This window comes from Pseudomonas sp. N040 (genome assembly GCF_015637705.1).
GTDB lineage: Bacteria > Pseudomonadota > Gammaproteobacteria > Pseudomonadales > Pseudomonadaceae > Aquipseudomonas.
The window spans coordinates 1-229,957 of record NZ_JADOBE010000007.1 but is presented as its reverse complement, the minus strand read 5'-3'; the positions used below and the strand labels follow the sequence as shown (position 1 = coordinate 229,957).

General features: G+C 61.6%; 201 protein-coding genes, 7 tRNA genes, 4 pseudogenes and 1 riboswitch (1 of these 213 cut by a window edge). Of the genes and pseudogenes, 117 read left to right on the top strand and 95 right to left on the bottom strand.

What is annotated here, in order from left to right; genetic code table 11:
• Positions 1–1,879, top strand: part of the annotated coding region (locus tag ISX93_RS12350) for a DUF5801 repeats-in-toxin domain-containing protein (RefSeq protein ID WP_229732182.1) (this coding region is incomplete at its 5' end). The annotated region extends 609 nt beyond the left edge of the window; 1,879 of its 2,488 annotated nt are in view.
• A 222-nt stretch (positions 1,880–2,101) separates the two neighbouring features.
• Here the strand turns inward: ISX93_RS12350 and ISX93_RS12345 are convergent.
• The 3 genes from ISX93_RS12345 to ISX93_RS12335 form a co-directional block, all read right to left on the bottom strand.
• Positions 2,102–4,054 carry a bifunctional diguanylate cyclase/phosphodiesterase gene (locus ISX93_RS12345; protein WP_195779017.1) on the bottom strand — a complete coding sequence of 651 codons (1,953 nt, stop codon included), beginning with the start codon at positions 4,052–4,054 and terminating at the stop codon, positions 2,102–2,104.
• 9 nt (positions 4,055–4,063) lie between these two features.
• A complete protein-coding gene (locus ISX93_RS12340) occupies positions 4,064–4,777 on the bottom strand; it encodes a transglutaminase-like cysteine peptidase (protein ID WP_195779016.1) in 714 nt (237 codons plus the stop codon).
• A gap of 199 nt (positions 4,778–4,976) precedes the next feature.
• Positions 4,977–5,564 (bottom strand): UPF0149 family protein, encoded by a 588-nt coding sequence (locus ISX93_RS12335; RefSeq protein WP_195779015.1) that lies wholly within the window; start codon positions 5,562–5,564, stop codon positions 4,977–4,979.
• A 450-nt stretch (positions 5,565–6,014) separates the two neighbouring features.
• Between ISX93_RS12335 and ISX93_RS12330 the strand changes: the two genes are divergently transcribed.
• Positions 6,015–6,230, top strand: a complete 216-nt coding sequence (locus tag ISX93_RS12330; RefSeq protein ID WP_229732181.1) for a hypothetical protein — start codon at positions 6,015–6,017, stop codon at positions 6,228–6,230.
• Between the two features lie 4 nt (positions 6,231–6,234).
• Here ISX93_RS12330 and greB read toward each other — a convergent pair whose 3' ends face one another.
• Genes greB through ISX93_RS12315 form a run of 3 tightly spaced genes read right to left on the bottom strand, consistent with a single transcriptional unit; the run spans position 6,235 to position 9,938 of the window.
• Positions 6,235–6,732, bottom strand: a complete 498-nt coding sequence (greB, locus tag ISX93_RS12325; protein ID WP_195779014.1) for a transcription elongation factor GreB — start codon at positions 6,730–6,732, stop codon at positions 6,235–6,237.
• A gap of 15 nt (positions 6,733–6,747) precedes the next feature.
• Positions 6,748–9,255 carry an ABC transporter permease gene (locus tag ISX93_RS12320; RefSeq protein WP_195779013.1) on the bottom strand — a complete coding sequence of 836 codons (2,508 nt, stop codon included), beginning with the start codon at positions 9,253–9,255 and terminating at the stop codon, positions 6,748–6,750.
• The gene (locus ISX93_RS12315; RefSeq protein ID WP_195779012.1) at positions 9,255–9,938 is read right to left on the bottom strand and encodes an ABC transporter ATP-binding protein; all 684 of its coding nucleotides are present in this window, start codon (positions 9,936–9,938) and stop codon (positions 9,255–9,257) included. Before ISX93_RS12315 ends, ISX93_RS12320 begins: the two co-directional genes overlap by 1 nt.
• A gap of 10 nt (positions 9,939–9,948) precedes the next feature.
• Between ISX93_RS12315 and ISX93_RS12310 the strand changes: the two genes are divergently transcribed.
• The 3 genes from ISX93_RS12310 (at position 9,949) to ISX93_RS12300 (ending at position 11,929) form a co-directional block, all read left to right on the top strand.
• The gene (locus tag ISX93_RS12310) at positions 9,949–10,554 is read left to right on the top strand and encodes an arylesterase (RefSeq protein ID WP_195779011.1); all 606 of its coding nucleotides are present in this window, start codon (positions 9,949–9,951) and stop codon (positions 10,552–10,554) included.
• 55 nt (positions 10,555–10,609) lie between these two features.
• Positions 10,610–10,873 (top strand): hypothetical protein, encoded by a 264-nt coding sequence (locus ISX93_RS12305; RefSeq protein ID WP_195779010.1) that lies wholly within the window; start codon positions 10,610–10,612, stop codon positions 10,871–10,873.
• Positions 10,874–10,963: 90 nt separating this feature from the next.
• Positions 10,964–11,929, top strand: a complete 966-nt coding sequence (locus tag ISX93_RS12300) for a L,D-transpeptidase family protein (RefSeq protein ID WP_195779009.1) — start codon at positions 10,964–10,966, stop codon at positions 11,927–11,929.
• 124 nt (positions 11,930–12,053) lie between these two features.
• Here the strand turns inward: ISX93_RS12300 and ISX93_RS12295 are convergent, their stop codons facing one another.
• Positions 12,054–12,302: an Lpp/OprI family alanine-zipper lipoprotein gene (locus ISX93_RS12295; RefSeq protein WP_195779008.1), complete on the bottom strand. Its 249-nt coding sequence runs from the start codon at positions 12,300–12,302 to the stop codon at positions 12,054–12,056.
• 292 nt (positions 12,303–12,594) lie between these two features.
• On the opposite strand from ISX93_RS12295, the gene ISX93_RS12290 reads away from it, so the two are divergent.
• The 10 genes from ISX93_RS12290 to ccmI all read left to right on the top strand — a co-directional run bounded on the left by ISX93_RS12290 (position 12,595) and on the right by ccmI (position 20,207).
• Positions 12,595–12,879: a GNAT family N-acetyltransferase gene (locus ISX93_RS12290; RefSeq protein WP_195779036.1), complete on the top strand. Its 285-nt coding sequence runs from the start codon at positions 12,595–12,597 to the stop codon at positions 12,877–12,879.
• 359 nt (positions 12,880–13,238) lie between these two features.
• The gene (gene ccmA, locus ISX93_RS12285; protein WP_195779007.1) at positions 13,239–13,883 is read left to right on the top strand and encodes a cytochrome c biogenesis heme-transporting ATPase CcmA; all 645 of its coding nucleotides are present in this window, start codon (positions 13,239–13,241) and stop codon (positions 13,881–13,883) included.
• Positions 13,880–14,551 (top strand): heme exporter protein CcmB, encoded by a 672-nt coding sequence (ccmB, locus tag ISX93_RS12280; RefSeq protein ID WP_195779006.1) that lies wholly within the window; start codon positions 13,880–13,882, stop codon positions 14,549–14,551. Before ccmA ends, ccmB begins: the two co-directional genes overlap by 4 nt.
• A gap of 55 nt (positions 14,552–14,606) precedes the next feature.
• Entirely contained in the window at positions 14,607–15,362 is a 756-nt protein-coding gene (locus tag ISX93_RS12275; protein ID WP_195779005.1) for a heme ABC transporter permease, read from the top strand.
• On the top strand, positions 15,359–15,535 hold the full coding sequence (gene ccmD, locus ISX93_RS12270) for a heme exporter protein CcmD (RefSeq protein ID WP_195779004.1): 177 nt from the start codon (positions 15,359–15,361) through the stop codon (positions 15,533–15,535). Before ISX93_RS12275 ends, ccmD begins: the two co-directional genes overlap by 4 nt.
• Positions 15,532–15,996: a cytochrome c maturation protein CcmE gene (gene ccmE / locus ISX93_RS12265; RefSeq protein ID WP_195779003.1), complete on the top strand. Its 465-nt coding sequence runs from the start codon at positions 15,532–15,534 to the stop codon at positions 15,994–15,996. Before ccmD ends, ccmE begins: the two co-directional genes overlap by 4 nt.
• 17 nt (positions 15,997–16,013) lie before the next feature.
• On the top strand, positions 16,014–17,987 hold the full coding sequence (locus tag ISX93_RS12260; protein ID WP_195779035.1) for a heme lyase CcmF/NrfE family subunit: 1,974 nt from the start codon (positions 16,014–16,016) through the stop codon (positions 17,985–17,987).
• Positions 17,984–18,520 (top strand): DsbE family thiol:disulfide interchange protein, encoded by a 537-nt coding sequence (locus ISX93_RS12255; RefSeq protein ID WP_195779002.1) that lies wholly within the window; start codon positions 17,984–17,986, stop codon positions 18,518–18,520. The genes ISX93_RS12260 and ISX93_RS12255 overlap by 4 nt, the downstream gene beginning before the upstream one ends.
• Positions 18,517–19,002, top strand: a complete 486-nt coding sequence (locus ISX93_RS12250; RefSeq protein ID WP_195779001.1) for a cytochrome c-type biogenesis protein — start codon at positions 18,517–18,519, stop codon at positions 19,000–19,002. Before ISX93_RS12255 ends, ISX93_RS12250 begins: the two co-directional genes overlap by 4 nt.
• On the top strand, positions 19,002–20,207 hold the full coding sequence (gene ccmI, locus ISX93_RS12245) for a c-type cytochrome biogenesis protein CcmI (RefSeq protein WP_195779000.1): 1,206 nt from the start codon (positions 19,002–19,004) through the stop codon (positions 20,205–20,207). The genes ISX93_RS12250 and ccmI overlap by 1 nt, the downstream gene beginning before the upstream one ends.
• Here ccmI and ISX93_RS12240 read toward each other — a convergent pair.
• Positions 20,198–21,037, bottom strand: coding sequence for an ion transporter (locus tag ISX93_RS12240; RefSeq protein ID WP_195778999.1), 840 nt, complete (start codon positions 21,035–21,037; stop codon positions 20,198–20,200). The two genes, ccmI and ISX93_RS12240, sit on opposite strands and share 10 nt — an antisense overlap.
• 174 nt (positions 21,038–21,211) lie before the next feature.
• On the opposite strand from ISX93_RS12240, the gene ISX93_RS12235 reads away from it, so the two are divergent.
• The 4 genes from ISX93_RS12235 to ligA all read left to right on the top strand — a co-directional run bounded on the left by ISX93_RS12235 (position 21,212) and on the right by ligA (position 28,944).
• Positions 21,212–21,889: a GntR family transcriptional regulator gene (locus ISX93_RS12235; RefSeq protein WP_195778998.1), complete on the top strand. Its 678-nt coding sequence runs from the start codon at positions 21,212–21,214 to the stop codon at positions 21,887–21,889.
• Positions 21,880–25,386 carry a chromosome segregation protein SMC gene (gene smc, locus ISX93_RS12230; protein ID WP_195778997.1) on the top strand — a complete coding sequence of 1,169 codons (3,507 nt, stop codon included), beginning with the start codon at positions 21,880–21,882 and terminating at the stop codon, positions 25,384–25,386. The genes ISX93_RS12235 and smc overlap by 10 nt, the downstream gene beginning before the upstream one ends.
• A gap of 260 nt (positions 25,387–25,646) precedes the next feature.
• A complete protein-coding gene (gene zipA, locus ISX93_RS12225) occupies positions 25,647–26,453 on the top strand; it encodes a cell division protein ZipA (protein WP_195778996.1) in 807 nt (268 codons plus the stop codon).
• 106 nt (positions 26,454–26,559) lie between these two features.
• A complete protein-coding gene (ligA, locus tag ISX93_RS12220; RefSeq protein WP_195778995.1) occupies positions 26,560–28,944 on the top strand; it encodes an NAD-dependent DNA ligase LigA in 2,385 nt (794 codons plus the stop codon).
• Here the strand turns inward: ligA and ISX93_RS12215 are convergent.
• Both ISX93_RS12215 and ISX93_RS12210 read right to left on the bottom strand, forming a co-directional pair.
• The gene (locus ISX93_RS12215) at positions 28,929–29,696 is read right to left on the bottom strand and encodes a DODA-type extradiol aromatic ring-opening family dioxygenase (protein ID WP_195778994.1); all 768 of its coding nucleotides are present in this window, start codon (positions 29,694–29,696) and stop codon (positions 28,929–28,931) included. The two genes, ligA and ISX93_RS12215, sit on opposite strands and share 16 nt — an antisense overlap.
• 148 nt (positions 29,697–29,844) lie before the next feature.
• A complete protein-coding gene (locus ISX93_RS12210) occupies positions 29,845–30,123 on the bottom strand; it encodes an HU family DNA-binding protein (RefSeq protein ID WP_195778993.1) in 279 nt (92 codons plus the stop codon).
• Positions 30,124–30,277: 154 nt separating this feature from the next.
• Here ISX93_RS12210 and ISX93_RS12205 point away from each other — a divergent pair, with 154 nt between their 5' ends.
• Positions 30,278–30,934: a thiopurine S-methyltransferase gene (locus ISX93_RS12205; protein WP_195778992.1), complete on the top strand. Its 657-nt coding sequence runs from the start codon at positions 30,278–30,280 to the stop codon at positions 30,932–30,934.
• Between the two features lie 134 nt (positions 30,935–31,068).
• Here the strand turns inward: ISX93_RS12205 and htpX are convergent, their stop codons facing one another.
• From htpX to ISX93_RS12185, 4 genes are all read right to left on the bottom strand, one after another.
• Positions 31,069–31,956 (bottom strand): protease HtpX, encoded by an 888-nt coding sequence (htpX, locus tag ISX93_RS12200; protein ID WP_195778991.1) that lies wholly within the window; start codon positions 31,954–31,956, stop codon positions 31,069–31,071.
• Between the two features lie 88 nt (positions 31,957–32,044).
• Positions 32,045–32,497, bottom strand: coding sequence for a hypothetical protein (locus ISX93_RS12195; RefSeq protein WP_195778990.1), 453 nt, complete (start codon positions 32,495–32,497; stop codon positions 32,045–32,047).
• 2 nt (positions 32,498–32,499) lie between these two features.
• The gene (locus tag ISX93_RS12190; protein ID WP_195778989.1) at positions 32,500–33,246 is read right to left on the bottom strand and encodes an SDR family NAD(P)-dependent oxidoreductase; all 747 of its coding nucleotides are present in this window, start codon (positions 33,244–33,246) and stop codon (positions 32,500–32,502) included.
• Between the two features lie 10 nt (positions 33,247–33,256).
• On the bottom strand, positions 33,257–34,468 hold the full coding sequence (locus ISX93_RS12185; protein WP_195778988.1) for a pyridoxal phosphate-dependent aminotransferase: 1,212 nt from the start codon (positions 34,466–34,468) through the stop codon (positions 33,257–33,259).
• 174 nt (positions 34,469–34,642) lie between these two features.
• On the opposite strand from ISX93_RS12185, the gene msrB reads away from it, so the two are divergent.
• The 3 genes from msrB to ISX93_RS12170 all read left to right on the top strand — a co-directional run bounded on the left by msrB (position 34,643) and on the right by ISX93_RS12170 (position 36,101).
• On the top strand, positions 34,643–35,050 hold the full coding sequence (gene msrB, locus ISX93_RS12180) for a peptide-methionine (R)-S-oxide reductase MsrB (protein ID WP_195778987.1): 408 nt from the start codon (positions 34,643–34,645) through the stop codon (positions 35,048–35,050).
• A 77-nt stretch (positions 35,051–35,127) separates the two neighbouring features.
• Positions 35,128–35,613, top strand: coding sequence for a glutathione peroxidase (locus ISX93_RS12175; RefSeq protein WP_195778986.1), 486 nt, complete (start codon positions 35,128–35,130; stop codon positions 35,611–35,613).
• On the top strand, positions 35,610–36,101 hold the full coding sequence (locus ISX93_RS12170; RefSeq protein ID WP_195778985.1) for a MarR family winged helix-turn-helix transcriptional regulator: 492 nt from the start codon (positions 35,610–35,612) through the stop codon (positions 36,099–36,101). The genes ISX93_RS12175 and ISX93_RS12170 overlap by 4 nt, the downstream gene beginning before the upstream one ends.
• A 21-nt stretch (positions 36,102–36,122) precedes the next feature.
• Here the strand turns inward: ISX93_RS12170 and ISX93_RS12165 are convergent, their stop codons facing one another.
• On the bottom strand, positions 36,123–36,797 hold the full coding sequence (locus tag ISX93_RS12165) for a glutathione S-transferase family protein (protein ID WP_195778984.1): 675 nt from the start codon (positions 36,795–36,797) through the stop codon (positions 36,123–36,125).
• 371 nt (positions 36,798–37,168) lie between these two features.
• On the opposite strand from ISX93_RS12165, the gene ISX93_RS12160 reads away from it, so the two are divergent.
• Positions 37,169–37,244, top strand: a tRNA-Glu gene (locus ISX93_RS12160).
• A gap of 5 nt (positions 37,245–37,249) precedes the next feature.
• Positions 37,250–37,325: transfer RNA gene (locus ISX93_RS12155), tRNA-Gly, on the top strand.
• A 68-nt stretch (positions 37,326–37,393) separates the two neighbouring features.
• Here the strand turns inward: ISX93_RS12155 and ISX93_RS12150 are convergent.
• The gene (locus tag ISX93_RS12150; RefSeq protein WP_195778983.1) at positions 37,394–37,804 is read right to left on the bottom strand and encodes a PA2817 family protein; all 411 of its coding nucleotides are present in this window, start codon (positions 37,802–37,804) and stop codon (positions 37,394–37,396) included.
• 151 nt (positions 37,805–37,955) lie between these two features.
• Between ISX93_RS12150 and ISX93_RS12145 the strand changes: the two genes are divergently transcribed.
• The 4 genes from ISX93_RS12145 (at position 37,956) to queF (ending at position 41,280) form a co-directional block, all read left to right on the top strand.
• Positions 37,956–38,612 carry a transglutaminase-like domain-containing protein gene (locus ISX93_RS12145; protein WP_195778982.1) on the top strand — a complete coding sequence of 219 codons (657 nt, stop codon included), beginning with the start codon at positions 37,956–37,958 and terminating at the stop codon, positions 38,610–38,612.
• A 74-nt stretch (positions 38,613–38,686) separates the two neighbouring features.
• On the top strand, positions 38,687–39,619 hold the full coding sequence (locus tag ISX93_RS12140) for an ABC transporter ATP-binding protein (protein ID WP_195778981.1): 933 nt from the start codon (positions 38,687–38,689) through the stop codon (positions 39,617–39,619).
• The gene (locus tag ISX93_RS12135; protein ID WP_195778980.1) at positions 39,616–40,392 is read left to right on the top strand and encodes an ABC transporter permease; all 777 of its coding nucleotides are present in this window, start codon (positions 39,616–39,618) and stop codon (positions 40,390–40,392) included. Before ISX93_RS12140 ends, ISX93_RS12135 begins: the two co-directional genes overlap by 4 nt.
• A gap of 57 nt (positions 40,393–40,449) precedes the next feature.
• Positions 40,450–41,280 (top strand): NADPH-dependent 7-cyano-7-deazaguanine reductase QueF, encoded by an 831-nt coding sequence (gene queF, locus ISX93_RS12130; RefSeq protein ID WP_195778979.1) that lies wholly within the window; start codon positions 40,450–40,452, stop codon positions 41,278–41,280.
• Positions 41,281–41,306: 26 nt separating this feature from the next.
• Here queF and ISX93_RS12125 read toward each other — a convergent pair whose 3' ends face one another.
• Positions 41,307–41,570: a DUF4404 family protein gene (locus tag ISX93_RS12125; RefSeq protein ID WP_195778978.1), complete on the bottom strand. Its 264-nt coding sequence runs from the start codon at positions 41,568–41,570 to the stop codon at positions 41,307–41,309.
• A gap of 235 nt (positions 41,571–41,805) precedes the next feature.
• On the opposite strand from ISX93_RS12125, the gene ISX93_RS12120 reads away from it, so the two are divergent.
• The 3 genes from ISX93_RS12120 to tusA all read left to right on the top strand — a co-directional run bounded on the left by ISX93_RS12120 (position 41,806) and on the right by tusA (position 44,020).
• On the top strand, positions 41,806–42,510 hold the full coding sequence (locus ISX93_RS12120) for an MlaA family lipoprotein (RefSeq protein WP_195778977.1): 705 nt from the start codon (positions 41,806–41,808) through the stop codon (positions 42,508–42,510).
• 120 nt (positions 42,511–42,630) lie between these two features.
• Complete coding sequence (gene rlmM, locus ISX93_RS12115; RefSeq protein WP_195778976.1) at positions 42,631–43,680, top strand: 23S rRNA (cytidine(2498)-2'-O)-methyltransferase RlmM; 1,050 nt, start codon at positions 42,631–42,633, stop codon at positions 43,678–43,680.
• A gap of 88 nt (positions 43,681–43,768) precedes the next feature.
• Positions 43,769–44,020: a sulfurtransferase TusA gene (gene tusA / locus ISX93_RS12110; protein ID WP_195778975.1), complete on the top strand. Its 252-nt coding sequence runs from the start codon at positions 43,769–43,771 to the stop codon at positions 44,018–44,020.
• 42 nt (positions 44,021–44,062) lie between these two features.
• Here tusA and ISX93_RS12105 read toward each other — a convergent pair whose 3' ends face one another.
• A complete protein-coding gene (locus ISX93_RS12105; RefSeq protein ID WP_195778974.1) occupies positions 44,063–45,442 on the bottom strand; it encodes an MATE family efflux transporter in 1,380 nt (459 codons plus the stop codon).
• Between the two features lie 120 nt (positions 45,443–45,562).
• On the opposite strand from ISX93_RS12105, the gene pdxB reads away from it, so the two are divergent.
• The 3 genes from pdxB to ISX93_RS12090 are packed head-to-tail and all read left to right on the top strand — an operon-like array spanning position 45,563 to position 49,600.
• Positions 45,563–46,693 (top strand): 4-phosphoerythronate dehydrogenase PdxB, encoded by a 1,131-nt coding sequence (gene pdxB, locus ISX93_RS12100; protein WP_195778973.1) that lies wholly within the window; start codon positions 45,563–45,565, stop codon positions 46,691–46,693.
• A gap of 4 nt (positions 46,694–46,697) precedes the next feature.
• On the top strand, positions 46,698–47,822 hold the full coding sequence (locus ISX93_RS12095) for an ATP-NAD kinase family protein (protein WP_195779034.1): 1,125 nt from the start codon (positions 46,698–46,700) through the stop codon (positions 47,820–47,822).
• Positions 47,822–49,600, top strand: coding sequence for an ABC transporter transmembrane domain-containing protein (locus ISX93_RS12090; RefSeq protein WP_195778972.1), 1,779 nt, complete (start codon positions 47,822–47,824; stop codon positions 49,598–49,600). Before ISX93_RS12095 ends, ISX93_RS12090 begins: the two co-directional genes overlap by 1 nt.
• A gap of 81 nt (positions 49,601–49,681) precedes the next feature.
• Here ISX93_RS12090 and ppnP read toward each other — a convergent pair whose 3' ends face one another.
• Positions 49,682–49,963: a pyrimidine/purine nucleoside phosphorylase gene (ppnP, locus tag ISX93_RS12085; protein WP_195778971.1), complete on the bottom strand. Its 282-nt coding sequence runs from the start codon at positions 49,961–49,963 to the stop codon at positions 49,682–49,684.
• A gap of 156 nt (positions 49,964–50,119) precedes the next feature.
• Between ppnP and ISX93_RS12080 the strand changes: the two genes are divergently transcribed.
• Positions 50,120–50,992 carry an NAD(P)-dependent oxidoreductase gene (locus tag ISX93_RS12080; RefSeq protein WP_195778970.1) on the top strand — a complete coding sequence of 291 codons (873 nt, stop codon included), beginning with the start codon at positions 50,120–50,122 and terminating at the stop codon, positions 50,990–50,992.
• A 46-nt stretch (positions 50,993–51,038) separates the two neighbouring features.
• On the opposite strand, the gene ISX93_RS12075 is transcribed toward ISX93_RS12080, so the two are convergent.
• A complete protein-coding gene (locus ISX93_RS12075) occupies positions 51,039–51,380 on the bottom strand; it encodes a DMT family protein (protein ID WP_195778969.1) in 342 nt (113 codons plus the stop codon).
• A gap of 181 nt (positions 51,381–51,561) precedes the next feature.
• Here ISX93_RS12075 and ISX93_RS12070 point away from each other — a divergent pair, with 181 nt between their 5' ends.
• Positions 51,562–51,819 (top strand): YkgJ family cysteine cluster protein, encoded by a 258-nt coding sequence (locus tag ISX93_RS12070; RefSeq protein ID WP_195779033.1) that lies wholly within the window; start codon positions 51,562–51,564, stop codon positions 51,817–51,819.
• 42 nt (positions 51,820–51,861) lie between these two features.
• Here the strand turns inward: ISX93_RS12070 and gltA are convergent, their stop codons facing one another.
• On the bottom strand, positions 51,862–53,148 hold the full coding sequence (gltA, locus tag ISX93_RS12065) for a citrate synthase (RefSeq protein ID WP_195778968.1): 1,287 nt from the start codon (positions 53,146–53,148) through the stop codon (positions 51,862–51,864).
• 355 nt (positions 53,149–53,503) lie between these two features.
• On the opposite strand from gltA, the gene sdhC reads away from it, so the two are divergent.
• The 9 genes from sdhC (at position 53,504) to sucD (ending at position 64,840) form a co-directional block, all read left to right on the top strand.
• Positions 53,504–53,878 carry a succinate dehydrogenase, cytochrome b556 subunit gene (sdhC, locus tag ISX93_RS12060; RefSeq protein WP_195778967.1) on the top strand — a complete coding sequence of 125 codons (375 nt, stop codon included), beginning with the start codon at positions 53,504–53,506 and terminating at the stop codon, positions 53,876–53,878.
• The gene (sdhD, locus tag ISX93_RS12055) at positions 53,872–54,240 is read left to right on the top strand and encodes a succinate dehydrogenase, hydrophobic membrane anchor protein (RefSeq protein ID WP_195778966.1); all 369 of its coding nucleotides are present in this window, start codon (positions 53,872–53,874) and stop codon (positions 54,238–54,240) included. Before sdhC ends, sdhD begins: the two co-directional genes overlap by 7 nt.
• Positions 54,241–54,243: 3 nt before the next feature.
• Positions 54,244–56,016, top strand: coding sequence for a succinate dehydrogenase flavoprotein subunit (sdhA, locus tag ISX93_RS12050; RefSeq protein WP_195778965.1), 1,773 nt, complete (start codon positions 54,244–54,246; stop codon positions 56,014–56,016).
• Between the two features lie 26 nt (positions 56,017–56,042).
• Positions 56,043–56,747 carry a succinate dehydrogenase iron-sulfur subunit gene (locus tag ISX93_RS12045; protein WP_195779032.1) on the top strand — a complete coding sequence of 235 codons (705 nt, stop codon included), beginning with the start codon at positions 56,043–56,045 and terminating at the stop codon, positions 56,745–56,747.
• A gap of 231 nt (positions 56,748–56,978) precedes the next feature.
• Positions 56,979–59,810: a 2-oxoglutarate dehydrogenase E1 component gene (locus ISX93_RS12040; protein WP_195778964.1), complete on the top strand. Its 2,832-nt coding sequence runs from the start codon at positions 56,979–56,981 to the stop codon at positions 59,808–59,810.
• Positions 59,811–59,896: 86 nt separating this feature from the next.
• Entirely contained in the window at positions 59,897–61,108 is a 1,212-nt protein-coding gene (gene odhB / locus ISX93_RS12035; RefSeq protein WP_195778963.1) for a 2-oxoglutarate dehydrogenase complex dihydrolipoyllysine-residue succinyltransferase, read from the top strand.
• A gap of 65 nt (positions 61,109–61,173) precedes the next feature.
• On the top strand, positions 61,174–62,610 hold the full coding sequence (gene lpdA / locus ISX93_RS12030; RefSeq protein ID WP_195778962.1) for a dihydrolipoyl dehydrogenase: 1,437 nt from the start codon (positions 61,174–61,176) through the stop codon (positions 62,608–62,610).
• A gap of 179 nt (positions 62,611–62,789) precedes the next feature.
• On the top strand, positions 62,790–63,956 hold the full coding sequence (gene sucC, locus ISX93_RS12025; RefSeq protein ID WP_195778961.1) for an ADP-forming succinate--CoA ligase subunit beta: 1,167 nt from the start codon (positions 62,790–62,792) through the stop codon (positions 63,954–63,956).
• Complete coding sequence (sucD, locus tag ISX93_RS12020; protein WP_195778960.1) at positions 63,956–64,840, top strand: succinate--CoA ligase subunit alpha; 885 nt, start codon at positions 63,956–63,958, stop codon at positions 64,838–64,840. The genes sucC and sucD overlap by 1 nt, the downstream gene beginning before the upstream one ends.
• 121 nt (positions 64,841–64,961) lie before the next feature.
• Here the strand turns inward: sucD and ISX93_RS12015 are convergent, their stop codons facing one another.
• Complete coding sequence (locus ISX93_RS12015) at positions 64,962–66,038, bottom strand: 3-deoxy-7-phosphoheptulonate synthase (RefSeq protein WP_195778959.1); 1,077 nt, start codon at positions 66,036–66,038, stop codon at positions 64,962–64,964.
• 312 nt (positions 66,039–66,350) lie between these two features.
• Here ISX93_RS12015 and ISX93_RS12010 point away from each other — a divergent pair, with 312 nt between their 5' ends.
• From ISX93_RS12010 to cysB, 4 genes are all read left to right on the top strand, one after another.
• Entirely contained in the window at positions 66,351–67,322 is a 972-nt protein-coding gene (locus ISX93_RS12010) for a putative 2-dehydropantoate 2-reductase (protein WP_195778958.1), read from the top strand.
• The gene (locus ISX93_RS12005) at positions 67,319–68,224 is read left to right on the top strand and encodes a 5'-nucleotidase (protein WP_195778957.1); all 906 of its coding nucleotides are present in this window, start codon (positions 67,319–67,321) and stop codon (positions 68,222–68,224) included. The genes ISX93_RS12010 and ISX93_RS12005 overlap by 4 nt, the downstream gene beginning before the upstream one ends.
• An 86-nt stretch (positions 68,225–68,310) precedes the next feature.
• Positions 68,311–68,811 (top strand): universal stress protein, encoded by a 501-nt coding sequence (locus ISX93_RS12000; protein ID WP_195778956.1) that lies wholly within the window; start codon positions 68,311–68,313, stop codon positions 68,809–68,811.
• Between the two features lie 114 nt (positions 68,812–68,925).
• On the top strand, positions 68,926–69,900 hold the full coding sequence (gene cysB / locus ISX93_RS11995) for an HTH-type transcriptional regulator CysB (protein WP_195778955.1): 975 nt from the start codon (positions 68,926–68,928) through the stop codon (positions 69,898–69,900).
• Positions 69,901–69,953: 53 nt separating this feature from the next.
• Here cysB and ISX93_RS11990 read toward each other — a convergent pair whose 3' ends face one another.
• Complete coding sequence (locus ISX93_RS11990) at positions 69,954–70,688, bottom strand: phosphoadenylyl-sulfate reductase (protein WP_195778954.1); 735 nt, start codon at positions 70,686–70,688, stop codon at positions 69,954–69,956.
• A 177-nt stretch (positions 70,689–70,865) separates the two neighbouring features.
• Between ISX93_RS11990 and thrH the strand changes: the two genes are divergently transcribed.
• On the top strand, positions 70,866–71,483 hold the full coding sequence (thrH, locus tag ISX93_RS11985; RefSeq protein WP_195778953.1) for a bifunctional phosphoserine phosphatase/homoserine phosphotransferase ThrH: 618 nt from the start codon (positions 70,866–70,868) through the stop codon (positions 71,481–71,483).
• 61 nt (positions 71,484–71,544) lie between these two features.
• Here thrH and pabB read toward each other — a convergent pair whose 3' ends face one another.
• From pabB to rloA, 4 genes are all read right to left on the bottom strand, one after another.
• A complete protein-coding gene (pabB, locus tag ISX93_RS11980; RefSeq protein WP_195778952.1) occupies positions 71,545–72,888 on the bottom strand; it encodes an aminodeoxychorismate synthase component I in 1,344 nt (447 codons plus the stop codon).
• A gap of 104 nt (positions 72,889–72,992) precedes the next feature.
• Complete coding sequence (locus ISX93_RS11975) at positions 72,993–73,976, bottom strand: alpha-L-glutamate ligase-like protein (protein ID WP_195779031.1); 984 nt, start codon at positions 73,974–73,976, stop codon at positions 72,993–72,995.
• A gap of 6 nt (positions 73,977–73,982) precedes the next feature.
• Positions 73,983–75,509 carry an osmotic stress tolerance membrane protein RloB gene (gene rloB, locus ISX93_RS11970; protein ID WP_195778951.1) on the bottom strand — a complete coding sequence of 509 codons (1,527 nt, stop codon included), beginning with the start codon at positions 75,507–75,509 and terminating at the stop codon, positions 73,983–73,985.
• 5 nt (positions 75,510–75,514) lie between these two features.
• Entirely contained in the window at positions 75,515–76,051 is a 537-nt protein-coding gene (rloA, locus tag ISX93_RS11965) for a retropepsin-like aspartic peptidase RloA (protein WP_195778950.1), read from the bottom strand.
• Between the two features lie 296 nt (positions 76,052–76,347).
• Here rloA and ISX93_RS11960 point away from each other — a divergent pair, with 296 nt between their 5' ends.
• The 5 genes from ISX93_RS11960 to prpF all read left to right on the top strand — a co-directional run bounded on the left by ISX93_RS11960 (position 76,348) and on the right by prpF (position 83,124).
• A complete protein-coding gene (locus ISX93_RS11960; RefSeq protein ID WP_195778949.1) occupies positions 76,348–77,088 on the top strand; it encodes a GntR family transcriptional regulator in 741 nt (246 codons plus the stop codon).
• Positions 77,085–77,969, top strand: coding sequence for a methylisocitrate lyase (gene prpB, locus ISX93_RS11955; RefSeq protein ID WP_195778948.1), 885 nt, complete (start codon positions 77,085–77,087; stop codon positions 77,967–77,969). The genes ISX93_RS11960 and prpB overlap by 4 nt, the downstream gene beginning before the upstream one ends.
• Before the next feature lie 82 nt (positions 77,970–78,051).
• On the top strand, positions 78,052–79,215 hold the full coding sequence (gene prpC / locus ISX93_RS11950) for a bifunctional 2-methylcitrate synthase/citrate synthase (RefSeq protein WP_195778947.1): 1,164 nt from the start codon (positions 78,052–78,054) through the stop codon (positions 79,213–79,215).
• Positions 79,216–79,226: 11 nt separating this feature from the next.
• The gene (gene acnD, locus ISX93_RS11945; RefSeq protein ID WP_195779030.1) at positions 79,227–81,836 is read left to right on the top strand and encodes a Fe/S-dependent 2-methylisocitrate dehydratase AcnD; all 2,610 of its coding nucleotides are present in this window, start codon (positions 79,227–79,229) and stop codon (positions 81,834–81,836) included.
• Between the two features lie 100 nt (positions 81,837–81,936).
• The gene (prpF, locus tag ISX93_RS11940; protein ID WP_195778946.1) at positions 81,937–83,124 is read left to right on the top strand and encodes a 2-methylaconitate cis-trans isomerase PrpF; all 1,188 of its coding nucleotides are present in this window, start codon (positions 81,937–81,939) and stop codon (positions 83,122–83,124) included.
• A gap of 77 nt (positions 83,125–83,201) precedes the next feature.
• Here the strand turns inward: prpF and ppsR are convergent, their stop codons facing one another.
• Positions 83,202–84,020 (bottom strand): posphoenolpyruvate synthetase regulatory kinase/phosphorylase PpsR, encoded by an 819-nt coding sequence (gene ppsR / locus ISX93_RS11935; RefSeq protein ID WP_195778945.1) that lies wholly within the window; start codon positions 84,018–84,020, stop codon positions 83,202–83,204.
• Between the two features lie 177 nt (positions 84,021–84,197).
• On the opposite strand from ppsR, the gene ppsA reads away from it, so the two are divergent.
• From ppsA to ISX93_RS11895, 8 genes are all read left to right on the top strand, one after another.
• Positions 84,198–86,567 carry a phosphoenolpyruvate synthase gene (gene ppsA / locus ISX93_RS11930; RefSeq protein WP_195778944.1) on the top strand — a complete coding sequence of 790 codons (2,370 nt, stop codon included), beginning with the start codon at positions 84,198–84,200 and terminating at the stop codon, positions 86,565–86,567.
• Between the two features lie 66 nt (positions 86,568–86,633).
• Entirely contained in the window at positions 86,634–87,614 is a 981-nt protein-coding gene (locus tag ISX93_RS11925; protein WP_195778943.1) for an alpha/beta fold hydrolase, read from the top strand.
• Between the two features lie 126 nt (positions 87,615–87,740).
• Positions 87,741–88,226, top strand: coding sequence for a ribonuclease E activity regulator RraA (gene rraA, locus ISX93_RS11920; protein ID WP_195778942.1), 486 nt, complete (start codon positions 87,741–87,743; stop codon positions 88,224–88,226).
• Positions 88,227–88,244: 18 nt separating this feature from the next.
• The gene (locus tag ISX93_RS11915; RefSeq protein ID WP_195778941.1) at positions 88,245–89,255 is read left to right on the top strand and encodes a zinc transporter ZntB; all 1,011 of its coding nucleotides are present in this window, start codon (positions 88,245–88,247) and stop codon (positions 89,253–89,255) included.
• Positions 89,256–89,310: 55 nt separating this feature from the next.
• Positions 89,311–89,556 (top strand): CrfX protein, encoded by a 246-nt coding sequence (locus ISX93_RS11910; RefSeq protein ID WP_195778940.1) that lies wholly within the window; start codon positions 89,311–89,313, stop codon positions 89,554–89,556.
• A gap of 2 nt (positions 89,557–89,558) precedes the next feature.
• A complete protein-coding gene (locus tag ISX93_RS11905; protein ID WP_195779029.1) occupies positions 89,559–90,383 on the top strand; it encodes a mechanosensitive ion channel family protein in 825 nt (274 codons plus the stop codon).
• A gap of 89 nt (positions 90,384–90,472) precedes the next feature.
• A complete protein-coding gene (sigX, locus tag ISX93_RS11900; protein WP_195778939.1) occupies positions 90,473–91,066 on the top strand; it encodes an RNA polymerase sigma factor SigX in 594 nt (197 codons plus the stop codon).
• An 88-nt stretch (positions 91,067–91,154) separates the two neighbouring features.
• A complete protein-coding gene (locus ISX93_RS11895) occupies positions 91,155–92,192 on the top strand; it encodes an OmpA family protein (RefSeq protein ID WP_195778938.1) in 1,038 nt (345 codons plus the stop codon).
• 146 nt (positions 92,193–92,338) lie between these two features.
• On the opposite strand, the gene ISX93_RS11890 is transcribed toward ISX93_RS11895, so the two are convergent.
• The 3 genes from ISX93_RS11890 to ISX93_RS11880 form a co-directional block, all read right to left on the bottom strand.
• On the bottom strand, positions 92,339–93,928 hold the full coding sequence (locus tag ISX93_RS11890) for an ABC-F family ATPase (protein WP_195778937.1): 1,590 nt from the start codon (positions 93,926–93,928) through the stop codon (positions 92,339–92,341).
• An 86-nt stretch (positions 93,929–94,014) separates the two neighbouring features.
• Entirely contained in the window at positions 94,015–94,368 is a 354-nt protein-coding gene (locus tag ISX93_RS11885; protein ID WP_195778936.1) for an MmcQ/YjbR family DNA-binding protein, read from the bottom strand.
• A 7-nt stretch (positions 94,369–94,375) separates the two neighbouring features.
• Positions 94,376–94,654 (bottom strand): peptidylprolyl isomerase, encoded by a 279-nt coding sequence (locus tag ISX93_RS11880; protein ID WP_195778935.1) that lies wholly within the window; start codon positions 94,652–94,654, stop codon positions 94,376–94,378.
• Positions 94,655–94,801: 147 nt separating this feature from the next.
• On the opposite strand from ISX93_RS11880, the gene ISX93_RS11875 reads away from it, so the two are divergent.
• Positions 94,802–95,989, top strand: a complete 1,188-nt coding sequence (locus ISX93_RS11875; RefSeq protein WP_195778934.1) for a PilT/PilU family type 4a pilus ATPase — start codon at positions 94,802–94,804, stop codon at positions 95,987–95,989.
• A 10-nt stretch (positions 95,990–95,999) separates the two neighbouring features.
• On the opposite strand, the pseudogene ISX93_RS17140 reads toward ISX93_RS11875, so the two are convergent.
• Positions 96,000–96,221: pseudogene (locus ISX93_RS17140) on the bottom strand (CoA-transferase); the annotation flags it as partial.
• Positions 96,222–96,360: 139 nt separating this feature from the next.
• On the opposite strand from ISX93_RS17140, the gene ISX93_RS11870 reads away from it, so the two are divergent.
• The gene (locus ISX93_RS11870) at positions 96,361–98,064 is read left to right on the top strand and encodes a SulP family inorganic anion transporter (RefSeq protein ID WP_219841025.1); all 1,704 of its coding nucleotides are present in this window, start codon (positions 96,361–96,363) and stop codon (positions 98,062–98,064) included.
• A 46-nt stretch (positions 98,065–98,110) separates the two neighbouring features.
• Here ISX93_RS11870 and ISX93_RS11865 read toward each other — a convergent pair whose 3' ends face one another.
• From ISX93_RS11865 to ISX93_RS11820, 10 genes are all read right to left on the bottom strand, one after another.
• Positions 98,111–98,740, bottom strand: a complete 630-nt coding sequence (locus tag ISX93_RS11865; protein ID WP_195778933.1) for a CoA transferase subunit B — start codon at positions 98,738–98,740, stop codon at positions 98,111–98,113.
• Between the two features lie 2 nt (positions 98,741–98,742).
• On the bottom strand, positions 98,743–99,441 hold the full coding sequence (locus tag ISX93_RS11860; protein WP_195778932.1) for a CoA transferase subunit A: 699 nt from the start codon (positions 99,439–99,441) through the stop codon (positions 98,743–98,745).
• A gap of 29 nt (positions 99,442–99,470) precedes the next feature.
• A complete protein-coding gene (locus ISX93_RS11855) occupies positions 99,471–100,370 on the bottom strand; it encodes a hydroxymethylglutaryl-CoA lyase (protein WP_195778931.1) in 900 nt (299 codons plus the stop codon).
• A 120-nt stretch (positions 100,371–100,490) separates the two neighbouring features.
• On the bottom strand, positions 100,491–102,434 hold the full coding sequence (locus ISX93_RS11850; protein ID WP_195778930.1) for an acetyl/propionyl/methylcrotonyl-CoA carboxylase subunit alpha: 1,944 nt from the start codon (positions 102,432–102,434) through the stop codon (positions 100,491–100,493).
• A gap of 3 nt (positions 102,435–102,437) precedes the next feature.
• Positions 102,438–103,232, bottom strand: coding sequence for a gamma-carboxygeranoyl-CoA hydratase (locus tag ISX93_RS11845; RefSeq protein ID WP_195778929.1), 795 nt, complete (start codon positions 103,230–103,232; stop codon positions 102,438–102,440).
• A 93-nt stretch (positions 103,233–103,325) separates the two neighbouring features.
• Positions 103,326–104,933, bottom strand: a complete 1,608-nt coding sequence (locus tag ISX93_RS11840) for a carboxyl transferase domain-containing protein (RefSeq protein WP_195778928.1) — start codon at positions 104,931–104,933, stop codon at positions 103,326–103,328.
• A 121-nt stretch (positions 104,934–105,054) separates the two neighbouring features.
• Complete coding sequence (locus ISX93_RS11835; protein ID WP_195778927.1) at positions 105,055–106,218, bottom strand: isovaleryl-CoA dehydrogenase; 1,164 nt, start codon at positions 106,216–106,218, stop codon at positions 105,055–105,057.
• A gap of 32 nt (positions 106,219–106,250) precedes the next feature.
• Complete coding sequence (locus tag ISX93_RS11830) at positions 106,251–106,649, bottom strand: MerR family transcriptional regulator (RefSeq protein WP_195778926.1); 399 nt, start codon at positions 106,647–106,649, stop codon at positions 106,251–106,253.
• 216 nt (positions 106,650–106,865) lie between these two features.
• Positions 106,866–108,977 (bottom strand): TonB-dependent receptor family protein, encoded by a 2,112-nt coding sequence (locus ISX93_RS11825; protein ID WP_229732178.1) that lies wholly within the window; start codon positions 108,975–108,977, stop codon positions 106,866–106,868.
• Positions 108,974–109,885 (bottom strand): LysR family transcriptional regulator, encoded by a 912-nt coding sequence (locus ISX93_RS11820; RefSeq protein WP_195778925.1) that lies wholly within the window; start codon positions 109,883–109,885, stop codon positions 108,974–108,976. Before ISX93_RS11820 ends, ISX93_RS11825 begins: the two co-directional genes overlap by 4 nt.
• Positions 109,886–110,037: 152 nt before the next feature.
• On the opposite strand from ISX93_RS11820, the gene ISX93_RS11815 reads away from it, so the two are divergent.
• The gene (locus tag ISX93_RS11815; RefSeq protein ID WP_195778924.1) at positions 110,038–111,252 is read left to right on the top strand and encodes an acyl-CoA dehydrogenase; all 1,215 of its coding nucleotides are present in this window, start codon (positions 110,038–110,040) and stop codon (positions 111,250–111,252) included.
• Between the two features lie 157 nt (positions 111,253–111,409).
• On the opposite strand, the gene ISX93_RS11810 is transcribed toward ISX93_RS11815, so the two are convergent.
• Positions 111,410–112,789: a substrate-binding domain-containing protein gene (locus tag ISX93_RS11810; RefSeq protein WP_229732177.1), complete on the bottom strand. Its 1,380-nt coding sequence runs from the start codon at positions 112,787–112,789 to the stop codon at positions 111,410–111,412.
• Between the two features lie 60 nt (positions 112,790–112,849).
• Positions 112,850–113,695, bottom strand: coding sequence for an exodeoxyribonuclease III (gene xthA, locus ISX93_RS11805; RefSeq protein WP_195778923.1), 846 nt, complete (start codon positions 113,693–113,695; stop codon positions 112,850–112,852).
• Between the two features lie 162 nt (positions 113,696–113,857).
• On the opposite strand from xthA, the gene ISX93_RS11800 reads away from it, so the two are divergent.
• Positions 113,858–114,499, top strand: a complete 642-nt coding sequence (locus tag ISX93_RS11800; RefSeq protein WP_195778922.1) for a GNAT family N-acetyltransferase — start codon at positions 113,858–113,860, stop codon at positions 114,497–114,499.
• Positions 114,500–114,558: 59 nt separating this feature from the next.
• Here the strand turns inward: ISX93_RS11800 and ISX93_RS11795 are convergent, their stop codons facing one another.
• Positions 114,559–115,188 (bottom strand): 3'-5' exonuclease, encoded by a 630-nt coding sequence (locus ISX93_RS11795; protein ID WP_195778921.1) that lies wholly within the window; start codon positions 115,186–115,188, stop codon positions 114,559–114,561.
• A gap of 272 nt (positions 115,189–115,460) precedes the next feature.
• Here ISX93_RS11795 and tpx point away from each other — a divergent pair, with 272 nt between their 5' ends.
• Together tpx and katG are read left to right on the top strand one after the other, a co-directional pair.
• Complete coding sequence (gene tpx, locus ISX93_RS11790; protein ID WP_195778920.1) at positions 115,461–115,961, top strand: thiol peroxidase; 501 nt, start codon at positions 115,461–115,463, stop codon at positions 115,959–115,961.
• Positions 115,962–116,594: 633 nt separating this feature from the next.
• Entirely contained in the window at positions 116,595–118,766 is a 2,172-nt protein-coding gene (katG, locus tag ISX93_RS11785; protein ID WP_195778919.1) for a catalase/peroxidase HPI, read from the top strand.
• Between the two features lie 143 nt (positions 118,767–118,909).
• Here the strand turns inward: katG and ISX93_RS11780 are convergent, their stop codons facing one another.
• Complete coding sequence (locus tag ISX93_RS11780) at positions 118,910–120,976, bottom strand: SDR family oxidoreductase (RefSeq protein WP_195778918.1); 2,067 nt, start codon at positions 120,974–120,976, stop codon at positions 118,910–118,912.
• Between the two features lie 347 nt (positions 120,977–121,323).
• Between ISX93_RS11780 and ISX93_RS11775 the strand changes: the two genes are divergently transcribed.
• Both ISX93_RS11775 and ISX93_RS11770 read left to right on the top strand, forming a co-directional pair.
• Positions 121,324–121,740: a copper chaperone PCu(A)C gene (locus tag ISX93_RS11775; RefSeq protein WP_195779025.1), complete on the top strand. Its 417-nt coding sequence runs from the start codon at positions 121,324–121,326 to the stop codon at positions 121,738–121,740.
• Positions 121,741–121,755: 15 nt separating this feature from the next.
• A complete protein-coding gene (locus tag ISX93_RS11770) occupies positions 121,756–122,178 on the top strand; it encodes a VOC family protein (protein ID WP_195778917.1) in 423 nt (140 codons plus the stop codon).
• A gap of 171 nt (positions 122,179–122,349) precedes the next feature.
• Here the strand turns inward: ISX93_RS11770 and galU are convergent, their stop codons facing one another.
• Positions 122,350–123,189 (bottom strand): UTP--glucose-1-phosphate uridylyltransferase GalU, encoded by an 840-nt coding sequence (galU, locus tag ISX93_RS11765; RefSeq protein ID WP_195778916.1) that lies wholly within the window; start codon positions 123,187–123,189, stop codon positions 122,350–122,352.
• Positions 123,190–123,389: 200 nt separating this feature from the next.
• On the opposite strand from galU, the pseudogene ISX93_RS11760 reads away from it, so the two are divergent.
• The 4 genes and pseudogenes from ISX93_RS11760 to ISX93_RS11745 form a co-directional block, all read left to right on the top strand.
• Positions 123,390–123,769, top strand: a pseudogene (locus ISX93_RS11760) (LexA family protein); the annotation flags it as partial.
• 146 nt (positions 123,770–123,915) lie between these two features.
• The gene (locus tag ISX93_RS11755; RefSeq protein ID WP_195778915.1) at positions 123,916–125,061 is read left to right on the top strand and encodes a zinc-binding dehydrogenase; all 1,146 of its coding nucleotides are present in this window, start codon (positions 123,916–123,918) and stop codon (positions 125,059–125,061) included.
• 26 nt (positions 125,062–125,087) lie between these two features.
• Positions 125,088–125,756: a glutathione S-transferase family protein gene (locus ISX93_RS11750; RefSeq protein WP_195778914.1), complete on the top strand. Its 669-nt coding sequence runs from the start codon at positions 125,088–125,090 to the stop codon at positions 125,754–125,756.
• Between the two features lie 488 nt (positions 125,757–126,244).
• Positions 126,245–126,624 (top strand): annotated as a pseudogene (locus ISX93_RS11745) (Y-family DNA polymerase); the annotation flags it as partial.
• Positions 126,625–126,680: 56 nt separating this feature from the next.
• Here the strand turns inward: ISX93_RS11745 and ISX93_RS11740 are convergent.
• Complete coding sequence (locus ISX93_RS11740) at positions 126,681–127,295, bottom strand: eCIS core domain-containing protein (protein WP_229732176.1); 615 nt, start codon at positions 127,293–127,295, stop codon at positions 126,681–126,683.
• Positions 127,296–127,433: 138 nt separating this feature from the next.
• Here ISX93_RS11740 and ISX93_RS11735 point away from each other — a divergent pair, with 138 nt between their 5' ends.
• On the top strand, positions 127,434–127,643 hold the full coding sequence (locus tag ISX93_RS11735; protein WP_195778913.1) for a YgdI/YgdR family lipoprotein: 210 nt from the start codon (positions 127,434–127,436) through the stop codon (positions 127,641–127,643).
• Between the two features lie 94 nt (positions 127,644–127,737).
• On the opposite strand, the gene recD is transcribed toward ISX93_RS11735, so the two are convergent.
• The 14 genes from recD to ISX93_RS11665 form a co-directional block, all read right to left on the bottom strand.
• A complete protein-coding gene (gene recD / locus ISX93_RS11730; protein WP_195778912.1) occupies positions 127,738–129,855 on the bottom strand; it encodes an exodeoxyribonuclease V subunit alpha in 2,118 nt (705 codons plus the stop codon).
• Complete coding sequence (recB, locus tag ISX93_RS11725; RefSeq protein ID WP_195778911.1) at positions 129,852–133,562, bottom strand: exodeoxyribonuclease V subunit beta; 3,711 nt, start codon at positions 133,560–133,562, stop codon at positions 129,852–129,854. The genes recD and recB overlap by 4 nt, the downstream gene beginning before the upstream one ends.
• Complete coding sequence (gene recC, locus ISX93_RS11720; RefSeq protein WP_195778910.1) at positions 133,559–137,044, bottom strand: exodeoxyribonuclease V subunit gamma; 3,486 nt, start codon at positions 137,042–137,044, stop codon at positions 133,559–133,561. The genes recB and recC overlap by 4 nt, the downstream gene beginning before the upstream one ends.
• A 211-nt stretch (positions 137,045–137,255) precedes the next feature.
• Positions 137,256–141,128, bottom strand: coding sequence for a DUF3427 domain-containing protein (locus ISX93_RS11715; RefSeq protein WP_219841024.1), 3,873 nt, complete (start codon positions 141,126–141,128; stop codon positions 137,256–137,258).
• Between the two features lie 1,103 nt (positions 141,129–142,231).
• Positions 142,232–142,308 (bottom strand) — tRNA-Pro (locus ISX93_RS11710).
• 95 nt (positions 142,309–142,403) lie between these two features.
• Positions 142,404–142,760, bottom strand: a complete 357-nt coding sequence (locus ISX93_RS11705) for a MerR family transcriptional regulator (protein WP_090193800.1) — start codon at positions 142,758–142,760, stop codon at positions 142,404–142,406.
• A complete protein-coding gene (ihfA, locus tag ISX93_RS11700) occupies positions 142,741–143,043 on the bottom strand; it encodes an integration host factor subunit alpha (RefSeq protein WP_195778909.1) in 303 nt (100 codons plus the stop codon). The genes ISX93_RS11705 and ihfA overlap by 20 nt, the downstream gene beginning before the upstream one ends.
• Before the next feature lie 3 nt (positions 143,044–143,046).
• Positions 143,047–145,425 carry a phenylalanine--tRNA ligase subunit beta gene (gene pheT / locus ISX93_RS11695; protein ID WP_195778908.1) on the bottom strand — a complete coding sequence of 793 codons (2,379 nt, stop codon included), beginning with the start codon at positions 145,423–145,425 and terminating at the stop codon, positions 143,047–143,049.
• 39 nt (positions 145,426–145,464) lie between these two features.
• The gene (gene pheS / locus ISX93_RS11690; RefSeq protein ID WP_195778907.1) at positions 145,465–146,481 is read right to left on the bottom strand and encodes a phenylalanine--tRNA ligase subunit alpha; all 1,017 of its coding nucleotides are present in this window, start codon (positions 146,479–146,481) and stop codon (positions 145,465–145,467) included.
• A gap of 96 nt (positions 146,482–146,577) precedes the next feature.
• Entirely contained in the window at positions 146,578–146,934 is a 357-nt protein-coding gene (rplT, locus tag ISX93_RS11685) for a 50S ribosomal protein L20 (protein ID WP_195778906.1), read from the bottom strand.
• Between the two features lie 28 nt (positions 146,935–146,962).
• Positions 146,963–147,157 carry a 50S ribosomal protein L35 gene (rpmI, locus tag ISX93_RS11680; RefSeq protein WP_090193792.1) on the bottom strand — a complete coding sequence of 65 codons (195 nt, stop codon included), beginning with the start codon at positions 147,155–147,157 and terminating at the stop codon, positions 146,963–146,965.
• A 60-nt stretch (positions 147,158–147,217) separates the two neighbouring features.
• Positions 147,218–147,769: a translation initiation factor IF-3 gene (gene infC / locus ISX93_RS11675; protein WP_195779022.1), complete on the bottom strand. Its 552-nt coding sequence runs from the start codon at positions 147,767–147,769 to the stop codon at positions 147,218–147,220.
• Entirely contained in the window at positions 147,769–149,691 is a 1,923-nt protein-coding gene (thrS, locus tag ISX93_RS11670; protein ID WP_195778905.1) for a threonine--tRNA ligase, read from the bottom strand. Before thrS ends, infC begins: the two co-directional genes overlap by 1 nt.
• A gap of 221 nt (positions 149,692–149,912) precedes the next feature.
• Positions 149,913–149,989, bottom strand: a tRNA-Val gene (locus tag ISX93_RS11665).
• Positions 149,990–150,171: 182 nt separating this feature from the next.
• Between ISX93_RS11665 and ISX93_RS11660 the strand changes: the two genes are divergently transcribed.
• Positions 150,172–151,455, top strand: a complete 1,284-nt coding sequence (locus tag ISX93_RS11660; RefSeq protein ID WP_195778904.1) for an NAD(P)/FAD-dependent oxidoreductase — start codon at positions 150,172–150,174, stop codon at positions 151,453–151,455.
• An 84-nt stretch (positions 151,456–151,539) separates the two neighbouring features.
• Positions 151,540–151,752, top strand: a complete 213-nt coding sequence (locus tag ISX93_RS11655; protein ID WP_195778903.1) for a DUF3820 family protein — start codon at positions 151,540–151,542, stop codon at positions 151,750–151,752.
• On the opposite strand, the gene ISX93_RS11650 is transcribed toward ISX93_RS11655, so the two are convergent.
• Positions 151,749–152,285 (bottom strand): hypothetical protein, encoded by a 537-nt coding sequence (locus ISX93_RS11650; protein WP_195779021.1) that lies wholly within the window; start codon positions 152,283–152,285, stop codon positions 151,749–151,751. The genes ISX93_RS11655 and ISX93_RS11650 overlap by 4 nt on opposite strands.
• A gap of 204 nt (positions 152,286–152,489) precedes the next feature.
• On the opposite strand from ISX93_RS11650, the gene dusA reads away from it, so the two are divergent.
• Together dusA and tal are read left to right on the top strand one after the other, a co-directional pair.
• Positions 152,490–153,467, top strand: a complete 978-nt coding sequence (gene dusA / locus ISX93_RS11645; RefSeq protein WP_195778902.1) for a tRNA dihydrouridine(20/20a) synthase DusA — start codon at positions 152,490–152,492, stop codon at positions 153,465–153,467.
• A 64-nt stretch (positions 153,468–153,531) separates the two neighbouring features.
• Positions 153,532–154,458 (top strand): transaldolase, encoded by a 927-nt coding sequence (gene tal / locus ISX93_RS11640; protein WP_195778901.1) that lies wholly within the window; start codon positions 153,532–153,534, stop codon positions 154,456–154,458.
• Positions 154,459–154,650: 192 nt separating this feature from the next.
• Here tal and rssC read toward each other — a convergent pair whose 3' ends face one another.
• The 4 genes from rssC to sohB all read right to left on the bottom strand — a co-directional run bounded on the left by rssC (position 154,651) and on the right by sohB (position 158,577).
• The gene (gene rssC / locus ISX93_RS11635) at positions 154,651–155,133 is read right to left on the bottom strand and encodes an anti-sigma factor antagonist RssC (protein ID WP_195778900.1); all 483 of its coding nucleotides are present in this window, start codon (positions 155,131–155,133) and stop codon (positions 154,651–154,653) included.
• On the bottom strand, positions 155,130–156,314 hold the full coding sequence (rssB, locus tag ISX93_RS11630; RefSeq protein WP_195778899.1) for a two-component system response regulator RssB: 1,185 nt from the start codon (positions 156,312–156,314) through the stop codon (positions 155,130–155,132). Before rssB ends, rssC begins: the two co-directional genes overlap by 4 nt.
• 238 nt (positions 156,315–156,552) lie before the next feature.
• Positions 156,553–157,542, bottom strand: coding sequence for a YhdH/YhfP family quinone oxidoreductase (locus ISX93_RS11625; protein ID WP_195778898.1), 990 nt, complete (start codon positions 157,540–157,542; stop codon positions 156,553–156,555).
• 15 nt (positions 157,543–157,557) lie between these two features.
• A complete protein-coding gene (sohB, locus tag ISX93_RS11620) occupies positions 157,558–158,577 on the bottom strand; it encodes a protease SohB (RefSeq protein ID WP_195778897.1) in 1,020 nt (339 codons plus the stop codon).
• Positions 158,578–158,765: 188 nt separating this feature from the next.
• On the opposite strand from sohB, the gene ISX93_RS11615 reads away from it, so the two are divergent.
• From ISX93_RS11615 to ISX93_RS11600, 4 genes are all read left to right on the top strand, one after another.
• A complete protein-coding gene (locus ISX93_RS11615) occupies positions 158,766–159,476 on the top strand; it encodes a histidine phosphatase family protein (protein ID WP_195778896.1) in 711 nt (236 codons plus the stop codon).
• A 57-nt stretch (positions 159,477–159,533) separates the two neighbouring features.
• Entirely contained in the window at positions 159,534–159,848 is a 315-nt protein-coding gene (locus ISX93_RS11610) for an SCP2 sterol-binding domain-containing protein (protein ID WP_195778895.1), read from the top strand.
• Positions 159,849–160,055: 207 nt separating this feature from the next.
• Positions 160,056–161,123, top strand: a complete 1,068-nt coding sequence (locus ISX93_RS11605) for a phosphotransferase family protein (protein ID WP_195778894.1) — start codon at positions 160,056–160,058, stop codon at positions 161,121–161,123.
• 33 nt (positions 161,124–161,156) lie between these two features.
• Positions 161,157–161,924: an SDR family oxidoreductase gene (locus tag ISX93_RS11600; RefSeq protein ID WP_195778893.1), complete on the top strand. Its 768-nt coding sequence runs from the start codon at positions 161,157–161,159 to the stop codon at positions 161,922–161,924.
• Positions 161,925–161,974: 50 nt separating this feature from the next.
• On the opposite strand, the gene ISX93_RS11595 is transcribed toward ISX93_RS11600, so the two are convergent.
• Complete coding sequence (locus ISX93_RS11595; protein ID WP_195778892.1) at positions 161,975–163,201, bottom strand: saccharopine dehydrogenase family protein; 1,227 nt, start codon at positions 163,199–163,201, stop codon at positions 161,975–161,977.
• 88 nt (positions 163,202–163,289) lie between these two features.
• Positions 163,290–163,943, bottom strand: a complete 654-nt coding sequence (locus ISX93_RS11590) for a hypothetical protein (protein WP_195778891.1) — start codon at positions 163,941–163,943, stop codon at positions 163,290–163,292.
• A gap of 95 nt (positions 163,944–164,038) precedes the next feature.
• On the opposite strand from ISX93_RS11590, the gene ISX93_RS11585 reads away from it, so the two are divergent.
• Positions 164,039–164,824, top strand: coding sequence for a TSUP family transporter (locus tag ISX93_RS11585; protein ID WP_195778890.1), 786 nt, complete (start codon positions 164,039–164,041; stop codon positions 164,822–164,824).
• Here the strand turns inward: ISX93_RS11585 and nudC are convergent.
• From nudC to ISX93_RS11565, 4 genes are all read right to left on the bottom strand, one after another.
• Positions 164,792–165,637, bottom strand: coding sequence for an NAD(+) diphosphatase (nudC, locus tag ISX93_RS11580; protein WP_195778889.1), 846 nt, complete (start codon positions 165,635–165,637; stop codon positions 164,792–164,794). The genes ISX93_RS11585 and nudC overlap by 33 nt on opposite strands.
• Entirely contained in the window at positions 165,637–167,304 is a 1,668-nt protein-coding gene (locus ISX93_RS11575; RefSeq protein ID WP_195778888.1) for a ferrous iron transporter B, read from the bottom strand. The genes nudC and ISX93_RS11575 overlap by 1 nt, the downstream gene beginning before the upstream one ends.
• 37 nt (positions 167,305–167,341) lie before the next feature.
• On the bottom strand, positions 167,342–168,154 hold the full coding sequence (locus ISX93_RS11570) for a crotonase/enoyl-CoA hydratase family protein (RefSeq protein ID WP_195778887.1): 813 nt from the start codon (positions 168,152–168,154) through the stop codon (positions 167,342–167,344).
• Between the two features lie 282 nt (positions 168,155–168,436).
• Positions 168,437–170,689, bottom strand: a complete 2,253-nt coding sequence (locus ISX93_RS11565; protein WP_195778886.1) for an Orn/Lys/Arg decarboxylase N-terminal domain-containing protein — start codon at positions 170,687–170,689, stop codon at positions 168,437–168,439.
• A 245-nt stretch (positions 170,690–170,934) separates the two neighbouring features.
• On the opposite strand from ISX93_RS11565, the gene pfkB reads away from it, so the two are divergent.
• A complete protein-coding gene (pfkB, locus tag ISX93_RS11560) occupies positions 170,935–171,882 on the top strand; it encodes a 6-phosphofructokinase II (protein ID WP_195778885.1) in 948 nt (315 codons plus the stop codon).
• Between the two features lie 8 nt (positions 171,883–171,890).
• Here pfkB and dnaQ read toward each other — a convergent pair whose 3' ends face one another.
• Genes dnaQ through ISX93_RS11545 form a run of 3 tightly spaced genes read right to left on the bottom strand, consistent with a single transcriptional unit; the run spans position 171,891 to position 173,914 of the window.
• Positions 171,891–172,640 carry a DNA polymerase III subunit epsilon gene (dnaQ, locus tag ISX93_RS11555; protein WP_195778884.1) on the bottom strand — a complete coding sequence of 250 codons (750 nt, stop codon included), beginning with the start codon at positions 172,638–172,640 and terminating at the stop codon, positions 171,891–171,893.
• 18 nt (positions 172,641–172,658) lie between these two features.
• Positions 172,659–173,102 (bottom strand): ribonuclease HI, encoded by a 444-nt coding sequence (gene rnhA, locus ISX93_RS11550; protein WP_195778883.1) that lies wholly within the window; start codon positions 173,100–173,102, stop codon positions 172,659–172,661.
• 53 nt (positions 173,103–173,155) lie between these two features.
• A complete protein-coding gene (locus ISX93_RS11545; protein WP_195778882.1) occupies positions 173,156–173,914 on the bottom strand; it encodes a class I SAM-dependent methyltransferase in 759 nt (252 codons plus the stop codon).
• 62 nt (positions 173,915–173,976) lie between these two features.
• On the opposite strand from ISX93_RS11545, the gene gloB reads away from it, so the two are divergent.
• The 8 genes from gloB (at position 173,977) to fabI (ending at position 184,809) form a co-directional block, all read left to right on the top strand.
• Positions 173,977–174,756, top strand: a complete 780-nt coding sequence (gloB, locus tag ISX93_RS11540; RefSeq protein WP_195778881.1) for a hydroxyacylglutathione hydrolase — start codon at positions 173,977–173,979, stop codon at positions 174,754–174,756.
• 86 nt (positions 174,757–174,842) lie between these two features.
• On the top strand, positions 174,843–176,432 hold the full coding sequence (locus tag ISX93_RS11535) for a lytic transglycosylase (protein ID WP_195778880.1): 1,590 nt from the start codon (positions 174,843–174,845) through the stop codon (positions 176,430–176,432).
• Positions 176,433–176,605: 173 nt separating this feature from the next.
• The gene (locus tag ISX93_RS11530; RefSeq protein ID WP_195778879.1) at positions 176,606–178,435 is read left to right on the top strand and encodes an extracellular solute-binding protein; all 1,830 of its coding nucleotides are present in this window, start codon (positions 176,606–176,608) and stop codon (positions 178,433–178,435) included.
• Positions 178,432–180,258 (top strand): extracellular solute-binding protein, encoded by a 1,827-nt coding sequence (locus ISX93_RS11525; protein ID WP_195778878.1) that lies wholly within the window; start codon positions 178,432–178,434, stop codon positions 180,256–180,258. The genes ISX93_RS11530 and ISX93_RS11525 overlap by 4 nt, the downstream gene beginning before the upstream one ends.
• A gap of 1 nt (position 180,259) precedes the next feature.
• Complete coding sequence (locus tag ISX93_RS11520) at positions 180,260–181,345, top strand: microcin C ABC transporter permease YejB (RefSeq protein ID WP_195778877.1); 1,086 nt, start codon at positions 180,260–180,262, stop codon at positions 181,343–181,345.
• A 1-nt stretch (position 181,346) separates the two neighbouring features.
• Entirely contained in the window at positions 181,347–182,372 is a 1,026-nt protein-coding gene (locus ISX93_RS11515) for an ABC transporter permease (protein WP_195778876.1), read from the top strand.
• Positions 182,369–184,012, top strand: a complete 1,644-nt coding sequence (locus tag ISX93_RS11510; protein ID WP_195778875.1) for an ABC transporter ATP-binding protein — start codon at positions 182,369–182,371, stop codon at positions 184,010–184,012. The genes ISX93_RS11515 and ISX93_RS11510 overlap by 4 nt, the downstream gene beginning before the upstream one ends.
• 2 nt (positions 184,013–184,014) lie before the next feature.
• A complete protein-coding gene (gene fabI / locus ISX93_RS11505; protein ID WP_195778874.1) occupies positions 184,015–184,809 on the top strand; it encodes an enoyl-ACP reductase FabI in 795 nt (264 codons plus the stop codon).
• 124 nt (positions 184,810–184,933) lie between these two features.
• Here fabI and ISX93_RS11500 read toward each other — a convergent pair whose 3' ends face one another.
• From ISX93_RS11500 to ISX93_RS11460, 9 genes and pseudogenes are all read right to left on the bottom strand, one after another.
• The gene (locus ISX93_RS11500) at positions 184,934–186,811 is read right to left on the bottom strand and encodes a SurA N-terminal domain-containing protein (protein ID WP_195778873.1); all 1,878 of its coding nucleotides are present in this window, start codon (positions 186,809–186,811) and stop codon (positions 184,934–184,936) included.
• 211 nt (positions 186,812–187,022) lie between these two features.
• Positions 187,023–187,310: pseudogene (locus ISX93_RS11495) on the bottom strand (HU family DNA-binding protein); the annotation flags it as partial.
• A 118-nt stretch (positions 187,311–187,428) separates the two neighbouring features.
• Entirely contained in the window at positions 187,429–189,825 is a 2,397-nt protein-coding gene (lon, locus tag ISX93_RS11490) for an endopeptidase La (protein ID WP_195778871.1), read from the bottom strand.
• Between the two features lie 137 nt (positions 189,826–189,962).
• Complete coding sequence (gene clpX, locus ISX93_RS11485) at positions 189,963–191,243, bottom strand: ATP-dependent Clp protease ATP-binding subunit ClpX (RefSeq protein ID WP_195778870.1); 1,281 nt, start codon at positions 191,241–191,243, stop codon at positions 189,963–189,965.
• Between the two features lie 107 nt (positions 191,244–191,350).
• The gene (gene clpP / locus ISX93_RS11480) at positions 191,351–191,992 is read right to left on the bottom strand and encodes an ATP-dependent Clp endopeptidase proteolytic subunit ClpP (protein ID WP_195778869.1); all 642 of its coding nucleotides are present in this window, start codon (positions 191,990–191,992) and stop codon (positions 191,351–191,353) included.
• A 95-nt stretch (positions 191,993–192,087) separates the two neighbouring features.
• The gene (gene tig, locus ISX93_RS11475; protein WP_195778868.1) at positions 192,088–193,398 is read right to left on the bottom strand and encodes a trigger factor; all 1,311 of its coding nucleotides are present in this window, start codon (positions 193,396–193,398) and stop codon (positions 192,088–192,090) included.
• 128 nt (positions 193,399–193,526) lie between these two features.
• A tRNA-Leu gene (locus ISX93_RS11470) sits at positions 193,527–193,611 on the bottom strand.
• A 53-nt stretch (positions 193,612–193,664) separates the two neighbouring features.
• Positions 193,665–193,740: transfer RNA gene (locus ISX93_RS11465), tRNA-His, on the bottom strand.
• A 31-nt stretch (positions 193,741–193,771) separates the two neighbouring features.
• Positions 193,772–193,847 (bottom strand) — tRNA-Arg (locus ISX93_RS11460).
• Positions 193,848–194,113: 266 nt separating this feature from the next.
• Here ISX93_RS11460 and folD point away from each other — a divergent pair.
• The gene (gene folD, locus ISX93_RS11455; protein ID WP_195778867.1) at positions 194,114–194,968 is read left to right on the top strand and encodes a bifunctional methylenetetrahydrofolate dehydrogenase/methenyltetrahydrofolate cyclohydrolase FolD; all 855 of its coding nucleotides are present in this window, start codon (positions 194,114–194,116) and stop codon (positions 194,966–194,968) included.
• Between the two features lie 53 nt (positions 194,969–195,021).
• Here folD and cysS read toward each other — a convergent pair whose 3' ends face one another.
• Both cysS and ISX93_RS11445 read right to left on the bottom strand, forming a co-directional pair.
• Positions 195,022–196,407, bottom strand: coding sequence for a cysteine--tRNA ligase (gene cysS, locus ISX93_RS11450; protein ID WP_195778866.1), 1,386 nt, complete (start codon positions 196,405–196,407; stop codon positions 195,022–195,024).
• Positions 196,407–198,074: a glutamine--tRNA ligase/YqeY domain fusion protein gene (locus tag ISX93_RS11445; RefSeq protein ID WP_195778865.1), complete on the bottom strand. Its 1,668-nt coding sequence runs from the start codon at positions 198,072–198,074 to the stop codon at positions 196,407–196,409. The genes cysS and ISX93_RS11445 overlap by 1 nt, the downstream gene beginning before the upstream one ends.
• A gap of 235 nt (positions 198,075–198,309) precedes the next feature.
• Here ISX93_RS11445 and ISX93_RS11440 point away from each other — a divergent pair, with 235 nt between their 5' ends.
• Positions 198,310–198,804 (top strand): peptidylprolyl isomerase, encoded by a 495-nt coding sequence (locus tag ISX93_RS11440; RefSeq protein ID WP_195778864.1) that lies wholly within the window; start codon positions 198,310–198,312, stop codon positions 198,802–198,804.
• 4 nt (positions 198,805–198,808) lie between these two features.
• Positions 198,809–199,543 carry a UDP-2,3-diacylglucosamine diphosphatase gene (gene lpxH, locus ISX93_RS11435; RefSeq protein ID WP_195778863.1) on the top strand — a complete coding sequence of 245 codons (735 nt, stop codon included), beginning with the start codon at positions 198,809–198,811 and terminating at the stop codon, positions 199,541–199,543.
• Between the two features lies 1 nt (position 199,544).
• Here the strand turns inward: lpxH and ISX93_RS11430 are convergent, their stop codons facing one another.
• The 6 genes from ISX93_RS11430 to ISX93_RS11405 form a co-directional block, all read right to left on the bottom strand.
• Complete coding sequence (locus ISX93_RS11430; RefSeq protein WP_195778862.1) at positions 199,545–200,144, bottom strand: tRNA-(ms[2]io[6]A)-hydroxylase; 600 nt, start codon at positions 200,142–200,144, stop codon at positions 199,545–199,547.
• A 224-nt stretch (positions 200,145–200,368) separates the two neighbouring features.
• Positions 200,369–202,273: a molecular chaperone HtpG gene (gene htpG, locus ISX93_RS11425; protein WP_195778861.1), complete on the bottom strand. Its 1,905-nt coding sequence runs from the start codon at positions 202,271–202,273 to the stop codon at positions 200,369–200,371.
• A gap of 105 nt (positions 202,274–202,378) precedes the next feature.
• On the bottom strand, positions 202,379–203,626 hold the full coding sequence (locus ISX93_RS11420; RefSeq protein ID WP_195778860.1) for an MFS transporter: 1,248 nt from the start codon (positions 203,624–203,626) through the stop codon (positions 202,379–202,381).
• Positions 203,627–203,672: 46 nt separating this feature from the next.
• A complete protein-coding gene (locus tag ISX93_RS11415; RefSeq protein ID WP_195778859.1) occupies positions 203,673–204,065 on the bottom strand; it encodes an MAPEG family protein in 393 nt (130 codons plus the stop codon).
• A 132-nt stretch (positions 204,066–204,197) separates the two neighbouring features.
• Positions 204,198–205,298 carry an alpha/beta hydrolase gene (locus ISX93_RS11410; RefSeq protein ID WP_219841023.1) on the bottom strand — a complete coding sequence of 367 codons (1,101 nt, stop codon included), beginning with the start codon at positions 205,296–205,298 and terminating at the stop codon, positions 204,198–204,200.
• Positions 205,299–205,458: 160 nt separating this feature from the next.
• The gene (locus ISX93_RS11405; protein ID WP_195778858.1) at positions 205,459–207,066 is read right to left on the bottom strand and encodes a wax ester/triacylglycerol synthase family O-acyltransferase; all 1,608 of its coding nucleotides are present in this window, start codon (positions 207,064–207,066) and stop codon (positions 205,459–205,461) included.
• Positions 207,067–207,301: 235 nt separating this feature from the next.
• Here ISX93_RS11405 and ISX93_RS11400 point away from each other — a divergent pair, with 235 nt between their 5' ends.
• From ISX93_RS11400 to ISX93_RS11350, 11 genes are all read left to right on the top strand, one after another.
• Positions 207,302–207,535 carry a DUF2970 domain-containing protein gene (locus tag ISX93_RS11400; RefSeq protein WP_195778857.1) on the top strand — a complete coding sequence of 78 codons (234 nt, stop codon included), beginning with the start codon at positions 207,302–207,304 and terminating at the stop codon, positions 207,533–207,535.
• 121 nt (positions 207,536–207,656) lie between these two features.
• Entirely contained in the window at positions 207,657–208,859 is a 1,203-nt protein-coding gene (locus ISX93_RS11395; protein WP_195778856.1) for a benzoate/H(+) symporter BenE family transporter, read from the top strand.
• Between the two features lie 268 nt (positions 208,860–209,127).
• A riboswitch (guanidine-I (ykkC/yxkD leader) is annotated at positions 209,128–209,239 on the top strand.
• Positions 209,240–209,320: 81 nt separating this feature from the next.
• Positions 209,321–210,388 carry a putative urea ABC transporter substrate-binding protein gene (locus ISX93_RS11390; RefSeq protein WP_195779019.1) on the top strand — a complete coding sequence of 356 codons (1,068 nt, stop codon included), beginning with the start codon at positions 209,321–209,323 and terminating at the stop codon, positions 210,386–210,388.
• Positions 210,389–210,520: 132 nt separating this feature from the next.
• A complete protein-coding gene (locus ISX93_RS11385) occupies positions 210,521–211,336 on the top strand; it encodes an ABC transporter permease (protein ID WP_195778855.1) in 816 nt (271 codons plus the stop codon).
• Positions 211,333–212,118, top strand: coding sequence for an ABC transporter ATP-binding protein (locus ISX93_RS11380; RefSeq protein ID WP_195778854.1), 786 nt, complete (start codon positions 211,333–211,335; stop codon positions 212,116–212,118). The genes ISX93_RS11385 and ISX93_RS11380 overlap by 4 nt, the downstream gene beginning before the upstream one ends.
• 3 nt (positions 212,119–212,121) lie before the next feature.
• Entirely contained in the window at positions 212,122–212,850 is a 729-nt protein-coding gene (locus ISX93_RS11375) for an urea amidolyase associated protein UAAP1 (RefSeq protein WP_195778853.1), read from the top strand.
• Between the two features lie 10 nt (positions 212,851–212,860).
• Complete coding sequence (locus tag ISX93_RS11370) at positions 212,861–213,496, top strand: urea amidolyase associated protein UAAP2 (protein ID WP_195778852.1); 636 nt, start codon at positions 212,861–212,863, stop codon at positions 213,494–213,496.
• A 184-nt stretch (positions 213,497–213,680) separates the two neighbouring features.
• Positions 213,681–217,304 carry an urea carboxylase gene (gene uca, locus ISX93_RS11365; protein ID WP_195778851.1) on the top strand — a complete coding sequence of 1,208 codons (3,624 nt, stop codon included), beginning with the start codon at positions 213,681–213,683 and terminating at the stop codon, positions 217,302–217,304.
• A gap of 123 nt (positions 217,305–217,427) precedes the next feature.
• Positions 217,428–219,236 (top strand): allophanate hydrolase, encoded by a 1,809-nt coding sequence (gene atzF / locus ISX93_RS11360; RefSeq protein ID WP_195778850.1) that lies wholly within the window; start codon positions 217,428–217,430, stop codon positions 219,234–219,236.
• A gap of 113 nt (positions 219,237–219,349) precedes the next feature.
• A complete protein-coding gene (locus ISX93_RS11355; RefSeq protein ID WP_195778849.1) occupies positions 219,350–220,426 on the top strand; it encodes a DUF2157 domain-containing protein in 1,077 nt (358 codons plus the stop codon).
• Positions 220,423–221,271: a DUF4824 family protein gene (locus ISX93_RS11350; RefSeq protein WP_195778848.1), complete on the top strand. Its 849-nt coding sequence runs from the start codon at positions 220,423–220,425 to the stop codon at positions 221,269–221,271. Before ISX93_RS11355 ends, ISX93_RS11350 begins: the two co-directional genes overlap by 4 nt.
• A 69-nt stretch (positions 221,272–221,340) precedes the next feature.
• Here ISX93_RS11350 and ISX93_RS11345 read toward each other — a convergent pair whose 3' ends face one another.
• A complete protein-coding gene (locus ISX93_RS11345) occupies positions 221,341–221,709 on the bottom strand; it encodes a hypothetical protein (protein WP_195778847.1) in 369 nt (122 codons plus the stop codon).
• 227 nt (positions 221,710–221,936) lie between these two features.
• Between ISX93_RS11345 and ISX93_RS11340 the strand changes: the two genes are divergently transcribed.
• From ISX93_RS11340 to thpR, 5 genes are all read left to right on the top strand, one after another.
• The gene (locus ISX93_RS11340; protein ID WP_195778846.1) at positions 221,937–222,788 is read left to right on the top strand and encodes an SDR family oxidoreductase; all 852 of its coding nucleotides are present in this window, start codon (positions 221,937–221,939) and stop codon (positions 222,786–222,788) included.
• A gap of 147 nt (positions 222,789–222,935) precedes the next feature.
• Entirely contained in the window at positions 222,936–223,799 is an 864-nt protein-coding gene (ypfJ, locus tag ISX93_RS11335; RefSeq protein WP_195778845.1) for a KPN_02809 family neutral zinc metallopeptidase, read from the top strand.
• Positions 223,800–224,261: 462 nt separating this feature from the next.
• A complete protein-coding gene (locus ISX93_RS11330) occupies positions 224,262–225,920 on the top strand; it encodes a nitrite/sulfite reductase (protein WP_195778844.1) in 1,659 nt (552 codons plus the stop codon).
• The gene (locus ISX93_RS11325; RefSeq protein ID WP_195778843.1) at positions 225,904–226,407 is read left to right on the top strand and encodes a DUF934 domain-containing protein; all 504 of its coding nucleotides are present in this window, start codon (positions 225,904–225,906) and stop codon (positions 226,405–226,407) included. Before ISX93_RS11330 ends, ISX93_RS11325 begins: the two co-directional genes overlap by 17 nt.
• Before the next feature lie 108 nt (positions 226,408–226,515).
• On the top strand, positions 226,516–227,025 hold the full coding sequence (gene thpR, locus ISX93_RS11320) for an RNA 2',3'-cyclic phosphodiesterase (RefSeq protein WP_229732174.1): 510 nt from the start codon (positions 226,516–226,518) through the stop codon (positions 227,023–227,025).
• 4 nt (positions 227,026–227,029) lie between these two features.
• Here thpR and ISX93_RS11315 read toward each other — a convergent pair whose 3' ends face one another.
• Positions 227,030–227,722 (bottom strand): alpha/beta family hydrolase, encoded by a 693-nt coding sequence (locus tag ISX93_RS11315; RefSeq protein ID WP_374987698.1) that lies wholly within the window; start codon positions 227,720–227,722, stop codon positions 227,030–227,032.
• 48 nt (positions 227,723–227,770) lie between these two features.
• Between ISX93_RS11315 and ccoN the strand changes: the two genes are divergently transcribed.
• The 3 genes from ccoN to ISX93_RS11300 all read left to right on the top strand — a co-directional run.
• On the top strand, positions 227,771–229,207 hold the full coding sequence (gene ccoN, locus ISX93_RS11310) for a cytochrome-c oxidase, cbb3-type subunit I (RefSeq protein WP_195778841.1): 1,437 nt from the start codon (positions 227,771–227,773) through the stop codon (positions 229,205–229,207).
• Positions 229,207–229,818 carry a cytochrome-c oxidase, cbb3-type subunit II gene (gene ccoO / locus ISX93_RS11305; RefSeq protein ID WP_195777205.1) on the top strand — a complete coding sequence of 204 codons (612 nt, stop codon included), beginning with the start codon at positions 229,207–229,209 and terminating at the stop codon, positions 229,816–229,818. The genes ccoN and ccoO overlap by 1 nt, the downstream gene beginning before the upstream one ends.
• Positions 229,819–229,823: 5 nt before the next feature.
• Positions 229,824–229,957: cbb3-type cytochrome oxidase subunit 3 (locus ISX93_RS11300; protein ID WP_195778840.1), on the top strand; the 134-nt coding region annotated here is incomplete at its 3' end.

Sequence of the window (229,957 nt, the reverse complement as noted above, 5' to 3'; positions counted from 1 at the left end):
CAGCCCTGGGGTTGATTCGACTCTGGTAAGCAATGGCGACCCGATCTACCTGTATGAGTTGGCGAATGGCACGGTGGTGGGGTCGACCTCGGCTGTCGCACCCGTGGCGATTGATAGTTCGGTGGTGTTCTCGCTGGAGGTGAGTGCTACTGGTGAGGTGAGGTTGTCGCAATATCAGGAAATTGATCATGAGGACAACAACGACACGAGCGCACCTTATGATGATCAGTTTGCGGTGCTCGGATCGAATCTGGTGAGTCTGACGGCCACAGTGACGGTTACTGATGGTGACAACGATCAGTACAGCGATTCGGAGACGATCGATCTGGGTGGCAATGTACGTTTTGCCGATGACGGCCCGCAATTCCTTTCGGTCATGGATGCTGTTATATCCAGCGCTGCCACTATCAGCTTCAACGGTCTGTATGACGCCAGCTTCGGGGCAGATGGATTGGACTTCCTTTCAGCTGCGCTGGCTGCGGGCGGTACCTATGGCGATACAACGGTATTGTTTGTGCAGGTTCCTACTGATGATCCATCGGTCACAAGGGTTGATGTGACCAATGACGACGGGTCTGGTGACGTGATGTTCAGCTTCTATTTCACCAGCACCACCAGTGCAGTATCGGATGGAGGCAATGGCAGTGTCCTGTTCAGCGCCTTTGGCAGTGAGGATCTGACCAGTGAGTTCTTCACGCTCACCGTGAATCCGGACGGCACCTATACGTTCGACATGATTTCGAACACGGTGATTTCCACTACCACGGTGAGTGGTGAAGACTTCGGTGCATTTGGTCCGACCGATGATGTTGCCACGGCTGATCTTTCACTGAGGATTTCCGGCGGAACCGGGGTGTTGACCAGCGATCAGGTCAACGCCTCAAACAACGGTATCGGTGTTGGTACTCCGACGATTGAAAGTGGCGAGTGGATGAACCTGCACTTTACCAAGGAGCAGAACTACGTCCGCTTCAGCTTGCAGCAGTTCGCCGGTGCTGGAACGGCGTTGCTGCTGGTGACACTGGATGGTGTTGCCTTTGATTTCAATCCCGATGACCTAGATCCGGATACGCCGCTTACTATTGCAAAACCTGCAGACGGAGATGCATGGATCACGGTGATAGTCGACCCGGATATGGTAGGGCAGTCGTACTTTGATGCTGCTACCGACACGTACTTCCTGTACACGGATAGCACGTTTACGGACCTGCGGATCGATCATGACGACGGATCGCTGAAGTTCAACGTCAATGACATTACCTACGATCAGGAGGTGACGGTCGAGGATCTGGCGCTTAACTTCGAGCTGTCGGTAACTGATCAGGACGGTGACACGAATGTGCTGGATAACTACCTGACGGTTACCATGCTCGATCCTGATGATGTGGTTTCGGCTGATATCGATGGTGTTGATGGTGACAGCGGTGTGGTTCTGGTTGGTAATGGCGCAGATGACACCCTGATCGGCGGCTTAGGAGATGACCTCCTGATCGGCGGGCACGGGGATGACTTGCTGACTGGTGGTGACGGCGACGACACCTTTATCTGGAATTCAGGTGATCATGGCAGTGATGTCGTTCAAGACTTTGATAATCCCGTGGGAGTCGGGGGAGGTCAGGACGTTCTGGATCTGTCGCAGTTGCTAGCTGGAATCGACGGTCTCCCGGACCTTGGTGGGCTGGCTGACAATGAGGCTATAGCGAGCACGTTGGATAGTTACCTTAGCTTCACAACTGGTCCCGACAGCGTCATCACGGTGGATACTGGTGATTTCACTCAATCCATAGAATTGGCTGGTGTCGATCTGGCTCCCTTCGGGGGCTCTGATTACGAGATCATAGTCAGCATGCTGGATGACGGTGCGTTAAAGGTCGTCTGATACTTGCAAGAAGGAGGAAGGCGCCGCCACCCGAAAGGTTGGCGGCGTTTTTGTTTGTGCAAAGTTTCATCAAGGTCATGAAGCGCATGGGGGCAGTACTGCGCACGTACAGATCGTTGAGCAGGTGGACCGGGTTCCCCGCGAGCTTGTGTCTGCAAGCAATAAAGTACCTGCAACAGGGCGCTGCTTGTACTTGATCTGCCAACGCAAGTGCTGTGGAGGTTACTCGCTTCGCGGAGCAGGTGGGCCAATCAAGCGTCCCATGGCGCCCTCGATACCGATCTGTGCAAGAACGGCCAACTCGCCCTCTGTCTCGACCATCTCGGCAATCAGCGGCATATCGATGCTGTTGGTTGCGCGGTAAATGGCTTCGATAAAGGTGCGTTTGTCAGCCTCCTGATCGATGGCCCGGATGTAGCTGCCATCGATCTTCAGGTAAGCCAGCCCCAGATTGGTCAGATTGTCTATCAGGCCGAAGTTGCCGCCAAAATGCTGCAGGCCGAGGTTGTAACCGGCGGCGCGCACGGCCTGGCTGAGTTGCTCCAGCTGTACGGCAGGAGGCAGATGGCGTTCATCCAGTTCCAGCGTCAGCAGTCCGTCCCTTCTTGGATTGTTGCGCAGTATCTGCAGGAGACTGGCCTGGCTTTCTGCGTCACGCAGGGTTTGCCCGGAGAGGCTCAAAGCCAGCGGTTGTGGGTGTTTGCGCAGGTGTTTGATGGCCTTTTCCAGCATGGCCATATCCAGCCGCGCGGACCAGCCAAGGCGCTCGATCCATGGCAGAAACTGGCCGGCGGCGATGGCAGCACCTTGCGGGTCGACAAGCCGGGCGAGAACCTTGCGGTGCATGATCTTGCTGGTGTCCGCGCAAGCCACAACTGGCTGGAACAGCAGTTTGAGCTTGCCCTGGCGCAGGGCATCATCAATCCAGTCGCGCCAGTCCTGGACGCTATTGCCGATTTGTGCAGAAGAGTCATCCTTTCGTGCCCAGGTTTTGCCGGGGGTGCCTTGTGCTTCGGCCAGCGCCTGGTCGGTCCGGCCAAATACCACGGCAGGCGATTCGCCCGGAGTGAAGGCACCAATGCCGATGTAGGCAATCGGAGTCATCCCGCTTTCTTTTGCTTCCGGCAGTTGCTGTACGGCATCGATCAGTGCGCTGGCGAGTTGATCGGCATCCTGGCCATTAAGGCCGGGTGCAACCATGGTGAATTCGCCTGCACGGCTGCGCGAGCCCAGCCATCTGCTGCGATCGGGCTTCTGCAGTTGTTGTTTGATTACCTCCCCCATGGACTTGATCAACGCATCGGTTTTCTGTCCGCCCAATTTGAGGTTGAGTGCAGCGAGATCAGCCAGATGCATGAACAGCAGATATCCGGAAGCGTTGTTTTCGGAGATCGCCAGTTGCTCGCTCAGGCGGATATCCAGCAGCCTGCGGTTGGCCAATCCGGTGAGGTTGTCTTGATAGGCTTCGATGCGCAGTTTTTCACTGCGCGCAGCTTCTTCGGCAAACAGGGTCCTGAGCTTTTCGACCATCAGGTTCATTGCCTGGACGACCCGACGCAGTTCGGGCGTGCGTGGAATATGTTGTGCCGGAAGGAATTCGCGGCGGCTGATGGCTTCGGCCTGATCGACCATCTTGTCCAGCGGGCGCAGCTGGGTGCGCAACAGCCATCCGCCCAGCAGGGCGCTAAGTACCCCACACAGCAGCAGCCACAGAAGGCTGGCGATGGCGCTGTCCCAGAGCTTGGCGATCAGGAACTGCGGGTCGCTGAGAACTTCGACACGCGCGACTTGCTCCCAGCCGCGCATCAGCAGGGCGTCGCCCCATTCCGGCTGGAGAGCCACGATGCTGACGAACCAGGCGGGTACGTTTGTCTGTTTGCTGATGCCATCGGATTTTCGCTCCACGATGACGGATTCGTCAGCAATGCTTACAACCCGGATGGTGTCGAAGTAGCCACTGTCAAAGATCGAGCTGACCATCAGTTCAATCATCGCCGGATCATCGACATGCGGGCTCATCGAGAGCCCGAGCGCCGTTGCCGAGTCCTGGGCATGGGAGCGCAATTGATTGAGGGCCTGCTCGCGAGAGCTTTCAACGCCACTGATGAAGCTGCCGGTGAAGGCAATCACGATCAGCAGGCAGATCGCCAGAAACAGCTGTTTGAGCAATGACATTTTTTTCTCCTAACCATCGCCTACGGCGAAACCTTCCAGACGCATTTTTTTCAGAACATCCTGCCAGCGCGACAATCGCTTGCTGTCGCCACTTTTCTTGCCGGGAATGAACAGCCCCTCGGCATTGAAGGCATACACCGGCAGCAGGTCGCGGCGTTGCGAAGCAGGGCGTATCTCCGGGATGAGATTATCCAGAACCAGGGGTTCGGCCGTCGGCGTCGAGTAGTAAGCCAGAACCATGTGTGCCTGGTTGTAGGTGAGTGCCTTGACGTAAGTGATGCGCAGCTTGGCGCTGGGAATGCCCAGCCGGCGCAGGGTGAAGTACTTGGAGATGGAATAGTCTTCGCAATCAGCGGCACCCTTGACCGTGGCCTCGATGGGGGTGGCCCAGTAGTCCTTCTGCTGCCAATTGTGAATGTCGTCGAGAAAGCGGTACTGCCGATTGAAGAAATTGTTTACCGCTTTGAGTTTGGCGGTCTCGCTGAGATCCTCGCTGGTGTTGATCAATTCCTCCCAGCTGCTGATCTTGTCGCGGGTAAGGATACCCAGCGGGCCGTATTTCTTTTCGGCGTTGAGCATTACCTGTTTGAAGTCCCAGGCGTCGGAATTTGCCCAGATGCTGGGAATACCGCTGAGCAGGGTTAAAAACAGCCCGACAACTAGCGACAGCCTGAGCGGCTGCACGGTGGCGAGGAATGCTAGTGTGGTTTTCCTAAGCCACATTAGTTATCTCCGTTATCTGGGCTGTTAGGAGGATTTGCGTCCAGCTTGCGCTTGTGTGCTTGGCGGGAGTCCTTGAAGTCGAAAGCTCAGGCGTACAGGTGCAGTTCAGGTTGGAGGGATTCCAGCTCGGCGATGGCTAAAACTGACTGCGGGGTGCAACTCGTCCAGCTTTGGCCAGAAGCCCTTCGCGGACTGATGTTCAGTGATGCCGCGGCTTGAGCAATGCCGGCTTTTCGTCCGGTGAGTTGAACAGCAGGAACAGGGCAGTGAGCAGTTCCGGAATCTGTTCGATCATGCTGTCCATCAGGTCGGGATCACTGGCGATATCGGCAAATTCAGCCTGTTCGTCGAACAGCCCCGAGCCAACCATGATCGGCAGCAACAGTTCGCTGACTTCGTCTTCAGCATTCTCGAACCACACGGCTTCGCGCAGGAAAACCCCTTCCATGAAGCCGATGCACCAGCCGCGTAACTCTGAATCGTCCGGCTCTTCGCCCAGATCCAGGTCACAGGGCATTTCCGGCTCTTCATCGCTGGCCAGCTGGCGGGCGATGTGTTCCTTGAGTTGCAGCAGGGTAGCCTCAACCTCGTCGCGCTCAACATCGCTGCGGTAGTGCGGCGGTTCGGCAAACAGCGCATCGATCCATTCGCGCGAAGGTACCTGTTCGGGGCAGATCGACAGCGCTGTCAGGTAGCCGTGAGTGGCCACGTAGTCCAGCGCTTCCTCATGCAGGTCGTCAGCATCGAGAAAGGCTTGCAGGCGGGACAGCTGTTCGGCAAAGGACATTGCGGGGCTACCTTGAGAGAATGAACTGTGAAGATTCTAGCCCTCCAGCCAGGCAAAAGCACTGCGGCAGGCGAGTGGATTCGGCCTGGGTGGTGAATTAAGTCGATGTCGACAGGCATTTGTGCGGCTTTCACCCACAGATGATCTGTCGATGCTGGTCACTTTCCCGCGCTTGCCGGTTGAGCAGGGGGCGCTCGAACCATTAACATGTTGCGAATGCGCCGATTTAAACAGCTACTTGCGGGGCGCCTGAGACTGTCCATCGGTCTCGAAATACCGCTAAAGCGCTGGTTCGGTGTCGCAGTTCACCGCTATCCAGTGGGACTGACGAGCCGGAGAGCAGCCTCGATGATTTGCCCCCAACCCTTGTGTCGACTGGCACCCATAACCACCGGAATGACTTCTGGCAGCCCGCGAATTCTGCTGTGTGCAAATCAGGCGGCTGGGCTTTTGCGCTACATGGAGGGCTGGTCGAAGCACAACAGCAATCGCCAGTTGCTCATAGAGAGCCTGCAGCAACCGGCTTTGCTCTCCAGTCTGGCCACTGACAGTTTCGATCTGGCCGTGGTTCAGGCGGTGCCGGCCAACGAGCTAACCAGTTTGGTGCACGACCTGGTGCGGATTGCCCGGCAAGGGCTGATTACCCGGCCACAGGCCAGGCGCTGAGCGCTCAGGGATATTCGATCGCCACCAGATACCAGCATTGTTCGCCGGTGGGTGTTTGCACGCGAATTTCTGCATCAAGCGCTTTACCGATCAGCGCACGCGCCAGCGGCGAGTCGATGCTGATCAGCCCGCTCTTCAGGTCGAGTTCGTCCGGACCGACCAGGCGGTAGCGCACCTGTTCGCCATCGTCGTCCTCCAAAGTAACCCAGGCGCCGAAGTAGACCTTGCCGGTATCGGCGGGGCGCTGTTCGACGACTTGCAGGCTTTCCAGACGCTTGGTCAGGAAGCGCACGCGCCCGTCGATCTCGCGCAGCATCTTCTTGCCATAGGTGTACTCGGCGTTCTCCGAGCGATCACCCTGGGCTGCTGCTTCACTGACCGACTGGGTAACCTGCGGGCGGCGCACATGCCATAGCTCATGCAGTTCGGCACGCAGGCGTGCTTCGCCCTCCGGGGTGATCAGTGCGGTACCGGCGCTGCGCGGGGGGCGGTAGCGACTCATGGCAGAGCTGTCCTTTCAGGCTTCACGCAAAACGATCAGTGGGCTGGCGTTCAGCGATTTTCGCGTACCAAGGACGCCGGCAGCACCGACCAGCAGTGCCCCCGCAACTGGCAGCAGCAACAACCAGGGGTGCGGCTGCCAGCGCAGGTCGAAGACCAGGTTATACAGCAGCGCGCTGATCAGCTCGCAACCGACCGCGGCCAGCACGCCGCTGGCGGCGCCCAGCAGGCCGAACTCGGCCCAGCGCACGCGCATCAGCAAACCGCGCTCGGCGCCCAGGGTACGCAACAACGCGCCCTGGCGGATGCGTTCATCCAGCGTTGACTGCAGGCCGGCAAACAACACGCTGATCCCCGCAGCCAGGACAAACAGCAGGACAAACTCAACGGCCAGGCTGACCTGCGCGAGAATGCTGCGCAACTGCGTGAGGATGGCATCCACTTGCAGCAGAGTGACGGCCGGAAACGCCCGTGCCAGAGCCACCAGTTCGCGCTCGGTGTGTGGCGGCAAGAAGAAGCTGGTGAGATAGGTGGTCGGCAGTTCGGCGAGGGCGCCGGGCGCGAAGATCATGTAGAAGTTTGGCTTGAGGTTGTCCCAGTCGACTTCGCGCAGGCTGCTGACACGTGCCTCGAGTTCGAGGCCGCCAATGTTGAACGTCAGCTGATCACCGAGTTCCAGTTGCAGGTTTTCCGCCAGCCGGGACTCAACCGATACTTCGGCAATGGTCTCGCCCGCTACTGGCCCGCGCCACCACTTGCCGGCAACCAGGCGGTTGTCGCTGGGCAGGTCGGCTGCCCAGGTCAGGCTCAGGTCACGCTGGATGGCGCGCTCTCCGGACGACTCCTTGCTGACCAGTTTCTTCACCGGTTGGCCATTGATCTGCACCAGACGCCCCTGAATCATCGGATACAGTGGAGCAGGGACGGCCGAGAGCATTTGCAGCCTGGCGGCGAAGGCATCCTTGTCGGCGGGCAGTACATTCATGGCAAAGTAATTGGGTGCGTTGTCGGGCAGCTGGTTCTGCCAGGTATCCAGCAACTCGCCACGCAGCAAGGCAATCAGCGCCATGCACAACAGGATCAGGCCGAAAGCCAGCGACTGTCCGGCAGCATTCAGCGGGTGACGCAGCAGTTGCCCCAGTCCGAGGCGCCAGGGCAGGGAGGCTCCGGCCAGCAGCCGGTGCAAACCTTTCAGGGATAGCAGCAGCAGGCTGCCGAGCAAGAGTGCCGCAATCAGTCCACCGCCCAGCAGGCTCAGGGTCAATTTCAGGTCGAGGCTCAGGCGCCACATGATCAGCCCCAGTGCCAGCAGGGCGGCGCCATACACCAGCCAGCCGCTGGCCGGCAGCGGAAGCAGATCACGCTGTAACACCCGCAGCGGTGGAACCCGGCCAAGAGCCGCCAGTGGCGGCAATGCAAAACCGGCCAGGGCAACCAGCCCGGTGGCGATGCCAGCCAGCATCGGCCAGGGTCCGCCGCCTGGTATTTCCTGTGGCAGCAAGCCACCGAGCAACTGGAACAGGCCCAGTTGCGCCAGCCAGCCGAGCAGCGCGCCGACGGTGCAGGCCAGCAGCCCGAGAATTGCCAGTTGCAGGCTGAACAGTTGCATGACTTCCCTGCGGCTCAGGCCCAGGCAGCGCAGCAGTGCGCTGGCATCGAAGCGGCGCTGCGCAAAGCGGCTGGCCGACAAGGCTACCGCGACGCCGGCGAGCAGGATTGCCGCCAGGCTGGCCAGGTTCAGGTAGCGTTCGGCGCGACCGAGTGCCCCGCCAATCTGCTGGTTGCCATCCTGCGCGCCGAGCAGTTGTTGATGCGGCGCCATTCCCGGCTTGACGCGCTCGCGGAAGGCTGCAATCTGCTCCGCCGAGCCACGCCAGAGTTCGCTGTACTTGACCCGGCTGCCAGGCTGCACCACGCCGGTGGCCTCCAGGTCGGCAAGGTTGATCAGCAGGCGCGGTGTGAGGCTGTAAAAGTCGCCGGCACGGTCAGGCTCATAGGTCAGCACACGGGTCAGGCGCAGCGTTTTCTGGCCAACGTCGACGCTGTCGCCGATGCTCAGGTCGAGTGCGCTGAGCAGGCGCAGTTCAACCCATGCCTCGCCGGGTCGCGGGCCACCACCGGGGCTTTCTTCGGCATAGGGCGCGGCTGCACTTTTCAGTGCGCCGCGCAGCGGATAAGCCGAGTCGACTGCCTTGATGCTGCTCAGCTGAATGCCATCGTCGGTGGCGATGACGCTGGAAAATTCCACCAACCGGGCATGTTGCAGCCCCAGTTGCTTGCCGCTGGCGATTTGTTCGCTGGTCGCCGGCGACGAGCCGTTCAGCCGCAGGTCGGCGCCAAGAAACTCACTGGCACGCACCAGCATGGCACCGTTCAACCGTGCACCAAGGTAACTGATGGCTGTACTGGCCGAGACCGCGACCAGCAGGGCAAAGAACAGCACGCGCAGTTCGCCGGAGCGAGAGTCGCGGCGCAGTTGCCGGAACGCCAGTGGCAGCAGGCCACGCAGTGAGAGTTGGATCATCAGGAACTCGCCTGGGCAACCAGCTGGCCGCCCTCAAGACGAATCTGGCGCTGGCAGCGTGCGGCCAGGCGCGCATCGTGGGTGACCAGTACCAGTGTGGTGCCGCGCTCCTGATTGAGTTGGAACAGCAGGTCACTGATACGTTCGCCAGTATGGCTGTCGAGGTTACCGGTAGGCTCGTCGGCGAACAGTACGTCCGGTTCGGCGGCAAAGGCGCGGGCAATGGCCACGCGCTGTTGCTCGCCGCCCGATAGCTGGCGCGGGTAGTGCGTCAGGCGTTGACCAAGGCCGACGCGCTCCAGCAGGTGGCGTGCGCGCTGGCCGGCATCCTTGCGGCCTTCCAGTTCCAGCGGGAGCATGACGTTCTCCAGCGCATTGAGGCTGTCGAGCAGCTGGAATGACTGGAACACGAACCCGACATGTTCTGCCCGCACACGGGCGCGCTGATCTTCATCCAGTCGAGTCAGGGCATGGCCCGCCAGGCTGATTTCACCACTGCTGGGCAGATCCAGCCCGGCCAGCAAGCCAAGCAGGGTGGATTTGCCGGAGCCTGAGCTGCCGACAATGGCCAGGCTGGCACCGCGTGCAAGGTCGAAATCAATCCGGTCAAGTATGCTTAACTCGCCTTCCGCGCTGGGAACCACTTTGCTAAGGTTCTGCACGTTGAGAATGCTGGCGTTCATGGAGAGTCCGATGAGAATGTGGTTGTTGGCCCGTTGCCTGCTGCTGCTGTTGCTGGCCCAGCCGGCGCTGGGCGCTACCTTACTGGTTGTGGGCGATAGTATCAGCGCCGGTTTTGGGCTGGATACACGCCAGGGCTGGGTCGCCCTGCTGGAGGAACGTCTGCAGCAGGAGAATTTCGACTATCGGGTGGTCAATGCATCAATCAGTGGTGATACCAGCTCGGGAGGCTTGGCGCGGCTGCCGGCGCTGCTTGCAGAGCATCGGCCGGAGCTGGTGATCATTGAGTTGGGGGGCAACGATGGCCTGCGCGGGCAGCCTCCGCAGCAATTGCAACAGAATCTTGCGGCGATGGTTTCCGGCGCGCGCGAGCAGGGTGCCCGGGTCCTGTTGCTTGGCATGCATCTGCCGCCCAATTACGGTGTCCGCTACACACAGGCGTTTGCGCGGGTCTATACCGACCTGGCCGCAGGTGACCAGGTGCCACTGGTAGCGTTTTTCCTCGAAGGGGTCGGCGGGCAGCCCCAGTTGATGCAGGCCGATGGCATACATCCAAACGCACAGGCTCAACCGCGGTTGCTGGAGAATGTCTGGCCGGCGCTGAAACCCTTGTTGTGAGGCTTTTCCGGCGTTTCCCTTTCAGCTAAGGTGGCGTGCCTTTTTGGAGCCCCGCATGCCGCGCCCTGCCTGGTCATTGCACGCTTATCTGCTTATTGAGCCGGACGACCAGCTGGATCTGTTCGCTTGCCGCGAAGTGCGCGTGCATTTGCTGGCACGACAACTCGAGCTGGGCCAGCATGCCGATCGCACCTTGTGCGGTGGTTTGTTGCCGGCCCAGCCGCTGCTGTTGCCGGTTGGCCGTGCCCAGTTGAAGGACCAGCGCCTGTGCCTTGAGTGTCTGAAGGTGTTGCAACTGCAGAAGCAGGGACAGTACTAGAGTGGCAAGTGCTTGAGTTTCCTGTCTGTACCCGACTCGGTGTACAATAATTGACCATTTTAGTGTGCGATGACGCAAAGGACTTTCTGGATGTTGTGCCGTGTTTCTGCAATAGCCCGCTCTGTTTCGCTGGTCGCCATGTGCCTTGCAGGCCCGGCAACGGCACTGACTTTTCCGCTACCGCCGCCGGGTGAGGACATCATTGGCGAGATTCGGGTGGTAAAGGCCAAGTATGAAGACACCTTTGCCGATATCGGCAAGGCCAATGATCTGGGCTATCTGGAAATGGTCGCGGCCAACCCGGGAGTGGACCCATGGTTGCCCGGTGAGGGCGTGGACATCATTTTGCCCACCCGCTTCATTCTGCCGCCAGGGCCGCGCGAAGGGATCGTGATCAACCTTGCCGAGTACCGCATGTACTTCTTCCCCAAGGGCGAGAATGTCGTACACACCTATCCTCTGGGGATCGGTCGTGAAGGTTGGGGGTCGCCGGTTGCGACCACCACGATTGTCGGCAAGACGCCGAATCCAGCCTGGTATCCGCCCAAATCGATCCGCGAAGAACATGCTGCCGAGGGCGATCCGCTGCCGATGGTGGTGCCGGCTGGCCCGGATAATCCGCTCGGCCCGTTCAAGTTCAATCTGGGTACCACCGGTTACCTGATTCACGGCTCGAACAAGAAATTCGGCATCGGCATGCGTGTCAGCCATGGCTGTTTCCGCATGCTCAACGAGAATGTTCTCGAGCTGGCCAAGATGGCTCCGGTAGGAACCACTGTGCGGATCATGAACGAGCCCTACAAGTTTGGCGTGAGCCAGGGTCGGGTATATCTGGAGGCGCACGCACCGCTGGATGATCAGGGCGAACCTTCGGTGGTCGACAAGCACACGGCGGTGATCAACTCGCTGCTCAAGCGCGAAGATGTTTCCAGCGGTTATCAACTTGACTGGGAAGTGGTGCGCGAAGTGGTTGCTGGTGAAGATGGCTTGCCTGTTGAAATTGCGGTGCCACCTACCAGCCTGGCCAGCACCGATCATTCGTTGCTGCAGTTCTAGGCAGCCTTTCCCTTACTGCTGCATGGGCTTGCGGCAGTATCCCCTTGTGCATCCGGGCAAGTCGCGAGCAATAAAAAAGCCGACCCATTGCTGGGTCGGCTTGAAGAGATAGCCTTGCGGGCTATTACTTCTTGCTGGCTTTTTCCAGCATACGCATAGCGCGCTCGTTAGCCTCGTCAGCAGTCTGCTGGGCTTTCTGAGCAGCAGCCAGAGCCTCGTCAGCCTTGCGGTAGGCTTCGTCAGCGCGAGCTTGTGCGCGAGCGGTAGCGTCTTCGTTTGCAGTCAGACGGGATTCAACTTCTTTGGAGCTGCTGCAACCAGCGGCCAGCAGAGCAGCCAGGGCGACAGCAGAGATTTTCAGAGCAGTGTTCATAGGTTTCCCCTTAAGGTGGACTTTCCATAAAGCAGCTCCACGAGAACGTGGAATCAGCCGGTGTACATATTACCCGTGTATGGCAATAAGTAAACGCGGGCATATCCGTGCGAGGCAGTTTTTTTAAATAAACCACAGACTTGGCGTTGTTAGTTGCCGTGCATGATTAAAAAATATACAAATCGGAGTAATGTTCTGCCTTGTAGCAATGCTGCAATGCAATCGAGGCAATTTGGCAGGCAGTATTTATCACGCAGGAGTGGCCGTGGCGGCTGCACATTGGGAGGACGATATGAGTGGGCCGTGGCCGGTTGTTCATGACAAGGCAGGATTTCAGTTCGAAATCATCGTCGATGGCCACAGGGCATACCTGTCCTACATGGATCTCGGCAAGCAGACCCTGGATATCTATCGTACGTTCGTGCCCGACAGTCTGCGTGGAATGGGCCTGGCTGCCGCTTTAACCGAGGAGGCCCTCAAGTATGCCGAAAGCATGGGCTACACGGTGATCCCTTCCTGTTCTTACGTTGAGCGTTATATGGAACACAAGGCGCGCCACAGCGTTCGCGGCAGTTGAAGTTTCCTTCCGGCTGAATCCGGGGCCTGGCTAAACCGCGTGCAAAGGCGCCTGGTAGCGGTTTCAGGTGCGGGCTCTTCCATCTTCCTTCGCTCCGGCAGGCGTTGCACCTGTCGTCTGCTTTCCCGTGCCCGGCCGTCCGCCGCGGGGCCTGTGCAAGATTTGCGTGGCCGCGGGCCTGCGGCTTCGCGGTGCCGGCAAATACAGCGGATCTCCGGCATTGCCAGGTTACAACCTGTCAGGCAATGCGCGCTTTTGGGGCTCCTGCTGGCGTGTATAATGCCCGCCCGATCGGCCTCGCCGGGTATCTCCCCGGCCGACAGGACGGTCAGAATTGTGCAGATTTGAATCGTGCGGGTATGCATTTGACGACTCAACCCTTCCTGGAAAGCATGGCCCTCGCCTGTGAGCGGGACGGCCGCATGCTGTTCGAAGGGTTGCACTTCGGCGTGCAGGCCGGCGATATGTTGCAGGTGAGCGGGCCCAACGGGTCTGGCAAGTCCAGTCTGTTGCGTCTGCTGGCTGGCCTGATGCAACCCGCGGAAGGTGAGGTGCGCCTGGCCGGCAAGGCCTTGCACGATCAGCGTGCAGAACTGGCGCGCAGCCTGTTGTGGCTCGGCCATGCGGCAGGCATCAAGGGACTGCTGACCGCCCAGGAAAACCTTGCCTGGCTGTGCGCGCTGCACCGCCCGGCGACGTCGGCTGCCATCGATGCAGCACTTCGCGCAGTTGGCTTGCGCGGGTTCGAGGATGTGCCCTGTCATACCTTGTCTGCCGGTCAGCAACGCCGGGTGGCATTGGCGCGTCTGTATCTGGATGCGCCGCCGCTGTGGATTCTCGATGAACCTTTCACGGCCCTCGACAAGCAGGGGGTTGCCCAGCTGGAGCAGCATCTGGAGCAGCATTGCCAGAACCGAGGCATGGTCATCCTGACCACCCATCACCAGTTGGCGCGGCGCCCGCGGTGCTACCGGGAACTCGATCTGGGGCAATTGCCTGCATGAGCAATGTATTCACCCAGTTGCTCTCCCGTGAAACCCGCCTGCTGTTCCGGCGCCCGGCCGAACTGGCCAACCCGCTGGTGTTCTTCGCCATTGTCACGGCCCTGTTCCCGCTGGCAGTGGGGCCGGAAAGCCAGCTTTTGCAAACCCTGTCGCCCGGGTTGCTGTGGGTAGCGGCCCTGCTCGCGGTGTTGCTCTCGCTGGATGGCCTGTTCCGCAGTGATTTCGAGGACGGCTCCCTGGAGCAGTGGGTCCTTTCGCCGCACCCCCTGCCTATGTTGGTACTGGCCAAGGTTTTGGCACACTGGCTGTTTTCCGGGCTGGCGCTGGTGTTACTGGCGCCACTGCTGGCATTGATGCTGGGTTTGCCGGCCCGCTGCCTGCCGGTGCTGTTGCTGTCGCTGCTGCTGGGTACGCCGGTATTGAGTTTGCTCGGGGCTGTAGGCGCTGCGCTGACGGTGGGTCTCAAGCGCGGTGGCTTGCTGCTGGCGTTGCTGATCCTGCCGCTGTATATCCCGGTGCTGATTCTCGGCAGTGGTGCCTTGCAGGCCTCGTTGCAGGGTCTGCCGGCGGACGGTCAGTTGCTGTGGATGGCCAGCCTGGCGGCACTGGCGGTGACCTTGTCGCCGTTTGCGATTGCCGCCGGCCTGACCATCAGCGTGGGCGAATGAACAATCCATTGATCAGGCAGCGCCGGATAGCGCAGCCAAGACAGCGAGTTATCCGATGAACTGGACGTGGTTTCACAAGTGGGGGTCACCCAAGTGGTTTTACGAGGTCAGCGGGCGCTGGTTGACCGGGTTCGCCTGGGCGGCAGCCCTGCTGCTGCTGGTCGGGCTGGTCTGGGGCCTCGCCTTTGCGCCACCGGACTACCAGCAGGGCAACAGTTTCCGCATCATTTACATCCATGTTCCAGCGGCCATTCTGGCGCAGTCCTGCTATCTGATGCTGGCGATTGCCGGTGCAGTCGGCTTGATCTGGAAAATGAAACTGGCCGATGTCGCCCTGCAGCAGGCCGCGCCGATCGGCGCCTGGATGACCGTGATTGCGCTGGTGACCGGGTCGCTGTGGGGCAAGCCAACCTGGGGCACCTACTGGGTGTGGGATGCGCGCCTGACCTCGATGCTGATCCTGCTGTTCCTGTATTTCGGCGTGATCGCGCTCGGCCAGGCGATCAGCAACCGCGACAGCGCCGCCAAAGCCTGCGCGGTGCTGGCGCTGGTCGGTGCGGTGAACATACCGATCATCAAGTACTCGGTGGAGTGGTGGAATACCCTGCATCAGCCCGCCACCTTCAAGATCACCGGCAAGGCCAGCATGGCGAGCGAGATGTGGCTGCCGCTGCTGGTCATGATCATCGGTTTTTACTGCTTCTTTGCTGCCGTACTGTTGATCCGTATGCGCCTGGAAGTGCTGCGGCGCGAGTCGCGCGCCAGCTGGGTCAAGGCTGAAATCAACCGGTTGCTGGAGAAAGGTCAGTGAGTTTTGCAAGCTTCGGCGAGTTTCTCGCCATGGGCAGCCACGGCCCCTATGTCTGGACCGCCTACGCCATCAGCCTGCTGGTGCTGGCCCTAAACCTGGTGCTGCCCCTGCGGGTGCGGCGCAGTTATCTGCAAGGCGAGGCACGCCGCCTGCGCCGGGAGGAGCAGAAGTGAATCCGATTCGCAAAAAACGCTTGTACATCGTGCTGGCGATTCTGGCCGGGGTTGGCATAGCCGTTGCGTTGGCGCTCAGTGCCCTGCAGCAGAATATCAACCTGTTCTACACGCCAACCCAGATTGCCCAGGGCGAAGCGCCGCTGGATACGCGCATTCGGGCCGGCGGCATGGTGGCCAAGGATTCGCTCAAGCGGACTGGTGACTCACTGGACGTCGAGTTTGTCGTCACCGACTTTGCCAACAGCGTGACCATCCGCTATCGCGGCATCCTGCCGGATCTGTTTCGCGAAGGGCAGGGCATCGTTGCGCTGGGCAAGCTGAATGCCGAAGGTGAACTGATCGCCGACGAGGTGCTGGCCAAGCATGATGAAAACTACATGCCGCCAGAAGTCACCAAAGCACTCAAGGACAGCGGCAACCTACCGTCTGCCCAGTCCAAGTACGAGGCGGGAGAATAAACATGCAGGCAGCCTTGCTGATTCCCGAGCTCGGACATCTGGCGATGATCCTGGCACTGTGCCTGGCACTGGTGCAGTCGACCTTGCCGCTGATCGGCGCCTGGCGCGGTGACCGGCTGTGGATGAGCCTGGCGGTGCCTGCCGCGCGCGGCCAGTTCAGCATGTTGCTGTTTGCCTTTGCTTGCCTGACCTGGGCCTTTGTCAATGATGACTTTTCAGTAGCCTATGTGGCCAGCAACTCCAACAGTGCCTTGCCCTGGTACTTCAAGTTCAGCGCGGTGTGGGGCGCGCATGAGGGCTCGCTGTTGCTCTGGGCACTGATTCTGGGCGGCTGGACCGCGGCGGTCTCGATCTTTTCCCGGCAGTTGCCGGAAGTCATGCTGGCCCGCGTGCTGGCGGTGATGGGCCTGATCAGTGTCGGCTTCCTGTTGTTCCTGATCATTACCTCCAACCCGTTTGACCGCCTGCTGCCGAATGCCCCGGCCGATGGTCGCGACCTCAATCCGCTGCTGCAGGACTTTGGCCTGATCGTCCATCCACCGATGCTCTACATGGGCTACGTCGGCTTCTCGGTGGCGTTTGCCTTTGCCATCGCCGCGCTGCTCGGCGGCCGCCTGGATGCAGCCTGGGCACGCTGGTCGCGGCCCTGGACCATCATCGCTTGGGCCTTTCTCGGCATCGGCATCACCCTGGGTTCCTGGTGGGCCTATTACGAATTGGGCTGGGGCGGCTGGTGGTTCTGGGACCCGGTGGAAAATGCCTCGTTCATGCCCTGGCTGGTCGGTACCGCGCTGATCCACTCACTGGCGGTGACGGAGAAACGCGGGGTGTTCAAGAGCTGGACCGTCCTGCTGGCGATTGCGGCTTTCTCGCTGAGCCTGCTGGGCACCTTTCTGGTGCGTTCCGGGGTGCTGACCTCGGTGCATGCCTTTGCCGCGGACCCGGCGCGTGGCGTGTTCATCCTGGTGTTTCTGCTGCTGGTGGTGGGTGGTTCGCTGACCCTGTTTGCCCTGCGCGCGCCGGTGGTAAAAAGCAGCGTCGGTTTTTCCCTGTGGTCACGGGAAACCCTGCTGCTGGCGAATAACCTGGTGCTGGTGGTCAGTGCGGCAATGATTTTGCTCGGGACCCTCTACCCGCTGGTGCTGGATGCCCTGAGCGGTGCCAAGATGTCGGTCGGGCCGCCGTATTTCAATGCGCTGTTCGTGCCGCTGATGGCGTTGCTGCTGCTGGTGATGGCCATCGGCATGCTGGTGCGCTGGAAGGACACGCCACTCCAGTGGTTGCTGGGCATGCTGGCCCCGGTGCTGATTGCCAGCGTGTTGCTGGCCGGGCTGGCGACACTGCTGCTGGGCGATTTCAAGTGGGCGGTGCTGGCGGTGTTCTTCCTCGCGGCCTGGGTCGGTCTGGCGGGGCTGCGCGACCTGTTCGACAAGACCCGGCACAAGGGATTGCTGCGCGGCATTGGCAGCCTGAGCCGCAGCTACTGGGCCATGCAGCTGGCCCACGCGGGGTTTGCCGTGTGCGCCATCGGCGTGGTGCTGGTGAGCCATTACAGCGCCGAACGCGACTTGCGTCTGGCGCCCGGTGAAGCGCTCGAGCTGGCGGGCTACCGCTTTGTCTTCGAGGGCGCCGAGCATCATCAGGGGCCGAACTTCACCTCCGACAAGGGCACCGTGCGCGTGTTCGAGGATGGCGAAGAGGTTGCCGTGCTGCACCCGGAAAAGCGCCTGTACAGCGTGCAGCAGATGCCGATGACCGAGGCCGGCATTGATGCCGGTTTCACCCGTGACCTCTATGTTGCGCTGGGTGAGCCACTGGAAGATGGCGCCTGGGCGGTGCGTGTGCACATCAAGCCCTTCGTGCGCTGGCTGTGGCTGGGCGGCCTGATGATGGGGCTCGGTGGCGTGCTGGCGGCGTCCGACCGCCGCTACCGGGTCAAGGTCCGTAACAGCGTGCGCGAGGCGCTCGGCCTGTCTGGAGCTCAAGCATGAGGCGCTTGCTGCTGCTGTTGCCGCTGGCGATCTTCCTGCTGCTGGCAGTGGTGCTCTACCGCGGCCTGTATCTGGATCCGGCGGAGCTGCCTTCGGCGCTGATCGGCAAACCGCTGCCGGTGTTCGACCTGCCGTCGGTGGATGATCCGCAAAGGCGCCTCACCCAGGCCGACCTGAAAGGGCCGGCACTGGTCAATGTCTGGGCTACCTGGTGCATCTCCTGCAAGGTCGAGCATCCGGTACTGACCGCGCTCAGTGCCCGTGGCGTGACCATCTACGGCATCAACTACAAGGACGAACGGGTTGCCGCGCAGAAATGGCTGAAGGAGTTCCAGAATCCCTACCGCCTCGATGTGGATGATGCCCAGGGCACCCTGGGGCTCGACCTCGGCGTGTATGGGGCACCGGAAACCTTCCTGATCGATGGCGCGGGCATCATTCGGCACAAGTTTGTCGGCGTGATCGACGAGCGTGTCTGGCAGGAACAGCTGGCGCCGCTGTACGCCCAGCTGGTTGACGAGGCCGGCCAATGAGCGGCCGGGTCACCGGTCTGCTGCTTGGCCTGCTCCTGGCTGGCAGCGTGCACGCGGCAATCGATACCTACAGTTTCAAGGATGAAGCCGAGCGTCAGCGCTTTCGCCAGCTGACCACTGAGTTGCGTTGCCCCAAGTGCCAGAACCAGGATATTGCCGACTCCAATGCGCCGATTGCGGCGGATTTGCGCCGGGAAATCTTCCGCATGCTGGAAGAGGGCAAGGACAACCAGCAGATCACCGATTACCTGGTGGCACGCTACGGTGATTTCGTCCGCTACAAGCCGGCGCTGAATTCCACGACCTGGCTGCTCTGGTATGGCCCGGCGGGCATGCTGCTCGTCGGTGTACTGGTGCTGGGGCTGATCGTGCTGCGCAAGCGTCGCGTGCAGTCGAGCGCAGCTGCCACAACCCTCACTGCCGATGAGCAGGCCCGCCTGGCGGCGCTGCTTGGCCAAAACCAACGGGACAAACAAGACTGATGCTCGATTTATGGTTATCTGCCGGCCTGCTGTTGCTGGTCGCGCTGGGGTTTCTGCTGGTTCCGCTGCTGCGTGGCTATCGCCAGCATGCCGTCGAGGATCGTACCGCCCTGAATGTGGCGCTGTATCAGGAGCGGCTGGCCGAACTGGCGGCGCAGCAGGCTGCCGGCACCCTGAGCGGTGAGCAGCTGGAAACCGGCAAGGCCGAGGCCGCGCGCGAGTTGCTGGCGGATACCGAAGGCAAGGCGGCGGTGACAACCGCCAGTCTGGGCCGCAGGGTGCCGTTGCTGGTCGCGCTGGTGCTGCCACTGCTGGGCTTTGGCCTGTATCTGCACTGGGGTGGCAGCGAGCAGGTGGCGCTGACCCGCGAATACGCGAACGCCCCACGCACCCTCGAGGAAATGACCGCGCGCCTGGAAGAAACGGTAAAGCTGCAGCCGGATGCTGCCGAAGCCTGGTACTTCCTCGGGCGTGCCTACATGGGCCAGGAGCGTTTTGCCGATGCGGCCCGGGCGTTCCAGCGCGCCGCCGAGCTGGCCAACCGCCCGGCCGAAGTGTTGGGCATGCTGGCGCAGGCACGCTTCTTTGCCGGCGGCCGGCAGTGGAGCCCGGACATCCAGCGGCTGACCGACGAGGCATTGCAGGCCGATCCGCAGGAAACCACCAGCCTCGGCCTGCTCGGCATCGCTGCTTTCGAGGCCGGACGCTATGCCGAGGCCATCGGCTTCTGGCAACGCCTGGTCGCCGTGCTGCCACCCGAGGATACCGCCCGCGCCCAGATTGAAACCGGCATTCAGCGGGCGCGCGAGCAACTGCTGGCGGCTGGCGGCACGCTGCCCGAGCCGGCGGCCGCCAGTTCGGCTGCGCTGCTGACGGTCAGCGTCGATCTGGCCCCTGCGCTGCGCGACCAGGTGCAGCCTGGCGATAGCCTGTTCGTGTTTGCCAAGGCCGTCTCAGGGCCGCCCATGCCGCTGGCCGTGAAGCGCCTGACGGTAGCGGACCTGCCGGTGCAGGTCAGCCTGTCGGATGCCGACGCGATGATGCCGCAGCTGAAGATTTCGATGTTTCCGCAGGTCCAGTTGATGGCGCGCATCTCCCGCGCCGGCAATGCCACTGCGGGCGAATGGGTCGGGCGCAATCAGCCGGTCGCCAGCAGTACCTCCGCCGTGCAGCAGATCACCATCGACAGTCCGGATCAGCCCTGATCCGGACTGGCTTGCTGGCGGGCATACAGCTTCTCACCGCAACGGCTGCAGAAGGCCGCTTCGCTTTCGTGTGAGTCCTTGGCGCAATTCGGGCAGGCATGCCGGGTACCCTGGCGCATGGCGGCGGCCATTTCCGCGGTAAAAATTCCGGTTGGCACGGCGATGATCGAGTAACCGGCCACCATCACCACACTGGCAATCGCCTGGCCCAGCGGCGTTTTCGGGGTGATGTCGCCGAAGCCCACGGTGGTCAGGGTGACAATCGCCCAGTAGATGCTCTTCGGGATGCTGCTGAAACCGTTTGCCGGCCCCTCGACCACGTACATGAGGGCACCAAACACGGTGACCAGGATCAGAATGCAGAGGAAAAATACGGTGATCTTCTGCTGGCTGCCGCGCAGGGCGGTCATCAGGTAATTGGCCTGCCTCAGGTAGGGTGTCAGCTTGAGGATCCGGAACACCCGCAGCACGCGGATGATTCGCACTACCATCAGGTACTGGGCCGAAGCGAAAAGCAGGGCGAGAAAGGCCGGTAGCACCGCCAGCAGGTCGATCAGCCCGTAGAAACTGAAGGCATAGCGCAGCGGCTTGGGCGAGCAATACAGGCGCAACAGGTATTCCACCGCAAAAATCGCGGTAAACAGCCATTCCAGCCACAACAACCAGGTTTTGTACTGCGTCTGGGTGTCTTGCATGCTGTCGAGCATCACCACCAGCAGGCTGGCCAGGATCACCACCAGCAGCCAGGCATCGAACCTGCGGCCGGCCGGCGTATCTGCCTGAAAAATGATGGTATAGAGACGTTCCCGCCAGGTTTGCAGGTTATCCACGGACAATTTCCAGGCCAGCCAGTTATGTGCATACGATAGCAGCTGCCAGTGCCCGCCGGCATTGCCGCCGAGCGTGCAGCCGAGCCGGCGCGCTGACCAGTGGCAAACTTCCGTGCGGCGGGCGCTGTGGTATAGTCGCCGGCGTTTTTCATCAATGAAATATCAAGGAAAATCATGGTGTTCAAGGCCGCGGACAGCCTGACTGAACAGATCGCCGGGGATCTTGCCGGACGCATCATCCGTGGCCAGCTCAAGGCGGGCGAGTGGATCCGTGAACTGCATGTGGTGCAGACCCTGAACGTCAGCCGCGGCGCCGTGCGCGAGGCGCTGCTGATTCTCGAACGCCAGCATCTGGTGACTATCCAGGTCAACCGCGGTGCGCAGGTCAGCGCACTCAGTGCCGAGCATGTGCAGGGGCTTTTTGTGCTGTTGCTCGAGCTCTATGTGCTGCTCGGCAATGCCGCCGCCGGCTGGAAGACCGAAGCCGATCTCGAGCAGTACCGGGCCATCCAGCGCGAACTGGCAGTTGCCGCCAAGTTTCATGATGTCGGCAAGTTCGTCACGGCGGGGGTCGAGTTGAGCAAGGCCGGTTACCGCTTCGCCAATAATCCGTACTTGCAGGAAGTGCTCGACAACCTGACGCCGGTGATCAGCCGCATGCATTACCTGATCCTCGATCGCCGGCGTGACGAGATGCAGCTGATTCACCAGCTGTTTCGCAGCCTGCAGGATGCCCTTGAAGCGCGTGACAAGAAGCGCATGCGCGACTTGCTGCAGCGTTACTGCGAACACAGTTGCCGGCAGGTGCTGGCCGCGCTGGCCAGCCAGGCAGGAGATAGCGCATGCGGCTGAAGTGCATTCGCCTGGCCGGCTTCAAGTCCTTCGTTGACCCGACCACGGTCAATTTCCCCAGCAACATGGCGGCGGTCGTCGGCCCCAACGGTTGCGGCAAATCCAATATCATCGACGCCGTGCGCTGGGTGATGGGCGAGAGTTCGGCAAAGAACCTGCGCGGCGAGTCGATGACCGACGTCATCTTCAACGGCTCGAACACGCGCAAGCCGGTGACCCAGGCCTCGATCGAACTGATCTTCGACAATTCCGATTCCACCCTGGTCGGCGAGTATGCGGCCTTCGCGGAAATCTCGATCCGCCGCCGGGTCACCCGCGACGGGCAGAACACCTACTTCCTCAACGGCACCAAGTGCCGCCGGCGCGACATCACCGACATTTTCCTCGGTACCGGGCTGGGCCCGCGCAGTTACTCGATCATCGAGCAGGGCATGATCTCCAAGCTGATCGAGGCCAAGCCGGAAGACCTGCGCAATTTCATCGAGGAAGCCGCCGGCATCTCCAAGTACAAGGAACGCCGGCGGGAGACCGAGAACCGCATACGCCGCACCCACGAGAACCTTGCACGGCTGTCCGACCTGCGCGAAGAACTGGAACGCCAGCTCGAGCGCCTGCACCGGCAGGCCCAGGCGGCGGAAAAGTACCAGGAATACAAGGCCGAGGAGCGTCAGCTCAAGGCTCAGCTGGCGGCCTTGCGCTGGCAGGCGCTGAACCTGCAGGTCGGTCAGCGTGAAGCGGTGATTGCCGGCCAGGAGGTCGGCTTCGAGGCCCTGGTCGCCGAGCAGCGCAGCGCCGATGCGAGCATCGAGCGCCTGCGCGACGGCCATCATGAATTGTCCGAACGCTTCAACCTGGTGCAGGGCCGCTTCTACTCGGTGGGCGGCGATATCGCCCGCATCGAGCAGAGCATCCAGCACGCCCAGCAGCGTTTGCGCCAGTTGCAGGACGACCTGCGCGATGCGGAAAGCGCGCGGCTGGAAACCGAATCGCACCTGGGCCATGACCGCACGCTGCTGGCCACCCTGGGCGAAGATCTGCAACGGCTGGCGCCGGAACAGGAAAGTAGTGCCGCAGCCGCCGAAGAGGCGAGCGCCGGGCTGGAAGAGGCCGAAGCGGCCATGCACGACTGGCAGGAACACTGGGATGGCTTCAACCAGCGCAGTGCCGAACCGCGCCGCCAGGCGGAAGTGCAACAGTCGCGGATTCAGCAGCTGGAGCAGAGCATCGAGCGTCTGGCCGAGCGTCAGCGGCGGATTGCCGATGAGCGCAACCTGCTGGCAGCCGATCCGGAACAGGCGGCCATCGTCGAGCTGGTCGGGCAGCTGGCCGAGGCCGAACTGACGCTGCAGGCGGCGCAGGAACGTGAAGCCGAACAGGCCGAACACTTGCTGGTGCTGCGCGAAGCCTTGCACCAGGCCGGGCAGGCCCAGCAGCAGGCGCAGGGTGAGCTGCAACGCCTGAATGGCCGGCTGGCCTCGCTCGAGGCCTTGCAACAGGCCGCGCTCAACCCGGGCAAGGGCGCCAGTGAGTGGCTGCAGCAGCAGCAACTGGAAAAGCGTCCGCGGCTCGCCGAAGGCCTGCGGGTCGAGGCCGGCTGGGAGCTGGCGGTGGAAACGGTGCTGGGTGCCGATCTGCAGGCGATCCTGCTGGACGACGGACAGTTCCAGAACCTGCCCCAATTGAACCTGAAGGGCTTCGGCGAAGGTGATCTGCGCCTGCTGCAGAACTGCCCCGCGGAGCAGCCAGCAACCCCGGGCAGCCTGCTGGACAAGGTTACGGCAGACTTCGACCTGTCGCCGTGGCTGGCCCAGGTGCGGCCGGTGGCCAGCCTCGATGATGCCCTGGCCGGGCGCGCGGCGCTGGCGCCGCAGGCCAGCCTGATCAGCCGTGACGGCTATTGGGTCGGACGCCATTTCCTGCGTGTCCGCCGTGCCAGCGCCGCCGAAAGCGGCGTCCTGGCGCGTGGCCAGGAACTCGAGCGCCTGCAGGCCGAACGCGAAGAGCGCACGGCGTTGCTCGAGCAGCTGGAGGAGCGCCTGCTGGCGCTGCGCAACGAGCAGCAGGAACAGGAGGGTCTGCGCGAACAGCAGCGTCGCCTGCTGCAGGAACAGGCGCGCCAGCTGAGCGAGCTCAAGGCGCAGCTGTCGGCTCGCGAGGCCCGGGTGGAACAGCTCGGCTTGCGCCGGGTGCGGCTGGACACCGATCTGCTCGAGGTCGACGAGCAGCGCGCCCTCGAGCATGAACAGCTGGGCGAGGCGCGCCTGGCCCTGCAGGACGCGCTCGAGAGCATGGCCGCCGACACCGGTCGGCGCGAACAGTTGCTGGCGCAGCGCGACAACCTGCGCGAGCGGCTCGACCGTATCCGGCAGACCGCCCGCCAGTACAAGGATCATGCCCATCAGCTGGCAGTGCGGGTCGGTTCGTTGCGTGCCCAGCACGACTCGACCCGGCAGGCGCTGGAGCGCCTGGAGCTGCAGTTCGAGCGCGCCATCGAGCGGCGCGAACAGCTCAATCTCAACCTCGAGGAGGGTGCCGCGCCGCTGGAAGAGTTGCGCATGAAGCTCGAAGAGCTGCTCGACCGGCGCATGGGTGTGGAGAACGAACTCAAGCAGGCACGTCTGGCGCTGGAAGAGGCCGACCGCGAACTGCGCGAAGCCGAACGCCGGCGCACCCAGGCCGAGCAGCAAGCGCAGCTGTTGCGCACCCAGCTGGAACAGCAGCGCATGGAGTGGCAGGCGCTGAGCGTGCGGCGCAAGGCGCTGACCGACCAGCTGCTCGAGGATGGCTACGACCTGCACGGAGTACTGGCCAGCCTGCCGGACGAAGCCAGCGAGCAGGGTTGGGAGGATGAACTCGAGCGTCTGGGCGGGCGCATCCAGCGCCTGGGGCCGATCAACCTGGCGGCGATCGACGAATACCAGCAGCAGTCCGAGCGCAAGCGCTACCTGGACGCGCAGGATGCCGACCTGGTCGAGGCGCTGGAAACTCTGGAAAACGTCATCCGCAAGATCGACAAGGAAACCCGCAACCGCTTCAAGGAAACCTTCGACCAGATCAACAGCGGCCTGCAGGCGCTGTTTCCCAAGGTCTTCGGTGGCGGTCATGCCTACCTGGAGCTGACCGGCGAGGACCTGCTGGATACCGGCGTGGCGATCATGGCGCGTCCGCCGGGCAAGAAGAACAGCACCATCCACCTGCTGTCCGGCGGCGAGAAGGCGCTCACCGCGCTGGCCCTGGTGTTCGCCATCTTCAAGCTGAATCCGGCGCCGTTCTGCATGCTCGACGAGGTCGATGCGCCGCTCGATGACGCCAACGTCGGTCGCTATGCGCGGCTGGTCAAGGAGATGTCGGAAACCGTGCAGTTCATCTACATCACCCACAACAAGATTGCCATGGAGATGGCCGACCAGTTGATGGGCGTCACCATGCATGAACCGGGTTGTTCGCGCCTGGTGACGGTGGACGTGGAAGAGGCCGTGGCACTGGTGGGTACCTAGCGGCCGGTACGGCCGCTTCGATCCGTCAGTTTCGGCGCCCGCGGCGCTGATTCCGCGGCTGCCGCTCCGGCACGGGCGGCTTCTGGCGAAGCGGCTGGCAGTGGTTTTGTGGTTCCGCTGACCGCCCGAGCGTGCTAGTTTATTACGCACTTTCTGCTTCACACGGAAAACGCCAGCTTTAACAGCGAGTTGGATGCAGCATCGGCGACATGTGAAGCAATTTTTGCTCATTTTTTAATCTATTTGGCACAGAGGGTTGCATGGATATCGGTCTGCGCGAGTGGCTGATGGTGATTGGGATTGTGGTGATAGCCGGCATCCTGTTCGATGGCTGGCGCCGCATGAGCAGCAACAAGGGAAAGCTCAAGTTCAAGCTTGATCGCAGCCTGGCTGATTTGCCGGATGAAGGTGATGACCCCAACCTGCTCGGCCCGCCCCGGGTACTGGACCGAACCCGCGAACCGAGCATCGACAATAGCGACCTGCCTCAGCTCAGCCCGCGCGACCAGGCCAGGCAACGGCATGAGCCGCATCAGGGCGACCTGAACCTCGACGAACCGGTGCCCACCCTGCTGACCCCGGTGGATAACCAGGTGGCTGAAGAACCCAAACCCGCGCCGAGGGAGCAACTGATCGCCGATGAGGTGCTGGTGATCCATGTGGTTGCGCGCGGGCCCGAAGGCTTCAAGGGGCCGGCACTGCTGCAGAACATCCTCGAAAGCGGTTTGCGCTTTGGCAAACGCGATATTTTCCATCGTCACGAAAGCATGGCGGGTAATGGCGAGGAGCTGTTTTCCATGGCCAATGCGGTCAAGCCGGGTACTTTCGATCTGGACGACATGGACATGTTCAGCACACCGGCGGTGAGTTTTTTCCTCGGCCTGCCCGGGCCGCGGCATCCGAAGCAGGCTTTCGACCTGATGATCGCGGCGGCGCGCAAGCTGTCCACCGAACTCAATGGCGAGCTCAAGGATGACCAGCGCAGTGTGATGACCTCACAGACCATCGAGCACTACCGCAACCGGATTGCCGAGTTCGAGCGTCGCCAGCTGAGCCAGAAGCGCTGATCGCGCGCCCGGTCGGGCGGGACGTTGGCGCCCCGCCCGAGGCTGACCAACCATCACAGAAAGAGCAGCCCCGGCTGCTCTTTCGCGTTTCGCAGAAGATCAACCCATGACCGATGCCCAGACCGCCGCCATTCGCATCCGCCAGCTGCGCAGCCAGCTGGAGGAACATAACCATCGCTACTACGTGCTCGATGAGCCGAGCGTGCCGGACGCCGAGTACGATCGGCTGTTTCGCGAACTGCAGGCCCTCGAAGCCGAATATCCGCAGCTGATCAGCGCGCAGTCACCCACGCAGCGGGTCGGCGGAGCCGCGTTGGCAGCCTTTGGCGAAGTCCGCCACGAAGTACCGATGCTCAGCCTCGGCAATGCCTTTGCCGAAGAAGACCTGCTGAATTTCGACCGGCGCGTGCGCGAGGGCCTGGGCGAACTACTGCCGGCGGGCGACCTGTTTGGTGCCGGCGCCGAGGTCGAATACTGCTGCGAGCCCAAGCTCGACGGCTTGGCGGTAAGCCTGCTGTATCGCGACGGCCTGCTGGTACGCGGGGCCACCCGCGGTGATGGGACGACCGGCGAAGACATCAGCAGCAACGTGCGCACCCTGCGCAATGTGCCGCTGCAGCTGCAGGGCAGCGGTTATCCGCCGGTGCTGGAAGTGCGCGGCGAGGTGTTCATGTCCAAGGCCGGCTTCGAGGCACTCAATGCCCGCCAGCTGGCGGCTGGCGCCAAGCCCTTTGCCAATCCACGCAATGCCGCCGCCGGCAGCCTGCGCCAGCTGGACCCGAAGATCACTGCCAGTCGTCCGCTGCAGTTCTGCTGCTACGGGGTCGGCCAGGTCGAGGGCGAGCTGGCTGCGACCCAGGTCGGTGTGCTGCAGCAGCTCAAAGGCTGGGGCCTGCCGATCAGCGGGGAACTGAAACTGGTCCGCGGCGCCGGGCAGTGCCTTGATTACTACCGCGACATTGGCGCGCGGCGCAGCACGCTGGCTTATGAGATCGACGGCGTGGTGTTCAAGGTCAATGACATTGGCTACCAGCGCGAACTGGGCTTCCGTGCCCGCGAGCCGCGCTGGGCGATTGCGCACAAGTTCCCGGCCAGTGAAGAGCTGACCGAGTTGCTCGATGTCGAGTTCCAGGTCGGGCGCACCGGTGCGGTGACCCCGGTGGCGCGGCTGAAGCCGGTGCAGGTGGCCGGCGTCACGGTATCCAATGCCACCCTGCACAACATGGATGAAGTGGCGCGCCTGGGGCTGATGATTGGCGACACCGTGATCATCCGCCGCGCCGGAGATGTGATTCCGCAGGTGGTACAGGTGGTTCTCGAGCGCCGCCCGGCGGCGGCGCGTCCGGTTCAGATCCCCGAGCACTGTCCGGTGTGCGGTTCAGCGGTTGAACGCACCCAACTGGTCAAGCGCAGCAAGGGCAAGGAAACTCTCAGCGCCGGCGCGGTGTACCGCTGTGTCGGACGCCTGAGCTGCCAGGCGCAGCTCAAGCAGGCGATCATCCATTTCGTCTCGCGCCGCGCGCTGGATATCGAGGGCCTGGGCGACAAGATCGTCGAACAGCTGGTGGATGTCGGCCTGGTCAGCTCGCCGGCGGATCTGTTCATCCTGCGCTACGAGCAGCTGGTGGTGCTCGAAGGCTTTGCCGACCTGTCCGCGCGCAACCTGCTGGCAGCCATCGACTCCAGTCGCACGCCGACTCTGGCGCGCTTCATCTATGCGCTGGGCATTCCGGATGTCGGCGAGGAAACCGCCAAGCTACTGGCCCGTGCCTTGGGGGCCATGGAGCGTATTCGGCAAGCCCTGCCGGAGGTGCTGACCTGGCTGCCGGACGTTGGCGCCGAAGTTGCCCATGAGATCCACAGTTTCTTTGCCGAGGAGCACAACCAGAAGGTGCTGGCGCAACTGCTCGAGCGTGGCGTCGAGTTGCAGGACGAGGGCGATCTGCATGCCGAATTTGCCGCCTGCACTACCTTGGCTACCTTAATCGACAAGTTGCAGATCCCGTTTATCGCCGTCACCGGAGCCGAGAAGCTCGCCGACAAAACCGCTAGTCTCGAGGCCCTGATCGCGCTCAGCCAGGACTGGCTGGCGCTGAGCGTGTTCAAGAACCTCAACGAGAAGGCCAGGCAGTCATTGCGCGACTTCTTTGCCAGTCCGGCCAACTGCTTGCGGGCCCGCCAGGTCGAGGAGCAGCTGCGCGCCTTCGGCATGCACTGGGAAAGTCCGCGGCGCGCCGTCGCCGGCCTGCCGCTGGCCGGGCAGACCTGGGTGCTGACCGGTACGCTGGAGGCCATGAGTCGCGATCAGGCCAAGCAGCAGCTCGAGGCGCTGGGGGCCAAGGTGGCCGGTTCGGTATCGGCCAAGACCCACTGCGTGGTGGCCGGGCCGGGGGCCGGCTCGAAGCTGGACAAGGCCACCGAGCTGGGGCTTCCGGTACTCGACGAAACCGCCTTCCTGCAGCGCCTGCAGCTGCTTCAGGCGAAGGAATAGATATCCATGCCCAGCGCGCCCAGGCTGAAACCGCTGTGTTCGACGGTGACCGCGCCACCGGCGCCCATGGCGAAGAACAGTGGCAACAGGTGCTCTTCGGTCGGGTGGCTGCGCACGGCGAAGGGTGCCTGCGCGCGGTAATCCAGCAGGGCCTGGGCATCGCCGGCAGCCAGGCGCGCCACCATCCAGTCACGAAAGCTTTGCGCCCAGGGGGCGATCTGCTCGGGCCCGGCGTGCCATTCCAGTTGGCCGAGGTTGTGGGTGATGCTGCCCGAGCCGATCAGCAGCACTCCTTCCTGGCGCAGGCCGGCAAGGGCCTGACCGACCCGTTGCTGGAACGCCGCACCGCGGCGGGTCGGCAGGGAAATCTGCAGCAGCGGGATGTCCGCAGCCGGGTACAGCAGCGCACCCGGCACCCAGGCACCGTGGTCGCGTGGCCGTTGCCCATCCAGCTGGTTGTCCAGCCCGTGGCTGCGCAGGCGTGCCGAGATGTCGGCCGCCAGTTGCGGGTCGCCGGCGGCGGGGTATTGCACCTGATACAGCTCCGCTGGAAAGCCATGGAAGTCGTGCCAGGTTGCCGGCCGGGCGGCGCTGCCGACCAGCAGCTCGGTGCTCTCCCAGTGGGCCGATTGCACCAGGATGGCTCGTGGCCGCTCGAGTCTTGCGCCGAGCGCGCGCAGCGCCGGGCCCGAGGCGCCGGGTTCCAGCACGAGCATGGGTGAACCGTGAGAAATGAACAGACTGGGTAGCATGCGCGGGCTCCGGGAGTGATTAGCCGCATGCTGTGCCCCGCAAGCGCTGAAATCCAGCGCAAAGTTCAGGGGTATTTGATCGAAGGTATCGAACAGTCGTGGAACGGCATGGCGGCGACAGTGGCTGCCGCCTCCCGTTGCGCGGCGATCAGTTGATGGCGTCGGTCAGCGCCTTGGCCGGGACGAACTTGACGGCATTCTTCGCCGCAATCGCGATGGCCTTGCCGGTCTGCGGATTGCGCCCGTTGCGGGCCGGGCGCGCATTGACCTTGAGCTTGCCGATGCCCGGCAGGCTCACTTCGTCACTGTTTTCCAGCGCATCGCTGACGATTTCGCTGAGCTGCTCGAGCACGGCGCGCACGTTGGCCTTGGTCAGGTCGGTGGCTTCGGCAATATCGGTAATCAATTGGTCTTTGCTGATGGGCATGCGGGAACTCCAGTGGATGAAAGGGCGTGCCGGCAGTATGCCTGCGGATTTATCCGGAGATAAGCGGTACTGCTGGCCGGCGCGTCCAGGCATCGCGCGCTTGACCTGTCGGCCTGGGCTGGGCAGAGAATGGATATCTCAAGACGGAGGCTCTATGCACGAAGATTTCTGGCACGCACGCTGGTCAAGCAACGAGATCGGCTTTCACCTCGACGCGGTCAATCCCTATCTGCTCGAGTACTGGCCAGGCCTCGGCTTGCCGCGCGGCAGCCGGGTGCTGGTGCCGCTGTGCGGCAAGAGCCTGGACCTGCGCTGGCTGCGCGAGCAGGGCTACCGGGTGCTCGGCATCGAATTGTCGCGCAAGGCGGTGGAAGACTTCTTTGCCGAGCAAGGCCTCGAATATACCCGGGCGGAGCAGGGCGCCTTCAGCTGCTACCGGGCGGACGGGCTGGAACTCTGGTGCGGCGACTTCTTCGCCCTGCAGGCGGCGGATGTGGCGGATTGCCAGGGGCTGTACGACCGCGCCGCGCTGATTGCCTTGCCTGCGCCGATGCGTGAACGCTATGTGCAGCAGCTGGCGGCGATTCTGCCAGGTGCTTGTCGCGGCCTGCTGGTCACGCTGGACTACCCGCAGGAGCAGATGGATGGCCCGCCCTTTGCCGTGCCCGAAGCCGAAGTGCGTGAGCGTCTGGCGGGGGCCTGGCAACTGGAGCGGCTGCTGCATGCCGACGTGCTCCAGCAGAACCAGCGCTTTATCCAGCGCGGACTGACGGCGTTGCATGAAACGGTGTATCGACTAAGACGGCGCTGAGTGTTGGCGGCAAAACGTAGGGTGGGCTTCAGCCCACCGCTGCGGTGCCGGAATACAAAGTGGTGGGCTGAAGCCCACCCTACAAAAAGCAAGAAAAAACCCGCTCATGGCGGGTTTTTTCTTGCTGCGGACAATCAGCCGCGCTGGCGCAGGGCTTCGATGCGGGCGTCCAGCGGCGGGTGGCTCATCAGCAGGCCGGCCAGGCCCTGCTTGAGGCCGCCGTTGATGCCGAAGGCGGTGAGGCTGTCGGGCATGTGCACCGGCACACCCTGTTCGGCTTTCAGGCGCTGCAACGCGGCAATCATCGACGCGGTGCCGGCAAACTGGGCACCGGCCTCGTCGGCGCGGAATTCACGTTTGCGCGAGAACCACATGACAATCATGCTGGCCAGGATGCCCAGCACCAGTTCAGCGACGATGGTGGCGATATAAAACGCCGGGCCGTTGCCTTCCTCGGTTTTGAAGATCACTTTGTCAACGAAGTTGCCGAAGATGCGCGCGAAGAACATGACGAAGGTGTTGACCACGCCCTGGACCAGGGCCAGGGTCACCATGTCGCCGTTGGCCACGTGACCGATCTCGTGGGCCAGCACGGCTTTCACCTCTTCGGGTGAGAAGCGCTCCAGCAGGCCTTGGCTTACGGCCACCAGCGCGGCGTTCTTGTTCCAGCCGGTGGCGAAGGCGTTTGATTCATACGCCGGGAAAATACCCACTTCGGGCATCTTGATCCCGGCCTGGCGCGACAGCTCTTCCACTGTCTGCAGCAGCCATTGTTCGTGACGGGTGCGCGGCTGGGTGATGATTTGCGTACCCGTGCCTTTCTTGGCCATCCACTTGGACAGCAGCAGCGAGATGAACGAGCCGGCAAAGCCGAACACGGCGCAGAACACCAGCAATTGATCCAGTTGCAGATCAACGCCGTTGGCAGCCATGAACCCGTCGAAGCCGAACAGGCTCAGGGTAATGCTGGCGATCAGTACGACCGCGAGGTTGGTTGCCACGAACAGCAGAATACGCATCATGGTTAGAACACTCTCCGCATGGAAAAAGGGTTATTTCGCAGGGACTTACTATAAGGCCGAAGGGGCCCGCTTCAACCGGCGAGCTATTTCAAACTGTGTCGCTGGCGCCGTGCAGATTGCTCTCGAACAGCAGGCGGGTGAGGCGGGCCACGCGCTCGCTGTGACCGCTGGCCAGTGCTTCGCGGAGTTGCCAGGCAAGGGTGCTCTGCACGCGCAGCACGGCTGCCGGGATGTCAGCCTGCCCTGGCAGCGCATGGGCAACCGAACGTGACAGGCGCACGAAGCCCTTTTCGCTGAGCACCGCCTGATCCAGTGCCTCGTAGCGAATGGTTGCATCGAAGCGCAGGTAGCCTTCCTCGGCCAGCCACAGCAGTGCGCCCAGGCAGCTCAGATGGCGCTTGCTGGGCAGGCCGAACTCATCGGGCTCCTCCACGCCGATCAGATCCTCCACATACAGCGCCGTGCGGCGCGGGAACACCTGATACAGCTGCAACAGGGCGGCGGCGCAGTCCTTGTAGAACTCGTCGATCTGCAGGTCCATGGTCAGAAATATTTGCCGATCAGGCGCGCCGGCAGCATGCCCAGCAGTGGCGCCAGCAGGGCCCATGGCCAGCCGGGCACGTAGGCGACACTGCGCTTGCTGGCGATGTGCCGGGCGATCAGGGCGGCGCCACGCTGTAAGTCGATGACGAAGGGGCGGCTGTGCATGTCGCGGTTGAGCGGGGTGTCGATGAAGCCGGGCAGCAGCAGGGTGGCATGGATCGGCTTGCCGGCGAGTTCCGCCTGCAGGGTTTGCATGTAGCCGACCACACCGAACTTGCTCGCCGAGTAGCCGGCATTGCCCGGCAGACCGACCTTGCCGGCCACCGAGGCGATCGCCACCAGATGGCCGTGGCCCTGCTGGCGGAACAGCGCGGTGGCGGCATCCAGGCTGGCCATGGCGCCGAGCAGGTTGGTCTGCACCACGCGGCAGTCGTTGGCGAAGTGGCCGCTGCCGACCTTGCCGGCCAGGCCGATGCCGGCATTGGCGATCAGGCCGTCCAGCCCGCCGAGGGCTTGCGCCGCCTGCGCGACGATGGCCTGCGCGGCGTCCAGGTCGGTGACGTCCAGCGGCAGGGCGACGATCTTGCCACCGAAGCGTTGCTGCAGTTCGGCGGCCAGCAGGTGCAGGCTGTCGACCCGGCGCGCTGCCAGGACCAGGTCATAGCCGGCGGCGGCAAGTTCACGGGCGAGGGCTTCGCCAATCCCGGAACTGGCGCCCGTCAGCAGGTAGCGTTTGCCTTGACTCATGGCCGGCACCTTATTGCTTGTAGGTCTTGAGGAAGTTGCCGATGCGCCCGATAGCCTGTTCCAGATCGTCGACCCGTGGCAGCGTCACCACCCGGAAGTGATCCGGCCACGGCCAGTTGAACGCGGTGCCCTGGACGATCAGCAGCTTCTCGGAGAGCAGCAGGTCCAGGACGAATTTCTCGTCATTGTGAATCGGGTAGACCTTGGGATCGATCCGCGGAAAAGCGTACAACGCGCCCATCGGTTTCACGCAACTGACGCCGGGAATGTCGTTGAGCAGTTCCCAGGCACGGTTGCGCTGTTCCAGCAGGCGGCCATTGGGCAGGACCAGGTCGTTGATGCTCTGGTAGCCGCCGAGCGCCGTCTGGATCGCATGCTGGCTGGGCACATTGGCGCACAGGCGCATGTTGGCCAGCATGTCGATGCCTTCGATATAGCTGTGCGCCCGGTGCTTCGGTCCGCTGATGACCACCCAGCCGGAGCGGAAACCGGCCACCCGGTAGGACTTGGACAGCCCGTTGAAGGTCAGGCAGAGCACGTCCGGCGCCAGTGCGGCGGTGCAGATGTGCTTGGCGCCGTCGTAGAGGATCTTGTCGTAGATCTCGTCGGAGAACAGCACCAGGTTGTGCTGGCGTGCCAGTTCGACCAGTTCGAGCAGGACTTCGCGGGAATACACCGCGCCGGTCGGGTTGTTCGGGTTGATCAGTACCAGTGCCTTGGTGTTCGGAGTGATCTTCGCCTTGATGTCGTCGATGTCGGGAAACCAGCCGGCCTGCTCGTCGCACAGGTAGTGCACCGGATTGCCGCCGGAGAGCGCCACGGCAGCGGTCCACAACGGATAGTCGGGGGCCGGGATCAGCACCTCGTCACCATTGTTGAGCAGCGCCTGCATGGCCATCACGATCAGTTCGGACACCCCGTTGCCCAGGTAAATGTCCTCGATGCCGACGCCTTCCACCTGCATCTGCTGGTAGTACTGCATGACCGCCTTGCGCGCGCTGAACAGGCCCTTGGAGTCGCTGTAGCCCTGGGCGGTCGGCAGGTTGCGGATCACGTCCTGGAGGATTTCATCGGGCGCTTCGAAACCAAATGGCGCGGGATTGCCGATGTTCAGCTTGAGGATGCGCTGGCCTTCCTCCTCGAGCCGCTTGGCGTGCTGGAGCACCGGACCGCGGATGTCGTAGCAGACGTTGGCAAGCTTGTTCGATTTACTGACCTGCATGATGTTCCCTGTCCCGAAGCGAATTGCCGTGCAAGCCAGCGCGGCAAATGCCGGTGGGCACCTTGGCGGGCTGCATTTACTGGATCAGACTGACGGCTGAGCAGGCACGCATGATACGTGCGCCGGGGATGGCGGGAAAGCTATCGCCGGGCATTTCGATACGGAGGGCAGGACATGGGCAAGACCGATAAATCGCTGGATGAATGGCGCGCGGCGCTGACTGCAGAGCAGTTCCAGGTCTGCCGCATGGGCGGCACCGAGCGGCCCTTCAGCGGTCGTTATCACGACAGCCAGCAAGCCGGCCGCTACAGCTGCGTGTGTTGCGGTGCCGAACTGTTCGATTCGTCGGCGAAATTCGATTCCGGCTGCGGCTGGCCGAGCTATTTCCAGCCGGTGGACGCGGCAGCGCTGCGCGAGCTGGAAGATCGCAGCCATGGCATGTTGCGCACCGAAGTCCGCTGCGCCGCGTGCGATGCCCACCTGGGCCATGTGTTTACGGATGGCCCCAGACCGACCGGCCTGCGCTATTGCATCAATTCGGTGTGCCTGCAGTTCAACGCACGCGCAGAGCAGGTAGACTGATTTACAACAATTGAATTGTGTGCAATATAAATTATGGGTATCCTGACGGCTCCTGCTATCCAGATTGGAGTGTGACCATGAGCAATACCCTTCTCGACATCCCGGCAACCACCATCAAGGGCGAGAGCAAGACCCTGGCCGACTTCGGTGGCAAGGCCGTGTTGGTGGTCAACACCGCCAGCAAGTGCGGTTTCACCCCCCAGTACAAGGGGCTGGAAGCGCTGTGGCAGCAGTACAAGGACAAGGGCCTGGTCATCGTCGGCTTCCCCTGCAACCAGTTCGGCCATCAGGAGCCGGGAGACGAGGGCGCCATCTCGGAATTCTGCGAACTGAATTTCGGCGTGACCTTCCCGCTGTTCAAGAAGATCGAAGTCAACGGCGCGCACACCCACCCGCTGTATGTCGAACTCAAGCAGCGTGCTCCCGGCCTGCTGGGCAGCCAGGGCATCAAGTGGAACTTCACCAAGTTCCTGGTCGGCAAGGACGGCAAGCTGGTCAAGCGGTTTGCTCCGACCACCAAGCCGGAAGATCTCACCAGCGAGATCGAAGCCCTGCTGAAATGACCGCTCCGCACCCGGTACAGCCCGAGCTGCTGCTGGACAACCAGCTGTGCTTCAAGCTGTACGCGGCCTCGCGCGCGGTGATTCGCGGCTACAAGCCGATGCTTGACCAGCTGGGCCTGACCTATCCGCAGTACCTGGTCATGCTGGTGCTCTGGGAATGGCAGGCCAGTGCGCCGGCGCAGCCAACGGTGAAGGCGCTGGGCGAGCGGTTGATGCTCGACTCCGGGACGCTGACACCGTTGCTCAAGCGCCTGCAGCAACTGGGGCTGGTCGAGCGCAAGCGTGCCCGGCATGACGAGCGCGAGGTGCATCTGGGCCTCAGCGCGGAGGGGCTTGCCATGCAGGCGCGGGTAATGCCCCTGCGCGATCAACTGCTGTGTGCCAGCGGGCTGGATCTGGACCAAATGGTCGAGCTGCGCCAGCAGCTTGGGCAGTTGCTCGAGCGTTTCCTCGCCGATACCTGCGCCGCGACAAGCCGCGCTAGCTGAGCTGGCGGGCGGCCGCTCCGCTCAGCGGGTGGCGGCCAGGGCGCGCAATTTGCCAACCACCTTGAGCTCGCCGGGAAGTACGCCCTGCATGGAGTCGCGTGCCTTGATCCGCGCATAGAATCGGCCCAGGTTGGGCCAGCGTCCGGCATCCAGGGTTTCACCCCCATGCTCCAGGTTGACCAGTTGCACGGCCACGGCCAGGTCGGCAAGGCTCAGGCGGTTGCCGACGAAGTACTGCCGGTCGCCCAGTTGCTGCTCCAGATAGTCGAAAAGGGGCGGCAAGGTGGTCTCCAGCGCCCGTTGTACCGCGCCCTCATCGCTCGGCTGGGAGAGCACCGCGGGCTTGATCAGGCGGTTGCGGAAAACCCCGAAGGTGGCGGCCGGGGCCACTTCATAGTCCGCGTATTTTTCCAGCCAGCGGACCCGCGCCCGCTCCACGGCGTTCTGCCCATACAGCGGGGTGTGCTGCGGATACTGCTCTTCGAGGTACTGGCAGATGACGCTGGAGTCGGCCAGCGTCAGATCGCCGTCGCGCAGTGCCGGGACGCGCTTGAGCGGGCTGATCTGCTGAAAGTCGTCTGGCTGGCCGAACGGGTTGATGTACTCGAGCTGATACTCCAGGCCTTTCTCGGCCAGCAGCAGGCGAACCTTGCGCACAAACGGAGACAAGGGCGCGCCATAAACAATCAGGGACATGCTGCATACCTCGGGCAGGAAAGACCATCGTCCGGCCAGACACTTCAGCGCCTGGCCGGGCTGGTTGGCGTCAACGGCCGGGAGCGGCCTGGATTCCAGTTCCGCGAGCGTGCCCGTCGATGCTTGCAGCTGCGGATTCTGCAGTCCTGCCGGCTGGCGAGCAACGCATCGCCGCCGATTTTCAGCGGCAGCATATCTGCCTGCAGGCTGCCAAAGCCAGGACTTGCGGGAGCTGGAGGTGCTGCTGCCGAAGAATTCTCGTCTTAGGGTTGACGCTGTTGCAAAGGCTCCATAGAATGCGCGCCACTTCCACGGCGAAGCCTTCTGGCGAACCGGGGAAGCCGGAAAGTGTGCTGTAAGTTCCGGGCTGCGTCCCCTTCGTCTAGTGGCCTAGGACACCGCCCTTTCACGGCGGTAACAGGGGTTCGAGTCCCCTAGGGGACGCCATATTTGCGGGAATAGCTCAGTTGGTAGAGCACGACCTTGCCAAGGTCGGGGTCGCGAGTTCGAGTCTCGTTTCCCGCTCCAGATTCACAAGAACGCCGCTCCCACCCGAGCGGCGTTCTTGTTTGTGCGTCGCAGCGGTCCCTGCAGGTTCAGTGCCTGGAACCATCCGTCGGCATGGCCAGCAGTTGCTTCTCGGCGTTCCAGTCGAACGGCTCGTCCTGCTCTTCGGCGGCAAAGCGGCGCTCATCGAGTTGCTGATACAGCTGGATTTCTTCGTCCGGCATGAAATGCAGGCAATCCCCGCCAAAAAACCACAGCAGGTCGCGCGGTACCAGGTGGGCGATCTGCGGGTAGCGGTGGAACACCTGGCTGAGCAGATCCTGACCCAGATACAGATTGCCTTCGGTATCCCCCGGCAGCGCGTCGAGCAGTTCGTCGTAGCGCTCGAGGAACAGTGCGTGGGTGTCGTCGGGTATCTGTTCCGCGTCGCCCAGGGCAACCAGGATGCTGCGCAAGTGCTGCAGCAGGGCGAGATGGTGGGCTAGATAGGGGCTGGGCACGGCGTGCTCCTCGGGCTGAAATGGCCGCGGAGTATAGCGTGATCGCGTCCTGGCTGGCGTTGTCGGCGTCCAGCCTGGCAGGTATGGCATGCCCGTGGCGTGCCGAAATCGGTAGACTGCAGCGGGCTCCAACAGCCAAGCGAGAATCAGCATGCGCGAATACCTTGAACCCGCCCGTTTCATCGACAGCGATCATCCGCGGGTAATGAGCTTTGCCGAGCAGCACCGTGGCGCCGACACCGATCCGCGCCAGCAGGCGATCAACCTGTACCACGCCGTGCGGGACGAGATTCGCTACAACCCGTATTCGTTCAGCGCCGATCCGCAGACCCTGACCGCCAGCCATGCGTTGCAGGCGGGCGAGTCCTACTGCGTGCCGAAAGCGCTGTTGCTGGCCGCCTGTGCACGGCATTGCGGAATTCCGGCGCGCATCGGCCTGGCCGACGTACGCAACCACCTGTCCACGCCGCGGCTGATCGAACTGTTGCGTACGGAGGTATTTGCCATGCACGGCTACACCGAGCTGTTTCTCGGCGAGCGCTGGGTCAAGGCCACGCCGGCATTCAATCTGGCGCTGTGCCGCCTGTTCAAGGTCGAGCCGCTGGCCTTCGACGGCCTGAGCGACAGCGTGTTTCATCCGTACAATCAGGAGGGTGAGCGCTATATGGAATACCTGGTCGATCACGGCCAGTTTGCCGATCTGCCGGAAGCGCTTTTTTTCGGGCATCTGCGCCAGATTTATCCGCACCTGTTTGCCGCGGATGCGGCATTCTTGCGCGGCGATCTGCACAGCGAGCTGGCCAGCTGAAGGCCAGCCGGTTGTATTTGCCCGTTTTCGCCCCAATCTAGTCCGTTCATTATCCTCCCGGTGTGTATCTATTCATGAGTTCTGCTCTGACCATAAGGCAGCTGACCAAAACCTACGGTAATGGTTTCCAGGCCCTCAAGGGGATTGATCTGGATGTCGAAGAAGGCGACTTCTTCGCCTTGCTCGGCCCCAACGGCGCCGGCAAGTCGACCACCATCGGCATTCTTTCCACGCTGGTGAACAAGACTTCCGGCACGGTAAACGTGTTTGGCCACGACCTCGACCGCGAGCCGAGCGCGCTCAAGCGCTGCCTTGGCCTGGTGCCCCAGGAGTTCAACTTCAACCAGTTCGAGAAGCCATTCGACATCGTCGCCACCCAGGCCGGCTATTACGGCATTCCGCGGCGCGTGGCGCGCGAGCGGGCCGAACAGTACCTGACCCAGCTGGGGCTGTGGGACAAGCACAATGTGGCGTCGCGGATGCTTTCCGGCGGCATGAAGCGGCGCCTGATGATTGCCCGCGCGCTGGTACACCAGCCGCGCCTGCTGATTCTCGACGAGCCGACCGCCGGGGTGGATATCGAGCTGCGCCGTTCGATGTGGAGTTTCCTCACCGAACTCAACGAGCAGGGTGTGACCATCATCCTGACCACCCACTACCTGGAAGAAGCCGAGCAGCTGTGCCGCAACATCGCGATCATCGACCAGGGGCGCATCGTCGAGAACACCAGCATGCGCGAACTGTTGCTCAAGCTGCAGTCGGAAACCTTCCTCCTCGATCTCAAGGATGCCCAGTTGCTGCCGCCGCAGCTCACCGGCTACCGCGCGGAACTGCTCGACGGGCAAACCCTGGAAGTCCAGGTGGACAAGGCGCAGGGCGTGAATGAACTGTTTCGCCAGTTGGCCGCACAGCAGATCGAAGTGCTCAGCCTGCGCAACAAGACCAACCGCCTGGAGGAACTGTTCGTTTCCCTGGTAGAGAAGAACCTGTCGAAGGTGAACCCATGAGCGCGTTCCGCGACAACCTGGTCGCCCTGCAGACCATCGTCTACCGCGAAGTGCGCCGCTTCATGCGCATCTGGCCACAGACCCTGCTGCCCCCGGCCATCACCATGGCGCTGTACTTCGTCATCTTCGGCAACCTGATCGGCCGGCAGATCGGCGGGGTCGGCCCGTTCACCTACATGGAGTTCATTGTACCCGGCCTGATCATGATGTCGGTCATCACCAACTCCTACGGCAACGTGGTCTCGAGCTTTTATGGCAGCAAGTTCCAGCGCAACATCGAGGAACTGATGGTGGCGCCGGTTTCGCCGCACACCATTCTGCTCGGCTATGTCACCGGCGGCGTGCTGCGCGGCTTGGCGGTGGGCCTGATCGTGACGCTGCTGTCGCTGTTCTTCACCCACCTGCAGGTGCATCACATCGGCATTACCGCGCTGGTGGTACTGATGACCGCGGCGATCTTTTCCATGGGCGGCTTCATCAACGCGGTGTTTGCCAAGAGTTTCGATGACATCTCGATCATCCCGACCTTTGTGCTGACGCCGCTGACCTACCTTGGCGGGGTGTTCTACTCGATCAGCCTGCTGCCGGAGTTCTGGCAGAAGGTGTCGATGGCCAATCCGATCCTGCACATGGTCAATGCCTTCCGTTACGGCATCCTTGGCGTCTCCGATATCAATATCGGGGTGGCCATAGGCCTGATGCTGCTGGCGGCGACGCTGCTCTACCTGTTCTGCATCCGCCTGATGGTCACCGGCCAGGGCATGCGCCAGTAATTCAGCCGGCGGCTATGGCTATAATGGCCGCCGATTCGAGACTTCAGGCCAGACTTCATGCAGCATCCTGCCGAACATTCGCCACTGGGCAAGTCCAGCCAGTACGTCAGCCACTACGCGCCCGAGCTGCTGTTTCCGATCGCACGCGCGGCGAAATGGGCAGAGCTGGGCCTGCACGCCGGTAATCTGCCGTATCAGGGCGTGGATCTGTGGAACTGCTATGAATTGTCCTGGCTGCTGCCCTCCGGCAAGCCGGTGGTGGCCATCGGCGAATTCAGCATCCCGGCGGATTCACCGAACATTATCGAGTCGAAGTCCTTCAAGCTCTACCTGAACTCCTTGAACCAGAGCCGCTTCGCCAGCCTGGCGGAATTGGAGCAGGCCCTGCAGCGTGATCTGTCGGCCTGTGCCGGGGCCCCGGTGGGCGTACGCGTGCGCGGTCTCGAGGTGGTGGCGGCCGAGGGTGTGGCGCAATTACCCGGCACCTGCATCGATGAGCTGGATATCAGTGTCAGCAGTTATGCCCGGCCGCAGCCGGAATTGCTGCGCTGCGACCCCGCGCTGGTGGTCAGCGAAAGCCTGCACAGCCATCTGCTCAAGTCGAATTGCCCGGTTACCGGGCAGCCGGACTGGGGCAGCGTGCTGGTCGAATACCAGGGCGCACGGCTCGATCACGCCAGCTTTCTCGCCTATCTGGTGAGCTTCCGCGAGCATGCGGACTTCCATGAGCAGTGCGTCGAGCGGATTTTCCTCGACCTGCAACGCCTGCTGCAGCCGCAGCGGCTGACGGTCTATGCCCGTTATGTGCGCCGTGGCGGGCTGGACATCAACCCGTACCGCAGCACCCACGCCATCACCCCGGCAAACCTGCGGCTGGTCAGGCAGTAGCGCGGGTCGCGCAGCCGGCGGGCATCTCAGATACCCATGTTGGCCAGGCTTTGCAGGATGTTGCGCAGGGTGGCGGTCAGGGTCGGGTGACTGACTTCAAAACGTTCGATGGCCAGATTGACACCATCCACCAGCGATTCGTTCTGCTCGGTTTCGGCGGTCTCGACCAGGTTGGCTTCGATTTCTTGCAGCAGGGCCACCAGCGATGCGCGCTCGTCCGCATCCAGGGGCGGGTTGTTGGCCAGCTGGTCGCGCAGTTGCTGCAATTGCTGCTGAAGGTTTTGCGGCATGGTGTTCCCCTCGAAATAGGTAAGTTGCGGGCTGCGGATTGCGACCCCGGTTCAGGTTAATGGTAATTCAGCTTGGTCCCGGTTGCCTGATTCATATCAAGGCGCGAGATTGCCGCGCGCTGTTTCACCTAAATGGCTGCGGAAAGTCCCGACTCCACTCTATAATCCGCGCTTTCAACGCTCAGCCGAGCCTATTAACTGGCGCATGCCGCCCGCAGATCCAGGAGTTATCCCTATGGGTTTTCGTTTTTCCAACAGTGTTGGCCAGCCCGCACGGATGCTATTGCTGACTTCGCTGACGCTGCTGTCGGCGGCAACCCTGGCCAGTGAAGAAGATGACCCGTGGGAAAGCTTTAACCGGCCGATCTTCACTTTCAACGACACCCTGGATACCTATGCACTGAAACCGCTGGCGCAGGGTTACCAGGCGGTGACCCCGGACCCGGTGGAAGACAGCGTACACAATTTCTTCGGCAACCTCGGTGATGTGAAGAACCTCGCCAATGACCTGCTGCAGGGCAAGTTGCACGAGGCGGGCGTGGATACTGCGCGCGTCCTGTTCAACACCACCTTCGGCGTGCTGGGCCTGTTCGATGTGGCCAGCAAGATGGACCTCAAGCGCAGCAACGAGGATTTCGGGGTGACCATGGGCGTCTGGGGCGTGAATACCGGCCCCTACCTGGTGCTGCCACTGCTGGGCCCGAGCACCGTGCGTGATGCTGTCGGCAAGATCCCGGACACCTTTGTCGAACCCTATCGCTATGTGAGCGATGTGCCGGTGCGCAACTCGGCGCGCGGACTGGACGTGGTTGATACCCGCGCCAACCTGCTGAAGGCGGAAGAGCTGATCACGGGCGACAAGTACGTGTTCATCCGCAATGCCTATCTGCAAAACCGCGAGTTCAATGTGCAGGATGGCGAGGTCGAAGACGACTTCTGATCGCTGTTGTTTCGCGCACGCCACCGGTTCAGCAGGTTTCAGGCGAGCCGGTCGGATGCTGTAACCAATCCGGCCAGTCGGCGCTTTGCCACTTCACATGTAGCCAGGGGATAGGCGCCGATGAACACCGTGCTACTGCATTGCCGTGCAGGTTTCGAGAGCGAAGTCTGCTCGGAAATCAGCGAAGTGGCCGCCCGTCTCGAGGTGGCCGGCTATGCCAAGGCCAAACCCGACAGCGCCTGCGCCGAATTCATCTGCAGCGAGGCGGATGGCGCCCAGCGCCTGATGCGCGGGCAGCGGTTTGCCAAGCTGATCTTTCCGCGGCAGTGGGCGCGCGGCGAGTTTGTCGAGCTGCCGGAGAAGGACCGCATCAGTGTGCTGCTGGCGCATCTGGCGAGCTACCCGCCGTGCGGCAGCCTGTGGCTGGAAGTGTTCGACACCAATGACGGCAAGGAGCTGTCGAATTTCTGCAAGAAGTTCGAGGCGCCATTGCGCAAGGCACTGAGCCAGGCCGGCCGGCTGGTCGATGATCCGCTCAAGCCGCGGCTGCTGCTGACCTTCAAGAGTGGCCGCGAAGTCTTTCTCGGCCTGGCCGAGGCCAACAACTGCGCGATGTGGCCCATGGGCATTCCACGGCTCAAGTTTCCCCGCGAGGCGCCGAGCCGTTCGACGCTCAAGCTGGAAGAGGCCTGGCACCATTTCATTCCGCGCGAGCAGTGGGATCAACGCCTGGCGCCCGGCATGACGGCTGTCGACCTGGGTGCCGCGCCGGGTGGCTGGACCTGGCAGCTGGTCAACCGGCAGATCAAGGTGATCGCCGTGGACAACGGACCGATGGATGAAAGCCTGATGTATTCAGGCCTGGTTGAGCACCAGCGCGCCGACGGTTTCACCTTCAGGCCGCGCAAGCCGGTGAACTGGATGGTCTGCGACATCGTCGAGAAGCCGGCACGCAACGCGGCGTTGATCGAGACCTGGCTGGGCGAGGGGCTGTGCCGCGAGGCGGTCGTCAACCTGAAGCTGCCGATGAAGCAACGCTACGCCGAGGTCGTGCGGCTGCTCGGGCGCATCGAGGAGGGCCTGAAGGCGCGCGGGCTGAAAGTCAGCATCGGCTGCAAGCAGCTGTACCACGACCGCGAGGAAGTCACCTGTCACCTGCGTCGCCTGTAAGTTGCCCCCGCGCAGCCGCTGGCTGCCGAGACGGGATGACCGCCTGGGCGGTTTGCGGGACAATGGCGGCAGTCTACGGAGTTTCTGCATGTGCCCATCCATTGATACCGCCGCTGCCGCCGAGCTGGATGCCACCGGGCTGAGCTGCCCGGAGCCGGTGATGCTGCTGCACAACAAGGTGCGCGACCTGCCGCCCGGCGCCTTGCTGCGGGTGCTCGCCACCGATCCCTCGACGCGCCGCGACATCCCCAAGTTCTGCCTGTTTCTCGGTCACGAGCTGCTTGAGCAGACCCAGGAGAACGGCACCTACCTGTACCTGATCAGGATCAAGCTGGGCTGAGCGGCAGCTGCCGGCCGACTATGGCTCGAACCTGGGCCTGGCTCAGGCCGCGCCCGGCCGGATACGCCGCCGGGCGCTGCGCACCAGGCGGATGCCGAGCAGCAGCGCCGCGCTGCTCAGCCCGACCACCAGCCCTTGCCAGAGCCCCTGTGGCCCGCTGGGCACCCCGCACAGATCATCCAGCCCCAGGCAGTAACCGACCGGCAAGCCGATGCCCCAGTAGGCGAACAGGGTGATCAGCATGGCTATCCGGGTGTCCTGGTAGCCGCGCAGGGCGCCGGCGGCGGTGACCTGGATGGCATCGGAGAACTGGAAAATCGCCGAATAGACCAGCAGCGAGGCAGCGATGGCGATGACCGCCGGATCGTTGGTATAGATGTCGGCAATCGAATCGCGCAGCAGCAGCATCGCGCTGGATGACAGGCAGGCATAAAAGAGCGCAGCGCCCATGCCCACGCCGGCGCTGAAGCGCGCTTCGCGGGGTGCGCCCGCGCCCAGGGCGTGGCCGACGCGTACCGTGACCGCCATCCCCAGCGCATAGGGAATCATGAATACCAGCGAGCTGAAGTTCAGGGCGATCTGGTGGCCGGCGACCATGGTCGCGCCCATCGCGCCAATCAGCAGGGCGATCAGCGCAAAGATGCTCGACTCGGCGAAGACGGCAATCCCGATCGGCAGGCCGACCCCGAGCAGGCGGCGGATGACCGCCAGCTGCGGCCACTGAAACCGGCGCAACAGGCGGCTGTGCCGGTAGTGCGGCGCCCAGCTGACCCAGCCCAGCATGCCCAGCAGCATCGCCAGCATCACCAGTGAAGTGGCCCAGCCGCAGCCCACGCCGCCCATTGCCGGCAGCCCCAGCTTGCCGTAGATGAACAGGTAGTTGAGCGGTATGTTCAGCAGCAGACCGAGCACCGCCAGCACCATGGTCGGACGGGTCAGGCCAAGGCCGTCGCTGTAGCAGCGCAGTACATGGAACAGCGCAATCGCCGGAAAGCCGCAGGCAATCGCCCGCAGGTAACCGATGGCCGGTTCGACCAGGCTGGCGTCCACGCGCATCAGTTGCAGCACCGGCTCGGCATGCCACAACGCCAGCCCGCACAGGCCGCCGAGCAGCAGGGCCAGCCACAAGGCCTGATGCACCAGGGGCGGAATCCTGGCCTGCTGCTGAGCGCCAAAGCATTGCGCCACCTTCGGCGTGGTGGCCAGCAGGATGCCGGTCATCAGCAGGAATACCGGCACCCACAGCGAGTTGCCGAGGGCCACGGCGGCGAGGTCACGCGCGCTGACCTGGCCGGCCATCACGGTGTCGACGAAGCCCATCGCCGCATACGAGAGTTGCGCGACCATGATCGGAACGGCCAGCCGCAGCAGGTCCTTGAGTTCGCTGCGGCTGCGGGCAAGGCGGAGGGCGAGGCGGGACAAGGCGGCTTCCTGCGAAACAACGGGCGGCTAGTCTACGCGCTGCGCCAGGCCACCGGCGAGGATTCAACCGCGTGGCGCCTGCCATGCAGTAGAATGCCGGGCCTGAACCGGGAGCACGCCATGCTGATTGTCGCCGACGAGAATATCCCCCTGCTCGACGAATTTTTCGCCGCTTTTGGCGAGATCCGCCGTTACCCGGGACGCGCCATCGATGCCGCAGCCGTACGCGAGGCCGATGTGCTGCTGGTGCGCTCGGTAACCCGGGTCGATCGCCAGTTGCTGGCTGGCAGCAACGTCAGGTTTGTCGGCACCTGCACCATCGGTACCGATCATCTGGACCTCGGGTTTTTCGCGGCGGCCGGGATTGCCTGGGCCAGCGCCCCCGGCTGCAATGCGCGCGGGGTGGTGGATTACGTGCTGGGCAGCGTCCTGGCACTGGCCGAGGCGCAGGGTGTCGACCCGGCGTGCCGCCGCTATGGCATCGTCGGCGCCGGCCAGGTCGGCAGCCGGCTGGTGGCGGTGCTGCGTGGGCTGGGCTGGTCGGTGCAGGTCTGTGACCCGCCGCGGCAGGCCGCCGAGGGTGGCGACTTTGTCAGTCTGGAGCGGATTCTCGCCGACTGCGATGTCATCAGCCTGCACACCCCATTGACCCGGGAGACCCGCCATCTTGTCGGGGCCTGCGAGTTGTCACGGATGCGGCCTGGCAGCTGGCTGATCAATGCCAGCCGCGGCGCGGTGCTCGACAATCCGGCCCTGCGTCAGGCGCTGCAAGACGGTGCCGAACTACAGGTGGTGCTGGATGTCTGGGAAGGCGAGCCGCTGGTGGATGCCGCGCTGGCGCAGTTGTGCCGGATCGCCACACCGCACATTGCCGGCTACAGCCTGGATGGCAAGCTGCGTGGCACGGCGCAGATTTATCAGGCCTTCTGCGCCTGGCAACAGACTCCGCCAACCGTCGATTTGCAAGGTCTGCTGCCGCGCCAGCCGCTCGCCGAAATTACCCTGGACGCCACGGCGGCGGTGGCCTGGGCGCTGCCGCTGGTGTGCCGGGCGGTGTATGACCCACGGCGCGACGATGCCGACTTCCGCCGCAGCCTGGCCGGTGGCGAGCAGGCGCGCCGCGCCGCTTTCGATCAGTTGCGCAAGGCTTATCCGCTGCGCCGCGAAATCGACGGTCTGCGGGTGCGCCTGCAGGGGGGCAACCCGGCGCTGGCGCAGATGCTTGAGGCGCTGGGGGTCAGCCTTGTCTGAGTCACTGTTTCGCCTGGGGCTGATCATCAACCCGCTGGCCGGGTTGGGTGGCAGCGTTGCGCTCAAGGGCAGCGACGGGGTGGCCGCGCAGGCCCTGGCGCTGGGCGCGGAGCCACGCGCCGCGGCGCGGACCCGGTTGGCGCTGGAGCGTCTGTTGCCGCTGGCCGGGCGTATCGAATTCGTCTGTTTTCCCGGCGCGATGGGGGGCGACCTGCTGGCGCAGATGGGCTTTCGCCAGCGCCTGCTTGGCCAGCCGCATGCCGGCCCGACCACGGCGGCGGATACCCGCGCCGCTGTGCAGCAATTGCAGGATGCCGGCTGTGCCCTGATCCTGTTCGCCGGCGGCGATGGCACGGCGCGCGATGTCTGCGCCGCTGCACGCGCAGGCCAGCCGGTACTGGGCATCCCGGCCGGGGTGAAGATCCATTCCGGGGTGTATGCCACCAGCCCGCGGGCGGCCGGCGAGCTGGCGCGACAGCTGCTGGACGGCGGCCTGGTGCGGCTGACCGCCGGCGAGGTCCGCGATCTGGATGAGAGCGCCTTGCGTGAGGGCAGGGTAGCCGCGCGCTGGTATGGCGAACTGACCGTACCGGAGCCCGGCCAGTACATGCAGCACGTCAAGCAGGCGGGAATGGAATCCGAGGAGCTGGTACTCGGCGACCTGGCTGACTGGCTGCACGACAGCTGGGAGGTGGACGTGCGTTATGTCTTCGGTCCCGGCTCGACGCTGCACGGGCTGGCGCAGCAGCTTGGCCTGGCAACCAGCTTGCTCGGCGTCGATGTGATCGAGAATGGCCGGGTGATCGGTCGCGACCTCACCGAGGCGCAATTGTTCGCACTGGTCGACGGGCATCCGGCGTACCTGCTGGTCACCGCCATCGGCGGGCAGGGCCATATCCTCGGTCGCGGCAACCAGCAGATCAGCCCGCGCGTGTTGCGCAGCATCGGCCTTGAACGATTGCGGGTGGTAGCCACCAAGCGCAAGCTGGGCACCCTCGAAGGCCGCCCGCTGCTGGTCGATAGCGGTGATCCGCAACTGGACGACAGCTTTCCGGATGCCGTGCGGGTCTGGGCCGGTTACAAGGAAGAATTGCTTTATCCACTAGGTTACGCCGCCGGAGATTCCTGATGCTCACTGCCCGCCATCGCCATGCGTTGCAACTGGCTGGACGCTTCATCGCGCCTTACCGCTGGCGGGTCGCGGGGGCGCTGGCGGCGCTGCTGTTTACCGCGGTCATCACCCTGTCGATGGGCCAGGGCATTCGCCTGCTGGTCGATCAGGGCCTGGCGACCCAGTCGCCGAGCGCGTTGAACCAGTCGATTGCGCTGTTCTTCCTGCTGGTGGTGGCGATGGCGGTCGGCACCTATATCCGCTTTTACCTGGTTTCCTGGTTGGGCGAGCGTTGCGTGGCGGATATCCGCAAGCGCGTGTTCAATCACCTGGTTGAACTGCATCCGGGGTTCTATGAAAGCAACCGCAGTTCGGAGATCCAGTCGCGCCTGACGGCCGACACCACGCTGCTGCAGTCCGTTATTGGTTCCTCGCTGTCGATGGCCTTGCGCAGCTGCATCATGCTGGTCGGCGGGGTGATTTTCCTGTTCTTCACCAACGTCAAGCTGACCGCCATCGTGATTGCCGCGCTGCCGCTGGTGGTGGCGCCCATCCTGCTGTTCGGCCGGCGCGTGCGCGCGCTGTCCCGGCAGAGCCAGGATCGCGTGGCGGATGTCGGCAGTTATGTCGGCGAGACGCTGGGCCAGATCAAGACCGTGCAGGCCTACAACCACCAGCAGCAGGACAAGTCGCGCTTTGCCGAAACGGCCGAGGCGGCCTTCCATACGGCGCGCCAGCGCATCAAGCAGCGCGCCTTGCTGATCAGCGTGGTCATCCTGCTGGTGCTCGGTGCGGTCGGGGTGATGCTCTGGGTCGGCGGCATGGATGTGATTGCCGGGCGCATTTCCCCGGGTGATCTGGCCGCGTTTGTGTTCTACAGCCTGATCGTCGGCTCCTCCTTCGGCACCATCAGCGAAGTGATCGGCGAGTTGCAGAGCGCAGCCGGCGCAGCCGAGCGCATCGCCGAGCTGTTGCGCGAGCGCAACGCCATCAGCGCGCCGTCGATCGGCCTGCAACGCCTGCCGGAGCGCGTCAGCGGCCGGCTGGAACTGCACGAGCTGCGTTTTGCCTACCCGTCACGGCCGCAGCAGTTTGCCGTGGATGGCATCAACTTGACGGTCGCGGCGGGGGAAACCCTGGCATTGGTCGGACCGTCCGGGGCCGGCAAGTCGACGCTGTTCGATCTGCTGCTGCGTTTCTTCGATCCGCAACAGGGCGAGATCCGCATTGAGGGTGTGCCGCTGCGCCAGCTCGAGCCGGGCGACCTGCGCCGCTGCTTTGCCCTGGTCTCGCAGAATCCGGCACTGTTCTTCGGCAGCGTGGAAGACAACATCCGCTATGGCCGGCCTCAGGCGACCCAGGCGGAGGTCGAGGCGGCAGCCAAGGCGGCTTACGCCCATGACTTCATCATGAAACTGCCGCAGGGCTACCAGACCCGGCTGGGCGACGCCGGCCTCGGACTGTCGGGTGGCCAGCGCCAGCGCCTGGCAATTGCCCGGGCGCTGCTGGTGGATGCGCCGATCCTGTTGCTTGACGAAGCTACCAGCGCACTGGATGCGGAAAGCGAACACCTGATCCAGCAGGCTTTGCCCGGCCTGATGGCCGGCCGTACTACGCTGGTGATCGCGCACCGCCTGGCTACCGTGAAAGGCGCCGACCGCATTGCGGTGATCGAACACGGCCAACTGGTGGCACTCGGTACGCACCAGCAACTGGTGGTCAGCAACCCGCTGTATGCGCGACTGGCGGAGTTGCAGTTCAATAATCCGGAGGAGGTCGAGACTAGCTTGGGTTGAGCCGCGTAGCGACGAAGCCCAACCTACAAGACACAAAAGCCGGCCCTTGCTTGCACATGAGGCCGGCTTTTCAGTGCTTTCTCAGCGGTATTCGCAGAGGTAGGCGGTGTCCTCGGCGACTTTGAGCTGGAACTTGCTGTTGGCCGGGACGGTGAATTGGCTGCCGCCGGCAAAGGTTTCCCAGCTGTCGCTGCCGGGCAGCTTGACGCTCAGGGCGCCGGCGATCACATGCATCACTTCCAGCTGGGCTGTGCCGAATTCATAGTCGCCAGCAGCCATCACGCCGATGGTGGCCGGGCCTTCGCGCATGTCGAATGCGATGGATTTGACGGTGCCGTCGAAGTATTCGTTGACCTTGAACATGCAGGATTCCTTGAGCAGGGGTGGAAAAATGGGTTGGGCATTATGCCCAAGCCATACTCTGGCGTCACTAAAGGGCGCGGGATCGCTGGCTAACCCGGCTGCAGGTCCGGTCTGCTGCGTGCTAGGCTCGCTGCCTTGATTCTGTGGAGGTGATGTATGGCAAAGGTGGCGTTTATCGGGCTGGGCGTGATGGGGTTTCCGATGGCCGGACATCTGGCCTGCGAGGGGCATCAGGTGTGTGTGTACAACCGCAACCCGGCAAGGGCCGAGCTCTGGTGTGCCGAATTTGCCGGAGACAGTGCGGCCACCCCGCGCGAGGCCGCCGCGGGCGCCGAGTTCGTGATGACCTGCGTCGGCAACGACGATGATCTGCGCGCAGTCCTGCTGGGCGAGGATGGCGCCTTTGCCGGCATGACCGCTGGGGCGGTGCTGGTCGATCACACCACGGCTTCGGCCAATGTGGCCCGCGAGCTGGCAATCCTCGCTGCCGAGTGCGAGCTGGGCTTTCTCGATGCGCCGGTTTCCGGCGGTCAGGCCGGTGCCGAGAACGGCATGCTGACCATCATGGTCGGTGGCGAGCAGGCTTTTTATGACCGGGTAGCCCCGGTGATCGAGTGCTACGCCAAGATGAGCCGCCTGATGGGGCCGGTTGGCAGTGGCCAGTTGACCAAGATGGTCAACCAGATTTGCATCGGCGGGCTGCTGCAGGGGCTGTCCGAAGCCCTGCATTTCGCCCAGTGTGCTGGCCTCGACGGGCTTGGCGCCATGGAGGTGATCAGCAAGGGTGCCGCGCAGTCCTGGCAACTGGAAAATCGCCATCAGAGCATGTTGGCCGGCAAGTTCGACTTTGGTTTTGCCGTGGACTGGATGCGCAAGGATCTGGCTATCGTGCTGGACGAGGCGCGGCGCAATGGCGCGCAACTGCCGGTGACGGCGCTGGTCGACCAGTTCTATGCTGATGTGCAGGCCATGGGTGGCCAGCGCTGGGACACTTCGAGCCTGATAGCCCGGCTGAAGCCGGCCAGGTAGCGCCTGGCGTGATTTGCACATTCAACCGCGAACTGTCCGCGCAGGGTCAGTTGCGAAAGATAAAGTACACCGCCCCCAGCAGGCACAGGCCCGCCCACAGGTAGTCCAGCTTCATGGGTTGCTGCATGTACAGCACGCTGAACGGCACGAAGACGCTGAGGGTGATGACTTCCTGCATGATCTTCAGTTGTCCGACCGACAGTTCGGTGTAACCGATGCGGTTGGCCGGCACCATCAAAAGGTACTCGAACAGCGCGATGCCCCAGCTGATCAGCGCGGCAATGATCCAGGGCTTGCTGTTCAGTGCCTTGAGGTGGCCATACCAGGCAAAGGTCATGAAAATATTCGAAAGAGACAGCAGGGCAGCGCTTTGCAGCCAGACCGGCATGGTTTTGACTCCGGATGATTAAACCCGCGCAGGTTAAGCCGTGGCATTGCTGGCCACAAGAATAATGGGGCAAATGCAGGGTTGGCCGAGCTGCAGGTCTTGGCAGGGCAGGGGGGGCATGACCTGCCCGGTAATCCGCTTTAAAATCGCAGGCTCACTGGTTTTCTGCGAGATGTCTTCAATGCAATGTCGAGCTGGTTGTGGCGCCTGTTGCATAGCGCCATCCATCACTTCTGCCATTCCCGGCATGCCCAACGGCAAGGCGGCAGGCGAGCGCTGTGTGCAACTGTCGGCAGATTATCTGTGCCTGCTCTTCGGTAATCCGGAGCGTCCGGCCGTGTGTGCGGCATTCAGCGCCGATCCGCAGGTCTGTGGTGCGAGCCGGACAGAAGCGTTGCACTTGCTCGGCTGGCTGGAGCAAGCCACTGCACAGAAATGACAAAGGCTGCCGAGGCAGCCTTTGTCACTATCCCTTGCGGGATTACTTGCGATCTTGCAGAGACACGTAATCGCGACGGTCGTAGCCTGTGTACAGCTGGCGTGGCCGGCCGATCTTGTAAGGGCTGGAGAGCATTTCTTTCCAGTGCGAGATCCAGCCAACGGTGCGCGATACCGCAAAGATCACGGTGAACATGCTGGTCGGAATCCCGATTGCCTTGAGAATGATACCCGAGTAGAAGTCCACGTTCGGGTAAAGGTTGCGCTCAACGAAATAGGGATCGTTGCGGGCGATTTCATCCAGGCGCATGGCCAGTTCCAGCTTCGGATCATTGATGCCCAGTTCGGCCAGCACTTCATCACAGGTCTTTTTCATGACCGTGGCGCGCGGGTCGAAGTTCTTGTAGACGCGATGGCCAAAGCCCATCAGCTTGAACGGATCGTTCTTGTCCTTGGCCTTGGCGATGAATTTTTCGATGTTCTCGACGCTGCCAATCTCGTCCAGCATGCTCAGCACGGCTTCGTTGGCGCCGCCGTGAGCCGGGCCCCAGAGAGCAGCGATACCCGAAGCGATACAGGCGAATGGATTGGCGCCGGACGAACCGGCAAGACGCACGGTCGAAGTCGAGGCGTTCTGCTCGTGATCCGCGTGCAGGATGAAGATCTTGTCCATGGCTCTGGCCAGAACCGGATTGATCGGTTTTATCTCGCACGGGGTGTTGAACATCATGTGCAGGAAGTTTTCCGCGTAAGTCAGATCATTGCGCGGGTACATCATGGGTTGGCCCATGGAGTACTTGTAGGCCATTGCCGCCAGCGTGGGCATCTTGGCAATCAGGCGCATGGCCGAGATTTCACGGTGCTTCGGATTCTTGATATCCAGCGAGTCATGGTAGAACGCCGAAAGCGCACCAACTACGCCGCACATTACCGCCATCGGGTGGGCATCGCGGCGGAAACCGTTGAAGAAGGTTTTCAGTTGTTCGTGAACCATGGTGTGGTTCTTGATGATGCCGACAAACTTTTCCTTCTCGGCTGCGGTCGGCAGTTCGCCGTTGAGCAGGAGAAAGCAGGTTTCGAGGTAATCGGAGTTTTGCGCGAGCTGCTCGATCGGGTAACCGCGATGCAGGAGGATGCCCTTGTCGCCATCGATATAGGTGATTTTCGACTCGCAGGAAGCTGTCGACATGAAACCTGGGTCAAACGTGAAGCGGCCAGTGGCAGTAAGACCACGTACATCGATCACGTCAGGACCGACCGTGCCATTCAAAATAGGCAGATCGACCGGGGCGGAGCCCTCGATGATCAACTGCGCTTTATTGTCAGCCATTGTGGCCTCCCTAATTGCTTGAAATCATCTGTCAGCCCCGACTCTGGGACGGCAACACTATAGGGACAAAAAACTGAAAGTCAATTTGCCTTGGAGGGGCCAAAAGCGTTGCTTCTGAAGGGTTTGCACCACTTTCGAGCAGTACATACGCCATTTTTTGCCCAAGTACAATGCGCCAGTAGGAGGGGGTGTTTGCATTGTCACGAAGGGGCGCGCTGTCCTATACTCCGCATCCGACCGCCGGGGGTGAAATTCCGTTGCGCTGGTGGTCGTCACTCTCGGGTGATAGGTACCTGCTAGTGCACTTCCCGACAACTTGCCCTGTTTCCAGGGGCCTCAGTGTGATTAAGAAGCCGTGAATAGCCAACGACCTGTAAATCTTGATCTTCGGACTATAAAACTCCCGATCACTGCCTACACCTCAATCCTGCACCGGATCTCCGGTGTGATCCTGTTCTTCGGACTTGCAGTGTTGCTCTATGTGCTGGACATGTCGCTCTCTTCGGAAGAGGGTTTTGCCCAGGTCAAGGAGTGCCTGACCAGCCCGCTGGTCAAGCTGGTGCTGTGGGGGCTGTTGTCCGCATTGCTCTACCACTTGGTGGCCGGTGTGCGTCATCTGGTCATGGATGCCGGCATTGGTGAAACGCTGGAAGGCGGCAAGCTGGGCTCCAAGATTGTCTTGGTGGTCTCCGTGGTGCTGATTGTGTTGGCGGGAGTCTGGATATGGTAACCAACGTAACGAATTTTTCGCGCTCGGGTCTGTATGACTGGATGGCGCAGCGTGTTTCGGCCGTTGTCCTGGCCGCCTACTTTCTGTTTCTGCTGGGTTTTCTGGTTACCAGCCCGAATCTGACTTATGCCGACTGGCAGGGCCTGTTTGCGCAAAACTGGATGCGTATTTTTACGCTCCTGGCTTTGCTGGCTATCAGCGTGCACGCATGGGTGGGAATGTGGACCATAACCACCGACTATTTGACCCAGATGGCCTTGGGCAAGTGGGCTACCGGCGTGCGGTTTCTCGTACAGGCGTTCTGCGGCATGGTGATGTTCGTGCTGTTTGTCTGGGGCGTACAGATTCTCTGGGGTATCTGATTCATGGCTAGCATTCCAACTCTTTCCTATGACGCCATCATCATTGGTGGCGGTGGTGCCGGCATGCGGGCTGCTCTGCAGCTGGCGCAGGGCGGTCACAAGACTGCTGTGGTCACCAAGGTTTTTCCAACCCGTTCGCACACCGTTTCAGCCCAAGGCGGGATCACCTGTGCCATTGCTTCGGCCGACCCGAACGACGATTGGCGCTGGCACATGTACGACACCGTGAAGGGCTCCGATTACATCGGTGATCAGGATGCTATCGAGTACATGTGCTCTGTCGGACCGGAAGCGGTCTTCGAACTCGAGCACATGGGCTTGCCGTTCTCGCGCACTGAACAGGGGCGCATCTATCAGCGTCCTTTCGGTGGCCAGTCCAAGGACTACGGCAAGGGTGGCCAGGCCGCGCGTACCTGCGCCGCCGCTGACCGTACCGGTCATGCACTGCTGCACACCCTCTATCAGGCCAATTTGAAGAGTGGTACCTCGTTTCTCAACGAGTGGTATGCGGTAGATCTGGTGAAGAACCAGGACGGTGCCATCGTTGGTGTCATCGCCATCTGCATCGAAACGGGTGAAACTGTTTATATACGCTCCAAGGCCGTGGTTCTGGCCACCGGCGGTGCCGGGCGCATCTATGCGTCAACCACCAACGCGCTGATCAATACGGGTGACGGCGTGGGCATGGCCCTGCGTGCCGGCGTGCCGGTGCAGGACATCGAAATGTGGCAGTTCCACCCGACCGGCATCGCCGGCGCTGGCGTGCTGGTGACCGAGGGTTGCCGCGGCGAGGGTGGCTATCTGATCAACGCTCATGGCGAACGCTTCATGGAGCGCTATGCGCCGAACGCCAAGGACCTGGCCGGCCGCGACGTGGTTGCGCGCTCGATGGTCAAGGAAGTCATCGCCGGTAATGGTTGTGGCCCGGACAAGGATCACGTACTGCTGAAGCTCGATCACCTTGGCGAAGACGTGCTGCACAGCCGTCTGCCGGGTATCTGCGAACTGTCGAAGACCTTCGCCCACGTTGATCCCGTGGTGGCTCCGGTTCCGGTCATCCCGACCTGCCACTACATGATGGGCGGCGTGCCGACCAATATTCATGGCCAGGCCATTACGCAGGATGCCAACGGCAACGACAAGATCATCGAAGGCTTGTTTGCCGTGGGTGAAGTGGCCTGCGTATCGGTGCATGGCGCCAACCGGCTGGGCGGCAACTCGCTGCTTGACCTGGTGGTGTTCGGTCGTGCGGCCGGCCTGCATCTGGAGAAGGCACTCAAGGAAGGCATCGAGCTGCGTGGTGCCAGCGAGTCCGACTTGGAACTGTCGCTCAAGCGCCTGTCCGGTGTTAACGAGCGTGCCTCGGGCGAAGACGTTGCACCGCTGCGTAAAGAGCTGCAGAACTGCATGCAGAACTACTTCGGTGTGTTCCGTACCGGCGAATACATGCAGAAGGGTATTGCCCAGCTGGCTGACCTTCGCGAGCGCATCGGCGGCGTGAAGATTGCCGACAAGAGCCAGGCGTTCAATACCGCCCGCATCGAAGCCCTTGAGCTGCAGAATCTGCTTGAGGTGGCTGAAGCCACGGCGATAGCTGCCGAGGTTCGCAAGGAGTCGCGTGGTGCGCATGCTCGTGAAGACTATGAAGATCGCGATGATGAAAACTGGCTGTGCCATTCGCTGTACTTCCCGGGCGAGAAACGCGTGACCAAGCGTGCGGTGAATTTTGCACCCAAGACCGTTCCGGTATTTGAACCCATGATTCGTACTTATTAAGGGTGGCGGGTATGTCTCAAGCCAACATGTTGCAAGTCAGTGTCTATCGCTATAACCCGGAGCAGGACTCGGCTCCGGTTATGCAGGACTTCCAGGTTGACACCGGTGGCAAGGACATCATGGTTCTTGACGTGCTGGCGTTGATCAAGGAACAGGATGTCACCTTTTCCTATCGCCGCTCCTGCCGTGAAGGCGTCTGCGGTTCGGATGGCATGAATGTCAATGGCAAGAACGGCCTGGCCTGTATTACGCCGCTGTCTGCCACGGTGACCAATAACAAGCTGGTCGTTCGGCCATTGCCTGGTTTGCCGGTCATTCGTGACCTGGTAGTGGACATGAGCATCTTCTACAAGCAGTACGAGAAGGTGCAGCCATACCTGCAGAATGACACTCCGGCTCCAGCCATTGAGCGTCTGCAGTCGCCTGCCCAGCGTGAAAAACTGGATGGACTTTATGAGTGCATTCTCTGCGCATGCTGCTCGACGTCCTGCCCGTCGTTCTGGTGGAACCCTGACAAGTTCCTCGGCCCGGCAGCACTGCTGCAAGCCTATCGCTTTCTGGCGGACAGTCGTGACACCCAGACAGCAGAGCGGCTGGCGGCTCTGGATGACCCGTTTAGCGTGTTCCGTTGCCGCGGCATCATGAACTGCGTGAATGTGTGTCCGAAGGGCTTGAATCCGACCAAAGCTATCGGGCATGTACGCAACATGCTGCTGCAAAGCGGTACCTGATACACAGAGTTATTTTGCCGCGGCACCGGTAATCATCCGGTGCAGTGGTTCTGTCTCGGGCTGCAGCTCACAAAGCCGCAACTCCATTTGAATATGACGACCAGCAGGGGATCCGGGCTGGTACCCGGACTGTCTGCGGAACTCGTAGTGGCTTACCAAGTCGCTGCACTGGACTGATAAGTTGAAGCGGATTTCGCCGATAGCGTTCCCCTTACAAGAGGGTGACCTAGCATGCAAGAAAGCGTGATGCAGCGCATGTGGAACAGCGCACACCTATCCGGTGGTAACGCTGCCTATGTTGAAGAGCTTTATGAGCTCTATCTGCACGATCCGAATGCTGTGCCTGAAGAATGGCGCAACTATTTCCAGAAACTCCCGGCAACCGGCCTGGCTACAAGCGACGTTTCGCACTCCACCATTCGTGATCAATTCGTTCTTCTTGGCAAGGGGCCTCGCCGCGCCGCACCGGCTTCCGCGGGTAGCGTCAGCAATGAACAACAAAGAAAGCAGGTCGAGGTGCTCCGCCTGATCCAGGCTTATCGCATGCGCGGTCACCAGGCAGCCCAGCTTGATCCGCTGGGCCTGTGGAAACGAACTCCTCCCTCCGATCTTTCGATCAATCATTACGGCCTCACCGATGCGGACCTCGATGGACGCTTTCATACCGGTGAATTGTATATCGGCAAGAACGAGGCAACCCTGCGGGAAATCCAGCAGGCGCTGCAACAGACGTATTGCCGCACCATCGGGGCTGAATTTACCCATATTGTCGATTCCGAGCAGCGCAAGTGGTTCCAGCAGCGTCTGGAAAAAGTCCATGGCCGCCCGGTCGTCTCAGTTGAAGTGCAAAGGCATCTACTTGAGCGTCTGACTGCCGCTGAAGGGCTGGAAAAGTACCTGGGCACCAAGTATCCGGGTACCAAGCGTTTTGGTCTGGAGGGCGGCGAGAGCCTGATCCCCTTGCTGGATGAAGTGATCCAGCGCAGTGGCTCCTACGGCACCAAGGAAATCGTTATCGGCATGGCTCACCGTGGCCGCCTGAACGTCCTGGTAAATACCTTCGGCAAGAATCCACGTGAATTGTTCGACGAGTTCGAAGGCAAGAAGACTGCCGGGCTCAGTTCGGGTGACGTCAAGTACCATCAGGGTTTTTCATCCAATGTGATGACGCAGGGTGGGGAAGTTCACCTGGCGCTGGCGTTCAACCCTTCGCATCTTGAAATCGTCTCGCCGGTTGTCGAGGGGTCTGTGCGTGCGCGCCAGGATCGCCGCAAGGATTTCGCCGGGGAGAAGGTCCTGCCGATCTCGATTCACGGCGATGCGGCCTTTGCCGGGCAAGGCGTGGTGATGGAAACCTTCCAGATGTCCCAGACCCGGGGCTACAAGACTGGCGGTACCATTCATATCGTGATCAACAACCAGGTGGGATTCACCACCAGTCGTCCAGAGGATGCTCGCTCTACCGAATATTGCACTGACGTCGCCAAGATGATTCAGGCGCCGATCTTTCATGTGAACGGTGATGATCCGGAAGCGGTCTTGTTCGTGACCCAACTGGCGGTCGATTACCGCATGCAGTTCAAGCGCGATGTGGTGATTGATCTGGTCTGCTACCGCCGTCGTGGACATAACGAGGCGGATGAGCCGAGTGGCACGCAGCCCCTGATGTACCAGCAGATCGCCAAACAGACCACGACCCGTGAACTGTATGCCGCTACTTTGGTTAATGCGGGTGTGCTCAGTGCACAAGGTGTTCAGGACAAGATCGACGAGTACCGCACGGCTCTAGACAACGGTCAGCATGTTGTCAAAAGTCTGGTAAAAGAGCCCAACAAGGAGCTCTTCGTCGATTGGCGCCCCTATCTGGGACACGTCTGGACTGGTCATTATGACACCAGGGTCAATCTGAAAACCTTGCAGAAGCTCGCCGACAAGCTGCTGGATCTGCCGGATGGCCTCGTGGTGCAGCGCCAGGTAGCCAAGATTCTTGAGGATCGCCAGAAAATGACGGCAGGCGCATTGCCGATCAACTGGGGATATGCGGAAAACCTGGCTTACGCGACACTGTTGAATGATGGCCATCCGGTACGCATTACCGGTCAGGATGTGGGGCGCGGAACTTTCTCGCACCGGCATGCCGCCCTGCATAACCAGAAAGACGCGAGCACCTATCTGCCCTTGCAGCACATGAGCGAGGATCAGCCGCGCTTTGACCTGTACGACTCCTACCTCTCGGAGGAGGCAGTGCTGGCCTTCGAATACGGCTACTCGACCACCATGCCCAATGCATTGGTGGTCTGGGAAGCCCAGTTTGGTGATTTTGCCAACGGCGCCCAAGTGGTGTTCGACCAGTTCATTTCCAGCGGCGAGCACAAGTGGGGCCGGCTCTGCGGGCTGACCATGCTGCTGCCCCATGGCTACGAAGGCCAAGGGCCCGAGCACTCCTCAGCCCGACTGGAGCGCTATCTGCAACTGTGTGCTGAACACAATATGCAGGTTTGCATCCCGACTACTCCTGCTCAGGTCTATCACATGCTGCGCCGGCAGGTGGTTCGCCCTCTGCGTAAGCCTTTGGTCGCATTGACGCCCAAGTCGCTGCTGCGGCACAAATTGGCTATCTCGACACTCGAGGATCTGGCTGAAGGCGCATTCCAGACGGTTATTGGCGAGATTGATGAGCATGATCCGAAAAAGATCGAGCGTCTGATTCTCTGCAGCGGCAAGGTTTATTACGACTTGCTCGAGAAGCGCCGGCTTGAAGGGCGTGACGATATTGCAATCGTTCGCATCGAACAGCTGTATCCATTCCCGGAGAGTGATCTTGCGGAGGCGATTTCGGCCTACAAAAACCTCAAGCACATTGTCTGGTGCCAGGAAGAGCCAATGAATCAGGGCGCTTGGTATTGCAGTCAGCATCACATGCGCCGTGTCGCCAGTGCACACAAGCGGTCGTTGTTTCTGGAATATGCGGGCAGGGACGCTTCGGCTGCACCCGCATGTGGCTACGCCTCGATGCATGCGGAGCAGCAGGAAAGATTGCTACAAGATGCCTTTACGGTTTAACCACAGACGAACGAATGGGGCTGTCGCACCCGAGCTTGTGCAGCAGCTACGCAGAACAGAACGAACATAGACAGGAACACTAGAGCATGGCTATCGACATCAAAGCACCCACATTCCCTGAATCGGTTGCTGACGGCACAGTTGCAACCTGGCACAAAAAGCCGGGCGAGGCAGTTAAGCGGGATGAATTGCTGGTGGATATCGAGACCGACAAGGTGGTCATGGAGGTACTTGCCGAGGCCGATGGTGTTCTTGCGGAAATCGTCAAGAACGAGGGCGAGACCGTTCTGAGCGGTGAATTGCTCGGTCGTCTGGGCGAGGGCGGAGCGGTTACTGCTGCTGCCCCGGCTGCCCCGGCTGCGGTTGCCGCTGCACCTGCTAATCCTGCATCTGCGGCTGCAATACTTTCTCCGGCAGCGCGCAAGCTGGCGGAGGAGGGTGGCCTCGATCCGGCCAGCATCACTGGCACAGGCAAAGGCGGGCGAGTCACCAAGGAAGATGCAGTGGCTGCTGTGGAGGCGAAGAAATCCGCGCCGGCTGCTCCGCTGAAGGCAGTTGCGCCAGCCGCCGAGGCACCGCTCTTCGCCGAAGGTGATCGCATCGAGAAACGTGTGCCGATGACCCGCTTGCGCGCCAAGGTAGCCGAGCGTCTGGTCGAGGCTCAGTCGTCGATGGCGATGCTGACCACCTTCAACGAAGTCGACATGACCGAAGTCATGGCGCTGCGCTCGAAATACAAAGACCTGTTCGAGAAGACCCATAACGGCGTGCGCCTGGGTTTCATGTCATTTTTCGTCAAGGCTGCCGTGGAAGCGCTGAAGCGCTTTCCGGCGGTCAATGCCTCGATCGACGGCACCGACATCGTCTACCACGGCTACCAGGATATCGGGGTGGCCGTCTCCAGCGACCGTGGTCTGGTGGTGCCGGTACTGCGCAATGCGGAGCTGATGAGCCTGGCCGACGTCGAGAACGGCATCGCGATCTTTGGCAAGAAGGCGCGCGACGGCAAGTTGTCGATCGAAGAGATGACCGGTGGCACCTTCACCATCACCAATGGCGGTACTTTCGGTTCGATGATGTCGACGCCGATTGTCAACCCACCGCAAGCAGCCATCCTGGGCATGCACAACATCCTGCAGCGCCCGATGGCCATCAACGGCCAGGTGGTTATCCGTCCGATGATGTACCTGGCGCTGTCCTACGATCACCGCCTGATCGACGGAAAGGAGGCTGTCAGCTTCCTGGTGACCATCAAGAACCTGCTGGAAGATCCGGCCCGCCTGCTGTTGGACATCTGAGCGCAAGCCAAGCAAGGACGGCATCTAATCCATGCCGTCCCGTTTTACCCGAGAAGGAAAAAGTTATGACACAGAAATTTGATGTGGTTGTGATTGGTGCCGGCCCTGGAGGTTATGTGGCAGCGATCAAGGCCGCGCAACTTGGACTGAAGACTGCTTGTATCGAGAAGTATCAGGACAAGCAGGGCAAGGTTGCACTGGGTGGAACCTGCCTGAATGTTGGCTGTATCCCCTCCAAGGCGTTGCTGGACAGTTCGTGGAAGTATCACGAGGCTAGCGAAGGCTTCAAGGTGCATGGCATTGAGGTCAAGGGCGTCAGCATTGACGTGCCAGCCATGGTCGGGCGCAAGGACGTGATTGTAAAAAACCTGACTGGTGGTGTCAGCACGCTGTTCAAGGCCAATGGCGTGTCCCTGCTGGAAGGTCACGGCAAGCTGCTGGCGAACAAGCAGGTCGAGCTCACGGCAGCGGATGGCAGCATAGAGATAATCGAGGCCGAGAACGTCATCATCGCTTCCGGTTCCAAACCAATCGATATCCCGCCGGCGCCCGTAGACCAGAATGTGATCGTCGACTCGACGGGTGCGCTGGACTTCCTGGAAGTGCCGAAGAAGCTTTGCGTCATCGGCGCAGGGGTCATCGGCCTGGAGCTGGGTTCGGTATGGGCTCGTCTGGGCGCCGAGGTCACGGTGCTTGAAGCACTGGACAAGTTTCTGCCGATGGCTGACGAGCAAGTCGCCAAGGAAGCGCTCAAGACCTTTACCAAGCAAGGCCTGAATATTCGCCTGGGCGCCCGCGTGACCGGCTCGGAAATCAAGAAGAAGCAAGTCACGGTTACGTTCACCGATGCCGTTGGCGAGCAGAAATCGACCTTTGACAAGCTGATCGTGGCGGTAGGCCGGCGTCCGGTGACCACGAATGTGCTGGCGGCTGATTGCGGCGTGAAGCTTGATGAACGCGGCTTCATCTTCGTCGATGACCATTGCGCCACCAGCGTTCCGGGCGTCTATGCCGTGGGTGACGTGGTGCGTGGCCCGATGCTCGCCCACAAGGCCTCGGAAGAGGGCGTCATGGTTGCCGAGCGCATTGCTGGCCACAAGGCACAGATGAACTACGACCTGATCCCCTCGGTTATCTACACCCACCCCGAGATTGCCTGGGTTGGCAAGACCGAACAGACCCTCAAGGCGGAAGGCGTTGCGGTCAATGTTGGCGTGTTTCCGTTTGCTGCCAGTGGCAGGGCGATGGCGGCCAACGATACCGGCGGTCTGGTGAAGGTGATTGCCGATGCGACCAGCGACCGTGTGCTGGGCGTACATGTGATTGGCCCGGGCGCCGCCGAACTGGTTCAGCAGGGTGCAATCGGTATGGAGTTCGGTACCAGTGCCGAGGATCTGGGGATGATGGTGTTCTCCCATCCGACCTTGTCCGAAGCCCTGCATGAAGCAGCCCTTGCGGTGAATGGTCACGCCATCCACATTGCCAATCGCAAGAAACGCTAAAGCCAGAATTGGCCCTTACCTGGTAAGGGCCGCTTTACCAGGGCGGTCACCTCGGCAAGAACTATAGCGGTTCTATTCGATGACCGACCTTATCCTTCCAAGGAAGTGGTAACAGGTGGTGCCGTACCACAAGTACGGTGCTGAAATGCGCAATACCCATTTGAAGACGGTAGAAAAGCATGAATCTCCACGAGTATCAGGGTAAGCAGTTGTTTGCTGAGTACGGCTTGCCCGTATCCCAGGGCATTGCAGTAGACACTCCGGCGGAAGCCGCAGCAGCCTGCGATGAAATCGGCGGCACCGAGTGGGTCGTCAAGGCCCAGGTACATGCCGGCGGTCGCGGCAAGGCCGGTGGTGTGAAACTGGTTCGCAGCAAGGAAGACGCCAAGGCTTTTGCCCAGCAGTGGCTGGGCCAGCGCCTGGTGACCTACCAGACGGACGCCAATGGCCAGCCGGTCACCAAGATCCTGGTGGAGTCCTGCACCGATATCGACAAGGAGCTGTACCTCGGCGCCGTGGTCGATCGCTCCAGTCGCCGCATCGTGTTCATGGCCTCCACCGAGGGTGGCGTGGATATCGAGAAAGTCGCCCATGACACTCCCGAGAAGATCCTCAAGGCCACCATCGATCCGCTGGTCGGCGCCCAGCCGTTCCAGGGTCGCGAGCTGGCTTTCCAGCTTGGCCTGAAGGGTGACCAGATCAAGCAGTTCACCAACATCTTCGTCGGCCTGGCCAAACTGTTCCAGGATTACGATCTGGCCCTGCTGGAAGTAAACCCACTGGTCATCACCAAAGCGGGCAATCTGCATTGCCTGGATGCCAAGATCAACATCGACAGCAACGCCATGTATCGCCAGCCGAAGCTGCGCGCGATGCATGACCCGTCCCAGGACGATCCGCGCGAAGCCCATGCGGCCAGGTTCGAGCTCAATTACGTTGCCCTGGACGGCAACATCGGCTGCATGGTCAACGGTGCCGGTCTGGCCATGGGCACCATGGACATCGTCAACCTGCACGGCGGCAAGCCGGCCAACTTCCTTGACGTTGGCGGTGGCGCCACCAAGGAGCGGGTAACGGAAGCGTTCAAGATCATCCTGTCCGACAGCAATGTCGCGGCCGTTCTGGTGAACATCTTCGGTGGCATCGTGCGTTGCGACATGATTGCCGAAGGCATCATCGGCGCAGTCAAGGAAGTCGGCGTGAAGATCCCGGTCGTGGTTCGCCTGGAAGGCAACAATGCCGAGCTCGGCGCCCAGGTGCTGGCTGCAAGCGGATTGAACATCATCGCGGCTACCAGTCTGACCGATGCTGCGCAGCAGGTAGTAAAAGCCGCGGAGGGCAAGTAATGAGCGTCCTGATCAATAAAGATACAAAAGTAATCTGCCAGGGTTTCACCGGAAGTCAGGGCACTTTTCACAGCGAACAAGCCATCGCCTATGGCACCAAGATGGTTGGCGGTGTAACGCCGGGCAAAGGCGGTAGCACTCACCTTGGCCTGCCGGTATTCAATACCGTCAAGGATGCAGTAGCAGCTACAGGCGCTGACGCCAGTGTGATCTATGTGCCGGCAGCGTTCTGCAAGGACTCGATCCTTGAGGCGGCCTTCGCTGGCATCAAGCTGATTGTCTGCATCACTGAAGGCATTCCGACCATCGACATGCTCGAAGCCAAGGTCAAGTGTGACGAGTTGGGCGTGGTTCTGATCGGCCCGAACTGCCCGGGTGTGATCACTCCCGGCGAGTGCAAGATCGGCATCATGCCCGGGCATATCCACCTGCCGGGCAAGGTTGGCATCGTGTCGCGTTCCGGCACCCTGACCTATGAAGCCGTGAAGCAGACCACCGACGCCGGCTTCGGCCAGTCGACCTGCGTGGGCATCGGTGGCGACCCGATCCCAGGCTCCAACTTCATCGACATCCTCAAGCTGTTCCAGGCAGACCCGAAGACCGAGGCGATCGTGATGATCGGCGAGATCGGCGGTTCGGCTGAAGAAGAAGCCGCTGCCTTCATCAAGGCCAATGTGACCAAGCCAGTGGTGTCCTACATCGCCGGCGTGACTGCCCCTGCGGGCAAACGCATGGGCCACGCTGGCGCCATCATCTCCGGTGGCAAGGGCACGGCAGACGAGAAATTTGCCGCACTGCAGGATGCCGGTGTGAAGACCGTGCGTTCGCTGGCCGACATCGGCAAGGCCCTGGCCGAGCTGACCGGCTGGCAAGTCAAAGGCTGAGTCTGAGCGGTAAGCAAAAAGCCACCTTTCGGTGGCTTTTTTGTGTGCAGTCGTGCGGGGCTGTTTGACCTGTAGAAATGCCCGCCATCAGCAGGCATTTTATCGAGGGCAAGGCTTGGGTTCAGCCGCGGCGACGCTTCGGCAAGACATCCTTGAGCTTTTCATGCATGCCGCGCAGGGTTTTCTCGGTAGTGTCCCAGTCGATGCAGGCATCGGTGATGGATACCCCGTACTTGAGCTGGCTCAGATCCTTGTTGATGGACTGGCTGCCCCAACCCAGATGACTTTCAACCATCAGCCCGACAATCGAAGTGTTGCCTTCGAGTATCTGGTTGGCGACATTGTCCATCACCAGTGGCTGCAGATCCGGATCCTTGTTGGAGTTGGCATGACTGCAGTCGACCATGATGTTGCGGGAAATCTTGCCTTTGGCCAGTTCCTGCTCGCAGATGGCAACGCTGACTGAATCATAGTTGGGCTTGCCATTGCCGCCGCGCAGCACCACGTGGCCATAGGCATTGCCCTTGGTGGTCACGATGGAAACGCCACCCTTCTGGTTGATGCCGAGGAAGCGGTGCGGACTGGAAACCGATTGCAGGGCGTTGATGGCCACCGTCAGGCTGCCGTCTGTCCCGTTCTTGAAGCCGACAGCCGAGGACAGCCCGGAAGCCATCTCGCGGTGAGTCTGCGACTCGGTAGTGCGGGCGCCGATTGCCGACCAGCTGATCAGGTCCTGCAAGTACTGCGGGGAGATCGGATCGAGCGCTTCGGTGGCGGTGGGCAGACCCATCTCGGCCAGATCGAGCAGCAGCTTGCGACCGATGTGCAGGCCGTCCTGAATCTTGAAGGAGTCATCCAGGTAGGGGTCGTTGATCAGGCCTTTCCAGCCCACCGTGGTACGGGGCTTCTCGAAGTAGACGCGCATCACCAGGAACAGGCTGTCGGAGACTTCAGCGGCCAGTTTCTTCAGGCGCTCGGCATATTCATGGGCTGCCTTGATATCGTGGATAGAGCAGGGGCCCACTACGATGAAGAGTCGGTGATCCTTGCCATCGAGAATGTCGCGGATGACCTGGCGGCCATGGGCAACGGTGCGCTGGGCGGCGGGGCTCAGCGGGAGTTCTTGTTTCAGTTGTTCCGGCGTGATCAGCGTCTCATTGGAAGCAACATTAAGGTCATCAATCGGTAAATCAGCCATCGTGCTAGTCATCAGGTAAGGGTAATTGGATCGCAGGATCGGAGTCGCTAGGGCTTTGCCGCCAAGCGAAACTTGAACAGCCAAGCGAGGAACCGGAACCTTAGCGCGTTAAGCGCCGACTCGACAATGGTGAAGCACTGGAAATCTGGAAGTTGATGCCGATGACCCGGCGTTTCCGGTTAAATCGGCCAGCCAGGACTGTTATTGTTCTCTCGCCGGCTTCATCAAGCCGGGCGAGCTGCTCCAATCAGCCGTGCGGTTGTCGTATGCAGGTCAAATCATTTTTAGGCACGCCAGACTGAGGATTTTGTGATGCGACGTTCCGTCTCAACCCCGCGTATCGGCGTCATAGGTGCAGGGGCTATTGGTGGTTTTTATGGACTGATGCTGGCCAGGGCCGGATATGACGTGCACTTCTTGCTGCGAAGCGATTACGCCATTGTCCGCGAGCAGGGCCTGCATATCGATAGTGCGCTGCACGGGTCGCTGGATTTGCATCCGGCCCAGGTCTACCGCGATGTGGCGGACATGCCCCAATGCGACTGGCTGCTGGTGGCGGCCAAAAGCTCCAGCAATGCAGCGCTGGCACCACTGATCAACCAGGCAGCAGCCACCGGGGCCAGGGTGATCCTCCTGCAGAACGGTCTCGGGGTTGAGGATGAGCTGCGCCCCGGGCTGGATGACTCACTGCATCTGTTCGGCGGGCTGTGCTTCATTTGCATCCACCGGGGCGCTCTAGGGCGTATCGTGCACCAGTCCCAGGGCATGCTGAGCCTCGGCTATCACTCTGGTCCGGCAGCCGACCAGGCCTCGCGGCAAGCCATGCTGGAGGCGGGGGCTGCACTGTTTCGCCATGCCGGCCTTGAATCGACTGTCTTGAGCAACCTTGAACAGGGGCGCTGGCAAAAACTGGTGTGGAATGTGCCCTTTAACGGTTTGTCCGTGGTGCTGAATGCCGGAACCACTGCCCTGATGGGCAATCCACACTCGCGAGAGCTGGTGCAGGCACTGATGCAGGAGGTTGTCCATGCGGCGGCCGCCTGTGGCCATGCGTTGCCGGATGCTTACGCGGAGCGGGTGATGAAGTCGACCGATCGGATGCCCGACTATCTGCCCAGCATGTACCACGACTTCAGCCTGCGCCGGCCCCTTGAGCTCAAGGCCATCTATATGACACCCCTGGCTGCCGCCGCAGCGGCAGGTTGTGCTCTCCCACGCCTGCAGATGCTCCTGCAGACGCTTAGTTTTCTCGATCAGCGCAATCGCGTGGAGGCAGCACAATGAGCAAGGGATTGGGTGACAAGCTGGTGCTGGCCATTTCTTCGCGGGCCTTGCTGGACCTGAGTGAAAGCCACCGGATTTACGAGACGCAGGGTGTTGAAGCCTATCGTCAATATCAGATTGAGCATGAGGAGGAGATACTTGCCCAGGGTGATGCCTATCCGTTGGTGGAAAAACTGCTGTCGCTGAATGATTCCCTGGGCCAGCAACGGGTTGAGGTGATTCTGGTTTCGCGTAACAGTGCCGATACCGGACTGCGGGTGTTCAACTCGATCCAGCACTACGGCCTGGCGATCTCGCGGGCAGCCTTTGTCGGGGGCCGCAGTCCATACCCATATCTGGCTGCATTCGGCTGCCATCTGTTCCTGTCTACCCATGCCGAGGACGTGCGCAGCGCGCTGGACGCCGGTTTTGCCGCCGCCACGATCCTTTCCGGCGGTCCGCGCCGTGCAGCCAGCAATGAGCTGCGTATTGCCTTCGATGGCGATGCCGTGCTGTTTGCCGATGACTCCGAGCGGGTCTACCAAAGCGGCGGGCTGGCAGCATTTCAGGCCCATGAGCGCGAAGCCGCACGCGAGCCGCTCGGGGGCGGACCATTCAAGCCTTTTCTGGCGGCGCTCAACCTGCTGCAGCGGGAATTTCCGGAGGAGCAGTGCCCGATTCGCACCGCGCTGGTCACGGCCCGCTCGGCTCCCGCCCATGAGCGGGTGATTCGCACGTTGCGTGACTGGAACATTCGGCTGGATGAGTCGCTGTTTCTGGGTGGCCTGGACAAGGCCGCCTTTCTCGAGGCGTTTGCGGCCGACGTGTTCTTCGATGACCAGGCCGGTCACTGCGAGAAGGCCCGGGATGTCGTGGCAACCGGCCATGTACCGCATGGTGTGAGTAACGAAACGCCGTGCTGATCGGGCAGGTGCAATCCCCTCTCGCTGATCTGTGAAACAGCTTCTAAGCTCAAAATATGCCGTATTCGCGGTTATGAGGAAGCTGCGTGATCCGCTCGATTCTCTATGCCACCGATCTGGGGCTCTATTCATCCTATGTGCTGCAACATGCGCTGGCGCTGACCCGCGCATTCGGGGCTCGACTGCACGTGATCCATGCAGTCGAGCCTTTTGGCCTGTTTGCCGAGTCGGTTTTGCAGACCTATCTGGATGATGACTCGCTGCAGCAACTGCGTGACAAAGGCCTGGCCAATGTCATGGCCAGTATCAAGCAGCGTGTCTACGAGAGTTTTCGTGAGGAGTTGGGTGACGCGCAGGCTGACCTCGGGCTGATTGCTTCAGTCAACGTAGTGCAAGGCGACCCGCCCCAGGTCGTGCTGGATGAAATTAACCGGTTGAATGCCCAGCTGCTGGTTATCGGCAGCCATAGCCATGGCGCGGCCCTGGAGTCGTCCCTGGGGCGAACTGCCTCACGTCTGATCCAGCTCTCTGTGGTTCCTGTGTATTTGATTCCGATGCTGCAACATCGCGGGTGGATGGATAGTTGATCAAAAAATGGGCAAACTTGGATAAATCGACTAAATTTGAATAGCTGACCATCCATCTGGTTATAAAACCAAGTCGCCACCCGATGCTGCGGCCATCCATCTTGAGGGAAACCTATGAAGCTCCAGCAACTTCGCTACATCTGGGAAGTAGCGCACCATGATTTGAATGTCTCGGCAACGGCGCAGAGTCTGTACACCTCACAACCCGGGATCAGCAAACAGATTCGCCTGCTGGAGGATGAACTCGGCGTCGAGGTGTTTTCCCGCAGCGGCAAGCATTTGACTCGCATTACGCCCGCGGGAGAGCGAATCATCGGCACTGCCGGTGAGATCCTGCGCAAGGTCGACAGCATCAAGCAGATTGCCCAGGAGTTTTCCAATGAGAAGAAGGGCACGCTGACCATTGCCACTACGCATACCCAGGCGCGCTACGCGTTGCCCGCGGTGATCAGCAACTTCATCAAGCAGTATCCGGATGTAGCCTTGCACATGCACCAGGGAACGCCGATGCAAATTGCCGAAATGGCTGCTGATGGCACGGTGGACTTCGCCATCGCCACCGAGGCGCTTGAGCACTTCACGGACCTGATCATGATGCCGTGCTACCGCTGGAACCGTTGCGTGGTGGTACCCCAGGGGCACCCGCTGAGCAAGTTGCCCAAGCTCACCCTCGAGGCGCTGGCCGAGTACCCGATCGTTACCTATGTATTTGGTTTCACCGGCCGCTCAAAACTCGACGAGGCCTTCGGCCACCGTGGTTTGACGCCGAAAGTAGTGTTCACGGCGGCGGATGCCGATGTAATCAAGACCTATGTCCGCCTTGGCCTTGGCGTGGGGATCGTGGCGCGGATGGCGGTTGACGAGAAGCTGGACAGCGATCTGGTGGCGCTGGATGCCAGTGGCCTGTTTGAAGCAAGCGTGACCAAGATCGGTTTCCGTCGCGGAACCTTCCTGCGTGGCTACATGTGTGACTTCATCAGCAACTTTGCCCCGCATCTGACCCGCGAAGTGCTGAACAAGGCCATGCAATGTCACGGCAAGGCCGAGATCGATGAGCTGTTCAAGGATGTGCTGCTGCCAACCCACTGATTGAGCCTGATACTGCAGCAAAAGGCCCGGTTTCCCCGGCCTTTTGCTGTCTGTCAGCCCTTGGCGATCAGATTGCCGGCGTGCAGACCGCATTCCTTCTGCGTTGCTTCCTCCCACCACCAGCGTCCTTCGCGTTCATGCTGATTGGGTAATACCGGACGGGTGCAGGGTTCGCAGCCAATACTGACAAAACCGCGATCGTGCAGGCTGTTGTACGGCAGTTCAAGCATGCGAATGTAGGCCCAAACCTCTTCGCTGCTCATCTGTGCCAGCGGGTTGAACTTGTACAAGGGCCGATCCGGCGCAGAGAAAGCCGTATCGACCTCGAAAACAGCCACTTGGCTGCGCGTCCCGGGGCTCTGGTCGCGCCGCTGCCCACTTGCCCAGGCCTTGACGGTACTCAGTTTGCGTTTGAGCGGGGCAATCTTGCGAATGCCGCAGCACTCGCCGTGACCGTCCTTATAGAAGCTGAACAGGCCCTTCTCCCTGACCATGGGTTCAAGCTTGACCGGGTCGGGCGAGAGTACCTCGATGGCAATGCCATAGTGCGTGCGCACCTGGTCGATAAACCGGTACGTCTCGGGGTGCAGGCGACCGGTATCCAGGGTGAAAACCTTGACCTGCTTGTTGAGCTTCCACGCCATGTCGACGAGCACGACATCTTCGGCGCCGCTGAAGGAAATCCACAGATCGTCGCCAAACAGCTCGAAAGCGAGTTTCAGTATCTCCTGCGGGGACTTGCCCGCATAAGTGCTGGCCAGGGTGGCAACGTCAATGGCTGGGTTCATCAGGCGGGTTTCCGGATCAGGCTATCGTTGGGCGCTTTGGTTCTTGAATCTTACCAAAACCACAGGCGCAGGCGGAGCACTTGTTGCAGGCATGCCTGATCCCCGACGCGCATGGATTGCAGCCTGCGCGGCGAGTCGTTAGAGTGCCGCCTTCATAAAACAACCGAGGATGCTCTCGTGGAAATCGCCTGTCTCGACCTCGAAGGTGTGCTGGTTCCGGAAATCTGGATCGCCTTTGCCGAAAAAACCGGAATCGAATCGCTCAAGGCGACTACCCGGGATATTCCCGACTATGACGTGCTGATGAAGCAGCGCTTGCGCATCCTCGATGAACACGGTCTCAAGCTCGCGGATATACAGGCAGTGATTGCCACCCTGAAGCCGCTGGAAGGCGCGCTGGAATTCGTCAACTGGCTGCGTGAGCGCTTTCAGGTAGTCATTCTCTCCGACACTTTCTACGAGTTTTCCCAGCCGTTGATGCGCCAGTTGGGGTTTCCGACCCTGCTGTGCCACCGCTTGATAACCGATGAGACCGACCGGGTGGTCAGTTACCAGTTGCGCCAGCGGGATCCCAAGCGGCAGTCGGTAGTGGCACTGAAAAGCCTGTATTACCGGGTAATTGCTGCAGGTGACTCGTATAACGACACCACCATGCTGGCCGAAGCCCATGCCGGAATCCTGTTCCACGCTCCGGAGAATGTGATTCGCGAGTTTCCGCAATTCCCGGCGGTGCATACCTTTGCAGAGCTCAAGCAGGAGTTCCTCAAGGCTTCCAGCCGCGAACTCAGCCTCTAGTCAGCGTCTCTTCGCCAGCCCGCGCCGGAAGTCTCCGGCGCGGGCTGGGTGCAGTTGCAGCTCAAAGGTTTTCCAGGGTATCCAGTAGGACCTTTACCTTGGTGATCGACTCGCGGTACTCGGCCTGCCAGTCGGAGTCGGCCACGATGCCGCCACCACCCCAGCAGCTGACGGTGCCATCCTTCACCAGCAGGCTGCGGATGGCGATGGAGCTGTCCATTTCGCCACGTACATCCAGGTACAGGATCGATCCGCAGTAGATCGAACGGCGCGTGGGTTCGAGTTCCTCGATGATCTGCATGGCCCGGATCTTCGGGGCGCCAGTGATCGACCCTCCCGGGAAGCTGCCGGCCAACAGATCCAGCGCATCTTTGCCGGGTGATAGTTGCCCGGTGATGCTGCTCACCAGGTGGTGCACGTTCGGATAACTCTCCAGCGCAAACAGTTCGGGCACCTGTACCGAACCGGTGGCGCAACTGCGGCCCAGGTCATTGCGCAGCAGATCGACAATCATCAGGTTTTCGGCACGGTCTTTAGGGCTGTTCAGCAGTTCATCGGCCAGGTGCAGGTCGTCACTGGCGGATCTGCCGCGTGCACGGGTGCCCTTGATCGGGCGTGTTTCGACCCGGCCCTGGCTGACCTGCAGAAAGCGCTCGGGAGAGAGACTCAGAATGGCGCCGGAGTCTGGTAATGCCAGATAAGCGGCAAACGGGGTAGGGCAGGCGCTGCGCAATGCCTGGTAAGCAGTCAGTGGATCGCCGCTACAGCTGGCCTGGAAACGCTGGGTGAAATTCACCTGATAGCAGTCCCCTGCCTCTATGTACTGGCGGATCTTGCTGAATGCGGCGTGATAGGCCTGCTGGTCAAGATTGGCCTGAAACGCGCTGCAAAGGCTGAAGCTGCCTGCAGCGGCAGCGTCTGCTTGAGAAAACAGCTGCAGCAGGTCGCCGCGCTTCCCGGCAGGCAGAGCCGGATGAAAAACCAGCTGGCTGGTCTGCTGCAGGTGGTCACTGATCAGCGCCCAGGCATACAGGCCAAAGCACGCATCCGGCAGGTGCAGGTCATCGACAGCGATGTTCTCGATGCGCTCCAGGCGGCGGCCGAAGTCGTAGGACAGATAGCCAATCAGGCCGCCGGCAAAGGGTAGCTCATGGCCGTCCGGAACCTCAGCAGAACCCAGGGCGGCAACCGACTCGCGCAGGCGTTGGAGGAAGTCGCGGGCACTTTCGTCAGCATCTGGCTGCAACTGCTGCTCTGGCCAGGCACTGATGATGTCAAAACGGCCGCGTTCGGCTACGGGCCGGCCAGCGTCCAGCAGCACAGCACCGTTCGCCTGATGCACGCGACCGAAATAGTCGGCCGGATCGGTACGATAGGTCAGTGAGTGAATGGTGCAGACGGACATGAGCAACGGTCAGGCGGGATCAATAAGCGATTGTAGACGGCATGCCCTGCCGTCTAAAAGAAAAACCCGGCAAACCTGCCGGGTTGTGAAGTGCGGGCAGCTACTCAGGCGGAGACTTTCGGCACATGGCCGAAAAGTTCCTGAGCAAACTTCACGCGCTCTTCGGGACTTTCGACGATGCCTTTTTCCTTGAGCTCGGCCAGTCGGTGCTCGACCGCATGGCAGCGATGGAAAAGTCCGGCGTCATTGGCGATCTGAATGTTCAGGCCGGGCCTGGCGTTGAGTTCCAGAATCATCGGCCCCTTGTCCTGATCCAGCACCATGTCGACGCCGATATAACCCAAGCCGCACAACTCATAACAGCCGGCAGCCAGCTTCATGAAGCCGTCCCAGTCCGGCAGCTGTACGCCATCGACGGCATTGCCGGTGTCAGGATGCTTGCTGATCTTCCTGTTCAGCCAGGTGCCACGCAGGGTAAGCCCCGTGGCCAGATCCACGCCGACACCAATGGCGCCCTGGTGCAGGTTGGCCTTGCCACCCGATTGGCGGGTAGGCAGTCGCAGCATGGCCATCACCGGATAACCCATCAGCACGATGATGCGGATGTCCGGTACGCCTTCATAGCTGATGCTCTTGAAGATCTGGTCAGGGGTTACGCGGTACTCGATCAGGGCGCGGTCACGATGGCCGCCCAGCGAATAGAGGCCGGTGAGGATGCTGGAAAGCTGATACTCGATCTCGTCGTGGGTGATGATCTTGCCGGATACCGTCTTGAAATTGCCTTCGAAGCGGTCGGCGATCACCAGGATGCCATCGCCACCGGCGCCTTGCGCCGGCTTGATGACGAAGTCATTGCGGTCACCGATGATCTCGTCGAACTTTTCGATCTGCTTCTCGGTTTCAATGACGCCATACATTTCCGGAACATGGATGCCGGCCTCGATGGCGCGCATCTTGGTGATGATCTTGTCGTCCACGATAGGGTACAGGCTGCGCTTGTTGTACTTGAGCACATAGTCCGCGTTGCGCCGGTTGATACCCATGATTCCCTTGGCGTGGAGGTCCTTCCAGGTCTTAATCAAACCGATCATGGCCTAATCCTTGAGAAAGGCTTTGAAGCGGAACAGTTCGGTCAGGCGATAACCGCGGTAGCGGCCCATCGCCAGCATGAACCCAACCAGAATCATCAGCACTGCCGGGAAGGTGAAGATGAAGTAGGCCAGTTCAGGAATACTCATCAGCAGGAAGGCCAGCGAGGCGGCCACCAGGGTGCCAATCGCCACCTTGATGGCATGGCTGCCGCCGCGTTCTTCCCAGGTGATCGACATGCGCTCGATGGTCATGGTCAGGATCACCATGGGGAACAGCGCTACCGACAGGCCACGCTCCAGGCCGAGCTTGTGGCTGAACAGGCTGATGGCGGCAATCAGTACGACGACAAAGGTCAGGACTACCGACAGGCGCGGCAGCATCTGCAATTTCAGGTGCTCGAGGTAGGAGCGCAAGGACAGCCCCAGCGCCGTGATCAGGGTAAACAGCACGATGCCAAAGCCCAGCTGGGTTTCCCGGAAGGCCAGCGAAATCAGCACCGGGGTGAAGGTTCCCAGCGTCTGGATACCGATCAGGTTGCGCAGCACCAGGATCACCAGCACGCCGATCGGGATCAGCAGGATGATCTGGAACGCCTGCTGAGTAACCAGCGGCAGGCTGTACAGGGAGTATTCGAGAAAGCCTGCGTTGGTATTCGCATCGGTCAGTTTGGCAAGACGAATCGCGTTCATCTCGCTGTTGTTCATGCTGAAACTGACGTGCGGCTTTTTCGCGCCTTCAACCTTGATCAGCTCGTTATCGCCGATCCACCAGACCAGGCGATCATTCGGCAGGCCCTGTTCGCCGGTTTCCGGATGGAAATACAGCCACTCCTTGCCGTTGAAGCTGCGCAGCCAGAGTTCCGGGGTTTGTGAGCCACCCTCGGCGCTCAGGCGGATGGTATGCACGCGCTCCATCGGCACGTGGGCAATCGAGAGCAGAAGTTCGATGACGCTGGCTTTCTTGTTGCCTGAACTGTCGCCGGCGAGCAGGGTCTTGGCGTTGTCATCACTGCTGTTAACCCGCTTGATGGTTTCGCCGATAAAGGTTTCCACATCCGCCGAGTGTTGGCGAATAGGCGCCAGCAGCGCCTCTGCGGCGACTTTTTCAGGCCCTTCGACCGGGATGCTTTCGCGGAAAATCGGGCCTTTGATGCCCGATTTTTCGTCGCTGAAGCGTTTGGTCAGGACCAGTCGGTAATACAGGGTCTGATTGCCGCTGGCGCGCCGTGCCGACCAGGTAACCCGGCGATTGCCATCGGCCCGATTGATGCTGACCCCGTAGTTGTTGGACACGAAACTTTCATTGAGGCTGACGTAATTCTGGTTAAGCGGCGGGATGTACATCTGCACCTTGACCGGATCGCGCGGGTTTGCCTGGAACTCGACCTTGGCATCGATGTTCCACAGGCTATCGGTTTCAGCCTCGGTAACCGGTATGCCGAGGTACAGAATCTGGTATGCCGTGATCGCAATCCCCAGTGTCACGAGTACGAAGATGAGGATTTTCAGGTGCAGATTGATGGCGCGCATAGGTTCTACTCGGCGGTGTTGGCGGCAATGCTGCAGTCAGGTTTCCCTGCTGCAAACTTCAGGCTTGGATCAACCAGCGCGGAAAAGCTTTTCAAGGCTTCCGAGCCGATCAGGAGTGGGTACTGGAACGCGCTGCGATCGGTGAGATTGACCTCAACACTTTGCAGTGTCTTGCCCATGCAGATATCCAGTTCGATTACAGGGCGTGCAGTATAGGATTTGCTTTCATCCGGGTCGATATCGCCCGAACGGCGCTTGATCTTGCTGATGCGTGCAAGGGGTTTTTCTATCGGGTGCTGGTGTGTGTCATCAATGGCCAGATAAAAGCGCACCCAGGGTTCACCGCTGCGCTTGAACCTTTGAATGTCGCGCGCGCTCAGCGACGCCGTCTTGGCGCCGGTGTCAAGTTTTGCCGCAACCTCGACATTTATATCCGCCACCAGCGCGTATTCGTTAAGGCCATAAATTGTCTTTTCCGCCGCCGGCAGTGTTGCAGGCAAACCGGCAAGTAACAGGGCAAGCAGGCACTGCTTGCGATTCATGAAACCTGAAGTCATGGGGCGGTCATATGGTCAAGTGGGTGAATGGCAGATCGGCGTTAGATGCGCAGTCTAGCTGGCAAGCAGTTTGTCCGGGTCGGCAGCGCACAGTCGAGTTTTTTGAATACTAGCATGCAAAAAACCAATCCAGACAGTCAGTTATGTGTCGACGCTAAGGTTTTCATGAAGGTTTTTCGATAGTTTTTTGGCGAATACTGTCAACAATATCTGATTTTAATGTTGACTAAAGGCTGTTTTGGCCCTATTTTTCTCCACAGTTAGCCAAAGGTGTCGACAGTATGTTGGATTCGCCTGAAATTGATGCAGTGCAGTTGGAAGAATCGGGAACGCTCTCCGAGCATGTCTTCCGCGCTATTCAGTCGGCCATTGTCAAAGGCGAAATTGCACCGGGCAGCAAGATTTCCGAACCCGAACTGGCGCGGGTCTATGGCATCAGTCGCGGCCCCTTGCGCGAGGCCATCCACCGGCTGGAAGGGCAGCGCCTGCTGGTGCGTATTCCGCATGTCGGTGCGCGCGTCGTCTCGCTTGGCCATGCCGAGTTGATTGAGCTCTATGAAATTCGCGAATCACTGGAAGGCATGGCCTGCCGGCTGGCCGCAGAGCGCATGCAGCAGTCGGAGATCGATGAGCTGCGGCGGGTGCTGGACACCCATGAGCGTGACGCCAAGTTTCAGGCGGGAATCGGTTATTACCAGCAGGAAGGCGATTTCGACTTCCACTACAAGATCATTCAGGGTAGCGGCAATCGCACCCTTACCCAGATGCTCTGCGGCGAGCTTTATCAGCTGGTGCGCATGTACCGCATACAGTTCTCTGCTAAACCTAATCGACCGCGCCAGGCATTCAATGAGCATCATCGCATTCTCGATGCCATTGCCGATCGTGACGGCGAACTGGCTGAACTGCTGATGCGCCGCCACATCGGCGCTTCAAAACGCAATATAGAACGCCATTTTTCCGAGATGGCACCAGCGCAAAAAAAACCAACCAAAGCAACCACAGCACGAGGTGAATCATGAGTTCGAGCACGCCCGGTCAACTTTTCCGCGACGCGGTTGCCAGTGAGCACCCATTGCAAGTCGTCGGTGCTATCAATGCCAACCACGCGCTGCTGGCCAAGCGTGCCGGCTTCAAGGCCATTTACCTGTCGGGTGGCGGTGTCGCTGCTGGCTCGCTGGGCCTGCCGGACCTGGGCATCACCGGCCTGGATGACGTGCTCACCGACGTGCGCCGCATCACCGACGTCTGCGACCTGCCGCTGCTGGTGGATGTCGACACCGGTTTCGGCAGCTCGGCGTTCAACGTGGCGCGTACCGTCAAGTCGATGATCAAGTTCGGCGCGGCTGCGATCCATATCGAGGACCAGGTCGGCGCCAAGCGCTGTGGTCACCGCCCGAACAAGGAAATCGTCACCCAGCAGGAAATGGTCGACCGCATCAAGGCCGCCGTTGATGCGCGTACCGACAGCAGCTTCGTGATCATGGCGCGCACCGATGCGCTGGCGGTTGAAGGGTTGAATTCCGCGCTGGATCGCGCTGCTGCCTGTATCGAGGCCGGTGCTGACATGATCTTCCCGGAAGCCATCACCGAACTGGCCATGTACAAGACTTTCGCCGACCGCATCAAGGCGCCGATCCTGGCCAATATCACCGAGTTCGGTGCCACGCCGCTGTACACCACCGAAGAACTGGCCAGCGTCGATGTTTCGCTGGTGCTCTATCCGCTGTCGGCCTTCCGCGCCATGAACAAGGCGGCCGAGAATGTCTATGTCCAGCTGCGCCGTGACGGTACCCAGAAGAACGTGATCGACACCATGCAGACTCGCATGGAACTCTACGATCGCATCAACTACCACGCGTTCGAGCAGCACCTCGACGCGCTGTTTGCTGCCAAGAAATGACCGGCACGCAGGCTGGCTTGCCTTGAGACAGCCTGCGGACGCAGCCAACACTTCACCCGGATAACATCAGGAGTCCCCATTCATGAGCGCCACCCCCGAAACCACCACGCCGGGCTTCAAGCCGAAGAAATCCGTGGCCCTGAGCGGCACCACGGCTGGCAACACCGCCCTGTGTACCGTCGGCCGCACCGGCAACGACCTGCACTACCGTGGCTATGACATCCTGGATGTCGCCACCACTTGCGAATTCGAGGAAATCGCCCACCTGCTGGTGCACGGCAAGCTGCCCAATGTGGCTGAACTGGCTGGCTACAAGGCCAAGCTCAAGGCTCTGCGCGGTCTGCCCGCGGCGCTGAAGACGGCACTCGAGCAACTACCACCGTCCGCCCATCCGATGGATGTCATGCGCACCGGTGTGTCCGTACTGGGCTGCCTGTCGCCGGAGAAGGACGACCACAACCATCCCGGCGCCCGGGACATCGCCGACAAGCTGATGGCCTCGCTGGGTTCCGTGCTGCTGTATTGGTACCATTTCAGCCACAACGGCAAGCGTATCGACGTGGAAACGGATGACGACACCATTGGTGGGCATTTCCTGCACCTGCTGCATGGCAAAACGCCGAGTGACAGCTGGGTACGTGCCATGCATGTTTCGTTGATCCTCTACGCCGAGCATGAATTCAACGCCTCGACCTTTACCTCGCGTGTAGTGGCCGGCACCGGTTCGGACATGTACTCGGCCATTTGCGGTGGCATCGGCGCATTGCGCGGACCCAAGCACGGTGGGGCCAACGAGGTCGCCTTCGAGATCCAGAAGCGCTACGACAACCCGGACGAAGCCGAGGCCGACATCCGTGCCCGCGTCGAGAAAAAGGAAGTCGTGATCGGCTTCGGTCATCCGGTCTATACCGTGGCAGACCCGCGCAACAAGGTGATCAAGGAAGTCGCCCGTCAGCTCAGCGCCGAGCAGTCCAACAGCAAGATGTTTGATATCGCCGAGCGCCTGGAAAGCGTGATGTGGGACGCCAAGAAGATGTTCCCCAACCTCGATTGGTTCAGTGCCGTGAGCTACCACATGATGGGCGTGCCCACTGCAATGTTCACCCCGCTGTTCGTGATCGCCCGGACCTCCGGCTGGTCATCGCACGTCATCGAGCAGCGCATCGACGGCAAGATCATCCGCCCAAGCGCCAACTATGTCGGCCCGGAAGACCTGACCTTCGTTCCGCTCAAGGAGCGCCGCTAATCATGAACAGCATGAACACTCAATACCGCAAAGCCCTGCCAGGCACCGCGCTGGACTTCTTTGACACCCGCGAGGCGGTCGATGCCATAGCGCCTGGCGCCTATGCCAAACTGCCCTATACCTCGCGCGTGCTGGCCGAGCAGCTGGTGCGCCGCTGCGAGCCGGCGGAGCTGACCGATGCACTCAAGCAGCTGATCGAGCGCAAGCGTGACCTGGACTTCCCCTGGTACCCGGCTCGGGTAGTCTGCCACGACATCCTCGGTCAGACCGCGCTGGTCGACCTGGCCGGCCTGCGTGATGCCATCGCCGAGAAGGGGGGGGATCCGTCCAAGGTAAACCCGGTCGTGCCCACCCAGCTGATCGTCGACCACTCCCTGGCCGTGGAAGCTCCGGGCTTCGACCCGGATGCCTTCGCCAAGAACCGCGCCATCGAAGACCGTCGCAACGAGGACCGTTTCCACTTCATCGAGTGGACCAAGACCGCGTTCAAGAACGTCGATGTGATCCCGGCTGGTAACGGCATCATGCACCAGATCAACCTGGAGAAAATGTCTCCGGTGATCCAAGCGCGTGGCGGTGTGGCCTTCCCGGACACCTGCGTGGGTACCGACTCGCACACCCCGCACGTCGATGCTTTGGGCGTGATCGCCATCGGCGTCGGCGGTCTGGAAGCCGAAACCGTGATGCTCGGTCTGCCGTCGATGATGCGCCTGCCCGACATCGTCGGTGTCGAGCTGACTGGCAAGCGCCAGCCGGGCATTACCGCCACCGACATCGTCCTGGCAATCACCGAGTTCCTGCGCAAGGAGCGCGTGGTCGGTGCCTGGGTCGAGTTCTTCGGCGCGGGTGCGGATAGCCTGTCGATCGGTGACCGCGCGACCATTTCCAACATGTGCCCGGAATACGGTGCCACCGCGTCGATGTTCTACATCGACCAGCAGACCATTGATTACCTCAAGCTGACCGGCCGCGAGCCGGAGCAGGTGGCGCTGGTCGAGAACTACGCCAAGACCACCGGCCTGTGGGCCGACGCGCTGGTCACCGCCGAGTACGAGCGGGTGCTGAGCTTCGATCTGTCGACCGTCGTGCGCAACATGGCCGGCCCGTCCAACCCGCACAAGCGTCTGCCGACCTCGGCGCTGCAAGAGCGCGGGATTGCCGACGAAGCCAAGCTGGCCTCTGGCAAGGCCGAGGAGGCCGAAGGCCTGCTGCCGGATGGCGCGGTGATCATCGCTGCCATCACCAGCTGCACCAACACCTCCAACCCACGCAACGTGGTGGCTGCCGGTCTGCTGGCGAAGAAGGCCAACGAGCTGGGCCTGCTGCGCAAGCCGTGGGTCAAGACCTCCTTCGCCCCGGGCTCCAAGGTTGCAAAGCTGTACCTGGAAGATGCCGGTCTGCTGTCGGAGCTGGAAAAGCTCGGCTTCGGCATTGTCGGCTATGCCTGCACCACCTGTAACGGCATGTCCGGTGCTCTGGATCCGGTAATCCAGCAGGAAATCATCGACCGCGATCTGTACGCCACTGCCGTGCTGTCGGGTAACCGCAACTTCGACGGGCGTATCCACCCGTACGCCAAGCAGGCCTTCCTGGCCTCGCCACCGCTGGTCGTGGCCTACGCAATCGCCGGCACCGTGCGCTTTGACATCGAACAGGATGCGCTGGGTACCGATAAAGCGGGCAACCCGATCACCCTGAAGGATCTGTGGCCGAGCGACGAGGAAATCGACGCCATCGTCGCCGCCTCGGTGAAGCCGGAGCAGTTCAAGCAGATCTACATCCCGATGTTCGATCTGGGCACCATTGCGGAAGCTGAAAGCCCGCTGTACGACTGGCGTCCGCAGTCCACCTACATCCGCCGTCCGCCGTACTGGGAAGGCGCGCTGGCCGGTGAGCGTACCCTCAAGGGCATGCTGCCGCTGGCCATCCTGCCGGACAACATCACCACCGACCACCTGTCGCCGTCCAACGCGATCCAGATGAGCTCGGCCGCCGGTGAATACCTGCACAAGATGGGCTTGCCGGAAGAGGACTTCAACTCGTACGCCACCCACCGCGGCGACCACCTGACCGCGCAGCGCGCTACTTTCGCCAACAAAGAACTGGTCAATGAAATGGCCGTGGTTGACGGCGTAGTGAAGAAGGGTTCGCTGGCGCGCGTCGAGCCGGAGGGCAAGGTCATGCGTATGTGGGAAGCGATCGAAACCTACATGAACCGCAAGCAGAACCTGATCATTGTGGCAGGTGCTGACTACGGTCAGGGCTCGTCGCGTGACTGGGCTGCCAAGGGCGTACGCCTGGCTGGCGTGGAAGTGATCGTCGCCGAAGGCTTCGAGCGCATCCACCGTACCAACCTGGTCGGCATGGGCGTGCTGCCGGTCGAGTTCAAGCCGGGCACCACCCGCCTGACCCTTGGCCTCGACGGCACTGAAACCTATGACATCCAGGGCGCGCTGTCGCCGCGTTGCGATCTGACGCTGGTGATCAATCGCAGGAACGGTGAAGTGACCAAGGTGCCGGTGACCTGCCGTCTGGATACCGCCGCCGAAGTCAACGTGTACAACGCCGGTGGCGTGCTGCAGCGCTTCGCCCAGGACTTCCTGGAGTCGACCACGGCCTAAAGGCTGAGCGTTACCTTGGTCCAACTCAGCGACCCGGTGCAGTTTCTGCCCCGGGTCGCTGAACAAATGGCCAGCAGAATTCAGCTTGAGGAGTAACTCGATGTCCCATGTACCCCAGATCAAAGTGCCGGCCACGTATATCCGTGGCGGCACCAGCAAGGGCGTGTTCTTCCGCCTGCAGGACCTGCCCGAGCGTTGCCAGGTGCCGGGGGAGGCACGTGACAAACTGTTCATGCGCGTGATCGGCAGCCCCGATCCCTATGCTGCGCATATCGACGGCATGGGCGGCGCCACCTCCAGCACCAGCAAGTGCGTGATCCTGTCCAGGAGCAGCGTGCCCGGGCACGATGTGGACTATCTCTATGGCCAGGTGTCGATCGACAAGGCCTTCGTCGACTGGTCCGGCAACTGTGGCAACCTGTCCACCGCTGCGGGGGCCTTCGCCATCCATGCCGGCCTGGTCGATCCGGCGCGCATCCCGCAGGACGGCACCTGCGTGGTGCGTATCTGGCAGGCCAACATCCAGAAAACCATCATTGCCCACGTGCCGGTCAGCAACGGCCAGGTTCAGGAAACCGGCGACTTCGAGCTGGACGGCGTGACCTTCCCGGCGGCCGAGATCGTGCTGGAATTCATTGACCCATCCGATGACGCGGAAGAGGGCGGCTCGATGTTCCCCACCGGCAACCTGGTCGACGATCTCGAGGTGCCCGGCATCGGCACACTCAAGGCGACCATGATCACCGCCGGTATCCCCACCGTGTTCGTCAATGCCGAGGACATCGGCTACACCGGCACCGAGCTGCGCGAGGCGATCAACACCGACCCGGCCGCCTTGGCCCGCTTCGAGGCCATCCGCGTCGCCGGTGCGCTAAGAATGGGGCTGATCGCGTCGCCGGAAGAGGCGCTCAAGCGGCAGCACACGCCGAAGATCGCCTTCGTCGCCAAACCGAAGGACTACGTCGCCTCCAGCGGCAAGACGATCGCCGCCAGCGAGGTCGACCTGCTGGTGCGTGCGCTGTCCATGGGCAAGCTGCACCACGCCATGATGGGCACGGCAGCCGTGGCCATTGGTACTGCCGCGGCGGTGCCGGGAACCCTGGTCAACCTGGCAGCCGGTGGCGGTGGGCGCACCGCGGTGCGCTTCGGCCATCCGTCCGGCACCCTGCGGGTCGGCGCCGAAGCCACCCAGGTCGATGGCGAATGGACGGTGACCAAGGCGATCATGAGCCGCAGTGCGCGGATCCTGATGGAAGGCTGGGTGCGCGTGCCGGGCGACAGCTTCTGAGTCGCAGGATGGGTGGAGCGCAGCGATACCCATCGCATCGGGAGCGCTGGGTATCGCCAGGGTGCGGCTAACCCATCCTACTTGAGGCGACGCTCCACACCTTTTTCCACCAGGATTTTCGCGGAGATTTCCTCCACGGAAAAATGCGTGGAGTTGATGAAGGGGATGTTTTCCTTGCGCAACAGCTGTTCGACCTCGCGGACCTCGAATTCGCACTGGGCAAAGCTCGAGTAGCGGCTATTGGGCTTGCGTTCGTTGCGGATCGCGCTGAGCCGCTGCGGGTCGATGGTCAGGCCGAACAGCTTGTGCTTGTAAGGCTTCAGGGCAGCCGGCAGTTGCAGGTGCTCCATGTCCTCTTCCGTCAGCGGGTAGTTGGCTGCACGGATGCCGAACTGCATGGCCATGTACAGGCAGGTCGGGGTTTTTCCACAGCGCGACACGCCGACCAGAATCAGGTCGGCCTTGTCGTAGTAGTGGGTACGGGCACCGTCATCGTTGTCGAGGGCGAAGTTGACCGCGTTGATGCGCTCCATGTAGTTCGAGTCCTCGCCGATGGAGTGCGACTTGCCGACCGTATAGGACGACTGCGAAATCAGCTCCTGTTCAAGCGGGGCAAGAAAGGTCGAAAAGATATCGATCATGAAACCGTTGGAAGTGGCGATGACCTCGCGGATTTCCTGGTTGACCACCGTGTCGAAGATGATCGGGCGCGCCCCGTCAGCCTGCTCGGCGCTATTGATCTGCTGTACGATCAGGTTGGCCTTGTCGATGTTGTCGATGTAGGGGCGGGTCAGCTTGGTGAAGTTGAACATTTCAAACTGTGCCAGCAGGCTCTGGCCAAGTGCTTCGGCGGTGATTCCGGTGCCATCGGAGATGAAGAAAGCGGTTCGTTTCATTTGTGCCAAAGGCCTTAAGGTAAGAGCTGTTCTCGGCTATCATGGGCCCGCTTTTGAGGTCGGGAATTGGCCGGCATTGTTACCTAATTTTGTGTGGCAGGCCACCGCACGGCAATTCTTGAGCGCAGGCCACCTGGCTCTGTGCAGAGCCCCCAGCAGACTATTGGAGAGATCATCTTGGTTGAGTATGTAGTTTCCCTCGATAAGCTTGGCGCACATGATGTCGAGCGAGTGGGGGGCAAGAACGCTTCCCTTGGCGAGATGATCAGCAATCTGGCGGGTGCCGGCGTATCGGTTCCCGGCGGCTTTGCCACCACAGCCCAGGCCTATCGTGACTTTCTCGAACTGAGTGGTCTGAATGACCAGATCCATGACGCACTCGATGCGCTGGATGTGGATGATGTCAATGCGCTGGCCAGGACCGGTGCAAAGATTCGCCAGTCGATCATGGAAGCAGAGTTCCCCGAACAGCTGAATGTCGATATTCGCCAGGCCTTCGCGGAAATGTCCGCGGGCAACGAGCACATGGCCGTTGCCGTGCGCTCATCGGCCACCGCCGAGGATCTGCCCGACGCCTCGTTCGCCGGCCAGCAGGAAACCTTCCTCAATATCCGCGGTGTGGACAACGTGATTCGTGCCACCAAGGAAGTCTTCGCCTCGCTGTTCAACGACCGCGCCATTGCCTATCGCGTGCACCAGGGCTTTGATCACCGTCATGTCGCATTGTCTGCTGGCGTGCAGCGCATGGTCCGCTCGGAAACCGGTACCGCCGGAGTGCTGTTCACCCTGGATACCGAGTCCGGCTTCCGCGATGTGGTGTTCATTACCGGCGCCTACGGCCTGGGCGAAACCGTCGTGCAGGGTGCGGTCAATCCCGACGAATTCTATGTCCACAAGCCGACCCTGGAAGCCGGGCGCCCGGCGATCCTGCGGCGCAACCTGGGCAGCAAGGCGATCAAGATGGTCTATGGCGACGAAGGCAAGGCCGGTCGCTCGGTCAAGACCGTCGAAGTCGAGCATGCCGAGCGTGCACGCTTTTCCCTGAGCGATGCCGAGGTCACCGAACTGGCCAGGCAGGCACTGATCATCGAGAAACACTACGAGCGGCCGATGGACATCGAGTGGGCCAAGGATGGTGATGACGGCAAGTTGTACATCGTCCAGGCGCGCCCGGAAACTGTGAAAAGCCGTGACGGTGCGAACGTCATGGAACGCTACCTGCTGAAGGAAAAGGGCAAGGTTCTGGTCGAGGGGCGTGCCATCGGCCAGCGCATTGGCGCCGGTCCGGTCAAGGTCATCCGCGACGTTTCGGAAATGGACAAGGTACAACCCGGCGATGTGCTGGTCTCCGACATGACCGATCCGGACTGGGAACCGGTGATGAAGCGCGCCAGCGCCATCGTCACCAATCGCGGCGGGCGTACCTGCCATGCGGCCATCATTGCCCGCGAACTGGGTATCCCGGCGGTGGTTGGCTGCGGCAATGCCACCAGTGTGCTGCAGGATGGCCAGCGGGTCACGGTGTCCTGCGCCGAGGGCGATACCGGGCTGATTTTCGAGGGCCAGCTGGGCTTCGATATCCGCAAGAACTCGGTAGATGCGATGCCGGATCTGCCGTTCAAGATCATGATGAACGTCGGCAATCCGGATCGGGCCTTCGATTTCGCACAACTGCCGAATGCCGGTGTTGGCCTGGCGCGCCTGGAATTCATCATCAACCGCATGATTGGTGTGCACCCCAAGGCGCTGCTGAACTTTGCCAGCCTGCCCGCGGACATCAAGGGCAGCGTGGAGAAGCGCATTGCCGGATACCCCGATCCGGTCGGTTTCTATGTCGAGAAGCTGGCCGAGGGTATCAGCACCCTGGCGGCAGCTTTCTGGCCGAAGAAGGTGATCGTGCGCCTGTCCGACTTCAAGTCCAACGAGTACGCTAACCTGATCGGCGGCAAGCTCTACGAGCCGGAAGAAGAGAACCCCATGCTCGGTTTCCGCGGGGCTTCGCGCTATATCAGCGAGTCCTTCCGCGACTGCTTCGAGCTCGAATGCCGGGCCATGAAGAAAGTCCGCAATGAAATGGGCCTGACCAATGTGGAAATCATGGTGCCGTTCGTGCGGACCCTGGGCGAGGCCAGTCAGGTGATCGACCTGCTGGCCAGCAACGGCCTCAAGCGCGGCGAGAATGGCCTGCGCGTCATCATGATGTGCGAGTTGCCGTCCAATGCCCTGATGGCCGAAGAGTTCCTCGAGTTCTTCGACGGCTTCTCGATCGGTTCCAACGACCTGACCCAGCTGACCCTGGGCCTGGACCGCGATTCGGGGATTGTCGCCCATCTGTTCGACGAGCGTGATCCGGCGGTGAAGAAGCTGTTGTCGAATGCCATCCAGGCTTGCCTCAAAGCCGGAAAATACATCGGCATTTGCGGCCAGGGGCCATCCGATCACCCCGATCTGGCGCGCTGGCTGATGGAACAGGGCATCGAAAGCGTATCGCTGAACCCGGACTCGGTGCTGGATACCTGGTTCTTCCTGGCTGAATCCAACGCTTGAACTGATTCACCACAACAGTCCAAGAGGGCAGGTGAAAGCCTGCCCTTTTTTATGCAAGATCAATGTATGCAAAGCAGTAGCAAGCTGTTCCCCGTTTCGCTGGTGAGTGCCGAGTTGCGCGGCGATCTCACCGAGGATGTCTACCGGCTCAAGCCCAATAACAGTCCCGACGCCAGCGTCGAACTGGCGTTGACTCGCCTTGGCGCCGCGGATTGTCCGGCGCCGGGCCGGATACCGGTGATCTTGCTGCACGGCAGCTTTTCCAACCGGCGTTTCTGGTACTCGCCCGCTGGGGTTGGCCTGGGGGCCTATCTGGCCCGCGCCGGTTTTGATGTGTGGCTGGCAGAAATGCGTGGGCATGGGCTGTCGCCCCGCAACCGCAACTACCGACTGAACACCATCGCCGATTACGCGCGTTACGACTTGCCGGCGATTGCCGCCTTTGTGCAGGAGCAAACGGCCCGGATACCACACTGGATGGGGCATTCGATGGGGGGCGTAACCCTCGCCGCAGCCTCGGGTGGCAGGTATCTGGACGAGCATAATGCGGCTTCGCTGGCGCTGTTCGGCAGCCAGGTGAGCAAGGCAATGCGGTTGCTCAAGTTCCCACCGGTGGAGTGGGCCGGGCGCTGTCTGTTGCGGCGCTGCAAGGTCATTTCAGGTTCGCGCCTGGATCGCGGCCCCGAGGATGAGCCGATTGGCGTCGCCATCGAAACCTTGCGCTGGCATGGCCTGTTCGGGCGCTTCGGTGACCGGTTGTCGGACTGGTGGGCAGGTCTGCCGGCGGTACGGATACCGGTCATGGCGGTCTCCGCCAAGGCTGATCAGGGTGATCCGGTCTGGGCTTGCCGCAAGCTGTTCAAGCAATTTGGCGCGTCTGGCAAACAATTCATCGTGCTCGCGCGCAGCGAGGGTTTCAGCGCGGATTACGGGCATGTCGAGATGCTCGTCAGCAAGCCGGCGGCACTGGAGGTCTGGCCATTGGCTGTGGCATGGCTCAACCAGCAGCATGTCGAGCAGCCCCAGGGCGAACGGCTGGCAGGCTGAAGCCGGTGCTCATGTCTGGCGGCGCTCGATGCAGGGTGCCTGGCGCTGGTACATTAGCCACAGTCCCCTGCGCGCGACCGGACCGGTTAGCGCGTTGATCCACTTGTCAAACCACGGAGCTTCCTCATGCAATATGTCACCCCCGACCTGTGCGATGCCTACCCTGAACTGGTTCAGGTGGTCGAGCCGATGTTCAGCAACTTTGGTGGCCGCGACTCTTTTGGTGGCGAGATCGTCACCATCAAGTGCCATGAAGACAACTCTCTGGTGAAATCCCAGGCCGACCTGCCGGGGCATGGCAAGGTGCTGGTAGTGGACGGTGGCGGTTCCCTGCGCCGGGCCTTGCTGGGCGACATGATTGCGGATAAAGCGGCCAAGAACGGCTGGGAAGGCATGGTCATTTATGGCTGTGTGCGTGACGTGGATGTACTGGCTGAAACCCATCTGGGCGTGCAGGCGCTGGCCAGCCACCCGATGAAGACCGACAAGCGCAATATTGGCGACCTGAATGTCGCGGTTACTTTCGGCGGGGTCACCTTCATTCCCGGGCAATACGTCTATGCCGACAACAACGGCATCCTGGTTTCACCACAAGCGCTGGCAATGCCCTAGTACGGCAAGGGTCTCCTGATGGATTTTTCCAGCGAACATGCGGATGTTGGCGAGTGGGGGCTGATCGAGGCGCTGGTGCTCGACGGGCACGGTTCTGCCCGCCGGACAACCCGGGCGGATCTGGACAGCCTGCAGCTGGGCGAGCAGGAAACACTCTGGCTGCATCTGGACCGCAGCCACCCGCAGGCGCAGCGGTGGTTGCGCGAGCGCAGCGGGCTGAGTGCGTTTGCCTGCGATCTGTTGCTGGAAGAGGGCACGCGACCGCGGGTTGTTCAGCCGGATGCACAGCAGTTGCTGGTGTTCCTGCGCGGGGTCAACCTCAATCCGGATGCCGAGCCGGAAGACATGGTTTCGCTGCGGATATTTGTGGAACAGAACCGGGTCATCTCGCTGCGCATGCGCCACTTGCGCGCTCGCGCCGAGCTGACTGGCGAGCTGGCTGCCGGCAAGGGCCCGGCAACAGCCCAAGGCCTGGTGCTGCGCCTGGCCGACTTGATGACAGACAAGATCGACCCGCTGGTGGCCGAGCTCGCGGAGCTGGTCGACAGCGAGGACGAACAGATCGAGCTCAATGAAGGTTATTCGCCAGACCACACCAAAATGGTCACTGCCAAGCGTCGTTCGGCCAGCCTGCGCAGGTTCCTGGCGCCGCAGAGAGACATCTTCTTCGAGTTGGCCAAGGATAAATTTGCCTGGTTCGTGGGCGAGCAGGCCAAGGACTGGAACGAGCTGGGCAACAGCCTGACGCGCCACCTGGAGGAACTCGAGTTGATTCGCGAACGGGTCGGACTGGTCCTGGAGTCCGAGCACCAGCGCATGGGACAAAGGATGAACCGGGTCATGTACCTGTTCGCCATCGTTACCGGTTTTTTCCTGCCGCTTACGTTTCTCACCGGACTGCTGGGGATCAATGTTGCCGGCATTCCGGGCAGCGACTATCCGCATGCCTTCAAGATCGTTTGCCTGGCCATGCTGGGGATTGGCCTGTTGCAATGGTGGCTATTTCGTCGTTTACGCTTGATGGTCTGATGTGACGCCAGCCAGCGGCGGTGCGTCTAGCCAGACAGTCCTATCCGAGGTGAGCATGCAGGATCCATTCGAAGAATCCCTGCGCAGTCTGATGCGCACGTCCGCAACTGAACATGATGACCGGCGCACGCTGGATCGTGTTTTGCGAACGGCCAATCGCCAGGTCGGCGCCGGCGACCTGTTCAGCCTCGCCGGCCACTGGTTTGAAGCGCTGATGCTTGCCCTGAACAGCGCATCCGAGCATCTTGCTCCGGTATCCCGCAACAGTAACTCTTCCCACCCATCCGACAAGGCTGAATGACTATGGAACACGATCCCTGGACCCAGAGCCTGGTAAATGCGATGAGCACCATGTGGAGCTCGGTCGGGGTGTTCATCCCGCGGCTGTTTGGCGCCCTGATCGTGGTCCTGCTCGGCTTCGTGGTGGCCAAGCTGCTCGATACGCTGTTGTCCAAGCTGCTGGCCAAGCTCGGACTGGATCGCCTGATGGCCGGCGCCGGGCTGACCAAGCTGCTGTCCCGGGTGGGCATCCAGGTCCCTGTATCCACCCTGGTCGGCAAGATCGTCTACTGGTTCGTGCTGCTGATCTTCCTGGTTTCGGCGGCCGAGTCGCTGGGTCTGGAGCGTGTATCGGCGACCCTCGACGTGTTTGCCCTGTACTTGCCGAAAGTGTTTGCCGCCGCACTGGTACTGCTCGCCGGCGTGCTGCTGGCGCAGTTGGCGGCCAGCCTGTTGCGCGGCGCTGCCGAAGGTGTCGGGCTGGACTATGCCAACAGCCTGGGGCGCATTGCCCAGGCCATGGTGATCATCATCAGCATCTCGGTGGCCATTGGCCAGCTGGAAATCAAGACCGACCTGCTGAACAACGTCATCGCCATCGTGCTGATCTCCATCGGCCTGGCGATGGCCCTGGCCATGGGGCTTGGTAGCCGTGACATAGCCCAGCAGATACTCTCGGGGATCTATGTGCGCGAGTTGTACCAGGTCGGGCAAACGGTGCGAGTCGGCGAGGTTGAGGGGCAGATCGAGGAAATTGGCACGGTCAAGACGTTGCTGGTGACGGACAGCGGGGAGATGGTCTCGATAGCCAACCGCTTGCTGCTCGAGCAGTCGGTATCTTCACGCTAGAGCATTGGCCTAGCTGCTAATGTAGTTTGGTGACAGACCGCCTGGCGCGGATCTGCTTACTTCTGACCTGACTGTCGGCCCAACTCCTCTTGAATCAGCCTCAACCCCTGCAAGCGCGCTACAACCCCCGCGACCTGACTGATGAAGAGTTGGTCGAGCGCGCCCGTGTGGAGCTTTTCCATGTCACCCGGGCCTATGAGGAGCTGATGCGGCGTTATCAGCGGACCCTGTTCAATGTCTGCGCGCGCTACCTCAACAATGAACGCGATGCCGACGACGTCTGCCAGGAAGTCATGCTCAAGGTTCTCTATGGCTTGAAGAACTTCGAAGGCAAGTCGAAGTTCAAGACCTGGCTGTACAGCATTACCTACAACGAATGCATCACCCAGTACCGCAAGGACAGGCGCAAGCGCCGGCTGGCCGATGCCCTGGCACTCGAGCCGCTTGATGAGGTGTCGGATGAGCACGCGCCCAAGGCCGAAGGTCAGGGCGGGCTGGATCGCTGGCTGGTGCACGTCAATCCGATCGACCGGGAAATCCTGGTGCTGCGCTTTGTGGCCGAGCTCGAGTTCCAGGAAATTGCCGACATCATGCACATGGGCTTGAGCGCCACCAAGATGCGCTACAAGCGCGCGCTCGACCGGCTGCGGGACAACCTGGCCCCGGAAGATGCTGCAGATTGATGGGCTCAGTCCTTTGCTGCTATTATTACTTGGTTAAAAAGCCATTTGGCTCAATGTCTTAGCAACAACACATGATGGGGAATCTACAATGAACATGCACAAATCCGCAGGCTTGGTACTCAGCGCCTTGATGGTTGCCGTTTCCATGGGCGTGCAGGCGCAAGGCCAGGGCGCTGTTGAAGTGGAGGCTTTTGACCAGTACTACGTCCCGGATAGCAGCCGTGACCTGGGTAATCACGGTGCTCTGCTGGGCGGCTCGCTGGGCTACTACCTGACCGATGACGTTGCCCTGGGGTTGTCCTACGGCGAGTACCACGACATGCGTGGGGAAACTTCCGGCAAGAACATCAAGGGCAGCCTCAGCGCCCTGAATGCCACCTACAACTTCGGCACTCCCGGTGTCGGCCTGCGTCCGTACCTCCTCGCTGGCGTTGCGCACCAGAGCATTGGCCAGGATGCCCGTGGCGGCCGCGACCGCAGCACCTTCGTCGACATCGGTGCAGGCCTGAAGTACTACTTCACCGAAAACCTGTTTGCCGGTGCGGGTGTTACCGGCATGCACAACCTTGACGCTGGCGACAGCGAGTACATGGCCGGCCTGTCGGTTGGCGCCAATTTTGGCGGTGCTGGCAAGAAGATCGAAGAGCCGGCTCCGGCCGCGCCTGTGGCCTGCACTGACGCTGATAATGATGGCGTGTGCGATGACCTCGACAAGTGCCCGGGTACCGAAGCCAACGTGACGGTCGATGCGGATGGTTGTCCGGCGGCCGCCGAAGCCGTGCGTGTCGAGCTGGACGTCAAGTTCGACTTCGACAAGGCGGCGGTCAAGCAGGAAAGCTATTCCGAAATCAAGACTGTTGCCGATTTCATGAACCAGTATCCGCAGACCACCACCACCGTCGAAGGTCACACCGACTCCGTGGGTTCTGATGCCTATAACCAGCAGCTGTCGCAGCGTCGTGCCGATGCAGTGCGCCAGGTCATGGTTGATCAGTACGGTGTAGCCGCCGAGCGCGTCAGCGCTGTCGGTGAAGGCGAGAGCCAGCCGGTTGCCGACAATGCGACTGCTGAAGGTCGTGCGCTGAACCGTCGGGTTGAAGCCAGCGTGGAAGCCCAGGCCAAGTAACATCGGCCTGATCCGGCCGCAGCAATGTGGCCGGGACATAAAAAGCCCCGACTGGTTCGGGGCTTTTTATTGGCTGCTGTTTGTCCGGCCCAGTGGCCCGGCAGTTCCGGCAGCCAACCCTGTGCGGGTCAGCTGCCGGCGCTCAATCAGACAAGCACACCCTGGCTGCGCAGGTAATCGTCGTAGCTGCCGCTGAAGTCCGTGATGCCGTCTGCCGACAGTTCGATGATCCGGGTCGCCAGGCTGGAAACGAACTCGCGGTCATGGCTGACGAAGATCAGTGTGCCGGGGTAGTTCTCCAGGGCCAGGTTGAGTGCCTCGATGGATTCCATGTCGAGGTGGTTGGTCGGTTCGTCCATGATCAGCACGTTGGGCTTTTGCAGGATCAGCTTGCCGAACAGCATGCGGCCCTGTTCGCCGCCGGAGATCACCTTGACCGACTTGAGGATCTCGTCATTGGAAAACAGCATGCGCCCCAGCGTGCCGCGCACCAGCTGTTCGCCGCCTTGTGTCCAGCGACCCATCCATTCGAACAGGGTGGCCTCGTCCTCGAAGTCATACGCATGGTCCTGGGCGTAGTAGCCGAGCTCGGCGCTTTCGGTCCACTTCACCGAGCCGGCATCCGGGGTCAGTTCGCCGACCAGGGTACGCAGCAGGGTGGTCTTGCCGATGCCGTTGGGGCCAATGATGGCCACGCGCTCGCCGGCTTCGACGGTGAAGCCGAAATTCTTGAACAGGATCTTGCCGTCGAAGCCCTTGGCCATGTGTTCCACGGTCACGGCATTGCGGTGCAGCTTCTTGGCCTGTTCGAAGCGGATGAACGGGCTGACGCGGCTGGACGGCTTGACCTCGGCCAGCTGGATCTTGTCGATCTGCTTGGCGCGCGAGGTGGCCTGCTTGGCTTTCGAGGCGTTGGCCGAGAAGCGGCTGACGAAGGATTGCAGCTCGTTGATCTGCGCCTTCTTCTTGGCGTTGTCCGACAGCAGTTGCTCGCGCGTCTGGGTGGCGGCGGTCATGTACTCGTCGTAGTTGCCGGGGAACAGCCGCAGTTCGCCGTAGTCCAGGTCAGCCATGTGGGTGCACACGCTGTTGAGGAAGTGGCGGTCGTGGGAAATGATGATCATGGTGCTGTTGCGCGTGGTGAGGATGTTCTCCAGCCAGCGGATGGTGTTGATGTCCAGGTGGTTGGTGGGTTCGTCCAGCAGCAACACTTCGGGGTCGGAGAACAGCGCCTGGGCCAGCAACACGCGCAGCTTCCAGCCGGGCGAGACCTCGCTCATCGGGCCGAAATGCTGGTCGATGCCGATCCCCAGGCCCAGCAGCAGTTCGCCAGCCCGGGATTCGGCGGTGTAGCCGTCCAGCTCGGCGAACTCGGTTTCCAGTTCGGCCACGGCCATGCCGTCGGCTTCGCTCATCTCCGCCAGCGAGTAGATGCGGTCGCGCTCGGCCTTGACTGCCCAGAGTTCTTCATGGCCCATGATCACGGTATCGATCACGCTGAACTCTTCGTAGGCGAACTGGTCCTGGCGCAACTTACCCAAGCGTACGTTCGGCTCGAGCATCACCTGGCCGCCGGAGGGTTCGAGGTCACCGCCGAGGATCTTCATGAAAGTCGACTTGCCACAGCCGTTGGCCCCGATCAGACCGTAGCGGTTGCCGCCGCCGAACTTGACGGATACGTTCTCGAACAGCGGCTTGGCACCGAACTGCATGGTGATGTTTGCGGTTGAAATCACGGAAATTTTCCCAGAAGAAGCAGGCGCGGCTGCGCAAAAGGGCGCGATTGTAGCCGTTTGCCGCGCTCAGGACATCCGCGACGTGACTACTGGTCGAGCAACAGGCCGATCTGGCGGATCTTCGGCAGGCGGGCGACCACCAGTTGATGGGAGCGCCTGAGCAACTGCTGCAGCTCGCCAGGGCTGGCCTGGTAGGGCGGCGTCAGGCTGATCCAGTGGGCCCGGGCCAGGTAGGGGGCCGGACGCATGCCGGGGCGGTCGCAATAGCCAAGAAACAGGTCGTCATCTACCTTGAAGGCCAGGTTGCCGCTGCCATTCAGGTCGAGCAGGGCAAACATCTTGTTGCCGGCGATGGAAAATACCTGCACGCCACCCCATTTGAAGTCGCTGCGCGCCCCCGGCAGGCTCAGGCAGCAGTCGGCAATCTGTACGGGTGTCATCTGGGCGTCACTCGCGGAAGAAGACCTGGATCAGATGGTAGCCGAACTGGCTCTTTACCGGACCGTGTACTTCACCCAGGGCCTTCTTGAAGATCACCTGTTCGACCGCGCGCACCATCTGCCCGGGGCGCACCTCGCCGAGATCGCCGCCGCGCTTGCCGGAGGGACAGGTCGAGTACTTCCTTGCCAGGACATCGAAGGCTTCGCCCTTGGCCAGGCGCTGCTTGAGTTGCTGGGCCTCGGCCTCGGTCTTGAGCAGAATGTGGCGAGCCATTGCCTTTGCCATCAGGGGGTCCTCAAAATTGCCAGTGGCTATTGTGCCAGCATTGTCGGCAGCAGCAGAATGGCGCCTGTTTTCAGGCCAGCCAGACGCTGCTGATCAGTACTGCGCCAGAGTCGCCTCATCAAGCCTTTACCGACGGAATTGCACCCAATGGATCTCCCCTCGATGCTCAGAGTCCTGGCCAGCCAGGATGGTTCCGACCTTTACCTGTCCACTGGCGCGCCGCCCTGCGCCAAGTTCAATGGCGTGCTCAAGCCGATCAGCAATGAGACGCTCAAGTCCGGCGATGTCGCCGCCATCGCCGCCAGTATCATGGACAGCGAGCAGCGCATCGAGTTCGAGCGCGAACTGGAAATGAACCTGGCGATCTCGATCGCCAATGTCGGTCGTTTCCGCATCAACATCTTCAAACAGCGCAATGAAGTGTCGATCGTGGCGCGCAACATCAAGATGGAAATCCCTACCTTCGAGGACCTCAAGCTGCCGGAAGTGCTGCTCAAGGTGATCATGGAAAAACGTGGCCTGGTGCTGTTCGTCGGTGCCACCGGCTCGGGCAAGTCGACCTCCCTGGCGGCACTGATCGACTACCGCAACCGCAACAGCAGCGGCCACATCATCACCATCGAGGACCCGGTGGAGTACGTGCACCGGCACAAGAAGTCGATCATCAACCAGCGCGAAGTCGGGGTGGATACCCGCAGTTTCCATGCGGCGTTGAAAAATACCCTGCGCCAGGCGCCGGACGTGATCCTGATCGGCGAGATCCGCGACCGCGAGACCATGGAACACGCGCTGGCTTTCGCCGACACCGGGCACCTGGCGATCTCCACCCTGCACGCCAACAACGCCAACCAGGCGCTGGACCGGATCATCAACTTCTTCCCCGAGGAGCGCCGTCCGCAGCTGCTCAGCGACCTGGGCAACAACCTCAAGGCCTTCGTTTCCCAGCGCCTGGTCAAGACGGTGGACGGCAAGCGCCGCGCCGCCGTCGAGGTGCTGCTGGGTACCCACACGGTGCGCGATCTGATCAAGCGTGGCGAGTTGTCCGAGATCAAGGAGATCATGGAGAAGTCGCGCAACCTGGGCATGCAGACTTTCGACCAGGCACTGATCGAACTGGTCCGCGAGGGTGTGATCGACGAAGAGGAAGCGGTAAAGAACGCCGATTCGGCGAACAACGTGCGCCTCAAGCTCAAACTGTACAAGGAGGATCCGGCAGCGCTCGCCGTACCTGCCGTTGCCGTTCCCGCCGCGCCAGCGGCGGCCGGCTGGGGCATGGAATTGAAGCTGGAAGTGTTGCCCGAGGAAGATCCGGAGGAGCCCGGGCGCTCGTTCTGAGCTGCCCGCTGCAGCCGGTAGCCGCCTGCAGTTCTTCGAAGCTGACGCCTTCGGCCAGTTCCACCAGTTGCAGGCCCGTGTCGGTCACATCCAGCACCGCCAGATCGGTGATGATGCGGTCGACCACGCCAACCCTGGTCAGCGGCAGGTCGCACTGCTTGAGGATCTTGTGCACGCCACCCTTGGCCGTGTGCTCCATCAGCATCACCACGCGCTTGACCCCAGCCGCCAGCTTGCAAAAGGCGCCGGTGACGACTCACCATTGGCTCTGTGCCGTCAGGTCGCGGCAACCGCGCGGGACCGCCTTGCATGGCATGCAGCCTGGGAGCATTCCTGCACAGCATCAAAATCCTGGGGGGAGTCCGCACATCTTGACCATCAAACAGATCGCCTCGGCGCTGAAGATCCGTCTCCTCAGCGGTATCCTGCCAATCCGGCCGCAACTGCTGCCCAGGGATATATTTGCCGGCCTGACCCTGGCTGCCGCGGGCATTCCGCAGGCCATGGGCTACACCAAGATCGCCGAAACACCGGTGGTGACCGGCTTCTACACACTGCTCCTGCCCCTGCTGGCGTTTGCCCTGCTGGGTGGCTCGAGACGTCTGGTGGTGGCTGCCGACTCGGCCACGGCGGCTATTCTGGCGGCCTCGCTGATCAGCCTGGCACCGGCCGGAAGCGCCGAGTACGTGGGACTTGCCAGCCTGGTGGCGTTCGTCGTCGGGCTGCTGCTGCTTGCAGCACGTTTCCTGCAATTGGGCTTTCTCGCCGATTTCCTCTCGCGCAGCGCGATTGTCGGCTTCATGACCGGGGTCGGCGTCCAGGTGGCCTGCGGCCAACTGGCCGGTCTGTTTGGCTTGCATAACCTGAGCCGCGAACCTTTTGACCAAGTCGTTTCAGTCATGCAGCGCTTGCCTGATCAAGGGCATTGGCTGACTGCCACCATATCGCTGGCGGTTATTCTGATAATTCTCGCTTTCCGGCGTCTGGCTCCAAAGGTTCCGGGTGCATTGCTGGCAGTAGTCGGCATGATCAGCGCCAGTCATTTCTTCAATCTGGCCGGGCAGGGAGTGGAAGTGGTCGGGAGTATTCCCAGCGGTTTGCCAACGCTTTCATTGCCTGCTCTGCATTGGCCACACGTGCATCAACTGCTGACCACCGCCGCAACCTGTTTTGTTGTGATCATCGCGCAAAGCGCGGCCACTTCGCGTTCCTATGGCATGCGCCACAGTGAACGGGTCGATGAAAATTCCGATCTGGTGGGGCTTGCCGGAGCCAATGCAATGGCGGCATTGAGCGGCACTTTTGTGGTGAACGGCACGCCAACACAAACCGAACTGGTCGATGGCGCCGGCGGCCACAGCCAATTGGCACAGGTGACCACGGCACTGGTGGTGATGCTGGTATTGCTGTTTCTGACTGGCCCTTTAGCTTCAATGCCGATGGCAGTGCTGTCTGCTATTGTGTTTCTGGTCGGCTTCAAATTGATCGATATCGCTGGCCTCAGGGATATCTACCGGTTTGAACGGTCAGAGTTCTACATTGCACTGGCGACCGGTTTGACCGTTTTGGTGTTCGACATAATGGATGGCATCGCCGTCGCGGTAATCATGTCGCTGGTTGCCCATGTAAGGCATACCTATGCGCCGCGCACCAGTGTGCTGCGCAGCGATGATCAGGGCCATTTGCAGCCAGTCAAGGTGGCTGCAAATGTGTATGCCGCCAAGGACATCATTGTTTACCGTTTCGAGGCCAACCTGTTTTATGCCAACGCCGGCCGCTTCATGGAGGAGGTGGTGCATCTGGCAGAAAGGAGTTCATCCGAACTGCGCTGGATTGTGATCGACGCCACCGGTGTGAATGACATTGACTATTCGGCGGGCAAATCGCTGATCCAGCTCAATAGCGAGTTGCATCGCCGAAATATCCGGTTGGCGTGCGTGGCCACTTCTCGGGGGGTGCTGGAGGAAATAAAGCGCTACTCCCAGACAGGCAAATCAGCAGAAGGCACGCAGCTGATCTTTGAGTCAGTCGAAGCCGCGCTCCAAGCCCTGAAGCCGACAGTCGACAGCCAATAGAAGGGTTGATTGCGGAACACACATCACCGCAATCAACTGCGTTGGCTTATTGCTGGATCGGGCAGCCGGTAGCTGCTTGTAACGCCTCGAAGCTGACCCCTTCGGCCAGTTCTACCAGTTGCAAACCGTTGTCGGTGACGTCCAGCACCGCCAGATCGGTGATGATGCGGTCGACCACGCCAACCCCGGTCAGCGGCAGCTCGCACTGCTTGAGGATCTTGTGCACGCCGCCCTTGGCGGTGTGCTCCATCAGCACCACCACGCGCTTGACGCCGGCCACCAGATCCATCGCGCCGCCCATGCCCTTGACCATCTTGCCGGGGATCATCCAGTTGGCCAGATCGCCGTGCTCGGACACCTGCATGGCGCCAAGGATCGACAGGTTGATATGGCCGCCGCGGATCATCGCGAAGGAGTCGGCACTGTTGAAAAAGCTGCTGCCGGGCAGGGTGGTGATGGTCTGCTTGCCGGCGTTGATCAGGTCCGGATCGACTTCATCTTCCCGTGGAAACGGGCCGATGCCGAGCAGGCCATTCTCGCTCTGCAGCCAGACATCCATACCTTCTGGAATGTAGTTGGCGACCAGTGTCGGCAAACCGATACCGAGGTTGACGTAGAAACCGTCCTGCAATTCCTGTGCGGCGCGCTGCGCCATCTGTTCACGAGTCCAGGCCATGCTCAGGCGCTCCTTACGGTACGTTGTTCGATGCGTTTTTCCGGGCTGCTGTTGAGCACAATGCGCTGCACATAAACCCCGGGCAGATGCACCTGATCAGGTTCAAAGGTGCCGGTCTCGACGATTTCCTCGACCTCGACCACACAGACCTTGCCGGCCATGGCCGCCAGCGGGTTGAAGTTGCGCGCGGTCTTGCGGAACAGCAGGTTGCCGGAATGGTCGGCCTTCCACGCCTTGACCAGCGACACGTCGGCGGTCAGTGACAGCTCCATCACATACCACTCGCCATTGAACTGGCGGGTTTCCTTGCCTTCGGCGACCAGCGTGCCGTAGCCGGTCTTGGTGAAGAAGGCCGGAATACCGGCGCCACCGGCACGCAACTTCTCGGCCAGGGTGCCCTGCGGGGTGAAGTCGAGCTTCAGCTCGCCAGAGAGATACTGGCGCTCGAACTCCTTGTTCTCGCCGACGTAAGAGGAAATCATCTTGCTGATCTGCCGGGTAGCCAGCAGCTGGCCGAGGCCGAAGCCATCGACGCCGGCGTTGTTGCTGATCACCGTCAGGTTGTTCTTGCCGGTGTCGCGCAGGGCGGCAATCAGCGCCTCGGGGATGCCGCACAGGCCAAAACCGCCGACCGCCAGGGTCATGCCGTCTTCCACCAGCCCCTCAAGGGCTGCAGCCGCACTTGGGTAGATCTTGTTCATGGAGGCGTCTCGCTGTTGGGTCAAAGGAGTTAGGCGCACACCCGGGCGTGTGCCACCCGGGAACCATTGCTGCGGCCGAGCAGGCTGCAGATGCGCTGGCCGGCGGCAATCAACTTGTCCAGATCAATACCGGTCTGGATGCCCAGGCCGTTGAGCATGTACAGCACATCTTCGCTGGCTACGTTACCGGATGCGCCCTTGGCGTACGGGCAGCCACCGAGGCCGGCGACCGAGCTGTCGAACACGCTGACGCCCTCCAGCAGGCTGGCGTAGATATTCGCCAGGGCCTGGCCGTAGGTGTCGTGAAAGTGACCGGCCAATTTTTCTCGCGGAATCTGTGCGGAGACCGTCTCGATCAAGCGGCGTGTTGCACCGGGCGTGCCGGTACCGATGGTGTCGCCCAGCGATACCTCGTAGCAGCCCATGGCGAACAGTTCAGCCGCCACGCTGGCCACCTGGGCCGGGTCGATTGCACCCTCGTAGGGGCAACCCAGCACGCAGGACACATAGCCGCGCACACGGATATCGTTGGCCCTGGCCGCTTCCATTACCGGGATGAAGCGATCCAGGCTCTCCTTGATCGAACAGTTGATGTTCTTCTGCGAGAAGGCTTCGGAGGCGGCAGCAAACACCGCCACCTCACGCACGCCAGCTTGCAGCGCGCTTTCGAAGCCCTGCAGGTTGGGTGTAAGCCCGGCGTAAGTAACGCCCGCCTTGCGCTGAATCTGCGCGAACACCTCAGCGCTGCCGGCCATCTGCGGCACCCACTTGGGCGAGACGAAACTGCCGACCTCGATGTAGGACAGGCCGGCGTCGGTCAGGTCGTCGACCAGGCGCACCTTGTTGGCCACCTCAATCGGCTGCTTCTCGTTCTGCAGTCCGTCACGCGGACCGACTTCGACCAGGCGGACATGGCTGGGCATTGTCATCTTGTGCATCTCCGTGTGGGCGTGGTTTGTAGGATGGGTTGAGCCCTTGGGCGATACCCATCGCTTGGGTGCACGGTCGATGGGTATCGCTGCGCTCCACCCATCCTACGTCAGTGAAGCTCAGGCCTCGCCCAGTTCCACCAGTGCGCTGCCTTCGCTGACCATGTCGCCTTCGGCACAGAACAGCGCCTTGACCGTGCCGGCGTGGGCGGCACGGATGCTGTGTTCCATCTTCATGGCTTCCAGCACCACCAGTGCGGTGCCGGCTTCCACCTGCTGGCCGACTTCCACCAGTACGCGGACGATGCTGCCGTTCATCGGAGCCGTCATGCCACCGTGCTGATGATGGCTGGCCTCGACTTCAGCAATCGGGTCAACCCGCTGCACATCCAGCAGATCGCCCTGCCATTCGAGGAACAGGCTGTTGCCGCGACGGATAGCCAGGTGCTGGCGGCGCAGGCCATCAGACTCAACCACCAGTTGCTCATTGCGCAGAATCGCGCGGCTCTGACCGTTGTGACGCAGGTGTAGCAGATGGTTTTCAGCATTGCATTGCAGGTGCAGATCAATTTCGGCCGGGCCGCAGGCGCGCCAGCCACTGTTGCCCGACCAGGGCGAGTGCGGATCGTCGGCGCGGGCACGCTGGGCATCACTCTGCAGCATGGCTTCGCCGGCCAGTTCCCAGAACGCCGCCGGCAGTTCAGTGGGCGCTGGCAGCAGTTGGGCTTCGTGGCGCGGGATAAAACCGGTATCCAGCTCGGCCGCAGCAAATGCCGGGTGGGCGAGGATGCGTTGCAGGAAGCCGAGGTTGGTCCTGAAGCCGCCGACCGCGGTTTCGCCAAGCATGGCCAGCAGGCGCTGGCGGGCTTCTTCGCGGGTTTCGCCCCAGGCGATCAGCTTGGCCAGCATCGGGTCGTAGAACGGCGATACCTCGTCGCCTTCGGCCACGCCGCTGTCGACCCGGCGGCCCGGGCCGGCAGCAGCTTCACGATAGAGCTTGAGCGTGCCGGAAGCGGGCAGGAAGTCCTGCGCCGGATCCTCGGCATACAGTCGCACTTCGATGGCATGGCCATGCAGCGGCACCTGTTCCTGGTTGATCGGCAGGGCCTCGCCGCGCGCCACGCGGATCTGCCAGGCCACCAGGTCGAGGCCGGTGATGGCCTCGGTGACCGGATGCTCGACCTGCAGGCGGGTATTCATCTCCATGAAGAAGAACTGCCCGCGTGCATCCAGCAGGAACTCCACGGTGCCGGCACCTACATAGCCTATCGCTTGAGCCGCCTTCACCGCCGCCTCGCCCATGGCCCGACGCAGTTCCGGGGTCAGCCCTGGCGCCGGCGCTTCCTCGACCACTTTCTGGTGGCGGCGCTGGATCGAGCAGTCGCGCTCGTTCAGGTACAGGCAGTTACCGTGGCTGTCGGCAAACACCTGAATCTCCACATGGCGCGGCTTGAGCACGTATTTTTCCACCAGCATGCGCGCGTCGCCGAACGACGACAGCGCCTCGCGCTGGGCCGAGGCCAGGGCTTCGTCCAGATCAGCCTCGCGCTCGACCACTTTCATGCCCTTGCCACCGCCACCGGCGGCGGCTTTGAGCAGCACCGGGTAGCCGATCACTTCGGAGGCGGCGCGGAAGGTTTCCAGATCCTGCGCCTCGCCGTGGTAGCCGGGCACCAGCGGCACGCCGGCGGTTTCCATCAGGGCCTTGGCGGCGGATTTGCTGCCCATGGCATCAATGGCAGAGGCGGGCGGGCCGAGGAAGATCAAACCGGCTGCCTCGATGGCGCGGGCGAAACCGGCGTTCTCGGAGAGGAAGCCGTAGCCCGGGTGGATCGCCTGGGCGCCGCTGGCCTTGGCCGCAGCGATGAGCTTGTCGATCAGCAGGTAGCTGTCGGCCGGCTTGGCTCCGCCCAGGTCGACGGCGATATCGGCTTCGCGGACATGCCGGGCATTGTGGTCGACGGCACTGTGTACGGCCACGGTGGTCAGGCCCAGGGCCTTGGCAGTACGCATCACGCGGCAGGCGATCTCGCCGCGGTTGGCCACCAGAAGAGTGCTGATCATTGCTTATTGCTCCTGCCAGGACGGTTTGCGCTTTTCCAGAAAGGCATGCAGACCTTCCTGCCCCTCGGGGCTGACGCGGATGCGGGCGATGGCGCCTTCGGTGGAACGGCGCAGGCCTGGGGTCAGTTCGCCGGCGCCCACCTCGTTGTACAGCGCCTTGCAGGCGACCAGCGCCTGCGGACTGTTGAGCAGCAGGTTGCTGATCCAGCTGTCGGCCTGCGCTTCCAGTTCGTCCAGTGTGTAGGCTTCGCTGAGCAGCCCCAGTGCAGCAGCCTGGTTGCCATCGAAGCGCTCGGCTGTCAGCGAATAGCGCCGTGCAGCACGCGCGCCCATGGCCTTGACCACGAACGGGCTGATGGTCGCCGGCATCAAACCGATGCGCACTTCGGACAGCGAGAACTGCGCGTTGTCGGCGCCGATCGCCATGTCGCAGCAGCTGACCAGACCAACACCGCCGCCAAATACCGCGCCCTGAACCACCGCCAGGGTTGGCTTCTTCAACTGGTAGAGGTTGTACAGCAGTTCGGCCAGGTTACGCGCATCGGCCAGATTGCCGTTGAAGTCCAGCGTCGCGGCTTCCTGCATCCAGCCCAGGTCGCCACCGGCGCAGAAGTGCTTGCCACGGCCGCGCAGCACCAGCAGGCGCACGGCCGGGTTGACGCCGACGGCGTCAAGCGCCAGCAACAGCTCACGGATGGTCTGGCTATTGAAGGCATTGTTCTTGTCCGGGCGGTTCAGCCACAAGGTGGCGATGCCGCGGGCATCTATTTCGAGCTGAATATGTTCAAAGTCGGTCATTTCTGGATTCCTGTAGGAGCGAACTTGCTCGCGATCTTGGTGGTTGATCGCCAGCAAGCTGGCTCGTACATAAGCAAGGTGTGTTGATAGGGCTTACATGCGGAATACGCCGAAGGTGGTCGGCTCAATCGGTGCGTTGAGGCTGGCCGACAGTGCCAGCGCCAGAACCTCGCGGGTCTGCGCCGGGTCAATCACGCCGTCATCCCACAGCCGCGCGCTGGAATAGTAGGGGTGGCCCTGGCGCTCGTATTGTTCGAGGATCGGCTGCTTGATCTTGGCTTCTTCTTCGGCAGAGAGCTGTTCGCCAGAACGCTCCAGCTGTTCGCGCTTGACCTGCACCAGTACGCCGGCGGCCTGTTCGCCGCCCATGATGGAGATCCGTGCATTCGGCCACATCCACAGGAAACGCGGGTCGTAGGCACGGCCGCACATGCCATAGTTGCCGGCGCCGAAGCTGCCACCGATGATCACGGTGAACTTCGGTACCTTGGCGCAGGCCACCGCGGTCACCAGCTTGGCACCGTGCTTGGCGATGCCGGCGGCCTCGTATTTTTGCCCGACCATGAAGCCGGTGATGTTCTGCAGGAACAGCAGCGGGATGCCGCGCTGGCAGCACAGTTCGACGAAGTGCGCGCCTTTCTGCGCCGACTCGCCGAAGAGGATGCCGTTGTTGGCGACGATGCCGATCGGATACCCCTGGATATGCGCGAAACCGGTGACCAGCGTGGTGCCGTAGAGCGCCTTGAATTCATCGAACACCGAGCCGTCGACGATGCGCGCGATCACTTCACGCACGTCGTAGGGCTGCTTGGCATCGGCCGGGATCACCCCGTAGATCTCGTCGGCGCTGTAGTTCGGCAGGCGTGGCTCCTGCAGACTGAGCACGCCCTGCTTGCGCCAGTTCAGATTGGCGATGCAGCGGCGGGCCAGAGCGAGGGCATGCTCGTCGTTTTCTGCATAGTGGTCGGCGACACCGGAGGTCTTGCAGTGCACATCGGCACCACCCAGGTCCTCGGCACTGACGATCTCGCCTGTGGCAGCGCGGACCAGCGGAGGCCCAGCGAGAAAGATGGTCGCCTGATTGCGCACCATGATCGACTCATCGGCCATGGCCGGCACATAGGCACCACCGGCAGTGCAGGAACCCATCACCACGGCAATCTGCGGGATGCCCATGGCACTCATGTTGGCCTGGTTGAAGAAGATGTGCCCAAAGTGATCGCGATCCGGGAACACCTCGTCCTGGCGTGGCAGGTTGCCGCCACCGGAGTCCACCAGGTAAATGCATGGCAAGCGGTTCTCACGGGCGATGGTCTGCGCCCGCAGGTGCTTCTTCACCGTCAGCGGGTAGTAGCTGCCGCCTTTGACCGTGGCGTCGTTGGCCAGAATCAGGCACTCGACGCCCTCGACCCGGCCGATGCCGGCAATCACGCCGGCGGCCGGCACCTCTTCGCCATACACCTCATGGGCGGCCAGCTGGCCGATTTCCAGAAACGGCGAGCCGGGGTCGAGCAGGCAGTTGATCCGATCCCGCGGCAGCAGTTTGCCGCGTGAGGTGTGGCGTTCCTGAGCCTTGGCACCGCCACCCTGACGCACGCGGGCGAGCAGGGTATGCAGGTTTTCGACCAATCCGGACATGGCCGCGTGGTTGGTCGCGTACTCCGGGCTGCGGGGGTTGATCTGGGTGGTAAGGATGGTCATCCGGCGAGCTCCATATGGGGGCGGCCTATGGTGGATAACGCTGCGCGGTTATCCACCCTACGGTTAGGTGATACGGGCGTAGGGTGGATATCGACCGAAGGTCATATCCACCGCAAACCGGTCACTTGGTTTCGTTAAACAGCTCGCGGCCAATCAGCATGCGGCGGATCTCGCTGGTGCCGGCGCCGATCTCGTAGAGTTTGGCATCGCGCAGCAGGCGGCCGGTCGGGTACTCGTTGGTGTAGCCGTTGCCGCCGAGCAGCTGAATGGCGTCGAGGGCCATCTTGGTGGCCATTTCAGCAGTGTAGAGAATCACCGCCGCCGCATCCTTGCGCGATTCTTCGCCGCGGTCGCAGGCCTTGGCCACGTTGTACAGGTAAGACTTGGACGCGTTCATGCCGGCATACATGTCGGCCAGCTTGCCCTGCACCAGCTGGAACTCGCCGATCGACTGGTTGAACTGGCGGCGTTCATGCACATAGGGCAGCACCACGTCCATGCAGGCGGTCATGATCCCGGTCGGGCCACCGGAGAGCACGGTACGCTCGAAGTCCAGCCCGCTCATCAGCACGGCCACGCCACGGCCTTCCTGACCGAGAATGTTTTCTGCCGGCACTTCGCAATCCTGGAACACCAGCTCGCAGGTGTTGGAGCCACGCATGCCCAGCTTGTCGAGCTTCTGGTGACGGGAGAAGCCTTTGAAATCGCGCTCGACGATGAACGCGGTCATGCCCTTGGAACCGGCGGCTACGTCGGTCTTGGCATAGATCACATAGGTATGCGCATCCGGGCCGTTGGTGATCCACATCTTGTTGCCGTTGAGCACATAGTGGTCGCCTTTCTTGTCGGCACGCAGCTTCATCGACACCACGTCGGAACCGGCATTTGGCTCGCTCATGGCCAGCGCACCGATGTGCTCACCACTGCACAGCTTGGGCAGGTATTTGGCTTTCTGCGCCTGCGTACCGTTCTTGTAGATCTGGTTCACACACAGGTTGGAGTGCGCGCCGTAGGACAAGCCAACCGAAGCCGAAGCGCGGCTGATTTCTTCCATGGCGATGGTATGCGCCAGATAGCCCATGTTGCTGCCGCCGAACTCCTCGGAGACGGTGATGCCAAGCAAACCCATGTCGCCGAACTTGCGCCACATGTCCATGGGGAACTCGTTGCTGCTGTCGATTTGGGCGGCGCGCGGAGCCAGTTCAGCCTGGGCGAACTGGTACACCGCGTCGCGCAGCATGTCGTTGGTTTCGCCAAGGTCGAAGTTCAGGGTTGGGTAGGACATGCTGTTACCTCTGGGAAATTGAATGAGTTTTGTTAGCCAGCTTGTTGTTTCGAAAGGGTTTCATCCAGCGCGGTGCGGCAGCGTTCCTCGGCAGTATCGAGTTCCAGCTGCATCTGCTCGATATCCAGCAGCTGCTGTTCGAGCTGCTCGCGGCGCGCGGTGATTTTCTGCATGAAGGTCTCCAGCTGCTTGCGGTTACCGCTGGCCGGGTCGTACAGCTCGATCAGTTCACGGCACTCGGCCAGGGAAAAACCGATGCGCTTGCCGCGCAGGATCAGCTTCAGGGCGACCAGGTCCTTGGCGTGGTAGATGCGCTCAAGGCCGCGGCGCTCGGGGGCGAGCATGCCCTGTTCCTCGTAGAAACGGATGGCCCGAGCGGTGATGTCGAGCTCGCGGGCGAGGTCGGAGATGCTGTAGGTGGGACTGGCCATGGGGCGGCCTCGGCTATGTGCTTGACGTTAACGTAAACTAGCTTTACGTTAACGTCAACCTGCAGATGTGAAGAGCGTCTGCAAAATAATTAGCTACGCATTCAGCCTGCAAATAGATTGATCTTGTGCAGGAGCCAGCCTGCTGGCGCTGCTCTTCGCGCACTGATCGCCAGCAAGCTGGCTCCTGCACTAGTTGTGCGGTGCAGGGAGGAGGACTTACTCGAAGCGGTATTCCAGCCCGGCACCGACATACCAGGCGCGCTCGGGCCCCGGTTCGTAATAGCGGCCATTGCTGTCGCCAACGATGATCGAGCCGATGTAGTCGCGGTCGAGCAGGTTGTCGATGCGCAGCACCTGGTTCAAGGTCAGCTGCTCGAACTGCTGCTCCAGCCGGGCCTGCCAGTTGAACAGGCTGTAGCTGGGGGCGGTCTTCGCGGCGTTGCTGTCTTCCACGTAGAGGTTGCTGCGGTAGATCCCCTCCAGCGCGGTGCTGAAGCCTGCCGCAGGCTGCCAGGCCAGTTCGGCAAACAGGCTGCGCGCCGGAATGTTGGGGATATGCCGGCCGGCGCCAATGGTATTGCCACGGCTGACGAACGCCTCGCTGTAGATGGCACTCATGGCAGTGGCCGCCAGGCGCATGGTGAGCGTCTCGCTCAGCCGGCTGTCGAGTGCCAGCTCGACGCCATGGCGCTCGGTCTGTGCCGCGTTCTGGTAGCTGGTGCGGCCGCCGATGGAACTGAGCACCACCAGCTCGTCTTCGGTATCGATCTGGAACAGCGCCAGCTGCAGGTTGCTGCTGCGGCCCAGGCGCGCCTTCAGGCCGACTTCATACTGCTCGCTGGTGGCGGGTGCCAGGTCGAAGCCGAAGCGTCCGTCCGGCCCGGAATAGAACAGCTCGTTGAGGGTCGGCGTCTCGAAGCCGCGGCTCCAGCTGGTGTAGACACTCAGCTGCGGATTGAGCAGGTAGCTGGCGCCCAGGTTGGGCGTGTAGTCGGTGTAGGTGACGCCGCCGCTGTCGTCGCCGTTGCTGCCGGTGATGTAGGTGTCGTCAACCGTGAATTCCACATGGTTGTAGCGCAGGCCGCTCTGCAACTGCAGTCGCTCCAGTTCCCAGGCAGCCTGGACGAAGGGCGAGAGGCTGGTGACATCATCCTGTTCGTCGCGGCGCAGGGCGCCCTGGACGCCCAGGGTGCTGCCGACGAAGTTCTCGTAGCCCTGGCGGTCGTCGGAGGACGCATCGTATTCCAGGCCGCTGGTCACTGTAAGCGCGCCGGCGAACACGTTCAGCGGCTGGATCCAGCGGGTGCTGGCGCCCTGGAAGCTGCGCTCGAAGTCGATCACGCCACCCGAAGACTTGGGGTTGAGCTGCACCACCACCGGAATCGATTGGTACTGGGTAACATGCCGGGTACCGCCATACAGGGTGTTCTGCCAGGTGCCTGCGGAAAAATCGCGATCGAAATTGAGGGCCAGGCTGGAGTGATCCACGGTCTTGCGCGTGTCGAACAGCAGTGCCCCCGGCGCGGCCGCATCCTGCCGGGCCGTGTACTCATCCCAGGTCAGGCCTTGCGGATCCAGCGAATCATTCTGGTTGAGCTGGGTGTAGATCAGCGCCAGCCTGCTCTCGGCATCCGGATGCAGGGTGAGCTTGGCGAAGGTCTTGTCGAGGCTGGCACTGCTGTGCTGGCGATAGCCGTCGGTGCTGAAGTGTGACTGGTTGACCAGCACGCCAGCCTGTTGGTTGCCCCCCTCGACCGACACCTGCGAGCGCCGGGTATCCCAGGCCGCCATGGCCGTGCTGGCCGACACCCGCGGTGGCCCGGCGCCGTCGCGGGAAAACAGCTGGATCACACCGCCCGAGTTGCTGCCGTAGACATTGGCAAACGGCCCGCGCAGGACTTCGATGTGGTCGAGGGTGTCCAGGTCGAAGGTCGCCGCCTGGCCCTGTCCGTCCGGGTTGGAGAGCGGCACGCCGTCGGCCAGCAGTTTGATCCCGCGGATGCCGAACGCCGAGCGGGCGCCGAAGCCGCGCGAGGAAATCTGCAGGTCCTGGGCGTAATTGCTGCGATTCTGCACCACCAGTCCGGGCACGCTGCTGAGGGCCTCGGACAGGTTGACCCGGGGCTTGCCGGCGGTGGCCTGCTCGGCGTCGACGCGTTGCACGGCGAAGGGCAGGTTGAAGCTGCTGGCCTGATAGCGGCTACCGGTAATCACCAGTGGCGGGGCCTCGGGGCCGGGTTCCTCGGCCAGGCTCAGGCCGGCCGGCAGCGCGGCAGCCAGCAGGAGCGCGAAGTGCCGGCGCGGCCGGAGGAGGGGACGGCTGCTCAAGGATTCTGGCCGCCGACCTGCTGGGCAATTTCGATGATCTGTTCACGCATCCAGCGATTGGCCGGGTCCTGGTCGGTGCTTTCGTGCCAGTACAGGTGCGATTCCAGTGCAGGAATGCCGGCCACCGGCAACTCGACACAGTGCAGGTCGTGCTTGCGCGCGAAGCACTCGGGCACGGTGATCGCCATGTCGGTGCCCTGCATCACCGTGGTCGCCATCAGGTAATGCTGGGAGCGCAGGACGATCTTGCGCTGCAGACCCATCTTGCCCAGCGCCAGGTCGATATAGCCCAGCCCGCTGCGGCGGCTGGAAATCTGGATATGGCTGAGCGACAGGTATTCCTCCAGGCTGATCTTGTCCCTGGCCAGCGGGTGACCCTGGCGCATGGCGCAGACATAGCGGTCATCGAACAGCTTGACGTGGCGCACCTGGGTGTCGGTATTGAGCGGTGCGTCGATGGCAAAATCCAGCCGGCCGGCGGCCAGTTCCTTGGTGGTCTCGCGGCGGCGCGAGAGGAAACTCTCGATCTGCACCGCCGGGGCCTGCCGGCGCAGGCGCTGGAACAGCGGCGGCAGGATCATTTCCTCGCTGAGGTCGGTCATGCTGATGCGGTAGGTCTTGTTGGCTTCCTTGGGATTGAAGATGCGGCTTTCCTGTACGGACACCCGCAGCAACTGCAAGGCGTTGCGCACCGGGCCGATGATGTTCTGTGCCATTGGCGTGGGCACCATGCCCTGGGCGGTGCGCAGGAACAGCGGGTCGTTGAAGGTTTCGCGCAGGCGCGAGAGGGCGTTCGACACGGCCGGCTGGGTGATGCCGACAATCTGCCCGGCCCGGGTCAGGTTGGCTTCCGTATAGATCGCATCGAAAACGATGAACAGATTGAGATCAACCTTGCCGAGATTCATCCGGGCGCGCTCCTGAGAGGGGGAAAAGCAAGCCTAACCAATATTCACCTGAATATGGCTTATGAATGTTCATACGCCAGGAAAATAGTTTAGGCATATTGTCTTCGCTGATCTAGCATCAATTCATCAACCGCCAACTGGATGCAAACGCCATGGATTTCGCCTATTCGCCCAAGGTTCAGCAGCTGCGCGAGCGCGTCACCGCGTTCATGGATAGCCATGTCTATCCTGCCGAAGCCATTTTTGACCAGCAGGTCGCCAGCGGTGACCGCTGGCAGCCGACCGCGATCATGGAGGAACTGAAAGCCAAGGCCAAGGCTGAAGGCCTGTGGAACCTGTTCCTGCCGGAATCCGAGCTGGGCGCGGGCCTGACCAACCTGGAGTACGCGCCGCTGGCCGAGATCATGGGCCGCTCGCTGCTGGGGCCGGAGCCGTTCAACTGCTCGGCGCCGGACACCGGCAACATGGAAGTGCTGGTGCGCTACGCCAACGAGGCGCAGAAGCGGCAGTGGCTGGAACCGCTGCTGCGCGGCGAGATCCGTTCCGCCTTCGCCATGACCGAGCCGGCCGTGGCCTCATCCGACGCCACCAACATGCAGGCACGCGCCGTGCGCGAGGGTGACGAGTGGGTGATCAACGGCACCAAGTGGTGGACCTCCGGCGCCTGCGATCCGCGCTGCAAGATCATGATCTTCATGGGCCTGACCAACCCGGACGCGCCGCGCCACCAGCAGCACTCGATGATCCTGGTGCCGACCGATGCGCCCGGTGTGAAGATCGTCCGGCCGCTACCGGTGTTCGGCTATGACGATGCGCCGCACGGCCACGCCGAAGTCAAATTCGACAACGTGCGCGTGCCCTATGAAAACGTCCTGCTGGGCGAAGGCCGCGGCTTCGAGATCGCCCAGGGGCGCCTCGGCCCGGGCCGCATTCACCACTGCATGCGCTCAATCGGCATGGCCGAGCGCGCCCTGGAGCTGATGTGCAAGCGCTCGATCAGCCGCACCGCGTTCGGCAAGCCGCTGGCGCGCCTGGGGGGCAACATCGACAAGATTGCCGACTCGCGGACCGAGATCAACATGGCGCGCCTGCTGACCCTGAACGCCGCCTTCATGATGGACACCGTGGGCAACAAGATTGCCGCCAGTGAAATCGCCCAGATCAAGGTGGTCGCCCCCAACGTGGCGCTGCGGGTGATCGACCGGGCGATCCAGATCCATGGCGGCGCCGGCGTTTCCGGCGATTTCCCGCTGGCCTACATGTATGCCATGCAGCGCACCCTGCGCCTGGCCGACGGCCCGGATGAAGTGCACCGCATGGCGATCGGCAAGTACGAAATCGGCAAGTACATGCCGCGCAGTAAATGATCCTGTTGTAACGCACAAGGCCCGCAATGCGGGCCTTGTGCGTTACGTTGGCAGGTCGGGTTGAGCGCAGCGAAGCCCAACATCCGCTCAAGAACAGTATGTGGTTTGCCTGTTGGGCTTCACCGCTGTGCGGCTCAACCCAACCTGCGCCGTGCAGTCAATAAACCCAGACCTCCACACGCTGGTTCTTTTTCCGGCCCTCGTCAGCGCTGTTGGCGGCGACCGGCAGCTCATCGCCAAAACCGACCACTTCGCGCGGGATCAGGCCTTCGCTGCGCAGTGCCTGGCTGACCACCACGGCGCGCAACTTGGACAGCAGGCTGGCGCGCTCCGGATCCGGTTTGGGGTCGCCGAAGCCCACCAGCACCACCTTGCGGTAGAGCTTGTCATTGCGCTTGAGGTACTCGGAAATGCGCGCGATATCGTAGTGCGCCTTGTTGTCCAGGGTGGCGCTGCCCTCCCTGAAGCGCAGGTTGACGGTAAGGCGTTTCGCCTGCAGACCCAGTACCCGATAGGCCTCCGGCATCTCGCTGGTGGTCTGCACCGTCGTCGCCTGCACGGTCTGCGCGATAAATCCGCTCTGTGCCACGATCGCCTGGCCTGGCGCGCTCTGCGCGAAGCTCACCAGTGCCCGCGCCCATTCGTTGGTCTCGGCCGGCTTGAGATAGAAAAACAGCCGGCGCGACAGCGGATAGTCTTCGGTGGCAATCAGTTCGCGGCTGGGCAGCATGGGCAGGGATTCACCGTCGGCGATCGCCAGGGCCTTGCTTTCACGGATATACGGCAGGCCAATGAAGCCGATGCCCAGCGGATCCTGGCTGACGCTATCGGACAGCTGGTCACTCGATTCGAAGCGCCGGGCGGAACTGCTCAGCGTCTTGCCCTGGCGCCCGAGCACCAGTTCCTTGAAGGTGTCCCAGGTGCCGGAGTTGTCATCGCGGGCATACAGGTGCACTGCCCCAGGTTGGCCGCCCAGCTGGCGCCAGTCGCTGATCTCGCCGGCAAACAGGGCGGCCAGCTGCTCGATGTTCAAGCTCTGCAGCGGATTGTCCGGATGCACGATGATGGCCAGCCCGTCGATCGCGATGATCTGTTCGGCGCTGCGGCTGCGCAGGTCACCGTAAGCCTCCAGGCTTTGTGCTTCGGCGCCCTTGATCGGCCGCGAGGAGGCCGCCAGCTCGGCGCTGCCATCCTGCAGGGCGGTAAAGCCGGTCCCGGAACCGTGAGCCGCCAGGCTGATGCGGATCACTCGTCCATCCGGTGCATGTCCCACCACCTGCTGTTCGTTTTCAGCGCTGGGTGAAACCGTGATATCGCGCAGGCCCTGTTGCTCCAGCAGGCCTTTGGCCAGCGCCGGGCCGAGCTTGGCCCCGATGGTGTTGGAGCCCTGCACCCGCAGGACGGCTTCAGTTGCCGCCGGCCCTGGCAGCTGCGCCAGCACGGGCCAGGGCAGGGCGTAGCAGGCAAGTCCGAGCACCAGCATGGCAATGGTTCTGGCCCAGGTATCGCGCTCGTTATCCGTTTGGGTATGCAGCATCTGGCAGGCACCTTCTAGAGGGAGAATGTGCCTGCAGATTAAGAAGGATTGATTACCCTTTTATGACGACGAACCGGCCTGGCCGGTTGCCGCACAATCCAGCTGCAGCCAGATTGGTGCGTGGTCGGAGGGCTTGTCCATGCCGCGCAGGTCATAGTCGATCCCGGCGGCCTTGAGCTGCCCCTGCAGGGCCGTGCTGGCCATGATCACGTCAATCCGCAGGCCGCGCTTGGGGGCATCCTCGAAGCCGCGGCTGCGGTAATCGAACCAGCTGAAGCAATCGTTCACCTGTGGATGCAGTGCCCGGTAGCTGTCGATCAGGCCCCAGTCCTTCAGGCGTTGCAGCCACTCCCGTTCTTCCGGAAGAAAACTGCACTTGCCGGTGCGTAGCCAGCGCTTGCGGTTGTCCTCGCCGATGCCGATATCGCAATCTTCCGGGGAGATATTGATGTCACCCATCACCACCAGTGGTTGTGTCGGCTGGAACCGGCTTTCCAGCAGTTGCTGCAGTTCGGCATAGAAGCGCTGCTTGGCCGGAAACTTGAGTGGGTGATCGCGACTTTCCCCCTGGGGAAAATAACCGTTCATCACTGTCAGCGGATTGCCCCCGGCGTCGGCAAACACGCCCCAGATGAAGCGTTTTTGCGACTCTTCACCATCCTGCGGAAAGCCCTTGTGTACTTCCAGGGGCGCCTGGCGGGAGAGCAGGGCCACGCCGTAGTGGCCTTTCTGGCCGTGATAGTGCACGTGGTAGCCGAGCTGGCGAATCTCCGCCTCGGGAAACTGCTCGTCGGCCACTTTGGTTTCCTGCAGGCCGATGATGTCCGGCTGATGTTTTTCGATCAGCGCTGCCAGTTGATGGGGGCGGGCACGTAGCCCATTGATATTGAAAGAAACGATCTTCATCGCATGGCTTCCCGGGAAAAAATCGATGCTAGCCGATTGCATGGCTTGCCAGCCAGTGCTGGTAGCCCGCGCAGGCTGGTGCTACCTTGGCGATGAGCCTTGTGGCGCTCGTCGCAACAGCAAGGCCGGACCCAGAATCAAACAATAAAGAGGTCGTCGTGCATGCCCAGTTCTCCCGCTGAAATCCGCATCCTTGATGGTGGCTATGCGCGTGAAGCGCGCTCGTTGCTGTATCACGCTTACCGGCATGAACCCACTTTCGCCTATCTGTTCGAATCCGAGCGGCCTGGCTATGACCAGCGAGTGCGCGCCACCGTCCGCGAGCTGGTGCAGCAGCACTTTCTGCAGGAGGATCCGGCCATCGGCCTGCTGATCGATGATCGCCTGGTCGGTATCGCGCTGATCGCCCAGCCGCAACGGCGCCTGGATATCACCGAAAGCTGGAGCTGGCGCTTGCGCATGGTGATGACGACCGGCTTTCGCTGCACCAGGCGCTACCTGGATTATCACGAAGCGATCCTTGGCTGCCTGCCGCCAGGGCGTTTTCACGTATTGCCGCTACTCGGCATCCATCCGGAATTCCAGGGCAAGGGCCTGGGCGAGAAGCTGCTTTCCGCCCTGCATGACTGGTGCGCGGAAGATCCCAACTCCGAGGGACTGGTACTCGATACCGGCAACAACCGCTATCTGGATTTCTACAAGCGCCAGGGTTACGAAGAGGTGGGCGAGGTGGCCGTAGGGCCGATCTGCGAGCATGTGTTCTTTCATGCCAATCCCCAGCAGGTGCTCAAAGCCAGCGCCTGATTGATCCTCCCAGTTGGCCCCGGGCCCCAGTATCCATGGGGTTCTGCGGCCTTTTCATGTCAGCCGGCAGGTGACTTCCGGCCACCCTGCGCAGCGCTCAGCGCCTGCATGATCTTCGCGGCCGGGACTTTTTGCAGGTCGCAGAGAAAGTCGTGGGATAGCGCGTTGATGCCATGCTGTTCGCGCAGCAGCCGGCCGAGATAGATCGTCAGGTTGGCGGCCATTTCGGCATCCGCCAGCGCCCGGTGCGCCTTGCCGGTGTCCGGCAGCCCGGCCCAGCTGTTGAGCGTGCCCAGCTTGTGATTGGGGGCCTGCGGCAGCAACCGGCGCGCCAGCAGCATGGAGCAGGCAAAGCGCTGGCTGCGCCGTCGCTGAATCAGGGCCAGCTCGCTGTCCCAGAATTTCTGGTCGAAGGCCGCGTTGTGCGCTACCAGTGGAATGCCCCCGACAAAGTCCGCCACCTCACGCATTACCTGGGTGGAAGAGGGTGCTGAGCGCAACATCTGGTTGCTGATACCGGTCAGGTTCTCGATAAAGGGTGGCACCCAGGCGCCACTGTTCATCAGGCTCTGATAGCGCGCGGTAATCTGCCCGTCCTGCACGATCACCGCGGCAATTTCCGTGGCCCGGCAGTTTTGCCCGGGTGACATGCCGGTGGTTTCAAAGTCGATGACGGCGATGGGTTCCACGATTATGGGTTCTCATTTATAAATAAATATTAATAAAATCATACAGATATTTTGTTTTATCAAACCAATTTGTACGATTTGATCGCCGCCCGCCGATTATCCCGAAAAAGGATCAACAAAGTTTCTCAAGATCCTGTATATAAAGGAAATATTCTACTTGGCGGCAGCATTTTCCGGCGTTGTACCTGCATCGCGATCCGCACTGGCGGGCAGACGGATTGCTCAGGCCGTGCTTAACTTTTGACTTCAATTCATTTCGGGAGCACCACAAAATGGCTCAGGTAACGCTGCGCGGCAATCCTATCAATGTTGATGGCGTACTACCGGTAAAAGGACAGAAGGCACCAGCTTTCAGCCTGGTCAACGGTGATCTGGCCGATGTCACGCTGGCCAACTTTGCCGGCAAGCGCAAGGTCCTGAATATTTTCCCCAGTGTGGATACGCCAACCTGTGCCATGTCCGTGCGCAAGTTCAACACCCAGGCCGGTCAGTTGGCCAATACGGTGGTGCTGTGCATTTCAGCCGACTTGCCGTTTGCCCAGAAGCGCTTCTGTGGCGCAGAAGGCATCGAGAACGTGGTGAATCTTTCCACCATGCGCGGCCAGGCGTTTCTCAAGGACTACGGTGTGGCGATCAGCAACGGGCCACTGGCTGGCGTGGCTGCCCGTGCCGTGGTGGTGCTGGATGAACAGGACAAGGTGCTGCACAGCGAACTGGTTGCCGAGATCGGCAGCGAACCGGATTACACAGCAGCCATCGCCGCGCTTGAGTAAATCAGGAACGGGTTGCCTGACCGGCTTGGTGCCGGCAGGCGACTCGCAGCGAAGGCGCTTGCTGCGCAAGCGGGTGTTGCACAGGCGTTATATCGCTCGCCAGGTACACAGCCAAAACTTCGCATAATGTATATTATGTTAAATAAAGCGGGCGTTGAACTTCCTGAATCATTCCTTGTCCTTGCCTCGCTTGGCAGCGGCCAGATATTTCGGCAATCGTCCCACGCCTCGTGTCCAGGTCCCGCTCTGCCGCCATGCGCGTAAGCCTCTGTGCTGCAGACGCTCCCGAGTTCCACTGCCAGTGCGAACACCGGCTGCGGCACTTGCCTGGGTACCTGGCTCTGCGGTCAGGGCCTTGATGAGCCGACATCGGTTCGCCGGTTCCAGCGCTTTATAACCAGCGGGATCTGTCCCCTCTTGCCGTTGTCACGCTGCACGCCGGGCCATTTTCCATGGCTGGCACGGCATGCATCACACCGATAGAGAACATCAATCGGATTGTGGGTATCTCATCAAAAGTTATCTGCTAATTTTCAAGTGTAGTGTTTGCAGCCAAAGCTTGACTGGCTGCCCAATCGATCAGTTCCGGAAGCTCAGTCCAGAGCTGGTCCAGCGTTAAATCAGGAGATCGACATGGATCCGAAAAATTCGAATGCGGCTGGACAATGTCCAGTCATGCATGGTGGCAACACCACCAGTGCCAAAGCCGGCATGGACTGGTGGCCGAATGCGCTGAACCTCGACATCCTCCACCAGCACGACAGCAAAACCAATCCGTTGCACGGCGTTGACTACCGTGAAGCAGTGAAGACGCTCGACTTCGCGGCACTCAAGCGCGACCTCAAGGCGCTGATGACCGACAGCCAGGACTGGTGGCCGGCTGACTGGGGCCATTACGGCGGCCTGATGATTCGCCTCACCTGGCATGCGGCGGGCACCTATCGCATCGCCGACGGCCGCAGTGGCGCCGGTACCGGCAACCAGCGCTTCGCCCCGCTTAACTCCTGGCCAGACAACGCCAATCTGGACAAGGCACGCCGCCTGCTCTGGCCGATCAAGAAGAAGTACGGCAACCGCATCAGTTGGGCTGACCTGCTGGCACTCGCCGGCACCATGGCGTATGAGTCCATGGGCCTGAAGACCTTCGGCTTTGCCTTTGGCCGTGAAGACATCTGGCACCCGGAAAAGGACATCTACTGGGGTTCGGAAAAGCAATGGCTGGCGCCTACCGGCAGTGAGGGCAGCCGCTACTCCGGCGAGCGCGATCTGGCCAACCCGCTGGCCGCGGTGATGATGGGGCTGATCTACGTCAACCCGGAAGGTGTCGATGGCCAGCCGGACCCGCTGAAGACCGCCCATGATGTGCGCGTGACCTTCGCCCGCATGGCCATGAACGACGAGGAAACGGTAGCGCTCACCGCTGGCGGCCACACCGTCGGCAAGGCCCACGGCAATGGCAATGCGAAGAATCTTGGCCCGGCGCCGGAAGGCGCCGACCTGGAAGAACAGGGCCTGGGCTGGAACAATCACGTCACCCGCGGCGTTGGCCGTGACAGCGTAACCAGCGGTCTCGAGGGGGCCTGGACCACCCACCCGACCCAGTGGGACAACGGCTATTTCCACCTGCTGCTCAACTACGAGTGGCAACTGAAGAAGAGCCCGGCCGGCGCCTGGCAATGGGAGCCGGTGAATATCAAGGAAGAAGACAAGCCAGTGGATGTCGAGGACCCGGGCATCCGCCACAATCCGATCATGACCGACGCCGACATGGCGCTGAAGATGGACCCGGAGTACCGCAAGATCTCCGAGCGCTTCCATCAGGCCCCGGCCTACTTCGCGGACGTTTTCGCCCGCGCCTGGTTCAAGCTGACCCACCGCGACATGGGCCCCAAGGCCCGCTACATAGGCCCCGATGTGCCCGCCGAAGACCTGATCTGGCAGGACCCGGTTCCGGCTGGCCGCTCGGATTACGATGTTGTCGCGGTCAAGGCGAAGATCGCCGCCAGCGGCCTGTCGATCGGCGAGCGCGTCAGCACCGCCTGGGACAGCGCACGCACCTTCCGCAACTCGGACAAGCGTGGCGGCGCCAATGGCGCGCGCATTCGCCTGGCCCCGCAGAAGGACTGGGAAGGCAACGAGCCGGCACGCCTGGCCAGGGTGCTGGCGGTGTACGAGAAGATCGCGGCCGAGACGGGCTCGAGCATCGCCGATGTCATCGTCCTGGCAGGCAACCTGGGCGTCGAGGAAGCGGCCAAGGCTGCCGGTGTTGCGCTAAGCGTGCCCTTCACGCCGGGCCGTGGCGACGCCAGCCAGGCACAGACGGATGTCGAGTCCTTCGAGGTACTGGAGCCATTGCATGACGGCTTCCGCAACTGGCAGAAGGCGCACTATGTGGTGCAGCCCGAGGAAATGCTGCTCGACCGCGCCCAGCTGATGGGCCTGACCGCTCCGGAGATGACCGTACTGATCGGCGGCATGCGCGTACTCGGTACCAACCACGCGGGTAGCCAGCATGGCGTATTCACCGACCGCGTGGGCGTGCTGAGCAACGACTTCTTCGTCAACCTGACCGACATGGCCTACAACTGGAAGCCCACCGGGCGCAACAGCTACGCCATCGTCGAGCGCAAGAACGGCACGACCAGGTGGACGGCTACCCGGGTCGACCTGGTGTTTGGTTCCAACTCGATCCTGCGCGCCTATGCCGAGGTTTACGCCCAGGATGACAACCGCGAGAAGTTCGTCAAGGACTTCGTGGCGGCCTGGACCAAGGTGATGAACGCAGACCGGTTCGATATCGCCTGAGTCCGATAAGCCACAAAAAAGGCTCGCCACCGATTACCGGTGGCGAGCCTTTTTATTTGTTCCAGGCCCTGAATACGGGGGTTCCCGTGTGGGTCATGCCCGGCTGGCGCCAGGACACATGCGTGCCGGCGCCAGTAACGCTGTTACCAGTGATAGCCGCGCAGTGTCTGCGAGAACATCTTGCGCGCCAGTGCCAGTGCGCTGGTTGGTGACACGGCTTTCTCCGCAGCCGCCTCTTCGGGAGTCAGGCCGCGTGATGCCGCCGAATCCGGGAACAGGTGGTAAGCCTGGTTGAGGAAGAACTCGGTCACCTTGGGTGCAATCGCCTGGCTCACCGCGCCGGCCAGACCCATGCCGGTAGCGACGCGCTTGGGCTTGTCGACTATCGCGTTCATCACCAGGTTGGCTGCCTGGTCCGGCGACAGCGTCGGGAAGGCATCGTACAGCTTGGTCGGTGCGATCATCGGCGTGCGCACCAGCGGCATGTTGATGGTGGTAAAGCGCACATTGCTGTCGGAAAACTCGGCCGCGGCACACACCGAGAACGCATCCAGTGCGGCCTTGGACGCCACGTAGGCGGAAAACCGCGGTGGCGAAGCCAGCACGCCGATCGAGGAGATATTGACGATCTGCCCGGTCTTGCGTTCGAGCATCTTTGGCGAGAAGCCGAGGATCAGGCGCAGTGCCCCGAAGTAGTTGAGCTGCATGGTGCGCTCGTAATCATGGAAGCGATCAAACGAGTACTTCACCGAGCGGCGAATCGAACGCCCGGCATTGTTGATCAGCACATCCACGTGATCGTGGTTCTTCAGCACGGTGGCAACAAACCTGTCGCAGTCGGCCATGTCCGAGATATCGCAAGGATAGGCGTACACATCACCGCCCTCCTTGCGCAGCTTCTGCACTTCCTCATCCAGTTTCTCCGGCGTGCGCGCCGCAAGAATCACGGTGGCCCCGGCGTGGGAAAGCTTGGTGGCACAATCCAGGCCGATGCCCGAGGTAGCCCCGGTGACCACTACAACCTTGCCCTCAACGGCCTTGCGCAGGCGCTGCGAATTACTCCGTCCGAGCATTTTCTTCACCGTCCCATCAAGACTCAAGCCGTCGCCACCCTTGTGCCCGGAAGCAAGGTGCTGTTCCCAGTAACTCCAGATCACAGCGAAATAATCTTCCGGCGCCGGGCAACTGATGCCAGCCTTTTCCAGCAGCGCCGCAGTGCGGGTGGAATCGAAGTGGGTCGGATAGCTGACGAACTTGAGTACATCCGCTGGAATGCCCAGTTGCTTCATCAGGCGCTGGGTCAGGCTGTTGCCGGCCCCCAGCTTGAGCAGTTGGCCAACCGGGATGCGCTTGCTCAGATTGTTCACCACGCCGTTGTCCCAGACCAGGGTCGACGGGCCGTGTGCGGTCTTGAGCAGCAGCTGGATCAGTTCGCCAACCGAGGTTCCTTCCGGTTCGGTGAGGTGAAAGGTCTCGCGGTCATGCTTGGGCAGGTGCGCCAGGTAATCCAGACTGTTGACCACGAAGTCGACGGGCACGATGTTCAGTTCACCGCCCTTGAGCATGATGGCCGGCACCCAGGACGGTACCGTCTTGCTGATGCGGCGGATCGCGTCGAAGAAGTAGTACGGGCCATCGATCTTGTCCATCTCGCCGGTATGCGAGTCACCGACCACCATGCCCGGCCGATAGATGCGCCAGGCCATGGTCTTCTCGGCGCGCACCACTTTCTCGGCATCATGCTTGGTGCGGAAGTACGGATGGTCGAGACCTTCGGCTTCCTCGAACATGTCTTCGCTGAAGGTACCTTCAAACAGCCCGGCCGCTGCCACCGAACTGATATGGTGGAAGCATCCTGCCTTCATTGCCTTGGCGCAGGCCACTGCATGACGGGTGCCCTGCACATTCGCCTTGATCTGCGAGTCGGCATCCGACTCCAGGTCATAGATCGCCGCTAGGTGGAAAAAGTGGTTCACCTTGCCGTCCAGCAGGTCCAGATCCTTCTTGGAAACACCCAGGCGCGGCTTGAGCAGATCGCCGCTCACGGCAACCAGTTGCTCGGCGGACACGCCCCACAGGGCGCGCAATTCATCAATCTTGCCCAGCGAGGCCGGACGAACCAGCATGAATACCTTGCCGCCGCGGTCAAGCAGCTTGGGCACAAGGAAACGACCGATAAAGCCGGTACCGCCAGTGACGAAATAATTCATTCAGCAACTCCTGGTTTGCATGGGTGTCGTGCAGGGAAGTGTTCCGGGAAAAACAGAATCGAGCACTTGGCTGTGCGTGGGGTTGATCATAGAACAGCCTGCTTCATCAATCGAAGGCGCAATTGCCGATTTAGCATAAAAGCGTGAAAAACCACCTATCAGTTGTTTTCCAGTCAATTGATTGTCGGACAATGCACGGGGTTCAAGGTCACGCCGCTCGCCAGATGCTGTTTCCTGCGCAGGCTGACAGGTAGACTTCACACGCTTGCCCCCAATCACCCGGACCGAGGATTTCGACTGTGCGTATTCTGATTGCCAGCCTGCTGGCTGTTCTTTGCTCATTTGCCATGGCTCACGAGTTCACCGCCGGCGAGTTGTACATCGATCATCCATGGTCACGCGCCCTGCCCCCCAATGCTCCGGCAGGCGCGGCCTACCTGGTCATTCACAACAAGGGCACGAATGCTGACACGCTGCTTTCCGCCAGCACCCCGATGGCCGACAAGGCCGAGTTGCATACCCATGTGATGTTCGGTGAAGTGATGAAAATGCAGCGGGTAGACTCTGTGGGCGTCCCTGCTGGCGGCGAAGCCCGGTTTGCGCCGGGTGGCAATCACGTGATGCTGTTTGGCCTGAAACAACCGCTGGTCGCCGGTGAGTTCTTCCCGCTGACACTGGTCTTCGAGAAGGCCGGTGCGGTCGAGGTGCAGGTCAAGGTCGAGCAGGACGCGCCGGCCCCGGCGGCAGAGCACCTGGAGCACTGATCCGGAGGTGAGCCCATGCGCCCTACCCTGACCCATCTGGCCCTGCATGTGCCCGACCTGCAGGCCTGCATCGAGTTCTACCGGCAGTTCTGCGGCATGCAGGTGATCCACGAGCGCGCCGGCAAGGGCGCGAAAATAGTCTGGATGAGCGAGCCGGGCAAGGAGCACCAGTTCATCTTCGTGATCATGCCCGGCGGCATCGACCGCAACCTGCCGGACACCGATTACAGCCATTTCGGCTTTGCCGTCGACAGCCGCGCGGCGGTGGATGCCATCGCGCGGCAAGCCGCCGAGGCAGGCTGCCTGATCTGGCCGCCACGCGATGAGCCCTATCCGGTGGGCTACTACTGCGGCCTGCGCGACCCGGCCGGCAATTATGTCGAGTTCAGCTACGGCCAGCCGCTGGGGCCTGGTTCCGAGGCGATGTCGATACCCTGAGCCGGCTATCAACAGGCGCTGTCCGTGTCAGCGGTTGAACGTGCTTTTGCCTGCGTAGGGTGGGCGTAGGGTGGGCTAAAGCCCACCCTGCGACAGCGCTCTTCAACCCATAACGGGTGCAGCGCCAAAAACAAAGCCACCCGCAGGTGGCTTTGTTCAGACAGGACGCGCTCAGAACGCCTTGCCGGTCTTGTAGAACTTCTCGTAGCAGAAGTTGGTGGCCTCGATGTAGCCCTCGGCGCCACCGCAGTCGAAGCGCTTGCCCTTGAACTTGTAGGCAATCACGCAGCCATCCTGGGCCTGCTTCATCAGGGCGTCGGTGATCTGGATCTCGCCGCCCTTGCCCGGTTCGGTCTGCTCAATCAGGTCGAAGATATCCGGGGTGAGGATATAGCGGCCGATGATCGCCAGATTCGACGGGGCGTCTTCCGGCTTGGGTTTTTCCACCATGCTGTTGACCCGGTAGATGTCGTCGCGAATCATTTCCCCGGAGATCACCCCGTACTTGGAGACCTCTTCCGCCGGCACTTCCTGGATGGCCACGATCGAGCAGCGGAACTGGTTGTACAGCTTGACCATCTGCTGCAGGACGCCGTCGCCGTCGATGTTGAAACACAGGTCATCGGCCAGCACCACGGCAAACGGTTCGTCACCGATCAGCGGGCGACCGGACAGGATGGCATGGCCCAGGCCCTTCATCTCGACCTGACGCGTGTAGGAAAACGAGCACTCCTCGATCAGGCGACGAATGCCGACCAGGTATTTCTCCTTGTCGGTGCCCTTGATCTGGTGTTCCAGCTCGTAACTGATGTCGAAGTGGTCTTCCAGTGCACGCTTGCCACGCCCGGTGACCATGGCGATTTCCTTCAGCCCGGCTTCCAGCGCCTCTTCCACGCCGTACTGGATCAGTGGCTTGTTGACCACCGGCAGCATTTCCTTGGGCATGGCCTTGGTCGCAGGCAGGAAGCGGGTACCGTAACCGGCGGCCGGAAACAGGCATTTCTTGATCATGTGGGAGTCCTTTGAGATGGCACTGGAAAATGCGGGCGCAAGTCTATGCGTGCAGCTTTTACCTTTCAATGGCGGCGGTCAATGCCGCAGATCAACAAGCCGGCGTGGCCAGTGCCGTATCCGCCGGGCGGCAGTCCTGACTTGGACTTGCCCGCCAGCAAGAATACTGTATGCATGACCAGCATCAGGGCGGCCCCATCATGAGCAATGCCCTGCTGCTTGGCTCGAGCGAACCGGCCGCTTCTCTCTTGCCCCTCTTCGAGGCCAGGGTACCGGCCGGGTTTCCCTGCCCGGCGCTGGATCACATGGAGCAGATGATCTCGCTGGACGAGCTGCTCGAGATCCAGGCTCCGCACGCCTACATCGTCCGGGTTTCCGGGAAAGCATGCAGGACGCGGGAATCTTCGACGAGGACCTGCTGATCGTCAGCCGCGCACTCGGCGCCCAGCCGGGCGATGTGATCGTCGCCAGCCTGAATGGCGAAGTCTTCGTCAAGCGCCTGGGTCGCGAAGGCCGGCAGATCATCCTGCGCTCGGATAACCCGCGCTATGTCATGGAAGGCGACGAGCTGCTGGTCTGGTTGCCAGGATCGTCGAGCAAATTCACAAATTGCGGAAAACTGATATTCCTCCGTAGTGATTTGTCTGAATCTACTACCTTTGTTTGCGGATGGGCCGCGAGAACGCGTAGACCTGCCGAATCTAATAGCCATCAACAAGGAATGCCATGACACAGCCAGCGACCACAGGATTGCAACTGCACTCTTTAATCAAAGACAGTGGAGAGCTGGAATTGTCCCTGCGGCAAGTTCCCGTCGCCGAGCCCGCAGCAGATGAAGTGATCATCCGGGTTGAGGCAGCACCACTCAACCCGTCCGATTTCAACCTGCTGTTTGGCGCAGCAGACATGAAGACTGCGAAAGCGTCCGGAACAGCAGAATTTCCGGTTGTCACTGCCACCGTGCCGGCGGCGGCGATGCCCGCCATGCAAGGCCGACTCAATCAGTCGATGCCCGTGGGCAATGAAGGTGCCGGCGTGGTGGTAAAAGCTGGCCAATCACCCGAAGCACAAGCATTGCTTGGCAAGACGGTAGCCACATTCGGTGGCGAGATGTATTCGCAATATCGCTGTGCCAAGGCAGCGCAATGTGTCGCACTGCCAGCCGACTGTACGGCTGCTGACGGGGCCGCAATTTTTGTCAACCCGCTCACGGCCGTTTGCATGGTCGACGTGATGCGTAAAGAGGGGCACAAGGCGCTTGTCCATACCGTCGCGGCGAGCAATCTCGGACAGATGCTGATCAAGCTGTGCCAGAAAGAAAACATCAGTCTGGTGAACATTGTTCGTAGTCAGGCGCAGGTCGATCTGCTCAAGGAAATGGGTGCTGAGTGGGTCTGCAATTCCTCCTCGCCAAATTTCATCCAGGATCTTACCCAAGCCATTGCCGCCACGGGGGCGACGTTGGTGTTCGATCCGATTGGCGGGGGCGATTTGCTGACGCAGGTCATGGCCATCATGGAGCAGTCACTGATCAAAGCCGAGCCCTACAGCCGCTATGGCTCGGCAACACGCAAGCAAGCGTATCTCTACGGGGTGCTGGATCGTTCCCCGACCACCATCCGGCTCAACTTCGGTTTGGCCTTTGGCATCAGTGGTTGGTTGCTAACGCATTACATGCAAACCCTTAGCGCCAGCGAACGGGCGCAGATGCAGGCGTACGTGCTGGCCAATCTGAAGACGGTGTTCGCAGGCCACTACACGCGTGAGGTGTCACTGGCCGAAGCGCTCCATCTCGATGAAATTGCTATCTACAGCCAGCGCGCCACCGGGGGCAAATACCTGATCAATCCTTCAAAAGGCCTGTCAGCTTGATACTCACGAAATACGAGGAAAAAATGATGCTCAAACTTTACGGTTTCCCGTCCAGCAATTACGTCAACATGGTGCATCTGGCGCTGCTCGAAAAAGGCGTACCCTTCGAATTTGTGTTGACCTATCCGGACCAAAGTCCCGAATTCCTCGCCAAAAGCCCGCGCGGCAAAGTACCGTTCATGGAAACGCCCAACGGCTATCTGAACGAAAGCAGCGTCCTGCTCGAATATATTGAAGAAGCAACCGATGGTGTTCCGCTGCTTCCCAAGGACCCAGTTGAGAAGGCCCGTGTGCGAGCTTTGATGAAAGAGCTTGAGCTGTACATTGAGTTGCCGGCACGCAGTTGCTATCCGGAGGCCCTGTTCGGTGCGAAGTGTCCGGATGCCATCAAAGCCAAGGCTCGCGACGAATTGATCGCCGGTTTTGCAACGCTGAAGCGACACGCGAAGTTCTCACCCTACCTGGCAGGCGACTCCTTCACCTTGGCCGATATCGTGTTCTTTTACTCCGTTCAATTTGGAGTATCAGTCGGCAAGAAACTTTTTGAGATCGATTTTCTGGCCGACTTCCCTGAAGCCGCCGATTTGCTTCAGCGCCTGGGCGAGAGGCCGCATGTACAGTCGATAGCAGCGCAACGAGCCGTCGAGTGGCCCAAATTCATCGCTTCCGTCCAGGCTAAATACGGGGTCCGCTGATTTTTGCTGCGGTTGCCGTAGCCGCTACCTTGAGGAAAGGCCCCCACATCCGCAAAAGAGTGGTTGTCGGTAGTGGCCTTTCTTACTCCCAGGTGCGGGGAAATCCGGGTTCCATAAAGCTGGCGTAGCCCGGTGTCGGCAAGCGCTGCATTCAAGACATCCGGCACCAGATAGCTGACATCAGTGAGTGGCCGCTGTGAGGTGGTCAGTCTGATCGTTTTGAATTCCGTTTTGGGTCGTGGGCTGTCTTGGTCGAGTCGGTGGCTGAGTGGCAGCAATGAGGCGGCTCCGGTCATCAACTTACGAAGTGCAATGGCCGCAGTGGGTAGATTTGAGTCAGCTACCCGATTCGGTGTCATCACGGAGATGAGCAATTTTATTGGGGATGAGCGTTGTTCTGCTCTCGATTTCCCGTAAAAACTGCTAGTTCTTCAACATCATTGATTTTCGGGGTGTTACTGGCTTACTAACAGTAAGCATCATTCAGAAGCAATGACGGCTGCGTGATCGCCCGCTCCGCCGAAGCCAAACCCTTCGTCAAAATGGGCGCGCTGTTCCATGAAATCCGCCACGACCTCAAGCGCCACGGGATTGCCGTGTTCAGCATCAACTACGCGCTGTACGGCGAGATGAGCAAGCGGGTGATGAGCATCCTGGAGACGCGCCTGCCGGCCATCGAGGTGTACAGCATCGACGAAGCCTTCACCGACCTCAGTGGCCTGCCCGAGCAGCTTGAGGCACTGGGCCTTCGCTGCGGGCCGAAGTGCAGCAGAAGACCGGTATCCCGGTAGGGGTCGGCATTGCCGGCAGCAAGACCCTGGCCAAACTGGCCAATCATGCGGCCAAGCCCTGGCAGAAGCAGACCGGTTGCGCGGAGCTGGCTTGATCGCGGCGAGAGCGCCGCTCCTGCCAATCAAGGCCGTATCACGGATTCCGCAGTTGCGCCAGATTGTGGCGCAAGGCTTGCGTCACCTGGTTCTGGATGTCATACGCCGGTGCCTCGACCTGGGTGTAGTCGCGCACATAGCGGGTGGCAAAGCCGCTGGCCCCCCATTCCTGGTACTGCTGCACATGCTTGAGCTCATGGGCCCAGAGCGCGACATTGTGCAGGGCATCCTCTGCGTGGCGAAAGACGATGATGTCGACCAGCGTCACGGCATTCACATCGGGGTTCTGCAACATGCTGTTGGCGGCGTTGATCTGCGCCGCGTCACCGACCTGGTAGCGCGCGCTATCCAGCACCTGAATGGGGTAGTAAGGCTCCAGTTGGGCGCGGATATTCAGCGGAATGCCGTAGGTCCGCCCCGCGGCGGCGCTGCTCCGGGCATTTTCCAGCCAGGCTTGCAGCCCGCGGGCGGCCATCCGGCTGAGGTCTTCGTAGAGGGGGCCGATCTGCTCCTGGCTGCCGGGCACGCACAGGCAGGAGATCAGGCAAACCCTGGACTCGCCGGCCGGACAGGCCAGCGCCACCGGCGCTGCGCCGAGGCAGGCCAGCAGCGCGGCCAGTGGCAAGGGATTACGCGAAAAAACCGGGAACAAGCACTACTCCTGGAAGCAAGGCGGGCCAGCTGGCCGATAATCCGCCAATGATAAGGGTAATTGGCAAGCCGCTAGAAAATCGTTAGCTTAGCGGCCGCTCCGATCACGATTGCCTGTTCAGCCATCCAGGAAACCACCATGCGCAAACTGATTCTCGCGGCCTGCTGTGTACTCAGCCTCACCGCCTGTTCCCACGAATACATCATTTCCACCACCGACGGCCAGCTGATCACCACCAGCAGCAAGCCCAAACTGGATGAAAAGACCGGCATGTACCGCTTTGAAGACGGCGAAGGACGTGACCAGCAAGTCGAGAAGACCTCGGTCAAGCAGATCCTCGAGCGCTGATCGCGCCGCGCCGCCAGCAGCAGGCCCCACTTCGCGTGGGGCTTTTTGTTTCCGCGCCCGCCAATCCCGCGCCGGGCCTGCCCTGGCGGCCCCCTCAGTCTTGCCCGCTGCCGGCCAGTTCTGCCTGCAACTGCAGCGCCAGCCCGCTGACCCGCTGGACGTTCTTGCCCACCGCCCCCTCGAAGACGCCGGCAGCCGCCTCCACCAGGCTGAACCACTGCCTGGCGCGGGTGATCCCGGTGTAGAGCAGTTCCTTGGTCAGCACCGGATTGGGCGAGTCCGGCAGCACCAGGGCGGTGTGGGTGAACTCCGAGCCCTGTGACTTGTGCACCGTCATCGCGTACACGGTTTCGACCTCCGCCAGCCGGCTCGGCAGCACGAAGCGCACACCGCCACTGCCGTCGTTGCGCGGGAAGGCCACGCGCAGCTTGAGCTGGCCGGGAGCGCCGGGATCCGCCGCCGGCAGGTCGAGGGCGATGCCGATATCGCCGTTCATCAGCCCCAGGCTGTAGTCGTTGCGCGTCACCAGTACCGGCCGTCCCTCGTACCAGCCATGCTCGCTGCCGATCAGGCCCTGACGCTGGAGTTCGGCCGCCACGCGCTGGTTCAGGCCCTCGACGCCCCAGGGCCCGAGGCGCAGCGCGCAGAGCACGCGGAACGCATCGAAGGCGCCGAGCACCTGGCCGGCCCAGAGGCCCCAGGCCGGGCTGTCCCAGGCAGTCCCGGGCGCCGGCCGCAGGTGTTGCAGCTGTTCGAGATAATGCCGGTAACCGGGCGGCGCGCCGGCGGCAGCCGGATGGCCGTCGACGATCAGGCGCGTCAGGGCGTGGTCCTGCTCGCCGCGCAGCTGCAGGTCGAAGAGCTGTTCCGGCTGCTCGTCCAGCAGCTTGCGCGCTTGCGCCGGTTGCTTCTGGTTGACCAGGCGCGCCAGGCGGCCGATGCCGCGGTTGGCGTCGAAACGCCGCGAATAACGCAGCATCACGGTCTGCTGGGCCAGCGCATCGCCCTCCCCCGCGGCCGCCTGCAGGCCTTCGGCTGCCAGATGTTCGCCGGTCACGGCGCTCAGCCAGGCGCTGGTCTGCGCGCTGTAGCCACCGCGCTCGGCGGCGCCGCAGAGGTCGCCGAGCACCGCGCCGGCGTCCACCGAGGCCAGCTGGTCCTTGTCGCCGAGCATGATCAGCCGCGCGGACAGCGGCAAGGCATCAAGCAGGCAGGCCATCATTTCCAGGTCGATCATCGAGGCTTCGTCGACCACCAGCACATCCAGGGCCAGTGGATTGCCCTGGTGATGCGTGAAGTTGCGCGTGTCCGGGCGGCTGCCGAGCAGGCGATGCAGGGTGGCTACCTCGGTCGGGATCGCCTGGCGCACGGCGTCCGCCACCTGCAGCTCGCTGACCGCGCGGCCGATCGACTCCGACAGCCGCGCCGCGGCCTTGCCGGTGGGCGCCGCCAGGCGCATACGCAGCGGCTTGCCGGCGGCCACGGCCGGGGTCTGCAGCAGTCCCAGCAGGCGCACCACCGACGTGGTCTTGCCGGTGCCGGGGCCGCCGGTGATCACGCTGAAGTTGCCGCGCGCGGCCATCGCGCAGGCCAGCTTTTGCCAGTCGCAGAGGCGCTCGCCATCAGCCTGTAAGGGCGCAGGGAACAGTGCGGCCAGCCGCGCGGCCAGATCCTCCGGCGCGCTGGCGGGCAGGCGCAGACGCTGGCTTAGCGCCCGGGCGATGCTGCGCTCGTAGTTCCAGTAGCGGCGCAGGTACAGGCGCTGGCCGGCCAGCACCAGCGGCCGCTCCGGGTAATGCCTGGCACTGTCGTGGTCTTCCACCAGCGAACTGGCCACCAGGGCCTGGCGCCAGCCTGGCAGGTCGAGGCCAGCGAGCAGGCTGGACGGCAGCGCTCCGCCCTGCGCGCTGCCAGTTGCCGGCGTCAGGCCCAGGTCCGGCGCCTGCAGGGTCGCCTGCAAGTCCAGGCAGGAATGGCCACGGCCCAGCTGGAAACTGGCCAGCGCGGCGGCCAGCAGCACGCTCGGCGGGGCCTGCGGATCCAGTTCGAGGACGAATGCGGCAAAGGCCCGATCGAGCGCCCGCAGCCAGCCGCGCGCCACCCACAGGTCGAGCTGCAGCAGCAGGTTCTGGCTGCCGGCGCGGGCCGGCGCCAGGTCCATTGGCGCCGTGCCGGCCTGGCTGTCGCTGAGTTGCTTGAGGGTCTGCTTCATGCGCTGGTTTCCCGCGGCTGGCTCAGGTTGGCTTGGCCCGTGAACAGCGCATCCAGCTGTTCGATCAGTGCGCGCGGCGGCTTGTCGAAGAACAGCCCCTGGCTGGCGGACTGCTGGCCTCGGATAAACAGGTACAGGCCGCCGCCCATGTGTCGGTCATAGTCGTAGCCGGGCAGGCGCACCTGCAGTTGCCGGTGCAGTGCCAGCACGTACAGGCAAAGCTGCAGGTCGTAGCGATGACCGAGCATGGCCGCCGCCATCGCCGCCGGTTCATAGGCCTCGGCGCCGGTGCCGAGCCAGTTGGACTTGTAATCGGCCACGTAATAGCGCCCCTGATGCTCGAAGGTCAGGTCGATGAAACCCTTGAACATGCCGTTCAGTTGGCCATGCACCAGCGCAGGGCGCGCGGCGCCGGGCAGGCAGTACTGGCGGACCAGCTGGTCGAGGCGCTGGATGCTCACCGTCTGGCTGGCGAACCAGAATTCCATCTCCACCTGGTAGGTGTGCAGCCCGGCCAGGCTGACGCTGTGCCCGGCAAAGTGCAGCGGGGTCTGCAGGTAAGCCGTCAGCCAGGCGCACAGCGGCTCGATCCAGCCTTCCCAGTCGCGCAGGTTGCAGCGCCGGGCGATGGTACTGGCGAGCAGTGCCGGGTTGTCCGCCACCAGGGCGAAACCCTGCTTGCCGGCCCATTCGAACAGGCCGTGGAGGAAGGTGCCCGGCCCGGCGCCTCGCGGAAAGGCGTGGATATCGGCGCCGCCCGGCAACGCCGCGGCCAGTGCGGCACTGGTCTCGGCTTCTTCCTTGAGATTGGCTTCCACGGCGCTGGCCGGCTCCGCCATGGCGTGGCTGTCGGGCAGCGCCGGCTGAGCGCTGTCGGCCAGCAGCAGCGCCGAGTAGCTGGCAATCCACCAGTTTGCCGGCGGCTGGTGCTGCGGTTGCAGCGCCTGGCCCAGCGCCGCCTGCTGTGCTGGCTGGTAGCAGGCCGCGGTAACCGCCGGGGCCGGCTGGCTGATGATGTCGGGGCAACCCTCGGCCAGTTGCTGCAACAGCGGCGCGATGCCGCCGCAGCTGATCTCTGCGCCGCCGGCCAGCAGGTAACCCAGCCCGCTCTTGGCCAGATCGGTCTTGTCCTTGCTGCGCGTATTGCCCACCGGCCCCATGCCCAGCCAGGTCGCATAGCGCGCACGGGTCAGCGCCACATAGAGCAGGCGCATCTCCTCGCTGAGTCGCTCGTCGTTGGCCTTGTCGCGGGCCGGCCCGCCCGCCTCGCTGCGCGCCAGGTCGATGAACAGCTGGCCGTCGTCCGCGGCGTGGTACATCGGCGGGGTACTGCTGTTGCCGTCGATTTCCCTGGCACTGCAGACAAACGGCAACAGCACCAGCGGATACTCGAGCCCCTTGGACTTGTGCACCGTGACCACCTTGATCAGGTCGGCATCGCTTTCCAGGCGGAGGATTTCTTCCTCGCCGGGCGCCTGCACCTGCTCGGCCAGATGGCGGATCAGGGCGTTCTCGCCGTCCAGTTCGGTGGCGCTGCGTTGCAGCCATTCGGCCAGGTGCAGCAGGTTGGTCAGGCTGCGCTCGCCGCCGCTTTCCTGCAGCAGGCGCGCCGGCACGCGGAATTCCGCCAGCAGCTTGCGCAGCATCGGCAGCACGCCCTGCTGCTGCCACACCGCGCGGTACTCGCGAAAGCGCAGTACCTGCTGTTCCCAGTGCAGTTCGTCGTGGTTGAGCCGCTCCAGCTCCGGCCAGCCCAGGCCGATGCTGCGCGTGGCGAGTGCCGCCCGCAGCAGACGATCGACGGCCGGCTGCGCGCAGGCGCGCAGAATGTACAGCAGGTCGCGGGCTTCCTCGCTGTCGAACACCGAATCGCGGTCGGACAGGTACACGCTGGCCAGCTGCCGCTGGGCCAGCGCCTGGCGGATCACCTCGGCCTCGTTGCGGTTGCGCACCAGGATGGCAATGTCCGCCGGGCGCAAGGCCTGCAGTTCCCCGCGGGCATTGCGCAAGCCGCTCGGCGCGGCGCCGTGCGGATCCAGCCAGGCCTGGATCGCCGAAGCCGCGGCCTGGGCCATCGCGCGCTGGTAGGTCTGCTTGTTGATCAGCTCGCTGCCGGGCAGGTTCCAGAAGGTCAGCGCCGGCTGCGGCTGCCCGGCAATTTCCAGGCTGCAATCGCGACCCCTGGCCCCGACCGCATGGAACGGCAGCGGATTGGCCGCGTCCGGCGCGGCAAAGCGGAAGGCGCCGCGCGGGTGTTGTTCGGCAAAGGCGAAGCAGCGGTTGCTGGCCGCCACCATGGCCCGGGTCGAGCGGTAGTTGGTGGCGAGGGTGTAATGCCGCTCGCCGGTGGCCTGGCGGGCGCGCAGGTAAGTGAAGATGTCGGCGCCGCGGAACGAGTAGATCGCCTGTTTCGGGTCGCCGATGAGGAACAGCCCGCTGTCGGCGCAGTTCTCCTCGATGCGGTAGATACTCTGGAAAATCCGGTACTGCAGCGGATCGGTGTCCTGGAATTCATCGATCAGCGCCACCGGGTACTGGGTGCGGATGGTCTGCGCCAGGCGTTTGGCGGCCGGGCCTTGCAGCGCGGCGTCCAGCCGGTTGAGCAGGTCGTCGAAGCCGATCTCCGCGCGGCGCAGCTTTTCCGCATCGAAACGCGCGCGGACTTCCTGCAGCGCATGCAGCAGCAACGGCGCGCGGATGTCCTGTTTCAGCGCCTGGTGGTCGAACAGTGCGTCGATGGCCTGGAAGGCGGCATGCGCTTCGGCCTGTGCGCCGCCGTTGAGCTTGAAGCGGGTCTGGCCAAACCGGGCCAGATTTTTCGGAGCCGGCTGGCCCGTGCTCCACTGGGCCAGGGCTTCCAGCCAACCGAGGAACACTGCGTCATCCCTGGCGCCGCGGTAGCTGGTGCCATTCAGCTTGCCGCGCATGCCGCGCAGCAGTTCCTCGACCTCTGGCCGCGCCGCGTGCCAGGCGCTGCGGGCGGCCTGCTCGAGCGCAACGGCCTCGGCATTCCAGGCGCTGGCCTGCCGCAGCAGTGCCTCCAGGGCGGTCGGCGCGGCCAGTTCCGCTTCCCCCTGGCGGTAGCGCGCGTCGCGCCGCGTGAGCAACGCCGCCAGCGCCTGGTTCAGCGCTTGCGGGCCGCTGAAGTACTCGGCGACAACCGCGGCTTCGGCCTCTGCCAGCACATAGCAATGCCGCCGCCAGTAATCGCGCACGATTTCCGCGAGCAGTTCGCTCTGGTCGGTTTCCAGGGTCTGGGTAAACAGGCTGCCACTGTCGAAGGCATGCTCGCGCAGCATCCGGTAGCACCAGCCGTGGATGGTCGACACCGCCGCTTCGTCCATCCATTCGCCGGCCAGCTGCAGGCGCCGCGCGCACGCCGGCCACTGCTCGGGCGGGTAGTCGGCGCGCAAGGCCTCGAGCAAACCGTCATGCACCTGCTGCGGCGCGAGGAAGCACTGCGCGGCTTCGCTCAGGCGCAGGCGGATGCGCTCGCGCAGTTCCTGGGTCGCGGCATCGGTGAAGGTCACCACGAGGATCTGCGGCGGATTCAGCGGCTGCGCAAAGGCATTGGCGCCGCCATGCCCGAGCACCAGGCGCACGTAGAGCAAGGCGATGGTGAAGGTCTTGCCGGTACCGGCACTGGCTTCGATCAGGCGGCTGCCATGCAGCGGAAAGCTCAGGGGCTGAAGGTCGACCGGCATCATTCGGCGCTCCCGGCGCGGGCAGCGCAAAGGTGGCGAAACAGCGCGCCGTAGAGTTGTTCGGCCAGCCGGGCAAACTGGCCGTCGGCGCACAGCGCATCGAAGTCGGCATAGGCGCGGCGCAAGGCCGGCGAGTCCTGCACTTCGCCGCGGCGCTGGTAAGCGCCCTCGAAAGCCTTGCGCGCCTCGTCCATGGCCTTGTCCGCATCGCTGTCGGCCGCGGCCAGCCAGGCAAACGCGGTCTTGCAGGCCAGCGGTAACGGCTGGCACATGCCCGCGGCCCAGCACTGCAGGATGTCCTGCAGTTGCTCCGTGGCACTGGCGGCCTCCACTGGCAGAAAATGCACATCACCGCTGAGGCTGACCAGGATGCTGCTGCACGGCTCGCCGCCCAGCTGCAACGCCAGGTGGCGCAGCCACGGACGGATCAGGTTGTGCCAGCGATAACCGTCCTTGCCGCACAGCTTTTTACTGTCCAGCTGCAGGTAGGCCAGCTGGCCGCGGGCATTGCGGCGCAGGCCGCCCAGCCAGTCGCTGAAGCCCGGCGCCGTAGCGCTGGCGGCGCACTTCAGCTCGATTTGTCCCGCCAGCGGCTGGCTCCACTCCTGCAGCATGGCGTGGTAACGCGCCAGCATGTCGGGCAGGCCGGCGGTCAGGCTGGCCGCGGCGAGCGGGCCGAAACCGGCCAGCGGCAACTTGCCCTCGCGCTGCAGGCGCTGCACCTGCTCCTGCAATGCGCTGCCGGTCTGCGCCGCATCGTAGCGCTCCTCCACCCAGCGCTTGAGCGTCTGGCTCAGGGCATCCTGGTACTGCCAGTTCTCCAGCGCGTCGAGCTCGAACGGCTCGTCGTCACAGCTGGCCAGTTCGTCCTCGTCGAAATGCACCTTGAGCCGCTGTTCGAAGAAGGCCGTCACCGGATCACGCAGGAAGCCCGCCAGCTGGCGCAGGTTCAGCGGGCTGTCCTGCTGCAGCGGCGGCAATGCCTGCGCCACCTGCACCGCCGTTGGCGTATGCACCTCGCGCCATTCGTGGGAGTAGGTGAACAGCCCGTCGGCGCCCGCCTGCGCGCCGAAATAGGCCGTGCTGAACGGTTGCAACGGATGTTCGGTGGTCAGCGCCGCGAGCAGCGCCCGCGGCTCCCCGGGGTTGCCCTGCAGGCGCCAGCCGGCGGCCAGATGATCGCGCAACTGGCCGATCAGCACCGACGGCACGCGCTCGCTGTTGTCGCGGATATTGCGCCCCACCCAGCTCACGTACAGCTGCTCGCGGGCCGACAGCAGCGCTTCGAGCAGCAGGTAACGATCGTCCTCGCGCCGCGAGCGGTCGCCAGGGCGGTAGTCATGCCGCATCAGGTCGAAATCGACCTGCGCCTGCTGGCGCGGATAGTCGCCATCGTTCATCCCCAGCAGGCAGACCAGCCGGAACGGAATCGCGCGCATCGGCATCAGCGTGCAGAAGTTCACCGAGCCGGCGAGGAAGCGCTGCGCCAGCCCGCCCTGGTCCATGCCGCCGAGCCAGACTTCATGCACCACGTTCAGCGGCAGCGGCTCGCTGAAATTGGCCTGCTCGCAGGTCTGCAGCCAGTCCTCGAGCACCTGCAGCAGCTGGTTGAGCAGCAGTTCGTCGGCCTCGCCCTGTGCCTGGAAGAACACCTTCAGCAGGGCTTGCAGGCGTTCCGCCCACAGCCTCGGCGGCGCCGCTTGCTGCAGGTCCAGGCGGGCGATGTCGAGGTGTTCGAGCAGGGTCAGCAGCGGCCCAGCCAGCGCCGCCTCCAGGCCGGACACCTCGTCGTAGGGTTCGATGCCGTGCAGCGCCGGGGCCTTGCCCGCCGCATAACCGAGCAGCATGCGCCGCAGGCCGAACCGCCAGGTGTTCTGTTCCAGCCCCGCCGGCATATCCAGGCTCTGCCGCTGCGCGCCATCCAGGCCCCAGCGAATGCCGGCGCCGGCGATCCAGCGCTGCAGCGTCGGCAGGTCGCTCTCGGCGATGCCGAAGCGCGCCCGCAGCGCCGGCACGTCGAGCAGATCGAGGATGTCGCTCACGCTAAAGCGGCTGTGCGGCAGCTTGAGCAGGTGCTCCAGGGCAATCAGCAGCGGCTCGCGGCCACGCTGGCCCTGGTCGGCCAGGGTAAACGGAATGTAGCGCGGGTCGTGGCGCGCCAGCTGGCCGAACACCGCCTCGATGTGCGGCGCGTAGGCGTTCACGTCCGGCACCATGACGATCACGTCGCGCGGCGTCAGCGTCTGGTCTGCGCTGAACCGGGCGAGCAACTGGTCATGCAGGATTTCCACCTCGCGCTGGGCGCTGTGGGCGATATGGAAGCGCAGCGAGCGATCGCTGGCCGGGTCGACGGCTGGCCAGCGCTCACGGGTCTCGGCCAGCGGGCGCAGTTCGAGGATGTCGCCCTGCAGCTGGGTCAGCAGGCTGCTGCCCGCCTCCTCGCTGAACAGGTCGATGCGCCCGCCGTTCACCGAGGCAAACAACTCCCGGTAGCTGGCCGGGTCATCGTAGCTGTCGAGCAGGTTGATGTAGTCGCGCCCCTGCTTGCCCCAGGCCGCCAGCAGCGGCTGGCCGTGCAGGTGCAGGGTTGCGTCGCCCAGCGCCTGGCTGCCGGCCTTGTGCGGCTGGCGCCGGTACTGGTGCAGCAGCAGCTCCTTGTCGGCGACGATGTCGATCCAGTGATGGCGACACGGGTTATGCACGCACAGCAGCACCTGGCAAAAGCGCGCGAGCATGGCCAGGGCTTCAAGCACTTGGGCCGGCATCGAGGAAATCCCGAACACCAGAATCCGCCGCGGCAGGCCGGACGGCCGCTGCGCCAGCGTCTGCAGGCGTTCGACAAAGTGCTGGTGCACGCCGGCCCGGCTGTGCGCCAGCGCACCGGCGCCGACATCCGTCAGCAGCGCGCGCCACAGCTGCGCCTGCCAGCGGCTCTCTTCTGGCAACGGCCGCGCCGGGGCATTGACCTGCTGCAACTGGTCGCGCCCGGCTGCCCAGTCTTCCAGCCAGTCGGCGCGGTACACCTGGTACTGGTCGAACAGGTCGGCCAGGCGTTCGGCCAGCTGATGGCGCTTGCGCAGGTCAGCGTCGTCCTCGAGAAACCGCTGCAGGCTCTGGAAGCCCGGCTCGCCCAGCACCTGCGGCAACAGGCGCATCAGCCGCCAGCCCAGCGGCGCCTTGTCCAGCGGCGAGTGCTCGGGGGTAGACTCGGCCCCCATCACGGCCCGGTAGGTCTGCCACAGAAAGCGCGCCGGCAACTGCACCTCCAGCGCCGCGGCAATCCCGCAGCCACCCTGCTCCGGGTCTTCCGCCAGCGCCAGCTTGAGCCATTGCGCAATGCCGTTGCTCTGCACCAGCACCACTTCGTTTTCCAGCGGCGCCAGCGGATAACGCTGCATCCAGCTCACCGCCAGCGCGCGCAAGTCATCCAGGCGGTTGCCGTGCACGATCATGAAGCCAGGTGTCAAAGAGTCAGCGTCCTGCATCAAACCGGTCCCTCACCTTGGAAAACGCCATCTCAGCACCTGGAATTGGTGTACTGCCGCCGCAGCCGCGATGGCGACAGCAGCGTGTTGAGGGCGAATGATAAGTACCTGCCGGCAAATGAGCGATGGTGTTGGTACGTACAGGTAAGGTTTTCGCGCAGGATGTTCCGGGAGTGTGAGTAAAAGCCTTTCCCAAAGTTACGATCTCTGACTAGACCTCGAACACCACGCTCATTGGTGCACTGCCGGTGTGGCTGCGATAACGAACAGGACCGTAATAGGTGAAGGGAGCGGCCTTGCCGTTCTCCAGTTTGTGTTCACGCACAAAAAGGTGGATGCCGATATTCAATTCATTGTGGCTAATGATTTCCTTGCCCTTTTTGCTTTGCGGCGTTGTCGAACGTTGGCTTTGCCAGTGGAAGCTTTGCTCAGTGATCCAGTGATCCAAATAACGGTGTTCATCGGCCTTGCCCTGCTTATTTAGAGTGACCAGCAGGACATGGGCATGGCTTTCTGGCAGAACCACATGGCCTGAATTCCAATTCCCAGGATTGAACTCACAACCAAATAACGGCGGTATCTCTTCCCGCTGTAGGCGCTGACCGACAGCCATTTCCAACGGACTAAGTACTTCCCTCAAGCGAGCGAAGGTGCGCAATTGCTCTCGGAGCTCTTCATCAACGGGCATGTCTACATATTCTGGATTGTTGGCCCTAAGCAGGTAGCTGCCATCGGCCTGCTTGAGGATAGACCGCAACAGATACTGGTTATCACCACTGCCGTCCTGTCTCTCGATAGCCATGATACTGCCCGTGATCGACCCAGCTCGATCGGGGCTGACTTGCTCCAGCAATAGATAGTCGCCATCGCGAATCGGTTGCTTGCCGCCGTTCATCGAATTGCCAGAGGCGCAAGCGATGAAGTGGCGCGTCGGGTCGAGATGACCATGCCCACTACCCAAAATCCGAAACTCTTCGTTATCCGTACGACCGGTCTTGAAGTGACCACAGGCGATTTTCAGGTTGGGAAAAAATGGGAGCTCAATACCTTGCTGCTTTGAAGGTTGGCCACTGCGGATATCCATCACTGTGGCGCTACCGCGCACTTCGTAGGCGGCCAGGCGGTAATTCACCAGCTCCTGCACCATTTCAGAAAAAACTTCACACTGACTGTCTGCAATCTTGAGCAGAGACACAAAATGCTCTGCCTGCTTGGCAAAAAACGCTTTGGTGTCTGCTTCCGAGTTTTCACCAATCCACGCCTTGATCGGGTTTTTCAACCAGTAGTTTAACCAGGCCTGTGGGGGCTGAACGGCAGCCAGCAGATACTCAACAGGCAGGTCTGCTAACAGTGGACGCCGCCGCTGCAGCACTTGCCAGGAGCGCGCAGCCAAATCCTGTACAGTCGGAGCTTGGCGCCAGCCATCAAGCTCCTGGAAAGCTTCCAGCAGGACCATTTTGTAGCTCTTGTTCATGGACGTGGTCTCGAGTTCGCGCAGAAAACTGCGTTGCGCGCTCAACAATGTCTGCTCAGCATCAGCCAAGTCATCCATGGAATCGACCAAGGAAAACCAATCGCCAAACTGATCACGGGCTTTTTTAACGCTGGCGCCTGAGCGGAAATACTCCGCCAGGCTCGGTCGCCGCCCAAGTCCTTCACGCAGCGCCTGGTAATCCTTTTGCACGCCCTCCCCATCCAGCGCCTTGAGAAAGTTGATCAACTGCAAGTCATAATTAATGAAGCAGCCATCCGGCAATGCCAAGCGCTGGTTCTCAGCATCGCGAGCATAGGCAGCCAATTGATGGTGGGTCATGCTCTGGCCCATCAGGGCTTGGGGCTTGTGCAGGAAGCTGTGGTGATTGCCAATAAAATCCAGCACTACCAGCTTCTCCTTGCCGGGTGCCTTGCGCAGCCCACGGCCCAGTTGCTGCAGGAAAAGGATTTTCGATTCGGTTGGGCGCAGAAGCATGACGGTATCGATAGCGGGTAAATCAACGCCTTCGTTAAATAAATCAACCGAGAAAATCACCTGCAAGCGGCCATCAGCCAGTTGCTCCAGAGCCTCACCGCGAGAACTGTGGGAGCCCCCATACACGGCAACAGCCGCTATTCCCTGGCGAGCAAAATGTTCGGCCATAAACTCGGCGTGGCGGATCGAGACGCAAAATGCCAGAGTCCTGCGCTGGGCATGCTGATGAAAGTATTTCAGTACATGCCGCGCGCGAGCCAGGGTTGCTAATTTATTGGCCAACTGGCCAGGATCGAATCGACCGTTACGCCAAGGGATTTCTTGATAGTCGACATCCTCATCGAACACCCCGTAATAATGAAACGGTGCGAGCAACCCCTTCTCGATACCGGTAAACAAATTGCTGGTGAAGACCAGATTGTCATCGCAAAGCGAAAGAATATCCGACTGGTCGGTACGATCTGGGGTAGCCGTCAGGCCAAGCAGAAAGGCCGGCGCGAAATGTTTAAGCAGGCGGTGATAGGTCGGTGCGGCGGCGTGGTGAAACTCATCGACCACGATGTAATCGAAATGCTGCGGGGCAAAGCGCTCCAGGTGCGCTAGGCGGCCCAATGTCTGCACCGAAGCACAGAGCACATCGACCTGACTATCACGCTGCTGTCCCTGATAGAAGCCAACCCGGATTCCCGGGCGAATCCGCAGAAAGGTTTCAGCGGCTTGGTTCAAAATCTCTTCACGATGGGCCACAAAGAGCACTCGCCGCGCGCCAAACTGCTGCGCGTCAAAAGCCGATAACCAGGTCTTGCCCAGACCAGTTGCCAGTACTACCAACCCCCGCTGGTAACCTTCTTCTCGCGAACTGGCCAGTGCTTTTAGTGCCTCTACTTGAACCTGTGTTGGCAGCGGTGGCGGTTCAACTTCATTACTGCCTGGCGCTATCGCTCTGGGCGGTGCGATGCGGCGCTGTTCATAGGCGTCAATCCATGCATCTGTGAGTGGCTTGGCGCGTGGATGGCCGAATAATTGCTCAAATTGGCTACGCGCCTCCAGAAAGCCCGCATCCTTGGGGTAGTCGATGCGGTAATTCCACTCCAGCCCATCAGTCAGCGCCTGCCGGCTGATATTACTGGAACCGATAAATGCTTGGCCTTGCAATTTTCCATCCACGGTTTTGCGCGTGAAAAGATAAGCTTTCATGTGAAAACTGCTACCGGCACTTTCATAGACACGCACCTCGGCGCCCTGCTCCTGCAGCAGCATTAAACGTCGCAAAGCCTCTGGGTCGGTCACATCCAGATAGTCGCTGGTGATGATGCGTACCTGTGCCGGTTTAAAGCCTGCAGTTTCCACATCAGGCTCAGTGAAGCATTCGCCATTGCCAGTCAATGCAGCCAGTAAATCGGGAAGCAGTAAACGCAACCCAGTGCTCTTGATGAACGCCACGGCCAGTTCAATTTCACTGGACGTGTTGATCGCTGCGCAGAGCTGCGGGAGAAAGTGATTGGATTCACCTCCGGTCACCAGAGCTGAAGGTGCGCGACGGATCAAACCATTCAACCACTCATCAGTTCGGCCTGGCCGCTGGTCAGCCGTGCGCCAGAAGTGGCAATCCGCCATGCCGTGCAATGGTTCAAGCCAGGCAGATAGTTGTGCCTCGTCAGCATCAGTAAAACGCCGACCTTGATAGTCGCGCTCGCCACTTCCTACCTTGAAACTGCAATAAAAAACGCCTCCCGGTCTGAGCGCTGCCCAAAGCCCAGACAGGGCTGCTGGGATATCTTTTCCGGGTACATGTAAGAGGCTGGCGCAGGCCCAGATACCGTCGTAAAGGGCAAGTTCTGTAACGTCAGCAAAAGAGCGGACTAGGACTGGCTGGCCAAGGTGCTCGCTGGCAAGTTTTGCCAAGGAGGCTGAGGCATCAAAAGCAGTAACGCGATAACCACGGTCAAGAAATGCCTTCGCATCACGGCCTGATCCGCATCCCGCATCAAGGATGTGACCACCGGCTGCAACCATGGCTAAAAAGCGTGTGTACAGTTCGCTCATATCAACAGAGATGGTGTCTGTGAAAAACGAGTCAGCATTGTTTTCGTAATAGTTTTCGTTTTGCCCCACGACTCGAATCCTTGTTCACTTCAGCACATCAGCGAAATAACTGGTTCTGCCCAGGTTACGCAATGTGCTGCATGGCGCGCCAGGTGTGTGATCAGACAGTTGAGCGCGGGGTATGGGATACAGGCTTCCTGACTAGCAATGCTGGTCAGCGGGTGGTGGGCTGGTTATCTTCAGCACAAAAAAGCGCCTGATTGAGCAATTCCACTACTGGATTGACCGAGGATATTCATGAACAAAAGGGATGATTGGCTCAAGAGCAGTTTAGGGGATGCTCCTGATGGTATTCGTCAACGTAGGCAAGGACCTCGGCGCAGGGGAATAACTGTATCTGATCTGCTTAACACGCTAAGCGTGACATGTGTCCTCGGCCTGACCGCCTACCTGCTTCATAAATACTACCCGGCAACCAGTTTCAGTCTCCCCGCCCTAGTCCGACCAGCTGAGGTATTAATCCAACCAAATTCAGACAGATACAAAGTTCCAGACCGTATCGAGCCATCTTCATCAAGCCTCACGGGGCGATTTCCTAACCAGCCACGCCCACTTGAAGATTGTCTTGGCGCCAGCAACGTAATTGATGAAAGTGTGGTGCGCTGCCGGTATGGCGAACTACCCAGATCGGCAGGAGAAACGGAAGCCGCTCAAGGAATGGTCAGTGCAGATTACCTTGCGTCCTATCGCACGCAGCGCGAGAACAAACCCGCTAAAAACCGTGCTACTAGCCAAGTAATTCGGGATTCATCTTGGGTCGATAAGTGGGATGGTGGAGGCGCATACCTTGCTGCTTGGACAGTCGTGGACAACCGGATCGAAAGCACCAGTGTCTGTGCTAACCACAAGCGGGGTTCCATTGATTATCGAGAAAGGTGCCAAGCAGTTCTTTAAAAAACAATGTCGTGCATGGGATGAGCGTTGGGATGCTGATCGAATGGATAGCAGCGCCATCCTGCGGGATCGATATTGTGGTGCGGCGAGCGCATTTAGCCCAATGGGATGAGCTTGTCGGTAAATACCTTAGTTTCACTAAGTTGAGAACTTAATCCCCAAGTTGCAGGCATGAAAAAGGCCGATCATTTCTGATCAGCCTAAGTCATTGAGGTAAATGGTCGGGACGGAGTGATTCGAACACTCGACCCCTTGCACCCCATGCAAGTGCGCTACCGGGCTGCGCTACGCCCCGACGGTTACAGCAGTTACAGCGTGCTTGCGGCGAGCCGAAAGCGGGTGGAACTATACAATAAGCCTATGAAATGTCAAAGCTTTTAGCTGCGATCATTACTTCTTGAGAACGACCAGCAAATCCTCGAGCTCGGCGATCATTTGCTTGATCATCTGCTTGTACTGGGTGCTGTCATCCTTGGCTTCGTCGCCGGTCAGGCGCAAACGGGCGCCGCCGATGGTGAAGCCCTGGTCGTACAGGAGTGCGCGGATCTGGCGGATCATCAGCACATCCTGGCGCTGATAGTAACGACGATTGCCGCGGCGCTTGACCGGGTTGAGCTGCGGGAACTCCTGTTCCCAATAACGCAGGACGTGGGGTTTTACCGCGCAGAGTTCACTGACTTCGCCGATGGTGAAGTAGCGTTTGCCCGGGATTGCCGGCAGTTCGTCGTTATGGCTGGGTTCCAGCATATGCTTCAACTCTGGCTTTTAGTTTCTGCCCTGGACGGAAAGTCACCACACGGCGTGCCGTGATGGGTATTTCTTCGCCGGTCTTGGGGTTGCGTCCGGGGCGCTGGCGCTTGTCGCGCAGATCAAAGTTTCCGAAACCGGACAGCTTGACCTGCTCGTTGAGCTGCAGAGCGTGGCGGATCTCTTCGAAAAACAGTTCAACCAACTCTTTGGCTTCGCGCTTGTTCAAACCCAGTTCTTCGAACAGGCGATCAGCCATTTCAGCTTTGGTCAGGGCCCCCATACGCTAGTTCCTTAACGTGGCGTTGAACCTTTGCTCCAGCGAGGTGAGGATGCTCGTGGTTATTGCATTCACCTCATCGTCATTAAGAGTGCGCGAGGAATGCTGCCAGGTCAAGCCGATCGCAAGACTTTTTCTAAGCGGATCAATACCTTTACCGACATATACGTCAAACAACCTTAAGTCCGTCAAATGCTCGCCTGCGCTGTCGCGCATGCATTGCAGGATCGACTCCGACGGTGTGTCGCGGTCCACCAGCAGCGCGAGGTCACGGCGAACTTCGGGGAAGCGCGACAGTTCGCTGAACGCCGGCATGCGGCCTTGTTCGACTTCGGCCAGCAGCAGTTCGAAGAGGAAGGCTGGCTGGCTGATGTCCAGGTTCTTCGCCAGTTCCGGATGCAAGGCGCCGACAAAACCGACCAACCGCCCTTCCCGCTCGATGCGTGCGGTCTGGCCGGGATGCAGTGCCGGATGCTCGCCGGGCACAAAGGTGAACGCTGCTGCCGCGCCAGCGAAGCCCAGCAGGGCTTCCACGTCGGCCTTGGCGTCATAGAAATCAACTGCATCCTTGCCGTGTGCCCAGCCTTCCAGCAGGCGGCTGCCGGTCACGACACCGGCGATCATCGGCTCCTGCTTGAGGCCGTCGAGCTGGCCGACGAAGCGCAAGCCGCTTTCAAACAGGCGCACGCGGGTCTGCTGGCGATTGAGGTTGTGCTGCACGGCCTTGATCAGGCCCGGCCACAGCGAGTTGCGCATGGCGGACATGTCGGCCGAGATCGGGTTGGCCAGTTGCAGGGGCTGCACGCCCGGGCTGAACAGCTCGAACAGTTTGGGGTCGATGAAGCTGTAAGTGATGGCTTCCTGGTAACCGCGGGCGACCAGCAAGCGGCGCAGTGCCGGCAGGTCGGCCCGGGCTTCGGCCCGCGCCTGCGGTGCCAGACGCGCTTGCGGGTAGCGTACCGGCAGACGGTTGTAACCGTACAGGCGGCCCAGCTCTTCGATCAGATCGACTTCCAGGCTGATGTCGAAGCGGTGGCTTGGCACTTCCACGCGCCACTGACCGGCGCTTTCGGCCGTGACGCCGAGGCCCAGCCCGCTAAGCAGGGATTCAACCTCCGCCGGCTGCATCTGCATACCCAGCATCTGGCTGATGCGCTCGGCACGCAGGGTGACGGGCTGGATGCTTGGCAAGTCGGCGGCGCTGACGGTCTCGATCACCGGACCCGGTTCGCCACCGACGATTTCCAGCAGCAAGGCGGTCGCCCGCTCCATGGCTGCACGCGCCAGATTGAAATCCACGCCCCGCTCGAAGCGGTGCGAGGAGTCGGTGTGCAAGCCATAGGAGCGCGCCTTGCCGGCCAGCGCGATGGTGTCGAAGAAGGCGCTTTCAAGGAACAGGTCGCGGGTCTTGGCGCTGACGCCACTGTGCTCGCCGCCCATCACGCCGGCGATAGCCAGGGCGCGGCTGTGGTCGGCGATCACCAGGGTGTCGGCCCGCAGGGTGGCTTCCTGGCCATCGAGCAGGACCAGCTTCTCGCCCTCCTCGGCCAAGCGCACGCGAATGCCGCCGTTGATTTCGGCTAGATCGAACGCATGCATCGGCTGGCCGAGTTCGAGCATGACGTAGTTGGTCACGTCGACAGCGGCATCAATGCTGCGGATATCGGAGCGGCGCAGGCGTTCGACCATCCACAACGGCGTCGGCCGGGACAGGTCCACATTGCGCAACACGCGACCCAGGTAGCGCGGGCAGGCCTTGGGCGCCAGCACCTCAACCGGACGCACTTCATCATGCGTCGCCGGCACGGCGGTTACTTGCGGGGGGCAGACCTGGGCGGCATACAGCGCGCCGACTTCGCGGGCCAGGCCGGCCAGCGACAGGCAGTCGCCACGGTTGGGAGTGAGGTCGACCTCGATGCTGACATCGTTGAGGCCGAGGTAGTCGCGCAGGCACTGGCCCACCGGGGCATCGGCAGCCAGCTCCATCAGGCCGTCGTTGTCGGTGCTGATCTGCAGCTCGGCCGCCGAGCACAGCATGCCGTTGGACTCGACGCCGCGCAGCTTGGCCTTCTTGATCTTGAAGTCGCCCGGCAATTCGGCACCGATCAGGGCGAAGGGAATCTTGATCCCGGGACGGGCGTTGGGCGCACCGCAGACCACCTGCAGGGTCTCGCTGCCATTGCTGACCTGGCACACGCGCAGCTTGTCGGCGTCCGGATGCTGCTCGGTAGCGAGGATTTCGCCAACCACGATGCCGCTGAAGGCGCCCGCAACCGGTGTCACGCTGTCCACTTCCAACCCGGCCATCGACAGGCGGGCGACCAGCTCTTCACTTGAAACCTGCGGGTTAACCCAACTGCGCAGCCATTGCTCACTGAATTTCATGTTTTCTGTATTCCTGAACGATTCGGTAACGTGCCGGGACTAGCGAAATTGCGCCAGGAACCGCAGGTCGTTGTCGAAGAACAAGCGCAGGTCATTCACGCCGTAACGCAGCATGGCCAGCCGCTCGACGCCCATGCCGAATGCAAAGCCCTGGTACTTTTCCGGGTCGATGTTGGACATGCGCAGGACATTCGGATGCACCATGCCGCAGCCCATGACTTCCAGCCAGCCAGTCTGCTTGCAGACGCGGCAGCCTTTGCCGCTGCACATTACGCACTGCATGTCGACTTCAGCGGACGGCTCGGTAAACGGGAAGAATGACGGGCGGAACCGCACGCCCAGGGGTTTCTCGAAAAACACCCGGAGGAACTCTTCGATGGTGCCCTTGAGGTCGGCAAAACTGATGCCTTCGTCGATCAGCAGGCCTTCGACCTGGTGAAACATCGGCGAGTGGGTGATGTCGGAGTCGCAACGGTATACGCGGCCTGGGCAGACGATGCGGATCGGCGGCTGCTGGCTTTCCATGGTGCGCACCTGCACCGGCGAGGTGTGGGTGCGCAGCAGCATGTTGGCGTTGAAATAGAAGGTGTCATGCATTGCCCGTGCCGGGTGGTGGCCGGGAATGTTGAGCGCTTCGAAGTTGTGGTAGTCGTCTTCGACTTCCGGACCCTCGGCCACGTTGTAGCCGATATGGGTGAAAAACTGTTCGACACGCTCGAGCGTGCGCGTAACTGGATGCAGGCCACCTGAGGCCTGGCCACGGCCCGGGAGGGTGACGTCGATTTTCTCGGCGGCCAGCTTGGTGCTCAGTGCAGCCTGCTCAAGGGAATCCTTGCGGGTATTCAATGCGTCCTGAACCTGGTTCTTGGCGGCATTGATCAGTGCACCAGCCTGTGGCCGTTCTTCGGCCGACAGCTTGCCCAGCGTCTGCATCAGGACAGTCAGTTCGCCCTTCTTGCCCAGGTATTGAACACGGAGCTGTTCAAGAACATTTATATCGTCGGTTTTTTGCACAGCCTCAAGCGCTTGCGAGACCAATGCAGCCAGGTTTTCCATTTACAGACTCCAGATACGAAAATAGGGGAAGAGCTTGAAGGCTCTTCCCCTATTGGTGACGTTTAGCACCGGGCAAGCCCGGTGATTGTCGGGGACTTAAGCCAGTTCGGCCTTAGCTTTCTCGACAATCGCAGCAAACGCCGCTTTTTCGTTCACTGCCAGATCGGCCAGAACCTTGCGATCGATCTCGATAGACGCCTTTTTCAGGCCAGCGATCAAACGGCTGTAGGACAGACCATTGATACGCGCACCCGCATTGATACGGGCAATCCACAGAGCACGGAACTGACGCTTCCGCTGGCGGCGGTCACGGTAGGCGTATTGGCCTGCCTTGATTACAGCCTGCTTGGCAACACGGAATACACGCGAACGTGCGCCGTAGTAGCCTTTGGCGAGTTTCATGATTTTCTTGTGACGGGCACGAGCGATAACGCCACGCTTTACACGAGCCATGAGTAATTTCCTCTAAGTCTTGACCGAATTAACGAACGCGCATCATGCGATCTACTTTTGCCACGTCAGACGGATGCACCATGGTGCTTCCGCGCAGTTGACGCTTACGCTTGGTAGACATTTTGGTCAGGATGTGGCTTTTGAAAGCGTGCTTGTGCTTGAAGCCGTTAGCAGTTTTCAGAAAACGCTTCGCTGCACCGCTCTTGGTTTTCATCTTTGGCATGTTTGTTACTCCGCATTGAGTGATTACCTATAACCAGAAGGCCTGCCTGTGCCCTGGAGGTTATTTTCGCTTTTTGGGGGCGATGACCATCATTAGTTGGCGTCCTTCCATCTTAGGATGCTGTTCAACGGCGCCGTATTCCGCGAGGTCAGCTTCAACCCGCTTCAACAACTCCATTCCCAGCTCCTGGTGGGCCATCTCACGACCGCGAAATCTTAACGAAATCTTGGCCTTGTCCCCTTCATTAAGGAAACGTATCAGGTTGCGTAGTTTTACCTGATAGTCCCCATCTTCCGTCCCTGGTCGAAACTTGATTTCTTTGATCTGCTGCTGATGCTGGTTCTTCTTCGCAATGGCAGCCTGCTTCTTCTTTTCAAACAAGTGCTTGCCGTAATCCATGATGCGGCAAACCGGTGGTACTGCATCTGCAGAGATTTCCACCAGGTCGAGCTTGGACTCTTCGGCTATGCGCAGGGCTTCATCAATTGAAACGATGCCTATCTGCTCGCCGTCAGCGCCAATCAACCGAACCTCACGTGCCGAGATGTTCTCGTTTATCGGGGGCTTCGGTACTGCTCTTTTATCCTGTCTGATTTCACGCTTAATAATGATTACTCCAAATCTTGGCGACCACGCCGGGAAACCGCCTGCGCCAGTAATTCGGCGAACTGTGCGACGGGCATCGAGCCCAGATCGGCACCTTCGCGTGTGCGCACGGCGACGGTTTGCATTTCAACTTCCCGATCTCCAATAACCAGAAGATAGGGAACCTTGACTAAAGTATGCTCGCGGATTTTAAAGCCGATCTTCTCGTTTCTCAAGTCAGACTTGGCACGAAAGCCGCTTTCATTGAGCATATCTTCAACTTTCCGGGCAAATTCGGCCTGTTTGTCCGTGATATTCAGGATCACCGCCTGCGTCGGCGCGAGCCAGGCCGGGAATGCGCCTTCGTAGTGCTCGATCAGCACACCGATGAAACGCTCGAACGAACCCAGCACCGCGCGGTGCAGCATCACCGGATGCTTGCGGCTGTTGTCTTCGCTGACATATTCCGCGCCCAGGCGCACCGGCAGGTTGAAATCCAGCTGCAGGGTTCCGCATTGCCAGATTCGGCCGAGGCAGTCTTTCAGCGAAAACTCGATCTTCGGACCGTAAAACGCGCCCTCGCCCGGCTGCAGGTCAAACGGCAGATTCGCATTGACCAGGGCAGCCTCGAGAGCTGCCTCTGCGCGATCCCACAACTCATCGGCGCCCACACGTTTTTCCGGGCGGGTCGACAGCTTGAGCTGGATGTCCTGGAAGCCGAAGTCGGCATACACGTCCAGGGTCATCTTGATGAACGCAGCAGCCTCAGCCTGCATCTGCTCTTCCGTACAGAAGATGTGCGCATCGTCCTGGGTGAAGGCACGCACGCGCATGATGCCGTGCAGCGAGCCCGATGGCTCATTGCGGTGGCAGGCGCCGAATTCGGCCAGGCGCATGGGCAGGTCGCGGTAGCTCTTCAGGCCCTGGTTGAACACCTGGATATGGCACGGGCAATTCATCGGCTTGACCGCGTAGTCGCGGCTTTCCGACTCGGTAGTGAACATCATGTCGCCATAGTTGGCCCAGTGCCCGGAACGCTCCCACAGGGCGCGATCAACCACCTGCGGGGTCTTGATCTCCAGGTAGCCGCGCTCGCGCTGCACTTTGCGCATGTACTGCTCGAGCACCTGATACAGCGTCCAGCCATCGGGATGCCAGAACACCATGCCCGGCGCTTCTTCCTGCGTATGGAACAGGTCGAGGCGCTTGCCCAGCTTGCGGTGGTCGCGCTTCTCGGCCTCTTCCAGGCGGTGCAGGTGGTCCTTCAGGTCCTGCTTGCTGCCCCAGCAGGTGCCGTAGATGCGCTGCAGCATCTTGTTCTTCGAGTCGCCGCGCCAGTAGGCGCCGGCGACCTTCATCAATTTGAATGCCTGCAGCTTGCCGGTGGACGGCACGTGCGGGCCGCGACAGAGGTCGATGAAGTCGCCCTGCCGGTAGAAGGACAGCTGTTCATCACCGGGAATCGACTCGATGATCTCGACCTTGTACTTCTCGCCGAGCTTTTCAAAGAACGCGACGGCCTCGCTGCGCGACATCAGCGAGCGGGAAACCGCCAGGTCAGCCTTGGCGATCTCGACCATGCGCGCTTCGATCTTCTCCAGATCTTCGCTGGTAAACGGCTTTTCGCAGTCGAAGTCGTAGAAGAAGCCATTCTCGATGACCGGGCCGATGGTGACCTGGGTGCCCGGGAACAGCTCCTGAACCGCCATCGCCATCAGGTGCGCACAGGAGTGGCGCAGCACGTCAACGCCTTCCGCGTCACGGCTGGTGATGATTGACAAGGCCGCATCGCTATCGATGAGAAATGAAGTATCGACCAGTTCGCCGTTGACCTTGCCGGCCAGGGCGGCTTTGGCCAGGCCGGCACCGATGGACTGGGCCACTTCGGCGACTGTCACTGGATGATCGAATGAACGCTGACTGCCGTCAGGAAGGGTAATGATTGGCATGGCGCCTCCTCTCCTAGTGGTGACCCCTACCAAAGGTCACGTGGGTTGGGATGAGCCAGGAGCGCGATTCACTGGGTTATGCCTGCCAGACAGTGGCGGGAGCACGGGGCCGACCTCGGCGAATCAGGATCACTGGAAATAAGGGTGGAAATTTTTCAGCAAATTGCGCGAGCGGACAAGCCATCCAAAAAAAAGGGCCGCCTGGGCGACCCTTTTTAATTTGGTAGGCACGATTGGACTCGAACCAACGACCCCCACCATGTCAAGGTGGTGCTCTAACCAGCTGAGCTACGTGCCTGCAATGGCGGCGAATTCTACGGGGTGAGCCGGAGCTGTCAAGTATTTTCAGCCTAACCGCCTGAAATACTCGGCTTTTTACTGTTCAGAGGCGCGTTAAATATTTCGAACGGACTCTGGCCAGCCATGCTGAAGTCGGGTAGGATCGGGGCAACGTCAAATATAAAGAACAGAGGTTGCAAAATGACGCACACTCCATATCCGCAGTCCTATTACGCCGCATCGGCAAATCCGGTCCCTGCCCGCCCCGAATTACAGGGTGACGTGGAAACCGATGTTTGCGTCATCGGCGCCGGCTATACCGGCCTCTCGACCGCAATCTCCCTGCTCGAAAATGGCTTCAAGGTTGCCATCGTCGAATCGGCCAAGGTCGGCTTTGGCGCCTCCGGTCGCAACGGTGGCCAGATCGTCAACAGCTACAGCCGAGACATCGACGTTATCGAGCGCACCGTTGGTCCCAAGCAAGCAAAGCTGATGGGTGACATGGCCTTCGAAGGCGGCCGCATCATTCGCGAGCGGATCGCCAAGTACAACATCGACTGCGACCTGAAGGATGGCGGCGTGTTCGCGGCCTTCACCAAGAAGCAGATGGGCCACCTCGAATCGCAGAAGAAACTGTGGGAACGCTACGGCCACACCCAGCTGGAACTGATGGACGCCAAGCGCATCCGTGAAGTCGTGGGTACCGAGAACTATATCGGCGGCATGCTTGACATGAGCGGTGGCCATATCCATCCGCTGAACCTGGCACTCGGCGAAGCCGCTGCGGTCGAGTCCTTGGGTGGCGTGATCTATGAGCAGTCGCCCGCGATCCGTATCGAGCGTGGTGCCAATCCGGTTGTGCATACGCCAAATGGCCGGGTAAAAGCCAAGTTCATCGTGGTAGCCGGCAATGCCTATCTGGGCAATCTGGTTCCCGAACTGGCCGCCAAGACCATGCCTTGCGGCAGCCAGGTGATCGCCACCGAACCGCTCAGTGCGGAAATGGCCAAGAGCTTGATCCCCAACGACTACTGCGTGGAAGACTGCAACTACCTGCTCGACTACTTCCGCCTGACTGGCGACAAGCGCCTGATCTATGGCGGTGGCGTGGTCTACGGTGCGCGTGATCCGGCCAACATCGAGGCGATCATCCGCCCGATGATGCTGAAAACCTTCCCGCAACTGAAGAACGTGAAGATCGATTACGCCTGGACCGGCAACTTCCTGCTGACCCTGTCGCGTCTGCCGCAGGTAGGCCGGATCGGCGACAACATCTACTACTCGCAGGGTTGCAGCGGTCACGGGGTCACCTACACCCACCTGGCCGGCAAGGTTCTGGGTGAGGCACTGCGTGGCCAGGCCGAGCGTTTCGACGCCTTTGCCGGCTTGCCGCACTACCCGTTCCCGGGTGGTCGCCTGTTCCGCGTACCCTTCACCGCCATCGGCGCCTGGTATTACGCCCTGCGCGACAAGATGGGTATCTGATCCGGCTGACGGTCTGCCATCCACGGGTGGCAGGCCGTATCATGCGGGGCTACCAAATCACCCGCCCTGCCCGGTTGCCGCCTGATGAATCCGCAAGACTTGCTGCTTCTGGTCACCACGCGCATGCCCTTCGGCAAGTATGAAGGACGCCTGCTGGCTGATCTGCCCGGACATTACCTGAACTGGTTTGCCCGCAGCGGCTTTCCCAACGGCCAGCTTGGCCACCTGCTCGCACTGATGCAGGAGATTGACCACAACGGCCTGAAACCCCTGCTGGACCCCCTGCGCAAAACCTAATCCGCCGCCTCGCTCGCCGCCCGCAGGCTTGCATATGCCGGTGCCGCATAGATCCCGGTCTCCACCGCCAGCGCCAGCACTTGCGCCAGGTCACAAGTGTAGACCAGCACTGCCTGGTATTCGTCATCCAGCGGCTCGCTGAAATCGACCAGCACATAGCCCTGCTTTTCCGGGTACAGCGCCGACAGCTGGACCTGGATGCGGTTGAGTGCCTTCAGCGGCTCGACTTTCTGCAATTGCTTGGGTTGCAGGACAAAGCTGACTTCCGGGCCGAACGAGTCACGAATGTGCTGGAACAGCTCGGCGTAACTGTCGCCCTGGAACAGCACGGTATCCGGCAGGCTGCCCACCACCACCCACTCGCCCAGTGGAATCGGAAAACTGTCGTCGTAATTGATATCCGGATTGGCCGCCAGAAAGGCTTCGGGCGCTGCATAGGCCTGCGCGGCCTCGGCAGCGATACGGGAAATATCCTCTGCCCGCATGCATCCCGAACTGATCAGGCCCAGCAGTTGCTCAAGTGATTGCTGCATAGACATGCGAAATAGTCCTGTGAAAGTCAGTTAACCCGTAAAGCACAGCCCCGACGCAGCAATAGTGCTGTGCGTTTAGCCCGATTATCTCGGTAAAAGAAGCCGTGGGCGTGCAATCTCTTCATGCGGGCCACTTATAATTGGCCGGCAAGATGTCCCGCTACCTACCCTTTCAGGAATTTTACCGTGCCGGATGCTCCCGACATGCAAAAAACCGTCACGCGCCGATTTTCCGTGGCGCCGATGATGGACTGGACTGACCGGCACTGTCGCTACTTCCTGCGACTGCTGAGCAGGCACGCCCTGCTCTATACCGAAATGGTCACCACTGGCGCCCTGCTGCATGGTGATCACCAACGCTTTCTGCGCCACAGCGAATGCGAGCATCCGCTGGCCCTGCAACTGGGTGGCAGCAACCCTCTTGAACTGGCGGCCTGCGCCCGGATGGCCGAGCAAGCCGGCTACGACGAAGTCAACCTGAATGTAGGCTGCCCGAGCGACCGCGTGCAGAACAACATGATCGGCGCCTGCCTGATGGGCCACCCGCAACTGGTGGCCGACTGTGTGAAAGCCATGCGCGACGCCGTGGGCATTGCGGTCACGGTCAAGCACCGCATCGGCATCAATGGCCGCGACAGCTACGAACAGCTCTGCGAGTTTGTCGATACGGTCCAGCAAGCCGGCTGCCAGAGTTTTACCGTGCATGCGCGCATCGCCATTCTCGAAGGCCTCTCGCCCAAGGAGAACCGGGATGTGCCGCCACTGCGCTACGACATCGCCGCCAGACTCAAGCGCGACTTCCCGCACCTCGAGATCATCCTTAACGGCGGGATCAAGACCCTTGATGAATGCGCGCAGCATCTGCAAACCTTCGACGGCGTCATGCTCGGCCGCGAGGCATATCACAATCCCTACCTGCTGGCGCAGGTCGACCAGCGCCTGTTTGGCGATGCGCACGCGATTCCGAGTCGCGCCCAGGTCCTGGAAAATCTGCGCCCCTATGTCGAGGCGCATCTGGCGGAAGGCGGCGCCATGCACCACATCACCCGCCACGTGCTCGGTCTGGGCCAGGGTTTCCCGGGTGCGCGGCGTTTTCGGCAGCTGCTCTCGGTGGATATTCACAAGACCAGCGAGCCGCTGGCCCTGTTCGACCGGGCGGCAACCCTGCTGCAAGGACACTAGCAAGCCGTTGAGCCAAATGACTGGCTCGGTTAAGGTCAGCCAATACCAACCTCAAGGTTTCCCCATGGTCTCCAAGCTCGAGCAACTCAAACAATTCACTACCGTGGTCGCCGACACTGGCGATGTCGAGGCCATCGTGCGCCTGCAGCCGGTCGATGCCACCACCAACCCTTCCCTGCTGCTCAAGGCTGCCAGCCTGCCGCACTATGCAGCACACCTGAGCGACGCCGTTGCTTCCTGCGGTGGTGACCTCGGGCTGGCCTGCGACCGCTTCGGGGTAGCCGTCGGCAAGGAGATCCTGCAGGTCATCCCGGGCCGCATTTCCACCGAGGTGGATGCGCGGCTGTCGTTTGACCGGCAGGCCACGCTGCGCCGCGCCGAACGCCTGATTGAACTCTACGAGCAGTCCGGCATCGGCCGCGAGCGCGTGCTGATCAAGATCGCCGCCACCTGGGAAGGCATTCGTGCCGCCGAGCAGCTTGAGCGCGATGGCATCCAGTGCAACCTGACCCTGCTGTTTTCCTTCGCCCAGGCCGTGGCCTGCGCCGACGTCGGCGTGTTCCTGATTTCACCGTTCGTCGGGCGTATCTACGACTGGTACAAAAAGGCCGAAGGTCGCGACTTCAGTGGGGCTGAAGACCCCGGTGTGCAGTCGGTTTCCCGGATCTACCGCTACTACAAGGCCAACGGCTACCAGACCGTGGTGATGGGCGCGAGCTTTCGCAACCTGGGCCAGATCGAAGCGCTGGCGGGCTGTGATCGGCTGACCATCAGCCCCGATCTGCTGCAGCAACTGGCCGCTGATAATGGCTTGCTGGCGCGGCAACTCAAGGCTGAAGGCAGCAGTGAGCCGCGCTGCTCCCTCGACGAGGCCCAATTTCGCTGGGCGCTGAATGAAGATGCCATGGCCACGGAAAAGCTGGCGGAAGGTATTCGGCTGTTTGCCCGTGACCAGGAAAAGCTCGAGGCACTGCTACAGGCCAGGCACTAGAAAAAGGCCCTCTACTCGTTACGGGTTGAATACTCGCTTGTCGTAGGGTGGGCTTCAGCCCAGCAAAAGCAGCGCTGCAATAAGGTTGGCAGCGGTGGGCCAAGGCCCACTCTACGAAAGCACGTTCAACCACTAACGCAGACATAACCTGGAAAAAAGTCGGGCAGACCGTGCCCGTCACGTTAGAGCGCCTCAGTGGCGTTCGAGAACCTTCACCAAGTCGCGAAATGCTTCGCGGTTGGATTCGTTCAAGCCCATCAGGATCCGGTGGGCTTCCAGCACCTTGGCCTTGACCACTTCTTCCGACTGGTCCTGGGATGGCAATTCGGCCAGGCAATCAGGACATGCCTGCGGCTGGTTGACGATGTTGAACACCTGCTCGAAGCCCATCGAATCGAGCAACCGGGTGATATCGGGATGCGTGGTAACCACCGTGGGCAACAGTCCGGATTTCTGCCGGGACAGAATCGACAACTTGGCCAGCAGGCCCAGGGTGGTGCTGTCTATGCTGTGCGTTTCGGTCAGGTCGATGACAATCCCCGAGAAGTTCGGCGCACTGAATATCCGCTCGATGGTGGCATCCAGCGCAGAGCACAGCGTCAGCCGCACTTCGCCGACAAACTTCAGGATGAAGGTGCCGTTCTGTTCGGCGAACTGGATAGTGCCACTACTCATGCAAGGTTCCTGCTTAGTACCAGCAGCGCAATGTCATCCGGCATGTCGCCCAGCGTCGTCAGTTCCAGCGCATCGCGCAATCCGTTCAGGGTGCCACCGGCAGCACTGACCAGTTGCGGCAGGGATGCTTCTTTATCCTTCAGGGATTCGCCTGGCAACAGATCGAAAATCCCGTCAGACAGCATGGTCAGGCTGAAAGAGTCCGGCAGGTCCATGACGTAATCCTCATGCACCGCATGTTCGAACAAGCCAATCGGCAGCCCGCGACCTTCGAGAAAACGCGCCGAGCCCTGGCTGTACAGCACGGGCAGGGGCAAGTGCCCGCCAATGCTGTAGGTGAGCTGATTGCTCAACTGATCAATCACCCCGCCAAGCATGGTGACGTGCTTGCCGAGCTTGCAGTTGAGCAGGCCACGGTTGATATGGCCGAGCACTTCCGAAGGCTTGAACGCCGGCAGCAGGCCATTGCGCCGGGACTCATAGAGCAGTCGGGTGGTCATGAACTTGAGCAGTACGGTGACAAACGCCGAGGACGCACCATGCCCGGACACATCGGCCAGGTAGAACGCCACGCGGTGCTGGTCCAGGCGGAAATAGTCGACAAAATCACCGGACAGATACAGCGACGGGATGATCTGGTGTTCGAACAACAGGTCATCCGTGTGCCAGGGGCTCTGCGGCAGCATGTTCAACTGCACCTGCCGACCGGCGTTCTGGTCTTCCTCCAGCAGGCTGAGACTGGCTTGCAACTCGCGATTGGTCGCCTCGAGCTTTTCCCGGTAGCGCCGGTTTTCCTGACGCAGTGCCGCTTCATCCAGCGCGCGGCGTACCGAGTGTTCGAGTACGGCCAGATCATCCAGCGGCTTGAGCAGGTAGTCAGATGCCCCCAGGCGCAAGGCTTCAACGACATCGCTCATGGTTGCCGCGCCGGACAGCAGGATTACCGGGGTCTCAGAGCCCTGCGCGTTGAGTTGCCGGATCAGCTCCAGGCCATCGAGTTGCGGCATGCGCAAATCGCAGATCAGCAGATCAGGCTGGGCGTCCTTGAAGGCCTGCATGCCCTGCATGCCATTGCTGGCCTGCAGCACGCGAAAGCCTTTGGCTTGCAGGTGGGCGGCAAGACGAGCACGCACGACCTCGTCGTCATCAATGATCAGTAGCGTAGCGCTAGGGTTGTGCATTGAGTTTCCAGGCCAACTGCGCCGGGGAGAGGAATTTGGCTGCGCGCTGGAAACACAGGGAAGTTCCAGCCGGGCAGGTTCATTTCAAGGCGCAGACGGTACTCCCATCTGCATAGCGATTCAAGCGCTGGCCGATGCCCTGCACTGGCTCCAGAGCAAGGCCAGGGACACCGGCGCCACCTGCGGTTGGCCGGTTAAAAACAGGGGCCTTTGTTCCGCACGGCAGCGCCTCGCGGCTTCAATCGATCCGGACCAGATACCTGCCGACGGTCTTGCCGGCGAGCATCTGCGCAATGACCTGCGGAAGATCCTCGAGACCGATCTCGTGCGCCAGGCTGTCCAGGTTTTCCAGCTTCCACGAACCGGCCAGCTTGTCCCACATGGCCGCCTTGGTAGCCAGGGGTAACTCCACCGAATCGACGCCCAGCAGGTTGACCCCGCGCAGGATGAACGGCAGCACACTGGCCTTGAAGCCGACGCCTGCGGTCAGGCCACAGCAGGCCGCGCTGGCACCATAGCGCAGCGACTTGACCACGTTGAACAGGATGTCGCCACCCACCGTATCCACTGCACCGGCCCAGCGCTCCCGGAGCAGGGCTTTGTCCCCACCCTCCTCCAGTTCCTGGCGCGTGACAATCTGCCCGGCGCCCAGCTGGCGAAGGAACTCGCCCTGCTCGGCCTTGCCGGTCGCTGCGGCAACGCTGTAGCCAAGCTTGTGCAGCAGGGTCACGGCGATGCTGCCAACTCCGCCGCTAGCACCGGTTACCAGCACCGCTCCGGCCGCCCGGTCCAGGCCGTTCTGCTCCAGCTTGTCGACACAGAGCGCAGCGGTCAGCCCGGCGGTGCCCAGCAGCATGGCCTCGCGCAGTGACAAACCTGGCGGCCGCCGGATCAGCCAGGCGGCCGGCACGCGAATGTACTGGCTGAAGCCACCCGCCGTATTCATTCCCAGGTCGTAGCCGGTGACTATCACCTCATCCCCGGCAGCCAAGCCTGCAACTGCGGATTGCTCGACCACGCCGGCCGCGTCAATCCCCGGAGTGTGCGGGTAACTGCGGGTAACCCCGCGATTGCCCGAAGCCGAGAGTGCATCCTTGTAGTTGAGCGATGAATAGCGAACCCGGACCAGTACCTCACCGACGGGCAGTTCATCCAGTTCCCGGCTGACGACCTGCGGGACGAAGTTTCCGGCGGAATCCTCACTGACCAACAATGCCTTGTAGTGCATGGTTATTTTCCCCTGTTACCAGTAGCGCTGCTGGGTCAGCCGGTTCCACCAGTTCAGCAGCACGCGATCCAGCGTCAGGCTGGCGGCCAGTCCGATACGCTCCTGCAGGCTCTTGTGCTGCGTATAGTGCAGGTGAAAGAGATCGGCTTCGCGTGCCTTGTCCGCGAGATACTCATCGCTGGTCTTCAGTTCGTCGACCAGCTGTTTGCCCAACGCCGCCTGACCGAGCCAGACTTCGCCGGTAGCGATTTCATCGATCGCCAGTTGTGGCCGATAGCGCGCCACGAAGCCCTTGAACAGCTCATGGGTGATCTGCAGGTCTTCCTGGAACTTTTCCCGGCCCTTCTCGGTGTTTTCGCCGAACACGGTCAGCGTGCGCTTGTACTCGCCCGCCGTCAGCACTTCGAAATCGATGTTGTGCTTCTTCAGCAAGCGGTGCACGTTCGGCAGCTGTGCGACCACGCCAATGGAGCCAAGAATGGCGAATGGCGCCGAGAGAATCCTGTTGCCGATGCAAGCCATCATGTAGCCGCCGCTGGCAGCGACCTTGTCGACGCAGACCGTCAGTGGAATTCCGGCCTGGCGGATGCGCGCCAACTGCGAAGAGGCCAGCCCGTAGCTGTGCACCATGCCGCCAGCACTTTCCAGGCGCACCACCACTTCATCCCTGGCGGTGGCGATCCCCAGCAAGGCAGTGACTTCATGGCGCAGACTTTCGACCGCCGAGGCACGAATATCGCCATCGAAGTCGAGGACATAAATCCTGGGTTTCTGCTGCGCCGATTTGCGCGCCAGTTTGCTCGCCTTGTGTTCTGCCTTGCGTGCGGCCTTCAGCTGTGACTTGTCCAGCACCGTCTGCTGCATGCGCTCCTGCAGCTTCTGGAAAAACTCGTTGAGCTTTCTGACCCGCAGTTCCCCACCTTGCCGGCGGCCTTTGCTGCGCAAGGCGGCGGCCGTTGTCAGCACCACCAGAATGGCCGCTACAACCGTGACTATCCTGGCCAGAAAACCTGCGTATTCGGCTAAATGTTCCACATATTCCCCCGGTAAGACTGCTTGCCTGACTGCATTGGCCAGCATAGTGACGTGGCGCAACGAGGCCGGCAAGCAAGTCACTCCTGGCATCGTTACAAATTCAAACAAGCGTATGTTTTTTCGTTGACAGTATCACCGCTCTGGCCATACCCTCGCCTGAATTTCAATGCATGCGGACAATTGCGAACTTGGGCAGCATTTACCTGATTCGACACGGGCAAGCCTCTTTCGGCGCAGATGACTATGACGTCCTTTCGCCACTGGGCTTTCGCCAGTCCGAAGCACTCGGCAAGCACCTGGCCCAGCTCGGACTGCGCTTCGACCGTTGCCTGAGCGGCGACTTGCAGCGCCAGCAGCACACTGCCAGGACCACCCTGGAACATATTCGCCAGCACGGCTTGCCAACTCCGCAGCTGGAAATAGACAAGGCCTTCAACGAATTCGATGCCGACGCGGTGATCCGCGCGCTGCTGCCTGATCTGCTGCAGAGCGAACCGCAAGCACTGGAGGTGATGCGCAATGCGCGTGACAACCGTGCAGAATTTCAGCGCCTGTTTGCCCTGCTGATTGGCCGCTGGGTAAGCAATGAATACGACCAGCCGGGACTCGAGCGCTGGAGTGATTTTGTCGAGCGGGTCGAGTCGGGCTTGCAACGCCTGCTGGATCAAGCCGACAAGCGTCACAGCATCGCCGTGTTCACCTCGGGCGGCACCATTACGGCACTGCTGCAGCGCCTGACCGGCGTCAGTGCAGACAAAGCCTTTGAACTTAACTGGCAAATCATCAACACCTCACTCAGCCGCCTGAAGTTTCGCGGCTCCGAGGTGGTGCTGGCTTCCTTCAACAGTCAAGTGCATCTGGAACTGTTGAAGGCCCCGGAGCTCATCACTTACCGTTGAGTACCGGATCAATGCGGCCAGTCGGCCGGCTGATAAACCTGAAAAAAGGAAATAACCATGAGCAGAGTTGACGAAATCGCCCACACCATGAAAAGCAAATTCAACGCAGGCGCTGCCGCCGGCCTGGATCTGGTATTCGGCTTCAAGATCGACGATGGCGAAAGTTTCTACCTGACCGTCAAGGACGGCACCTGTGACCTCGGTCTGGGTGAGTCGCCAAATGCCAACGTTACCCTGCTGATGAACACCGAAACCCTCGCCGGTATTTCCACCGGCGAAACCGACGGCATGCAAGCCTTCATGGGCGGCAAGCTGCGCGCTGAAGGCGACATGATGCTGGCCATGAAGCTCAGCGAACTGTTCCCTGTCTAAGCATTCGCTGGACCAAGGAAAGCCGGAGCCCTGTGTCTCCGGTTTTTTTTGCTCCGCTTTCCTGGCCCGCTTGTGCAGCACGATCAGGATGGCTGATTGGCCTGCAACACGCAGCGCTATAACAGGCATTGCTGCTTGTGACGGCTAACGATGCGCATTAAATTTGAAAATGATCCAAGACGCGCATCATAAGTTTTAAGGATAAGCATGACACTGACCGATCAGACCATCGCCAGTCGCGAGGGTGAAGAGCTGGATACCCGCGTCATCGACAGCTACCTCAAGTCGCAGATTCCCGGGCTGTCCGGCACCCCGCGGATAAGCCAGTTCCCCGGTGGCGCTTCGAACCTGACCTACCTGCTGGAATATCCGGACCTGCAACTGGTGCTGCGCCGCCCACCACACGGGCACAAGGCCAAGTCGGCGCACGACATGGGCCGTGAATTCCGCATCATCAATCAGCTCGGCAGCAGCTTCCCCTACTGCCCGAAGGCCTATGTGCACTGCACGGACGAAGCGGTACTGGGTTCCGAGTTCTATGTGATGCAGCGCATCAACGGCATCATCCTGCGTTCGGAGTTGCCCGCAGAGCTCCAGCTGGATGCGCAGATGACCACGCAACTGTGCAAGAACTTCATCGACAAGCTGGTCGAGCTGCACAACGTCGATTACCAGGCCTGCGGTCTGGGGGATCTCGGCAAGCCCGAGGGTTATGTGCAGCGGCAGATCAGCGGATGGACCGATCGCTATGAAAAAGCCATGACACCCGATGCCCCGCAGTGGGCAGCCGTCAAGCAGTGGCTGAAGGAAAAGCAGCCGGCCGATCATCCCCAGCCGGGCATCGTGCATAACGACTACCGCTTCGACAATGTGCTGCTCGACCGGCAAAATCCGATGAGCATCATCGGTGTTCTGGACTGGGAACTGACCACCATCGGCGATCCGCTGATGGATCTGGGCAACACCCTGGCCTACTGGATAGAGGCGGATGATCCGGCTCCCGTCCAGCTGATGCGCCGCCAGCCCAGCAATGCCGTTGGCATGCTCAGTCGCCGCGAGTTCGTGGATTACTACGCCGAGCGGGCGGGCATCCAGATCGACAATTACGACTTCTACTACACCTACGGCCTGTTCCGCCTGGCCGGTATCGTCCAGCAGATCTATTACCGCTTCTATCACGGCCAGACCAAGGACAAGCGCTTCGCCCAGTTCATCATGATGAACAAGCTGCTCGAGCAGATGAGCCTGCAGATCATTGCCAAGTCACCCCTCTGAGCAAACTTCCAGCCCCGCAACCAGGAGAACCGCATGCCCAAGACCACCCTGTTCGACCTCGATGGCAAGATCGCCTTTGTGTCCGGCGCCAGCCGCGGTATCGGTGCAGCTATCGCCAAGCTGCTGGCCCAGCAAGGGGCGCACGTGATTGTGTCCAGTCGCAAGATCGAGGGCTGCCAGGCGGTGGCAGACAGCATCACGGCTGCCGGTGGCCAGGCAACCGCGGTGGCCTGCCATATCGGCGAGCTGGAGCAGATCCAGGGCGTGTTCGCCTTTATCCGCGAAAACTTCGGGCGCCTGGACATCCTGGTGAACAATGCCGCGACCAATCCGCAGTTCGGCAACGTGCTGGATACCGACCTGACGGCCTTCCAGAAGACCGTGGACGTCAACATTCGCGGCTATTACTTCATGTCCATCGAAGCCGGCAAGCTGATGAAGGCCAACGGTGGGGGCAGCATCATCAACGTGGCGTCGGTCAATGGCGTAACCCCGGGGGAATTCCAGGGCATCTACTCGGTAACCAAGGCTGCCGTGATCAGCATGACCAAGGTCTTTGCCAAGGAGTGCGCGCAGTTCGGCATCCGCTGCAATGCCCTGCTACCTGGCCTGACCGACACCAAGTTCGCCTCGGCACTGACCAGCAATGATGCAATCCTGAAAATCGCCCTGCAGCGGATTCCGCTCAAGCGGGTTGCCGATCCGAGCGAGATGGCGGGTGCCGTGTTGTATCTGGCCAGCGCGGCGTCCAGCTACACCACCGGCATCACGCTGAATGTGGATGGCGGCTTCCTGGCCTGAACCGCGCGACGGCAGGCGCGAACAACTGCGCCTGCCGCTGACAGTGCTGCCTACTCGACCACGCTGAAGGTCAGGCCGGCATGTTCCGTCAGGCGCGCAAGCAGCGCGTCACCCAGCAGCGTTGCCGGAGTCCAGAATCCGCCCGGCTTGTCGGCCTTGGCAATATCCTGGGCCAGGCACACCGCCGCCTCGCCGAGAATCTTGCAGGTCGAGCCGTAACCGGGATCGCGATCACCGGTCACCTTGACCGTCAGCCGGTTCCCCGTGGACGTCCGGCCAAGCAGGCGGATGTCATAAAAGCCCACCTTTTGCTGCTCGGGAGTAGGCCCTTCTCCCGGCTTTGGCAGGACAAAACGCTCGAGCAACGCCCTGGTCGGTTTCATCGCCACGGCGCCGGTAAAGGCGGCCAGGCCCAGGGCAATGCCGATCGCGCTGGCGCGCCCGGCAAGTCCCTGCCCCGTCAGCATGGCTTCGTCGTAGACAAAGTCGTGGCCATAGGCGTAGCCGCTCAACTGGTTGCTGCGATGTACCACCTTGGTATTGATTACCGCCATGATAAAGGGTGCGCTCCACGCCTTGGCATCTTCATCGAAACTGGCAAACTGCGGATTGGGTTGCCGCGGCAGGCCGGACGAATCAGCCGTACAAAAGGCATAGGGATTGTTCAGCAGCTTGCGCAACGCCGGATTGGCAACTGACTCGCGGATGGTTTCCAGCATGCTCGCCACCGTTCCGCCGGAAGCGCCACCGCGCATGGCCTTGACCCGCAGTTTTACCCGCGTGCAGCTCTGGCCGTACTGCTTGAGTGCCTGCTGCTGCAGGTAGTAGGTGCCCAGGTCGGACGGTACTGAGTCAAAGCCGCTGCAATGCACGATCCGCGCCCCGCTCTTTTGTGCCGCTGCCTCGTGTTCGCGAATCATCTGCGCGATCCATTGCGGCTCGCCGGTAAGGTCGCAGTAATCCGTGCCGGTCTGTGCACAGACCTTGACCAGCGTCGAGCCGTACAAGGCGTACGGGCCTACCGTGGAAGCCACTACCCGCGTCTGCCGGCACAGGCTGCGCAGGGCCTTCTCGTCGGCCGCATCCGCGACCATGATCGGCAATCCCGCGGCTGCCGGCCCCAGACTGGTACGCAGCTGTTCCAACTTGGCCCGCGAGCGACCGGCAATCGCCCAGTCAAGGTCGCCATCGACACCATGCCGATCGAACAGATAGTGGGTCAGCAGCTGGCCGACAAAGCTGCTTGCGCCGTAAACCACGAGGTGATGGTTCGCCATGCTGAATAATCCTTGTGCTCTGGATGGAGGGAGGAAGCGGGCGGCAGCCGCTAGTCGGGCTTATCGCCCACTGCACCTGCCGCAGTGTCTACTGCCAGCTTTTGAAGGCCTGTTCGGCAGCACTGTTCAGTGGTTTTACCAGCAGGCCGGTGGGTGCCAGGCTGACCGAGTAAGCAGCACCGTTGGCCATCGGCAGGTAATTGACCCGCCGCGCCTGCGGATCGAACAGGTAGAAATCCCGTGTGCCGCCCATCCGCAACCAGCTCCACAGATCGATGCCATAACGGCTCCTGGCCAGTACCACCCGGCTGTTCAGGGATTGTTGCTGCTGCTCCATGCCCAGATACCTGCCGGTGAGCTTTTCCAGACGATAACCGGGTTGCAGGCCGATCAGCGCGCCCAGACCCTTCCATTGGAAAAGCCGTGCATCGAGCTGCCAGAGGTCACCGTCCAGACGGACCGTGCGCTCTTCCGCCCCCTGCAGCAGGGTGACACGATACTGCTGCGGAGCATCCGCCGTGAAGCTGATGGTGGCCAGCAACTTGCTCTCGGGCACCACCGTATAGCTGCCAAGATCCAGAGCGAGCATGCCGATTACGCCTGCCACGCCGAGCACCAGGAGGCCGCAGGTGCCGCGCAACCAGCCAAGGAACCATGCGCGGTTCAATAGGACGCGTGCGGCGATCAACAATGTCAGCAGGGCCAGCAGTCCGATAGCCCAGGCCATTCCGTCATACTGCATGGAACAATTCCTTCTTGTGGCAATTGCACGCATTATGACCAGCGCGCTGCCTTGCAGCCACCACAAGTGTCATCACTGGTTTATCTGGAGCGTCGATGCTCTCTGTCCTCGATCCTGCCATGGCGCCGCTGACTCTCGGACTGCTGGTGGCGGTTGCGTTTATTGCCGGATTCATCGATGCCATTGCCGGTGGCGGCGGCTTGCTGACCATTCCGGCGCTCCTCACCGCCGGCCTGCCCCCGCACCTGGTGCTGGGCACCAACAAGCTGTGCGCCACGTTCGGCTCGGCTACCGCAAGCCTGACGTTCTACCGGCGTGGCCTGTTCGCCCCCCGAATCTGGCGCAACGCCCTGCTGGCAACCGCCGTCGGCGCCTTGCTCGGCGCCCTGCTGGCGCACTGGATGCCTTCCGCCTGGCTCAACCAGATGCTGCCGCTGGTGGTGTTTGCCTGCGGCCTGTACCTGCTGTTCGGCCATATCCACGACCCGGGATCGACACGCACCGGCACCATCGGCCAGCACCGGCAATGGCCACAGGGACTGAGTCTGGGCTTCTACGACGGCGTGGCCGGACCTGGCACGGGTTCGTTCTGGACGGTGAGCACACTGCTGCTCTACCCGCTGGACCTGCTGCGGGCCAGCGGCGTAGCACGCAGCATGAACTTTGTCAGCAACGCTGCCGCCCTGGCGGTATTCATCAGCGCCGGCCAGGTTTACTGGGCCCTGGGCTTGAGCATGGGCGCCGCCCTGATGCTGGGCGCGTACCTTGGCGCGCGCAGCGCCATTCGGGGTGGAGCGCGCCTGATCAGGCCGGTATTCGTGCTGGTGGTGCTGGCGCTGACGGCGCGCCTAGTCTGGCAACACTGGTTCGGGCAGGCCTGACTGGCGAGCCAGGTAGAGATCGATCAGATAGCGGGAGATGGTCCGGCGCGACGGCAGCTGCGGCAGCTGATCCAGGCGGAACCAGCGGGCATCTTCGATTTCACCAGGCTGCGGAACGATGTCGCCGGAAGCGTACTGCGCATGAAACCCGAGCATCAGCGAATGCGGAAATGGCCAGCCCTGGCTGGTGACGTACTGCAGGTTGCTGATTTCCAGCCCGACTTCTTCGCGCACTTCGCGCACCACACAGGCTTCTACCGACTCACCCGGTTCGACGAAACCGGCCAGGGTGCTGTAGAGACCGCTGGGAAAACGCGATGAGCGGGCCAGCAGTATTTCCTCCCCGCGCGTGACCAGTACGATCATGCTGGGTGAGAGCCGTGGGTAGTGCGTTACACCACAGGGTTCGCAATGCATGCCGCGCTCGCCAGCCAGCGCCTGCATCCGCTGCCCGCAGCTGCCGCAGAAGCGGTGCTGCTCGGCCCAGGTGGCGATCTGGCTGGCATAGCCAAGCATCTGGAAAGTGGGGGCATCAATCGGCTGCATGAGCAGCAACTGGCGCGTGCCCTGCCAGGTGCAGCCAGGCATATCCAGTAGCTGGTCGACCACCAGCAGATACACCTCGTCTTCGCCCAGACGGCCGAGCCCCTGCTCGGCAATCAGCACCAGTTCCTGGCGCTTCAGCCATTCACGGGGGAACAGCAGGCCATTGGCATCGACCAGAAAGTTCTGCCGGCAGCAGAGGATCGCCCAACCACCCGGGGTTGCCGTATCAAGCCAGCTCGCTTGCCAGCGCAGGCCTTCGCTTTGCATCACCCCGCGATACCCAGTGCGCTAACGCTTTCTGCAGCCAGGTCCAGGACGTAGGCGCGATCCTCGTTACGCAGCAGCGCGCCGCCCTCGAGGAAATACTCGAGGCTGGTAAGGGCATCAGCCAGGGTATCCAGCATCTGCTCTGAGGGGATTTGCGGTGCCTCGAGCATGTGCATGCGGATATATTCGGCACAGTCGTCAATCAGCGCGGCTGCGCGCGGCTGATCAATGAACAGCAAACCGCCGCGTACCGCATGCAGCACTACCGGAATGTTGGACAGGTGCATCTTGTCGCCAGCGGATTCCAGATAGGCGGTGATGGCCCGCTTGGCCATGGCTATACCGCCGTGCGCCTCATCGATCACCACAATGCGTGCTTCACGCAATTGATTGACCGCAAACAGCTGCTCGTCGTCAGGCGGCGCCTTCGGCAAGCTGGGGCGTGCCTTGCCATGTTCCAGGCTGGCGACCACGCCCTCGACATACAGAACCGTATCAGCCAGCTTGAGCATTGCCGCAGGGTCGATGGCCGCCCCTTCGATCCACACACTCACCAGTTGCACCTGCACTTGCAGTGCATTGCCGGCCGCGCTGAGGCCCACCATGCCGAGCGTCTTGGACAACTTGCCCATGACCGCATGCAGATTGCTCAAGCCATCGGCAGGCGCTGCGCCGCGCTCGATCAGATCCAGGTAATCCTTGAGGCTTGCCAGTTCATCGCGGATCGCGCTGGACAAGGAGCGCATCACGCCCTGCCCAGGTCCCGCCAGATTCTTGTAGGCGTCCTCCAGCAGGTGGTCGGTGAACGGCAGGCTGTTGAGGCCGAACGCTCCGCGCACCGAGCTGACCAGTGGACCTTGCGTATCGGCCAGCGCAACCAGGTACAGCAGCTCTTTCAGCAGACTGCGCGGCGCGTCGTACTGCTCACTGGCAAACAGCTGCTTGAGTTCGCGATCCAGTCGTGCAAACAGCAGCTTGCGCGACTGCCGTGGCAATAGCTGGCCGTCCAAGCAGGCTTCCAGGGCGGCGGCAGCCAACCAGCACAAGCGCCCGCGACTCTCGCTGGCGTACAGCTGATCCAGCCGCTGCATCGCCCGCGCCATCAGCTTCAGGCTGGCTTGCGGATTGTCACCACGCAGGAAACCGAGCAGGCCGACCTGATACATATGTCGCATGCGCCGGGCTTCCGCTACGCGATTGCTCTGGGTCGCGGGTTTTGCGGCAAGCGGCGGACGCTGAACATCCAGGCGCGCACTGAAAAAGAAGCTTTCCGGCAACAGCGCTTGTGCGTTGGTCTGGCGCAGTTCGTTGATCGCCGGCAGCAATAGTTCGGGAAACTCCTGGCGATGCAGGTCGACTGTTTCAAGATAGCGCCGCAGAACATGCATCCCGGAACTCAGGGCGGATAACTGGGCGTTGCGCTCGGCACCGGCGCCTACCGGAATATCGGTGGCCTGCTGCAGTATTTCCTGGGCAAGCAATTCGGCACCGGCCAGTCCGATCAGGTTCAAGGTACCGCGAATCTGCTGGAGGCTTTCTACCGCCTGCTGCAGGTGGCTGCCATTGTCGCGTTCACTGATGAATTGCTCGAGCTGCTGCTCGGTCTGCTCCATGGTCGAGAAGAGCTCATCACGCACCAGGCTCAGGGACGTAGCTCCAGCGGTCATGATTCACGTGCCCCCGTCGAGAAGCCTGGCGACAGCCTCAATTGGCAAACTCCGGCCGTTGCTTGCTCATGTGCGCCGCGATCGCGACACGCAGGTCTTCGGACTGCAGCATCGAGGCATTCCAGGTCGCAATGTACTCGAGGCCGTCATCGATCCGGTGGTCACGCATGTAGCGCAGCATTTCCTTGGTACCGCGAATGGCCACCGGCGACTTGGCGGCAATTTCCCGCGCCAGCTGGAACACGCCTTCGACCAGCGCGGCATGATCGGCATAGGTGCGATTGACCAGGCCCATGCTGCGGGCTTCCTCGCCGTTGAAGGTCCTCGCGGTAAATGCCAGTTCGCGCAGCATGCCATCGCCGATCAGGTGCGGCATGCGCTGCAGGGTGCCAACGTCGGCAGCCATGCCCATGTCGACTTCCTTGATGGAGAACTGTGCGTCCAGTGTCGCATAGCGCATGTCACAGGCAGCGATCAGGTCGATCGCGCCACCCAGGCAATAACCGTGAATCGCCGCGAGGACCGGCTTGGCGCAGCGCTCGATAGCGGTGAAGGATTCCTGGAACTCCATGATCTTGCGCCGCAGATTCAGCGCGTTGCGCCCGGTGTCACTGCCCAGCTGGCTGCCAACGCTGGCCAGTAGCATCAGGTCCATGCCGGATGAGAAATGCTTCCCGGCCCCGGAAATCACCACCACCCGCACGCCGTCGGTGACATCGGCCCAGCGAAAAATCTCGGTGATTTCCCGCCAGAAGTCGGCGTTCATCGAATTCACCTTGTCCGGACGGTTGATCTGGACATGCGCAATCTTGTCTTCGACTTCCACTTTGAAGGCTTTGAATTCAGACACCGAGTCATCCTCTGGAGCAGTTGGCGCAGCCGCGCCGTTTCTTGTCAGGCGTAGTTGCCGAGGCTGTCAGCGCACCTTTCCGGCAACTATAACAAGCATGCAATAAAAGTCGAAGGACACGGGCGGATACTGAGGAATGCGTCATGCGTTGCGCGCAACCCCGGATCGGCTGTGCAACCGGCTGATCCGGCTGGGGGCTGGTTGCGCGCTGGCACCAACTCGGGCGGTGCGACAACTGCTGCCCGTGCGCCATTGCCGGTGCAGCAGTTGCGGCTCACGCGGTTACTTGAGGCATTCGACCCGGTACTCGTAACCGTTGGCCGAGGCAGTACGCTGCAGACCATGCACGTCGGCCTCGAACCCCGGGAAGCTGCGATCGAAGCGCCCGGCAAACTGCAGGTACTCGATGATCGCCCGGGTTTTCTCGGTAAACCGCTCACCCGGCATGATCAGTGGAATGCCCGGCGGATACGGCACCAGCATGACCGCTGCAATCCGCCCCTCCAACTGGTCCAGGGGCACCGCCTCGACTTCGCGGCGCACCAGCTTGTCGTAGGCATCGGCTGGTTTCATGGCTATCTGTGGCAGCTCGGTATACATCCGCCGCAGTGCCTTGGCCGTGGCGTTTTCACGGTAGCAGGCATGCAACTGGTCGCACAGGTCGCGCAGGCCCATGCCCTGATAACGTGCCGCATCGACTTGGGCGATACAGGGCAACGCCTGCGCCAGTGGCAGGTTGGCATCGTAACTGCGCTTGAATTCGAGCAGTTCGGTCAGCAGCGTGCTCCACTTGCCCTTGGTAATGCCCATCGAGAACAGCACCAGGAACGAATAGAGGCCGGTCTTCTCCACCACCAGCCCGCGCTCCCAGAGGAACTTGCTGACCACCGCCGCCGGGATGCCCTGCTCGCCCAGCACGCCATCGGCGCTCAGGCCGGGCATCACCAGGGTGACCTTGATCGGGTCCAGCAGCACGTAGTCGTCGGCAATTTCGCCGAAGCCGTGCCAGGCCGCCCGAGGAGCCAGCACCCAGTCGCTGGTGGACACCGCGTCGGCGCCCGCCGTCTGCTCCGGTTGCCAGATACTGAACCACCAGTCGTCCGCGGGCAGGCTCTGCCGCAGGTTGGCCAGGGCCCGGCGAAAGCTCAGCGCCTCGTCGAAGGTTTCCTGGATCAGCGAACGCCCGGCCGGGCCTTCCATCATGGCCGAGGCCACGTCCAGCGAGGCGATGATGCCGTACTGTGGCGAGGTCGAGATGTGCATCATGAAGGCTTCGTTGAAACGATCTCGATCGAGCTGGCGCACCCCGCCATTCTGCACGTGGATCATCGAGGCCTGGCTGAACGCCGCCAGCAGCTTGTGGGTGGAATGGGTGGTAAACACCAGCGGGGTGTGTTCGTCGCAGCGCGTGCCCATGCCATAGCGACCGGCATAGAACTCGTGGAAGGCCGCATAGGCATACCAGGCCTCGTCGAAATGCAGCACCTCGACACTGTCGCCCAGCGCCTGCTTGACCATCTCGGCGTTGTAGCACAGGCCGTCGTAGGTCGAGTTGGTCACCACCGCGAGCTTGACCTTGGGCGCACGTCCGCGCGCCAGCGGGCTGGCGTCGATCTTGGCCTGGATCGATTCCTTGCTGAATTCGGACAGCGGAATCGGCCCGATGATGCCCAGCTCGTTGCGCTCCGGGCACAGGTACAGCGGGATGGCGCCGGTCATGATGATCGAGTGCAGGATCGACTTGTGGCAGTTGCGGTCCACCAGCACCAGGTCATCCCGGGCGACCATCGAGTGCCAGACGATCTTGTTGGCGGTCGAGGTGCCGTTGATCACGAAGAAGGTATGGTCAGCGCCGAAATTGCGCGCCGCGCGCTCTTCCGCCTCGGCCAGCGGGCCGGTGTGATCGAGCAGGGAGCCGAGTTCGGGGACCGAAACCGAGAGGTCCGAGCGCAAGGTGTTTTCGCCGAAGAACTGGTGGAAAGCCTGACCCACCGGACTCTTGCGGTAGGCCACGCCGCCACCGTGCCCGGGTGTGTGCCAGGAATAGTTAGACTGCGACGTGTGCTGCACCAGGGCCTTGAAAAACGGTGGCAGCAGCTTGTCCAGGTAGGAGCGCGCCGCACGCGCCACCTGACGCGCCAGAAACGGCACGGTGTCCTCGAACAGATAGAGCAGACCGCGCAACTCGTTCAGATCGGTCATCGCTTCGGCCGGGGCATTCTCGATGGTGACCTGTTCGCCGATGGCAAAAATCGGCAAGTGCGGCGCGCGGACCCGGGCGATGCGGATCAGCTCGACCACATCCTGCAGCAGGCGCTGGTTCTCCCCGGCACCTTCGGCCGACACCAGGATGCAGGCCAGGCCATGGTGCGTCGAAGCCACAATCCGGCCTTCTGCCGAACTGACGGTAGACAGGATACTGAAACCGTCCTGTTCCAGTTCACGTGCAATCGCCCGCACACGATCACCGGCGACCGTGTCGCTCTTGATGTCTCTGTGCACGATGAGAATGGGGAATTTGAGGTCTTTGTACATGGCGTTTTCCTGGGGCTACAGCTTCTTGTGCGCCCATTCCGGCAGGTAAATGCGTTTGCCGCAAGCGCTTGGCAGAAAAGAATTTACCGTTCTACAACAGTGCGACACATATCAGCGTGGATGCGACAGCTTGTTGTGCCGGCAGCCCTGAAAATCAGCCGGCGCAGCATGGAACTAGACGCGGCACCCTGTAATTTGTCAGGCTGCAGCACCGCGAGAAGCCCCCAGTCTGCAAGGAGCTGTGCATGCCCCGTATCGTCACCCTGACACTCAGTCCGGCGCTCGATAGTGCAACCAGCATTGACCACCTCTGCCCCGACACCAAGTTGCGCTGCAGCGCGCCAAGCTATGCGCCTGGCGGTGGCGGGATCAATGTCGCCCGCGCCCTGCACAACCTCGGTGGCACCGCGCTGGCCATTTTTCCGGCGGGCGGGCCCACCGGTCAGCACCTGCTGGAGCTGCTGCAGGCCGAGGGCGTAGCCTGTCAGGCAGTCGCCATCCAGGAATGGACGCGCCAGTGCTTCAACGTCGACGAGCAGGCCCATGGCCAGCAATACCGCTTCGTCCTGCCTGGCGCGCGCCTGAGCCTGGCGGAACAGGCGCAATTGCTCGCCACCCTGCAGGCACTGGGGCACATCGACTATCTGGTGCTCAGCGGCAGCCATCCCGAGGGACTGGCCGCAGACTTTCTGCCGCGGTTGTTGCAGCAGGCCAACCGGCAGGGCGCACGCTGCATCGTCGACAGTTCCGGGGCGGCGCTGCAGCAAGCCGTGCAGGCCGGCGGACTGTTCCTGATCAAGCCCAGCCTGAGTGAACTGAGCGCGCTGGCCGGAAGCGAAATCAGCGAACCCGAGCAGTTGGCAGCGGCCGCCCGCAGCCTGATCAGGAGCGGAGCCTGCGCGGCGATCATGGTCTCGCTGGGTGCACAAGGCGCACTGCTGGCCACCACGGAGCGGGTCGAGCGCATCAGCGCGCCGAATGTGAAGAAGGTCAGCACTGTTGGTGCCGGTGACAGCCTGCTTGGCGCCATGTTGCTCAAGCTGGCCGCCGGAGCCAGTCTCAGCGAAGCGGCACGCTATGGTGTCGCGGCCGGCAGCGCCGCGATCATGGCCCCCGGCACCAGCCTGTGCCGCCTGGAAGATACCAATCGCCTGTTTGCCTGGGTGCAGAGCCACGCGCAGCCGCCCGGCTGAGGCAACGCTTATTCCGCTGCGGACTGGCCCCCGGCTTCCAACTGCAGCCACAGGGGCTGTGTGCCAGCGGCCTTCTCGATAGCCGCCAGGCGCGCGGCATGCGCCTCGAGGTCGGCCTGACTGGCGGGGATGACCGGAGTGGGCGGCCGCGCGGCTGGCAGCCGGCGGATCGGACTGGCCTGTTGCCGGCCGCTGCCATTGCCGTCGCCGGTTTCACCGGCCAGCGACAGGTGGGTCTGGCCACCGGTCATGGCCAGGTAGACATCCGCCAGAATCTCGGCATCCAGCAAGGCGCCGTGCAGGTCGCGGCCCGAGTTGTCCACGCCATAGCGCTTGCACAGGGCGTCCAGGTTGTTGCGCTGCCCCGGATGCCGCTCGCGGGCCATGGCCAGCGTATCCAGCACGCCACAATAGTCGCTGACCTCGCTGCGCTCGGTCTGTGCCAGCAGGGCAAATTCGTTATTGATGAAGCCGATATCGAAGGCCGCGTTGTGGATGATCAGCTCGGCGCCCTGAATGAACTCGTAGAACTCATCGGCCACTTCGCGAAAGCGCGGCTTGCCCTGGAGGAATTCGTTGGTGATCCCGTGTACCGCAATCGCGCCCTCATCGACCTCGCGATCCGGCTGCAGATAGACATGGAAATGCCGGCCGGTGAGTTTCCGGCCGAGCATTTCGACGCAGCCAATCTCGATGATCCGGTGACCATCGGTAACCGGCATGCCGGTAGTTTCAGTATCGAGGACGACGTAACGCATGGGTGAACCTGTTTTCGATTAGCGCGAGGGAAGCTCGCTGACGCCACGATTGGCCAGTGCATCGGCGCGCTCGTTACCCGGGTGGCCGGTATGCCCGCGCACCCACTCCCAGTCAACCTTGTGCCGGTTGACCTGCTCATCCAGTTGCTGCCACAGGTCGGCATTTTTCACCGGCTGCCTGGCCGCGGTTTTCCAGCCACGCTTCTTCCAGTTCGGCAGCCATTCCTGCATGCCGCGCATCACATATTCGGAATCGGTAACCAGGCGCACCTGGCAGGTACGCTTGAGGCTGGCCAGCGCCTGGATCGCCGCGCTCAGCTCCATCCGATTGTTGGTGGTTTCCAGCTCACCACCCCAGAGTTCACGCTCTACGCCCTTGTACACCAGTAACGCGCCCCAGCCGCCCCGGCCAGGATTGCCCTTGCAGGCACCATCGGTGTAGATAACCACTTCTTCACTCATGCTGAGACTCGGGACTTCCACTTGAAAAAAAACGGATTGAACGGTAACGCCCCTCAGGGCTCGGCATCCCGCCGGCTGACCTTGGCCACCGGCAGCGGCAGCAACTTGCCCATCGGCTCGCGCCTTGCAGGCCGAACAGGACGCAGGCCAATCACCATCTTGCGCGCCACCAGCAGGTAAAAACCGCCTCCGGGCGCCTGTATGCGGCGGCCCCAGCGTTCCATGGCCTGCAGGCGGGCCTGCCATGCCGTTGATGAAAGCGGCGGACGATAACACCCGAACTGGCGTTTCTCCAGCGAGAAGCCCAGCAAACGCAACCAGTCGCTGACCCTGCCGTGGGAAATGCAGCGGGCCTCGGCCAGCGCATCGCGGGCAAACAGATGGCGCATCCCCCAGGCACTCCAGGGATTGATGCCGACGATCAGCAGGTGGCCACCAGGTCGCACGCTGCGTGCCGCCTCACGCAGCAAGCCATGCGGGGAAAGGCTGAAATCCAGCCCGTGATCGAGCACCACGACATCCGCGGCATGCTCGCCCAGCGGCCAGGAGTGCTCGTCGCACGCAATGTCCACACCAGGCAACGGGGCGCCCAGTGCAACGCTGCACTTGATCTGCGTCGCACCTTGCGGCGGCTGCGCGCTTGGCCCGTAGTGCACCAGATAACCGCCGAAGTAACGCGCCAGTTCCTCATTCAGCAGGCGCTGGCCTTCAGCCTGCAACAGACCGCCCAGTGGCCCCTCCAGCCAGGCTCGCGCCTCGGTGGTGAGCTTCAGCCAGCGGCTGTCGGCCTGGGCAAACGGAAGCACATTCATGGCAATCTCCATGGAGTTGGCCCTAAGATAGAGTCTCACTTGAATAGTAGCGACTTCCGGCCATGATACAGATCGAAGCTCTACCCGCCTTTACCGACAATTATCTCTGGCTGTTGCAGGATCACCAGCGCAAGGTCTGCGCAATCGTCGACCCGGGCGATGCCAGGCCGGTCCTGCAATGGCTGGACGCGCATCCGGGCTGGACCCTGAGCGACATAGTGGTTACCCACCATCACCCCGACCATATCGGCGGAGTCGCCGAACTCAAGGCTGCCACCGGCGCGCGAGTGCTCGGTCCGGCTCTGGAAAGCATCCCGCTGCGCGATGTGGCGCTGGAAGACAACCAGCAGGTCGAGATCCTCGGCCTCGACTGGCAGATCCTGCATGTGCCCGGGCATACCCTCGGCCACATTGCCTATTACCATGCCGATCCGGTGCGTCCGCTGCTGCTGTGTGGCGACACCCTGTTTGCCGGCGGCTGCGGCCGCCTGTTCGAAGGCACCGCCGAACAGATGCACCATTCCCTGTCCAGGCTGGCGGCACTGCCGGAGCAGACCCTGGTCTACTGCACCCATGAATACACCCTGAGCAACCTGCGTTTTGCCTGTGCGGTAGAGCCGGACAATCCGGCGCTGGCGGCACGCTTCAGCGAGGTCACGCGGTTACGCGAAAGCAACCAGATCACGCTCCCCACGAGCATCGCCGTGGAAAAATCCACCAATCCGTTCCTGCGCAGCGACAGCCCCGCGGTACGCCAGGCGGCAGCCCGGCAGACGGGCAACGAAGCGCTCTCGGCGAGCGCCGTGTTTGCTGCCATAAGAAGCTGGAAAGACCGGTTTTGAGGCGCCGCCGGGGCGAGCCAAGCTTGACCCCCTTGAGGGTGGTTCATAGAATCGCGCTCCAATTCGCCTGGATTTTCCCCCTGCCAATGCCGTCTATACCGCGCACGTACCGTGATCTGGACGCCTTGGCCCGCAGCGCTCGCGGAGTGTTCATCGGCAGTCTTCTGTTGCTGGGGCTGGCAGGCTGCCAGACCACCCAGCAGAGCAGTGACGGCGACGCCAGCCGCGAAACCGATCCCGCCATCGGGCTTGAAGCTGACATCCCGGTCCTGGTGGTTGAAGAAGAACCCGAGGACATCTGGGAGCGTATCCGCGAAGGCTACAAGCTGCAGGATCAGGTAGGCACCAATCCACGCATCGAGCGCCAGCGCCTGTGGTTTGCCAGCCGGCCCAACATCATTTCCAGCTCCGCCGAACGGGGCAGCCCGTATATCCACTTTGTCGTCGAGCAACTGGACGAAAACAACATGCCGCTGGAGCTGGCGCTGCTGCCGGTGATCGAAAGCTCCTACAACCCCATGGCCTATTCGCGCAGCAGTGCCGCCGGCATCTGGCAATTCATTCCCTCCACCGGCCGTCACTTCAACCTGCAACAAACCAGCTGGTACGACGGCAGGCGCGATATTTCCGCCTCCACCAATGCTGCCATCCTCTACCTCAACCGCCTGCACGACATGTTCAACGGTGACTGGTTGCTGGCGCTGGCGGCCTACAACGCCGGGGAAGGAACCGTCAGCCGGGCGATCGAGCGGAACCAGCGAATTGGCCTGCCCACCGATTACTGGAACCTGCAACTGCCCAAGGAAACCGAGGAGTACGTCCCCAAGCTGCTGGCCGTCTCGCAAATTGTCCTGAGCCCGGACGCCTATGGCGTCGAGTTGCCCGAGGTGGCCAACGAGCCGTACTTCGAGGCCGTCGCCTTCAGCCAGCGCATGCAGCTCTCGAGCGTGGCAAAAATTGCCGACATCGATGAAGACGAATTGCTGATGCTCAACCCCGCCTTCAAGAAAGGCGTGACCCTTGGCGGCCCGCAGCAGTTGCTGGTGCCGGTGGCAATGGCCGACCAGTTCGAAACCAACCTGGCACTGTACAAGCCGCAAAAGACCATCGACTGGCAGGAGTACAGGGTGCGTCCCGGTGACAGCCTGCACGGCATCGCCAATCGCTACTACCTGACGGTCAATACGCTGAAAGACATCAACGGACTTAAAAGCAACCATTTGCGCGTGGGGCAGGTCCTGAGCATTCCGGCCGATCCTGCGCACGCGCAGGCGGCGCCGCTCTACGAAGCCCGCCCCGGCAAGGCGCCAGCCAGCCGCCAGTACGTGGTCAGGAAAGGCGACAACCTCGGTCTGATCGCCCGGAAGAACGGCGTCGCGGTGGCGGATATCAAGCGCTGGAACAACCTGCGCAGCACCAACCTGAAGATTGGCCAGGTCCTCAAGCTGCAGGGCGGGAGTTCTGGCCTGGCCGTGAAGACCAGCAGTTCCGGCAAGAGCCAGGCTGCCAGCGGCGCGCCAACCGCCAGGCCGACCACCTACAAGGTGCGTTCGGGCGATACCCTCTACCAGATTGCCAGCCGTTTCAGGGTAGACCTCAAGCAGTTGCAGAAGTGGAACCCGGCAGCCGGAAAGAATCTGCAAGTCGGGCAGAAGCTGACCATCTATACCCGCTGATGCGGACCGGGACGGCCTGTGTCCGGCGTCTTGAGCTCCCCGCCGAGACCACGGCTGCCCGCCTGCAGCAGCGCTGACGCAGCCCCGGACGGCGACTCTTTTTCGTGCGGATACAAGCTGTTACTGTACCGCCTCGCAAATTTCCATGCCCTCATGGACCGGATATCTCGCTGATGCGTTCACTTTTCCTGCTCATGGCCTGTCTGCTGGCGATCTTTCCTGTCGAGGCCAGGATCAGCAAAAGCCATGGCTATGCCCAGTTTGGCGATCTCAAGTACCCCGCCAGCTTCAAGCACTTCGACTGGACCAATGCGGATGCGCCCAAGGGCGGCACTGTCCGGCTGATGGGCTATGGCAGTTTCGACACACTCAACCCGTACACCCTGAAGGGCTCCAGCCCCTCCACCACGGCCAACTTCCTGCAGTACGGCGTCAATGAACTGAACGAACCATTGATGATCGGGACCGGCAATTACGATCCGTCCGGTGACGAACCCGCCTCCAGCTATGGCCTGATCGCCGAAAGCCTGGAGTACGCCGAAGACCGCAGCTGGGTGGTGTTCAACCTGCGCAAGGAGGCGCGCTTCCACGATGGCAAGTTCATCACCGCCAGTGATGTGGCGTTTTCCTACCGCACCCTGCTGGGCAAGGGGCATCCAGCCTATCGCACCACCCTGCAGGAGGTCGAACGGGTCGACATCCTCACCCCGCAACGCATCCGTTTCGTCTTCAAGCGCAGTGGCAACCCGCTGCTGATCCTGCGCCTGGGCGAACTGCCGGTGCTGCCGCAGCATTACTGGCGGGGCCGGGATTTCGCGGCGACCACCTACGAGCCACCGCTGGGCAGCGGCCCTTACCGCATCACTGCGGTATCCCCCGGGCGGCGCCTGGTGTTCGAGCGGGTCAAGGACTGGTGGGGCAAGGATCTGCCGGTCAACGCCGGCAAATACAATTTCGACCGTATCGAGGTCGACTTCTATCGCGACAACAATATTGCCTTCGAAGCCTTCAAGTCGGGATCATTCGACTTCTACATCGATAACCAGGCGAAGAACTGGACCAGCGGCTACAACTTTCCGGCGGTGCGCAGCGGCAAGATCAAGCGGGCAGAAATCCCTCACCAGATTCCAACCCAGACCCAGGCCCTGTTCATGAACACGCGCCGGGAGGTATTCCAGGACCGGCATGTGCGTGAAGCCCTGGGCCTGATGTTTGACTTTGAATGGACCAACCGCACGCTGTTCAGCAACGCTTACCAGCGCTCATCCAGCTATTACCCCAACAGTGTCTTTGCCGCCGTGGGCAGGCCCGAAGGCCAGGAATGGCTGCTGCTTTCCCCGTACCGCAAGCAGTTGCCGTCGCGGCTGTTTCTCGAACCCTTCCAGCTGCCGCAAACCGCAGGCTACGGCATTCCCCGGGAAAATCTGCGCAAGGCCCTGAGTCTGCTGGCCAAGGCCGGTTGGAAGACTGGCGGGCAAGGCCTGGTCAATCAGCGGGGCGAGCCGTTGCGCTTCGAGATCATGCTGGTCAATCCGAGCCTGGAACGCATTCTGCAGCCGTTCGCGGCCAACCTGGCCAGCCTCGGCATCGAGGCCCGGTTGCGCACGGTCGACCGCGCCCAGTACAAACAGCGTCTGGACCACTTCGACTACGACATGATCCTGATGACCCTGCCGCAAAACCTGAGTCCCGGGCTTGAGCAATGGCTGTATTTCCACTCCAGCCAGGTCAAGGTCAGGGGCAGCAAGAACTATGCAGGCGTGGCCCATCCGGTGGTGGATGCCATGCTCGACAAGCTGCTGGCGGCGCAAACCCGTGACGAGCAGATCAGTGCCGCAAGGGCGCTCGATCGCGTGCTCCTGTGGCAGCATTACAGCATTCCCAACTGGTATATCAGCCAGCATCGCCTGGCCTATCGCAATCGCTTCGAACATCTGCCAACCCCGCCCTATACCCTCGGGTTGCGTGCCTGGTGGCTGAAGCCCACGGAGACAGACCAATGAGCCGCCCGCTTGCACGCTGCACCCTTGCGTTGCTGCTACTCAGCGGATTCCTGCAGGCTGCGCCGCAGCATGCCATCACCCTGTACGGCGAGCCGCCGAAGTATCCGGCCGATTTCCAGCACTTCGCTTACGTCAACCCGCAGGCGCCCAAGGGCGGCACCTTGCGCCAGGCGGGCTTCGGCAGCTTCGACAGCCTCAACCCCTTCATCAACAAAGGCGTCGCCGCCGACGACGTCGGGCTGATCTATGACACCCTGACCCGCCACAGCCTCGACGAGCCGTTCACCGAATACGGCCTGCTGGCCAAACGGATCGAGCGCGCCGCGGATAACAGCTGGGTGCGCTTCTACCTGCGACCGGAGGCGCGCTTCAATGACGGCAAGCCGGTGACTGCCGAGGATGTGGTGTTTACCTTCGAAACCCTGATGCGCGATGGGGCACCGCAGTACAAGTCGTATTACTCGGATGTCAGCCAGGTCAAGGCAGAAAGCCCCACCCGGGTGCGCTTTGATTTCCGTCACAAGGACAACCGCGAACTGCCCCTGATCCTCGGCCAGCTCCCGGTCCTGCCCAAGCACTGGTGGGCGGGTCGCGACTTCAAGAAAGGCAACCTCGAGATCCCGCTCGGCAGTGGCCCCTACCGGATCGCCGAGGTGCAGGCCGGACGCAGCATCCGCCTGGAGCGGGTACCCGACTGGTGGGGCAAGGATCTGCCGGTGAACCGCGGCTTCTACAATTTCGACACCCTGGTTACCGACTACTACCGGGACAACACGGTGGCACTGGAAGCCTTCAAGGCCCAGCAGTTCGACTTCTGGCAGGAGACCAGCGCCAAGAACTGGGCCACTGCCTATGACATTCCGGCCGTAGCCCAGGGCAGGCTGCACAAGGAGGAGCTGCTCAACAGCAACCCCACCGGCATGCAGGGTTTTGTCTTCAATACGCGCCGCGCGCAGTTGCAGGACCCGCAGGTGCGCGAGGCGCTGTCGCTGTTGTTCGATTTCGAGTGGGCCAACAAGCAACTGTTCAATGGGGCCTACACCCGTACCGGCAGTTATTTCGAAAACTCCGAACTGGCGGCCCGCGGCCTGCCCTCCGCTGCCGAACTGAAGATTCTCGAACCCTTGCGCGGCACCATCCCGGAACAGGTCTTCAGCGAGGAATTCCGTCTGCCGGTCAGCGATGGCAGTGGCATCATTCGCGACCAGCAGCGGCGCGCCTACCAATTACTGCAGGATGCCGGCTGGCGCATCGAGGGTGACCGCATGCTGGATGCCGGCGGCAAGCCGGTGACCATCGAGTTCCTGCTGGCGCAAACCGAATTCGAGCGGGTCCTGTTGCCCTACAAGCGCAATCTGAATGATCTGGGCATCGAGCTGGAAATCCGCCGGGTGGATGTTTCGCAGTACATCAACCGCCTGCGCTCACGCGACTTCGACATGCTGGTCGGCGGCTTCAGTCAGTCCAGCTCGCCGGGCAACGAGCAACGCGAATACTGGCACTCGTCCAGCGCCGACAATCCCGGCAGCCGCAACCTGATCGGGCTGCGTGACCCGGCCATCGATACCCTGGTCGAGGGCCTGATCCAGGCAGACTCGCGGGACAGCCTGATCAATCATGCCCGCGCGCTGGACCGGGTGCTGCTGGCCGGTCACTATGTGGTGCCGAACTGGCATATCAAGACCTGGCGCCTGGCCTACTGGAATACCATCGCACACCCGGCAGTGACCGCTCCCTACGACTTTGCCCTGCACAGCTGGTGGAGTACTGCCGCTGCGGCAGGCCAGCACAGCCAGGTCCCTTCGCCGCGCAAGGAAGACTGACATGCTGGCCTACATACTGCGGCGCCTGTTGCTGATCATTCCGACGCTGTTCGGCATTCTGCTGATCAACTTCATCATCATCCAGGCCGCTCCCGGCGGCCCGGTGGAACAGATGATCGCCAAGCTGGAGGGCTTCGATGCCGCGGCTGGTGGTGCGACCGGACGGATCTCCGGAGGTGGCACGGAGGTCGCCGCGGCGGCCAACAACTATCGCGGCGCGCAGGGGCTGGATCCCGAACTGGTCGCCGAAATCGAGCGCATGTACGGCTTCGACAAGCCGGCCACCGAACGCTTCTGGATCATGCTGCAGAACTATCTGCACCTGGACTTCGGTGAAAGTTTCTTTCGCGATGCCACGGTGACCGAACTGATCGTCGAGAAAATGCCCGTTTCGATCTCCCTGGGGCTGTGGAGCACGCTGATCATGTACCTGGTCTCGATCCCGCTGGGCATCGCCAAGGCGGTTCGCCACGGCAGCGCTTTCGATGTCTGGACCAGTTCGGCGATCATCGTTGGCTATGCGATTCCGGCATTCCTGTTCGCCATCCTGCTGATCGTGCTGTTTGCCGGCGGCAGCTACTGGGACTGGTTTCCGCTGCGCGGCCTGACCTCTAACAATTTCGACGAAATGTCCCTGCAGGAGCAGATCCTCGACTACTTCTGGCACCTGGCGTTGCCGGTTACCGCGCTGGTGATCGGCAACTTCGCCACGCTGACACTGTTGACCAAGAACAGCTTCCTCGACGAAATCAACAAGCAGTACGTGGTCACGGCGCGGGCCAAGGGGCTGTCGAATACGCGGGTGCTGTATGGGCATGTATTCCGCAATGCCATGCTGCTGGTGATCGCCGGGTTCCCCTCGGCGCTGATCGGCATCTTCTTTACCGGTTCACTGCTGATCGAGGTGATCTTCTCCCTCGACGGCCTCGGCCTGCTGAGTTTCGAGGCGGCAATCAACCGCGATTATCCGGTGGTGTTCGGTACGCTGTTCCTGTTCACCCTGCTGGGCCTGGTGCTGAAACTGATCGGCGACCTGACCTATACGCTGGTCGACCCGCGCATCGACTTTGAAAGCAGGGCTAACTGACATGCCACTATCCCCTCTCAATCAGCGCCGTTTCGAGCGATTCAAGGCGCACAAGCGCGGCTGGTGGTCGCTGTGGCTGTTTCTGGCCCTGTTCATTCTCAGCCTCGGTGCCGAACTGATCGCCAACGACAAACCATTGGTCGTGCGTTACGACGGCGGCTGGTACTTCCCGGTGCTCAAGCGCTACCCGGAAACCACCTTCGGTGGCGAGTTTCCGCTGCAGGCCAACTACAAGAGCCCTTACGTGCGCGAACTGATCGAGCAGAAGGATGGCTGGATGCTCTGGCCGCTGATTCCCTTCAGTTACGCCAGCATCAACTATGACCTGCGAGTACCGGCGCCCGCCCCGCCTTCTCCGGACAACTGGCTGGGCACTGATGACCAGGGTCGGGACGTGCTGGCCAGGGTCATCTACGGCTTCCGCATCTCGGTGCTGTTCGCCCTCAGCCTGACCCTGCTCAGCTCGCTCATCGGCGTGATCGCCGGCGCCTTGCAGGGCTTCTATGGCGGCTGGGTTGACCTGATCGGCCAGCGCTTCCTGGAAATCTGGTCTGGCCTGCCAGTGCTCTACCTGCTGATCATCCTGGCCAGCTTCGTGCAACCAAACTTCTGGTGGCTGCTGGGCATCATGCTGCTGTTTTCCTGGATGAGCCTGGTCGACGTGGTGCGCGCCGAGTTCCTGCGCGGCCGCAACCTGGAATATGTGCGCGCGGCCCGCGCACTCGGCATGCAGAACGGCGCGATCATGCTCAATCACATCCTGCCCAATGCCATGGTCTCCACCATGACCTTTGTACCCTTCATCCTCACCGGTGCGATTGGTACCCTCACTGCACTCGACTTCCTCGGTTTCGGCCTGCCACCCGGTTCACCCTCGTTGGGCGAACTGGTGGCACAGGCCAAGTCGAACCTGCAGGCCCCCTGGCTGGGCATCAGTGCCTTTGCCGTGCTGGCCATCATGCTCACTCTGCTGGTGTTTATCGGCGAAGCGGCGCGGGATGCCTTTGATCCACGGAGCAAGGCATGAACGCACCGCAGAATCCGCAGAACCTCATCGAGGTCCGCGACCTGTCCGTCGAGTTTGTCAGCGGCCAGCAGGTACAACGGGTTGTCAGCAACGTCAGCTTTGATATCCGCCGTGGCGAAACCATGGCCATTGTCGGCGAAAGTGGTTCAGGCAAATCCGTCACCGCGCATTCCATCCTGCGCCTGCTGCCCTACCCGAGCGCGCGCCACCCCAGCGGCAGCATCCTGTATGCCGACCAGGACCTGCTGCAGGCGCGCGAGAACAACTTGCGCCGCATTCGCGGCAACCGCATCGCGATGGTCTTTCAGGAGCCGATGACCGCGCTCAATCCGCTGCACAGCATCGAGAAGCAGATCAGTGAAATCCTGCAGCTGCACAAGGGCCTGCGCGGTAGCGCGGCCCGCGAGCGGGTACTCGAGCTCCTCGACATGGTTGGCATTCCCGAGCCGGCCAAGCGCCTCAAAGCCTATCCCCACGAGCTGTCCGGTGGTCAGCGGCAACGCGTGATGATCGCCATGGCACTGGCCAATGAACCGGAACTGCTGATTGCCGATGAGCCAACCACGGCACTGGATGTCACCGTCCAGCTGAAGATCCTCGAGCTGCTCAAGGAATTGCAGGCGCGTCTGGGCATGGCCTTGTTGCTGATCAGCCATGACCTGAATCTGGTCAGAAGAATTGCGCAACGCGTATGTGTCATGCAGCAAGGTCGGATCGTCGAACAGTCTGATTGCGCAACGCTGTTCAGCGCTCCGCAGCATCCATATACCCGGGAGCTGCTGGGCGCCGAGCCGAGCGGGGAACCGGCGCACAACCCGCCAGGCCAGTCGCTGCTGGCGGTGCAGGACCTGAAAGTGTGGTTTCCGATCAAGAAGGGCCTGCTGCGGCATACCGTTGATCACGTGAAAGCCGTGGATGGGATCAACTTCGATCTGCCACAGGGACAAACCCTGGGGATTGTCGGGGAAAGTGGCTCGGGCAAGTCTACACTGGGCCTGGCAATACTCCGCCTGATCGCCAGCCAGGGCTCGATTCGCTTCAAGGGCCAGGTACTGGACGGAATCAGCCAGCAGGCGGTGAGGCCGCTGCGCAGGCAGATGCAGGTGGTCTTTCAGGACCCTTATGGCAGCCTGAGCCCGCGGATGTCGGTTGGCCAGATTGTTGGCGAGGGCCTGAAGATTCATCGGCTTGGCAATGAGGAAGAACAAGAGCAGGCAATCATTGCTGCCCTAGTGGAGGTGGGACTGGATCCACAGACCCGCCATCGCTATCCACACGAGTTTTCGGGTGGCCAGCGCCAGCGCATCGCGATTGCCAGGGCCCTGGTGCTCAAGCCGGAGCTGATCCTGCTGGACGAACCGACCTCGGCACTCGATCGCACGGTACAACGGCAAGTAGTGGAACTGTTAAGAAACCTGCAACAGAAATACAACCTGACTTACCTGTTCATCAGCCACGACCTCGCAGTGGTCAAGGCACTGAGCCATCAACTGATGGTGATCAAGCAGGGACAGGTAGTTGAACAAGGTTCGGCACACAGCATCTTTGCCGCACCACAGCACATTTACACACGACAGCTGCTGGAAGCTGCCTTCATGGCACCAGCCACTGCCGTCGACCAACCAGAAGAGGAAGAATGAACATGGGTTTTCTCACCGGCAAGCGGGTTCTCATCGTTGGCGTAGCCAGCAAACTGTCGATCGCTTCAGGTATTGCTGCCGCCATGCACCGCGAGGGTGCCGAGCTCGCCTTCACCTACCAGAACGAAAAGCTCAAGGGCCGGGTCGAGGAGTTTGCAACAGGCTGGGGCTCCAGTCCTGAACTCTGCTTTCCTTGCGACGTGGCCAGCGATGACGAGATCAACAATGCTTTTGCTGCGCTGGCCAAGAAGTGGGACAGCCTGGATGTGATCGTCCACTCGGTCGGCTTTGCCCCCGGCGACCAGCTGGACGGTGACTTCACCGACGTGACCACCCGCGAAGGCTTCAAGATCGCCCATGACATCAGCGCCTACAGCCTGGTGGCCCTGGCCAAGGCCGGGCGTCACCTGATGCAAGGCCGCAATGGCAGCATCCTGACCCTGTCGTATCTTGGCGCGGTGCGCACCATGCCCAACTACAACGTCATGGGCATGGCCAAAGCCAGTCTCGAAGCGGGCGTTCGCTATCTGGCCGGCAGCCTCGGTCCGGAAGGAACCCGGGTCAACGCCATCTCGGCTGGACCCATCCGCACCCTGGCCGCTTCCGGCATCAAGAGCTTCCGCAAGATGCTGGCAGCCAATGAAAAGCAAACACCCCTGCGCCGCAATGTAACCATCGAAGAAGTCGGCAACGCCGGCGCCTTCCTCTGTTCTGACCTGGCATCAGGGATCAGCGGTGAAATCCTCTACGTGGATGGCGGCTTCAACACCACTGCCATGGGTGCAATCGAAGACTAAGACAATGCACCAGACCTGCTGCAGGTAATGCTACAGGTCTTGTCGATGCCGCATTATTGCTGCACCGCAAAAGCAAACGCCCCGGAAGTCCGGGGCGTTTGCTTTTTTGCTAGTACATGACCGATCAGAAGCGTTCGATCTCGGCATGTTCCTGCAGTTGGCGGCGATAGGCCGCAAAATCCTGCTGCCCGCTGCGCGAAGACAGGAAGCGCCGGTACGTAGCCCTGTCCTCGTCACTGAACGCAGTCGCTTGCGGCTCATTGACGCCATTCAGGCGTATCAGCGTGAAATCACCGTTGCGCGTGGCAATACCTGAAAAACTCGGCTTGTCCTCTGCGCCCGGTTTGGGCATGCGGAATACTGCCTGCAGAACTTCAGGGGCAACATTTTCCTGATTACGCGATGCAGCCTCGACCACGGCCCATGTCTGGTCAGTTGCACTGCTGTCGGCCAGTGTCTTGCCTTCGCGCAAGGCCGCCAGTAATTGCTCACCTTTCTGTACGGCAGCTGCAGCCGCACGCTGCGTGAGCAACTGATCACGGATCACGCTAGCGACCGATTCCACCGGCAATTGCTCCGGCTTGTTGTGCACCTTCACCCGCACGACAACCACGGTATCCGCATCCAGTTCGATCAACTGGCTGTTCGCCGCGTTCTCCAGCAATTCCTCGCTGAAAGCGGCCAGCAGGACCTGGCGATTGGCCGCCAGTCCCGGCCCACCTTCGCGACCGAACAGCTCGCTCAGCTTGATGTCCAGACCCAGTTCCTGGGCCGGCTGGGTCAGATCCGCCGACTCGAAGGCAGAGTCTTCCAGCTCCTTGCTGACCTCAACAAAGCGCTGCTCGACCTTTTCAGCCTTGAGATCCTTGGTCAGCTTTTCCTTGAGGCTATCAAAGGAAGGAATGTCCGCTGCCTGCACGCCCAGCAGCTTGATCAGGTGCCAGCCATACGCACTGCGAACCGGCGCTGATACTTCGCCAGGCTTGAGGGCATAGAGCGCTTCCTCGAAGGCCGGATCGTATACCCCGGGGCCCGCATAGCCCAGATCACCGCCACTGTTTGCCGATCCCGGATCAGCGGAAAACTCCTTGGCCAGCGCAGAAAAATCAGCGCCATTGGTCAGGCGCTGCTGGATGTCGACAAGCTTCTGCCTGGCTTGCTCATCCGTGACCTTGTCATCCACTTCGATCAATATGTGTGCCGCCTGGCGCTGCTCGGCCAGGCCGGCAATTTCCTTCTGATACTGGCTTTGCAGCTCCTCTGCGCTGACTTCCACCTGATCAAAGAAGTCCGCCTTCTTGAGTTCTACATACTCAAGCTGAACCTGCTCGGGACTGAGAAACTCGGCTGCATGCTGGTCATAGAAAGTATTGATATCCGCATCACTGACTGTGATTCCTTCTGTCGAAGCCTTGACCGTAAGGATTGCGAAATCGCGCGTCTGTTTTTCCAGCCGGGCAAACTCGGCAATTTCTGCATCGGTGACAAAACTGCTGCCAGCCACACCTGCCTGCAGCTGCATGACCAGCATGTCGGCACGCAGCCTGTCGCGGATCTGCTGGCGCGTATAACCGGCCTGGCGGATAACCATGTCGAAGCGGTCGGCGTTGAACTTCCCGTCTACCTGAAAGGCGGGTTCCTGCAAAATGACCTGGTCAAGCGCCACCTCAGAAAGGGCAAAACCCGAATCTGCAGCGCCCTGCAGGAGCAACTGGCGTTCAATCAGCCCATTCAGGGCAGAATCGCGCAGCAACTTTTCATTGATCATCGACTCATCAAACTGGTTACCCAGCTGTTGCTGCAACTGACGCCGCTGCATGTCCGCAGCTTGTGCCAGGGCATTGAGACTGATGGCCTCACCATTGACCTCTGCAGCATCTTGCGAATTGCTGACTGATTGAAATATTTGATCCACGCCAAACAGCGCCATCAAAACGACCATCAGGCCGATGATGGTTTTGGCTATCCAACCCTGGGAATTGTCCCTGATATTCTGCAGCATGCGTCCCCCAGAAATGGCTGTACTGATTCATCAGCCGTGCGGCATGGGTAATCTCAGAAAGAAGAAAGGCGCATCCGGGGATGCGCCTTCTCGTGACTTGCGGAACGTTGGGTAACAACCCTGATATGAAAGACCGGCCAGACCGATTTTGCTACCGCTCCACAATCAGTCCAAAGAACTGCTGGACTGCTCGACAACAATCGAAGGACGCTTAGTTGACCGCGTCTTTCAATGCCTTGCCAGCTTTGAAGCCAGGGATCTTGGCAGCAGCAATCTTGATTGCCTTGCCAGTTTGAGGATTACGGCCAGTACGCTCGGCGCGGTCTTTCACAGAGAAAGTACCAAAGCCGACCAGTACTACGGAATCACCGGCCTTCAGAGCACCAGTTACGGATTCGATAACAGCATCCAAAGCACGGCCAGCGGCGGCTTTTGGGATATCGGCAGAGGCTGCAATTGCATCAATCAGTTCCGACTTGTTCACTCTGTGTCCCCTTAAATTTTCAGTTGTATTCTTAGTGTTGGTGGTAAAGCTAAATTTGCTGAGAGAGGCAGTTTGCCGACTTGTGCCGCTTTATAGCAAGGGGCTCAAAATCGTGTCAAGAACGAGCAACTCGCTAGTGGGTGCTGATTCTGTCTTTGGCCTCAGGCTCTCGCTTCTCATCTTTTGCCGGTATTTCTACCGCAGAATCGGACAAAGGCTCCGGGACGTATTGCAACGCAATTTGCAGGACCTCGTCAATCCATTTGACCGCCTTAATCTGCAGGTCCTGCTTAATATTTTCAGGAATCTCCTTCAGATCACGCACATTTTCTTCCGGAATGATAACTGTCTTGATTCCGCCCCGGTGTGCAGCCAGCAATTTCTCCTTAAGCCCGCCAATCGCCAGCACCTGCCCGCGCAGGGTGATTTCACCGGTCATGGCCACATCTGCGCGAACCGGAATTTGTGTCAGGGCTGATACCAGGGCGGTACACATCCCCACCCCTGCGCTCGGCCCGTCTTTAGGAGTCGCGCCTTCCGGCATGTGAATATGGATATCCTTCTTCTCGTTGAAGTCGGGCGCGATACCCAGGCTTTTCGCCCGGCTGCGCACCACTGTCAGTGCTGCCGTTATGGACTCGAGCATCACATCGCCCAGCGAGCCGGTCTTGATCAGTTGGCCCTTGCCGGGAACAACAGCTGCCTCGATGGTCAGCAACTCACCACCCACCTGGGTCCACGCCAGGCCGGTAACCTGGCCGACCTGATCTTCCAGTTCTGCCAAGCCATAACGGAACTTGCGTACACCAAGATAATGCTCAAGCGAACCGCACTCTACCTGCACATGAAAACGCTTCTCGCGGGCGTGTTCCTTGACCGCTTTGCGGCAGACCTTGGCGATCTGGCGCTCCAGACTTCTGACCCCGGCCTCGCGCGTGTAATAGCGCACGATGTCACGAATTGAAGCCTCATCAAACTCCACCTCGCCTTTCTTCAGTCCGTTTACTTCGGTCTGCTTGGGTACGAGGTACTTGACCGCAATATTGACCTTCTCGTCCTCCGTATAGCCGGGCAGGCGAATCACCTCCATGCGATCCAGCAGTGGTGCAGGAATATTCATGGAGTTGGCCGTGCAGAGAAACATCACATCGGAAAGGTCGTAATCGACCTCCAGGTAGTGATCGTTGAAATTGTGGTTCTGCTCCGGGTCCAGGACCTCCAGCAGCGCCGATGCCGGGTCGCCGCGCATGTCGCTGCCCATCTTGTCGATTTCATCGAGCAGAAACAGAGGGTTGCGCACGCCAACCTTGGTCATTTTCTGGATGAGACGCCCCGGCATCGAACCTATGTAGGTTCTGCGGTGACCACGGATTTCTGCTTCGTCGCGGACCCCGCCCAGTGCCATACGCACGAACTTGCGGTTGGTTGCCCGCGCAATGGATTCGGCAAGAGAGGTCTTGCCGACACCCGGCGGCCCGACCAGGCACAGCACCGGCCCCTTGACCTTCTTCACCCGCTTCTGCACGGCGAGAAACTCAAGAATACGATCCTTTACCTCTTCGAGTCCGTAGTGGTCGGCATTGAGGATGTCTTCGGCCTTCGCCAGGTCCAGTCGAACCTTGCTTTCCGCCGTCCACGGAACATTAACCAGCCAGTCGATATAAGAGCGAACCACGGTGGCTTCCGCCGACATGGGCGACATTTGCTTGAGCTTGTTAAGTTCTGCATTGGCCTTGGTCAGCGCTTCCTTGCTCAGCCCGGCATTGTCGATGCGCCTTTTCAGGTCATCCAGTTCATTGTGACCTTCCTCGATATCCCCCAGCTCCTTCTGAATGGCCTTCATCTGTTCGTTCAGGTAGTACTCGCGCTGGCTCTTTTCCATCTGCTTCTTGACCCGGCCGCGGATACGCTTTTCGACCTGCAACAGGTCGAGTTCGGCATCGAGCAGAGCCAGAACATGCTCGACTCGCGGCGCAAGTTCGATGATTTCGAGAACCTCCTGCTTCTGCGGCAGTTTGAGCACCATGTGCGCCGCCATGGTATCGACCAGGCGCGAGGGTTCATCAATGCTGCTGAGCGATGAAAGGACCTCAGCCGGCACCTTCTTGCTCAGTTGGACATACTGTTCGAACTGGCTCATCAGGCTGCGGATGAATACGTCGGAGTCTCGCGTTGAGGCCTCGGGCTCGCCTACCAGCTCCACAACAGCCAGGCTATGGCTATCGAGTTCGCTGATTTTCTGTATGGCGCCGCGCTGTTCGCCCTCTACCAGAACCTTGACAGTTCCATCCGGCAGCTTGAGCAACTGCAGCACATTAGCCACGGTGCCCATGCGATACAGGGCATCTTCGGCCGGATCGTCATCCGCAGGATTCATTTGCGCCACCAGGAGAATTTGCTTGCTCCCCTTCATGGCCGCCTCGAGAGCCTCGATAGAGCGTTCCCGTCCGACAAACAACGGGATGACCATGTGCGGAAAAACCACCACATCCCGCAATGGCAACAGTGGAAGTTCAATGGTTGTCTTCATGATTCAGCCCCAACCGGCTCATTGGCCGTATTCAGAATTCTGCAAATTAACGCTATTTCCAAGATGGGGCTGGGGCCAGCAAAAAACAAGCGATCAACCCCAGAAAAGCAAAGGGGCCAGCAGGCCCCTTTATTTCGTTACGCGTCCGGCGATGCCTTCGCAGGCTTTTCCAGATTCTCATAGATCAGTAAGGGCTTGGATGTACCAAAAATCACATTCTCATCCACCACAACTTTACTGACCTCGGACTGCGAGGGTATCTCGTACATGGTGTCCAGCAGCACACCTTCCAGAATCGAGCGCAAACCACGAGCGCCGGTTTTGCGTTCCAGAGCCTTCTGTGCAATGGCCTTGAGTGCCTCCGGGCGAAACTCCAGACCCACACCTTCCATCTCGAACAGGCGCGCATACTGCTTGGTCAAGGCATTCTTCGGTTCAATCAGAATCTGCATGAGTGCAGCTTCATCCAGCTCATCCAACGTAGCGATGACCGGCAGGCGTCCGACAAACTCTGGGATCAGGCCAAACTTGACCAGATCGTCGGGTTCGATATCGCGCAAGGTTTCACCGACCTTCTTGCCCAGGTCCGGACTGCGGACCTCTGCACTAAAGCCAATCCCACCTTTGGTCGAGCGGCTGTGAATGACCTTTTCCAGGCCGGAAAAGGCTCCACCGCAGATAAACAGAATGTTGCGGGTATCAACCTGCAGGAACTCCTGCTGCGGGTGCTTGCGGCCTCCCTGCGGCGGCACAGAGGCTACCGTTCCTTCGATCAGCTTCAGCAGCGCCTGCTGGACACCTTCGCCGGAGACGTCGCGGGTGATCGAGGGGTTGTCGGACTTGCGGGAAATCTTGTCGATCTCGTCGATGTAGACAATGCCCATCTGGGCTTTTTCGACATCGTAATCGCACTTCTGCAGCAGTTTCTGAATGATGTTTTCAACATCCTCACCGACATAACCCGCCTCGGTCAGCGTCGTTGCATCAGCGATGGTGAACGGTACATTGAGCAGGCGCGCGAGGGTTTCCGCCAGCAAGGTTTTACCCGAGCCCGTTGGACCAATCAGCAGGATGTTGCTCTTGCCCAGCTCGACATCATCTTTCTTGTCACGCTGGTTAAGGCGCTTGTAGTGGTTGTAGACGGCCACCGCCAGCACCTTCTTGGCGCGCTCCTGGCCGATTACATATTGATCAAGAATGGCACTGATTTCTTTCGGCGCCGGAAGTTTGTGCGCACTGCTCTCCGACTGTGCCTCCTGCACCTCCTCTCGGATGATGTCATTGCACAGATCCACGCACTCGTCGCATATAAAGACCGAGGGACCGGCGATCAGCTTGCGCACTTCGTGTTGGCTTTTGCCACAGAAGGAGCAATACAAAAGCTTGCCAGTGTCCTCGCCATTGCGGATGTCAGTCATTCGTTCAATCCAATCCGATAAGCTTGAATCACAAGATGAAGGCAAATGCAGGCATTTTCAAGCCTGCCAAGCGACCGGGCATCGCCCGATCGAAGCCTGGTTCAGTCTCAGCTCGCCATTTCGCGCTTGTTGATGACTTTATCAATCAGGCCATAGCTGACTGCCTCATCCGCGCTCATGAAGTTGTCACGATCCGTGTCGCGAGCGATAACGTCGAGCGGCTGCCCGGTGTGATGGGCCATGATCCGGTTAAGCCGGTCACGAATGGTCAGGATTTCCTTGGCGTGGATTTCAAAATCCGAAGCCTGGCCCTGGAAACCTCCCAGTGGCTGGTGAATCATCATGCGCGAATGCGGCAGGCAGTAACGCTTGCCGGCAGCCCCGCCAACCAGCAGCAAGGCGCCCATGCTGCACGCCTGGCCGATGCAGATGGTGGAAACATCAGGCTTGATGAACTGCATGGTGTCATAAATCGACATGCCCGCAGTGACCGAGCCACCTGGCGAATTGATGTAAAGGTGAATGTCCTTGTCCGGGTTTTCCGCTTCGAGGAACAGCAGCTGGGCAACCACCAGGTTGGCCATGTAGTCCTCGACCGGACCCACCAGAAAAATCACGCGCTCCTTGAGCAGGCGCGAATAGATATCGTAAGCGCGCTCACCGCGCGCTGACTGCTCGACAACCATTGGAACCAGGCCGCCAGCAGCCTGAATCTCAGGGGTTTGTTGATTCAACGAAATGCGCGACATATTCAGTGACAACTCCCGAATTAATTAGTCATGCCTCATAGACACATAAGCCAGCAATCAGCTGGCTTATGGGTACTTCATACGTCAAAGCTGGATCAGGCTGCCTGAGGGGTCTCGGCAGGTTTGATGGCTTCTTCGTAGGAGACTGTCTTGTCAGTCACTTTGGCCTTCTGCAAAACAGTATCTACAACTTGCTCTTCCAGCACAACCGAACGAACCTCGTTCATTTGCTGGTCATTCTTGTAGTACCAGGCAACTACCTGCTCAGGTTCCTGGTAGGCTGAGGCCATCTCCTCGATCATGGCGCGAACACGCGCATCATCCGGCTTGAGCTCGTTCTGCTTGACCACTTCAGCCACCACCAGACCCAACACCACGCGGCGTTTGGCCTGCTCTTCAAACAGTTCAGCCGGCAACTGGTCAGGCTTGATATTGCCGCCAAACTGCTGCACCGCCTGCACACGCAAGCGATCAATTTCGCTGGTCACCAGCGACTTGGGCACATCAATCGGGTTGGTGGCCAGCAGACCATCCATGACCTGGTTCTTGACCTTGGATTTGATGGCCTGGCGCAGTTCACGCTGCATGTTCTTGCGCACTTCGGCACGGAAATCCTCGATCGACCCTTCCTTCACGCCAAACAGTGCAAAGAAGGCTTCGTTCAGTTCCGGCAGGGTCGGCGCGGCAACGCTGTTAACCGTGACGGTGAACTCTGCGGTTTTGCCCGCCAAATCGAGATTCTGATAGTCCGCCGGGAACGTCGGGGTGATTACGCGCTCTTCACCCTTGACTGCGCCAACCAGCGCATCCTCGAAGCCCGGGATCATGCGCCCGGAGCCCAGCACCAGCAGCGTGCCCTTGGCCGAACCACCGGCGAACACCTCGCCATCAATCTTGCCGACAAAATCGATATTCAGTTGATCGCCATTCTCTGCGGCGCGCTCGACACTTTCAAAACGGGTGTTCTGCTTGCGCAGGATTTCCAGCATGTTGTCCAGATCAGCATCGGAAACCTCGGCCTGCAGGCGCTCGACTTCAATGCCGTCGAAGCCGGCTACCTGAAACTCGGGGAAAACCTCGAAAGTCGCAACGTACTCGAGATCTTTGCCCTTCTCGAACACTTTTGGCTCTACGGCAGGCGAGCCTGCAGGATTGAGTTTTTCCTGAACCACGGCTTCATAAAAGGTGGCCTGAATCAAATCACCCAGCGCTTCCTGGCGAGCAGAACTCTCGTAGCGCTGGCGGATCACGCTCATTGGCACTTTGCCCGGACGGAAGCCCGGAACCTTGGCGCGACGGGCAGTCTGCTGCAGACGCTTATTGACTTCATTCTCGATACGTTCGACCGGAACGCCAATGGTCATGCGACGCTCAAGAGCTGAGGTGCTTTCAACAGAAACTTGCATGGATATTCCTCGTTGCACAGACATGGCCGAATGATCCGGCCCCAGAATCAAGGGCATGCATTCTAGTAGCTCAAATGACAGAAGTCACTCGGCAGAATAAGGCTGCATGAACAGAAGGGATAAATAGATGGTGCGGACGGAGAGACTCGAACTCTCACGCCTTGCGGCGCTGGAACCTAAATCCAGTGTGTCTACCAATTCCACCACGTCCGCAGGTAACGCTTAAAACAAAAACGCCAGACCCAAGGTCTGGCATTTCTGGAATATGGGGTGGACGAAGGGGATCGAACCCTCGACACCAGGAGCCACAATCCTGTGCTCTACCAACTGAGCTACGCCCACCATATCTACTGCTTTTACCAGAATCGCCAAATGGCGCACCCGGCAGGACTCGAACCTGCGACCATCCGCTTAGAAGGCGGATGCTCTATCCGCTGAGCTACGGGCGCTTATCAATCCGCATCATAGATACAGATCCAAGCCTTGGCTGCAGCGGAACCCAACGGTTCGCAGTGCCTTCGCACCCAGCTGTTGCTGTGCTCGACAAGCGGGCGAATCTTACAGAGGCGATTCCACCCAAGTCAACGGAAAAGATAAAAAAATCAGCCGAATAAAGGGCTTACACGAATCACTCACGCGAATGCTTTTGTCCGAGCGGCGCAACATGCCAGAATACGCACCTCTTTATATAGCTGATGATGGTTTGTTGAACGCCATGACCGCACAACTGATCGATGGCAAGGCAATTGCTACGAAACTGCGCCAACAGATTGCCCAGCGTGTAGCCGAACGCCGCTCGCAAGGCCTGCGCACCCCCGGCCTGGCAGTGATTCTGGTGGGCAGTGATCCCGCCTCGCAGGTATACGTGTCGCACAAGCGCAAGGACTGCGAAGAAGTGGGCTTCCTGTCCAAGGCCTACGACCTGCCCGCGCAGACTGAGCAAGCCGACCTTGAACAGCTGATCGACCAGTTGAATGAAGACCCCGGCATAGACGGAATCCTCATTCAGCTCCCACTCCCCGCGCACCTGGATACATCGCGACTGCTCGAGCGCATCCATCCGGACAAGGACGTTGACGGTTTCCATCCCTTCAATATCGGTCGTCTGGCCCAGCGCATTCCGTTACTGCGTCCGTGCACCCCAAAAGGCATCATGACCCTGCTGGAATCCACCGGTATCGACCTGCACGGACAATACGCCGTCATCGTCGGCGCCTCGAACATCGTTGGGCGGCCCATGGCGATGGAACTGCTGCTGGCCGGCAGTACCGTTACCGTTACCCATCGGTTTACCCGGGATCTCGCCGGTCACGTGGGGCAGGCAGACATTGTCATTGTCGCCGCCGGCAAACCCGGCCTGGTAAAAGGCGAATGGATCAAGCCCGGTGCCATCGTCATCGACGTGGGCATCAACCGGCAGAACGATGGCAAGCTGATCGGTGATGTGGTGTTCGAGACCGCACAGGCCCGGGCCGGCTGGATTACCCCGGTGCCGGGCGGCGTAGGCCCGATGACCCGTGCCTGCCTGCTGGAAAATACCCTGTACGCCGCAGAGCATCTGCACAGCTGACCCTGCTGTTCAGTGAAAGCGCTGGCCCAGCAGGCCGCGCTTTGACGGATGACTCACTCAGCCAGACGCCAGGTCGTACCACCCTTGCCATCTTCCAGCACCACCCCCATGGCCAGCAGCTGATCGCGAACTCGATCTGACTCTGCCCAGTTCTTCGCCGCACGCGCGGCAATCCGCTCGGCAATCAACGCCTCGACTTGCGCAGCATCCACCCGACTGTCGGCACCGGCCTTGAGAAATGCATCGGCGGACAACTGCAGAACCCCCAGCACCTCTGCCTGCGCCCGCAACTGCGCCGCCAGCGCCGCAGCGGCCGCCAGGTCGGTATCGCGCAGACGATTGATTTCGCGAACCATCTCGAACAGCACCGCACAGGCTTCCGGAGTATTGAAGTCATCGTCCATCGCCGCGCGGAAACGCGCGACAAAGGCCTCGCCACCGGCCGCAGGCGCTGCCGGCAAGCCCTTCAGGGCATTGTAGAAACGCTCGAGCGCGCCCTTGGCTTCCTTGAGGCTGTCTTCGGCATAATTGATCGGACTACGGTAATGACTGGAAACCAACAGGTAACGCACTACCTCGGGATGGTATTTTTCCAGCACTTCGCGAATGGTGAAGAAATTGCCCAGCGACTTGGACATTTTCTCGCCGTCTACCCGCACCGCGCCGGCATGCATCCAGGTCGCGGCATAGGGCTTGCCGTTGGCCGCCTCGCTCTGCGCAATTTCATTCTCGTGATGGGGGAACACCAGGTCCGGGCCGCCACCATGAATGTCGAAGGTTTCTCCCAGGCAGCAATTGGACATCACCGAGCACTCGATATGCCAGCCCGGACGCCCCGCTCCCCACGGCGACTGCCAGCTTGGCTCGCCCGGCTTGACGCCCTTCCAGAGCACGAAATCCAGCGGGTCATCCTTGGCTTCGTCGACCTCGATCCGCGCGCCCACCTGCAAGTCTTCGATCTTCTTGCGCGACAGCTTGCCGTAGCCGGCAAACTTGCCGACCCGGTAGTACACGTCACCATTGCCCGGGGCGTAGGCATAGCCCTTGTCCATCAGCGTCTGGATCATCGCGTGCATGCCGGCCACATGCTCCGTGGCCCGCGGTTCCATGTCCGGGCGCAACACGCTGAGGCGCGCCTCGTCCTCGTGCATGGCTGCAATCATGCGCTCGGTGAGCGCCTCGAATGGTTCGCCATTCTCCTGCGCACGGCGAATGATCTTGTCGTCGATGTCGGTGATGTTGCGCACATAGGTGAGGTCGTAGCCGCTCTGGCGCAGCCAGCGAGAAATCACGTCGAACGCCACCATCACCCGCGCATGACCGATATGGCAGAAGTCATACACCGTCATGCCGCAGACATACATGCGCACCTGGTTGTCCACCAGCGGCTTGAATAGCTCCTTGGTCTTGCTCAGGGTGCTGTAGATCGAAAGCGCCATTACTGCCCCCAGGAGTCACGCAGGGTCACGGTGCGATTGAACACCGGCGCCCCTGGCTGGCTGTCCTTCAGATCGACACAGAAGTAGCCTTCGCGCTCGAACTGGAACCGCTCTTCCGGCTGCGCCCCGGCCAGCGACGGCTCTGCACGGCAGCCCTTGAGAACTACCAGTGACTGCGGATTGATGTCATCCAGAAAACTGCCGGCGTCTTCGGCCTTCTCCGGATTGGCCGAGCGGAACAGGCGGTCATACAGGCGCACTTCGCATTCGACGCTCCCGGCTGCCGGCACCCAGTGAATCACGCCCTTGACCTTGCGCCCTTCGGGGTTCTTGCCGAGGGTGTTCTCGTCGTAGGAGCAACGCAGTTCGACGACATTGCCGGCAGCATCCTTGATCGCCTCATCGGCACGAATCACGTAGCTGCCGCGCAGGCGCACTTCGCCACCCGGCTCAAGACGCTTGTAGCCCTTGGGCGGGTTTTCCTCGTAGTCGCCGGCATCGATGAATATCTCGCGACTGAACGGCAGCACACGCAGCCCCATGTCTTCCTTGGGGTGCCGGGGCAGTTCGAGGTTTTCCACCCGGCCCTGCGGGTAGTTGCTGATGACTACCTTGAGCGGGCGCAGTACACACATGGCGCGCGGTGCGCGGGCATCCAGGTCTTCGCGGATGCAGAACTCGAGCATGCCTATATCCACCACGCCACCGGCACGGTTCACCCCGATCATGTCGCAGAAGTTGCGGATCGAGCCCGGCGTATAGCCCCGACGGCGGAAGCCGGTGAGGGTCGACATGCGCGGGTCATCCCAGCCCTGGACATGCTGTTCGTCGACCAGTTGCTTGAGCTTGCGCTTGCTGGTCACCGTGTAGTTGAGGTTAAGGCGGGCAAATTCGTACTGGCGTGGCCGGGCCGGCACCGGCAGATTGTCGAGAAACCATTCGTACAGCGGCCGGTGATCTTCGAATTCCAGGGTGCAGATCGAATGGGTGATGCCCTCGATCGCGTCCGACTGGCCATGGGTAAAGTCATAGCTGGGGTAAATGCACCACTTGTCACCGGTCTGATGATGATGGGCATGGCGGATGCGGTAGAGGATCGGGTCGCGCAGGTTCATGTTCGGCGCAGCCATGTCGATCTTCGCGCGCAGGGCGCGGGCGCCATCGGCAAACTCGCCCGCCTTCATGCGCGCGAACAGGTCGAGGTTCTCCTCGACGCTGCGCTCACGGAACGGGCTGTTCCTACCCGGCTCGGTCAGGCTGCCGCGGTATTCGCGCGCCTCGTCCGGCGACAGGTCGCAGACATAGGCCTTGCCGGCCTTGATCAGGCAGATCGCCCAGTCGTGCAACTGCTCGAAATAATTGGAGGCATAGCGCTCCTGCCCTGCCCACTCGAAGCCCAGCCAGCGCACATCGCTCTTGATCGCGTCGATGTATTCCTGGTCTTCCTTGGCCGGGTTGGTGTCGTCGAAGCGCAGGTTGCACTCGCCACCGAACTCCTTGGCCAGGCCAAAGTTCAGGCAGATAGCCTTGGCATGCCCGATATGCAGGTAGCCGTTTGGTTCCGGCGGGAAGCGGGTAACGATCTTCGTGTGCTTGGCGCTATCCAGATCGGACTGCACGATCGGACGAAGGAAGTTTGTAACAACAGGAGTTTCAGGCGTGCTCATGGTGACCTTTAGCATCAATGACAGCAGGCACAGGGTAGGCCGGCCAAAACAAAGCGCTTATGATAGCGAACCCGCCCAACCCCTGTCAGTCGCAATGCTGCCGAGGTTGCCTAATCAGCGAAAAGAACTGCCAGCAGATCCGTCTTTGCCCCGGCAAAACCGGGATTCCTGGTGATTTTCAGGCTGATCCGGCCAACCAACCGGGCGTTTCCAGCCATCAACGAGCGATCCATCCATGATCAAACTGCATACCAACTTCGGCGTGATTACCCTCGAACTCTTCGACGAACAGGCGCCCCAGACGGCCGCCAACTTCAAGCAGTATGTGAAAAGCGGCCACTATGACGGCACCATCTTTCACCGGGTGATCAGCAACTTCATGATTCAGGGCGGCGGTTTCGAGCCCGGCATGAAGCAGAAGCCGGTCGGCACGCCAATCAAGAACGAAGCCAGCAAAGCGCTTTCCAACAAAACCGGCACCATCGCCATGGCGCGTACCAGTGACCCGCATTCGGCTACCGCGCAGTTCTTCATCAACGTCAAGGACAACGATTTCCTCGACCACAGCTCGCCCACCCCGCAAGGCTGGGGCTACGCGGTGTTTGGCCGGGTTACCGAAGGCTTGGAGGTGGTCGAGAAGATCAAGGGCGTGGCCACCGGCTCGCGTGGCGGTCATCAGGACGTGCCGAATGACGACGTGATCATCGAAAAGGCCGAGATCATCGAGTAAGCCGATGAGCGTCCTGCTGATTTCAGACCTGCACCTGCAAGAGGAACGCCCGGATGTCACCCGGGCCTTTCTCGACTTCCTGCAGACGCGCGCCCCGGGCGCCGAAGCGCTGTATATCCTCGGTGACTTCTTTGAAGTCTGGATCGGCGACGACGGCATGACCCCCTATCAGGAGGGCATCGCCCAGGCCCTGCGCCAGCTGGCCGACAGCGGCACCAAGGTCTACCTGATGCACGGCAACCGCGACTTCCTGCTCGGCAAGCACTTCTGCCGCAAGGCCGGCTGCACCCTGCTGCCCGACCCGAGCCTGGTACAGCTGGGTGGCGAGAGCGTGCTGCTGATGCACGGCGACACCCTGTGCACCCGCGATGTCCAGTACCTGCGCAAACGTGCACGCATTCGCAGCCCGCTGGGGCTGTTCATCCTGCGGCATGTCATGCCGCTGTCCAGGCGTCAGGCACTGGCCCGCAAGCTGCGCCAGGAAAGCCTGCAAAAGACGGCGCTGAAAGCCGCCGACATCATCGACGTCAGCCCCGAAGAGATTCCGCGCATCCTGCACAAATACGGGGTGCGCAAACTGATCCACGGCCACACGCACCGACCGGCGATCCATGACCTGCAAGTGGATGGCAAGCCCGCGCAGAGGATTGTGCTGGGCGACTGGGATGCGCAAGGCTGGGCCCTGCAGGTCGACGCCAGCGGTTTTGCGCTGGCGCCCTTCCCGATCAAGGCCGGCTGAATCAGGCCGCCGCGCCGCTGTGAAAGCGGAACTCGCTGTCCGGCGTGAGGATGGCGTCGCGCTCCACCCCGGCAAAAAACGCCACGCGCTCGGCAATCGGCACACCGGCAAACTTCTCCGCCATTGCCAGGTAATCCTGGTAGTGCCGCGACTCGGACTTGAGCAGCGAGCGGTAGAACTTCGCCAACTCATCATCCAGATAAGGCGCAAGACGAAAGAACCGCTCGCAGGAACGCGCCTCGATAAAAGCACCGACAATCAATGTGTCAATCAGCTTGCCCGGCTCGCTGGTGCGCACATGCGCGCGCAGGCGCTGGGCGTACAGGGCCGCGCTGACCGGCCGGTAGGCAATGCCGCGGCGCTTCATCAGCGCGGCGACCTGTTCGAAATGGCGCAACTCTTCGCGGGCCAGGCGCGACAGCTTGTGCTGCAGGTCCGGGCGCTCGATGTAGCGAAACATCAGGTTGAGGGCTGTCGAAGCGGCCTTCTTCTCGCAATTGGCATGATCGATCAGCAAGATTTCCTGCTGCTGCAGTGCCTGCTCTATCCAGCCCTGTGGCGTCGGGCAAAGCAGAAAGGTCTCGATTTCAGGTGGCAACATGATGGGCAGCAATTGATAAGGGGGCTGGCATTATAAGGGCACAAAGCGTCGCGCAGGATCAGCAAGCACGCCAGCAATGCGCTTTACACAGTACTGCCCGGCTTCCGGCTACCTTATAAACGCTGAAACCAGCCGCCTGGATTGGAGCAACAGGTGCAACCGGCCGGCTGGGTGCCAAAATGACCAGGGCCCGCAAGCGGGCCCTTGTCTGGAACGCTTGCAGGTCAGGCAGACAGCTCGACCAGCAGCTTGTTGAGCCGGCGCACATAGCTCGCCGGATCTTTCAGGCTATCGCCAGCGGCCAGCGCCGCCTGATCGAACAGAATGTGCGACAGATCCGCGAAACGCTCTTCGTCAGGCTCGGCATCCAGTCTTTCGATCAGCGGATGTGCCGGGTTGAACTCGAAGATCGGCTTGGACTCGGGCACCTTCTGCCCGCTGGCTTCGAGGATCTGGCGCATCTGCAGGCCCAGATCCTGTTCGCCAATGGCCAGGATCGCTGGCGAATCGGTCAGCCGGTGTGATACCCGGACTTCCGCCACCTGGCTGCCGAGTGCCCCTTTCAGGCGCTCGATCAGCCCCTGCTTGGACTTGGCCACTTCTTCCTGGGCTTTCTTGTCCTCTTCCGAGTCCAGCTTGCCCAGGTCCAGATCGCCACGCGCCACATCGACGAACTGCTTGCCGTCGAACTCGGTGAGATAACTCATCAGCCACTCATCGATGCGATCGGTGAGCAACAGCACTTCGATACCCTTCTTGCGGAACACTTCCAGGTGCGGGCTGTTCCTGACCTGGGCATAGGACTCGCCGGAAAGGAAATAGATCTTGTCCTGGCCTTCCTGCAGGCGGCCAAGGTAGTCAGCCAGGGACACCGACTGCTCGCCGGAATCATCGGAAGTCGCGGCAAAGCGCAGCAGCCCGGCAATCTTTTCCTTGTTGGCGAAATCTTCCGCCGGACCTTCCTTGAGTACCTGGCCAAACGCCTTCCAGAACGCCTGGTACTGCTCGGGTTCGTTCTTCGCCAGTTTCTCCAGCATGTCCAGCACGCGCTTGGTCAATGCCGACTTCATCGAATCGATGACCGGATCCTTTTGCAGGATCTCGCGGGAAACGTTCAGCGACAGGTCGTTGGAGTCGATCACGCCCTTGATGAAGCGCAGGTACAACGGCAGGAACTCGTCGGCCTGGTCCATGATGAACACGCGCTGCACATAGAGCTTGAGACCCTTGGGTGCCTCGCGCTGGTACAGGTCGAACGGCGCGCGCCCCGGCACATAGAGCAGCGAGGTGTATTCCAGCTTGCCTTCGACCTTGTTGTGGCTCCAGCTCAGCGGATTCTCGAAATCATGGGCGACGTGCTTGTAGAACTCCTGGTATTCCTCGTCCTTGATCTCGCTGCGCGGGCGCGTCCACAGGGCACTGGCGCGATTGACGGTTTCCCACTCGACTTCGGCCGGCTTGTCCTGCTCTTCGCCGTGGACTTCCTTCGGCAACTCGATCGGCAGGGCGATATGGTCGGAATACTTCTTGACGATGTTGCGCAGGCGCCAGCCATCGGCAAACTCATGTTCGGCAGCTTTGAGGTGCATGACGATGCGCGTCCCGCGCTCGGCTTTCTCGAGGGTGGCAACCTCGAAGTCGCCCTCGCCCTTGCTCGACCAGTGCACCCCGGCGCTGGCAGGATCCCCCGCGCGGCGGCTGAACACGTCGACCTTGTCGGCCACGATGAAGGCCGAATAGAAGCCCACGCCGAACTGGCCGATCAGGCTCGAATCCTTCTTCTGGTCACCGGTCAGATTCTTCATGAAGTCGGCGGTTCCGGACTTGGCGATAGTGCCCAGATGCGCAATCACCTCGGCGCGGTTCATACCGATGCCATTGTCTTCCAGGGTGACGGTTGCCGCCTCCTTGTCGAAGGACAGGCGAATCTTCAGCGGATCGCCACCTTCCAGCAGCTCCGGCTTGGCCAGAGCCTCGAAACGCAGCTTGTCGGCCGCATCCGAAGCGTTGGAAATCAGCTCGCGCAGGAAGATTTCCTTGTTCGAATACAGCGAATGAATCATGAGGTGCAGCAGCTGCTTCACCTCGGTCTGGAAGCCCAGGGTTTCTTTTTGAGTTTCCACACTCATGGTCATCTAACTCCACATGCAGGACAAAGCCGCAAGCGCGGCGGATGACAAGCAGATGGGGGCTGGGCGGGGAATTTCAAGTAGCGTGCCCGGCAAACGCCCGGATCAGGGCTCCAGCAACTCGATGCGGACCACTTCATCGGGGCGCAGATTGAAACTGACCTCGCCGGCGCCAAGGTTCTGCCGGATGACCAGCTTGCCCGCCGGATTGATGCCGGCAAAGCGGCCCTCGGCCGTGCTGCCGCGCTCACTGCGCACCCGTATCATCAGGTTCTGGTAGTCATCCGGCTGGCGCAGCAGGCGCTCCAGGGAAAACTGCACCCGCCGGTCGCTTGCGCGCGCCCCCGCGGCTTGCGCTGCAAGCACCGCTGATGGTTCGCCTGCCGCCGGCGGCTTGTCCGCCAGTGGGGCGCTCAACGGCGGAAAGCGATCATCGCTGACCATCCAGCCGCGCTCCGGGTTCTTTTCCATCTGCACGGGCAACTGCAGCGCCTGCCCCTGCACGCGTACCGCAACGTTCAGCGCCAGCGAATTGCCGGAAAAGCCCACCGGCGGCAACGGTGCCAATTCAACCTGGCTGGTACGGAAGCGGCGCTGCAGGTAATCCTCGATCACTTTGGAGAGTGTCTCGCGGGAATCATGCCGGGCATCCAGCTTGCCCTCGCGATAACGCAGGCGATCGGTATACAGCTCCAGCCTGCCCCGCAGCGAGGTCTTGAAGCGCGCCGGCAAGACCAGATGAAAATCACCGGTCAGCTTGTTCGGGGCAACGGGCTCAAGCTGCAGATGCAGACTGTAGCCGTGGGTTATGCGCCGCGCCTCCGGCAGATCCTGCTCGGGCAGCAACCAGCTCAACTCGATGACCGGCAGCGGCGGCAGGTCCTGCGGCAGGACGTCCAGGCTCACGGCGCCGGTCGGCTGCTCCGGCAGGCGGATAATCAGTTCGCGGCTGGCATAGAAATCCTGGCCCTCGCGCAAGGTCAGCGTGCCATCGATCAGCTCGGCCTGTTGCGGCGCGAAACGCTGGCCGTTGAATTCACCGCTCAGGTGGATGCGCAAGTCACCGGCAGGCTGCTCGGGTTGCAACCAGTTCAGGCTGAAGATCTCCGCCACCCGCTCGGGGTCTTTGGCGGCCATCTGCGCCAGCCCGACCACCACGGTTCCGGCCGCCAGCCCGGCGAGAAACACCGGTGTACGCGCCTTGCTCCAGTTGCCCAGGACAAACAGCAGGGTGACTGGCGGAATCAGGCTGCCCCAACCCCAGAGCAGGCTGGTATCGAATGCGCGCAGCACCAGCCAGACCAGGGCGGTGAGGAAAAGCAGCAAGCCGGCCAGAATCAGCAATGCATCCATTCGCTTGTCTCGGTTGTTTGCACGGCAGGTGGAGGTCTGCTGGAGCTCAGACCAGGAGCGGCGCAAGCATCAGCAGCAGGCTGCAGAGCAGGCCGACAAACCAGCAGAGACTGCGCTGCGCCGGTTTGTCTGCACAGTAGAAAACAATGAAGAGTATCCGCGAAATGACAAAAGTCACCGCCAGGGCATTGATCAGCAGGCCTTGCGACTGGGTGACCATGGCCACCAGCACACCGACGGCAAACAGAGGAAAGGCTTCCAGGCTGTTCTGGTGAGCCGCCAGCGCCCGTGCGCCCAGGCCGGTCAGGCGGGCTTGCTGAGCCCGCGGATGATGGTTGTCGTAGCCACCGGCATCGCCCTTCATGGCCTTGCCGACCGGAATCCTGGCCAGAAAGATCAGCACGGCACTGATAAATACACACCATAGTGGCAGGGTCATGCGGTTTTCTCCTGAACGGCGGGGTAAACAACGGGAACGTGGGTTAGGCACTGCGCCAACGCAAAGGCAGTGCCGGCTCATTATATGCAGGATATGCAGGCGGCCATTCAACTGCGTGGCCTGGCTGCGGACTTACTTGTGCTGTGGCGCTGGCAGGCAGCGCTGCAGAAACTGGCCGATCTGTTCAAAAGCCTGGCGGGCTTCGCTCAGTTGCGGATCGAACATGTGCCAGACATGCACCACGTGCCGCCAGGTCTGCAGGGTGACCGGCGAGCCGGCGGCCAGTGCCTTGTTCTGGTAGCGCTGGGCATCATCCAGTAGCATTTCATCCTCGCTGGCCTGGATCAGCACCGGCGGCAGCCCGGCCAGGTCACCATGGATCGGCGAGAGCACCGGATTGCACGGCCGCTGCCGGTTGAGCAGGAAGGTCAGCCACAGCAGCGCCGAGTGTGGCAGGCGGGTCAGCGGGGCAAACAACGGGCCGAGCATGGCATCGGTGGCCAGATTGCTCTTCAGCGTCTTGCCGCTCATGGTGCCGTCGGTGGCCGGCGACAGCGCAACCACCGCGTTTGCCGGGCGCAACTGCTGGTCACGGGCCCAGGCAACGGTCGACAGCGTCAGGTTGCCGCCCGCCGAATCGCCTGCCACTACCAGTGCAGAAACCGGCTGCGGCCCCTCCGGGCCGTTGTCCAGGATCCAGCGGTAGGCGGTGCGGCAATCCTCGATACCGGCCCTGCGCGGATGCTCCGGCATCAGGCGGTAGTCGATCGCCAGCACGGCTCCACCGGTCAGTTCGGAAAACTTGTTGGTGATCACCCGATGACTCAGCGGGCTGCCCATTGCCCAGGCCCCGCCATGGATATACAGGGTACGCCGCGAACTGTCGGCACCGGGCGCCAGCACCCATTCGGCCTTGACCCCGCCGGCATCGACAGGCACGAAGCGTGCGGTCAGCGTGTGACCTTCACTCAGGCTGTCCATGAAGCGCCGGAGGAATTTCAGGTGCTGCGACAGTGGCAGCTTCCTGGTCTGCGCGGAAAGTTCGCCCAGCAGCTTGAGTACCTGGCGATGCTCGGCATTCAGGCTTTCACCGGTAGCGAAACGTTGCCGCCGAGCCTCTGCGGCACTGCCCGGCAGATCAAACGCGGCCAGATCCGGCCCTGCCAGCATGCGTGCCACGACAAACCAGATAAGCAGAAGGACCAGCAAGGCCAGCAAGATGGATCCGATCAAGAGTCAGTCCTCAGGGATGGGCAGCCGCAAGGCTGCAGCGGAATTGGTTGAACCTGCTTTTGTTGCGAGCCAACCCATAACGGGTGCAGCGCCAAAAGAAACCCGCTCCTGCGCAAGGGAGACCATCCTCCCTCGGCTGGAACGGGTCGCTCGAACCGCCTTACTTGGTCGCCGCAGGCTTTTTCTTCGGCACTGGTACCGGCAACGGCTTGGCCTTGGTCGCCGGCTTGCGTGCGGCTGCCGGCTTGACCGGCTTGGCAGCTGGCGCCTTCTTCGCGGGAGCAATCGCCCGCGCTTTGGTGGCGGCCGGCTTGGCCGGGGCTCTGGCTGCTGGTTTCTCTGCCGCTGGAGCTTCGGGCAAGGCATCCGCCGCGGCCAGCAACTCCTCCCAGGCCTCCTTCATGCAGGCGGTGAAGAAACCCGGGTCCGGAATCATTTCCCGGCAGGAAACCGCCGACAGCCACATGACCTTGTTGTAGCTCACCCCCGTCAGGTTCAGCCCCGCTCCGTTGGTGGGAATGCTCACCGGGTAGAAGCACATGGCCTTGGCACCGGCCAGGTACAGCGGCACATCCGGCCCGCGGACATTGGACACCGTCATGTTGATCGACTGCATGAGCAGCCTGTTGAGCAGCAGGTTGCCGACAAAGCTCGGCACGGTATCCATCAGTTTGCTGAACAGATCGGCACCGAGCTTTTCCGCCTGATGCTTGCCGGCCTGAGCTGCAGCATGCGCGGCCTTGAGTCGCTCCAGCGGATCAGCGATATCCGAGCAGACACGCACCGTGGCGGCGCCGACCGCGTTGCCACCAGCCGAGGCATCGCTGCGCAAGGACATCGGCATCAGCGCCAGCAGGGATTCTTCCGGCAACTCGTTCTTGCTTTGCAGGTACTTGCGCACCGCACCGCCGGCAACCGCAAGGAAGATGTCATTCAGCGTGGCGCCCTTGACCTTGTCGCGGACGCGCTTGATGCGCGACAACGGCATGCCGAAACCGTCGAATACCCGATGCGCCGAAACCTCGTGATCGAAGCGGGTGGGCGGCGCCTTGGGGAAAGACAACTTTTCCGCAGGCCCGTCAGCGGGCTTGGTAAGGTTCAGCTGCTCACCGCCAATTTCGACAAACTTGCCCGCCAGCCGGGCCGACAGCTTGCCTGCATCGAGAATGCGGTTGATGCCGTTGGACACTGCTCGCGAGACAAACTCGGCCGCCGACGGATCGCGGTCGACATAGATGGTCTTGGTATCCGAACTCGGGGCTTCGGTGCTTGGCGTCAGGGACAGCAACTGGCTTGCCAGGTGCAGGCCGGCCATACCGTCTACGGAGGCATGGTGAAACTTCATGAACAGGGCAAAGGAGCCGGCTGGCAGCTTCGGAATATTGTCCAGGCCTTCGATGACATAGGCCTCCCACAGCGGACGGCTGCGATCCAGCGGGCGCGAGTGCAGGCGTGCCACCTGAATCATCAGCTGCCGCCAGTCACCAGGCTTGGGCAGGGCGATGTGGCGAATGTGGTACTCGACATCGATATCCTTTTCCGCCACCCAGTACGGACGGTCCAGGCCGAAAGGGACATTGGCCAGGCGCCGGCGGAAGATCGGGTGCAGGAACATGCGGTCATCGAAATGCTTGAGAATGTCCTTGAAGCGAACCTTGCCCTCGGGGGCCGTGCTCACATCGAAAATCATCATCATCGCGACATGGTTGAAGACGTTCTTCTGTTCCTGGAAAAGGAAAATGTTATCGGACCCGCTGAGTTGCTTCATGGCCATACCCTGGAGTTTTTTTGACGGTAAATCACAGGGTGTGATCTTAGCCGCATATGCCGATCAAGTGCCAACAGATTGCCTGCGCAGGCGTTGCCAACGGCGTGATTTACCCTACACAACGCTACACTTCGCGGGCCTGCGCAAAATTGGCCAGGCTGGACATTCGACCCACGCTGCGGACAGACTCTGTCGAACCTGCGCAGAAGCCGAACCACCTTTGAAGAGCAAGCCGATGAACGACAAGCCGAGCGAGCAGAAGCCAGCAGAAAAACCCATGGGCCTCCGGGACACCGCGCAAAGCGTGGTTGCCGCCGCTTTCGGGGTACAGAGCGGCAAGAACCGGGCACGCGACTTCAGCCGGGGCAAACCCAGCCACTTCATCGCCCTGGGTCTGATCTTTACCATCCTGTTCGTGCTGGTGATTGTCGGCGTGGTGCAGCTGGTGCTGCACCTGGCCGGCGTCTGAGCCAACCGCCACCCGGGTCGACCTGTCACCCCCGGGCCGAGGCTGAACCGCCAATGCGCGGTTGGGCTGGGCCCGGCAAGTTCCCTGCCTGCCCTGCCGTCATCCCCCCGAGAGTTGCCCGATGCCTGCCACAGCCGTTCCGCGTCTTGTCGCCGACAGTTCCCTGAGCGCCCTGGTGGCTGGCTTCATTGCCATGCTCACCGGCCATGCCAGCGGACTGGTGCTGATTTTCCAGGCTGGCCAGGCGGCCGGGCTGGACAACGCGCTGATTACCTCGTGGATCTGGGCACTCTCGCTGGGCATGTCCGCCTGCACCATCGGCCTGTCGCTGTACTACCGGGCGCCGATCGTGGTGGCCTGGTCCACGCCAGGTGCAGCCCTGCTGATCAGCAGCCTGCCCGGCGTGAGCTTCAACGAGGCGATTGGCGCCTATCTGCTGTGTGCGCTGCTGCTGACCCTGGTGGGGGTTACCGGCAGCTTCGAGCGGCTGATGCGCCGCCTGCCTGCGTCGCTGGCCTCGGCCCTGCTGGCCGGCATCCTGTTTCGTATCGCCAGCAACATTTTCGCGGCTGTCGAAGCGCAAACCCTGCTGGTGCTGAGCATGCTCGGCAGCTACCTGCTGCTCAAGCGCCTGCAACCGCGCTATGCCGTGCTCGCCGCCCTGCTGGTCGGTAGTGCGCTGGCCTACGGCCTGGGCCTGCTCGACCTGTCGGCCGTGCCGCTGCGCCTGGCGCAGCCGGCATGGACCACCCCGCACTTTTCCTTCAGCGCCGCGATCAGCATCGGCCTGCCGCTGTTCGTCGTCGCCATGGCCTCGCAGAACATCCCCGGACTGGCCGTGCTGCGCGCCGATGGCTATCAGGTTCCGGCCTCGCCCCTGCTCAGCGTCACCGGCGTCGCTTCCTTTCTGCTGGCACCCTTCGGTGCGCACGGGGTCAATCTAGCGGCGATTACTGCAGCCATCTGCACCGGCCCGCACGCCCATGAGGATCCGCGCAAGCGCTACACGGCAGCGCTCTTCTGCGGGCTGTTCTACGCCCTCGCCGGCCTGTTCGGTGCCAGCCTGGTGGCCCTGTTTGCTGCCCTGCCCAGCGCCCTGCTGCTATCGGTGGCTGCCATCGCCCTGCTCGGTTCGATCGGCAATGGCCTGAGCGTGGCCATGCACGACATCCAGCAGCGTGAGGCGGCGCTGCTGACCTTCATGGTCAGCGCCTCGGGGCTCAGCTTCTTCGGCATCGGCTCGGCCTTCTGGGGGCTGGTGGCCGGCGTGCTGACCTTGCTGCTGGTGAATGCGGGCAAACCCGTCGAGCGGCCAGCCCCATAACAGCGCCCACCGGCAAACCATTGCACCAGAATGATGCGCAAGCTGCCGCCTGCCAGCCTGGCCAGGCCCGCACAGCCGCGCTGCGGGCTGCGCAGCCTTGTGCTGCTTGCACTGGCAATCCGGCACAACGCCCGCAGGGCAGGCCCTGTAGCCTGCGTTGACAACCAGATGAGGACTGCCGATGCCGCACGGGTGAAAAACTGGCACGCTCTTCGCTATATCCCAAGCATGCAGGAGTAACCCCTTCGGGGGTGTAGCACGACAATTTGCAATAGCTGACTAGGGTTCCGGCTCGACGGGGATAACTGCCCGGCGAGTGACTGGTCCGAGAGTTGGCGACCTCGTTCGAGGTTACACGGCGGGACAAAAGCCCGGGAGAACGCGCTTGAAGCTCGCCAGAGCGAGACCGCGCTGCTCCTGCCCGTATTTATCGAACCGGAGGTCTATCCATGCAAAAGCCAATGCGCAAGTCCCTGTTGTCTGCCCTGATCGCCACATCCCTCGCTGCCACCCTCAGCCTCCCCGCCCACGCCGAGAAGAAAGACCAGTTCAACGTCTGCTGGACCATCTACGCCGGCTGGATGCCGTGGGAATACGCCCAGGCTGAAGGCATCGTCGACAAGTGGGCGAAGAAGTACGACATCGGCATCGATGTGGTGCAGCTCAACGACTATGTCGAGTCGATCAATCAATACACGGCAGGCCAGTTCGACGGTTGCACCATGACCAACATGGATGCCCTGACGATTCCGTCTGCTGGCGGCGTGGACTCCACCGCGCTGGTGGTCGGCGACTTCTCCAACGGCAACGACGGCATCGTGCTCAAGGGTGAAGGCAAGACGCTGGCCGACCTCAAGGGCATGGATGTCAACCTGGTCGAGCTGTCCGTGTCGCACTACCTGCTGGCCCGCGCACTGGAAACGGTCGGTCTGGCCGAGAAGGATCTGAAGGTAGTCAACACCTCGGATGCCGATATAGTCGCCGCCTTCGCCACCCCGGACGTGCAGGCCGTGGTCACCTGGAACCCCATGCTGGCCGAGATCGAAGCCACGCCCAAAGTGAGCAAGGTATTCGATTCCAGCCAGATCCCCGGCGAAATCATCGACCTGATGGTGGTCAACAGCGCCACCCTCAAGGACAACCCGGCACTGGGCAAGGCACTGACCGGCGCCTGGTACGAAATCATGGCCACCATGAGTGCCGATACGCCGGCGGGCAAGGCCGCACTTGAGCACATGGCCAAAGCGTCGGGCACTGATCTGGCTGGTTATCAGGCGCAGCTGGCGGCAACCCGCATGTATTACAGCGCCAAGGATGCCGTGGCCTTCGCCACCAGTCCGCAACTGCCGAGCATCATGGGCAAAGTCGCCGAGTTTTCCCACGCCCACGGCCTGCTCGGTGAAGGTGCCAAAAGTGCCAACGCCATCGGCATGAGCTTCGCCAACGGCGTGACTTACGGCGACGAGGGCAACATCAAGCTGCGCTTCGAGCCGACCTATATGCAGATGGCGGCCGACGGGAAGCTCTGACTGGAACGAGATTGGCTCAAGGCACCTTGTAGGTTGGGTTGAGGCATCGCCGAAGCCCAACTAAATGCCCCAAGCGTTGGGCTTCGCAGGCTCAACCCAACCTACGCCCGAACACCGGAACGAGATTTCTGCATGCGCCTGATCAACCGACACCCCGACCGCGGCGGTCGCCTGCTGCTGATCCTGCTGCCTTTCGTGCTGCTGCTGACGCTTTACTTCATCGGCTCAGCCGCACGCCTGACAGACAATCCCAACGACAAGCTGCTGCCCAGCGCGGTGCAGATGGCTGATGCCGTCGAGCGTCTGGCCTTTACCGAAGACCAGCGCAGCGGCGGTTACCTGTTCTGGCAGGACACCGCATCCAGCCTGCAACGTCTGGGGCTGGGCATTGGCATCGCCGCTCTGGCCGGGCTGTGTCTGGGCGTGCTGGCCGGGATTCTGCCGCTGTTCCGCGCGCCGCTCTCGCCGCTGCTGACCGTGCTGTCGATGGTGCCGCCACTGGCGATCCTGCCGATCCTGTTTATCGTCTTCGGCCTTGGCGAGCTGTCCAAGGTGATGCTGATCGTCATCGGCATCACCCCGGTGCTGGCCCGTGATCTGGAGCAGCGGGCACGCGAGATTCCGCCGGAAATCCTGATCAAGGCACAGACCCTCGGCGCCAGCACCTGGACGCTGATCCTGCGCGTGGTGCTGCCGCAACTGCTGCCGCGCCTGCTGATCGCGCTGCGTCTGGTACTCGGCTCGGCCTGGCTGTTTCTGATTGCCGCCGAAGCCATCGCCAGCACTGACGGCCTCGGTTACCGGATCTTTCTGGTGCGCCGCTATATGGCCATGGACGTGATCCTGCCCTACGTGGTCTGGATCACCCTGCTCGCCTGGCTGATGGACCTCGGCCTGCGCCGCATGACCCAGCTGGCCTTTCCCTGGTTTGAAGGGAGCAAGGCATGAAGCCGTTTATCGAAGTGAAAAACGTCTGGCAAGAATATGGTGATCAGATCGTTCTCGAACGCTTGAACCTGAGCGTCAAAGAAGGCGAGTTCTGCACCCTGGTCGGCGCATCCGGCTGCGGAAAATCGACCTTCCTGCGCCTGCTTTTGGGTCAGGAACGTCCGAGCAAAGGGGAAATCCTGCTGGCCGGTCAACCGCTGGCCGCTGAACCGGACTCCAGCCGTGGCGTGGTCTTTCAGCGCTACTCGGTATTCCCGCATCTGACAGTGTTGGACAACGTGGCTATTGGCCTCGAACTGCCACGCGCGCCCATCCTCGGCCGCCTGTTTGGCAGTGCCAAGCGCGAAGCCCGCGCGCAGGCCGCAACCTTGCTGGCCAAGGTCGGCCTCAGCCACGCGCTGGACAAATATCCCAGCCAGCTGTCCGGCGGCATGCAACAACGTCTGGCGATTGCCCAGGCCCTGATCATGCAGCCGCGCGTGTTGCTGCTCGATGAGCCGTTTGGCGCCCTTGACCCGGGCATCCGCAAGGATATGCACGTGCTGCTGCGCGAACTGTGGCAAGCCACCGGGCTGACCGTCTTTATGGTCACCCACGACTTGAGCGAAGGCTTCAGCCTCGGTACCCGCTTGCTGGTGTTCGACAAGACCCGCATCGATCCGCACGCGCCCACGGCCTTTGGTGCACGCATCACCTACGACATTCCACTCCACAGCAGTCGCCGCACGACTGAAGCGTTGCCGGCGGAAATTGCCGAACGCCTGCAATCCCAAGGAGCCTGACCCATGACAGCTTCTCTCAGCCTCAGACCTACCCTCTACGAGGAATTGGTTCCCGGCGGTGGCCACACCTCCTTTGTACTCAAGCGCGGCCAGTTGTTGCGCATCACCGACCTTGAAGGTGGCGCCAATGTCAGCCTGCTGTTGCTCGCTGCCGCCGAGAAAAGCGAACGCCTGAACCTGCCCGACACCCTCAAGTGCCAGCACACCGCCAAGCTCACCGCCGGTCACTGCCTGTACTCGGACATGGGCCGCGTGCTTGCCGCGATCACCGCTGACACCTGTGGCTGGCACGACAGCTTCGGCGGCGTGTTGAATGCCGCAGAAGTGCAGGAGAAATACGGGGCCGGCCGCTATCAGGAGTTGCGCAACAGCTTCTACCGCAACGGCGTGGACAACCTGCTGGTGGAAATGGGCAAGTGGAACCTCAACCTGCAAGACCTGCTGATGAACCTCAACCTGTTCAGCAAGGTCACGGTAGATGCCGAGGGTGCCTTCCAGTTCCAGCCCGGCAATTCCAAGGCTGGCGACTACCTCGAACTCTACGCGCCGATGGATACCCTGGTAGTGCTCACTGCCCTGCAACACCCCATGGACCCCAATCCCGCGTACGCACCCAAGCCGGTGCAGCTCTCGTGGCACAAGGTCGAGAGCGACGGCATCAGCGTGCTGTGCCGTACTTCGCGCCCGGAAAACGGTCGCGGCTTTCACAACACCGAACGTCAGTACCTCTGAGGGCGCCGCAATGAACCTGACCGAAAGCACCTTGCAGCCGGAAGCCGCCGTCTTCCGCCATGTCATCCCTGCCGGCGAGCCGTACCTCTGCGAAGTCAAAGCCGGGCAGACCGTGCGTCTGCTCGATCTGGAAGGCAATCAGGCGGTCGACACGCTGTTCTACAGCGCACGTAATCCGCGCGAACGCTATGACCCGCAACGCACCCTGCGCCGGCAGAACAGCGTGTACCTGACCACCGGCAGCGTCCTCTACTCGAATCTGGGCAATCCGTTGCTGACCATCGTCGCCGACAGTTGCGGCCGCCACGACACCCTCGGCGGTGCCTGCGCGCAGGAAAGCAATACCGTCCGCTACGCACTGGACAAGCGCTACATGCACAGCTGCCGCGACAACTTCCTGCGCGCCAGCCTGCACGACGGCCGTCTGGAAAAGCGCGACATCGGCGCCAACATCAACTTCTTCATGAACGTGCCGGTCACCCCGGAGGGCGGCCTGACCTTCGAGGACGGCATCTCCGCGCCGGGCAAATACGTCGAACTGAAGGCGCAGATGGATGTGATCGTACTGATCTCCAACTGCCCGCAACTGAACAACCCCTGCAACGCCTACAACCCGACCCCGGCCGAGGTGTTGGTGTGGGATTAAGCGCCTACGCGTAACCGTAGGTTGGGTTGAGCTTGCGAAGCCCAACATGGGGCCCGCTGAAATCCTCGTTGGGCTTCGCTGCGCTCAACCCAACCTACAAGGCTTGTGCAATACCCACTGCGGACGACCGCGGTGCAGACCGAATACCGCGGGACGGCCCGCCTTCCCTTCCGAGGGCAATGAGATGTTCGAAAAACTGCTGATCGCCAACCGTGGCGCGATTGCCTGCCGCATTCTGCGCACCCTGCATGCGCTCGACGTCAAAGGCGTGGCCGTGTACTCCGAGGCCGATGCCGCCAGCCTGCATATCCAGCAGGCCGATGAAGCCCTCAGCCTCGGTGAAGGTCCGGCGGCCAACACCTATCTGGTAGTCGAGAAAATTCTCGCCGTGGCTAAGCAGACCGGTGCCAAGGCCATTCACCCCGGCTACGGTTTCCTCTCCGAAAACGCCGCCTTTGCCGAAGCCTGTGAAGCCGCCGGGATTGCCTTTGTCGGGCCAACGCCGGAACAACTGCGCGTGTTCGGCCTCAAGCACACCGCCCGCGCGCTGGCCAAGCAGCATGGCGTGCCAATGCTGGAAGGCACCGAACTGCTGGAAAACCTCGACGCCGCACTGGTCGCAGGAGCACAGGTCGGCTACCCGGTGATGCTGAAAAGCACCGCCGGCGGTGGCGGCATCGGCATGCGAGTATGTAACAGCGCCGCCGAACTGGCCGATGCCTTCGAGACCGTGAAAAGACTGGGGCAGAACAACTTCAGCGACTCCGGCGTGTTCATCGAAAAGTACATCCAGCGCGCCCGCCACCTCGAAGTGCAGGTATTCGGCGACGGCCGTGGCGAAGTACTGACCCTCGGCGTACGCGACTGCTCGGTGCAGCGGCGTAACCAGAAAGTGCTGGAAGAAACCCCGGCGCCCAACCTGCCGGCCGGCATGGCCGAAGAACTCTGCGCGGCGGCGCTCAAGCTGGCCAAGGCGGTCAGCTACCGCAGCGCCGGCACCGTCGAATTCGTCTATGACAGTGACGCCTGTCAGTTCTATTTTCTGGAGGTGAACACCCGTCTGCAGGTCGAGCACGGCGTCACCGAACAGGTCTGGGGCGTTGATCTGGTGCGCTGGATGATCGAACTGGCCGCCGGTGATCTGCCGCCACTGGCCGAACTGGCCAACAGCCTGCAGCCCAGCGGCCACGCGGTGCAGGCGCGCCTGTACGCCGAAGATCCCGGCCGCGACTTCCAGCCCTGCCCCGGCCTGCTCACTGCGGTGAACTTCCCAAAGGCCGATGGCAAACACCTGCGCATCGACACCTGGGTGGAAGCCGGTTGCGAGATTCCGCCCTACTTCGACCCGATGATCGCCAAGCTGATCAGCTGGGCGCCCACCCGCGAGCAGGCCAGTGCCGCGCTCAGTCAGGCACTGGCTGACTCGCTGTTGTACGGTGTGGAAAGCAACCGTGATTACCTGCGGCAGATTCTGGCCGACGCGCCCTTCGCCAGCGGTGCGCCGTGGACGCGATGTCTGGAAGGCCTGCGTTATATGGCGCACACCTTTGAAGTGCTGTCCGCCGGCACCCAGACCACGGTGCAGGATTACCCCGGTCGCCTCGGCTACTGGGCGGTCGGCGTGCCACCGTCGGGGCCGATGGACGACCGCGCTTTGCGGCTGGGCAACCGCCTGCTGGGTAATGCAGCAGGAGAAGCCGGTCTGGAAATCACCATGAGCGGCCCGTTGCTGCGCTTCAACACCGATGCCGTAGTGGCGGTGACCGGGGCGGCGATTCCGCTGAGTATTGACGGTGTCGAACAGCCGATGAATACGGCGCTGCTGATCAAGGCCGGCAGCACGCTGAGTCTGGGCACCATTGCCGGTAGCGGCGCAAGGTCTTACCTCACCCTGCGCGGCGGCCTGCAGGTGCCGGATTATCTGGGCAGCAAAAGCACCTTCACTCTCGGCCAGTTCGGCGGTCACGGCGGCCGCGCGCTGCGCGCTGGCGATGTGCTGCATATCCCGGCATTGAGTGATGCAGGCAACGGCGCACAACTGCCCGCCGAGCTATGCACCGCCCTGACCGCCGTCCGCGAAATCCGCGTGATCTACGGCCCCCACGGCGCACCGGAATACTTCACTCCGGCCTATATCGATACCTTCCTCGCCACCGACTGGGAAGTGCATTTCAATTCCAGCCGCACCGGCGTGCGCCTGATCGGACCCAAGCCGGAGTGGGTCCGCGACAGCGGCGGCGAAGCCGGTCTGCATCCGTCGAACATCCATGACAACCCGTACGCGATCGGCGCGGTGGACTTCACCGGCGACATGCCGGTGATCCTCGGCCCGGACGGTCCGAGCCTGGGCGGCTTCGTCTGCCCGGTGACCATCATCGAGGCCGACCTGTGGCAGCTGGGGCAGCTCAAGTCGGGCGACAAGGTGCGCTTTGTGCCGGTGGATATTGCTATGGCGCGGGAATTGATGCTGGCGCGTAACGCCGAAACCCACGACCTCGTAGCCCGGATGCAATCCGGGGAAGATCCCACCAACTGCCCCCGGATTTCATCCGGGCTACGGAGCCCCATCGTGCTGGATATCGGCACAGCCGATAAACGTCTGGTCGCCCGCCTCTCCGGCGACACCCACCTGTTGCTGGAAATCGGCGCTCCGGAGCTGGATCTGGTGCTGCGCTTCCGTGGCCATGCGTTGATGCAGGCGCTGGAAGCCAAGGCAATGGAGGGTGTGATTGACCTCACCCCGGGCATCCGCTCGCTGCAGGTGCACTACCAGCCGGAAACACTGTCCCTGCAGCAACTGCTGGACACCGTCGCCGGCGAGTGGGATGCAGTGTGCAATGCGCAAGACCTCAAGGTGCCCTCGCGCATCGTGCACCTGCCGCTGTCCTGGGACGACCCGGCCTGCCAACTAGCCATCGAGAAGTACATGACCACGGTGCGCAAGGACGCGCCCTGGTGTCCGAGCAATCTGGAGTTCATCCGCCGTATCAACGACTTGCCCAACCTTGCTGAGGTCTACAAAACCGTGTTCGACGCCAGCTATCTGGTGATGGGTCTGGGCGATGTATACCTCGGTGCCCCGGTGGCCACGCCGCTGGACCCGCGGCACCGCCTAGTCACCACCAAGTACAACCCGGCGCGCACCTGGACCGCGGAAAACTCGGTGGGCATCGGCGGCGCCTATATGTGCGTGTATGGCATGGAAGGTCCCGGCGGCTACCAGTTCGTTGGCCGCACCCTGCAGATGTGGAACCGCTACCGCGAAGTCGCCGCGTTCAACGGCAAGCCCTGGCTGCTGCGCTTCTTCGACCAGATCCGCTTCTACCCGGTGGGGGCCGAGGAACTGCTGCAGATCCGCCGCGATTTCCCGCTCGGCCGCTATCAACTGCGCATCGAAGAGAGCGAGCTGAAGCTGGCCGACTATCAGGAGTTTCTCGCCGAAGAAGCCGAGGGTATTGCTGCTTTCCGGCAGCAGCAGCGTGGCGCATTCGATGCCGAACGCCAGCGCTGGATCGAGTCCGGACAGGCGCATTTCGACAGTGAAGAAGTCGCAGCCGACCTTGGTGAGGACAGTCCGCTGGGGCATGGCCAGCATTCAATCGAAAGCCATATCGCCGGTAACCTCTGGCAGGTGCAGGTGGCGGAAGGCAGCGCGGTCAAGGCTGGCGATGTGCTGGTGATTCTGGAGTCGATGAAGATGGAAATCCCCCTGCTCGCCCCGCGCGATGGTGTGGTGCGCGAGGTGCGCGTACAGCCTGGCTCGCCGGTGCGTGCCGGCCAGCGGGTGGTCGTTCTCGAAGAAGCCTGAGGCTGCCCCCCAAGATTGCGTAGGTTGGGTTGAGCAAAGCGAAGCCCAACGATTTGTACACAGCACCGTTAGTTGGGCTTCGCCGCTTTGCGGCTCAACCCAACCTACGCGAGGAGACTGAGAATGAAACACCCATCCGATCTACGCCTGAGCGCACTGAAAACCGCCTACAGCAACGGCAGCCTGACTCCGCGCACGCTGATCCACAGTCTATGCAAACGCGCCGCTGCGCTTAATCCAGAATTCAACCTGTTCATTCACCTGTGCAGCGAAGAACAACTGGAACCCTACCTGGCCGCGCTGGACGGCAAATCGCCGGCCGACTTGCCGCTGTACGGCGTGCCCTTTGCCATCAAGGACAATATCGACCTGGCCGGCGTGCCGACCACCGCCGCCTGCCCCGCCTTCACCTATGTGCCTGAGCGCAGTGCAACCATTGTCGAGCAGCTGATCGCTTTGGGCGCCATTCCACTGGGCAAGACCAACCTCGACCAGTTCGCCACCGGTCTCAACGGCACACGCTCGCCTTACGGCGCTTGCCGCAACAGTGTGCACCCGGACTACCCGTCCGGCGGCTCCAGTGCCGGCTCATCACTGGCAGTGGCACTCGGCGTAGCCAGCTTTGCGCTGGGTACCGACACCGCAGGCTCGGGCCGGGTGCCGGCAGCGCTGAACAATCTGGTTGGGCTCAAGGCCAGCAAAGGATTGCTCTCCACCGCTGGCGTGGTCCCGGCCTGCCGCAGTCTGGACTGCGTGACCTATTTCACCGCCAGCGCAGCCGAGGCCAGCCAGTTGCTGGCGCTGACCGCCAAACTGGACGAGAGCGACGAGTACAGCCGCAGCAATCCGCTGTGGAATGATGGCAGTGCCTTCGGCGCCATCCGGACATTCCGCTTTGGCGTACCCAGACAACTGGAATTTCTCGGTTGCGCGGAAAGCCCGGCACTGTTTGCCGCGGCCGTTGAGCAGCTGCAGGCGCTGGGTGGCGAAGCAGTCGAGATCGACTTCGCGCCCTTCCTCGAAGCCGCCCGTCTGTTGTATGCCGGCCCCTGGGTGGCCGAGCGTTACAGCGTCGCCGGGGCGCTGATCGAACAGCAGCCGGAGGCCGTGCTGCCGGTGATTCGCGCCGTGCTGGAGAAAGCGCCGGACGTCAGCGGCGTTGACACCTTCCGCGCCCAATACCACCTGCAAGCACTCAAGGCCATCTGCGATCAGCTCATGGCTGATCTCGACTGCGTGCTGACACCGGCCTACCCGCGCCCGGTTACCTTGGCCGAGCTGGCCGCCGCACCGGTGCAGCGCAACTCGGATCTGGGCTACTACACCAACTTCATGAACATGCTCGACTACGCCGCCGTCGCCGTGCCCGCCGGGTTTATGGCCAATGGCCTGCCCTGGGGCGTGACGCTGTTCGGGCGGGTCTTTACCGACCAGTACCTGCTCAGCCTGGCCGCAGCCCTGCAGCGGCAAACGGCGTTGCCCTTGTGTGGCAAGCGGACCCTCGACGCCCCAGCGCCGGCTAATCCGGCGCGCAACGACAGGGCCCGGGTGGTGGTCTGCGGCGCGCATCTGGATGGTTTGCCGCTGAACTGGCAGCTCAAACAGCGTGGCGGCCGCTTGCTCGAAGCCACCCACAGCTCGCCGGACTATCAGCTTTACGCCCTCGCCGGTGGACCGCCATTTCGGCCAGGCATGCTGCGGGTCACCGAAGGTGGTGTGGCTATCGAAGTGGAAGTCTGGGAACTGCCCAGCAGTGAGCTGGGCTCGTTCCTCACCGGCATCCCGGCACCACTGGGGTTGGGCAAGGTACAGCTGGCCGACGGCCGCTGGGAAACCGGCTTTATCTGCGAACCCTATGGCCTGGCTGGCGCCAGTGACATCACGCACTTCGGCGGCTGGCGCGCCTTCCTGCGCAGCAAGGCGAATCGCTAAAGCCGGCCCGCGCTGGTCAGCGCCGGCTGCCAGTAGCCGGCTTGGCAGATGCCGGCCTTTGTCGCTAGAGTCCTTGCACGCGCCACTGCCGGCGTACCGCAGCAAGGACCGCCATGCCTGTCAGCAACCGCAGCGATGCCCAGCAACGCGCCGACGATATCGGCGTGTTCAACCGTGAGCTGGACCGCCTGCAGGCCGAGCAGGTGCTGCAGCTCAGCCCCCAGCAGCAGGCGGACTTGCGCAGCCATCAGCAGGCCTTGCTGGCACGCTACCGCAGCGCCTTCGACATCGACCAGAACCGCCAGGCCCGGCAACTGTCGCTGGGCATGCGCATTGCCTCGTTTCTCGGCGCGCTGGCGCTGGCTGCCAGCGTGTTTTTCCTGTTCTACCAGTTCTGGGGGCTGTTCGGCGAAACGGTCCAGACGGTGCTTCTGCTTGCCGCCAGCCTGCTCACCTTCGGCCTGACCCTCTGGGTGCAGGCGCGCGACAGCTCCGGCTACTTCAGCAAGCTCGCGGCGCTGGTGGCCTTTGCCTGCTTCGTGCTGAACATCGCCATGCTTGGGCAGATCTTCAACATCACGCCTTCCGACAAGGCCCTGCTGCCCTGGGCCGCCTATGCCCTGCTGCTGGCCTATGCGACCCAGGCGCGGCTCTTGCTGGCCGCCGGCATTCTCTGCGTGCTGGCGTTCATCGCGGCGCGGGTCGGGACCTGGGGCGGGATCTACTGGTTGGGTTTCGGCGAGCGGCCGGAAAATTTCCTGCCGGCGGGCTGGCTGATATTCAGCGTGCCACTGCTGATCGGGCAGCAGCGGTTTGACGGTTTTGCAGTGGTGTATCGCGTATTCGGCCTGCTGGCGCTGTTCCTGCCCATCCTGGTACTGGCCAACTGGGGCGATGCCAGCTATTTCGACTATCCCGCCAGCCGCATCGAGGCAGCCTACCAACTGCTCGGGTTTGCCGCTGCAGCCGCGGTGATCTGGCTCGGGATACGCCGCGATTGGACGGACGTGGTCAACACCGGGCTGACCTTCTTCGTCATCTTTCTCTACACCAAGCTGTTCGACTGGTGGTGGGCAAGCATGCCCAAGTACCTGTTCTTCCTGCTGCTGGGCCTGACTGCCGTGCTGATCCTGCTGATCCTGCGCCGCCTGCGCAGGACCAACGGACTGCTCGGGGGTACTGCCCAATGAAGTGGACACGCAGCCATCACCTCATTACCGGCATCGGCCTGATCCTGCTGGTCAACGCCATCGCCCTGGCCGGGGTCGCCTGGAACCGCAGCGAACCGGCCGATAGCCAGTTGCAGCTGTCCGCGCGCGAACTGGCTACGAACTACGGCTACTGGCACAAGGACAACAGCGGCATCGCCCTGCGCCTGGAGTATCGCTGGCCGGCGGCAACCTTCAATGACTATAGCGACAGCGGCCTGCACCAGCTGCCACCGGCCAAGATGGCCGAGCTGGGCTTCAGCGTTCCCGCGCAACTGGATGACGCGTCAGTGCGCAGCTATCGGCGCCAGCTCGACCGCGATGGCTTGCTGGTGCTCGAATTCGACGGTCCGCTGTATCAGCAGCAACTGCAACGGGCCCAGCAGAAACTGGAACAAAGCACACTGGCCCTGGCAGCCATGCCAGACAACCAGGACCTGCGCAAGGCTCACAAACAGGCCCGCGAAGACCTGCAACGCGAGCAAACCGGGGCCAGCCGCCTGTTCATCATCGATGCCGGACAGGACCTGGCGACGCTGCGTGCGCGTTACCCGGACCGGCAGCGCTATGCCATCCTGCACGGCAGGATCAGTGCCTGGGGCTGGCGGGAAAACAATCGCTGGCGGATCGGCGGATCGGCGGAGATTCCGGTGGCCGCCAGCATCAACCTGCCGCATCGCTGGCATGCGCTGTTCTCCCGCCTGCCCCGGCGCACGGCCCAGGCCGATTTTCCGCAGCCTGGCGGCGACCGGCTGTTCAACGCCGAAGTCGCCTTTGGCCAGCGGCTGGAACCCTGGATTCAAGGCATGCGAGCTGGACAGCCCTGATCAGCAAGCCCGAGGACAACAAGCCCGGGCTGAATTATCCGGATGCTGCCCGACCTGACCGGCAATCAGTCAGGCACCGGGACGGTTGATGAAGGCTGCAGTGGCATCCGTAAGGGCACGGGTGATGTGCCCTTTGCCTGTCAGGTCGTTACAGAACAACAGATCTCCCGCGCCGAATTGGCGCACCTCGCCATCGCTGACCTCGGCCTCAAGCCGGCCCGACAAAACGATGCATACATAAGGGTGCGGCGCATTGTGGGACGGAACGTCGGTGCCCCCGGGAATTGAAAAAACAAACATGTTCGTGGCTGGGCCAAAATCGGCCAGACGGCCCGTAGGGTTTGGCGGCGGCCCAAACGCAGTTTCGGTGTCCGGCACGTCTTGCGCCCCGAAGTGGGTTTCGCCCTGGTCGTCGGTATGGATCATGGGAAATTTCATGGTTGGCTCTCCTTGGTGAGCGGGACAATAGATGGCAAGACTTATTTCAGTGTTGGCTCACTCGATCCATTGCGCTATCTAAATTCCGCAAACCAGATGTATATGGCGTGTTTGCGGAATTTCGATAGCTGCAATGATGCCAGAGCATGAAACTGGCGAGGATGCAGAAGCAGCACATCGTTTGTGCTTCTGGAAAAACCGCTTGCCAAACACACCAAGGAGCAATCATGAAGAAGACTGTCGTAATCACCGGTGTATCCACCGGCTTTGGCTATGCGGCCGCCAAGGAACTTATCGCACGCGGTTATCACGTGTTTGGCAGCGTCCGCAAGGAATCCGACGGCCAGCGCGTGCAAACCGAACTCGGGCAGTCATTCACCCCACTGCTGTTTGATGTCACTGACCACCAGGCACTACCGGCAGCCGTCGAGCAAGTGCGCGCCTTCGTCGGCGATAACGGCATTGCCGGTTTGATCAACAATGCCGGCGTAGCGCACACCGGACCGTTGATGCATCTGCCTTTGAGTGAATTCCGTCAGGTGTTCGAGATCAACGTGGTGGGCGTACTGGCAGTGACCCAGGCCTTCCTGCCCCTGCTGGGTGGGCGCCGCAACTGCCCGCACGCACCGGGGCGCATCATCAACATGAGCTCGATCAGTGGCGGTACTACCTTTCCGATGCTCGCTACCTATGCAGTCTCCAAGCACGCCCTCGAAGCCCTCACCGATGGCATGCGCCGCGAGCTGAACCTCTATGGCATCAAGGTCAGCGCCATCGAACCGGGCTCGATCAAGACACCTATCTGGGATAAGAGCCCTAAATCTGCGCAAGACCATCGCTACGACGGCACCGATTATGCCCAGGCCATGCAGAATTTAGTCGGCGTTGTTGATCGCGAACTGGAAAAGGCCAAACCCATTAGCGTTGTCATCAACGCCATCGTCGATGCCCTCGAAGCTTCTAGCCCCAAGACCCGCTACCCGCTGGTTGGTTTGTGGCACCTGCGCAAGGTGCTGCCGGACCGCGTGCTCGACGGCATCATGCTCAAGACCATCGGTGGCCTGGAGCGCTTGCAGTAGCAAACCTGCAAGCACTGCCAGACGCGGCTCTGCGCAGCCACTGGATGCTGGATTGAAGGCATGCCCGCTGGACAGCCTTGAGTTATCTGCCCAAGCTCGCATGGCAGCGGGCTGATCAGTCAATGGCCCGGGATCAGGAGACAGCGCATGCGCTGGGAACGTGGTCGTCGCAGTGACAACGTGGTAGATGCAGGCGGTGGTGCGCGCGGCATGCGTCGTGGTGGCCGCTTGAGCCTGACGGGCGTGGCCATCGTGGTGGTGGTCGGCTTGCTGATGGGCCAGGACCCCATGCAAATCCTCGGGCAATTGCTGGGCCAGGCGGGTGTTTCGGCACCCCCTGCGGCAACGCGCAGCACGCAGGCACCGGCCACGTCAGATCCGCAGCGTGAATTTGTGCGCGCGATCCTCGGCAGTACCGAAGATGTCTGGGGGCAATTGCTGGGCAAGCACTACCCGCAACCCAAACTGGTGCTGTTCAAGGGCAGCGTCAGTTCAGCCTGCGGCATGGCCAGTTCGGCCAGCGGCCCCTTCTACTGCACGGCTGATCAGCAGATCTATCTGGATCTGGATTTCTTCCGCGAACTGGAACAGCGCTTCGCCGCTGCCGGCGACTTCGCCCAGGCCTACGTGATTGCCCACGAAGTCGGCCATCATGTGCAAACCATCAGCGGGCTGACCGAGAAGATCCAGCGGGCCCGGCAGCAGGGCCGACGACTGGAAGGTGCCGACGGCCTGCTGGTGCGCCAGGAGCTGCAGGCGGACTGTCTGGCTGGCACCTGGGCATTTTTTGCGCAACAACAGTTGCAATGGCTGGAGCCCGGCGACCTTGAAGAAGCCCTGACTGCCGCGAACGCCATCGGTGACGATCGATTGCAGAAACAGGCCCGCGGCACAGTTATGCCCGACGCCTTCACCCACGGCACTTCGGCACAGCGGGTGCACTGGTTCAGGCAAGGCTTTGACAAGGGTGATCCGGGGCGCTGCAACACCTTTGCCGCAGCCCGGCTTTGAAATCACGCTAGTGCCAGTCACTGGCTTGACCGCGGGCAGAAGCACCAAGGCCCATGCAGGTTGTTCAGCTGCATGGGCCTTGGTGCATCCGGATGATTTAGCGCAAGCCTACTGATTGCTTACCCAGAACAGTGCAGTGGCCACAACGAGCATGATAATGACGAAAATGGCACGGGCATCAACGAGGCTGTCATTGTTTACGACTTGGGATGGTTCGCTCATGGCTTTCTCTTGTTGTTGTGATGATTCGAAATTCCAGCCACTGGAGTAAAACCCAGTAGCGCGTTGTACTCAAGCTGTAGCGCAACAAATAGCCCGGTAGATATAACCAGAAGCTTTACCTTTAGATTAAAACATCACTTTTGCGCATATCCATGAGCTGGTATCTTGCGCCGGCTCCAAGGTATGGGGCGCGCCACTGCTGGCGCAGATCCACTGTAGCAGCCGGACACAGGACATTTCATGTACGTATACGATCAATACGACCAACAGATCGTCGATGAACGCGTCAAGCAGTTCGCCGACCAGACCCGCCGTTATCTCGCGGGTGAACTGTCGGGCGAAGAGTTCCGCCCGCTGCGCCTGCAGAATGGCCTGTATATCCAGCGCTACGCGCCGATGCTGCGGGTTGCGGTGCCCTACGGCCTGATGTCGTCCGCCCAGGTGCGCATGATGGCGAAGATCGCCCGCGACTACGACAAGGGCTACGCGCACATCAGTACCCGGCAGAACGTGCAGTTCAACTGGCCGGAGCTGGAGGATGTGCCGGCCATTCTCGCCGAACTGGCGACGGTGCAGATGCACGCGATCCAGACCAGCGGCAACTGCATCCGCAACACCACCACCGACCAGTTCGCCGGCGTGGCCAAAGACGAGATCGTCGACCCGCGTCCCTGGTGCGAGATCATCCGCCAGTGGTCGACCTTCCACCCCGAGTTCACCCACCTGCCGCGCAAGTTCAAAATCGCCGTGAACGGTGCCGTCAGCGACCGCGCCGCCATCGAAGTGCATGACATCGGCCTGGAAGCGGTACGCAACGCCGCCGGCGAACTGGGCTTCCGTGTTTCCGTCGGTGGCGGATTGGGCAGAACACCCGTCGTAGGCAGCTTTATCAACGAATTCCTGCCGTGGCAGCACCTGTTGTCCTACCTCGACGCCATCCTGCGCGTGTACAACCGCTATGGCCGCCGCGACAACAAGTACAAGGCGCGGATCAAGATCCTGGTCAAGGCGCTGACCCCGGAAGTCTTCGCCGAGCGCGTCAATGCCGAGTGGGCGTACCTCAAGGATGGCCCGACCACCCTGACCGAAGCTGAAGTGGCACGTGTCTCGGCCCATTTCGTCGACCCGGCCTACCGCACGCTGACCGACCAGGATGCCGCCCTCGCCCAGCTCGATGCCGAGCATCCGGGCTTTGCCCGCTGGCGCCAGCGCAACACCTTCGCCCACAAGCGCCCCGGCTATGTGGCCGTGACCCTGTCGCTGAAGCCCACCGGCACCGCGCCCGGGGATGTCACCGACAAGCAGCTGGATGCCATCGCCGACCTGGCCGAGCGTTACAGTTTCGGCGAAGTGCGCAACAGCCATAACCAGAACATCATCCTCGCCGACGTCGAGCAGCAGCAGCTGTTCAGCCTGTGGGGCGAGTTGCGCGAACTGGGCTTCGCCACGCCGAACGTGGGCCTGCTGACCGACATCATCTGTTGCCCGGGCGGTGACTTCTGCTCGCTGGCCAACGCCAAGTCGATCCCGATCGCCGAAGCCATCCAGCGCCGCTTCGCTGACCTCGACTACCTGTTCGACATCGGCGATATCGACCTGAACATCTCCGGCTGCATGAACGCCTGCGGCCACCATCACGTCGGCCACATCGGCATCCTCGGCGTCGACAAGAAAGGCCAGGAGTTCTACCAGGTGTCCCTCGGTGGCAGCGCCGGGCGCGACGCCAGCCTGGCACAGATCCTCGGCCCGTCCTTCGCCGAAGCCGACATGGCCGACGTGATCGAAAAGATCATCAAGGTCTATGTAGAGCAACGCAGCGATGAAGAAAGTTTCCTCGACACCTTCCGCCGCGTCGGCGTCGACCCGTTCAAGGAGCGCGTATATGCAGCGAATCATTAAGAACGGCCAGGTACTCGACGAGACCTGGCATCTGCTGCCGAAGGACGCCACGCTCGACGGCATTTCCAACTGCGACGACCTGATCGTGCCGCTGGCCCTGTGGGTGGATCACGGCAAAGCCCTGCTGGCCCGTGATGGCGGCCTGGGCGTGTGGCTGGAGGCTGGCGAGGAGATTGAGGAAATCGCCGAGCAGCTGGACTGTTTTCAGGTCATTGCCCTGAATTTTCCCGCGTTCACCGACGGTCGCCACTGTTCGACCGCTTACCTGCTGCGGACCCGCTACGGCTACACTGGCGAGATACGCGCGATCGGCGATGTGTTGCGCGACCAGTTGTTTGCCCTCAAGCGCTGCGGCTTCGATGCCTTTGCCCTGCGCGAGGACAAGGACCCGCTGGATGCACTGCAAGCCTTCAACGACTTCTCCGAGGTCTATCAGGCCTCCAGCGACCAGCCACAGCCGCTGTTCCGTCGCCGCCAGTCTGCCTGAGCGCCGGCGCAGGTACCGACCTGCAAGCCCTGGCACTCCCCTCTGGCAACAGGTTTAATCGGGTAATGACCGGCATCCACCGGTCACTGCTTGATGGAGGCCCGACGCATGCGCCTGTTCTTCGCCCTCGCCTGTCCTGCCACCATTGCTGCTCGCATCAGCGAGTGGCGCAACACTCTGGGCATCGATGGCACTCCGGTTCCAGCCGCCAACCTGCATGTGACGCTGGCTTTTCTCGGCACTCAGCCGTGCGCCCGCCTGCCAGAACTGATCGAGCTGGCGGCAGCCATCGAAACGCCCGCCTTCACCCTCGCGCTTGACCGCCTGCAACGCTGGAGCGGCGGCGTGCTGCTCCTTGCGCCCAGCCAGCCGCCCCAGGCGCTGCTGGCGCTGGCCGAGCGCTTGCGCACCGAGCTTCTGGCGCTGGGCATCGCCAGCGAGCCGCACGAGTACCTGCCGCACCTGACGCTGGCCCGGCATTGCCGCGCCGCGGTGGCCGGTATGCCCCCGACCTTCGCCTGGCAAGCCGGCGAATTCGGCCTGTTCACCTCCGAATCCGCCCCGGCTGGCGTACGTTATCGGCCGCTGGCCAGCTGGCCGCTGTTCAAGAACAGCTGAGCATTCAGCACCCTTCGCGCAGGAAGCGCGCCACGCTGTCGGCGGTTTGCTGCAGATACTGCTCATGGGTGAAACCCGAGCGCTGCAGTGGCTTGAGGTCATGGTCTGCGGTCGCCAGCCAGTGCAGGCGAATCGCTGGCGACAGCGGGTACGCTTCGACTGCCTGGCGATTGCCCAGCGCATCCCGCTCACCCTGCACAATCAGGGTCGGGGTATGCAGCTCGGCCAGATGCGCCACCCGCGGCTTGTCCGGCTTGCCCGCGGCATAGAACGGATAACCCAGGCAGATCAGCGCCGCCGCGCCCAGCTCATCCGCCAGCAGGCTGGCCATGCGCCCGCCCATGGACTTGCCGCCGATCGCCAGCGGCCCCGCATAACGCTGCCTGGCGTGCCGATAGGCCTGGCGCCAGCAGTCCAGCAGCGCGGCCTGGGGATTGGGCGGACGGCGCACGCCATCCGCGCGTCTGGCAGCCATATAGGGAAACTCGAAACGCAGCACACCCACGCCGCTGGCTGCCAGCCGCTGGCTGATGGCGCCCATGAACGGACTGTCCATTGGCGCACCGGCGCCGTGCGCCAGCAAAAGCACTGCAACTGGCTGATTTACCGGGAAATCCTGGAGAAAAATCAGTTCCGCCGGTGCTTGCCGGCATTGATCCGAGTCAATATTCACTTGCACCCATTCACCTAGTATCAGCTTGTTACAAAAACACTCTGCCAAAAAAACGTGGATGGAAGCCATCAAATGAGCACAGCAACCAGTACCACCTACAACTACGGGGTGGTCCGCCAATTCGCCATCATGACGGTGATATGGGGGATCGTCGGGATGCTTGTTGGCGTCGTGATCGCCGCACAGCTAGCCTTTCCCGAACTCAACCTCGGCCTGCCCTGGACCAGCTTCGGACGCCTGCGTCCGCTGCACACCAACGCGGTGATCTTCGCGTTCGGCGGCTGCGCCCTGTTCGCCACCTCCTATTATGCCGTACAGCGCACCTGCCAGACCCGTCTGGCCTTCGGCAAGCTGGCCACCTTCACCTTCTGGGGCTGGCAACTGGTGATCCTGCTGGCGGCGCTGACGTTGCCGCTGGGCATCACCACCTCCAAGGAATATGCCGAGCTGGAATGGCCGATCGATATCCTGATCGCCGTGGTCTGGGTCAGCTATGCGGTGGTCTTCTTCGGCACCGTGATGCAGCGCAAGACCAAGCACATTTATGTGGGCAACTGGTTCTTCGGCGGCTTCATCCTGACCGTGGCGCTGCTGCACATCGTCAACAACATCGAACTGCCGGTCAGCCTGACCAAGTCCTACTCGGTCTATGCCGGCGCCACCGACGCGATGATCCAGTGGTGGTACGGCCACAACGCCGTGGGCTTCTTCCTGACCGCCGGCTTCCTCGGCATGATGTACTACTTCGTGCCCAAGCAGGCCGGACGCCCGGTGTACTCCTATCGCCTGTCGATCGTGCACTTCTGGGCCCTGATCGCCGTGTACATCTGGGCCGGTCCGCACCACCTGCACTACACCGCGCTGCCGGACTGGGCGCAGTCGCTGGGCATGGTGATGTCGCTGATCCTGCTGGCACCCAGCTGGGGCGGCATGATCAACGGCATGATGACCCTCTCCGGCGCCTGGCATAAGCTGCGTACCGACCCGATCCTGCGCTTCCTGGTGGTCTCGCTGGCCTTCTACGGCATGTCCACCTTCGAAGGCCCGATGATGGCGATCAAGACCGTCAACGCCCTGTCCCACTACACCGACTGGACCATCGGCCACGTACACGCCGGCGCCCTCGGCTGGGTCGCCATGGTCTCGATGGGCGCGCTCTACCACCTGATTCCGAAGGTCTTCGGTCGCGAGCAGATGTACAGCGTCGGCCTGATCAACACGCACTTCTGGATGGCCACCATCGGCACCGTGCTCTACATCGCCTCGATGTGGGTCAACGGCATCGCCCAGGGCCTGATGTGGCGTGCAGTCAACACCGACGGCACCCTCACCTACTCCTTTGTCGAGGCACTGGAAGCCAGTCACCCGGGCTTCGTGGTGCGCATGATCGGCGGTGCCATCTTCTTCACCGGCATGCTGGTCATGGCCTACAACACCTACCGCACCGTGCGCGCAGCCAATCCTGCCGAATATGAAGCCGATGCGCGGATTCCCGAGGTAGCTCACTGATGAAAAAGCACGAAATCCTTGAGAAGAACATCGGCCTGATGGCCCTGTTCATGGTTCTGGCAGTGAGCATCGGCGGTCTGGTACAGATCGTCCCGCTGTTCTTCCAGGACGTCACCAACACCCCGGTCGAGGGCATGAAGCCGCGCACCGCCCTGGAAATGGAAGGCCGCGACATCTTCATCCGCGAGGGCTGCGTCGGTTGCCACTCGCAGATGATCCGTCCGTTCCGCGCCGAGACCGAGCGTTATGGTCACTACTCGGTCGCCGGTGAAAGCGTCTGGGATCACCCGTTCCTGTGGGGCTCCAAGCGTACCGGCCCGGACCTGGCCCGCGTCGGTGGCCGTTACTCGGATGACTGGCACCGCGCGCACCTGTACAACCCGCGCAACGTGGTGCCCGAGTCGATCATGCCGGCTTATCCGTGGCTGGTGGAGAACACCCTCGACGGCAAGCTGACCGGCGCCAAGCTGCAGGCCATGCAGACGCTCGGGGTGCCGTATACCGACGCCGACATCGCCGGTGCCGGCGATGCCGTCAAGGGCAAGACCGAAATGGATGCACTGGTCGCCTACCTGCAGGGGCTGGGTACCAGCCTCAAGAACAAGCGGTAAGCGCGATGGACATCGGAACCCTGCGCGGACTCGGCACCTTGCTGGTGCTGGTCGCCTTCGTCAGCGTGACCCTCTGGGCCTACAGCGGCAGGAACAAGGCGCGCTTCGACGAAGCGGCCAACCTGCCCTTCGCCGATGA

Coding starts and splice junctions, on each gene's coding strand:
- ISX93_RS12345 (WP_195779017.1), bottom strand. CDS start 4,054: ATGTCATTGCTCAAACAGCTGTTTCTGGCGATCTGCCTGCTGATCGTG.
- ISX93_RS12340 (WP_195779016.1), bottom strand. CDS start 4,777: ATGTGGCTTAGGAAAACCACACTAGCATTCCTCGCCACCGTGCAGCCG.
- ISX93_RS12335 (WP_195779015.1), bottom strand. CDS start 5,564: ATGTCCTTTGCCGAACAGCTGTCCCGCCTGCAAGCCTTTCTCGATGCT.
- greB (WP_195779014.1), bottom strand. CDS start 6,732: ATGAGTCGCTACCGCCCCCCGCGCAGCGCCGGTACCGCACTGATCACC.
- ISX93_RS12320 (WP_195779013.1), bottom strand. CDS start 9,255: ATGATCCAACTCTCACTGCGTGGCCTGCTGCCACTGGCGTTCCGGCAA.
- ISX93_RS12315 (WP_195779012.1), bottom strand. CDS start 9,938: ATGAACGCCAGCATTCTCAACGTGCAGAACCTTAGCAAAGTGGTTCCC.
- ISX93_RS12310 (WP_195779011.1), top strand. CDS start 9,949: ATGAGAATGTGGTTGTTGGCCCGTTGCCTGCTGCTGCTGTTGCTGGCC.
- ISX93_RS12305 (WP_195779010.1), top strand. CDS start 10,610: ATGCCGCGCCCTGCCTGGTCATTGCACGCTTATCTGCTTATTGAGCCG.
- ISX93_RS12300 (WP_195779009.1), top strand. CDS start 10,964: ATGTTGTGCCGTGTTTCTGCAATAGCCCGCTCTGTTTCGCTGGTCGCC.
- ISX93_RS12295 (WP_195779008.1), bottom strand. CDS start 12,302: ATGAACACTGCTCTGAAAATCTCTGCTGTCGCCCTGGCTGCTCTGCTG.
- ISX93_RS12290 (WP_195779036.1), top strand. CDS start 12,595: ATGAGTGGGCCGTGGCCGGTTGTTCATGACAAGGCAGGATTTCAGTTC.
- ccmA (WP_195779007.1), top strand. CDS start 13,239: ATGCATTTGACGACTCAACCCTTCCTGGAAAGCATGGCCCTCGCCTGT.
- ccmB (WP_195779006.1), top strand. CDS start 13,880: ATGAGCAATGTATTCACCCAGTTGCTCTCCCGTGAAACCCGCCTGCTG.
- ISX93_RS12275 (WP_195779005.1), top strand. CDS start 14,607: ATGAACTGGACGTGGTTTCACAAGTGGGGGTCACCCAAGTGGTTTTAC.
- ISX93_RS12255 (WP_195779002.1), top strand. CDS start 17,984: ATGAGGCGCTTGCTGCTGCTGTTGCCGCTGGCGATCTTCCTGCTGCTG.
- ISX93_RS12250 (WP_195779001.1), top strand. CDS start 18,517: ATGAGCGGCCGGGTCACCGGTCTGCTGCTTGGCCTGCTCCTGGCTGGC.
- ccmI (WP_195779000.1), top strand. CDS start 19,002: ATGCTCGATTTATGGTTATCTGCCGGCCTGCTGTTGCTGGTCGCGCTG.
- ISX93_RS12235 (WP_195778998.1), top strand. CDS start 21,212: ATGGTGTTCAAGGCCGCGGACAGCCTGACTGAACAGATCGCCGGGGAT.
- smc (WP_195778997.1), top strand. CDS start 21,880: ATGCGGCTGAAGTGCATTCGCCTGGCCGGCTTCAAGTCCTTCGTTGAC.
- zipA (WP_195778996.1), top strand. CDS start 25,647: ATGGATATCGGTCTGCGCGAGTGGCTGATGGTGATTGGGATTGTGGTG.
- ligA (WP_195778995.1), top strand. CDS start 26,560: ATGACCGATGCCCAGACCGCCGCCATTCGCATCCGCCAGCTGCGCAGC.
- ISX93_RS12215 (WP_195778994.1), bottom strand. CDS start 29,696: ATGCTACCCAGTCTGTTCATTTCTCACGGTTCACCCATGCTCGTGCTG.
- ISX93_RS12210 (WP_195778993.1), bottom strand. CDS start 30,123: ATGCCCATCAGCAAAGACCAATTGATTACCGATATTGCCGAAGCCACC.
- ISX93_RS12205 (WP_195778992.1), top strand. CDS start 30,278: ATGCACGAAGATTTCTGGCACGCACGCTGGTCAAGCAACGAGATCGGC.
- htpX (WP_195778991.1), bottom strand. CDS start 31,956: ATGATGCGTATTCTGCTGTTCGTGGCAACCAACCTCGCGGTCGTACTG.
- ISX93_RS12195 (WP_195778990.1), bottom strand. CDS start 32,497: ATGGACCTGCAGATCGACGAGTTCTACAAGGACTGCGCCGCCGCCCTG.
- ISX93_RS12190 (WP_195778989.1), bottom strand. CDS start 33,246: ATGAGTCAAGGCAAACGCTACCTGCTGACGGGCGCCAGTTCCGGGATT.
- ISX93_RS12185 (WP_195778988.1), bottom strand. CDS start 34,468: ATGCAGGTCAGTAAATCGAACAAGCTTGCCAACGTCTGCTACGACATC.
- msrB (WP_195778987.1), top strand. CDS start 34,643: ATGGGCAAGACCGATAAATCGCTGGATGAATGGCGCGCGGCGCTGACT.
- ISX93_RS12175 (WP_195778986.1), top strand. CDS start 35,128: ATGAGCAATACCCTTCTCGACATCCCGGCAACCACCATCAAGGGCGAG.
- ISX93_RS12170 (WP_195778985.1), top strand. CDS start 35,610: ATGACCGCTCCGCACCCGGTACAGCCCGAGCTGCTGCTGGACAACCAG.
- ISX93_RS12165 (WP_195778984.1), bottom strand. CDS start 36,797: ATGTCCCTGATTGTTTATGGCGCGCCCTTGTCTCCGTTTGTGCGCAAG.
- ISX93_RS12145 (WP_195778982.1), top strand. CDS start 37,956: ATGCGCGAATACCTTGAACCCGCCCGTTTCATCGACAGCGATCATCCG.
- ISX93_RS12140 (WP_195778981.1), top strand. CDS start 38,687: ATGAGTTCTGCTCTGACCATAAGGCAGCTGACCAAAACCTACGGTAAT.
- ISX93_RS12135 (WP_195778980.1), top strand. CDS start 39,616: ATGAGCGCGTTCCGCGACAACCTGGTCGCCCTGCAGACCATCGTCTAC.
- queF (WP_195778979.1), top strand. CDS start 40,450: ATGCAGCATCCTGCCGAACATTCGCCACTGGGCAAGTCCAGCCAGTAC.
- ISX93_RS12125 (WP_195778978.1), bottom strand. CDS start 41,570: ATGCCGCAAAACCTTCAGCAGCAATTGCAGCAACTGCGCGACCAGCTG.
- ISX93_RS12120 (WP_195778977.1), top strand. CDS start 41,806: ATGGGTTTTCGTTTTTCCAACAGTGTTGGCCAGCCCGCACGGATGCTA.
- rlmM (WP_195778976.1), top strand. CDS start 42,631: ATGAACACCGTGCTACTGCATTGCCGTGCAGGTTTCGAGAGCGAAGTC.
- tusA (WP_195778975.1), top strand. CDS start 43,769: ATGTGCCCATCCATTGATACCGCCGCTGCCGCCGAGCTGGATGCCACC.
- pdxB (WP_195778973.1), top strand. CDS start 45,563: ATGCTGATTGTCGCCGACGAGAATATCCCCCTGCTCGACGAATTTTTC.
- ISX93_RS12090 (WP_195778972.1), top strand. CDS start 47,822: ATGCTCACTGCCCGCCATCGCCATGCGTTGCAACTGGCTGGACGCTTC.
- ppnP (WP_195778971.1), bottom strand. CDS start 49,963: ATGTTCAAGGTCAACGAATACTTCGACGGCACCGTCAAATCCATCGCA.
- ISX93_RS12080 (WP_195778970.1), top strand. CDS start 50,120: ATGGCAAAGGTGGCGTTTATCGGGCTGGGCGTGATGGGGTTTCCGATG.
- ISX93_RS12075 (WP_195778969.1), bottom strand. CDS start 51,380: ATGCCGGTCTGGCTGCAAAGCGCTGCCCTGCTGTCTCTTTCGAATATT.
- ISX93_RS12070 (WP_195779033.1), top strand. CDS start 51,562: ATGCAATGTCGAGCTGGTTGTGGCGCCTGTTGCATAGCGCCATCCATC.
- gltA (WP_195778968.1), bottom strand. CDS start 53,148: ATGGCTGACAATAAAGCGCAGTTGATCATCGAGGGCTCCGCCCCGGTC.
- sdhD (WP_195778966.1), top strand. CDS start 53,872: ATGGTAACCAACGTAACGAATTTTTCGCGCTCGGGTCTGTATGACTGG.
- sdhA (WP_195778965.1), top strand. CDS start 54,244: ATGGCTAGCATTCCAACTCTTTCCTATGACGCCATCATCATTGGTGGC.
- ISX93_RS12045 (WP_195779032.1), top strand. CDS start 56,043: ATGTTGCAAGTCAGTGTCTATCGCTATAACCCGGAGCAGGACTCGGCT.
- ISX93_RS12040 (WP_195778964.1), top strand. CDS start 56,979: ATGCAAGAAAGCGTGATGCAGCGCATGTGGAACAGCGCACACCTATCC.
- odhB (WP_195778963.1), top strand. CDS start 59,897: ATGGCTATCGACATCAAAGCACCCACATTCCCTGAATCGGTTGCTGAC.
- lpdA (WP_195778962.1), top strand. CDS start 61,174: ATGACACAGAAATTTGATGTGGTTGTGATTGGTGCCGGCCCTGGAGGT.
- sucC (WP_195778961.1), top strand. CDS start 62,790: ATGAATCTCCACGAGTATCAGGGTAAGCAGTTGTTTGCTGAGTACGGC.
- sucD (WP_195778960.1), top strand. CDS start 63,956: ATGAGCGTCCTGATCAATAAAGATACAAAAGTAATCTGCCAGGGTTTC.
- ISX93_RS12015 (WP_195778959.1), bottom strand. CDS start 66,038: ATGGCTGATTTACCGATTGATGACCTTAATGTTGCTTCCAATGAGACG.
- ISX93_RS12010 (WP_195778958.1), top strand. CDS start 66,351: ATGCGACGTTCCGTCTCAACCCCGCGTATCGGCGTCATAGGTGCAGGG.
- ISX93_RS12005 (WP_195778957.1), top strand. CDS start 67,319: ATGAGCAAGGGATTGGGTGACAAGCTGGTGCTGGCCATTTCTTCGCGG.
- cysB (WP_195778955.1), top strand. CDS start 68,926: ATGAAGCTCCAGCAACTTCGCTACATCTGGGAAGTAGCGCACCATGAT.
- ISX93_RS11990 (WP_195778954.1), bottom strand. CDS start 70,688: ATGAACCCAGCCATTGACGTTGCCACCCTGGCCAGCACTTATGCGGGC.
- pabB (WP_195778952.1), bottom strand. CDS start 72,888: ATGTCCGTCTGCACCATTCACTCACTGACCTATCGTACCGATCCGGCC.
- rloB (WP_195778951.1), bottom strand. CDS start 75,509: ATGCGCGCCATCAATCTGCACCTGAAAATCCTCATCTTCGTACTCGTG.
- rloA (WP_195778950.1), bottom strand. CDS start 76,051: ATGAATCGCAAGCAGTGCCTGCTTGCCCTGTTACTTGCCGGTTTGCCT.
- ISX93_RS11960 (WP_195778949.1), top strand. CDS start 76,348: ATGTTGGATTCGCCTGAAATTGATGCAGTGCAGTTGGAAGAATCGGGA.
- prpB (WP_195778948.1), top strand. CDS start 77,085: ATGAGTTCGAGCACGCCCGGTCAACTTTTCCGCGACGCGGTTGCCAGT.
- prpC (WP_195778947.1), top strand. CDS start 78,052: ATGAGCGCCACCCCCGAAACCACCACGCCGGGCTTCAAGCCGAAGAAA.
- acnD (WP_195779030.1), top strand. CDS start 79,227: ATGAACACTCAATACCGCAAAGCCCTGCCAGGCACCGCGCTGGACTTC.
- prpF (WP_195778946.1), top strand. CDS start 81,937: ATGTCCCATGTACCCCAGATCAAAGTGCCGGCCACGTATATCCGTGGC.
- ppsR (WP_195778945.1), bottom strand. CDS start 84,020: ATGAAACGAACCGCTTTCTTCATCTCCGATGGCACCGGAATCACCGCC.
- ISX93_RS11925 (WP_195778943.1), top strand. CDS start 86,634: ATGCAAAGCAGTAGCAAGCTGTTCCCCGTTTCGCTGGTGAGTGCCGAG.
- rraA (WP_195778942.1), top strand. CDS start 87,741: ATGCAATATGTCACCCCCGACCTGTGCGATGCCTACCCTGAACTGGTT.
- ISX93_RS11915 (WP_195778941.1), top strand. CDS start 88,245: ATGGATTTTTCCAGCGAACATGCGGATGTTGGCGAGTGGGGGCTGATC.
- ISX93_RS11910 (WP_195778940.1), top strand. CDS start 89,311: ATGCAGGATCCATTCGAAGAATCCCTGCGCAGTCTGATGCGCACGTCC.
- ISX93_RS11905 (WP_195779029.1), top strand. CDS start 89,559: ATGGAACACGATCCCTGGACCCAGAGCCTGGTAAATGCGATGAGCACC.
- ISX93_RS11895 (WP_195778938.1), top strand. CDS start 91,155: ATGAACATGCACAAATCCGCAGGCTTGGTACTCAGCGCCTTGATGGTT.
- ISX93_RS11885 (WP_195778936.1), bottom strand. CDS start 94,368: ATGACACCCGTACAGATTGCCGACTGCTGCCTGAGCCTGCCGGGGGCG.
- ISX93_RS11880 (WP_195778935.1), bottom strand. CDS start 94,654: ATGGCAAAGGCAATGGCTCGCCACATTCTGCTCAAGACCGAGGCCGAG.
- ISX93_RS11875 (WP_195778934.1), top strand. CDS start 94,802: ATGGATCTCCCCTCGATGCTCAGAGTCCTGGCCAGCCAGGATGGTTCC.
- ISX93_RS11865 (WP_195778933.1), bottom strand. CDS start 98,740: ATGGCCTGGACTCGTGAACAGATGGCGCAGCGCGCCGCACAGGAATTG.
- ISX93_RS11860 (WP_195778932.1), bottom strand. CDS start 99,441: ATGAACAAGATCTACCCAAGTGCGGCTGCAGCCCTTGAGGGGCTGGTG.
- ISX93_RS11855 (WP_195778931.1), bottom strand. CDS start 100,370: ATGACAATGCCCAGCCATGTCCGCCTGGTCGAAGTCGGTCCGCGTGAC.
- ISX93_RS11850 (WP_195778930.1), bottom strand. CDS start 102,434: ATGATCAGCACTCTTCTGGTGGCCAACCGCGGCGAGATCGCCTGCCGC.
- ISX93_RS11845 (WP_195778929.1), bottom strand. CDS start 103,232: ATGACCGACTTTGAACATATTCAGCTCGAAATAGATGCCCGCGGCATC.
- ISX93_RS11840 (WP_195778928.1), bottom strand. CDS start 104,933: ATGACCATCCTTACCACCCAGATCAACCCCCGCAGCCCGGAGTACGCG.
- ISX93_RS11835 (WP_195778927.1), bottom strand. CDS start 106,218: ATGTCCTACCCAACCCTGAACTTCGACCTTGGCGAAACCAACGACATG.
- ISX93_RS11830 (WP_195778926.1), bottom strand. CDS start 106,649: ATGGCCAGTCCCACCTACAGCATCTCCGACCTCGCCCGCGAGCTCGAC.
- ISX93_RS11820 (WP_195778925.1), bottom strand. CDS start 109,885: ATGAATCTCGGCAAGGTTGATCTCAATCTGTTCATCGTTTTCGATGCG.
- ISX93_RS11815 (WP_195778924.1), top strand. CDS start 110,038: ATGGATTTCGCCTATTCGCCCAAGGTTCAGCAGCTGCGCGAGCGCGTC.
- ISX93_RS11810 (WP_229732177.1), bottom strand. CDS start 112,789: ATGCTGCATACCCAAACGGATAACGAGCGCGATACCTGGGCCAGAACC.
- xthA (WP_195778923.1), bottom strand. CDS start 113,695: ATGAAGATCGTTTCTTTCAATATCAATGGGCTACGTGCCCGCCCCCAT.
- ISX93_RS11800 (WP_195778922.1), top strand. CDS start 113,858: ATGCCCAGTTCTCCCGCTGAAATCCGCATCCTTGATGGTGGCTATGCG.
- tpx (WP_195778920.1), top strand. CDS start 115,461: ATGGCTCAGGTAACGCTGCGCGGCAATCCTATCAATGTTGATGGCGTA.
- katG (WP_195778919.1), top strand. CDS start 116,595: ATGGATCCGAAAAATTCGAATGCGGCTGGACAATGTCCAGTCATGCAT.
- ISX93_RS11780 (WP_195778918.1), bottom strand. CDS start 120,976: ATGAATTATTTCGTCACTGGCGGTACCGGCTTTATCGGTCGTTTCCTT.
- ISX93_RS11775 (WP_195779025.1), top strand. CDS start 121,324: ATGGCTCACGAGTTCACCGCCGGCGAGTTGTACATCGATCATCCATGG.
- ISX93_RS11770 (WP_195778917.1), top strand. CDS start 121,756: ATGCGCCCTACCCTGACCCATCTGGCCCTGCATGTGCCCGACCTGCAG.
- galU (WP_195778916.1), bottom strand. CDS start 123,189: ATGATCAAGAAATGCCTGTTTCCGGCCGCCGGTTACGGTACCCGCTTC.
- ISX93_RS11755 (WP_195778915.1), top strand. CDS start 123,916: ATGACACAGCCAGCGACCACAGGATTGCAACTGCACTCTTTAATCAAA.
- ISX93_RS11750 (WP_195778914.1), top strand. CDS start 125,088: ATGCTCAAACTTTACGGTTTCCCGTCCAGCAATTACGTCAACATGGTG.
- ISX93_RS11735 (WP_195778913.1), top strand. CDS start 127,434: ATGCGCAAACTGATTCTCGCGGCCTGCTGTGTACTCAGCCTCACCGCC.
- recD (WP_195778912.1), bottom strand. CDS start 129,855: ATGAAGCAGACCCTCAAGCAACTCAGCGACAGCCAGGCCGGCACGGCG.
- recB (WP_195778911.1), bottom strand. CDS start 133,562: ATGATGCCGGTCGACCTTCAGCCCCTGAGCTTTCCGCTGCATGGCAGC.
- recC (WP_195778910.1), bottom strand. CDS start 137,044: ATGCAGGACGCTGACTCTTTGACACCTGGCTTCATGATCGTGCACGGC.
- ISX93_RS11705 (WP_090193800.1), bottom strand. CDS start 142,760: ATGCTGGAACCCAGCCATAACGACGAACTGCCGGCAATCCCGGGCAAA.
- ihfA (WP_195778909.1), bottom strand. CDS start 143,043: ATGGGGGCCCTGACCAAAGCTGAAATGGCTGATCGCCTGTTCGAAGAA.
- pheT (WP_195778908.1), bottom strand. CDS start 145,425: ATGAAATTCAGTGAGCAATGGCTGCGCAGTTGGGTTAACCCGCAGGTT.
- pheS (WP_195778907.1), bottom strand. CDS start 146,481: ATGGAAAACCTGGCTGCATTGGTCTCGCAAGCGCTTGAGGCTGTGCAA.
- rplT (WP_195778906.1), bottom strand. CDS start 146,934: ATGGCTCGTGTAAAGCGTGGCGTTATCGCTCGTGCCCGTCACAAGAAA.
- rpmI (WP_090193792.1), bottom strand. CDS start 147,157: ATGCCAAAGATGAAAACCAAGAGCGGTGCAGCGAAGCGTTTTCTGAAA.
- thrS (WP_195778905.1), bottom strand. CDS start 149,691: ATGCCAATCATTACCCTTCCTGACGGCAGTCAGCGTTCATTCGATCAT.
- ISX93_RS11660 (WP_195778904.1), top strand. CDS start 150,172: ATGACGCACACTCCATATCCGCAGTCCTATTACGCCGCATCGGCAAAT.
- ISX93_RS11655 (WP_195778903.1), top strand. CDS start 151,540: ATGAATCCGCAAGACTTGCTGCTTCTGGTCACCACGCGCATGCCCTTC.
- ISX93_RS11650 (WP_195779021.1), bottom strand. CDS start 152,285: ATGCAGCAATCACTTGAGCAACTGCTGGGCCTGATCAGTTCGGGATGC.
- dusA (WP_195778902.1), top strand. CDS start 152,490: ATGCAAAAAACCGTCACGCGCCGATTTTCCGTGGCGCCGATGATGGAC.
- tal (WP_195778901.1), top strand. CDS start 153,532: ATGGTCTCCAAGCTCGAGCAACTCAAACAATTCACTACCGTGGTCGCC.
- rssC (WP_195778900.1), bottom strand. CDS start 155,133: ATGAGTAGTGGCACTATCCAGTTCGCCGAACAGAACGGCACCTTCATC.
- rssB (WP_195778899.1), bottom strand. CDS start 156,314: ATGCACAACCCTAGCGCTACGCTACTGATCATTGATGACGACGAGGTC.
- ISX93_RS11625 (WP_195778898.1), bottom strand. CDS start 157,542: ATGCACTACAAGGCATTGTTGGTCAGTGAGGATTCCGCCGGAAACTTC.
- ISX93_RS11610 (WP_195778895.1), top strand. CDS start 159,534: ATGAGCAGAGTTGACGAAATCGCCCACACCATGAAAAGCAAATTCAAC.
- ISX93_RS11605 (WP_195778894.1), top strand. CDS start 160,056: ATGACACTGACCGATCAGACCATCGCCAGTCGCGAGGGTGAAGAGCTG.
- ISX93_RS11600 (WP_195778893.1), top strand. CDS start 161,157: ATGCCCAAGACCACCCTGTTCGACCTCGATGGCAAGATCGCCTTTGTG.
- ISX93_RS11595 (WP_195778892.1), bottom strand. CDS start 163,201: ATGGCGAACCATCACCTCGTGGTTTACGGCGCAAGCAGCTTTGTCGGC.
- ISX93_RS11590 (WP_195778891.1), bottom strand. CDS start 163,943: ATGCAGTATGACGGAATGGCCTGGGCTATCGGACTGCTGGCCCTGCTG.
- ISX93_RS11585 (WP_195778890.1), top strand. CDS start 164,039: ATGCTCTCTGTCCTCGATCCTGCCATGGCGCCGCTGACTCTCGGACTG.
- nudC (WP_195778889.1), bottom strand. CDS start 165,637: ATGCAAAGCGAAGGCCTGCGCTGGCAAGCGAGCTGGCTTGATACGGCA.
- ISX93_RS11575 (WP_195778888.1), bottom strand. CDS start 167,304: ATGACCGCTGGAGCTACGTCCCTGAGCCTGGTGCGTGATGAGCTCTTC.
- ISX93_RS11565 (WP_195778886.1), bottom strand. CDS start 170,689: ATGTACAAAGACCTCAAATTCCCCATTCTCATCGTGCACAGAGACATC.
- pfkB (WP_195778885.1), top strand. CDS start 170,935: ATGCCCCGTATCGTCACCCTGACACTCAGTCCGGCGCTCGATAGTGCA.
- dnaQ (WP_195778884.1), bottom strand. CDS start 172,640: ATGCGTTACGTCGTCCTCGATACTGAAACTACCGGCATGCCGGTTACC.
- rnhA (WP_195778883.1), bottom strand. CDS start 173,102: ATGAGTGAAGAAGTGGTTATCTACACCGATGGTGCCTGCAAGGGCAAT.
- ISX93_RS11545 (WP_195778882.1), bottom strand. CDS start 173,914: ATGAATGTGCTTCCGTTTGCCCAGGCCGACAGCCGCTGGCTGAAGCTC.
- gloB (WP_195778881.1), top strand. CDS start 173,977: ATGATACAGATCGAAGCTCTACCCGCCTTTACCGACAATTATCTCTGG.
- ISX93_RS11535 (WP_195778880.1), top strand. CDS start 174,843: ATGCCGTCTATACCGCGCACGTACCGTGATCTGGACGCCTTGGCCCGC.
- ISX93_RS11530 (WP_195778879.1), top strand. CDS start 176,606: ATGCGTTCACTTTTCCTGCTCATGGCCTGTCTGCTGGCGATCTTTCCT.
- ISX93_RS11525 (WP_195778878.1), top strand. CDS start 178,432: ATGAGCCGCCCGCTTGCACGCTGCACCCTTGCGTTGCTGCTACTCAGC.
- ISX93_RS11520 (WP_195778877.1), top strand. CDS start 180,260: ATGCTGGCCTACATACTGCGGCGCCTGTTGCTGATCATTCCGACGCTG.
- ISX93_RS11515 (WP_195778876.1), top strand. CDS start 181,347: ATGCCACTATCCCCTCTCAATCAGCGCCGTTTCGAGCGATTCAAGGCG.
- ISX93_RS11510 (WP_195778875.1), top strand. CDS start 182,369: ATGAACGCACCGCAGAATCCGCAGAACCTCATCGAGGTCCGCGACCTG.
- fabI (WP_195778874.1), top strand. CDS start 184,015: ATGGGTTTTCTCACCGGCAAGCGGGTTCTCATCGTTGGCGTAGCCAGC.
- ISX93_RS11500 (WP_195778873.1), bottom strand. CDS start 186,811: ATGCTGCAGAATATCAGGGACAATTCCCAGGGTTGGATAGCCAAAACC.
- lon (WP_195778871.1), bottom strand. CDS start 189,825: ATGAAGACAACCATTGAACTTCCACTGTTGCCATTGCGGGATGTGGTG.
- clpX (WP_195778870.1), bottom strand. CDS start 191,243: ATGACTGACATCCGCAATGGCGAGGACACTGGCAAGCTTTTGTATTGC.
- clpP (WP_195778869.1), bottom strand. CDS start 191,992: ATGTCGCGCATTTCGTTGAATCAACAAACCCCTGAGATTCAGGCTGCT.
- tig (WP_195778868.1), bottom strand. CDS start 193,398: ATGCAAGTTTCTGTTGAAAGCACCTCAGCTCTTGAGCGTCGCATGACC.
- folD (WP_195778867.1), top strand. CDS start 194,114: ATGACCGCACAACTGATCGATGGCAAGGCAATTGCTACGAAACTGCGC.
- cysS (WP_195778866.1), bottom strand. CDS start 196,407: ATGGCGCTTTCGATCTACAGCACCCTGAGCAAGACCAAGGAGCTATTC.
- ISX93_RS11445 (WP_195778865.1), bottom strand. CDS start 198,074: ATGAGCACGCCTGAAACTCCTGTTGTTACAAACTTCCTTCGTCCGATC.
- ISX93_RS11440 (WP_195778864.1), top strand. CDS start 198,310: ATGATCAAACTGCATACCAACTTCGGCGTGATTACCCTCGAACTCTTC.
- lpxH (WP_195778863.1), top strand. CDS start 198,809: ATGAGCGTCCTGCTGATTTCAGACCTGCACCTGCAAGAGGAACGCCCG.
- ISX93_RS11430 (WP_195778862.1), bottom strand. CDS start 200,144: ATGTTGCCACCTGAAATCGAGACCTTTCTGCTTTGCCCGACGCCACAG.
- htpG (WP_195778861.1), bottom strand. CDS start 202,273: ATGAGTGTGGAAACTCAAAAAGAAACCCTGGGCTTCCAGACCGAGGTG.
- ISX93_RS11420 (WP_195778860.1), bottom strand. CDS start 203,626: ATGGATGCATTGCTGATTCTGGCCGGCTTGCTGCTTTTCCTCACCGCC.
- ISX93_RS11415 (WP_195778859.1), bottom strand. CDS start 204,065: ATGACCCTGCCACTATGGTGTGTATTTATCAGTGCCGTGCTGATCTTT.
- ISX93_RS11405 (WP_195778858.1), bottom strand. CDS start 207,066: ATGAAGCAACTCAGCGGGTCCGATAACATTTTCCTTTTCCAGGAACAG.
- ISX93_RS11400 (WP_195778857.1), top strand. CDS start 207,302: ATGAACGACAAGCCGAGCGAGCAGAAGCCAGCAGAAAAACCCATGGGC.
- ISX93_RS11395 (WP_195778856.1), top strand. CDS start 207,657: ATGCCTGCCACAGCCGTTCCGCGTCTTGTCGCCGACAGTTCCCTGAGC.
- ISX93_RS11390 (WP_195779019.1), top strand. CDS start 209,321: ATGCGCAAGTCCCTGTTGTCTGCCCTGATCGCCACATCCCTCGCTGCC.
- ISX93_RS11385 (WP_195778855.1), top strand. CDS start 210,521: ATGCGCCTGATCAACCGACACCCCGACCGCGGCGGTCGCCTGCTGCTG.
- ISX93_RS11380 (WP_195778854.1), top strand. CDS start 211,333: ATGAAGCCGTTTATCGAAGTGAAAAACGTCTGGCAAGAATATGGTGAT.
- ISX93_RS11375 (WP_195778853.1), top strand. CDS start 212,122: ATGACAGCTTCTCTCAGCCTCAGACCTACCCTCTACGAGGAATTGGTT.
- ISX93_RS11370 (WP_195778852.1), top strand. CDS start 212,861: ATGAACCTGACCGAAAGCACCTTGCAGCCGGAAGCCGCCGTCTTCCGC.
- uca (WP_195778851.1), top strand. CDS start 213,681: ATGTTCGAAAAACTGCTGATCGCCAACCGTGGCGCGATTGCCTGCCGC.
- atzF (WP_195778850.1), top strand. CDS start 217,428: ATGAAACACCCATCCGATCTACGCCTGAGCGCACTGAAAACCGCCTAC.
- ISX93_RS11355 (WP_195778849.1), top strand. CDS start 219,350: ATGCCTGTCAGCAACCGCAGCGATGCCCAGCAACGCGCCGACGATATC.
- ISX93_RS11350 (WP_195778848.1), top strand. CDS start 220,423: ATGAAGTGGACACGCAGCCATCACCTCATTACCGGCATCGGCCTGATC.
- ISX93_RS11345 (WP_195778847.1), bottom strand. CDS start 221,709: ATGAAATTTCCCATGATCCATACCGACGACCAGGGCGAAACCCACTTC.
- ISX93_RS11340 (WP_195778846.1), top strand. CDS start 221,937: ATGAAGAAGACTGTCGTAATCACCGGTGTATCCACCGGCTTTGGCTAT.
- ypfJ (WP_195778845.1), top strand. CDS start 222,936: ATGCGCTGGGAACGTGGTCGTCGCAGTGACAACGTGGTAGATGCAGGC.
- ISX93_RS11330 (WP_195778844.1), top strand. CDS start 224,262: ATGTACGTATACGATCAATACGACCAACAGATCGTCGATGAACGCGTC.
- ISX93_RS11325 (WP_195778843.1), top strand. CDS start 225,904: ATGCAGCGAATCATTAAGAACGGCCAGGTACTCGACGAGACCTGGCAT.
- thpR (WP_229732174.1), top strand. CDS start 226,516: ATGCGCCTGTTCTTCGCCCTCGCCTGTCCTGCCACCATTGCTGCTCGC.
- ccoN (WP_195778841.1), top strand. CDS start 227,771: ATGAGCACAGCAACCAGTACCACCTACAACTACGGGGTGGTCCGCCAA.
- ccoO (WP_195777205.1), top strand. CDS start 229,207: ATGAAAAAGCACGAAATCCTTGAGAAGAACATCGGCCTGATGGCCCTG.